The organism is Bartonella harrusi (assembly GCF_024297065.1).
Taxonomy (GTDB): domain Bacteria; phylum Pseudomonadota; class Alphaproteobacteria; order Rhizobiales; family Rhizobiaceae; genus Bartonella; species Bartonella harrusi.
Map to the genome: position 1 here is coordinate 920,402 of NZ_CP101114.1, position 230,686 is coordinate 1,151,087.

Annotated in this window: 208 protein-coding genes, 6 tRNA genes and 14 pseudogenes (2 of these 228 cut by a window edge); 146 read left to right on the plus strand and 82 right to left on the minus strand. The window is 39.2% G+C overall.

Annotated features, from left to right (window positions below; genetic code table 11):
• The 3 genes and pseudogenes from NMK50_RS04300 to lptF form a co-directional block, all read right to left on the minus strand.
• A protein-coding gene (locus NMK50_RS04300; RefSeq protein ID WP_254770995.1) for an LPS-assembly protein LptD crosses the window boundary here: on the minus strand, positions 1-1,897 show its 5' portion. The gene continues 473 nt to the left of window position 1, outside the view; only the first 1,897 of its 2,370 coding nucleotides appear in the window; its start codon is at positions 1,895-1,897; its stop codon lies beyond the left edge, outside the window.
• Positions 1,898-2,988, minus strand: a pseudogene (gene lptG, locus NMK50_RS04305) (LPS export ABC transporter permease LptG).
• Positions 2,985-4,175 carry an LPS export ABC transporter permease LptF gene (gene lptF, locus NMK50_RS04310; protein ID WP_254770996.1) on the minus strand — a complete coding sequence of 397 codons (1,191 nt, stop codon included), beginning with the start codon at positions 4,173-4,175 and terminating at the stop codon, positions 2,985-2,987. The pseudogene lptG and the gene lptF overlap by 4 nt, the downstream one beginning before the upstream one ends.
• Positions 4,176-4,569: 394 nt before the next feature.
• Here lptF and NMK50_RS04315 point away from each other — a divergent pair, with 394 nt between their 5' ends.
• A complete protein-coding gene (locus NMK50_RS04315; RefSeq protein WP_254770997.1) occupies positions 4,570-5,022 on the plus strand; it encodes a DNA polymerase III subunit chi in 453 nt (150 codons plus the stop codon).
• 117 nt (positions 5,023-5,139) lie between these two features.
• Positions 5,140-5,409 carry a hypothetical protein gene (locus NMK50_RS04320; protein ID WP_254770998.1) on the plus strand — a complete coding sequence of 90 codons (270 nt, stop codon included), beginning with the start codon at positions 5,140-5,142 and terminating at the stop codon, positions 5,407-5,409.
• On the opposite strand, the gene NMK50_RS04325 is transcribed toward NMK50_RS04320, so the two are convergent.
• Positions 5,406-6,695 (minus strand): MFS transporter, encoded by a 1,290-nt coding sequence (locus NMK50_RS04325; RefSeq protein ID WP_254770999.1) that lies wholly within the window; start codon positions 6,693-6,695, stop codon positions 5,406-5,408. The two genes, NMK50_RS04320 and NMK50_RS04325, sit on opposite strands and share 4 nt — an antisense overlap.
• A 586-nt stretch (positions 6,696-7,281) precedes the next feature.
• On the opposite strand from NMK50_RS04325, the gene bafA (NMK50_RS04330) reads away from it, so the two are divergent.
• From bafA (NMK50_RS04330) to ndk, 4 genes are all read left to right on the plus strand, one after another.
• Complete coding sequence (gene bafA / locus NMK50_RS04330; RefSeq protein WP_254771000.1) at positions 7,282-12,471, plus strand: BafA family autotransporter; 5,190 nt, start codon at positions 7,282-7,284, stop codon at positions 12,469-12,471.
• A gap of 233 nt (positions 12,472-12,704) precedes the next feature.
• Positions 12,705-15,260 (plus strand): BafA family autotransporter, encoded by a 2,556-nt coding sequence (gene bafA, locus NMK50_RS04335; RefSeq protein ID WP_254771001.1) that lies wholly within the window; start codon positions 12,705-12,707, stop codon positions 15,258-15,260.
• 361 nt (positions 15,261-15,621) lie between these two features.
• A complete protein-coding gene (gene bafA, locus NMK50_RS04340; RefSeq protein WP_254771002.1) occupies positions 15,622-18,183 on the plus strand; it encodes a BafA family autotransporter in 2,562 nt (853 codons plus the stop codon).
• Between the two features lie 376 nt (positions 18,184-18,559).
• Entirely contained in the window at positions 18,560-18,982 is a 423-nt protein-coding gene (gene ndk / locus NMK50_RS04345) for a nucleoside-diphosphate kinase (protein WP_254771003.1), read from the plus strand.
• Positions 18,983-19,085: 103 nt separating this feature from the next.
• On the opposite strand, the gene pgsA is transcribed toward ndk, so the two are convergent.
• The 3 genes from pgsA to NMK50_RS04360 all read right to left on the minus strand — a co-directional run bounded on the left by pgsA (position 19,086) and on the right by NMK50_RS04360 (position 22,994).
• Positions 19,086-19,667, minus strand: a complete 582-nt coding sequence (gene pgsA / locus NMK50_RS04350) for a CDP-diacylglycerol--glycerol-3-phosphate 3-phosphatidyltransferase (protein ID WP_254771004.1) — start codon at positions 19,665-19,667, stop codon at positions 19,086-19,088.
• 74 nt (positions 19,668-19,741) lie between these two features.
• Positions 19,742-21,727, minus strand: coding sequence for an excinuclease ABC subunit UvrC (gene uvrC, locus NMK50_RS04355; RefSeq protein ID WP_254771005.1), 1,986 nt, complete (start codon positions 21,725-21,727; stop codon positions 19,742-19,744).
• Positions 21,728-22,130: 403 nt separating this feature from the next.
• The gene (locus NMK50_RS04360) at positions 22,131-22,994 is read right to left on the minus strand and encodes a 23S rRNA (adenine(2030)-N(6))-methyltransferase RlmJ (protein WP_254771006.1); all 864 of its coding nucleotides are present in this window, start codon (positions 22,992-22,994) and stop codon (positions 22,131-22,133) included.
• 2,058 nt (positions 22,995-25,052) lie between these two features.
• Between NMK50_RS04360 and tatA the strand changes: the two genes are divergently transcribed.
• From tatA to NMK50_RS04420, 11 genes and pseudogenes are all read left to right on the plus strand, one after another.
• Positions 25,053-25,364 (plus strand): twin-arginine translocase TatA/TatE family subunit, encoded by a 312-nt coding sequence (tatA, locus tag NMK50_RS04365; RefSeq protein WP_254771007.1) that lies wholly within the window; start codon positions 25,053-25,055, stop codon positions 25,362-25,364.
• A 112-nt stretch (positions 25,365-25,476) separates the two neighbouring features.
• A complete protein-coding gene (tatB, locus tag NMK50_RS04370) occupies positions 25,477-25,929 on the plus strand; it encodes a Sec-independent protein translocase protein TatB (protein WP_254771008.1) in 453 nt (150 codons plus the stop codon).
• Positions 25,926-26,708 carry a twin-arginine translocase subunit TatC gene (tatC, locus tag NMK50_RS04375; protein WP_254771009.1) on the plus strand — a complete coding sequence of 261 codons (783 nt, stop codon included), beginning with the start codon at positions 25,926-25,928 and terminating at the stop codon, positions 26,706-26,708. The genes tatB and tatC overlap by 4 nt, the downstream gene beginning before the upstream one ends.
• A gap of 53 nt (positions 26,709-26,761) precedes the next feature.
• A complete protein-coding gene (serS, locus tag NMK50_RS04380) occupies positions 26,762-28,039 on the plus strand; it encodes a serine--tRNA ligase (protein WP_254771010.1) in 1,278 nt (425 codons plus the stop codon).
• Positions 28,040-28,173: 134 nt separating this feature from the next.
• A complete protein-coding gene (locus NMK50_RS04385) occupies positions 28,174-28,833 on the plus strand; it encodes a protein-L-isoaspartate(D-aspartate) O-methyltransferase (RefSeq protein WP_254771011.1) in 660 nt (219 codons plus the stop codon).
• A 174-nt stretch (positions 28,834-29,007) separates the two neighbouring features.
• Positions 29,008-30,183, plus strand: a complete 1,176-nt coding sequence (locus NMK50_RS04390) for a peptidoglycan DD-metalloendopeptidase family protein (protein ID WP_254771012.1) — start codon at positions 29,008-29,010, stop codon at positions 30,181-30,183.
• A 415-nt stretch (positions 30,184-30,598) separates the two neighbouring features.
• Positions 30,599-31,042, plus strand: coding sequence for a preprotein translocase subunit YajC (gene yajC, locus NMK50_RS04395; RefSeq protein WP_254771013.1), 444 nt, complete (start codon positions 30,599-30,601; stop codon positions 31,040-31,042).
• A 482-nt stretch (positions 31,043-31,524) separates the two neighbouring features.
• Complete coding sequence (locus tag NMK50_RS04400; RefSeq protein WP_254771014.1) at positions 31,525-31,911, plus strand: Mth938-like domain-containing protein; 387 nt, start codon at positions 31,525-31,527, stop codon at positions 31,909-31,911.
• 216 nt (positions 31,912-32,127) lie between these two features.
• Positions 32,128-32,384: pseudogene (locus tag NMK50_RS04405) on the plus strand (lysozyme); the annotation flags it as partial.
• Positions 32,381-32,607, plus strand: a pseudogene (locus NMK50_RS04410) (hypothetical protein). The pseudogenes NMK50_RS04405 and NMK50_RS04410, both read left to right, overlap by 4 nt.
• A 105-nt stretch (positions 32,608-32,712) precedes the next feature.
• Positions 32,713-32,925 (plus strand): annotated as a pseudogene (locus NMK50_RS04420) (hypothetical protein); the annotation flags it as partial.
• Here NMK50_RS04420 and NMK50_RS04425 read toward each other — a convergent pair.
• Positions 32,918-34,882 (minus strand): ATP-binding protein, encoded by a 1,965-nt coding sequence (locus NMK50_RS04425; protein ID WP_254771015.1) that lies wholly within the window; start codon positions 34,880-34,882, stop codon positions 32,918-32,920. The pseudogene NMK50_RS04420 and the gene NMK50_RS04425 sit on opposite strands and share 8 nt — an antisense overlap.
• 233 nt (positions 34,883-35,115) lie before the next feature.
• Here NMK50_RS04425 and NMK50_RS10510 point away from each other — a divergent pair, with 233 nt between their 5' ends.
• Entirely contained in the window at positions 35,116-35,274 is a 159-nt protein-coding gene (locus NMK50_RS10510) for a hypothetical protein (RefSeq protein ID WP_309486022.1), read from the plus strand.
• A gap of 321 nt (positions 35,275-35,595) precedes the next feature.
• Here the strand turns inward: NMK50_RS10510 and NMK50_RS04435 are convergent.
• Both NMK50_RS04435 and NMK50_RS04440 read right to left on the minus strand, forming a co-directional pair.
• Positions 35,596-35,877: pseudogene (locus tag NMK50_RS04435) on the minus strand (phage major tail tube protein); the annotation flags it as partial.
• Positions 35,877-37,268 (minus strand): phage tail sheath subtilisin-like domain-containing protein, encoded by a 1,392-nt coding sequence (locus NMK50_RS04440; RefSeq protein WP_254771016.1) that lies wholly within the window; start codon positions 37,266-37,268, stop codon positions 35,877-35,879. The pseudogene NMK50_RS04435 and the gene NMK50_RS04440, both read right to left, overlap by 1 nt.
• A 159-nt stretch (positions 37,269-37,427) precedes the next feature.
• Between NMK50_RS04440 and NMK50_RS04445 the strand changes: the two genes are divergently transcribed.
• Both NMK50_RS04445 and NMK50_RS04450 read left to right on the plus strand, forming a co-directional pair.
• On the plus strand, positions 37,428-37,742 hold the full coding sequence (locus NMK50_RS04445; protein ID WP_241438172.1) for a type II toxin-antitoxin system HigB family toxin: 315 nt from the start codon (positions 37,428-37,430) through the stop codon (positions 37,740-37,742).
• A complete protein-coding gene (locus tag NMK50_RS04450; RefSeq protein ID WP_254771017.1) occupies positions 37,739-38,095 on the plus strand; it encodes a helix-turn-helix domain-containing protein in 357 nt (118 codons plus the stop codon). Before NMK50_RS04445 ends, NMK50_RS04450 begins: the two co-directional genes overlap by 4 nt.
• Positions 38,096-38,208: 113 nt before the next feature.
• On the opposite strand, the gene NMK50_RS04455 is transcribed toward NMK50_RS04450, so the two are convergent.
• The 10 genes and pseudogenes from NMK50_RS04455 to NMK50_RS04500 form a co-directional block, all read right to left on the minus strand.
• Complete coding sequence (locus NMK50_RS04455; protein ID WP_254771018.1) at positions 38,209-39,030, minus strand: DNA adenine methylase; 822 nt, start codon at positions 39,028-39,030, stop codon at positions 38,209-38,211.
• Positions 39,031-39,430: 400 nt separating this feature from the next.
• Positions 39,431-39,646, minus strand: a complete 216-nt coding sequence (locus NMK50_RS04460) for a hypothetical protein (RefSeq protein ID WP_254771019.1) — start codon at positions 39,644-39,646, stop codon at positions 39,431-39,433.
• Positions 39,647-39,883: 237 nt separating this feature from the next.
• Positions 39,884-40,132 carry a hypothetical protein gene (locus NMK50_RS04465; RefSeq protein WP_254771020.1) on the minus strand — a complete coding sequence of 83 codons (249 nt, stop codon included), beginning with the start codon at positions 40,130-40,132 and terminating at the stop codon, positions 39,884-39,886.
• 8 nt (positions 40,133-40,140) lie between these two features.
• Complete coding sequence (locus NMK50_RS04470) at positions 40,141-41,517, minus strand: Bgr_08870 family protein (protein WP_254771021.1); 1,377 nt, start codon at positions 41,515-41,517, stop codon at positions 40,141-40,143.
• A 59-nt stretch (positions 41,518-41,576) separates the two neighbouring features.
• The gene (locus NMK50_RS04475; RefSeq protein WP_254771022.1) at positions 41,577-44,720 is read right to left on the minus strand and encodes a DUF4815 domain-containing protein; all 3,144 of its coding nucleotides are present in this window, start codon (positions 44,718-44,720) and stop codon (positions 41,577-41,579) included.
• Between the two features lies 1 nt (position 44,721).
• Entirely contained in the window at positions 44,722-45,828 is a 1,107-nt protein-coding gene (locus NMK50_RS04480) for a phage tail protein (protein ID WP_254771023.1), read from the minus strand.
• A pseudogene (locus NMK50_RS04485) lies at positions 45,828-46,639 on the minus strand (baseplate J/gp47 family protein). Before NMK50_RS04485 ends, NMK50_RS04480 begins: the two are co-directional and overlap by 1 nt.
• The gene (locus NMK50_RS04490) at positions 46,636-46,977 is read right to left on the minus strand and encodes a GPW/gp25 family protein (RefSeq protein ID WP_254771024.1); all 342 of its coding nucleotides are present in this window, start codon (positions 46,975-46,977) and stop codon (positions 46,636-46,638) included. The pseudogene NMK50_RS04485 and the gene NMK50_RS04490 overlap by 4 nt, the downstream one beginning before the upstream one ends.
• Positions 46,974-47,663 carry a phage baseplate assembly protein V gene (locus tag NMK50_RS04495; protein WP_254771182.1) on the minus strand — a complete coding sequence of 230 codons (690 nt, stop codon included), beginning with the start codon at positions 47,661-47,663 and terminating at the stop codon, positions 46,974-46,976. The genes NMK50_RS04490 and NMK50_RS04495 overlap by 4 nt, the downstream gene beginning before the upstream one ends.
• On the minus strand, positions 47,644-48,192 hold the full coding sequence (locus tag NMK50_RS04500; protein ID WP_254771025.1) for a hypothetical protein: 549 nt from the start codon (positions 48,190-48,192) through the stop codon (positions 47,644-47,646). Before NMK50_RS04500 ends, NMK50_RS04495 begins: the two co-directional genes overlap by 20 nt.
• A 52-nt stretch (positions 48,193-48,244) precedes the next feature.
• Here NMK50_RS04500 and NMK50_RS04505 point away from each other — a divergent pair, with 52 nt between their 5' ends.
• Together NMK50_RS04505 and NMK50_RS04510 are read left to right on the plus strand one after the other, a co-directional pair.
• A complete protein-coding gene (locus tag NMK50_RS04505) occupies positions 48,245-48,559 on the plus strand; it encodes a type II toxin-antitoxin system RelE/ParE family toxin (RefSeq protein ID WP_254771026.1) in 315 nt (104 codons plus the stop codon).
• A 16-nt stretch (positions 48,560-48,575) separates the two neighbouring features.
• The gene (locus NMK50_RS04510; protein ID WP_241438746.1) at positions 48,576-48,872 is read left to right on the plus strand and encodes a HigA family addiction module antitoxin; all 297 of its coding nucleotides are present in this window, start codon (positions 48,576-48,578) and stop codon (positions 48,870-48,872) included.
• A gap of 45 nt (positions 48,873-48,917) precedes the next feature.
• Here the strand turns inward: NMK50_RS04510 and NMK50_RS04515 are convergent, their stop codons facing one another.
• The 15 genes from NMK50_RS04515 to ssb all read right to left on the minus strand — a co-directional run bounded on the left by NMK50_RS04515 (position 48,918) and on the right by ssb (position 60,100).
• Positions 48,918-49,196: a hypothetical protein gene (locus tag NMK50_RS04515; RefSeq protein WP_254771027.1), complete on the minus strand. Its 279-nt coding sequence runs from the start codon at positions 49,194-49,196 to the stop codon at positions 48,918-48,920.
• Positions 49,193-49,933: an antA/AntB antirepressor family protein gene (locus tag NMK50_RS04520; RefSeq protein ID WP_254771028.1), complete on the minus strand. Its 741-nt coding sequence runs from the start codon at positions 49,931-49,933 to the stop codon at positions 49,193-49,195. Before NMK50_RS04520 ends, NMK50_RS04515 begins: the two co-directional genes overlap by 4 nt.
• 314 nt (positions 49,934-50,247) lie before the next feature.
• Complete coding sequence (locus NMK50_RS04525) at positions 50,248-50,598, minus strand: head-tail joining protein (RefSeq protein ID WP_254771029.1); 351 nt, start codon at positions 50,596-50,598, stop codon at positions 50,248-50,250.
• A gap of 1 nt (position 50,599) precedes the next feature.
• Complete coding sequence (locus NMK50_RS04530) at positions 50,600-51,676, minus strand: major capsid protein (protein ID WP_254769758.1); 1,077 nt, start codon at positions 51,674-51,676, stop codon at positions 50,600-50,602.
• A gap of 12 nt (positions 51,677-51,688) precedes the next feature.
• Positions 51,689-52,057: a head decoration protein gene (locus NMK50_RS04535; RefSeq protein WP_254769757.1), complete on the minus strand. Its 369-nt coding sequence runs from the start codon at positions 52,055-52,057 to the stop codon at positions 51,689-51,691.
• Positions 52,054-52,434 (minus strand): hypothetical protein, encoded by a 381-nt coding sequence (locus NMK50_RS04540; RefSeq protein WP_254771148.1) that lies wholly within the window; start codon positions 52,432-52,434, stop codon positions 52,054-52,056. Before NMK50_RS04540 ends, NMK50_RS04535 begins: the two co-directional genes overlap by 4 nt.
• Positions 52,317-53,384, minus strand: a complete 1,068-nt coding sequence (locus NMK50_RS04545) for a S49 family peptidase (RefSeq protein ID WP_254771030.1) — start codon at positions 53,382-53,384, stop codon at positions 52,317-52,319. Before NMK50_RS04545 ends, NMK50_RS04540 begins: the two co-directional genes overlap by 118 nt.
• Complete coding sequence (locus NMK50_RS04550) at positions 53,374-54,762, minus strand: phage portal protein (protein WP_254771031.1); 1,389 nt, start codon at positions 54,760-54,762, stop codon at positions 53,374-53,376. Before NMK50_RS04550 ends, NMK50_RS04545 begins: the two co-directional genes overlap by 11 nt.
• A complete protein-coding gene (locus tag NMK50_RS04555) occupies positions 54,762-55,010 on the minus strand; it encodes a phage head-tail joining protein (RefSeq protein WP_254769754.1) in 249 nt (82 codons plus the stop codon). The genes NMK50_RS04550 and NMK50_RS04555 overlap by 1 nt, the downstream gene beginning before the upstream one ends.
• A gap of 3 nt (positions 55,011-55,013) precedes the next feature.
• Positions 55,014-56,942, minus strand: a complete 1,929-nt coding sequence (locus tag NMK50_RS04560; RefSeq protein ID WP_254771032.1) for a phage terminase large subunit family protein — start codon at positions 56,940-56,942, stop codon at positions 55,014-55,016.
• Entirely contained in the window at positions 56,935-57,516 is a 582-nt protein-coding gene (locus NMK50_RS04565; RefSeq protein WP_254769752.1) for a hypothetical protein, read from the minus strand. Before NMK50_RS04565 ends, NMK50_RS04560 begins: the two co-directional genes overlap by 8 nt.
• Positions 57,517-57,885: 369 nt before the next feature.
• A complete protein-coding gene (locus NMK50_RS04570) occupies positions 57,886-58,428 on the minus strand; it encodes a hypothetical protein (RefSeq protein ID WP_254770920.1) in 543 nt (180 codons plus the stop codon).
• Positions 58,429-58,470: 42 nt separating this feature from the next.
• Complete coding sequence (locus tag NMK50_RS04575) at positions 58,471-58,791, minus strand: hypothetical protein (RefSeq protein WP_254771033.1); 321 nt, start codon at positions 58,789-58,791, stop codon at positions 58,471-58,473.
• A 316-nt stretch (positions 58,792-59,107) separates the two neighbouring features.
• Entirely contained in the window at positions 59,108-59,650 is a 543-nt protein-coding gene (locus NMK50_RS04580) for a hypothetical protein (protein WP_254770922.1), read from the minus strand.
• 9 nt (positions 59,651-59,659) lie between these two features.
• Positions 59,660-60,100 carry a single-stranded DNA-binding protein gene (ssb, locus tag NMK50_RS04585; RefSeq protein ID WP_254771034.1) on the minus strand — a complete coding sequence of 147 codons (441 nt, stop codon included), beginning with the start codon at positions 60,098-60,100 and terminating at the stop codon, positions 59,660-59,662.
• A 187-nt stretch (positions 60,101-60,287) separates the two neighbouring features.
• Here ssb and NMK50_RS04590 point away from each other — a divergent pair, with 187 nt between their 5' ends.
• Both NMK50_RS04590 and NMK50_RS04595 read left to right on the plus strand, forming a co-directional pair.
• The gene (locus NMK50_RS04590) at positions 60,288-60,569 is read left to right on the plus strand and encodes a type II toxin-antitoxin system RelE/ParE family toxin (RefSeq protein WP_254769739.1); all 282 of its coding nucleotides are present in this window, start codon (positions 60,288-60,290) and stop codon (positions 60,567-60,569) included.
• A gap of 17 nt (positions 60,570-60,586) precedes the next feature.
• The gene (locus tag NMK50_RS04595; protein WP_254771183.1) at positions 60,587-60,880 is read left to right on the plus strand and encodes a HigA family addiction module antitoxin; all 294 of its coding nucleotides are present in this window, start codon (positions 60,587-60,589) and stop codon (positions 60,878-60,880) included.
• Between the two features lie 40 nt (positions 60,881-60,920).
• On the opposite strand, the gene NMK50_RS04600 is transcribed toward NMK50_RS04595, so the two are convergent.
• The 6 genes from NMK50_RS04600 to NMK50_RS04625 form a co-directional block, all read right to left on the minus strand.
• Positions 60,921-61,406 (minus strand): hypothetical protein, encoded by a 486-nt coding sequence (locus NMK50_RS04600; RefSeq protein WP_254771035.1) that lies wholly within the window; start codon positions 61,404-61,406, stop codon positions 60,921-60,923.
• 50 nt (positions 61,407-61,456) lie between these two features.
• Positions 61,457-61,972, minus strand: a complete 516-nt coding sequence (locus NMK50_RS04605; protein WP_254771036.1) for a hypothetical protein — start codon at positions 61,970-61,972, stop codon at positions 61,457-61,459.
• Positions 61,959-62,303, minus strand: coding sequence for a hypothetical protein (locus NMK50_RS04610; protein ID WP_254771037.1), 345 nt, complete (start codon positions 62,301-62,303; stop codon positions 61,959-61,961). Before NMK50_RS04610 ends, NMK50_RS04605 begins: the two co-directional genes overlap by 14 nt.
• Positions 62,304-62,472: 169 nt before the next feature.
• Complete coding sequence (locus NMK50_RS04615; RefSeq protein ID WP_254771184.1) at positions 62,473-62,979, minus strand: hypothetical protein; 507 nt, start codon at positions 62,977-62,979, stop codon at positions 62,473-62,475.
• A complete protein-coding gene (locus NMK50_RS04620) occupies positions 62,894-64,066 on the minus strand; it encodes a YdaU family protein (protein WP_254771038.1) in 1,173 nt (390 codons plus the stop codon). The genes NMK50_RS04615 and NMK50_RS04620 overlap by 86 nt, the downstream gene beginning before the upstream one ends.
• Positions 64,059-64,535, minus strand: a complete 477-nt coding sequence (locus NMK50_RS04625) for a crossover junction endodeoxyribonuclease RuvC (protein ID WP_254771039.1) — start codon at positions 64,533-64,535, stop codon at positions 64,059-64,061. Before NMK50_RS04625 ends, NMK50_RS04620 begins: the two co-directional genes overlap by 8 nt.
• A 129-nt stretch (positions 64,536-64,664) precedes the next feature.
• On the opposite strand from NMK50_RS04625, the gene NMK50_RS04630 reads away from it, so the two are divergent.
• Positions 64,665-65,438 carry a hypothetical protein gene (locus NMK50_RS04630; RefSeq protein WP_254771040.1) on the plus strand — a complete coding sequence of 258 codons (774 nt, stop codon included), beginning with the start codon at positions 64,665-64,667 and terminating at the stop codon, positions 65,436-65,438.
• A 24-nt stretch (positions 65,439-65,462) separates the two neighbouring features.
• On the opposite strand, the gene NMK50_RS04635 is transcribed toward NMK50_RS04630, so the two are convergent.
• A complete protein-coding gene (locus NMK50_RS04635) occupies positions 65,463-65,885 on the minus strand; it encodes a hypothetical protein (protein WP_254771041.1) in 423 nt (140 codons plus the stop codon).
• Between the two features lie 17 nt (positions 65,886-65,902).
• On the minus strand, positions 65,903-66,262 hold the full coding sequence (locus NMK50_RS04640; protein ID WP_254771042.1) for a hypothetical protein: 360 nt from the start codon (positions 66,260-66,262) through the stop codon (positions 65,903-65,905).
• A 152-nt stretch (positions 66,263-66,414) separates the two neighbouring features.
• Between NMK50_RS04640 and NMK50_RS04645 the strand changes: the two genes are divergently transcribed.
• The 10 genes and pseudogenes from NMK50_RS04645 (at position 66,415) to NMK50_RS04690 (ending at position 72,781) form a co-directional block, all read left to right on the plus strand.
• The gene (locus NMK50_RS04645) at positions 66,415-66,684 is read left to right on the plus strand and encodes a helix-turn-helix domain-containing protein (protein WP_241437276.1); all 270 of its coding nucleotides are present in this window, start codon (positions 66,415-66,417) and stop codon (positions 66,682-66,684) included.
• A gap of 233 nt (positions 66,685-66,917) precedes the next feature.
• Positions 66,918-67,307, plus strand: coding sequence for a hypothetical protein (locus tag NMK50_RS04650; protein WP_254771185.1), 390 nt, complete (start codon positions 66,918-66,920; stop codon positions 67,305-67,307).
• A 62-nt stretch (positions 67,308-67,369) separates the two neighbouring features.
• Positions 67,370-68,098 carry a phage regulatory protein/antirepressor Ant gene (locus tag NMK50_RS04655; protein WP_254771043.1) on the plus strand — a complete coding sequence of 243 codons (729 nt, stop codon included), beginning with the start codon at positions 67,370-67,372 and terminating at the stop codon, positions 68,096-68,098.
• 12 nt (positions 68,099-68,110) lie between these two features.
• On the plus strand, positions 68,111-68,782 hold the full coding sequence (locus NMK50_RS04660; protein WP_254771044.1) for a hypothetical protein: 672 nt from the start codon (positions 68,111-68,113) through the stop codon (positions 68,780-68,782).
• Positions 68,779-69,276 (plus strand): hypothetical protein, encoded by a 498-nt coding sequence (locus NMK50_RS04665; protein ID WP_254771045.1) that lies wholly within the window; start codon positions 68,779-68,781, stop codon positions 69,274-69,276. Before NMK50_RS04660 ends, NMK50_RS04665 begins: the two co-directional genes overlap by 4 nt.
• Before the next feature lie 76 nt (positions 69,277-69,352).
• Positions 69,353-70,045, plus strand: coding sequence for a hypothetical protein (locus NMK50_RS04670; protein WP_254771046.1), 693 nt, complete (start codon positions 69,353-69,355; stop codon positions 70,043-70,045).
• Positions 70,046-70,527: 482 nt separating this feature from the next.
• Positions 70,528-71,289, plus strand: a complete 762-nt coding sequence (locus tag NMK50_RS04675) for an ERF family protein (RefSeq protein ID WP_254771047.1) — start codon at positions 70,528-70,530, stop codon at positions 71,287-71,289.
• Position 71,290: 1 nt separating this feature from the next.
• Positions 71,291-71,913 (plus strand): annotated as a pseudogene (locus NMK50_RS04680) (lambda exonuclease family protein).
• 59 nt (positions 71,914-71,972) lie between these two features.
• Positions 71,973-72,326: a DUF488 domain-containing protein gene (locus NMK50_RS04685; RefSeq protein ID WP_254769725.1), complete on the plus strand. Its 354-nt coding sequence runs from the start codon at positions 71,973-71,975 to the stop codon at positions 72,324-72,326.
• A gap of 230 nt (positions 72,327-72,556) precedes the next feature.
• Positions 72,557-72,781, plus strand: a complete 225-nt coding sequence (locus NMK50_RS04690) for a helix-turn-helix transcriptional regulator (RefSeq protein ID WP_254769724.1) — start codon at positions 72,557-72,559, stop codon at positions 72,779-72,781.
• 82 nt (positions 72,782-72,863) lie between these two features.
• Here the strand turns inward: NMK50_RS04690 and NMK50_RS04695 are convergent.
• The 4 genes from NMK50_RS04695 to NMK50_RS04710 form a co-directional block, all read right to left on the minus strand.
• A tRNA-Thr gene (locus NMK50_RS04695) sits at positions 72,864-72,936 on the minus strand.
• A gap of 199 nt (positions 72,937-73,135) precedes the next feature.
• Complete coding sequence (gene accC, locus NMK50_RS04700; protein ID WP_254771048.1) at positions 73,136-74,494, minus strand: acetyl-CoA carboxylase biotin carboxylase subunit; 1,359 nt, start codon at positions 74,492-74,494, stop codon at positions 73,136-73,138.
• A 14-nt stretch (positions 74,495-74,508) separates the two neighbouring features.
• Positions 74,509-75,000, minus strand: a complete 492-nt coding sequence (accB, locus tag NMK50_RS04705) for an acetyl-CoA carboxylase biotin carboxyl carrier protein (RefSeq protein ID WP_254771049.1) — start codon at positions 74,998-75,000, stop codon at positions 74,509-74,511.
• Between the two features lie 252 nt (positions 75,001-75,252).
• Complete coding sequence (locus tag NMK50_RS04710; RefSeq protein ID WP_254771050.1) at positions 75,253-76,125, minus strand: DsbA family protein; 873 nt, start codon at positions 76,123-76,125, stop codon at positions 75,253-75,255.
• A 305-nt stretch (positions 76,126-76,430) separates the two neighbouring features.
• Here NMK50_RS04710 and glpD point away from each other — a divergent pair, with 305 nt between their 5' ends.
• From glpD to cobT, 3 genes are all read left to right on the plus strand, one after another.
• Positions 76,431-77,960 carry a glycerol-3-phosphate dehydrogenase gene (gene glpD, locus NMK50_RS04715; RefSeq protein ID WP_254771051.1) on the plus strand — a complete coding sequence of 510 codons (1,530 nt, stop codon included), beginning with the start codon at positions 76,431-76,433 and terminating at the stop codon, positions 77,958-77,960.
• Between the two features lie 431 nt (positions 77,961-78,391).
• Positions 78,392-79,372 (plus strand): tRNA dihydrouridine(20/20a) synthase DusA, encoded by a 981-nt coding sequence (gene dusA, locus NMK50_RS04720; RefSeq protein WP_254771052.1) that lies wholly within the window; start codon positions 78,392-78,394, stop codon positions 79,370-79,372.
• A gap of 361 nt (positions 79,373-79,733) precedes the next feature.
• Positions 79,734-80,723, plus strand: a complete 990-nt coding sequence (gene cobT, locus NMK50_RS04725) for a nicotinate-nucleotide--dimethylbenzimidazole phosphoribosyltransferase (protein WP_254771053.1) — start codon at positions 79,734-79,736, stop codon at positions 80,721-80,723.
• 44 nt (positions 80,724-80,767) lie between these two features.
• Here the strand turns inward: cobT and NMK50_RS04730 are convergent, their stop codons facing one another.
• The 7 genes and pseudogenes from NMK50_RS04730 to topA all read right to left on the minus strand — a co-directional run bounded on the left by NMK50_RS04730 (position 80,768) and on the right by topA (position 89,597).
• Complete coding sequence (locus NMK50_RS04730; protein WP_254771054.1) at positions 80,768-81,259, minus strand: Lrp/AsnC family transcriptional regulator; 492 nt, start codon at positions 81,257-81,259, stop codon at positions 80,768-80,770.
• Between the two features lie 20 nt (positions 81,260-81,279).
• Positions 81,280-81,915, minus strand: coding sequence for a uracil-DNA glycosylase family protein (locus NMK50_RS04735; RefSeq protein ID WP_254771055.1), 636 nt, complete (start codon positions 81,913-81,915; stop codon positions 81,280-81,282).
• A 31-nt stretch (positions 81,916-81,946) separates the two neighbouring features.
• The gene (locus tag NMK50_RS04740; protein WP_254771056.1) at positions 81,947-82,507 is read right to left on the minus strand and encodes a thermonuclease family protein; all 561 of its coding nucleotides are present in this window, start codon (positions 82,505-82,507) and stop codon (positions 81,947-81,949) included.
• A 381-nt stretch (positions 82,508-82,888) separates the two neighbouring features.
• On the minus strand, positions 82,889-83,056 hold the full coding sequence (rpmG, locus tag NMK50_RS04745; protein WP_004864083.1) for a 50S ribosomal protein L33: 168 nt from the start codon (positions 83,054-83,056) through the stop codon (positions 82,889-82,891).
• A 1,091-nt stretch (positions 83,057-84,147) separates the two neighbouring features.
• Positions 84,148-84,306, minus strand: a complete 159-nt coding sequence (locus NMK50_RS04750) for a hypothetical protein (RefSeq protein WP_254771057.1) — start codon at positions 84,304-84,306, stop codon at positions 84,148-84,150.
• A 417-nt stretch (positions 84,307-84,723) separates the two neighbouring features.
• Positions 84,724-87,006, minus strand: coding sequence for a ribonuclease R (rnr, locus tag NMK50_RS04755; protein WP_254771058.1), 2,283 nt, complete (start codon positions 87,004-87,006; stop codon positions 84,724-84,726).
• Positions 87,007-87,009: 3 nt separating this feature from the next.
• A pseudogene (gene topA, locus NMK50_RS04760) lies at positions 87,010-89,597 on the minus strand (type I DNA topoisomerase).
• A 264-nt stretch (positions 89,598-89,861) separates the two neighbouring features.
• Here topA and NMK50_RS04765 point away from each other — a divergent pair.
• Positions 89,862-90,068, plus strand: a complete 207-nt coding sequence (locus NMK50_RS04765; RefSeq protein WP_254771059.1) for a hypothetical protein — start codon at positions 89,862-89,864, stop codon at positions 90,066-90,068.
• Here the strand turns inward: NMK50_RS04765 and dprA are convergent.
• Genes dprA through NMK50_RS04785 form a run of 4 tightly spaced genes read right to left on the minus strand, consistent with a single transcriptional unit; the run spans position 89,998 to position 94,094 of the window.
• The gene (gene dprA, locus NMK50_RS04770) at positions 89,998-91,212 is read right to left on the minus strand and encodes a DNA-processing protein DprA (protein ID WP_254771060.1); all 1,215 of its coding nucleotides are present in this window, start codon (positions 91,210-91,212) and stop codon (positions 89,998-90,000) included. The genes NMK50_RS04765 and dprA overlap by 71 nt on opposite strands.
• On the minus strand, positions 91,187-91,819 hold the full coding sequence (gene plsY / locus NMK50_RS04775; protein ID WP_254771061.1) for a glycerol-3-phosphate 1-O-acyltransferase PlsY: 633 nt from the start codon (positions 91,817-91,819) through the stop codon (positions 91,187-91,189). Before plsY ends, dprA begins: the two co-directional genes overlap by 26 nt.
• An 11-nt stretch (positions 91,820-91,830) precedes the next feature.
• Positions 91,831-93,132: a dihydroorotase gene (locus NMK50_RS04780; protein ID WP_254771062.1), complete on the minus strand. Its 1,302-nt coding sequence runs from the start codon at positions 93,130-93,132 to the stop codon at positions 91,831-91,833.
• Positions 93,129-94,094, minus strand: a complete 966-nt coding sequence (locus NMK50_RS04785; protein WP_254771063.1) for an aspartate carbamoyltransferase catalytic subunit — start codon at positions 94,092-94,094, stop codon at positions 93,129-93,131. Before NMK50_RS04785 ends, NMK50_RS04780 begins: the two co-directional genes overlap by 4 nt.
• A gap of 126 nt (positions 94,095-94,220) precedes the next feature.
• Here NMK50_RS04785 and NMK50_RS04790 point away from each other — a divergent pair, with 126 nt between their 5' ends.
• A complete protein-coding gene (locus NMK50_RS04790) occupies positions 94,221-95,849 on the plus strand; it encodes an acyl-CoA dehydrogenase family protein (RefSeq protein ID WP_254771064.1) in 1,629 nt (542 codons plus the stop codon).
• Here the strand turns inward: NMK50_RS04790 and ruvX are convergent.
• Positions 95,834-96,313 (minus strand): Holliday junction resolvase RuvX, encoded by a 480-nt coding sequence (ruvX, locus tag NMK50_RS04795; protein ID WP_254771065.1) that lies wholly within the window; start codon positions 96,311-96,313, stop codon positions 95,834-95,836. The two genes, NMK50_RS04790 and ruvX, sit on opposite strands and share 16 nt — an antisense overlap.
• 116 nt (positions 96,314-96,429) lie before the next feature.
• Here ruvX and gatC point away from each other — a divergent pair, with 116 nt between their 5' ends.
• Both gatC and gatA read left to right on the plus strand, forming a co-directional pair.
• On the plus strand, positions 96,430-96,717 hold the full coding sequence (gene gatC, locus NMK50_RS04800) for an Asp-tRNA(Asn)/Glu-tRNA(Gln) amidotransferase subunit GatC (RefSeq protein WP_254771066.1): 288 nt from the start codon (positions 96,430-96,432) through the stop codon (positions 96,715-96,717).
• 31 nt (positions 96,718-96,748) lie between these two features.
• The gene (gene gatA / locus NMK50_RS04805; RefSeq protein ID WP_254771186.1) at positions 96,749-98,233 is read left to right on the plus strand and encodes an Asp-tRNA(Asn)/Glu-tRNA(Gln) amidotransferase subunit GatA; all 1,485 of its coding nucleotides are present in this window, start codon (positions 96,749-96,751) and stop codon (positions 98,231-98,233) included.
• A gap of 106 nt (positions 98,234-98,339) precedes the next feature.
• Here gatA and NMK50_RS04810 read toward each other — a convergent pair whose 3' ends face one another.
• From NMK50_RS04810 to NMK50_RS04830, 5 genes are all read right to left on the minus strand, one after another.
• A complete protein-coding gene (locus NMK50_RS04810) occupies positions 98,340-99,050 on the minus strand; it encodes an ABC transporter ATP-binding protein (RefSeq protein WP_254771067.1) in 711 nt (236 codons plus the stop codon).
• The gene (locus tag NMK50_RS04815; RefSeq protein ID WP_254771068.1) at positions 99,037-99,822 is read right to left on the minus strand and encodes an ABC transporter ATP-binding protein; all 786 of its coding nucleotides are present in this window, start codon (positions 99,820-99,822) and stop codon (positions 99,037-99,039) included. The genes NMK50_RS04810 and NMK50_RS04815 overlap by 14 nt, the downstream gene beginning before the upstream one ends.
• A complete protein-coding gene (locus NMK50_RS04820; protein ID WP_254771069.1) occupies positions 99,819-100,877 on the minus strand; it encodes a branched-chain amino acid ABC transporter permease in 1,059 nt (352 codons plus the stop codon). Before NMK50_RS04820 ends, NMK50_RS04815 begins: the two co-directional genes overlap by 4 nt.
• Positions 100,877-101,953: a branched-chain amino acid ABC transporter permease gene (locus tag NMK50_RS04825; protein WP_254771070.1), complete on the minus strand. Its 1,077-nt coding sequence runs from the start codon at positions 101,951-101,953 to the stop codon at positions 100,877-100,879. Before NMK50_RS04825 ends, NMK50_RS04820 begins: the two co-directional genes overlap by 1 nt.
• Positions 101,954-102,072: 119 nt before the next feature.
• Positions 102,073-103,206 (minus strand): ABC transporter substrate-binding protein, encoded by a 1,134-nt coding sequence (locus NMK50_RS04830; RefSeq protein ID WP_254771071.1) that lies wholly within the window; start codon positions 103,204-103,206, stop codon positions 102,073-102,075.
• 314 nt (positions 103,207-103,520) lie between these two features.
• Here NMK50_RS04830 and NMK50_RS04835 point away from each other — a divergent pair, with 314 nt between their 5' ends.
• From NMK50_RS04835 to NMK50_RS04850, 4 genes are all read left to right on the plus strand, one after another.
• Complete coding sequence (locus NMK50_RS04835) at positions 103,521-104,096, plus strand: cold-shock protein (RefSeq protein ID WP_254771072.1); 576 nt, start codon at positions 103,521-103,523, stop codon at positions 104,094-104,096.
• A gap of 219 nt (positions 104,097-104,315) precedes the next feature.
• Positions 104,316-104,834 (plus strand): DUF192 domain-containing protein, encoded by a 519-nt coding sequence (locus NMK50_RS04840; RefSeq protein ID WP_254771073.1) that lies wholly within the window; start codon positions 104,316-104,318, stop codon positions 104,832-104,834.
• Entirely contained in the window at positions 104,831-105,604 is a 774-nt protein-coding gene (locus NMK50_RS04845; protein ID WP_254771074.1) for an alpha/beta fold hydrolase, read from the plus strand. Before NMK50_RS04840 ends, NMK50_RS04845 begins: the two co-directional genes overlap by 4 nt.
• A 599-nt stretch (positions 105,605-106,203) precedes the next feature.
• Positions 106,204-106,416: a DUF3126 family protein gene (locus NMK50_RS04850; protein ID WP_254771187.1), complete on the plus strand. Its 213-nt coding sequence runs from the start codon at positions 106,204-106,206 to the stop codon at positions 106,414-106,416.
• Positions 106,417-106,460: 44 nt separating this feature from the next.
• Here the strand turns inward: NMK50_RS04850 and radC are convergent, their stop codons facing one another.
• From radC to sfsA, 3 genes are read right to left on the minus strand one after another with little or no spacing between them, the layout of a single operon-like run.
• Positions 106,461-107,255, minus strand: coding sequence for a RadC family protein (radC, locus tag NMK50_RS04855; RefSeq protein WP_254771075.1), 795 nt, complete (start codon positions 107,253-107,255; stop codon positions 106,461-106,463).
• Positions 107,256-107,272: 17 nt separating this feature from the next.
• A complete protein-coding gene (gene map / locus NMK50_RS04860; protein WP_254771076.1) occupies positions 107,273-108,103 on the minus strand; it encodes a type I methionyl aminopeptidase in 831 nt (276 codons plus the stop codon).
• Positions 108,096-108,806 (minus strand): DNA/RNA nuclease SfsA, encoded by a 711-nt coding sequence (sfsA, locus tag NMK50_RS04865; protein ID WP_254771077.1) that lies wholly within the window; start codon positions 108,804-108,806, stop codon positions 108,096-108,098. Before sfsA ends, map begins: the two co-directional genes overlap by 8 nt.
• Positions 108,807-109,125: 319 nt before the next feature.
• Here sfsA and NMK50_RS04870 point away from each other — a divergent pair, with 319 nt between their 5' ends.
• From NMK50_RS04870 to rpsD, 3 genes are all read left to right on the plus strand, one after another.
• Positions 109,126-109,962, plus strand: a complete 837-nt coding sequence (locus tag NMK50_RS04870; protein ID WP_254771078.1) for an RNA methyltransferase — start codon at positions 109,126-109,128, stop codon at positions 109,960-109,962.
• Complete coding sequence (gene murI, locus NMK50_RS04875) at positions 109,955-110,767, plus strand: glutamate racemase (protein ID WP_254771079.1); 813 nt, start codon at positions 109,955-109,957, stop codon at positions 110,765-110,767. Before NMK50_RS04870 ends, murI begins: the two co-directional genes overlap by 8 nt.
• A gap of 184 nt (positions 110,768-110,951) precedes the next feature.
• Positions 110,952-111,569: a 30S ribosomal protein S4 gene (rpsD, locus tag NMK50_RS04880; RefSeq protein WP_254771080.1), complete on the plus strand. Its 618-nt coding sequence runs from the start codon at positions 110,952-110,954 to the stop codon at positions 111,567-111,569.
• Positions 111,570-112,412: 843 nt separating this feature from the next.
• On the opposite strand, the gene NMK50_RS04885 is transcribed toward rpsD, so the two are convergent.
• Complete coding sequence (locus tag NMK50_RS04885) at positions 112,413-112,940, minus strand: helix-turn-helix domain-containing protein (RefSeq protein WP_254771081.1); 528 nt, start codon at positions 112,938-112,940, stop codon at positions 112,413-112,415.
• A 147-nt stretch (positions 112,941-113,087) separates the two neighbouring features.
• Between NMK50_RS04885 and NMK50_RS04890 the strand changes: the two genes are divergently transcribed.
• The 15 genes from NMK50_RS04890 (at position 113,088) to NMK50_RS04960 (ending at position 128,498) form a co-directional block, all read left to right on the plus strand.
• The gene (locus tag NMK50_RS04890) at positions 113,088-113,381 is read left to right on the plus strand and encodes a helix-turn-helix domain-containing protein (RefSeq protein ID WP_241437195.1); all 294 of its coding nucleotides are present in this window, start codon (positions 113,088-113,090) and stop codon (positions 113,379-113,381) included.
• A gap of 199 nt (positions 113,382-113,580) precedes the next feature.
• Positions 113,581-113,979, plus strand: a complete 399-nt coding sequence (locus NMK50_RS04895) for a hypothetical protein (RefSeq protein WP_254771082.1) — start codon at positions 113,581-113,583, stop codon at positions 113,977-113,979.
• Positions 113,979-115,004: a ParB/RepB/Spo0J family partition protein gene (locus NMK50_RS04900; protein ID WP_254771083.1), complete on the plus strand. Its 1,026-nt coding sequence runs from the start codon at positions 113,979-113,981 to the stop codon at positions 115,002-115,004. Before NMK50_RS04895 ends, NMK50_RS04900 begins: the two co-directional genes overlap by 1 nt.
• Positions 115,005-115,056: 52 nt before the next feature.
• Complete coding sequence (locus NMK50_RS04905; RefSeq protein ID WP_254771084.1) at positions 115,057-115,869, plus strand: baseplate J/gp47 family protein; 813 nt, start codon at positions 115,057-115,059, stop codon at positions 115,867-115,869.
• Positions 115,869-116,975 carry a phage tail protein gene (locus NMK50_RS04910; protein WP_254771085.1) on the plus strand — a complete coding sequence of 369 codons (1,107 nt, stop codon included), beginning with the start codon at positions 115,869-115,871 and terminating at the stop codon, positions 116,973-116,975. Before NMK50_RS04905 ends, NMK50_RS04910 begins: the two co-directional genes overlap by 1 nt.
• Position 116,976: 1 nt before the next feature.
• On the plus strand, positions 116,977-120,120 hold the full coding sequence (locus NMK50_RS04915) for a DUF4815 domain-containing protein (RefSeq protein WP_254771086.1): 3,144 nt from the start codon (positions 116,977-116,979) through the stop codon (positions 120,118-120,120).
• A 95-nt stretch (positions 120,121-120,215) separates the two neighbouring features.
• Positions 120,216-121,592, plus strand: coding sequence for a Bgr_08870 family protein (locus NMK50_RS04920; RefSeq protein WP_254771087.1), 1,377 nt, complete (start codon positions 120,216-120,218; stop codon positions 121,590-121,592).
• Between the two features lie 8 nt (positions 121,593-121,600).
• A complete protein-coding gene (locus NMK50_RS04925) occupies positions 121,601-121,828 on the plus strand; it encodes a hypothetical protein (RefSeq protein ID WP_254771088.1) in 228 nt (75 codons plus the stop codon).
• Between the two features lie 223 nt (positions 121,829-122,051).
• Positions 122,052-123,341 (plus strand): phage tail sheath C-terminal domain-containing protein, encoded by a 1,290-nt coding sequence (locus NMK50_RS04930; RefSeq protein ID WP_254771188.1) that lies wholly within the window; start codon positions 122,052-122,054, stop codon positions 123,339-123,341.
• Complete coding sequence (locus NMK50_RS04935; protein ID WP_254771089.1) at positions 123,338-123,856, plus strand: phage major tail tube protein; 519 nt, start codon at positions 123,338-123,340, stop codon at positions 123,854-123,856. Before NMK50_RS04930 ends, NMK50_RS04935 begins: the two co-directional genes overlap by 4 nt.
• Before the next feature lie 23 nt (positions 123,857-123,879).
• Positions 123,880-124,290 (plus strand): hypothetical protein, encoded by a 411-nt coding sequence (locus NMK50_RS04940; protein ID WP_254771189.1) that lies wholly within the window; start codon positions 123,880-123,882, stop codon positions 124,288-124,290.
• A gap of 130 nt (positions 124,291-124,420) precedes the next feature.
• Positions 124,421-126,769: a phage tail tape measure protein gene (locus NMK50_RS04945; RefSeq protein WP_254771090.1), complete on the plus strand. Its 2,349-nt coding sequence runs from the start codon at positions 124,421-124,423 to the stop codon at positions 126,767-126,769.
• Between the two features lie 33 nt (positions 126,770-126,802).
• Complete coding sequence (locus tag NMK50_RS04950) at positions 126,803-127,249, plus strand: phage tail protein (RefSeq protein WP_254771091.1); 447 nt, start codon at positions 126,803-126,805, stop codon at positions 127,247-127,249.
• Positions 127,246-127,500 (plus strand): tail protein X, encoded by a 255-nt coding sequence (locus tag NMK50_RS04955; RefSeq protein WP_254769893.1) that lies wholly within the window; start codon positions 127,246-127,248, stop codon positions 127,498-127,500. Before NMK50_RS04950 ends, NMK50_RS04955 begins: the two co-directional genes overlap by 4 nt.
• Entirely contained in the window at positions 127,491-128,498 is a 1,008-nt protein-coding gene (locus NMK50_RS04960) for a phage late control D family protein (protein ID WP_254771092.1), read from the plus strand. The genes NMK50_RS04955 and NMK50_RS04960 overlap by 10 nt, the downstream gene beginning before the upstream one ends.
• An 874-nt stretch (positions 128,499-129,372) precedes the next feature.
• Here the strand turns inward: NMK50_RS04960 and NMK50_RS04965 are convergent.
• Positions 129,373-129,448: transfer RNA gene (locus NMK50_RS04965), tRNA-Lys, on the minus strand.
• 429 nt (positions 129,449-129,877) lie between these two features.
• Here NMK50_RS04965 and NMK50_RS04970 point away from each other — a divergent pair.
• A pseudogene (locus NMK50_RS04970) lies at positions 129,878-131,432 on the plus strand (TerC family protein).
• A 614-nt stretch (positions 131,433-132,046) separates the two neighbouring features.
• On the opposite strand, the gene NMK50_RS04975 reads toward NMK50_RS04970, so the two are convergent.
• From NMK50_RS04975 to NMK50_RS04990, 4 genes are all read right to left on the minus strand, one after another.
• Positions 132,047-133,000, minus strand: a complete 954-nt coding sequence (locus NMK50_RS04975; RefSeq protein ID WP_254771093.1) for a lysylphosphatidylglycerol synthase transmembrane domain-containing protein — start codon at positions 132,998-133,000, stop codon at positions 132,047-132,049.
• Positions 132,997-134,769, minus strand: a complete 1,773-nt coding sequence (locus NMK50_RS04980; protein ID WP_254771094.1) for a cation:proton antiporter domain-containing protein — start codon at positions 134,767-134,769, stop codon at positions 132,997-132,999. The genes NMK50_RS04975 and NMK50_RS04980 overlap by 4 nt, the downstream gene beginning before the upstream one ends.
• A gap of 104 nt (positions 134,770-134,873) precedes the next feature.
• Positions 134,874-137,387 (minus strand): protein translocase subunit SecD, encoded by a 2,514-nt coding sequence (secD, locus tag NMK50_RS04985; RefSeq protein ID WP_254771095.1) that lies wholly within the window; start codon positions 137,385-137,387, stop codon positions 134,874-134,876.
• A gap of 75 nt (positions 137,388-137,462) precedes the next feature.
• Complete coding sequence (locus tag NMK50_RS04990; RefSeq protein WP_254771096.1) at positions 137,463-137,840, minus strand: hypothetical protein; 378 nt, start codon at positions 137,838-137,840, stop codon at positions 137,463-137,465.
• 188 nt (positions 137,841-138,028) lie between these two features.
• Between NMK50_RS04990 and NMK50_RS04995 the strand changes: the two genes are divergently transcribed.
• The 3 genes from NMK50_RS04995 (at position 138,029) to NMK50_RS05005 (ending at position 142,188) form a co-directional block, all read left to right on the plus strand.
• The gene (locus NMK50_RS04995) at positions 138,029-140,401 is read left to right on the plus strand and encodes a mechanosensitive ion channel domain-containing protein (RefSeq protein ID WP_254771097.1); all 2,373 of its coding nucleotides are present in this window, start codon (positions 138,029-138,031) and stop codon (positions 140,399-140,401) included.
• Positions 140,395-140,667: a hypothetical protein gene (locus NMK50_RS05000; protein ID WP_254771098.1), complete on the plus strand. Its 273-nt coding sequence runs from the start codon at positions 140,395-140,397 to the stop codon at positions 140,665-140,667. Before NMK50_RS04995 ends, NMK50_RS05000 begins: the two co-directional genes overlap by 7 nt.
• Before the next feature lie 531 nt (positions 140,668-141,198).
• Positions 141,199-142,188, plus strand: coding sequence for an outer membrane protein (locus tag NMK50_RS05005; protein WP_254771099.1), 990 nt, complete (start codon positions 141,199-141,201; stop codon positions 142,186-142,188).
• Positions 142,189-142,511: 323 nt separating this feature from the next.
• Here NMK50_RS05005 and NMK50_RS05010 read toward each other — a convergent pair.
• A tRNA-Leu gene (locus NMK50_RS05010) sits at positions 142,512-142,597 on the minus strand.
• A gap of 158 nt (positions 142,598-142,755) precedes the next feature.
• Here NMK50_RS05010 and ilvA point away from each other — a divergent pair.
• The 3 genes from ilvA to NMK50_RS05025 all read left to right on the plus strand — a co-directional run bounded on the left by ilvA (position 142,756) and on the right by NMK50_RS05025 (position 146,266).
• On the plus strand, positions 142,756-144,021 hold the full coding sequence (gene ilvA / locus NMK50_RS05015; RefSeq protein WP_254771100.1) for a threonine ammonia-lyase IlvA: 1,266 nt from the start codon (positions 142,756-142,758) through the stop codon (positions 144,019-144,021).
• A 37-nt stretch (positions 144,022-144,058) separates the two neighbouring features.
• Positions 144,059-144,589 (plus strand): hypothetical protein, encoded by a 531-nt coding sequence (locus NMK50_RS05020; RefSeq protein ID WP_254771101.1) that lies wholly within the window; start codon positions 144,059-144,061, stop codon positions 144,587-144,589.
• Between the two features lie 267 nt (positions 144,590-144,856).
• Positions 144,857-146,266, plus strand: coding sequence for a DEAD/DEAH box helicase (locus tag NMK50_RS05025; RefSeq protein WP_374112210.1), 1,410 nt, complete (start codon positions 144,857-144,859; stop codon positions 146,264-146,266).
• 860 nt (positions 146,267-147,126) lie between these two features.
• Here NMK50_RS05025 and NMK50_RS05030 read toward each other — a convergent pair.
• Together NMK50_RS05030 and NMK50_RS05035 are read right to left on the minus strand one after the other, a co-directional pair.
• Positions 147,127-147,534, minus strand: a pseudogene (locus NMK50_RS05030) (helix-turn-helix domain-containing protein); the annotation flags it as partial.
• A 460-nt stretch (positions 147,535-147,994) separates the two neighbouring features.
• Positions 147,995-148,525, minus strand: a complete 531-nt coding sequence (locus NMK50_RS05035) for a helix-turn-helix domain-containing protein (RefSeq protein WP_254771102.1) — start codon at positions 148,523-148,525, stop codon at positions 147,995-147,997.
• A gap of 152 nt (positions 148,526-148,677) precedes the next feature.
• On the opposite strand from NMK50_RS05035, the gene NMK50_RS05040 reads away from it, so the two are divergent.
• From NMK50_RS05040 to NMK50_RS05250, 43 genes and pseudogenes are all read left to right on the plus strand, one after another.
• The gene (locus tag NMK50_RS05040; RefSeq protein WP_241437195.1) at positions 148,678-148,971 is read left to right on the plus strand and encodes a helix-turn-helix domain-containing protein; all 294 of its coding nucleotides are present in this window, start codon (positions 148,678-148,680) and stop codon (positions 148,969-148,971) included.
• A gap of 200 nt (positions 148,972-149,171) precedes the next feature.
• The gene (locus tag NMK50_RS05045; protein WP_254771103.1) at positions 149,172-149,570 is read left to right on the plus strand and encodes a hypothetical protein; all 399 of its coding nucleotides are present in this window, start codon (positions 149,172-149,174) and stop codon (positions 149,568-149,570) included.
• Positions 149,570-150,589 carry a ParB/RepB/Spo0J family partition protein gene (locus NMK50_RS05050; RefSeq protein WP_254771104.1) on the plus strand — a complete coding sequence of 340 codons (1,020 nt, stop codon included), beginning with the start codon at positions 149,570-149,572 and terminating at the stop codon, positions 150,587-150,589. The genes NMK50_RS05045 and NMK50_RS05050 overlap by 1 nt, the downstream gene beginning before the upstream one ends.
• Entirely contained in the window at positions 150,589-151,047 is a 459-nt protein-coding gene (locus NMK50_RS05055; protein ID WP_254771191.1) for a hypothetical protein, read from the plus strand. The genes NMK50_RS05050 and NMK50_RS05055 overlap by 1 nt, the downstream gene beginning before the upstream one ends.
• On the plus strand, positions 151,044-153,026 hold the full coding sequence (locus tag NMK50_RS05060) for a transposase domain-containing protein (protein WP_254771105.1): 1,983 nt from the start codon (positions 151,044-151,046) through the stop codon (positions 153,024-153,026). Before NMK50_RS05055 ends, NMK50_RS05060 begins: the two co-directional genes overlap by 4 nt.
• A 305-nt stretch (positions 153,027-153,331) precedes the next feature.
• Positions 153,332-154,360, plus strand: a complete 1,029-nt coding sequence (locus tag NMK50_RS05065; protein ID WP_254771106.1) for an AAA family ATPase — start codon at positions 153,332-153,334, stop codon at positions 154,358-154,360.
• Positions 154,357-154,658, plus strand: a pseudogene (locus NMK50_RS05070) (hypothetical protein). Before NMK50_RS05065 ends, NMK50_RS05070 begins: the two are co-directional and overlap by 4 nt.
• On the plus strand, positions 154,655-154,933 hold the full coding sequence (locus tag NMK50_RS05075; RefSeq protein WP_254771107.1) for a hypothetical protein: 279 nt from the start codon (positions 154,655-154,657) through the stop codon (positions 154,931-154,933). The pseudogene NMK50_RS05070 and the gene NMK50_RS05075 overlap by 4 nt, the downstream one beginning before the upstream one ends.
• Positions 154,917-155,540, plus strand: coding sequence for a DUF3164 family protein (locus NMK50_RS05080; protein ID WP_254771192.1), 624 nt, complete (start codon positions 154,917-154,919; stop codon positions 155,538-155,540). The genes NMK50_RS05075 and NMK50_RS05080 overlap by 17 nt, the downstream gene beginning before the upstream one ends.
• Before the next feature lie 9 nt (positions 155,541-155,549).
• A complete protein-coding gene (locus NMK50_RS05085) occupies positions 155,550-156,182 on the plus strand; it encodes a regulatory protein GemA (RefSeq protein ID WP_254771108.1) in 633 nt (210 codons plus the stop codon).
• A gap of 6 nt (positions 156,183-156,188) precedes the next feature.
• Complete coding sequence (locus NMK50_RS05090) at positions 156,189-156,596, plus strand: helix-turn-helix domain-containing protein (protein ID WP_254771109.1); 408 nt, start codon at positions 156,189-156,191, stop codon at positions 156,594-156,596.
• Positions 156,597-156,683: 87 nt separating this feature from the next.
• Positions 156,684-157,265, plus strand: coding sequence for a glycoside hydrolase family 19 protein (locus tag NMK50_RS05095; protein WP_254771110.1), 582 nt, complete (start codon positions 156,684-156,686; stop codon positions 157,263-157,265).
• Positions 157,262-157,549: a hypothetical protein gene (locus NMK50_RS05100; RefSeq protein ID WP_254771111.1), complete on the plus strand. Its 288-nt coding sequence runs from the start codon at positions 157,262-157,264 to the stop codon at positions 157,547-157,549. Before NMK50_RS05095 ends, NMK50_RS05100 begins: the two co-directional genes overlap by 4 nt.
• Positions 157,542-157,880 carry a hypothetical protein gene (locus tag NMK50_RS05105; protein ID WP_254771112.1) on the plus strand — a complete coding sequence of 113 codons (339 nt, stop codon included), beginning with the start codon at positions 157,542-157,544 and terminating at the stop codon, positions 157,878-157,880. The genes NMK50_RS05100 and NMK50_RS05105 overlap by 8 nt, the downstream gene beginning before the upstream one ends.
• Complete coding sequence (locus tag NMK50_RS05110; RefSeq protein ID WP_254771113.1) at positions 157,873-158,088, plus strand: hypothetical protein; 216 nt, start codon at positions 157,873-157,875, stop codon at positions 158,086-158,088. Before NMK50_RS05105 ends, NMK50_RS05110 begins: the two co-directional genes overlap by 8 nt.
• Entirely contained in the window at positions 158,085-158,399 is a 315-nt protein-coding gene (locus NMK50_RS05115) for a DUF2730 family protein (RefSeq protein WP_254771114.1), read from the plus strand. Before NMK50_RS05110 ends, NMK50_RS05115 begins: the two co-directional genes overlap by 4 nt.
• Entirely contained in the window at positions 158,396-158,752 is a 357-nt protein-coding gene (locus NMK50_RS05120) for a VpaChn25_0724 family phage protein (RefSeq protein WP_254771115.1), read from the plus strand. The genes NMK50_RS05115 and NMK50_RS05120 overlap by 4 nt, the downstream gene beginning before the upstream one ends.
• Positions 158,715-159,296, plus strand: a complete 582-nt coding sequence (locus tag NMK50_RS05125) for a phage protein Gp27 family protein (RefSeq protein WP_254771116.1) — start codon at positions 158,715-158,717, stop codon at positions 159,294-159,296. The genes NMK50_RS05120 and NMK50_RS05125 overlap by 38 nt, the downstream gene beginning before the upstream one ends.
• Positions 159,289-160,911, plus strand: coding sequence for a hypothetical protein (locus tag NMK50_RS05130; protein WP_254771117.1), 1,623 nt, complete (start codon positions 159,289-159,291; stop codon positions 160,909-160,911). The genes NMK50_RS05125 and NMK50_RS05130 overlap by 8 nt, the downstream gene beginning before the upstream one ends.
• Before the next feature lie 13 nt (positions 160,912-160,924).
• On the plus strand, positions 160,925-162,529 hold the full coding sequence (locus tag NMK50_RS05135; RefSeq protein ID WP_254771118.1) for a DUF935 domain-containing protein: 1,605 nt from the start codon (positions 160,925-160,927) through the stop codon (positions 162,527-162,529).
• Positions 162,522-163,727 (plus strand): phage head morphogenesis protein, encoded by a 1,206-nt coding sequence (locus tag NMK50_RS05140; RefSeq protein ID WP_254771119.1) that lies wholly within the window; start codon positions 162,522-162,524, stop codon positions 163,725-163,727. Before NMK50_RS05135 ends, NMK50_RS05140 begins: the two co-directional genes overlap by 8 nt.
• A gap of 393 nt (positions 163,728-164,120) precedes the next feature.
• Positions 164,121-165,188, plus strand: a complete 1,068-nt coding sequence (locus NMK50_RS05145) for a phage protease (protein ID WP_254771193.1) — start codon at positions 164,121-164,123, stop codon at positions 165,186-165,188.
• Positions 165,185-165,526: a capsid cement protein gene (locus tag NMK50_RS05150; protein ID WP_254771120.1), complete on the plus strand. Its 342-nt coding sequence runs from the start codon at positions 165,185-165,187 to the stop codon at positions 165,524-165,526. Before NMK50_RS05145 ends, NMK50_RS05150 begins: the two co-directional genes overlap by 4 nt.
• 12 nt (positions 165,527-165,538) lie before the next feature.
• The gene (locus NMK50_RS05155; protein WP_254771121.1) at positions 165,539-166,504 is read left to right on the plus strand and encodes a major capsid protein; all 966 of its coding nucleotides are present in this window, start codon (positions 165,539-165,541) and stop codon (positions 166,502-166,504) included.
• Between the two features lie 14 nt (positions 166,505-166,518).
• On the plus strand, positions 166,519-166,941 hold the full coding sequence (locus NMK50_RS05160; RefSeq protein ID WP_254771122.1) for a gp436 family protein: 423 nt from the start codon (positions 166,519-166,521) through the stop codon (positions 166,939-166,941).
• A 1-nt stretch (position 166,942) separates the two neighbouring features.
• Positions 166,943-167,437, plus strand: a complete 495-nt coding sequence (locus tag NMK50_RS05165) for a phage virion morphogenesis protein (RefSeq protein ID WP_241437173.1) — start codon at positions 166,943-166,945, stop codon at positions 167,435-167,437.
• Positions 167,434-167,955 carry a hypothetical protein gene (locus NMK50_RS05170; protein ID WP_254771123.1) on the plus strand — a complete coding sequence of 174 codons (522 nt, stop codon included), beginning with the start codon at positions 167,434-167,436 and terminating at the stop codon, positions 167,953-167,955. The genes NMK50_RS05165 and NMK50_RS05170 overlap by 4 nt, the downstream gene beginning before the upstream one ends.
• Positions 167,955-168,548 carry a baseplate assembly protein gene (locus tag NMK50_RS05175; RefSeq protein ID WP_254771124.1) on the plus strand — a complete coding sequence of 198 codons (594 nt, stop codon included), beginning with the start codon at positions 167,955-167,957 and terminating at the stop codon, positions 168,546-168,548. Before NMK50_RS05170 ends, NMK50_RS05175 begins: the two co-directional genes overlap by 1 nt.
• Positions 168,549-168,559: 11 nt before the next feature.
• Positions 168,560-168,742 carry a hypothetical protein gene (locus tag NMK50_RS05180; protein WP_254771125.1) on the plus strand — a complete coding sequence of 61 codons (183 nt, stop codon included), beginning with the start codon at positions 168,560-168,562 and terminating at the stop codon, positions 168,740-168,742.
• Between the two features lie 3 nt (positions 168,743-168,745).
• The gene (locus NMK50_RS05185; RefSeq protein WP_254771126.1) at positions 168,746-169,132 is read left to right on the plus strand and encodes a GPW/gp25 family protein; all 387 of its coding nucleotides are present in this window, start codon (positions 168,746-168,748) and stop codon (positions 169,130-169,132) included.
• Positions 169,119-169,971, plus strand: a pseudogene (locus tag NMK50_RS05190) (baseplate assembly protein). The gene NMK50_RS05185 and the pseudogene NMK50_RS05190 overlap by 14 nt, the downstream one beginning before the upstream one ends.
• Complete coding sequence (locus NMK50_RS05195; protein WP_254771128.1) at positions 169,971-171,077, plus strand: phage tail protein; 1,107 nt, start codon at positions 169,971-169,973, stop codon at positions 171,075-171,077. Before NMK50_RS05190 ends, NMK50_RS05195 begins: the two are co-directional and overlap by 1 nt.
• A 1-nt stretch (position 171,078) precedes the next feature.
• Complete coding sequence (locus tag NMK50_RS05200; RefSeq protein WP_254771129.1) at positions 171,079-174,222, plus strand: DUF4815 domain-containing protein; 3,144 nt, start codon at positions 171,079-171,081, stop codon at positions 174,220-174,222.
• A gap of 95 nt (positions 174,223-174,317) precedes the next feature.
• Positions 174,318-175,694 (plus strand): Bgr_08870 family protein, encoded by a 1,377-nt coding sequence (locus NMK50_RS05205; protein WP_254771130.1) that lies wholly within the window; start codon positions 174,318-174,320, stop codon positions 175,692-175,694.
• An 8-nt stretch (positions 175,695-175,702) separates the two neighbouring features.
• Positions 175,703-175,930, plus strand: a complete 228-nt coding sequence (locus NMK50_RS05210) for a hypothetical protein (RefSeq protein ID WP_254771088.1) — start codon at positions 175,703-175,705, stop codon at positions 175,928-175,930.
• A 223-nt stretch (positions 175,931-176,153) separates the two neighbouring features.
• Positions 176,154-177,443 carry a phage tail sheath C-terminal domain-containing protein gene (locus NMK50_RS05215; protein ID WP_254771194.1) on the plus strand — a complete coding sequence of 430 codons (1,290 nt, stop codon included), beginning with the start codon at positions 176,154-176,156 and terminating at the stop codon, positions 177,441-177,443.
• A complete protein-coding gene (locus NMK50_RS05220) occupies positions 177,440-177,958 on the plus strand; it encodes a phage major tail tube protein (protein ID WP_254771089.1) in 519 nt (172 codons plus the stop codon). The genes NMK50_RS05215 and NMK50_RS05220 overlap by 4 nt, the downstream gene beginning before the upstream one ends.
• Positions 177,959-177,981: 23 nt before the next feature.
• Positions 177,982-178,392: a hypothetical protein gene (locus NMK50_RS05225; RefSeq protein WP_254771189.1), complete on the plus strand. Its 411-nt coding sequence runs from the start codon at positions 177,982-177,984 to the stop codon at positions 178,390-178,392.
• 130 nt (positions 178,393-178,522) lie between these two features.
• Entirely contained in the window at positions 178,523-180,871 is a 2,349-nt protein-coding gene (locus NMK50_RS05230) for a phage tail tape measure protein (protein WP_254771131.1), read from the plus strand.
• 33 nt (positions 180,872-180,904) lie between these two features.
• Complete coding sequence (locus NMK50_RS05235; RefSeq protein WP_254769894.1) at positions 180,905-181,351, plus strand: phage tail protein; 447 nt, start codon at positions 180,905-180,907, stop codon at positions 181,349-181,351.
• Positions 181,348-181,602 (plus strand): tail protein X, encoded by a 255-nt coding sequence (locus NMK50_RS05240; protein WP_254769893.1) that lies wholly within the window; start codon positions 181,348-181,350, stop codon positions 181,600-181,602. Before NMK50_RS05235 ends, NMK50_RS05240 begins: the two co-directional genes overlap by 4 nt.
• A complete protein-coding gene (locus tag NMK50_RS05245; protein WP_254771132.1) occupies positions 181,593-182,696 on the plus strand; it encodes a phage late control D family protein in 1,104 nt (367 codons plus the stop codon). Before NMK50_RS05240 ends, NMK50_RS05245 begins: the two co-directional genes overlap by 10 nt.
• A 38-nt stretch (positions 182,697-182,734) precedes the next feature.
• Positions 182,735-183,550: pseudogene (locus tag NMK50_RS05250) on the plus strand (DNA adenine methylase).
• A 405-nt stretch (positions 183,551-183,955) separates the two neighbouring features.
• Here the strand turns inward: NMK50_RS05250 and NMK50_RS05255 are convergent.
• Both NMK50_RS05255 and NMK50_RS05260 read right to left on the minus strand, forming a co-directional pair.
• Positions 183,956-184,045 (minus strand) — tRNA-Ser (locus tag NMK50_RS05255).
• 590 nt (positions 184,046-184,635) lie between these two features.
• Positions 184,636-184,711 (minus strand) — tRNA-Val (locus tag NMK50_RS05260).
• A gap of 175 nt (positions 184,712-184,886) precedes the next feature.
• On the opposite strand from NMK50_RS05260, the gene NMK50_RS05265 reads away from it, so the two are divergent.
• The 24 genes from NMK50_RS05265 (at position 184,887) to NMK50_RS05380 (ending at position 213,554) form a co-directional block, all read left to right on the plus strand.
• Positions 184,887-184,963 (plus strand) — tRNA-Asp (locus tag NMK50_RS05265).
• 304 nt (positions 184,964-185,267) lie between these two features.
• Positions 185,268-185,633, plus strand: a complete 366-nt coding sequence (locus NMK50_RS05270) for an NADH-quinone oxidoreductase subunit A (protein ID WP_254771133.1) — start codon at positions 185,268-185,270, stop codon at positions 185,631-185,633.
• Positions 185,624-186,205 (plus strand): NuoB/complex I 20 kDa subunit family protein, encoded by a 582-nt coding sequence (locus NMK50_RS05275; protein ID WP_254771134.1) that lies wholly within the window; start codon positions 185,624-185,626, stop codon positions 186,203-186,205. The genes NMK50_RS05270 and NMK50_RS05275 overlap by 10 nt, the downstream gene beginning before the upstream one ends.
• A gap of 14 nt (positions 186,206-186,219) precedes the next feature.
• Positions 186,220-186,852, plus strand: coding sequence for an NADH-quinone oxidoreductase subunit C (locus NMK50_RS05280; protein WP_254771135.1), 633 nt, complete (start codon positions 186,220-186,222; stop codon positions 186,850-186,852).
• 85 nt (positions 186,853-186,937) lie between these two features.
• Entirely contained in the window at positions 186,938-188,128 is a 1,191-nt protein-coding gene (locus NMK50_RS05285; RefSeq protein ID WP_254771136.1) for an NADH-quinone oxidoreductase subunit D, read from the plus strand.
• The gene (nuoE, locus tag NMK50_RS05290) at positions 188,128-188,796 is read left to right on the plus strand and encodes an NADH-quinone oxidoreductase subunit NuoE (protein ID WP_254771137.1); all 669 of its coding nucleotides are present in this window, start codon (positions 188,128-188,130) and stop codon (positions 188,794-188,796) included. Before NMK50_RS05285 ends, nuoE begins: the two co-directional genes overlap by 1 nt.
• Positions 188,797-188,935: 139 nt before the next feature.
• Positions 188,936-190,243: an NADH-quinone oxidoreductase subunit NuoF gene (nuoF, locus tag NMK50_RS05295; RefSeq protein ID WP_254771195.1), complete on the plus strand. Its 1,308-nt coding sequence runs from the start codon at positions 188,936-188,938 to the stop codon at positions 190,241-190,243.
• Between the two features lie 65 nt (positions 190,244-190,308).
• Positions 190,309-192,366, plus strand: a complete 2,058-nt coding sequence (gene nuoG / locus NMK50_RS05300) for an NADH-quinone oxidoreductase subunit NuoG (RefSeq protein WP_254771138.1) — start codon at positions 190,309-190,311, stop codon at positions 192,364-192,366.
• A 34-nt stretch (positions 192,367-192,400) separates the two neighbouring features.
• Positions 192,401-193,447 (plus strand): NADH-quinone oxidoreductase subunit NuoH, encoded by a 1,047-nt coding sequence (nuoH, locus tag NMK50_RS05305; RefSeq protein ID WP_254771196.1) that lies wholly within the window; start codon positions 192,401-192,403, stop codon positions 193,445-193,447.
• 14 nt (positions 193,448-193,461) lie between these two features.
• Entirely contained in the window at positions 193,462-193,953 is a 492-nt protein-coding gene (gene nuoI, locus NMK50_RS05310) for an NADH-quinone oxidoreductase subunit NuoI (RefSeq protein WP_241437117.1), read from the plus strand.
• Between the two features lie 96 nt (positions 193,954-194,049).
• On the plus strand, positions 194,050-194,670 hold the full coding sequence (locus tag NMK50_RS05315) for an NADH-quinone oxidoreductase subunit J (RefSeq protein ID WP_254771139.1): 621 nt from the start codon (positions 194,050-194,052) through the stop codon (positions 194,668-194,670).
• Between the two features lie 10 nt (positions 194,671-194,680).
• Positions 194,681-194,989, plus strand: coding sequence for an NADH-quinone oxidoreductase subunit NuoK (gene nuoK, locus NMK50_RS05320; protein ID WP_254771140.1), 309 nt, complete (start codon positions 194,681-194,683; stop codon positions 194,987-194,989).
• Positions 194,990-194,995: 6 nt separating this feature from the next.
• On the plus strand, positions 194,996-196,960 hold the full coding sequence (gene nuoL, locus NMK50_RS05325) for an NADH-quinone oxidoreductase subunit L (protein ID WP_254771141.1): 1,965 nt from the start codon (positions 194,996-194,998) through the stop codon (positions 196,958-196,960).
• Complete coding sequence (locus NMK50_RS05330) at positions 196,960-198,429, plus strand: NADH-quinone oxidoreductase subunit M (protein WP_254771197.1); 1,470 nt, start codon at positions 196,960-196,962, stop codon at positions 198,427-198,429. Before nuoL ends, NMK50_RS05330 begins: the two co-directional genes overlap by 1 nt.
• 17 nt (positions 198,430-198,446) lie before the next feature.
• A complete protein-coding gene (nuoN, locus tag NMK50_RS05335) occupies positions 198,447-199,901 on the plus strand; it encodes an NADH-quinone oxidoreductase subunit NuoN (protein WP_254769601.1) in 1,455 nt (484 codons plus the stop codon).
• Positions 199,901-200,710 carry a biotin--[acetyl-CoA-carboxylase] ligase gene (locus tag NMK50_RS05340; RefSeq protein WP_254769602.1) on the plus strand — a complete coding sequence of 270 codons (810 nt, stop codon included), beginning with the start codon at positions 199,901-199,903 and terminating at the stop codon, positions 200,708-200,710. Before nuoN ends, NMK50_RS05340 begins: the two co-directional genes overlap by 1 nt.
• Positions 200,711-200,765: 55 nt before the next feature.
• Positions 200,766-202,442 carry a ribonuclease J gene (locus NMK50_RS05345; protein ID WP_254769603.1) on the plus strand — a complete coding sequence of 559 codons (1,677 nt, stop codon included), beginning with the start codon at positions 200,766-200,768 and terminating at the stop codon, positions 202,440-202,442.
• A 206-nt stretch (positions 202,443-202,648) separates the two neighbouring features.
• Complete coding sequence (gene proS / locus NMK50_RS05350) at positions 202,649-203,977, plus strand: proline--tRNA ligase (protein WP_254769604.1); 1,329 nt, start codon at positions 202,649-202,651, stop codon at positions 203,975-203,977.
• Positions 203,978-203,985: 8 nt separating this feature from the next.
• Entirely contained in the window at positions 203,986-205,254 is a 1,269-nt protein-coding gene (locus NMK50_RS05355; RefSeq protein ID WP_254769605.1) for a lipoprotein-releasing ABC transporter permease subunit, read from the plus strand.
• Positions 205,254-205,934 (plus strand): ABC transporter ATP-binding protein, encoded by a 681-nt coding sequence (locus NMK50_RS05360; protein ID WP_254769606.1) that lies wholly within the window; start codon positions 205,254-205,256, stop codon positions 205,932-205,934. Before NMK50_RS05355 ends, NMK50_RS05360 begins: the two co-directional genes overlap by 1 nt.
• A 77-nt stretch (positions 205,935-206,011) precedes the next feature.
• On the plus strand, positions 206,012-206,302 hold the full coding sequence (locus NMK50_RS05365; protein ID WP_254769607.1) for an FAD assembly factor SdhE: 291 nt from the start codon (positions 206,012-206,014) through the stop codon (positions 206,300-206,302).
• A gap of 5 nt (positions 206,303-206,307) precedes the next feature.
• The gene (mfd, locus tag NMK50_RS05370) at positions 206,308-209,811 is read left to right on the plus strand and encodes a transcription-repair coupling factor (protein ID WP_254769608.1); all 3,504 of its coding nucleotides are present in this window, start codon (positions 206,308-206,310) and stop codon (positions 209,809-209,811) included.
• Between the two features lie 250 nt (positions 209,812-210,061).
• Complete coding sequence (locus tag NMK50_RS05375; protein WP_254769609.1) at positions 210,062-210,928, plus strand: hypothetical protein; 867 nt, start codon at positions 210,062-210,064, stop codon at positions 210,926-210,928.
• A 2,014-nt stretch (positions 210,929-212,942) separates the two neighbouring features.
• Positions 212,943-213,554 (plus strand): invasion associated locus B family protein, encoded by a 612-nt coding sequence (locus NMK50_RS05380; RefSeq protein ID WP_254769610.1) that lies wholly within the window; start codon positions 212,943-212,945, stop codon positions 213,552-213,554.
• A gap of 83 nt (positions 213,555-213,637) precedes the next feature.
• Here the strand turns inward: NMK50_RS05380 and NMK50_RS05385 are convergent, their stop codons facing one another.
• A complete protein-coding gene (locus NMK50_RS05385) occupies positions 213,638-216,256 on the minus strand; it encodes an Rne/Rng family ribonuclease (RefSeq protein WP_254769611.1) in 2,619 nt (872 codons plus the stop codon).
• A gap of 585 nt (positions 216,257-216,841) precedes the next feature.
• Here NMK50_RS05385 and NMK50_RS05390 point away from each other — a divergent pair.
• The 3 genes from NMK50_RS05390 (at position 216,842) to prfB (ending at position 221,990) form a co-directional block, all read left to right on the plus strand.
• Complete coding sequence (locus NMK50_RS05390) at positions 216,842-218,062, plus strand: N-acetylmuramoyl-L-alanine amidase family protein (RefSeq protein ID WP_254769612.1); 1,221 nt, start codon at positions 216,842-216,844, stop codon at positions 218,060-218,062.
• A gap of 149 nt (positions 218,063-218,211) precedes the next feature.
• Positions 218,212-220,668, plus strand: coding sequence for a penicillin-binding protein 1A (locus NMK50_RS05395; protein ID WP_254769613.1), 2,457 nt, complete (start codon positions 218,212-218,214; stop codon positions 220,666-220,668).
• Positions 220,669-220,861: 193 nt separating this feature from the next.
• A protein-coding gene (prfB, locus tag NMK50_RS05400) for a peptide chain release factor 2 (protein ID WP_254769614.1) occupies positions 220,862-221,990 on the plus strand; the annotation gives its coding sequence in 2 pieces (ribosomal slippage) (positions 220,862-220,930 and positions 220,932-221,990; 1,128 coding nt in all).
• 130 nt (positions 221,991-222,120) lie between these two features.
• Here the strand turns inward: prfB and NMK50_RS05405 are convergent.
• The 3 genes from NMK50_RS05405 to NMK50_RS05415 form a co-directional block, all read right to left on the minus strand.
• Positions 222,121-222,603, minus strand: a complete 483-nt coding sequence (locus NMK50_RS05405; RefSeq protein WP_254769615.1) for a peroxiredoxin — start codon at positions 222,601-222,603, stop codon at positions 222,121-222,123.
• 170 nt (positions 222,604-222,773) lie between these two features.
• Complete coding sequence (gene tyrS, locus NMK50_RS05410) at positions 222,774-224,027, minus strand: tyrosine--tRNA ligase (RefSeq protein WP_254769616.1); 1,254 nt, start codon at positions 224,025-224,027, stop codon at positions 222,774-222,776.
• Between the two features lie 266 nt (positions 224,028-224,293).
• Complete coding sequence (locus tag NMK50_RS05415; RefSeq protein ID WP_254769617.1) at positions 224,294-224,974, minus strand: alpha/beta hydrolase; 681 nt, start codon at positions 224,972-224,974, stop codon at positions 224,294-224,296.
• A 160-nt stretch (positions 224,975-225,134) separates the two neighbouring features.
• Here NMK50_RS05415 and NMK50_RS05420 point away from each other — a divergent pair, with 160 nt between their 5' ends.
• The 5 genes and pseudogenes from NMK50_RS05420 to NMK50_RS05440 form a co-directional block, all read left to right on the plus strand.
• Positions 225,135-226,280 (plus strand): cysteine desulfurase family protein, encoded by a 1,146-nt coding sequence (locus NMK50_RS05420; protein WP_254769618.1) that lies wholly within the window; start codon positions 225,135-225,137, stop codon positions 226,278-226,280.
• Between the two features lie 168 nt (positions 226,281-226,448).
• Positions 226,449-227,959, plus strand: a pseudogene (sufB, locus tag NMK50_RS05425) (Fe-S cluster assembly protein SufB).
• Positions 227,960-228,012: 53 nt separating this feature from the next.
• Positions 228,013-228,768 carry a Fe-S cluster assembly ATPase SufC gene (sufC, locus tag NMK50_RS05430; RefSeq protein WP_254769619.1) on the plus strand — a complete coding sequence of 252 codons (756 nt, stop codon included), beginning with the start codon at positions 228,013-228,015 and terminating at the stop codon, positions 228,766-228,768.
• A gap of 11 nt (positions 228,769-228,779) precedes the next feature.
• Complete coding sequence (sufD, locus tag NMK50_RS05435; protein WP_254769620.1) at positions 228,780-230,042, plus strand: Fe-S cluster assembly protein SufD; 1,263 nt, start codon at positions 228,780-228,782, stop codon at positions 230,040-230,042.
• Positions 230,043-230,051: 9 nt separating this feature from the next.
• Positions 230,052-230,686, plus strand: partial view of an aminotransferase class V-fold PLP-dependent enzyme gene (locus NMK50_RS05440; RefSeq protein ID WP_254769621.1) — the 5' portion only. Its footprint extends 610 nt past the window's final position; 635 of the gene's 1,245 nt are visible here — the first part of the coding sequence; the start codon lies at positions 230,052-230,054; the stop codon falls past the right edge of the window.

The following is a 230,686-nucleotide window of genomic DNA, read 5'->3' on the forward strand; positions in this document are numbered from 1 at the left end:
AATGAATACCAACATTAACAAAATCCTTTTTTGCAAAAGAATTTTTTCCTGCCAAATGAAAGGACTGTCCAAAAAGACCATAAAGAGACCAACTATTATCAAAACTTCCAGAATATCTAAAACCTATATTGGCTCTTGTCCCACCTTCTACACGGTCATAACCAGAGAACTTATCGCGTTGAAAGAGGGTGGTTGCATCAAAGATAAAACTTTGCGCATCTTCATTAGGGATTTGTCCGATATATTTTTCATCATTGCGTATAAAAATTTGTGCGGTTGGTTCTATAATATGCTTAGAATTGCCCAACGTAAGGAGGAAGGGATAACGTAATTCTAGACCAGCAGTTGCCATGCCACGAAATGCTGTATTACGAAGAGTTGAGGGGGTGTCATTTGTTATAAGAGTCGTATCGTTTTCATGTGTATTTGTTGTAATGATATCAGCACGTAAAGAGAGAAGAGGGGAGAATATAAGCCCATTGCCTGTGTTGAAGCGCTTTTTCCACTCCAGTTCATTTGTTAAACGAAAACTATTTCCCGCTATACCAGAAAGTCTAGCAGTGTTGAGAGGATTTCCGTTCCAGTCAGTAGCACTAAAGTCAGTATGACGACGATAGAGAGATTGTAGATTGCTATGGAAGGTAAGTTTTCCAGTATAAATTGATTCATTTGGCGTAAAAAAATAATCAATACGGGGGAGGACCCACGCTTGCTGAGAGTGGCGTTCATAAGTGGAATTATTTAAGTTCAAATCTTGAACTTTAAAATGGTAAAAACGCATATCAAAATAATTTTTTCCTGCAAGACCATTCAAATAAAGCTGAGAAATTTGTATAGGATTATCATAGTTTTCAAGTTTATAGGCACGGCTAAAATGTCGATCAGACTGTGCGAGAACATCCCATCCATAAGTCCAGTGGGAATTAAGTCGAAAATCACCTTTTGTTGCGAGCATATAACGATTTTTATGCTGTGCATCAATCGTATCACGGTCAAAACTTTGTGGTTTCATTTGATAGATATGAGCAAAGCGAACGTTGTAATTGCCTGTTTTAAATCGTTGACGCCATTCCCCTTCAGTTAAAAGTCCTTGTTGGGTATAGAGAGTAGAAGAAAGTGTAAAATCATAATGAGGAGCGAGATTCCAAAAATAAGAATTTTTTATTCCCATGCCGAGATAATCAGAATAAAAAAAATGAGGTGTAAGAAGACCGCTTGCACGCTTCACAGTTGGATCATGAATTTCAAAAGTTGGAAACTTTAGAATCGGTATACCAAAAACTTCAAAACGACTATTTTCAAATCGAATTTTTTTTGTAAGGTTATTCCATATAATTTTTCTTGCTTTAATTTTCCATAACACTTCTCTCTCTGGTTTATAGGAGCAAGGTTCACAGGCTGTATAGGAGGCATTGTTGAAAATTGTAATTCCACTGTTAGTTCGTTTTGCACTTACCGCTGCAAAATGAATATTGTTGGCCGTATCAATGCGTAAGGCATTTACGAATCCTTCGCCAAAATCTTTGGTCATATCAATTTGATTGGAATAAATTTTGTTACCATCTTTTTGAACAATTTCGACATTTCCTTGCGCGATAATTCGCCCTGTTTTTTGATTATAGATAACTTTTTTGGCAAAAACTTTATTGTCATCATATTCGATTTGAACATTGCCTTGTGCAGAGACAGTATTATCATCACGGTTGTAAATGAGTTCATCTGCAGAGAGTGAAAGAGGATTTACAGGATTTTGGATACGATTTTGAATAGAAGAAGGAAGGGTTTTAGCGTATACGGAACAGGATAGAGCGACAGCTAAAATAAAAGCAATAACGCTTTTAAAAACCAGTGTACTTAATTTTCTTAAAATCGCTCTCTTACTTATTAGTGCTTTCACTTAGCCATCCTCTTTATGAAGGAGAAACGAGATTCCCAAAAATAATGCAATAACGACGGGTGTCCAAGCAGCAATAACGGGTGGAATATATCCAGCATTCCCAAAAGCCTGAACGAGTACGGAAATAACATAAAGCATGAAGCCCGCTATTACGCCACCAAGAATTAATGTTCCAGACTGTCCAAAACGATTAAAGTTTAAAGAGACAGTTGCTGCAATGAACGTCATTGCTACAAGGAGTGCAGGTAATGCAATCAAAGATTGTAAATACATATCAAACTTATTGGCAGAATAGCCAAATGAACGTGCAATCATAATTTTTTTGGCAATTGGTAAAATGGAATAGTTGCTGGATTTACTAAACGTTCAGTTAAAAACTCAGGTTTTAGATTTGTTTTTATTTGAAGCGTATTAAACTTTTCAGGAGGATGCCCTATTTTATAGATTGTTCCCTTTGTTAAAAGCCAAACTCCATCTGTCAATGTTGCCTTTCTCGCATTAATCCAATTTTTGACTGTTGTATCATCGTTATATTCTACAAAGATTGCATCAATAAGAGAAAGTCCTTGATCGGTAATAGATTTAGCACCAATAGTTGTTCTACCTGAAGGTGTACGTTGTGTTAACCATAGGATAGGCGTATCATGAAAAGATTTTAGTACATTATTACTACGCCATTCAGTCATCATTTTTTCTGCTTGAGAAAACCCCCATGCGGCAAGCGGATTCATAAGAAAAATTGAAAATAATCCAAAAAGAAAAGCTCCCAAACAAGCGGGCATAAGAAATTGCCAGGCAGAAACACCAATTGAGCGCGTGACAACAAGTTCAAGTTTTCGATTAAGTGAGATCAGCATTACCATTGCAGAAAACAGGGCAATAAAGGGAATAAGTTGTTGCATGATAAAAGGGATGCGTAAAACAGAGATTAAAAAGGCGTCTTTTGCCGTATAATGTGAAAGGCTGGATAGCCGGCCAGAATTTTCTGTGAAATCGATCAAAAGAGCAAGAATAAAAATCCCTCCAAAAAAATAACAGGTTATTTTAAAATAACGTATAAAAAAATATCGTCCAAGCGTCCTACCAATCATGAGACTTCATCCGAGGGATATTGAGATTTCCGCTGTTTAAATTTACTGACCAATTTTTGAAAAGCTGTTTGGATAATCTCATTAAGTTTTGTTGGGATCCCAATTTGATGATTTGTTAAGAGAATGAAAAAAATAGTCATACCCACACCTATGGGGATAATATAAAGGAGAGGAATATATGCGAGATCATTCTTTGCTTTTTCAGCGAAAAAATATCCTATCCAATACACCAGCAAAGAGAAGGCAAGTGCAGAAAAGTTTGCAGAGTTTCCTGCTTGTCTATGTGAACGTGTATTTCCAGCGGTTACTAATGCAATTAATGAAAAAACAATTGGATAGAGCCATTCTGTGATTCTACGATGAAACTCAGCTTTATAGTGGAGAGGCTTTCGCTGATAGTAGGGATCCTTTGGATCAGGGGTTAGTAAATAAGAAAGTGGACGGTCTTTGGGATAAAGTGTGGGTGTTTTATCGTTGGGGATAAATTCACTTAGGTTAAAAGTATATGAGCTGAATTGAACGATTGAAATACTGTCATTTTGATGATTTATCCTTTCTATTTCACCGTTATTGAGGACTAAAAAATTGCCATTTTTATTGCTTACAGTTGAGGCATTTGTTGCATAATAAAAAAGATCAGTCTTAGGATCACGTTGATCCGCAATGAAAAGGCGGTTAAGCGTTCCATTTGAATCGCGTTCACCAATTTCTATGTAAAGATTATTCGCGAGTTTTTGGAAGCTGCCTTCACTAATGAAAAGGTTAATGAGATCAAAATGAGCACTCGCTAACATTTGTCGCATGTTCAAACGTGCTTGAGGAACAACAAAATTAGCGATAGAAAAGGAAGCACAGGAGGCAAAAATAGCGAGGAGAAGAATTGGTTTCCAAACAGTGCTTTTGGGAAATCCCGAAGCGTTAATGATTGCGAGTTCAGAGTCTTTATTCATTGCTGAAAGAGTGATCGTAATTGCAATGACTAATGCAAATGGAATGACAAGAAAAACAACAGAAGGAATCAATGAGAGTGAAAACTGCAAAACTGTTAGGAGCGTTTGTCTGCTTGTCGTGAGAAAGTTTATCCTTGCGAGAATTTGTACTGTCCAACTGATACTGATTGCTGCAATCATGACGGCACTAAACAGGATCATAACACGTTTCAGGATGTAGAACTCAATAATACGCATAGATTGGATAACATCCTCAGTCTTTATCTAAAAAGTAGGCATTCTACACTGCCTTGAATTAAAAATATAATCAAACTTTAAAAATATTTTTATATCTATTGCACATATTTACGAATAAAGAGTGTAGAGTTTTGCTCACTTTAATTGACTCTATCATATATTTTATTTTCGACGAGAGTCTATAGAGAAGCTAAAAAACGAGCTCAAATAGTTTTTTATGAACTTAGAAAATGACGAGAGGTCTTTTTTCTAGCTTTAGTAAAAATAAAAAAAGCCAATATATATAATGAGAAAAAGAGAAATTCTTGTGTTTTTACCATTTTTTGTATCGGAGATGATCAAATCTCCTTTAAAAAGATATTGATTTTTATAAAGAGTGATGAGGCTTGAGAGAGTGGATATTCTGTTTTATCATTTGACGCAGTCAACGCTGGAAGATATTTTGCCAACACTTGTAGAACGTGCACAGTCTCGTTTTGGTAAAGTAACAATACAATGTGTGAGTAAAGAGCAACGTGATGCTATAGATGTGCGTTTATGGGTTTATGCTAGTGAAGCATTTATTGGACATGGAACTGAGTGTGATCAATATGCAAGCTTTCAGCCTGTATTCCTTACCACGGGGCAGGAAAATCCGAATGATTCAAAGATACGTTTTCTTATAGAGGGAGCAGTTTGCTCGGATATTGATGTTTATCAACGGCTTGTCGTGATCTTTGATGGTCAAAACGATCATCAGTTGGATATTGCTCGTGCACAGTGGAAAAAATATAAAATGGAAAATCATAAGTTAACTTACTGGCAGCAGACTGAAGACCGCTGTTGGGAAAAGAAAGTTGATGTGTGAAACCTCTGTCATTTTTATTTTTTTGATTGAGGGGATGATGAATCTAGGACTCTTTATTATAGTTTTATCTTTTGGCCGCACTAAAGATATGGATTACAATCAAAAAGGTTAAGCGGTATGGTGGTGATTATTGATCGCATCTTAATTGTTCTATGGGCTGTTATGTTGGCTTTTTTTTGCGTTTCATGGTTAGGAACGACGCATATTCTGTCGGGAATATTTTCTGTCGCTTATGTTGGCAATATTGCCGATATCTTATTCTTTTTTTTGAGTGCACTGTTTGCTGTGATATTGTGGTGGAGATTACCACAACCAATGCCTTTAAAAATAAAGCTGGCGGCATTTTTACCACCAGCGCTTATCTTATTACTCTTTACTCTGTTTTAATTGGATATTTCATCATCTTTAAATCCAACGAAACAAAGCAATGAGATAAATGAGGCAAGAAATAAGTAATAACCAACATAAGAAACATCAAAATGTTGCACCAAGTATTCTGCAATATAAGGAGCGAGAGATCCTCCAATAATGCCGGATAAATTAAAAGTTACAGAAGCACCTGTGTACCGAATTTCTGTTGGGTATGGTGAAGCTAAAACAGCACCAAGAGGACTGTATATCATTCCCATGATTGATAAACCAATAATAGACATTACAAAAACCCCTATAATTCCAGAGCTTAAAAAATAAGGAATTGCAAAAGAATAGAATCCAGTAATTATAGTGATCCATATCATCAAAGTTCTACGTTTAATACGATCAGCGAGTATTCCAGTCAGAACAGTAAAAATACCACAGAAAATAGCACCGACGATTTCTACTTGAAGAGCCTGATAAAATGACAATTGCAAATAGTTTGTTGTATAGCTTAACAAATAGGCGCTCACCAAATAAAAGAGAACAAATGTTGCCATACCACAAAATGTACCAAGAAAGAGAACCCGTGGATATTTAAAAAAAACATCTATTATGGGAGCTTTAACACGCTCTTTACGTTCAAGAGTTTTTTTGAATGCTGGGGTTTCGTTAATGGAAAGACGAACCCATAATCCTATGATCATAAGAACAACTGAACCGATAAAAGGAATACGCCATCCCCATGCTACAAGCTCATTATGATCAAAAAAATGCAACAGACCTAAATAGACAACAACAGATAAGAACAAGCCCAACGGAACACCTAATTGCGGAAACATTGCATACCAGCCACGTTTTTCTGGAGGCGCATTTTCTGTTGCGAGCAGAACGGCTCCTCCCCATTCACCTCCTAATCCCATACCTTGTCCAATGCGGCATAGAGTTAAGAAGAAAGGTGCCCACCATCCGGCTGTTTCATAAGTAGGGAGAAAACCAATAATGACTGTTGACAGACCCATTGTAAGAAGAGCGGCAATAAGCGTTGCTTTTCTTCCTATTTTATCTCCAAAATGTCCAAAAACAATAGATCCGAAGGGGCGGGAAAAAAAAGCTGCTCCAAAGATTAGAAAAGATTGCAAAATTGCAAGTTGATCATTTTGTGTTGGGAAAAATACATGAGGAAATATAAGAGCCGCAGCAGTTGCAAAGACATAAAAATCAAAAAATTCAATTGTTGGACCAATAAGGCTTGCAAACAAAATATGAAGAGTAGAGTTTTTTTTGCTTATATCTTGTATTTCTGAGTTTATAGACATGAATAGAATGTCCCTTTTAATATATGACAAATAAATTATGAAACTAATTTCTTACTCACTATAAAGAAATCGAATCAGATTCAATCTAGTATTATTACGCTTCTCATTTATTAGAACAATGATTATGGTATGATGTAAGGGAATGATTTTATTTGTAGGTTTATCCAAATTGAATGCAATAAGAGCATCCTTTTAAAGAAAAAAGAAGATGGAAACATATTTCCATAAACAACAAATGTATTCCTGTTAAGGTCGTATTGCGATTGCCTTTAAAATACAGGCATTATTTTAGTCTCTTTAAGAAATAATCTTATTTTTTAGATTGATATTGATGATTTCAAAATTTTTTTTATGGATACAATTCAAACACTTTTTAAGTGTATTAAAAATTATTTTCATTCTTTGGTTGTGTGTTAAGGCACACATTATAGCGTTTGATTAGTTAGCGCTTAGTACATTGAATGCTTTGTATATGATGATTTGTCATCTTGAAAAATATCAGGTTGAGAAAGTGGGGCATCCTGTTTTTTCTGTGCACTTTTTTGAAATATGCGGATTTTTTTATTGAGATTATGGAGTGTATAGAATGCAGCGAAAATTAAAACTGAGTTTTGGGGTATTAATGACGAGTAGTTTTATTGTAAAAGTTGCAATTGCAGATGAGGTGTTTACCTCAAAAGGTAGTCCATTAATGCCAGCAGAAGTGAATAAAAAACTAAAAGAAGTGGGAAATTTTATACCAAAAATAATAGGATTAAAGGAAAAAAGTGGCAAATCGGAAAGAGTACCAAATAAACAGATAGCAGAAATAAGTGGACTTCCAGAAGAAGAGAGAAGAGGAATAAAAAGTTTCTCCTTTAAAGCGCTCACCAATTCAATAATTTATGGGAATACTGATATTTATATTACAGATTATAGCCTTGAGAGTTCTGGTAAAAAGGTTAAGAGTTTTAATTATAAAAATGCAGGCTATTCTATCAATAACACGGTTCGGAATGGTGGGAGGCTCCATATTAATGAAGCGAGTGTTAGTAGAGATACGACAATTGAGAATGGGGATATTGAGTTTGTCAAAAATTTGAGCATTTCAGAATATGCCATTATTAAAAAAGGTGGAAAGCAAATTGTTGGGAATGGTGCATCTGCAGAGGGTGCCAAAATCTACGGTGGTGAACAGGTTGTTTTTGGAAAACATGATCCTGTTTTTGAGAGGTATGATATAAGTAAAGATCCAATCAGTAGTACTGCTTATGACACAGTGATTTATGGTCAAAACGGAAGATTAGGATATCAGAATGTATACAGTGATGGGCAAGCTGTTAATACAAAGATTATGAGAGGTGGTGTACAAAATCTGAATGGTACAGAGAGTTTTAATAATGAATATACAGAAAATGTTGATGCAGAAAATGATAAATTTTCATTAATTGAAGGTGCTTCTGCACTTAATACAGAGATCTTTAAGAATGGTATACAAAACATCCTACCGGGAGGGATGGCGAGTGGTGTGACTTTATACGATAATGCTACCCAAGAGATATACAATACTGGATATGTGGATACTTTGACAATTAATGATCAAGCAAAATCATGGTTACATGCTGGAGCAATATTAGATAAAGAAACAAAAGTTAATGATTTTGGAAGCCTCCATATTTATGCAGGTGATGGTGGGGCTGTTACTGAAATAGAAAATCTTATTTTAGATGGAGAAGATGTCAGGTTGTATTCTATTGCTGTTGGAAATAACGGAAAAAAACAGACGAATATTAAGAATTTAAGTGGTAGTGGCAGAGTGATTTTCACTTCTATAGGGGATGATCAGCAATATTCTGAGCTTCATGTTGATAATTTATCCGGTAATTTACATTTTGATTTTAATGTCAGCTTTTCCGAGAAGCGTGGTGATTATCTTCTCATTAAAAACAGTGGTGCAGGTCATCATACAATAAGTGTTATCGATTCAGGCGTTGAAATTACAAATTTTTTTCGCAAAAAACTTAAATTAATTTCTGATCGCAGTGGAGGAGCGCATTTTACTTTGACAAATGTTTTTGGTGAAAAAATAAATGCGTTTGATGTTGGGACCTATATGTATCGCTTGAAACATAGAAAGAATAAGAAAAACGGAAAAATTTGGTATTTAGATGCAAGATACACCTTTGATGAGACGATTTTTCCAGTTTCTTATGTGAAACCATCAGATACTTCATCCAGTGATTATATCCTAACAGATTTTACAATTGATAAGGGGAAGGTTGTTTCTGTTGGTAATCCTAACTCTGTTAATGATACTGAGAAAGATAGTAATATCGGTAGTTACGAAGAATCAATTAGTAATACGGTTAAGAATGGTGGAAAACTCTATGTTTATAATGGGGGATATAGTCTATATACTAAAATTGAGAATAGGGGGGCTGAGATTATTAGCGGCCAAGGAATTTCACAAGATACGGATGTTTGTAAAGGTGGGCAACAAAAGGTTGAAAATGGAGGAAAAGTTGAAGAAGCTAAAATTTACGGTGGTGAGCAGTTTGTTTCTGGAAAGGTTGATATTAAAGGCGAGATGGTACGAAGCAGTGCTGAGGGTACTATAATTTCTGCTCAAGACGAAGTGCTAGGATACCAAAATGTGTATGATGGTGGGGTAGTTTTTAACACAAAAATTATGGAAGGAGGAGTACAAAATCTTTATGGAGAAGATGATCTTAATGAAGAAGATTATGGTGGCACAGCATTCAATACAGAAGTTTTTTCTGGTGGAGAACAGAATGTTCTCGTGGGCGGTGAGGCTATGGGGGTTATTTTACACGGGACAGCTATCCAGAAAATAGAATTGGGTGGATATGCGAAAGATCTAACAGTTAAAGATCAAGCGAAAGCATGGCTACATCATGGTGCAACACTAGAGGGAAAAACAACAGTTAATGATTCTGGACGAATTTATCTTTATGCTGGTGCTGATCGATCTCGTACGGAAGTAGAAAACATTATTTTAAATGGAAAAGATGCCAAATTATACTCTATTGCTTCTAGTATTGACGGTGAAAGTTCTTTGGTTGAGAATTTAAGTGGTAGTGGTAGTGTTATTTTTACTTCTAATATTTTTAATCCTCATTACTCTAAGCTTGAGATTAATGATCTTTCAGGTAATTTACATTTCAGGTTTCATATCAATTTTGCCGAGCAACGTGGTGATTATCTTTTTATAAAAAATGGGATGGGGTCTCATACAATAAGTGTTATCGATTCTGGTATTGAAATTGCCAATTTCTCCCCACAAAAGGATACTTTTGTTAATGAATTCAATTTAGTTACTGATCAAAGTGGTGGAGCTCATTTTACTCTGGTAGATTTTTTAGATGAAGAGATTAGTGTTATCGATGCTGGAGCATATATGTATAGTCTTAATCAAAAAAATGATGAAGGGGGAAAAATTTGGTACTTAGCGATTACAAATAATTTTCATACTGATAAAAATAAATTAATTTTACAAAACTGTTTCATTAGCGATGGTAGTATCGTTTATATTTCTGATGATGGAGAGATGGATCATTATAAAAAATCTATTAACAATACTGTTCAGGATACTGGAATAATTCATGTTAAAGCAGGTGGTTTAAGTAAGAATACAACAATTAAGAGTGGTGGTACTGAGATTGTTAGAGAACAAGGAATTGCAGAATTTTCTATTATTCACATAGCTGGACAACAAAGGGTAGAGGATGGGGGAATAGCGGTACAGACTGAAATCCATGGGGGAAAACAATTTGTTTTTGGAGGGGGATATATAGATGGTGGGATTGTGGGGAGCAGTGCTTATAAAACTAAAATTTATGGTCAAGGTGAAGTCCTTGGGCAACAAAATGTGTACGGTGATGGAGTCGTTTGGGAAACAAAAGTTATGAGTGGAGGGATACAGAATATTGCTCTATGGTTTCCAGATGATGATGATTTTTCCTTAAAGAATGGTGGGTTAGCTTTGAATACTGAAGTTTTTGCTGGTGGTATGCAACGCGTTTTAGTGGGAGGTAAAGCGGATACTGTTATTTTGCATAGCAATGCTGTCCAAGAGGTCCATGCTGGTGGATTCGTAAAAAATCTAACAATAGAAGATGGAGCTAAGTCGTGGATTTTTTCCGGTGCAATGTTAAGCGGAAAAACAATTGTTAATGATTTTGGGCAATTCCATCTTTATGCTGGAGATGACGATCATCAAACTATAGCAGAAAACATTCATTTAAATGGAGAAGAGGCTCGATTATATTCCATTGGAACTGAATTTGACGGGAAAAGATCGTTTATTCAAAAACTTAGTGGTATGGGTAAAATCATTTTTACTTCTGTTGAATCTGAAGTGTACTATTCTCGACTTTACGTTGATGACCTTTCGGGCAATATGCATTTTAATTTTAATGTTAGCCTTGCAGAAGGAGATGGTGATTACCTCTTTATCAAGAATGGTAGCGGTAATCATACAATAACTGTTGTAGATTCTGGTATTGAAATTGCTAATCCTGTTTCAACAAATCTTGATTTAATTGTTGATCAAAGTGGAGGGACCCATTTTACTCTACAAAGATTTTCTGGTGCAAAGATTGAAACTGTTGATGGTGGAACTTATACATATAGCTTAAAAAAGAAAAATGGTGAAAATGAAGAAGCAAAAGTTTGGTATTTAACTGCTGCGCCTATTGATAATATTCCATCTAAGAATAAAATTCCATCGCATTCTGATCGGGGGAAAAGACCTTTTACTCCTTCAACCGTACCATCTTTACAAGATCAAGTAGTTGAACTCTTCATTCGTCCGAGTCAATTTTCTTCATCATTACGTGAGGAGTTGTCAAAGTCTGATTTTTTAACCACTCCCTCTACGGATGCAGTGTTGTCACTGTCTGTGGCTCCTCAATTTGTCTTTCACAACGAGTTGCAAACTGTGCGTGCGGGGCGAGGAATTCTAGAGAGAAGTAAAAAAAGTTCTGTTCTATGGGCATCTGCGATCAAGAGTAAAGAAAGTGTTTCTACAGGCCATCTAGATTTTAAACTCGAGCAGACGGGTGTTGTGTTAGGTCTCACTGCTCTCAGTGAGCTGACAAATGGAGATTTTTATCTTGGTGGGTTTGGCAGTTATGATCAAGGGCGTGTTGCCCATGCCCGAGGTGGTACCAGTAGCGTAAATACCTATGGCATTGGAGCTTATGCGACCTACTTTTCTCAGAGTGGTTGGTATTTAGACGGTATTTTGAAATATAATCATTATCAAAATACTCTGAAAGCAGTTTCAACCAATGGCTTAGATATTGAAGGGAATTATAAGCAATGGGCGATGGGAGCGTCCTTTGAAGGAGGGTATCGTGTGAAGATGGCCCAGAGCAGTTGGATGCAGCCTTATGCACAATTGACATGGTTGCGCGCTGAGGGTAAAGAAATCACCCTTTCGAATAAGATGATTGGTAATATAAATCCCCTTACGTCATTGCGCAGTGAGGTTGGTTTATCTTTAGGATATGAATTTGGTTCTGATCTAGATTTTTCATCGATAGCGTACATTACGGCGGCGTGGTTGCGTGAGAATAAAAATGATAACCACACGACGATTAATAAACAACATAAATTTACCACCGATTTATCAGGAAATGCAGGTAAACTAGGAATTGGTTTGAGCAGTTTAGTGAGTGATAAATTAAAGCTTTATGCGGAAGCGCATTATGTCAAAGGGCGCAAGGTAAAACAGTTACTTCAAGGGACCTTAGGTATGCGCTATAGTTTTTAAGTGTGGTTGTTCTCTACTCTTTGATAAAAAATTCTGAAAAAACGTTTAAAAAGACTGTAAGTACACAGTCTTATATTCTTCAGTGAATAAGGATTCCAATGAAATATAAAAGCGGTTTTTTGTAATATTAATAATGTGTTAAAGATAATTCTTTCAATTTTAGGTTGAAAAAATATTTTGCAGAGCTAATTACGTTTTATGTCTACTCAGACGTGAAGGGGAAGGATATAGCTATGCAATATAAGTGGAAGTTAAGTTGTTGGATATTCATGGTTAGTAGCTGTTTTGGGCAAGCGGCAGCTGGGGGTGAGGCGCGGCCTTTTTGTCAGTCTTCAAACTATGGTAAAAATGAAAAAGAATTTTATGTCCAATATAATGGGGGTGTGAGGACAAAAGGATGCATAAATATTACAGCATCTAAAAATGACTTTATGTTAGAGATGAGTGGTGGAACAGGCTCTTTTAAAAAACTGAGTAGTGTTAAAAGCGCTGAAATATTAACAAAAAAAGTATGGGGAGAAGATGTCAACAATAAGAGTAATGCCGCACAGTATGTGCAAGAAAATAATATTATAGTGCGTAAAAGCCCTGAACTGATCTTTATTAAGGATGGAGCAAGTCTGGAAAACTATGTACTTGATAATAATGGTAAAGCTTACTTTTCAAATGATGGTGAGACAGATAAACCAGGGCGTTCTATCAATAACACAGTGAGAGATGGTGCAGAGATTTATGTTTATGCAGGAGGTCTCAGTGAGAATAGCAAAATTGAACATGGTGGAACGGAAAGTATTTATGCTTCAAAAGGAAAACAGGGTATTTCAAAAAACGCTGTCGTTTTGGAAGGTGGTCAGCAAAGTATTGGGAATGGAGGAAAAGTAGAGGGAACAAAAATTTATGGTGGTAAGCAGCTTGTTTTCGGAGAGGGGGAGGTTGAAGGACAAACGAAAGGCAGCAGTGCTTTTAATACTGTAATTTATGGACAAGACAAAGCACGGGGGCGGCAAGAGGTGTATGATGGGGGAAGTGTTTGGGACACAGAAGTTATGCATGGGGGCGTACAAGAGATTGCCAAAAAAGCTCAAAGTGCAAAAAATGGTGGTTCTGCATTTGATACTAAAGTTTTTGGGGGTGGTGAACAGCATGTCTTAGCTGGAGGCAAAGCTATTAATGTTGTTTTAAGTGAAACGGCTACTCAGGAAGTCTATACCGATGGATATGTAAAAAAATTGACAATGAATGATGAAGCAAAATCATGGGTACATGCAGGAGCAACATTAGAAGGCAAAACACTTGTAAATCATTCTGGGCACCTTCATCTTTATGCTGGAAATGATCAACACTATACTATCGCAGAAGATATTGTTTTAAATGGACAAGATACAGAACTCTATTCCATTACCGAAGAGTTTGACGGAAAAAGCTCTTTCATTCAAAAATTAAGTGGGAATGGGAGTGTTATTTTTGCGTTTACGGGTTCTGATCCATATTATTCTCAACTTCATGTTAATAATCTTTCAGGGAGTTTACATTTCGAGTTTAATACCACTCTTGCCCATAATCGTGGCGATTATCTTTTTGTTGAAAAAGGAACAGGGAAGCACACAGTCAGTGTCGCGGACTCTGGAGTTGAAATCACAGATCCATTTTCAAATAAGCGTGATTTAATTACAGATCAGAGCGGTGGAGCTTATTTTACTTTAACAGATCTTTCTGGTGAAGAAATTAATGCGATCGATGGTGGAACATATATGTATGGTTTAAAACAGAGAAAGGATGAAAATGGAAAAGTTTGGTTTTTGTCCGCAGATCGTATCGGTGGACCAGATCCTTCCGGTCCTGATCCAGAAGGTCCATTTGCTCCTATTGGACCATCAACGACTCCTTCAGTTGATGCCGTACTTTCTACAGCGGTAGTTTCTGGACTTATTTTTAACAATGAGCTGGACATTGTACGTACTGGAAGAGGAGTTTTAGATCAAAATAGGAAAAATACAGGTTTATGGACTTATGCGATCAAGAGCAGAGAACGCGTTGCTACAGGTCATACGCATTTTAAACTTGAGCAAACAGGTATAGCGCTTGGCGCGGATCATTTAAATGAACTAACCCATGGAGATCTGTATGTTGGTGGTTTTGGTAGTTACGATAAAGCACGTATTGTTCATAAACGCGGTGGTGATAGCGACGTAAGCAGTTATAGCATTGGAACTTATGCAACTTATTTTGATAATCGCGGATGGTATATGGATGGAATTTTAAAATATAATTATTATCGGGATAATCTGAAAGCCCTTTCAACGAATGGTTTAGCCATTCAAAGTGATTATAATCAGTCAGCAATAGGTGGAGCATTTGAAATAGGCTGTCGTTTTGAGCCAGCACAAAGCACTTGGATGCAGCCTTATATACAACTAACAGGTTTGCAGGTTCAGGGCAAAAAAATCAAACTTACGAATGGAATGATAGGTAATATAGATCCTTTAACTTCATTCCGTAGTGAAGTTGGATTAACAGCAGGACATGAGTTTATTTTTGGTGCTGAGACTTCCTTAACAGCTTATATTATGGCAGCTTGGTTGCGTGAGAATATAAGTAATAATCATACAACAATTAATAACCAGCATAAATTTATTATGGACTTGTCTGGGAATGCAGGTAAATTAGGCATAGGTTTAAACAGTTTTGTCAACGATAAACTAACATTTTATGCAGAAGCGCATTATTTGAAAGGGCATAAGATTAAGCAGTCACTTCAAGGACTTCTAGGGGTACGCTATACTTTTTAAAGATGTATTTTTGCATATTTGATTAAACTTATAAATGTAATTATTATATGATTTAAAACGCAATATTCAGATTAAAAAAGTTGATTGCAAATATTGGCGATAACACTATACTCTGTTAAAATCTGTTATTTCTTTCTCTATTATTGAATAGTAATGCAAATTGCACATTATATTTAAGATGCAATTTGCATTTTATAAAATATTATTTTTTATTTCACACAACTATAAATTGTAAAAAATAAAAAAATACACTTAAAAGTTGTATTTAGACATAGATAAAACACATTACGATACAATTTACAACAGAGCGCCTGTGAAATTGCAGGATATTTGTCTAATGATTGAGAGTGGAGAATAGATTATGCGACATAAATGCAAATTAAGTTTTTCAGTATTAATGATCAGTAGTTGTCTTGTGCAAATTGCAAGTGCAAATGAAAAGGCGAATGGAATACTAACAAAGATGACGAAAGAGACAAAAGGAGAAAGAGTCTCGAGAGTTTCAGCACGACTGACTAAACCTCCGATATTTAGCAGCAATATTATTCTTGAAGGTGGTGATGTAGAAATTATTGAAAATGGTGGATTTTCTGTGGGAGCCACTATTAAAAAAGGTGGAATGCAAATCGTTACGCATGGAGGAACTGCCGAAAAGACTAAAATTCTTGGTGGTAAACAGGTTGTTTTTGAAGAAAAAGGTTTTGATCTTAAAAGTGTGATGAAGCAAAGTAGTGCTTATGAGGCTACAGTTTCAGGTGAAAAGGAAACCGTAGGACAGCAAGATGTATATGATGGTGCAACAGTTTGGCATACGAAAGTTATGGATGGAGGGGAACAAAATCTTTATACGGGGATTAGAAAACAAGGGGGGAAGGCAATGTATACTACAGTCTCTGGGAATGGTCGGCAACATGTTTTAATGGGAGGAGAGGCCTTTAATACTACCTTGAAGGATAGTGCTGTTCAAGTGGTATATCCTGGTGGTTTTGTGGATAGTCTAACGATTACAGATTCTGCTCGCTCGTGGTTACATGTTGGTGCAAAAGAAGCCGTTAGAGACGTAAAGGTGAATGATGAAGGATACCTTTATTTATTGGCTGGTGATCGCACAGATCATATCACTAAACAAAAACTTTCTGTGGAAGGAAGAAGTGATGAAATATTATTTTTGGCGGGTGAACGAAATAACAAGGAAGGATCTCAGATTGATATTGAAAATTTGAGTGGTGAGGGAGGGACTGTTATTTTTACTTCTACTCCATATGATCCACGTCATATTTTACTCTATGTTAAGGAACTTTCAGGGAGTTTACATTTTCAGTTCGATATTAGTGCTGTGAATAACGATAGTGATTACTTATTTATTGAGAATGGTTCCGGCAATCACAAAGTGCGTGTTACCGATTCTGGTGCTGAGATCACAGATCCTTTGCACAGCAGTAGTTTGGTTACTGCGATTAGTTTGATTACTGATAGAAGTAAAGCTGGAGGAGTTAATTTTACTCTGGTAAACCAATTTGGTAAGGAAATTAACGCTATTGATGGTGGGACTTATATGTATGGTTTATATAAAAAAGAGAGGAGAGTCGATTCCAGTGATGATGCTACAATTTGGTATTTAGGCAGAGCGGATGGTAGATCAAGTTCTTCGGAGGCTTCCTTACTGCATATAGGTAGAAAACCGAAAGTGACTACTTTTTCACATTATTCATCCACAGATATGGGAATCAGTACATCTCATCGGAATAATAATGGAAAACGCCATAAGTTGCCCCCCAAACCACGACCTCCGCGGCATTTGAGAGAGCAGCAACAGTCTCCTGTATTATCTTTAGGAAATCAAGCTCCTGAGTTGGTACGTTCTGCAAACCATCATCCTTCTGAGGAGCAACAGCAGAGTGTTGTTTCGTCAGGAACTGAATCGATATCTGATCAGATATTATTACGTCCAAGTAATCCAGATCAATTTTTTTCATCATTACGTGAGGAGTTGTCAAAGTCTGATTTTTTAACCACTCCCTCTACGGATGCAGTGTTGTCACTGTCTGTGGCTCCTCAATTTGTCTTTCACAACGAGTTGCAAACTGTGCGTGCGGGGCGAGGAATTCTAGAGAGAAGTAAAAAAAGTTCTGTTCTATGGGCATCTGCGATCAAGAGTAAAGAAAGTGTTTCTACAGGCCATCTAGATTTTAAACTCGAGCAGACGGGTGTTGTGTTAGGTCTCACTGCTCTCAGTGAGCTGACAAATGGAGATTTTTATCTTGGTGGGTTTGGCAGTTATGATCAAGGGCGTGTTGCCCATGCCCGAGGTGGTACCAGTAGCGTAAATACCTATGGCATTGGAGCTTATGCGACCTACTTTTCTCAGAGTGGTTGGTATTTAGACGGTATTTTGAAATATAATCATTATCAAAATACTCTGAAAGCAGTTTCAACCAATGGCTTAGATATTGAAGGGAATTATAAGCAATGGGCGATGGGAGCGTCCTTTGAAGGAGGGTATCGTGTGAAGATGGCCCAGAGCAGTTGGATGCAGCCTTATGCACAATTGACATGGTTGCGCGCTGAGGGTAAAGAAATCACCCTTTCGAATAAGATGATTGGTAATATAAATCCCCTTACGTCATTGCGCAGTGAGGTTGGTTTATCTTTAGGATATGAATTTGGTTCTGATCTAGATTTTTCATCGATAGCGTACATTACGGCGGCGTGGTTGCGTGAGAATAAAAATGATAACCACACGACGATTAATAAACAACATAAATTTACCACCGATTTATCAGGAAATGCAGGTAAACTAGGAATTGGTTTGAGCAGTTTAGTGAGTGATAAATTAAAGCTTTATGCGGAAGCGCATTATGTCAAAGGGCGCAAGGTAAAACAGTTACTTCAAGGGACCTTAGGTATGCGCTATAATTTTTAAATGTTCTTTGATTTTGTTCTTGAGGTATTAGAAAAGAAAAATACGCAATATTTAAGGACCGTCTTTAGGATAATTAATCTTTTGTGCAAAAGCTGTACATTTCTGCTGCGTATCATTTCTTTTTTATTTTCTCTCCTGTTGAAGAGTTCTTTTGAAGAAAAAACATTTTAGCTGATACAAAGGCTTCAATAGGGGGATGTTGGTACTATGATGAAAATCAGGTATAAAGAACATTTCTATTATTTACTGAAATTCATACCTATCAATTTACATATTTTGAAATTTTCTACGGATTTTTGTACAAACTCTTGGCAAAATTTTTTCTTCTCGCTATAGAAGGGCCAGAGAATGTTATAAATACAATAAAGGTGGTCAAATGGCTATAGAGCGTACTTTTTCGATGATTAAACCTGATGCAACACGACGTAATTTGACGGGAGAAATTACCAAAATGCTTGAAGATGCGGGGTTGCATGTTATTGCTTCTAAGCGTGTGTGGATGAGTCAACGTGAAGCTGAAAATTTTTATGCAGTTCATAAAGAACGCCCATTTTTTGGTGAGTTGGTTGAATTTATGTCTTCTGGTCCAACGGTTGTACAGGTTTTAGAAGGCGAAAATGCCATAGCTAAAAACCGCGAAGTGATGGGGGCTACGAATCCTATGGATGCGCAAGAAGGCACAATTCGTAAAGTGCATGCGTTGTCAATTGGCGAAAACTCTGTTCATGGTTCAGATAGTGTAGAAACAGCAACAACAGAAATTGCTTTTTGGTTTTCTGAAATAGAAATTGTTGGTTAATAAAAATATCGATGAAAAGAAGAAAACCTCAAAATACAGGATTTCGAGGTTTTTCTTATGGGATGATAAATTTCCTATAAAAGGTTTATGAAGCTTATTATTTTTATGTGATGACATGTTTTAAGCCCGCACGAAAATAATCCCATCCTGTCCACAATGTGAGGAGAGCAGAAATCCATAACATCGTGATGCCAAATTCTGTTGTGTGCGGGATAATTTTATTACCAGCTGGTCCAGCCAAAAGAAAAACAATGGCGATCATTTGTACAAAAGTTTTCCACTTTGCAAGACGAGAGACAGGAACGCTTACTTTCAATTCAGCCAGATATTCACGTAATCCTGATACAAGAATTTCTCTGCAAAGAATGATAATGGCAGCCCATAGGGTCCATCCAGCAATTGTACTATCTGCGGCAAGTAAGAGCAAACAGGCAGAGACGAGAAGCTTATCTGCAATTGGATCTAACATGCGACCAATATTAGAGGTCTGTTCCCAAATACGAGCTAGGTAACCATCAAGAAAGTCCGTGATGGAAGCAATAATAAAAATGGAAGCAGCGGTCCAACGTGCGATATCGCTTGATTGCAGTCGTCCTTCTAAAAAAAAGCACGCAACAACCATTGGCACTGCGATAATTCGTGCATAAGTCAAAATATTTGGAAAAGAAAAAGTATGATTTTTCATAGAGCTATTTTCAATTCTTTTTAAGGATATAATTTATTTTATAAACGTAACAAGGCAAAGATCACGAAACAAGCTTATTTTTCATTAAAATAGTTATAAATTTTTTGTGCAATAGTGATGGAAATTCCTGTAACTTTTGTTAAATCTTCAAGTGAAGCACGAGCAACGGCTTTAGCACTTCCGAAATGATGAAGTAATGCGCGCTTCCTTGTTGGACCAATATTGGCGATTTCATCAAGTGGATTTTTGAATATTTCTTTTTTACGTTTTGCTCGATGTGTTCCAATTGCAAAACGATGCGCTTCATCACGTAGACGTTGCAAGAAATGGAGAATAGGCTCACGTGGAGAAAGCGTAAAGGGTATTTTGCCTTTTATAAAAAATCGTTCACGTCCCGCGTTACGATCAATACCTTTCGCTATCCCAACGACAGTGATCAGATCATCTAATTTTAATTCAGAAAGTATTTTATGCACACTGTTTATTTGCCCTTCACCACCATCGATTAATATGAGGTCAGGCCATAGAGGAAAAGAATCACTATTTTTTCTTTTTATATCATTATATTTATGCGGTAGACCATGCTCTTTGATAAGATGTGAAAATCTTCGTTTTATAACTTCTTTCATCATAGCAAAATCATCACCGGGTGTGATATTGGTTGAGCGGATGTTAAATTTGCGATATTGATTTTTAATAAATCCCGTTTGACCTGCCACAATCATTGCACCTACTGCGTTTGTTCCCATAATATGGGAATTGTCATAGACTTCTATACGATATGGAGTATGAGGAAGTTGGAATATTTCAGCAAGCCCCTGAAGTAATTTTATATGTGTTGTTGTTTCAGCAAGTTTGCGTCCAAGTGCTTCATGCGCATTGATATAGGCATGATTAACAAGGGTTTTACGTTCACCTTTTTTGGGTAAAGAGAGAAGTATTTTGTGATTTGCTTTTAAACTGAACGCCTCTGTAAGAAGTTCTTTTTCTTCGATTTTTTCAGATAAAAGGATAAGTTTGGGAAGAGGTTTATCATCATAGAATTGGGCAAGAAAACTCGCTAAAATTTCCGTACAAGAAAAAGAGGGATCTGCTTTAGGAAAATAGGCTCTGTTTCCCCAATTTTGTCCCATGCGAAAAAAGAACACTTGAATGCAAGTCGTTCCCTCTTTTTGCGCAATTGCAAACACATCTGCTTCTTGTACTGTTTGTGGGTTAATGCCTTGATGACTTTGTATATGAGAGAGAGCTGATAAGCGATCACGATAGGCAGCAGCTCGCTCAAAATCAAGGTTTTCAGCGGCTTTATGCATCGCTTCAACCATATCATTCTTAACAGATTGGCTTTTTCCTGAAAGGAATTTTTTTGCTCCTCTCACCAGTTCTCTATAATCACTGTCAGCAATTTCACCTGTACAAGGTGCAGAACATCGCTTAATTTGATAAAGCAAACAAGGGCGTGTACGGTTTTCAAAAACAGCATCGGTACAAGTTCGTAATAAAAAGGCACGTTGTAAAACATTGATTGTTTGTGTCACAGCACTTGGAGAGGCAAAAGGACCAAAATAGTGGGCCTTCTTCGTTCGAGCACCACGATGTTTGTAAAGTGCAGGTGCATGATGATCATCAGTGATAATGATATAAGGAAAACTTTTATCGTCACGCAGGAGTATATTAAAACGAGGATGCAATCTTTTTATGAGATTAGCTTCTAGAAGGAGTGCTTCCGTTTCCGTGTGCGTTACGACAAATTCCATATGATACGTTGCATGAATCATACGGGCAATACGGTTATTGTGTCCTTGTTCACGGGTATAGTTTGAAACACGTTTTTTAAGATTACGTGCTTTACCAACATAGAGAACATCACCTTTCTCATCAATCATTCGATAAACGCCGGGCTTATGCGGAAGGTGTTTGACAAACTTTTGTATGAGTTTGGGACCTTTAAATTGAAATTTATCATTTTCTTGAATGGCATTGTCCCATGGTATATGAGAGAGAAAAGGAAGTTTTTCTTTTTCATTTTTAGAACAAGCAGTGTTGTTTTTCAGGGTCATTCAATTCATCCGAAAGTGTTTTCTGTTTTTCATATGAAATGCCCTTATCTTATCATGTATGTGATGAAAATTATTTTGCCTATATAATGTATTATGACATGAGACTATTCAATTTTGGAGTTATTTTACTTTTCACAAAAAAGTTGAGGTTAGTCTTTAAAAAAATTACGTTTTTACGAACACTGTACCTTATCGATAATAAGAATAAATCTATGATGATGAAAAACTACATTAAAATAGATTTTGTTTTAAAAGACAAATTTTGCTACTGACTATCATGTACATTAGGAGCATATTTTAAAAGATCAAGGAAAATAAGATTATAGTAATTGCAGTATGTTTAAGTTGTTTTATACATTTGATTTTTATTTCAGATGAATATCAAATAAAAAAGTTTAACATTTCAACATAATGAATGCTCCTTTTTGATCCATTTACGCGTTATTTGTGCATTTTTATCTTGTCCAAAACGAGTAAGAAGAAAGGAGCTCAGTTTTTTTATTTCCTCTTCAAGAAGATAAGGAGGGTTGATAAGAATCATACCGCTTCCATGCATTGTTGGAGGTAGTGCGCTTTTTCGAATACGCATTTCGAGTTGTAAAATTTTAGGAATTCCTGTTTGGTAAAGTGCGTGAAGAAAATTTTTAATTTTTTTGTCATATTTAACAGGATACCATAAAGCGTAGATTCCTCCAGGAAAACGACGATATGCTTTCATCAACCCCTCAATAAGGCGGGAAAATTCACTAGGTTTTTCAAAGGGGGGATCAACGAGGATAAATCCACGTTTTTCCTTGGGGGGCAGATGTGCGTTTAAAGCAAGCCAACCATCCAAATGCAGAACTTTTGTTTGATAATCACCGGCAAATTTTTTTGCTAAAATACGATAATCTTCATCATGCAATTCAATTGCGGTCAGTCGATCTTGTTTACGCAATAATTGGCGAATAAGAACAGGGGAGCCAGGATAAAATATTCTTTCTTCTTTTCCTTCATTGAGTGCATTAATAATATTATACCATGGACAAAGGAGTTCTTTTAAATCTTCTGGGATAGGAGACGAAAAAAAACGTTGGACGCCTTCACGTCCCTCTCCCGTTTTTTGTGCTTCCAAAGAGGAGAGGTCATAAAGACCGATTCCCGCATGTGTATCTATAACACGAAAAGCTTTTTCTTTACGTTTGAGATATTCTACAATGCGAGTGACAATAATGTGTTTAAAAACATCAGCAAAATTGCCAGCATGATAAATATGCCGATAATTCATGAGTAAATTCTACCATATATATAATTGCTCAGTAATTTTTATTAACATAGAAAATGTCTTCTCTATCAACAAAAAAATCTCGTAGAGATCAAAAAGATTTTTTATCTAAAAGAAAGAATATCAATGTCATGAACTGGAAGGCTTTTACTATGTTTTATAGTAATGCAAGTTTCCTTAACGAGATTAATAACGAAAATTAAAATATTTTACTAGAATATGATCAAAAAGAGAAAACTTTAATTAAAGTATTTTCCATTTAATTCGTAGGGGATTTTCTGTATGATCACTGCCTTAAAAGGCAACTAGAGAGAATATAAATTAACTGCATTACCAATGAAATTACTAAAGATTGATACATTTTATATGTCTAATAAAAATACTATTAAACTGATAGAATTCTTCTATGAAATTATGAGTAAGAGCCATAAATAGACTCCTGAAGTGTAGGAAAATTTCTAATGCAAGCGTTTATAAGGTATGATTTTGTCAATGAAAACGCAAGTTTTACATTTGTGCGTGGAATGACGAGGTCGTTATGTATAATATGAAACTGTGGTTTTAAAAAATTAATATGAGGTACATGCTCTGTCTTAATAAAATTTCAGAAATAAAGGTTATGATTAGTGGTATTTCTGATATTTTTAAAAGATAAAGAAAAATCCTCTCTTATTATGCATAAGACTTTGTTTTTATTTTCTTTGTGCACAATATAGGAGCGGTTTATGATGTCAAAGTGCTTAGCGCATTCCTTGGATACTCAAAACGACATCGCCTACTTATACCCTTCCATGGAGTAAGTGAACATAGCGATATTTTTCATTGATCAAGAAGGCGGTAGGGTGCAAAATTTTCTTTCACCTTTAGTGCTCTACCTAGCAGTTGCAACATTAGAAAATTTTATAAAAGAGGTGAAGATGAGGAAGTTTTACTGCAGGGATTATATCTCGACTTCATGCTTTTGGTTTAACAAAATTGGGCATTAATACCAATTGTCTTCCTGTTTTAGATATTTTGCGAGGAGAGTAATATTATCGGAACGCGTGTTTATACTCATAATAGGAAACAATGATAGCTTTATGACATGCATCAGCTCACGGACTTATGAATGAGATTATTTTACCAATAATAAAACATATTTTCGGATATGGACAAGCCCTTTCCTATACCCATTTTTGTTAGAACATGTTGATGTATCACTTGATATTTTAGAAAAGCACCATTTTATATTTTTTAAAAATTTTGCTGATTGATCAGTTATCACAACAATACATGTCATTTATGAAATAATTGATGATAGTATTCTAATTGATTTATAATAATACTTCATTTTTCATTGAATTAGACCCCCAAATATTATCGTCTCATCTCAAGTAAAGTCACTTACTTGTACGTCACAAGGGGGGCGTGTAGGGAAAAACTTTAAAAAGGATTAAAAATGCCTCTTATGAATCGTCTTAATGAAAGGGCTGTCGCGACATTGGGAGGCTAGTAAAGAGTATGATGATGCCATCTTGCAGCAACGCTTTCTAAAAGAGTTATTGAATATTCGTAAGAAATCTTTTTTTACGGACTTTTAATGTTAGATGATATAATAATAAAAGCTTTTTTAGGAATAACACTTTCAAAAAATTTTTCAGATTTAACGTGTAATTTTTTTAGCGGGCTGTAATGGTATTCTTTACTGTACGATAATTTGAAAGAGATGTTTACGATTGTGTAGAGAATGCTATTTTTTAAAGGTAAGACATGAGAATGTGAGTATAATGGCGCTGTAAAGTTTTAGAAAGCTAATAGATCAGATGAAAATGCTTTAAGAGAAGGGTTTTCAAACCTTTTGGATTTTTTTGAGTTGGTTTATCAATGTTACCTTAATCTACGTTTGTTATAGTATGTTAAGTAAAAGGAAAAAGAGGTTAGAAAGTTCGTTTACAATAAAAAGCGTGTGGTTGCCTTTAACTTGAGGAAAAAATATACAAGTAAGATATGGTTCTATTTTATTGCATTTCTTTAGGTAAGCGTAAAAAAATAGAAGGCAAATTTAAAAGCAGAGAGAGAGTGATGGGTAATATTTTTTCACCAACGCATTTAATTGTAATTTTATTGATTATCCTTGTGCTTTTTGGGCGTGGTAAGGTTTCTGAATTAATGGGCGATGTTGCTAAAGGGATTAAAGCTTTCAAAAAGAATATAAAAGAAGAGGAGGAGAGCATTGAGGATAAGCTTACAGTTGCTAATGACTCCAAAACAATTGATATTGAATCTCTACAATCTGAGTCATTATCAATAAAACCTATAGTTGTACGCGGAAAAAAATCTTCTCCTACTAAAGGAGGCAAGACTTCTGTTGCTAAAAAACGGCGTGTAAAGTAACAAAAATACAATCCTATTTGTTGATAAGCTTATACAATTACTAAAAAATTCCTCAGCTTATGAACATGTGTTGAAATTGTGCATTTTTTAACGAGACAGTTGAGTGTAGGCAATGTTTGGGATTGATGGGCCAGAATTTCTTGTGATTTTACTTGTTCTCATTGTTGTTGTTGGGCCAAAAGATTTACCTAAAATGCTAAAGACGATAGCAAGGACAATAGCTTATATACGTTCAATAGCGAATGAGTTTCGTCACCAATTTGATGATGCAATGAGACAAGTTGAGCTTGATGATTTGCAAAAGACCTTATCAGATATCAGTGATCTTAATCTCAACAAGGAGGTGACAGAGAATTTTGATCCCATTCATGATGTAGTAGGAAGTATTCACGATAATTTTGATGTAAATACAACGCACCATAAATCAGAAAAAGACAAAGCAGCTTTAGAATGTGATCAGAACAAAGCCAATGAAGATTTAACAACATCTATTAATTTTCATAGTTCTGGGGACATTTCAGGAACTTCTAAAAATAAAGCTAAAAGTAAAAAAGGTGTGTCATGAATATTCAGAAAGATGAAATTGATGCCAATATGGCACCACTTTTAGAACATTTGATTGAACTGCGTCAGCGAATTATTGCTGCTTTGATCGCATTTTTGATAGCTTTTATGCTGTGTTTTCTTATCAAAGATTATATTTTAAATTTTTTAATATGGCCTTATCAATGGGCGATGAAAATATCAGGTGGTAATCCTGAGAATATTCGTTTGCAGTCAACACAAGTGTGGGAAACTTTTTTAACGAAGATGAAACTTGCTGCTTTTGGAGCTGTTATTTTATCTTTTCCCTATACGGCTGTTCAGTTTTATAGTTTTATCGCACCAGGACTTTATAAAAATGAGCGTATGGCTTTTTTACCATTTCTCATTGGTGGGCCGATTTTGTTTTGTATTGGGGGAGCGTTTGTTTATATTCTATTGGCGCCCATAATGCTTTGGTTTAGCCTTTCTCAGCAAGTTCTTCCAGATGTTCATTTAAGAATAGAGTTTATCGTTCGTATTTCCGATTATTTGAGCTTTATGGCATCGTTTATCCTGATTTTTGGTTTGATTTTTCAATTACCTCTTATAACAAGTCTTTTAACAAAAGTTGGACTTGTAACTTCTCATAGTTTGGTATCTAAACGAAAATGGGCTATTCTCCTCTCTTTTATCATTGCGGCGATAGTAACCCCATCGGATTTTTTTACTATGTTTGCAGTAGCCTTACCATCGATAGTTCTTTACGAGATTTCAATTTTAATTGCTTACTGTATAGAAAAGAGAAAAAAATCCCCTTAAGAGAAGTTGATATCTTATGTGATAGAAAAAAACGATGCAAATGAGGAATTTTAATGCTTGATATTAAGTGGATTCGTGAACACCCTAAGAAATTAGATGAAGCACTAGAAAAGAGAGGTCTTAAGCCACAAGCGGAAGAATTAATAAAACTTGATTGTGAACGTCGCTTGCATATTGCCAAAGTACAATCGGCACAGGAGCGGCGTAATGCTGTTTCAAAGGAAATAGGGCAAGCTTTAGCTGCGTGTGACCAAAAAACAGTAGAACGTCTTAGAGCTGAAGTTGAAGAAATTAAAACCTTTCTTTCTTCTGCTACAGCGGAAGAAAAACGGTTAACTGAAAGCTTTGAGAAGGCTCTTTCAGCACTGCCTAATATTCCATTAGATGATGTTCCAAAAGGTAAAGATGAAAGTGATAATGTTGTTATTCGACATTTTAGTATGCCTCCGACATTTGATTTTTCACCAAAGGAACATTTTGATCTTGGTCAAAATCTTAAGCAGATGGACTTTGAGCGAGCAAGTCGCTTATCGGGGACGCGCTTTACAGTACTTTCAGGAGCATTGGCTCGCCTTGAACGTGCCCTTGGCCAATTTATGCTTGATGTGCATGTTGATGAGCATGGTTATACAGAGGTTTCTGTACCTCTCCTGGTTCGTGATGAGGTTGTTTACGGAGCCGCTCAGTTGCCGAAATTTGCTGATGATCTTTTTCGAACGACAGATGGTCGATGGCTGATTTCTACAGCAGAAGTGCCATTAACCAATTTGGTAAGCAATGAAATTCTTGAGATATCAGATTTACCCTTGCGTTTTTCTTCTTTGACTCCCTGTTTTCGTTCAGAAGCTGGAGCTGCAGGTCGTGATACACGTGGTATGTTGCGTCAGCACCAATTTTGGAAGGTCGAAATGGTATCGATTACTACCGAAGAGCAATCTTTAATAGAACTGGAACGTATGACAGAATGTGCAGAAGATGTACTGAAACGTCTTGGCTTGCCTTTTCGCACAGTTGTTCTTTCTACTGGTGATATGGGATTTGCTGCGCGTAAAACATATGACATTGAAGTTTGGCTTCCTGGCCAAGGATGTTATCGTGAAATCTCCAGTTGTTCCGTTTGTGGAGATTTTCAAGGGCGACGCATGAATGCTCGTTATCGTAAAGAAGGAGAAAAAGCATTACACTTCATTCATAGTCTAAACGGTTCTGGTACGGCTATTGGGCGCTGTCTTATTGCTATTCTTGAGAATTATCAGCAAGCTGATGGATCAATTATTGTTCCAGATGTTTTACAACCCTATATGAAGGGCGTACGTTGTATTACTGCTTAATTTTATGAAAGGAGAAACCACTATGCGTTTATTGTTAAAAGATGATGATATGCAAACGCGAGGTTTTGTTATTTTAAAAGAAATAAGTTGTATGTACGATAAAGGTTCTCATTCATTGGGGATCAAATGATACTATGGAACAAAAGGGTGTTTTACGATTTCGTGAGGAATTGGCTGGTCTTGTGCTGAAAATGCGGAGCAAAGGAATTGATGATGTTGGTTTTTTTTCGGCATTTGAGAAAATTCCACGTCAACAATTTGTTGGAGCGCCTTGGTTTAGTAGTGCTTATGAGAATAAAATTATTCCAATTGAGTGTGGTGAATATATTGAACGTTTGGAAGAGCAACTTTTGATTCTTTCTGCGTTATCGTTGAAAAAAAAGCATCGTGTCTTAGAAATTGGTACAGGATCTGGTTTTTGTACTGCTCTTATGGCGTGCTTAAGTGATCGTGTGACAACAATTGAGCGTTATACAACACTTGTTAATTTGGCCCGTCAAAAATTTCAAACTTTAGGGCTTGAAAATATTGTGGTAAGACAAATTGATGGAAGCCATACGGTTACAGGTTTTGGATCATTTGATCGTATTCTTATTTGGCCATCTCGTTCTGATGAACCGAAGGATTTTTTAGAACTACTAGCTGAAAATGGAATTCTCATTCAAGCTATAGGACCTGATGAAGGGATACAAACAGTAACGCGTTATACGAAAATTGGCAGTCGATTTGAGTGTTTAGAAATGTTTCAAGTACGCTATCAGCCCTTTATTAAAGGTATTGCGGAAATACTTTAATTTTTCAAATTTAAGGTTGTTTGTAAACTCTTTTACCTTGTTATTATATGATAAATTCATTTTGATCTTCTTATAAAGATATTTATGAATAAAATGTCTCATTTTAACTCTTAGGTAATATTAAAAAGCTTTAATAGATTTAATTGAGTTGAGTATTGGCGAGTGAGTAGAACTATGTGTTTTAAAGTCTCGAATAACGTTTTTCAGCGTAATTTTCAGAGAGTAGCTTTTTTAGCAATGACGGTGATTTTTACGGGGTGTAGTTCTGGTGCACAGCGTTTTAATAATATTTTTTCTCATAGTGCGGTACCTACTTATTCGAATATGTCTACCACTATACCTACAGACTCACAGATCCCATCATACAGCGGTGTAATACAAAGCTCTGAATTACCCCCTGTAGAGTCAAGCAATGATTCATGGACAAATGACAATATTGTGTATGATTCTCAACAACAAGATGGGATGTCTTCTTCTGATAGTCGAATTATGGGAACACCGCCACGCAATCTTGGAACACTTTCCCGTTCACAAATAGATAATTCCCCTATTTTCCGGCGAAATTCTTATATTGTCCAGAGTGGAGATACACTGTTAAGCATTGCACGACAAATAGGGATCAGTGTTGAAGCACTAAAGTTAGCAAATGGTATCAGCAATAATTCTATCTATATTGGTCAAGTCCTTATGATTCCAAGCAATCGTACGTCAATAGCTTCGAGTACACGCAATGATGATTGGGCTGCACCAACAACAGGATATTCACGCCAGTCTCAAGTTACTCCTTCCACAAAACGAAAGAAGGTTTTACCTATAGATAAAACTCCTGAAATATCTTTACCTTTTGAAAAGAGGAATGGATCAAATCTCAAGCAGAACACTTCCAAACAGATGAAACAATCAAAACATGATACTGGTTTTTCAGATACTATAACGAATACGGATAATGTTATTACTCCACAATCCACAGGAATTTCCAAAATGCGTTGGCCAGTGCGAGGGCGTTTATTAAGCCAATTTGGTCAAAAAAAAGGAACGACAATCAATCGAGGAATAGACATTGCTGTCCCTGAAGGCTCATCGGTAAAAGCAGTAGAAAATGGTGTTGTTATCTATGCAAGTGATGGATTAAAAGAGCTTGGTAATGTTGTTATGATTCGACATGAAGACAATATTATTACTATTTATGGATGTAACAGTAAGCTTGTTGTTAGCAGGGGACAAAGGGTACGGCGTGGTGATGAAATTGCTAAATCTGGTATTTCAGGGAATGTTAAAACTCCACGTGTCTATTTTGAGGTACGTAAAAACTCTATACCCGTTGATCCTACTAAGTATTTAGAAAATTAATTGATAAAACTGCATTTTGAAAATCTATCGCTTATCGAGATTTTAGGCAAAATCATTGTTATGAAATAGTCTTATAATATTCGAATAGAAAGTTTATAAGTTTTGAGAATAATTAAGTTTTGAGAATAATGAAGAGTTAATTTCATGGATGGGCAGAAAATCGTTTTGCATCATTTATTTTTTTGTTTACTGAGAATATGCATATTTAATAATATAAAAAATAAATCTGTTCGTTAGAAGTTTTTGCTCGTTGCTTTCTGTTTTGTAAGGATTTATGGCCTGTCTATAAAGTTGTGGTTACATCGGGTTTATTCGCTTTGCATGATACATCCTCTAAGAACGCTTTTTTATTGAGCTAAAAGTTTATTTTAGTGGAGTGGAAAATACCTGAAGTTTTAATCTATAGGAGATAAAAATGTTTATTACTAACGCTTATGCTCAAGTTGCAGACAGTGTTTCTAATGGGCCATCACTTGTTAACTTTATCCCGTTTATTTTGATTTTTGCAATTATGTACTTTTTTATGATTCGTCCGCAGCGTGCGCAAATGAAAAAGCGGCAGGAGATGCTTAATGCTATACGTCGTGGTGATACAGTGATAACGGGTGGTGGTATTGTAGGAAAAGTTACAAAAGTTTACGATGAGAATGGTGAATTAGAGGTTGAGATTGGTAATGATATGCGTATTCGCGTTATCCGTTCAACATTATCTGATGTTCGTGTTAAAGGTGAACCAATTGCAGAAAAAAAATCAAAGCTTCCTAAAACAAAAGCACTAAAAAAATCTAAATCTACTATGAAGGAAACAGTAAGTGTATCTGAAGAAAAAGAAACCGTATCAAAGAAAAATGAATCCTAAAGTATAATTGTGGTCTGTTCCATTCTTTTTAGAACGCATTTTTATAAAAATTGGTGGCTTTTGTTTAAAAAGTGATTTCATTGGAACGGTGGCTTTATAATCGATAAACGAGCGTAGTGTTTTGTTTATTTTTATAGACGAAAAAAAACAATTACTTCACTGTAAAGTATTACGGGAAGTTTCTGTATCCTTTCAAGTCTATCATTTTTTATAGGGCAGTTTTTCTGTATTTGCGCAAATAGATTGAGATGCTCTTTTCTTTTCAAGATGGATTTGTTTTCAATGCAGCATTTAACCCCTTTTTATTGCAAAATTTTTTATATTTCATATATTTATTGTATTCTTAATATAGATCTTTTAAAAAATTTATATCAATATTGTTATACCGGCTCAAGTTAATATGTCAGTATTTATATAAACTCTTGGCTGATTTTAGGGAAAAGAGAAGGGCGATTGGGTTTTCAAAAAAAAGGTGTGTATCTATGTTTCATGCAATTCAAATCCGTGAAGCACATTTTCCAGGGCGCGCACCTATTGATGCGTATGGAAATGGGGGATTTCGTTTTGCTGATATGTCACATAGAGGTTCTATTATTTGTGTTCCATCAGGTATTTACGGTATTAATATGATAGGGCCAGTTCCTACTCAACAGGATATATCTCGTGTTTTAGAAGAATCATCTGAGATTGAAATTTTGTTAATAGGTACTGGAGTTGAATTATTACGATTACCTGAAGCGTTACGAGAGATTTTATGGGAAAAGCATATTTCAACAGATACAATGAGTACGGGAGCAGCGGTGCGTACATTTAATGTTTTGTTAGCTGAAGATCGTGCTGTTGCTGCGCTATTATTTGCGGTAGAATAAAAAATTATCTAAAAAAATATTTCTTTTCATAACGGAATTCTGTAGTTATTGATTTGTTTTAATAAAATCTTTTTTTTCCTCCATTTAGGGAGAGATTTGTAATCGCTTTAAGAGTTGTTTTTGGGAACAGTATTTTTTATGTAAAGAAATGTCATACTGTTTTCTATACAATCCCAAAATGCTTTTGTTATAATAAAGTATTTATCTTTTATAGGACGTAGAGCCGCTGAAGCGGGGTTATGGGCTCGAGGGTTTTATGTTTCTTCTAACTATCAAAGAGTTCAAGTGAAGGAGGCAACGGGGGCACTTAAAATAAAAGCCTTAGCACCGATTATAGGCTCTTGCTCTGCTCTTGGGGGCTCCTTAGCAGGCAATGGTTCCATTCAATGGGCTTTTTAGCCGATCTTATGGTTTTAGCAGCTTGTGTTGGTTTCGTGTTTGTTGCCAAATGGTTTCGGGAGCAACGGCTATGATTGTTCATTTCAAGAAATATCACTTGATGTTTACAGCGGTTTTAGCCGTTTTTTTATGGCTTTAGCGAAAGCGTTTCATTTAGGCAAGAAAAGCGAACAGCACAAGCAAACAGAGGAAGCTTTAAAGCAAGTGAAAACGCGTCTTGAGGTTGGAAATGAAGTTAATCAGAAGAGTGATGGTGATGTGCGCCGTGAGCTTTCTCGTTGGGTGCGCAGCGAATAGGATTGAGAGTTGTGGTGGTTAGTTGCCGATTTATTTGAACCAGCAGGATGTTGGTGTGATCAGTGCCAATTTAGCAAGAGATATTACAAGCATGAGCCCATTTATGTGGTTGGAAAGATGAACAGAAAGCACAAGAGTGAAGAGCAAGACCTTACAGAGAGAGGACGACAGCTTCTTCATGAGATGATCACCACCTATCAGGGTGTGAAGATGATGTCACGCTTTATGAAGTGGATTGCGTTGATTGTCTTTATGTTTGTTATCGATTTTGCTCGCCTTATGGATGCGCTCGACAATATCTTCACACACCTCAAAAGGGTGATGAAGCAAGAGTTGAGGAGTAAACTGTTTCACTGGATTGTTTTGGTAGATGGCGTAATAAATCTTTTTTAATAATCTCCATAAAAGTGTTATTTCTTGCTTTTGCATTATTTAACAGAGTACTCAAAGACATAACTTGTACGCAAGCATTGTATTCAGCCCAATAACCTCGATAACATTCCCCTTCTGGAAAAAAAACTTTAGTGAAATTATTTGCAATACGTAATATATTCTTGTAGTCGTCATCTATTTCAGCAATGAGATAGAGATATATTTCTTTAACATTGGCTTTGTGAAGCGTTTCGGCGTAATACATTAGTTGAGCAACACCTGAATTTTTGTAATCTGCAGTTGGCTTTTTAAACTCTATTAATACAGCACGGTTTTCTTTCTTAGAGTCAAAATATAAAGCTATATCAGGACGACTTGCTAATCTCTTAAGATCTTTTTCAAAATTGGTGCGAAGTAGTTTTGCCTTTGAAATAAATTTCTTTATTTTCTTTTCACTTTGTAAATAGCTGTAGCTCATTAAGTTATCGTCAAATATCCACAAATTATTTTTTTCTAATGGTAAAGGATCGTCTTTATCAGCAGTCTGTTGTTGTGGGACAAACAAATTATGAATTTCTTTTTCTGAGGTCGTAGGATTTAATAAATTAGTGAGCTCTTCCAGAATTTTATCTCGGAATTGAATATATTGTGTTAATTCGAAACTAGCAAATTTTTGTGCTTTTTGTAAATTTTCTTTCGGTGTTCCCTTACCTTCTCTAAAATCTTTTCTGAGTTTTAGTTTTTCTTTTGAATATTTTGTGTCTGCTTTTTGAATCAAAATATCCTCTTTTAAGCAGCCTCCAATTACATTTTTTTTATCTAGAAACTCTACTAAATAAGGATATTCCTTAGCAATTTCTTCGAGAAAGGTAGTCTTTTGTTCTTTAATTTCCGGAAATCTGGTACTAATTATTTTATCTAAAACGTTCTCTAATTTTTCATTAATATCTTTCCAAGCCAATTGGGTTTCTAAGTCAGGATCTGTTTTATTAATCTCAAAAGCATTCCGTTCATCGTTAACACGTTTATCAAAAACAGATGATTCCAATAAAAATATCATGATCGCATTGTTTATTGGATAGATATCTATAAATTGTGAAAAAGGCATAACAGTACGATTATTAGCACAATAGAAAGCTTCTAACTTAGTTGTAGAGTTTGTGTTCTCTTCAAAATAATAAGAAAGGCTGAAGAGAATATTTGAAGGACCAATTTTGAAAGTTTCATTTTCTAAGTGAGGTAAATCCTGCGTATTAATTGTTTTTTTCTCTAAGCTTTTTACATCTTCTAAGTTTTTTACGTTTCTTACATTATTTAAATCGTCTAAATTTTTCACATTATGTACATAAAAGTTAATTTGAATATTTTTATCTTTCTGTAAAAAAAGCGAAGGAAGAAGATGATAATAAATTTCATTATAAACTAGGTCTAGATCCAAATATTTTTTTTCATAAGACTCTTCAAGAGATAAATATGTATTCCACCATTTATCTTTTTTGCTATTTTTTTCTTTAAAAGAATTTTCTTTAAACTCTGGAGTAAAATTTAGTGAAATTTGAACATTATTTTCATTCTTACTAAAACTAATAATTTGAACTTTTTTGAATATTTTCAAATAAGTAATACGTCCAACACCTTTACATCCTTCTCGAATTTTATAATCACTCTTATAGGTAGAGAACGATTTGATATTTTCTTTTGTAAATCCATCTCCGTTATCAAAAACGCTTATAGAAAAAATTTGTTGATTTTTCCAAAGGTCTTCATTGCCATAAAGTTGGAATAAAATATCAATTCTTGTTGCGTGAGCTTGTATAGAATTAACAATAGCTTCCTTAAGAACTGTAACGAAATTTGTTTCTGAAGAAAGATCACGAATTATAGCATTAAGATTGACTAGCATGGGTACACCAATATCTCTCTAATTTAGATAGTCATTGTAATATCTCAACTTTAATATGGTACAATAAGGAACCATTGAAATATTCTCAATCTTTCAAAGCTGGCTAACAAAAAGTTAACAATCTAATTTTTAAATCTTGAAAAAAGTCTTTAATGCGTAACGCATTTTAAATAAAACTCCAAAATTTTTTTTAGAATTAGAATGAATACTCATTCTTTAATAGGGTATTTTAGATGATTATAGCATTTGGTAAAACTTTACGTAAACTTTGCATTGATCATTCTGAACGTCTTTTAGATATGGCAGAAAGATTAGGTGTTTCTGTTCTATTTTTATCATTTGTAGAAATTGGTAGAAAATCTATACCCGTTGATATAGAAAAAAAGTCATAGAGGTTTACACTTTAAATTAAGAGCCAACCACCTGCTTAAGAACAGAAGCGGGCGCTTGTCACGATAGTTTTACCGTCAAATTTTCTGGTCCGTTGTGTTGTGAAACTGTTGGTATGTTTATGAGATTTTTAAAAATTTTTTGACCTCAGGACTTAGAATCCTACAAAAGAATATGAGAAGTAATTATAGAGGAGAAAAGCAAAAAAACACCCTTATTGCGGAGGAATGTTAGAAAATCCTTTCCCCTGCTTTTATTGGTATGTCTCTTACCTTTAAAAACACACTGAGAATCAACAAGTTACATGCATTTTAAAAGTATATGGTGCCTTGTGCTTGCATTGAACTTCGCAATGAAATGTTCACATCAGAGCGCCCTAACAGTGCCATCAGTTCTGGAGAACAATCAGAAATGGTCATAGTGAGGATGAGTGTTTCAAGGCCAAGATCAATCTCAAGAGAGCTATCCATGCCACCACCGCGATACTCTTCAACAACCAAACTTAAATTTGGCAGTGTCACGCTTTCGCATTTTGCCTGATAGGGAATGCCATCAACAAAAATATTAAAATATTTCAGAACTCTCGGTAAAACGGGTACAGTCATTAAAAGATCTCCTCTAGGTAATCATTGATGATACGTGAACGGAAGGTGATATGTTCTGCTGGTGTTGTTGGTGTAAATTCAACATTGAAATAGACTCTGCCGCTCTCAATGGCGCTTGCTGTATTCAACTCTGGATCAGGCGTGCACTGCCCACCGAGAATGGCACCTTGCGCTTTTAAATCACGCAAATAGGCATTGACGCTTTCACTCACATCACTCATGTAAGTTTTTTTGATATTGCGGTCGACCGCCCACATGTGCCCACGCAAGATGGCGTCATTGATCATATCCGCGGTTCTCACAACGGATAAGAAAGCGAATTTTGTATCGCTTGAAAGGGTGCGATTGCCCCAAAGACGATAACCATTTTCACGAATAATTGTTGTGATGTTTTGTTCATTGAGAAGGTTGGCACGGCTTGATCTGTCACCAATGGAAAAATCAATCGGGCGGGTAATTCCTACAATGCCATTGATCACTTTGTTTGAAGGGGAATGCCAAAAACCATGTGTGAAATCTGTTTTGGCAATGACACCAGCAACCGCCGCACTTGCCGGCTGTTCTATGATTTCTCCATCATGATTTACCTTTACAAAAGGATCAACAATAACAGCGCGTTTTGAATCAAAATCTTTTGCCGCTCCAAGAGCTGCTTCATCGGTTGTGTTTGGGGCGTCAATGATCACAATAGCGCGTAGCCGCTCGGCAATGCCAATCAACTCTGCTGCTACAGGATTAGAGGTTACACTGATTTCGGCTTTTGCTGTTGCGCCAGTGCCATCACCTTCAATCACTACATTGGGGGCGGTTTGATAATCAAAGCCATTGTCCTTGAGAACAATCGAGGTTACTTGTCCATTGGCAAGGATTGCTTCTGCTTTTGCACCGCCGGCAATTTTAACAGTTGCTTGGGTATAACCGCTGCCTTTGTTGGTGACATCAATCTTGCTAAGGCTAACGGGGCGTTTATGGGTAAAGCCTGGAGCAATCAGAATGCGTGGTGTTTGTCCAAGCAGGGATTGTGCTCCAATCAAAGCATGCACACCTTCATAAGCACCATTGGTGTTCACACCGCCTAAAACATTGGTCAATGTTGCATTTTCGTTATCACCTTCTTGCACACGCACGACAACAACAATGGCACCCACTTGCTTAAAAATAAGATCAAGAGCATTGGGTAGGGTGCCTTGACGCTTTCCTGTTTTATCCAGTTTTGCTGCTTGTGAAAGTGAACCGGTAACCAACACCGGTGTATTGAGGGGAAAAGCCTGTTCATCGGCATCGGGTGCTGTGCCGACAATGCCGATAACTGCCGATTGAACCGCACGAAGGGGACGCGTTCCATCGTCCACCTCGACAACTTCAACACCGTGTAAAAAACCTGTTGTCATTATGATGCTCCTTTGCATGATTGGTGAATGAAAATGAATGGGAAAAAATGAGAGACAAAAAATCGTTCTTGAGAACAGTTTGTTTTCAAGCAATACTTTTTTACAAATATCTTGACATAGTCCCAAAATGGTACTAAAGTTAATAGTCAGGATACACTTATGAAAATTGTTAAAATTTCTACACTGCAAATTTTTTGGGATAAATATCCCGATGCTGAACAACCCTTAAAAGCATGGATAGATGAAGCTAAAAATGCACAATGGCGTTCACCTCATGACATTAAAGAGAAATATAAAAATGCAAGCATATTAAAGAATAATCGTGTTGTTTTTAATATTAGAGGCAATGATTATCGTTTAATTGTTTCAATCTTTTATCCAGCAGGCTGGCTTTATATAAAATTTATAGGGACACACAAACAGTATGATGCAATTGATGCTAATACTGTAGAACTAAAGGAATTTAAGAAATGAATATCAAACCACTTCGCACTGAAAGAGATTACCAAGAAGCATTAGAAATTGTGTCTGCGATGTTTGACAATCAGCCAAAAGAGAATACTCCAGAATTTGATCAAATGGAGGTTCTTGTGTTGTTGATTGAAGCATATGAAGCAGAACACTATCCTGTTTCTCCTCCTCATCCGATTGAAGCTATTAAATTTAGAATGGAACAAATGAACTTAAGTGCTAAAGATCTCGTTCCAGCGATTGGTCATTTAAATCGCGTTTATGAAATCTTGAGTGGCAAAAGAAAATTAACACTGCGCATGATTAGAAACTTGCATCAACAATTTAATATCCCATTGGAAAGCTTGATAGCTTAGGTTTTATTAAAAAGGCAGAGGGGAGATCAAACTTTAACACTAGATTTTGTAGTAATTTACTTTTTAAAGGGTCTTCAAAGATCTTTTAGCCCCCCTTAATGCTTATTGTTTTTTTAGAAATCGCAATTTGAGATAATCAACTCTTTAGCCGGAATCGCATTATTTGAATCGTTACACGAATAAAGTGTTTTCACCTCTCTTATCTTAAATTGACTAAAGGTTTTTCGGATCTCTGGTACATCATTGAGAGAGAGAAGAAACTTTCCCTTTAATTGTGCAAGCAGCGAGAACATCGTCTGGTAATCCTCTCGCTTAAACAAATCCTTCCCATAGTAATCCTCAACACCCCAATAAGGTGGATCAAGGTAAAACAAGGTATTTGTCCGGTCATAGCGAAGGATAAAATCAGACCAATCTAAATGTTCAATGGTAACACCTGCTAAACGCTGGTAAATAAGCTTTAATAATGCTTCAAGTTTGAATGTATTAAACCGTGCACTGCGATCTGTTTCAACTCCAAAAGTCTGATTTGCCACCTTTCCGCTAAAACTTAAACGTTGCAGATATAAAAATCGCAAAGCCCGTTCTAAATCGGTGAGGGTCTTTGGGTCTTGCAAAGTGAAACATTGAAACGCTTCACGGCTGCTAATCTGGAACTTCAACAAATCCATAAAAGGGTGATAATGGCGTTGTAACACCCGAAAAAAATTTACCACATCACCCAAACGATCATTGATAATTTCAGTAGGTGGAATCAATTTCCTTCTAAAGAATATTCCTCCCATGCCAACAAAAGGCTCAGCATAAATTTTATGCGGGATGTCTTCAATGATTTTGGTAATGGTTTTGGCTAACAGTCTTTTCCCACCAATATAAGCAGCAGCTGGTGTGACTGGATCAACAGATTTTAATGTTTCCTTGTAAAGTGTATCCATAATTTTTTAACACTCTTCCCTCTATATTAGCCATCTTCTCATTGCTTCAAGTGATAAGAAGTGGCTGCGATGTTAAGAGCTTTTACATCGGACGGGTTGTCGCAAAACTTGTCCCGTTGGCTGGACTACCAGCCCAGCCTCTATTTTTGTGCTTTGTTTTCCTTTGTTTTGTGTTTCTAGGATAATTTCTGCGGTATATCGGCTTGATTTTTTACAGTGATGGGTAATTAGAGCTGCTTGTCTATAAGCTGTTCATCTCTGCACGAAATCTTTGGAGTAAAAAATGGGGTGACCCGCCATGATTTCGAGGCACCCCTTTAAAGACAAAAAATGACTTTGCTTGCTATAGCTTAGATTTGGTCAATCTTTCTCTTGTGGTTTTTCTTCTTTTTATATAGCGTTAATCATATAAAGAGTTGTATTTTTTGCTCAAACTTTTTGGTTTTTTCCACTTCATGCGTAAAGAGAAAGATAGGCGCATGGAGGGAATAAGTTTGTACGTTGACATCAAGGATTTTACAACAGCACCAATGACTATCCGATAAAATATTGCTAAAAACGCAGATTTTTTGCCATCCTTAATAAAGTAAATACGAAGTTTAAATTCTATTGTCATTTTGCACTCCAAATCAATGAAGCAACAATAACAACAAGGATCAAACCGCATAAGACTGACACTGTCAGTCAAAAAATCCCTTTAAAAAGGCTTTGAAAACCCTTTGAGAAGGACTTTAAAAGAAAATGATACAGCTTAAGCTATCACACAATAAGCGTGCGTCAAACCATTCGATTATTTTTGATACAAGAGCTTGCGTCCAACAATGTTGGTTATAATCTATTCTCAACAATTATACTAAGCTTGTTCATCTTTCTCTTGTGGTTCTTTCATAGATTCTACCGCTGCGTCTGTCTTAGCCCTTTCAGAAGACAAAGAAGCATTTTCTTCATTAATAATGGGAGGAGAGAACACCCCATCTTTATAAGTCCAGCCGATTTGCGCTTCCTTTGAAGCAATAGCCTCACCATCAAAGGCATGAACATAATTTTCTGAGGCAATAATAATGTTCGTTACCACACCCTTTTCAACAATTGCATATTCCATAAAAACTCCTATATAAAAAACCTCAACAACACTGCTCCGTTGCCACCATTGCCACCTTTACCAGAACTACCATCTTCTCCTAGGAAATAACCACCTCCACCGCCACCTCCTTGTCCACTGCCATTGCAGCCTTTACCACCATGACCACCTTTCTGGCTCTCTCCGCCATAACCACCGTTACCATTCTGAGCACCAGCACCCCCACCGCCACCAAAAAAAGAGTTTCCGCCATTCCCACTCCCCCCATCGCCGCCATTCCCACCGGCATAAATAAAAGAGCTCCCTCTATAACCATTAAAACTAGCATCGCCGCCACGGCCACCATTGAAATTTGGTACGCCGCCGCGGCCACTGGCACCATCACCTCCTCCTGCACCCCCATATGCTATAATAATTCCTGCAATGCGTGTATAACCACCAGCGTAGGAACCCCCTCCCGAAGATGCACCGCGGCCTCCTCGACCAATTTCAATAGCTTTTGCCGATCTTAGCTGTGAAGCTTTGATTTTAACATACACAGCTCGGCCTCCACCAGCACCACCACCACCATAGTAGCTAATACCACCATTAAGTGGTTTTTTGAACCAGCCTCCATATCCACCACCACCTCCTCCACCCCAAGCCCATATTTCGATATCGGTGTTATCGCTAACACCTTCAGGCCATGGAATGGGACCACTTTCTGTTACAAGAACTTCTAGGGGAGAGGTCGCTTTCCTCAGTTTTGTGATTTCATCACGTATTTCTTGAAGAGCAACAACAGCTTCATCTTTGCTATAAACTTCCGCACCATCAACCTTGAGCGGTCCTTTAAGCTTGCTGCCCGTGATGCTGAGACTTGTGACGATTTCCCCATTATGCATGAGATTCAATGACGAATTACCTATGAGTTCCAAACCACCAGCAATGGTCACTTTGCGGGTAAATTTGTTATAATTCTGCCATTCATTGGCTTGCGCTAAGCGCCCATAGCTTGTCAGATCTTCGTTAATCTTGGCTCTAAATCTATCAAGACCAACAATATCTTCAATTTTATGTTGGTGTGCTCCAAGAAGTGAGACAGCACTGCCAAAGGTAAAATGATTGTTGCTTGCTTTGTAGAGAACATAATTATTGGCGGCATCCTTAGCGCCCTCGATATCACTCAAATCGGTTAAAGTGAAGGTTTTATCCGCTGCCATTTTGCCTTTGAGGGCTGCTTCAAGGTCTGCGACATCCCCTATGCTATGCGTGTGTTTTGCAGGGGCTTTGTCGTCTAGCTTTTCTTCCACATCGGCAATGGCTTGATCAAGTTTTGTCAAGTTCTCACGCAAAATGGGAAATTCAGAACTAATAAAACGCCCTTCTTTAGGCAATTCCATTGCAAGTTTTTTGGTTTTTGTCATTTCTTATTCTCCAAATCTCTAAAGCAGCCCCAAATTTCATCTTTTAAAGCGAGGGGGTATCATAAGATGCCAGCACCAAAATCACGCAGCATTGACCGTGCAGAAGGTCCACCAGTGAGCGTGAGTTTCAAGCGTGCTTGCCTTGCTGTCTTATTGCTACTGACAAATTTTCGCTCTGTCCAAAGGGGTTCAGAAAGCTGTTCTGTTTCCTCTAAGGTGAGGGGGGTAAAGGCACCATCATCCCGTTGCATCTCGAGGGTGAATGTGGAGCCGCCTGGTAAAAAGGTCTTGATATAGCTGGTCAATCTTGCCTTCTCACCAAAGGCAAAAGCACGGGTAACATAGGTTGCTGTGTTATGGATCTTGCCGGCAATCAACTGAACAGGAGCAAACAGAATGGGGGAGAGTTTCTCCGTGCCTTTGAGAATAGCACGAAGCTGAACCTTTTCATTGATATATTCGGTAAGACTAAGCAATTGAAAGGGAAGAAGTTGATAAATTGTGCCATTGTTTCTTTCAATTTCAAAGATCACCGAACAATCACTGGAAGGCAATTCAACCGTGCTACGTATTTGCAAATCAGAACAGTTAACAAGATTAAAGGTACCAAGATCAATGGTTTTTGTTGTTTGTCTGTAGCGTGCTGCCAAGACACGAAAAGCCAAAGCCTCATCTTGATGGGCACTCCATGTTTGCGCATTGACAGAGGAAAAACGAGGACCGGTCACATAAGGGTGGCTTGAGACAAATCTTTGCTGTTCTTCATCAAATCCTCCAAGCTTTGCGAGTGAGAGGGAATGATCACTATCATCGGTTTTAATGACAAAAGCCGTTAACCGATCATTGGGGACAAGGAGTGGGACATCATAGCGTGCCTGTGCCCATCCGGTTTTTGCCCCCTTCATGGAATAAAAGCTTTGGGCTTGGATATCGGCGGTGGGATAACCGTTTTCGGTTGTCACCAAGTCAATGACCAGATCATGATTGGGATTGCCGATTTTGCAAAGATGAAAGTCAAGACCGGTGATTTGCCGTGTTTCTTCTGGTGTAAAGACTTGCGCTTGCGGGTCCACTTGCGTCCAGATCTTGACTGTTGTGGTGTGCCGCATCACTTTCACATCAATAACACCTTGCCCGGTAAAGAGACCTGTCGCAAGAGTTCCCCCTTTGCCTCGTGCTACAACATTTTTGGTGCCGGCAGGAATATTTTCAGGGATTTTAAAACTACCTTCCAAAATGCCATTGCCATTGGCAACAAGGCGGCTTTTTGGCAAGACATTCACACCATCAAAGGTGAGACTGTCTAAAATTTCCCCCTTGCCAAAACCTTCAATTTTAAAGCCAAGGGTAATTTGTCTTAAGAAATCGATTTGTTCATGCGCAACATTGATCAGTTCATCCTTTGCCTCTTGCTTGCGAATGCTGCTCCCACGGTGCGTTCCCATAAACAATTGATTGGTGACACTTGAGAGCCAATCGGTGCGCTGCTCGTGCCAAAAATCTGTCGCGGGTGTGAGGGTCACTGTACCAGGCAGAGGAGCAAAATTTTGATAGGGGTTGATTTTTTCGCAAGCGGTTGTCAATTCTTGGGCAATGATTACTTCATTGGTCCAGTCAAGGGTGACAGGAGCCCTTAAGGGGGCGGTGTAAAAGGTTGGATCAATAGCCAGCTGTAAAATACCATTGCCAACAGCTCCTGTTTGCGTGAACCCTTCATCTCTGTAAGTATCATCAAGAAACGGGTCAGCAAACATGCCTTTTTTGGCAACGGGCTCTTTCGAGTCAACATTGCTTTTAATACGCTCTAATTGCATCAAGCGATCAAGGGACAGCACCCGTTGAAAATAACGCCACATCTCATCATAGGGGGCAACGCGCGTGCCATCATTGACCACAAGCGGCGTATCCAGCCAACTGTTGGTGATGGTGGCAAGGGAGAGAACATCTTCAGGAACACTGGGCGCCATGGGATGATCAGCGGAGATTCCTTTGATATAGACAACCGTGCCTTGTGTATTAAGCCCGATACGGTCGATACGGGGCAATTTGTAGGTGTAACTGACAATGATATCCCCCCCTTGCGCCCCCCCTGAGAGCGTGATTTCCTGTGCCGTGACCTTATCGGCGGTCACTTGTGCACGATAGCGGTAGGTTACCGTGTAACTGCTGCCAGGACGCGGTTCATCCCCCATCGGTGCCCAGTCAATGGTATCACCGGTCTTCTTAAAATCTGTTCCTTCTTTAAATTCCTTGTTGCCTTGCATGACTTTGAGAAAAGAGGTGATGCTTTTATCGGGAACACCATCTCGCCCAGCAACGACCGCACCGCGTGTAACTGTGACGGTTTTTTCTTTTGTCAACAAAAGAGAGTGGATATCGGCAATGGGAGCATAATAGCTTTTAAAGGTAAAGCTTGTTTTGCCTTTTTGCGGGGCAAAAATATGCGTTTCACTAGGCACAACGCTTGTCGAAAACTCTTCCCTCTCTTCATGGCGCAAAGCAGCAAGGCGTTTGCGCTTAAAGCCATTGATATTGGCTTCTCCTTCTTGAATGCTAAACACTTGGCATCCATTCTTTCGTCCCAGAGCCGTCACCCGGCATCCATTGACGATATAATGACCATGGGCACGGTCATAAGTAGCAATGGCTTGCATGGCGGGTTCAAGCAGTGAGGGGGACTTTTGGTCAATCAAAATGCCGTCTTGTAAGATATAAACAGGAAAGAACGTGCCTTGCTGCCCATCCTCTTTTAAGGCCCAAACAAGCTTTGCTGTTTCGCGTGCCGCACCGGGTTCTCCTTGTGCCAAGGTGCCGGGAACTTGCCCCAACAGTTCTGGATTATCCTCATGGGTAATCCATGTTTTTTGCAACTTCACACCGATTTCAAGGCGCCCAACCATAGAAACAGCATTCAGAACCGCTTGTGAGACTGGAAAGATATCGCCTGCGATATAGATCTTGCCTTCTGTTAAAGTAACGGTCTTTGCGTCTTTATTGACAAAGGCATCGGCTCGCTCAACACGGTCTCCCTCTTTGGCGACCAAGCGCCCCAAACGGTTATGGCGCCCCCTGATGATGGTTTGCATCTCATTGAGTTCACCACTTTGGATAAAGGGACGTTGCCCGTAGAAAACAACGCTTTGTTGTTCGTCTTTGCCGCAAGATCTGTCAATGGCAAAGGGTAAACCACTTTCATGCTTCATGTTAAAACCTCAATAAAATCTTGAATTGCTCGCGAACATCACCACGCAAAGGAATATTGATGGGCGTTTTGATGATCTCCACCCCGCCAATCAGTTCATTGCACGCACACCAAAGTTTACCCAAAGGGATATGTTGTTTAGGGGTCGCATGCACGAGAACAGCAATAGAGGCGGCTTTTCTGCCGTCAACATTTTGAAAATCCGTGCGTGCTGCAATAAGAAGGGCTGTGCCCATCGAGGAGGGTTGATAACGATCGCCCAAATGGTGATAAACACCCGCCAAATTCTGTTCTACTGGTTGGACAATGTTGCATCTGCGAGTGCCAATGACATCATCCTCACAGTCTCTTAACACGAGATAAAGGGTGCGGTTATAAAACCACTCTGCCATCAGTATATCGCGTTGATGTTTTTTAACAGAACACCAGGGAAAATTTGCCATATCCCATGGATAATCAATTTGGTCGAAGCTTAATTCCCCATCCCCGTCATCCATCCAATTGCCAATCAGTGTGCCTTCTTGTTTGGTAAGCCTGTGCATAATTTCTGTTGTGCGCCCAAAGGAAAACAGTGTGTCCCCCGCTGTTAAGCGTACACCGCTCTCATAGTCCAGCAGACTGTCATCAAGGCGTGACATATTGCCTTCCAGTGCTTGCACGTCATAACCATTGACACCACGGCGAAAATCAGAGCGTAAGCTTTTGGAAAGCTCTGTGATGGCTTCAATGGCTTCAAGAGCACTTTGTTCAGGCAATTGATCAAAGTAAAGTTGGAAGGAATTCCACCATAAACGCCCCGACCATGCTGGTGTAAAGCGTGCTGAAATCTGAAGCCATGCAAGCCCTCTCTCAATAGCCGCTAAAGAACCGCGAATATTTTGCCATTGGAGCCCTTGGTCAATCAAATCATAGAGGTTTGGAACATAAGGTGTAAGCTCTCCAAGCCCATATTCTTCAATCAACCATGGCAAGAAGCGAGGAGGGCGGGTGATAAGCTTAGAGCGTGAAATCCCCAAAACAGCACCATCAACATCTTGATGAAAGTCGCAAACATCGGCAAGGCGCCTTTCAAATTCTGTTGCATTGTTTGGGAGGAGGGCGCCAATCATTAGCGTGCCCGTCCTTTGAAGTTTAAGGTGACCTTACCAATCGCTAAAACTTCTTCATCACCGACGGTTCTGTCTTGTGTTGGTGTAATGGCAATCACTTTCTGGACACCCGCAATCATCAGTTTAGAAACCCACCATGAGAGGCTTAATTCACGACCAATGGCTTGTTCTTTTCGCCATGCTGCTCTTAAATTTGCTTCCATTGTCATGAGAATTTTCAAGGATGTTTCGGGTAACAGCCAAACATCGGCTTGCAAATCCACCACTTTTTTTACAGCAGCGTGCACAATGATTGTATCATTGGTCATGATGATATTTTTTCTGTGAAGGGCTTGTGAGACTGTTTGTATGAGATCTTCAGATGCCGTTCCTTCTTCATTATTGCCAAAAAGCGCAACATAGATGGTTGGATCTTTGCCTTTACGGTAAATAATGGCATCTTTAACACGGCTATCAGTTTGTAATAGGGTTCTGTTCCGCTTCCCTTGCCACCACGGGCATGAAGTCTTATGCGTTCGCGATATCTCTCGTCACTTTCACCCTCCATGCGGGCAATTCCATGCCAGTTACCCAAAGCGTCAAGAGATTCACCGGTTGCAAAATCAAGAATATTGTTGCGTGCAGCTTCGTTAATACGTTGCCTTAAAAGCAGTTCTCGATAGCTAAAGGCTTCAATGACTTTTACGGCTGGATCACTTTCAAGAACACTATATCCGGGCAACAGTTCTTTTAAGTGATCAAGAGCTGCTGCTCGTATTTCTTCAAAGGAAATTTCTGTAATGATTTCTGGTTTTGCAAGTGCTCCATTCATTTTATCAGCAATCCTTCCATGGTGATGGGCTTGCCTGAGGGCAAATAAAGACCTTCAAAGGACAAGGAAACTTGCCCATTCTCATTCCATTTACAATCAATCTTGTTCAGTTTAAAACGTGGTTCCCACTTGTCTAAAGCCTCGGCAATAGCGGCATAAAGGCGAACAGCAAAGGCGTCATTGACCGGTGCATCAATAATATCCGCAACGTGTGAACCATAATCACGACGCATTACACGCGTGCCAATGCGTGTTGATAAAATATCAAGGATTGATTGGCGCAAATGTTCAATGCCGGTCAAGGGCTTTCCTGTGCTACGGTCCATTCCTATGTTCAATTGGGACCTCCTGTCATGGAGCCACCAGGAACAACACCACCGTGAACATGGGTTGCTCCTATATTGGTGCCGTTATGGGTCAAACCACTTGAGTTCATGGCAACATTGTGAGCGGAATGAAGAGAGAGACTCTCATCCGAACGAAGTGAAACACCACCACCAGCCTGTAAAGAAATGTTGCCCTTTGCATTGAAAGTGATATCGCTTTGTGAAACAATTTTTATGCCTTCTGGTGCGGTAAGTTCTAGCTTGCCACCATCACCTTTAAGAGACACGCCATCCGCAATTGTGAGAATGAATTTTCCGCCTGATTTGATCTGCATGCTATAGCTGTTTTGTTCATCATCATATTCAAACATGGTGCCATCGGGATAAATTGTTCTATGAATATTGCCTTTATCGGCTGCTTGATGAGCATCGGTATGGATGGAACCAACAATCACCCCTTGCGCTAAATCCCCTGATGATGCAACCACCACCACTTGTTCTCCAACATCCCGCCCTTCATAAGAGCATGTTTTACCGGCGCGGGCTTGGGTATCTGGAATCCAGTCACTGATAAGATTGCCGCTTTTTACCCGATAGCGTGCGTTTTTATGGTCGACATGGCTAATTGTGCCCACCATAACCATATTTGCGAGACGTCTTTTTAAATCGGTGATGTCTTTATCGCGCCGCTCTAACATGAGTGTTCCCAATTTTATGATATTTGTCTTCATTGCCCACGCCTGTTTGTGGTGTAAAACCTAGAAAAGGTTCAACAAGCTTTGCGTTTGCACCATCTTCTTGTGTTTCAGGGGAGGGGATATTGGTTACATAAGTGACCTCAAAGGTTAAAATTGCCCCATGGAGTGCTAGAGCACCATTGTCGCCAAAGGCAAAAGCGATATTTTGCAGGGAGCATGTTTCCACGGTGTTGTTGAGATTGGGATTGGCGTAGAAGATCTCTTCAACCTCCCATGCTAATTGGTCGACAAAACGTGCACCATCTTCTTGTGTAGCATAACATTCAACATCCACGGTTAAGACACGCCGCCTTACTGCATTATCATAGCCATCTTCAATTGTTTCGCTTTGTGTTGAGATATTAATTGCCGGTGTGTTCTCAGCGGAAAAGTTGAAATCACGCATATTAAACACATTGTCATCAGCAGCTGTCTTTGCTGCTTTGATCAGTGCAACAAAGCTTTCCCTTATCGTCTCTCTCGGATGCATAAAAGCTCCTGTTCTTCAAAATTTATTCTTTCTTTGAGGATGGTATCATGTTATGATACGTAAAAGAATGAATAAAGGTGATTTGGTGATTGAATCTTTTGCGGATAAGCGATGTAAAGATCTTTTAGAAGGTAACCCGCCCAGAGGTTTTCCTACAACTTTAGTGCGTATCGCTCAAAGAAAATTGTTTATGCTTGATAAAGCAGTTGATCTCAAAGATTTACGTAGTCCTCCGGGAAATCGCTTAGAAGCATTGAAAGGAGAACGTAAAGGTCAATATTCTATTCGTATTAATGACCAGTTTCGTATTTGTTTTGAATGGCGTTCCAATGGCGCCTATGAAGTTGAAATCGTAGATTATCATTGATTTGCAGGAGGTCGAAATGAGAAATTATAGTGCTATACATCCCGGAGAAATTTTACGGGAAGAATATTTAAAAGAATATGCTCTTTCTGCTTATGCCCTTGCAAAAGCTTTGAATGTTCCACGTACAAGGATAGAACGTATTATTGCTGAAAAAAGTCCAGTGACTCCTGATACAGCACTCAGATTAGCCTATTTTTTTGATACAACAGCTGAATTTTGGCTTAACATGCAAGCTGCTTACGACGTTAGTATATTACAAACTGAAAAAGCAGATGAATTTTCTAAAATCAATAAATTTGAATGTAGAGTTTAATCACCTCCCCATTTTTGAGAACGGGGAGAGAAGTTATGTTTTTACTTAAGCAACCTTTTTAATAGGGTTTTCTAAATTTGGAGCATAAGCTTGCAATAATGGATTCATGATATGCGGTAATTCTGAAGTTCCAAAACCTGTAAGGACTGCTAAAATCTTTGTAATACTCGGCAATTCATCTTGAAGTTTTAAAATCAAAGCTTTTTCTACAATGCCCATGACTTCAACCAGTGCGCTACAGTCTTTATCTTTAATATCTTCACAATTGACAAACTGAAACAAAGCCATCCACAAATCACATAAAAAATTGGTATCTACCTTCATTGTACACCTCCATGGATTTGTTCTCTCAAGCAAGCCAATCCTCTGGATGTGATTTTTGTTGAAGGGAGTACCTTTTCTGTACCATCCGGTCTTTGAATAGTAATAGCAGGGCAATCCATGAGACCTTTTTTGATCTTATCCTGATAGGGTAACAAAGGAGCACCCGGAGCCCGTCGATAGACCCAATCATGTTTACGCAAATAATCGGTTAGATCTTTTGGTCGTACCTCTAACATTTTTGCAGATTCAATTAAACCAAACAGACCATCCGAGCGTTTCAAGCCATCAAGTGCCTTGGCTTTAGGCTCTAACTCGGCAATCACATGGTCTTTCTGCTCGATTTGGCTTTGTAAGTGATTCAAGAAACCAATCATTGCTTGAGGACTTGAATAATCAATCTGTGGTGTTGCTACCTGCTTTGCAAGTTTTTCACACTCAATGAAATACAAACGAGCCTCTCTGCCTTTCTTATTGTTCTCAAGCATAGAAAGTTCTTTGGCTACGCTTAAGGTGAGATGATAATCTTTAGAGGGGCGACCACCTTGGAGGTTTTCCCCAAAATTGGTGAAAACTAAATAATCCTGATTTTCTAATAAATTATATTTGTTGATGCGATATTTAATCCAAGCAGAGAAATCTTTACCTACTTCTAAAAACACATGCAAATCACGAGCGTTAACAGTTTGAACAGTTTCCTGATCAATTGTTTGTTCCAATATTGGAATAAGAGTGTTCATGTAAACTCCTTGGTAATAAAATTTTTGATTGACACTCAACAAAAGAGTGCCGGGTGCTCAAAAACACGGTACCAAGTCCGTCGTTATGCTTTTCCCCTAAGGGTATTGTATAGCATAACCACACCCGACAAATTCGCTTATATGCTATATGCATACAACGAGTCAAAACTTTTAATCGGCGGAGAAGAGACTGTTTCGGCAATCTGTCCGCTTGGTATTTAAAGTGTTTTTGAAGCACTTGATTCGATTATTCATATTCCCATAATCTTGTCAAGCAGTAATATAAGATTTTCTAAAAATGATAAGAGGGTCTTTTATTTTACCTCCCTTAAAATAAGCTTATACATACCGGATTCAGAGGCTTGGACATCGGTGACAACGAAGCGCTCTTGAGAGGGATCTTCAGTGTTTTCAGAAGCAAGTACAACGACACTATCCTCAGCTTTTGGTGGCAATCCGCCAATATCATTGATACAAAGATCAAGTTCTTTTCTTGGAATTGTTGTCGGTATTCTGCCACCAGCATCCGATTCAGAATGTTTGATGCCGTAAATCGCTGTAATCCGAAAAGATTGCTGGTTATCCTTTCGCGTATAGATGACGGGCTGCCCAAAGGTGTTGCGTACCTCTTTTACCATTTTGTTAAGCAGCCCGTGCCATAGCATGTTATTTCCCTCCAATGACGGCTTTGAACAGCATTTCAGGACGTGTGCAAATGTAAAGCGGATAGCTGTAGACTTCAGGCTTTACCCATGCATTACGGTCATGATCGACGATTAGCATCGTGTAGAGAGGTTTTCCAACCGTATTAGCAAAATCTAAGCTTTCACCAGGTGCAAAGGTTTTCTGGAATACACCAGGCGCATTAACAGGAAAGAATTGGCATTCATCAGGCTTAATTCCTATCGCACGCTTTGTCCCAGCCTTTGCACTCACATTATAGTTATGAATACTGCGATAATTGATAAAGGTCACACCGGCAAAGTCAAAACTGCCAAAGCTCCCCGTACCAAGAGCACTTGGTGTTGCAACACCTCCTGCGCTATTGAGTGTTTGCGCTAAGGTTGTGTTTAAATAGGTTTCACGAATGGTTTTATGGTTTTTTAGTTTGGAAAAGAATTCATTCCCACAAAGTCCAATAATCCGTGAACGGTCAGAGAACGCTCCTTTTGAAGCTTCAATCATTCTCATAATGACCTGATCAACATTATCAGCAACATTGGTTGTTTCACTCTCCAGTTTAAAGTCAATTGGCTTTGGTGGTGTAATTTCCCATTCCTTGTACCAATCGACAATCACCGAACCATCAGCATCAAGGACAACACCTTGAACAGCACCAAGCTGCATATTTTCCCATGTCAATTCGATTTCAGAAATCAGTTTCTTTTGTTTTCTGGCAATATATTTCATTGCCGTCTCTAACTGATCTTCTGTGCCAAATTCACGCCGGTCTTGGATTTCTTCTGATTTCACAGTATCACTTTTGGCAATACGGGTTGTTTTAAAAAACCGAAGATTACGACTGTCTCTGTCACCTTCTGCTAAAGGGGCTCCGCGTTCACTGGTTTGAATAAGCGAAAATGTATTGTCACGCCGTTCAATACCAACCACTGTGGTGCTGGTTTCAACGTCTTCAAAAAGATTGAGAGAGCTTACAAGACCCGGTTGAAACTCATAGTTTTCAATCGCTTTCATCATTGTTATCGTTGAGAAAGCATCATGTTTAAAAAAATTCATATCCATGTGCGCATTCTCCTATCGCAACAGAATTTTATTGTTGTCTTCTAAAGACTGAATAGCTGCCATTTTTTCTTGCTCGAGTATTGCATCGGGCCAGATCAGTTCCGAAGCTTTTACAGTACTCAAACGCGCTGTAATGACGGCATGTTGTTCTTCACCTGTTGCATCAACAGTAGCATAAGAAATCCCTGCGAGCACCGCACTGCCATCTGCTGCTGCCGGATTAAGAGGGACATATTTTTCCGTTTTTGTTATCTTTCCCATGACAGTCCCCGCCTCAATGAAGGCTCCTGATGCAAATACCACTTGTTCATTTGACATGTCAGGGTCGTAGCGCCCAAGATAAGCGCCATTGCGAACATCTTCATAAATAATATGACTCATTTTATTACCTTCCAAATTGATTGCCATTTTGTATGAATTTTTGCCTTGCTCTCTCCATCAGCATGAGGAACATAAGGCGATAGTTTTAAAGAGGCGCTTTGAGAGCTAGCCTCTGTCAAGACGCACTGGCGTGCTTTCTCGATACTCATACCGTTTTGAATAGCCTTTGCGGCATCGAAAGAAACGCTGAGGCGCTTTGCTTGCCTTTCAAGGGTTGTCAGGGCTTGAGCGCGCTTTCTTTCTTGTTCAAGGATGGCTTTTATGTTTTCGCGCTTGTCCTCATTGTCTTCATCCTCCTCTTCGTCTTCGTTGTCGTCAAAGATTTCGGCGTTTTTATCGATGTCGTGATCATTTTCATCCTCTTCTTCATCGAGGATGTCGACAATCCTTTCATCATCTTCTTGTTGGGCGCGATATTGTGTGCGTGCCATGTGTTTTGTCCTTCTTTTGCTGTTACTGTTGGGTTTGGTGAGATGAAATCCGTTAAGGATTCCAAAGCTTGCGCAAGAGTGCCTTGCGCATCTGCTAATCCAAGCGCGATAGCTTGGGTGCCTATAAAAGTTTCTGCCTTTGTGTCACGAATAGCATCAGTATTCAGGGGTCTATTTTGTGCTACCCAATCGACAAACATTTCGTAGAGCAGGGCGCAATCTGCTTGCATTTTTTTAAGCGCGGTATCAGCCAATGGTTCGTGAGGATTACCATGAACCTTGTGATCACCTTCAAAGACAAAGGTCCATTTAAGCCCTTGTTTTTCATCGGCGCTTGATTGGTCAAGATGTGCACAAACCACCCCAATTGAGCCGACAACGCCTGTGCGAGCAACCCATATTTGCGAAGCAGAACAGGCAATGGCATAAGCAGCAGAACAGGCAAATTCATTGGCATGCGCCCAAAGTGGTTTCTGATGGTGTTGTGAGAGTGCTTGGAATTCTTCAACCAAATCAAACACCCCGCCGGCTTCTCCACCACCACTGTCAATATCGAGCAAAACAGCTCGGACATCAGGTTGTTTAATGGCTTCACGAAAGGAGGCGCTTAAGCCTTCATAAGAGGTTAACCCTGAAAGGGCACCAAGCCATGCACCGCGGCGCACCAGTGTGCCATGAACAGGTAGGATGGCAACATTATTGCGCACCACGTAACTCTCAGGTGGTTTGAAAGATGCGCTAGCCCCTTGCGAAAAAGCCTGAGGGGTAAACTTTTCTCCAGCAAAAAGACGCGGTGCAAGAGCATTAAGAATGACATCAAGCTTTGTCGAGGCAAGCATATGTGGAACACCAAAAAGCCGTGATACTAAAAACGGCATGTCAAGATTATTGGTCATTTTTGTGCGCCTCACTGCCTTGGTTGCTTTCATAAGTCTCAGAAGGATCTGAATCTGTGAAATTCGTCGTTTGATTTTCACCAGAGGGTGCCGCCATATCGGTATCAAAAGATAAACCACGGGCGCGAGCATCGGTGTGCTCTTCTTCAAGTTCGGCATGAATGCTGTCGATATCAAAACCCCGTTCGGCAAGTGCCATTCGTCGTGTTTTTAAACCGGCGCGAATTTCTTCTTTTTCTGCCGAGATATCTTTGTTTGGATCAATCATTTCAAGCGGGGGCGCAAAGCTTTCACATTGAAGCCATGGCAAGGGATTTTCTTCCCATCCCGGTAATTTTACGCATCCAGCAAGGACAGCCATTTCCACAAAGCGCTCCCAGACAATACGGTTGAATTGAAAGGCTTCATAAGAACCACCAACTTCAACAGGATTTGAAAATTTTATCTCTCTATTCTCTCCTAAATAAAATGATCCACCTGGTTCAATGACAGGTAATTCGGATTCTTCTTCAACGTCTTTTTCGTTACGATTATCAAGTAATTTGGCGTCGTTTGGGGGATTTCTTGAGATAAATGCCGCGAAAAGAGCTGCTGTTCTTTTTCGATCAAGCTCTGCATCATCATAGGATTCCAGTTGAAAGATCTTTGTCATACTGCGTGTTATTTTAGGAGAACCGCGCAATTGTCCGGCAATACGGCGCTCTTTGATATGAAGGACCATTCTTGCGGGGATACGCACGCGCTCTTGGCTCTTAAATGCACTGTTTGCAGGGCAATCATCATAGGGGTGGTATTCCCAGAAATGATAAGCAACACGCTTGCCACTGGCATCAAATTCAATACCCATACGAATGTAATTGCCTTTAATTTCCGCAGGTCCATTGTAAGTGAGGTCCAGCATTTCGGTTGGATAGATTTGTAATTGAAGAGGCACCCCAGAGCGTCCATAAAGGTCAACATAATGCAGTCTTACAAAACATTCGCCGGTTAAAAAGACTTCTCGTGCAATTGTTGCTTGCAGACCATAAAAGCTCGCATCCTCATCATAATCCGCCTCATCAACCCATTGCCACCATAAGTCTAAAAGCTTTTTCTTTTCTTCTTGAAACCCTTCAATGCGAGGATAAGGTTTAATCCCATCACTCACAGCTGCGGAAACCCATTCTTCTGTTGCCGAGCCATAAAGAGATTCAGTGTCATAAAGCCATCTTGAACGAGCAGTAATGGTATCACCGCATTCTTCAATTGCTTTATTGATGTGTTTTTTTGCGGGGTCAAACCCACCCATGCGACGGCTTTTGCTTGCAGCCTCAAAAGGCGGATTGTGTTGACGAGAAATTTTAAAAAAGTCCGTGAGTTTATTGATAAAGCCAGCCATTAATAGCCTCGTGATATATTAAAATAGAAAACACGTGAACGCTTGCGTCCTTCAAGGTTGGCTATTTGTGTATTCAGCATCTCAAGTGCTCTGCGCAATTCTTCAACAGAACGGTTGCTTACTTGCTTATCGCCATGACGCACTGATTGTGCTCCCGAATAGAGAGCCTCTTCAATTTGTTCGCGCCGCCTTTTTAAACTTTCCAGTCTGTCAGTTTTGCTGTTTATTTGCTTCAATTCTTCATCCACAAATTACCTCCAATCCCCTTGCATATAAGGGCTGATCACCATTCTGATTTTTTTCTTTTGAGGCTGTGCTGCCTGTGTTCTTTTGGGAGAAGTGGATGAAGAAATCCCTGATGTTGGCTGCTCTAAAGAAGCGTCAACTTTAAGTTTTTCCAAACGCTCTTCTAAGATATCAACTTCTCGATTAAGATTTATTCCTGCCGAAATTAGCCCCTGTAAAGCGGCATAAGCATAGACCCTACAATCCAAAGCCTCGTTTCTTGCTTTCTCACTTTTTTGCCATTCTATGCGCTTGAAGCCTTTAAAATATTTGATGACTTTTCTTTCAGCCGTGAGCTGGTCAAAATATTCCCGATCAAGGCTTTTATGAAAGTGTGTTGCACCAGCCCCCGATGCTTCAGGACCGGATTTTTTTAATCGTGCCGTGATAATATCTTTTGCTGCATCAACACCAACAATAGAGAGATTAATCTGTCCTTTATTGTTTCTGCTTGGACGGCGTGGCCATACCGCACGCCATCCCGCCTGTCCTTTAATTCCCCAGATGCGTCGTCCTTCACGGGGGCGTACATAATTGTAAACGGCTTGTGTATGTCCACCACCGGTATCAATACAAGCCGCTGTTATTCTGATGCCATCTTTGTAACCAGGGTGTGACCAGCGTCTTGTCAGATATTCATCCAGTTGGTCCCATACTTCAAAAGAAGATGGATCACCGGGAATGACTTGATAATCAATGTGCCAGCTTTCTTCACCACGCCCCCATCCAACCACTTCAAGCTCTAAGCGGTCGTTTTGCACATCGATGCCGGCGGTCAATAACACGGCTTGCGGCGGTGCAATGGGATAATCTTCGCGTTTTGCATAGAGGCTATCAGGATCAACAACGTCACCTGTTCTGTCCTCCCATGGCTCTCCAAGCACTGTGTTAACAAAAGGTTGCAAAAGCGCTGGATCATCTTTCGCTTCTAAAAACTCTCTTGCGCATTCTCCCCACGTTAGCCAAGGTGAATAGAGTGCCGAAATATGATAAGAGCGTAAATTCGGTCTCGTTGATTCACTTGTAGGAACCCAGCACGCACCTCTGTCCTCACTCATGAGATCAGTTTTTCTGTGCTCGGCATGTTCATGACCACAATGGGCACAAACAAAAACAGCTTTTTCGGGGGCACCTTTCGGCCACTTGATTTGCGACCAAACAATGGGCTGTAGAACCCCACACTTATCACAAGGGACGTTGTAATATCTTTGATCACCAAGCACGAAATCTTTGGCAATACGGCTTGTGTCACGGTGTGTTGGCGTGGACAATTTAAAAATCTTTCTCTGCACAAAGGTTGAGGTACGCTTTTCGGCAATCATCACGGGATCACCTTCGTTATCCACACTGAGAGGATAGGCATCAACTTCATCCAAAATCAGATAACGAATAGGCATGGAACGCAAACCAGCAGCACTGTTTGCTCCGGTAAGCATCAATGCTCCCCCATCAAATTCTTTCGAAAACATTGTATTTCCGCTGTCGCGTGCACGGGCAGGGGCAATGCGTTCACTTAAAACAGGGCTTGCCATAATCATTGGATCAAGACGCGTTTTTGACAGTTTCTTCGCGGTCTCGACAGTAGGCATCACATAAAGAGCGGGTCCCGGACTATAATGAATAGCATAACCGCAGAAGTTCAATCCTGCTTCAGACATTCCAATTTGCGCTCCTTTCATGACACTTGTTGTTTCAATTGGCATGTAAGAGGAAAGGTTATCCATGATTTCGCGCAAATAAGGGGTACGCTTTGTTCTCCACAATCCAGGCTCTGCACTTGCTACGGTGCTAAGGTATCTATTCTTATCCGCCCATTGCGAAACCGTGTACGGTGGATCTGGTTGTCGTGCGTCATTGGCATAGGCGAAAAATTCTTTGATTGCATTTTCATCCATTATTCGTTTCTTGCAAGATTTCTAACTCCGGAGAATGAGGATCATGAAAAGGCACTGGAATGTTAACTGCCTCAAGCAAAGCTGTTCTCATGTAATAATCAATGGCACCAATAAGGCTCGCCGCATCACATCCCACTTGTGCTGCAATGCTTGCACCGAAACGGTGAGGAAATTTTAACATGGCATCACGGTGTGCTCTTCCAAATTCACGCGCTGCTTTTTTCATTTCTTCACGGTCAACAGTTGTTTCGCGTAACTTTTCCAGAGCAATCTTCTCTCTTTCAAGTGCAACTTGCATTCTCTCCAGTTTGATCTTGTATTCGTTGGCTCCATCTGTTGAAGCTTTTTTGATCTTTGTCCGCCGTTGTCCATCAGGTGCTAAAAGTGAAGCAGTGCGCTTTGTAGGATTCTCATTCCATATCGCTGTTGCAAGGGTTTCATCAATTGAACCATCTTCAAAAAGAGCAGCATCAAATTTGCCTGTTTTAATCCGAGAAACCACCGCATTATGCGACACACCCATCTTCTTGGCAAAAGCGCGAACCGAGAGACCTTCACGATGCTTCTTGTTCATTCAAAATTTCTCCTTGACTTCTTCTATGCCCGAAGAAGTAAGACGGCGTATCAGGATAAAGAGAGTTTTACATCACAAACTGAAAAACAAGCTATCAATGGGATAAGGAAACATTTCACATATTGTACAGTACACATATTGAAATCGTTATTTATCAATGGGTTATGTGTACAATGTACAGTCAATTTAAAAAATTCTAACGCTAGCGATAGTTCGCGCTGTCCTGCCCCGCAACACTCCCAACCCGCTGGAAAGTACCTTTTGCATTGATTTTATTGCATTTTTTATGGAAAAAGCCAAAGTGTAAGTGATAATTTTCTTTAAAAATTACAATTAAAGTGAGTAGTGTGTTTACATAGCTTAAAAACATTATTTCTTTTTCTTGTTAGCGGCATATTTTTGACGATCAAGTTGTCTCTGGATATTTTTGATTAATCTCTCATTGGCATATTGTGTAATAGTATTTGCAATTTCTGGCTTGGACATTACTCTAGCAATTGATGGTCCTTCTTGTTTTGCAATAGGGAATTGATCACCATCGGCTCTTTGAAAAACATTGTTGCCCATTTTTAATTCAACACGCTTTGGAAAACTCCCACCTCGAATAAAAGCATGGGGTAAGATTTCTTTCTTGCCAAACATTGTGTAGGTCACACCATGTTTTGTTTCTCTTGCTTTAAAAAATTTAAGAGGTATCGGTGTTCCAGAGCCAATGATATCTGTCTCGAGAAGCTGTGCTGTAGCTTTTCCTTTAATATAAACACCTTTCTTGATACGCTTTGATTTTGCTGATGTAAGTTCAGAAACTTTCTTTTCGGCAAAGCGCTCCACTTGTTTTGCTGCAGTATTTACAGCATTACACAAAGCCCAATTCAGGCGTGGTGCTTGAAGACTTGTAAAGGTATCTTTCATTTGTTGAAGATACCATTTTTGGTGGATAATTAATTTCAACTTCTAAGCCTTTTTTGGAGTAGATGTTGCTGGCTTAGAAACTTTAGATGTTTTGGTTTGTTTGGGTGTGTTTTCCTCTACCACTGCTTCAGTTGATGTTTGGACCTTTTCATTTTCTTCTTTTTCAACCTTTTCACTTGTCTTATCAGGTTTTGCATTTGTTTTGCTTTCAACAAAAGGTTTTGCAGCATTGGCACGCTTGAGACGAGCATAGAGTTGATTTGAAACTTCAACAAAAGGGGTATTTTGTGTAGAAGGTTCAAAACGAACGGTGCTTTTATTGTCGCCAACGACACAGATTGGTTTAGTGATGACAGTTTTCATTATTGCTCCTTTTGAGGAATGATTTAATGACATCATGCGTCAAATATTGATATTTACACTGTGAAAAATGGACAAGCCGGAATTACCAAGAAAACAGGGCTCTCTAGCCCTATTTCAGGTACATATTTTACTAAATTTTTAGGGAACATTTTTGAATTTTAGACGCAATACGACTAGTGCAGTATTGTCATTAAATAGGATTTTTTACACGATGTCAACAGAAAAAATCATCATCTAGTGTTTTTTTATTTTTTTAATCAAAATCTGGTGTTTTTAGAAAGAAGTTACCATTCATATTCAAGATGCCGCTTGACGACTACCGGTTTTGCGTAAAATGTTTGTGAAGCGCATCAAGTACAATACAGAGTGAATTAACAAGATGCGGTAGCATTTGATCTTCTATAACAAGGCATTGTAACGCAGCATAAAAATTGTGTTGGCGATATAGATATTGTGCTTCTTTTATTGCCTCTTGCATATTTAAAAACCGCTCTGTAGTAAGTTTTACCCATTTCTCTCTTGCACCATCATCAGAAGTTGTAGGCATTTCATTATAAACAGCATTAGGTAACGCTTTTGCACAGAGGTAATTGTTTTTCACTTCAAGGTACTTTTGTGCAGCCTCATATTGATCTTGAGTAAGTTGACCTTGCAAATAAAGCCGCCCGATATAGGTACCAGCAAGTGGATTTTTGGCATCTTCTATGGACAAACCAAAGCGTTTAGCACGCATTTCTATAGCCAATTGATCAACAGGTTTACGCGGTGTTTTTGCTCTTGAGATGCGTCCATTTGGTTCTCTTACACATCCCTTAATTCGTGGACGTCCACGTTTTGCTCGTTTCTTTTTCTTTGTCATATTTTTCAATCAGAATGGAATAGCATCATTGACAGATTTGCCGTAATCAGCAGCTCCTGAAGCGGCGGCATAACTTTGGGAAGTGACAGGTGAAGAAGATTGCTCTTTCTTTGCATTAAGTAAATACAACTCGCCTTTGAACTGTGGCAAGACAATCTCTATTGCAAGATGTTCACTACCATTTCTATCTTTCCATTTGCGCGTTTGTAATTTGCCTTCTACATAGACCTTTGAACCTTTATTGAGATACTGAAGAGCAATTTTTGCCAGATGTGGATTAAAAATGACGATAGAATGCCATTCCGTTTTGTCGACTCTTTTATTGGTTGCCTTATCAGTATAGCTCTCAGAAGTAGCCATACGAAAATTAACTACCTCAGTCCCATTATTCATTGTTTTGCTTTCGGGATTAGCCCCCAAATGCCCAATTAGCATCACTTTGTTCAGCATGTTTTTTTACCTTAAATTTGTGCTTTAATACGTGCTAAATCTTAGCATAATTTTTAATATTATTCAATATTCTCAATTATTAATAACACTTTTTTAAAGTATTATATTATGTTTTATAGCATTCTTTAATAAAGATCAATTGACATAAGTGCATGGTGTATAGTATCAAGTACCAAAAGGGAAATATATGGCTATTGTTAGTTTTAAGCATAAAGGGTTGAAAATCTTTTTCGAAAAAGGGTCTTGCAAAGGTATACAACCCACTCATGCTAAAAAATTAGCAAATATTTTGGTAATTTTAGATACGATATCAGCTCCTGAACAAGTAACCCTAAAATCGTATCGTCTCCATGAACTTACAGGCGATTTAAAAGGTTATTGGTCAATGCGTGTCAATGCCAATTGGCGGGTTACCTTTCGTTTCATTGGGACAGATGTTGAACTTGTTGATTATCAAGATTATCATTGATTTTTTGAGGTATTATGATGATGTACAATCCTCCGCACCCTGGTGGTATTTTGAAAGAAGAGTTGCTTGATGAATTAGGATTAACAGTAACAGAAGCTGCAAATCGTCTTGGTGTTGCGCGTTTAACTTTATCACGCGTCTTAAATTGTCATGCAGCAATTAGTATCAATCTAGCTTTACGGTTAGAAAAAGCGGGGTTAAATGATGCGGAATTTTGGCTTAAATTGCAACAAAAGCATGATCTTTGGCAAGCGCGTCATAACAGCCCAATTCCACATATTTCACCTTTAGAGCAAGCAGGGCATCTTTAAAAATTAATATCTACTCTGTCCTAAACCCCACTTAGCTTCTCTAGCTTTTAAGCTTTTCAAAAGACAAAACTTCTATATAGGTTTTGTAGTTCTTATGGTAACCAAAATATCGCATACCATCGTTTGTTTTAGTTAAATCCAAAAACCTGCAAGACCTTCTCATATTTTCAGTTAAATCGCAGACAATATAGCAAAATACAGGAACATTTTGAGATGGTGGTATTGGACATCCATCTACCGTGAAAGCCTCACCTTTACGAACTTTTTCTAAATAATCAAAAACATGCGTAACTGGGCTTTTATCCATTGGATCTCTTTCATTTTTTGTTGGTTGTTCGATATTTACGATTATAATGGATTCAAGTGGAAAAGACTTGGTTTCAGAAACTAAAAAAGGACCGTCATATATATGCTTAAAGTCATAAAAATCAGTTTTTATAAAACCATTATTTTTTTTCAGATGGACCTCAAGCATATCAAGGAGAACCTTAGTATTTCCATCAGATTGAGGTATTAATTTGTTCACTGAATTCTCCTGTATAGATAACGAAAACTCTATCAAAATCGGAAATTTTACTATGGCTTTTTAATGGAGCACTGTAGTGTGTAAATAGATATATTTATTAAACTGCGTGTACGCAAAATAAGAAAGAATACACAAACTAAAAGAGAATACCAAAGAGCAATATCTGAGTACCAAAGTACACTATCCAATGAAAAAGAAAAATTATGTTCCACGTACTGAGAAATGACGGGCAAAGAAATTGTTTCTTTATAACTATTTGGAAAACTTAAAACGACAAGCGCTAAAGTTATGAGCTTTAAGAGCCTATGCATATATTGTTGTAAATCACGTGTTAATCTCTGCCAACCTGTTGTATTGCCGCATTTATATTTTGGATTGTTTTGTAATTCATAAGGAATATGAGAATTGCATAAAATTGCAAAAACAATTGTTACTATTACCAAAGAAACAGACGCGAATGTCAAAATAGTCTGAATAAAGTCAATATTTTTTCTTATTCCTAAAAAACATAAAAATATAAAACTTATAACGCCCAACAAGGCTCTTAGCTGCTTATCTGTAAACATATTCATTTCCTGTGTTTTTTGATAATTTTTTGATCTCTCTGTTAATTTCATCTATGAGGGGCTCAAGGTTGAGAACGCTTTTAGGCACAGCACCACCATATAGCCATGCTTTCACTTGCGCTTTGGTACTGTAATCTGCATTTTCTGGTATTTCATGATATTGCCCACCATCAAATTCCTCATATTCTCTTGCGCCATCTTCATATTCATAAAGGTTATAAAAATACTCTGTAACCCCTAATCCCCATGGTGCATGCCCTCTTGCTGTTGCAACAAACTTTTTTTGCGGTTGTTTACGCTTTGTTAAAAAGAGATCTTTAAAAATTCTCATGCTTTTATTCCATAATTTTACCACTTGGTCTATTTGCCTCAAAATTGACTGTACAAAGTGTTTTTAGATTTTTATGTGATCAACATCAAAAAATCTCTAAATCGCTTTGTAATGTGCCTTTTTATCGATTTAAACACATATCTAATCACAAAATGATCAGCATTTTTCACTATTTTGCTATCTCGTCTTCAAGACCCTTTAAAACTTCACTCAGCTCTTTTTGAAGCTTTTCTAAGCGCTCTGGTGCTATAGGTGTCTCTTTTTCCTTGTCCTGTCTCTCAGGTCTTTGAAGGTACCTAAGTATTTGATCGACACTCATGCGTATACCGTTTTCAAGCCTTTCACAGTAACCATAAAAATCGGCTGTTGATGGCATAAAAGTTGCGTTTAAACCTTCTGCTTTGCCTTTCAAAGCGTTCTTTGTTGCCGTTTGCAATGCCCAGCTGCTTATACCGTCCAGCGTGTAAAAATACGCAAGCGCTGTTGATTTTTCATCATATTCTGATGGGCTTTTGAGACCATTCGACAACACAAGATACGTGGTTTTGATTTCCTCTTCCGTTGCTTTGTTCTCAAGTTCTTTCAACGCATCATTGGCTAGTGAGGTAATTCGCTCCGCTTCTGCAATCGAGGGTTTTTGTCCCGGTAACCAAAGGAATGGTGGTTCTTTCGTCATCACCGAATAAAAACTTGTACGCACTGTCTGAATTTTTGATATCGGACATATATTGTGCAACTCGATAAGATTTGCCACGCTGTTGTTCTGTTTGTGCAATATTGGGTTTTCCATAGTTTCTTCCTTTCGTTAAATCATCAATAGCCCTTCGTACCCAATTGCGCCACGTTGCTTGCCAATCCGTTTTGGTCGCATCCTTACCTGTCTTGGCTTTCCAATAATCTCGAAACTTTGCGATTTCGACTTTCACACGCTCTGGAGGCAAGCCCTCTGCAATTGCGAAATCGTAATCCGGTTCAAAATCATCAGGCAATCGACAGCCTCGATTGGCTTTAGACCGTTTTGCTTTTTTGGGAATGTTTTCTTGCTCGTGAATAGCAGGTTGATCCTCTGCCACCGTTTCGATTGCATCTGCTCGCTTTTCGCAATCATGGTCTTCTGAAGGCTCGTCAACCTGTTCGTTTGTTTTTAAATCTTCAAAATCGTTTTCTTTTTTTGCTAACACGATAGTGTTAGTTTTTTTATTATAACTGTTAATGTTAGTGTTATTGTTTATGTTATATATATAGGCATCATCAAGCATATCATAAGCATCATGCTTAGCATCCTTAAGCATACTTTTAGCATCATGCTTAACAACTTTAGCATCATTTTTAGCATCATTTTCAGTATTTTCAGGGGCTTTAGCATGATCACAAGCATCATTTTTATGTTTATTCCATCTTGCTATCGCTGCTTTTTGTGCTCTCTCTGATAATCTCTTTGATCGAGATGTTTTTGATACCTTATCTAAATTCCCATTAGAGTTGTTGAATTCTTCTTCAACATCTAAATTCCATAAACGACCATCTTCCAGACGTATGATATGCCCCATACTTAATAAAACGTCCAAAGCTTTCACAAATGTTTTTACTGAATAACCAGTGTAATGAGCTAAAACTTTAAGATTGTTTACAAGGGGCTCTCCCGTGTGCAACATTTGCAACCGCAGGCGCATATAAACGTTGCCTTCAATTGAAGGTAAACAAGCGAGATTAATTACCCACTTGTCTGCAAATAACCTCGTCCACGGTAATTTACTAGACATGTATACCCCCTTCTTTCATTAAATATAAAATTGCTAAAGCATCCGCTTCATTATCATCTTTAGGCTTATGTCCCTTTGCACATATCGCCTGTATTATCTCTTCTTTTGAGGCATTTCCTTTTCCTGTCGTTACTTTCTTAATTGTGCCAACAGGGATGCCTTCATAAGGTATTTCATGATGTTCACACCAAGCTGTTAAATGACCTAGGAAACCACCGTAAACATGCGCCGCATCAGTACCAACATGCCGGCGCACCTCTTCAAAATACACAGCATCAATACCACCGGCTGTTGCCTTCATTTCTGTAAGCCATTGTTTAAAGCGCAGATAACGCATACCACCGCCTTCAAAACGGCGTGGTTGAAAATTGACCGTGCCACTAAAGATGTGACCATCCACACCACGTATTGCCCAGCCTGTTGTGGTACCTAGATCAAGGCAAAGAATGGTTGGTGCGTTAGTGATCATAATCCCCCCTTAAGGCTGTTGTGTATTTATACGTGCGCTATGACAGAGCGCGTTGCGATTGGCTGTCTTGAAAAAATGTTTGTAAAAAAGTAACCTCCCAACGATTCTAAAAAAGTGGGGAGGGGAAAGATGCAAGAATGGATAAAGATATTTCTTACTGGTTGTGTATCATTTGCTGTGTCGCTTTCGGTAGCGCTTATTTTAAGAAATAAAGACCGTAAAGAAGCGGCTAAGATCCGCAAAGATGATTTAGAAAAAGCTGCAAAAAAACGAGAAGAAGATAGGGAATGGATAACCAAGCAATTTGCAGAAAGCCAAGAACAGACGATAGCCCTTAAAGAGCAAGCGATATCGACAAAAGATCTTGCCAAATGGTCAGAAGAACATATTAAAATTTTGTTAGATAATAAAAGAGTAGAGGATTTAGGAACGCCACCTTCCATATATATAACTGGACCCCATTTGCCAACAAAAGGCAAGTGGACGCTTCTTTGTTTAAAGATAAAAAACAATGCACAAACTGCCATCCACGTTTTAAATATAAAGCTAAAAGATGGTTCTCGCTTTATTCTTGGATATGGCATCATATACAAACCTGAAACAGGATGGCGGCAAATGCAATCATCATATGTTAATCCTGATGCCAAACCAATATCACACAAATCACGTGGCCGCTGTGAGGAAGCAGAGAATTTTCGAACAGGACAAGAAGTCGATGTTAATATTTCCATAGCTCCCTCAGAAGGTAAGTACACAAGAATCCTTATTGTTGTGGCAGCACGTGAAGAAGATATAAAAGACCAAGTTACTTTAATCATTACCCACACATCCCCACTGCAACCAGAAACAACAATGACTGTAACTACACAAACCGACCTCATAGACTTTAAAAAATTGGATTAACTCACTTAGGCAAACGTTTTTATGCTACGATTTATTGATTTGATTTCTTTTTTTGATGACTTCATCCCTTAAAAGATCAAGCCTTAAGATATCAAGCTTATCTTTGACTAAGATCATAAACAAGATCAGATCATTTAAGCGATAAAAAGATAACAACTCTTGAGAAAAATAATTATCAAACCAAGTTGTAAAAGCTTGCGTAAACACAGATGAAAACCATTGATTAAAATCATTGTATGGCAATAACGGAAAATAATTTCTATCATCACGCGCAAAGATACTATACAGCATATAGACAAAATAACCTGTTGATGAGGGATTTATTCTTGTTTCAAAACGTGCATCTTGAGGCGAACGGACACCATAATATATGGTTGCCTCTCCAATATTATTAACAAGATCAATCAACTGGACTTTGCTTATAGTGATATGTGGTTCATCTATCATCTCTTAATCTTTCTTCTTTAAGAGTGTGAATTGGGTTGGTGTGATGTGCTACGTTGTTTGGGTGATTTTACACGAACAGACAAATCATCAACAAATGCGGGAGTTGAAGACAATTTTTCTACCTCCAACAAATTTTGCAAACGTTCAGGATAGAAAAAATCTTCCGGACGCAGGTCGATGTTATGTTGATCGGCATAGTTTAGAAGTATTACTTGATATTTAGCCGGAATTATTCCACCCTTACCTTCCCGTTTTTCAAGAGGATAAGCCCATTTTCTAACCACAATAACATTGCGATTAATAATATTAGCAACCTTTTGATATCCACCAAGATACGCAATTATAAATTTTGCTGTTTCTGTATATGTTTTTATCATGGCAATAAAATACGATATAAGTAACTTTTAGTCAATACGATAAACGTATTTTCTTATTTTTTAATATTGTAAGGTTTTTTAAAATGAGAAATAACTTAAGTATGGTTAAACAAAGAGAGCTAAAAATTTGGATAAAGCAAGAGCTCGACAAAATGGGCCGCGGAAGTCAAGCAAAACTTGCAGCCCATCTTGGAGTGCGTAGACCAGCTATATCTAATATTGTCAATCTTGATCCCAATAAAGAAATGAGAGACGTTAAAGCTGATGAACTAGTAAAGATTATGGAGTTTTTTAAAGATTCCTCACCTGTTTCTGGATTATGTTCTGATGATTTTCTTTATTTGTATTCTCAAGCGAATGATTCTGAAAAAAAGATTGTTGAGGATCTTTTAAAATCTTTGCTCGCAGCACGAAATCCATAAAAGCTCTTTTTTCGCTTTCAGTTAACTTATTTAGCATTGAAGATAGCCGCTTTTTTCTTTTAATTTCCAACATAACGTCCCCGTTTATATTTAATGATAATAATCATGTGGATTATAAACATAATAAATTACGTTTATCGTATTTTTTTCTTGACAAGTTATTACGAAAAACGTATTGTATGTCCATAAACCAAACACAAAAGATTGCCAAGAGGCATCAGGGAGGGGAAATTATGGATAAGCCAATTCTTATTAATTCCAATGAAATTTTATTAGTTATCTGTGATGATGAACACAGTGGGCATTCGGGTCCACTTGATGAAAGCCAAGTTTTAGACATGATTGACGAGGCGGATAATGCTATACAAATCTTTCGCATAAATCCTTCTGAAAACAGTTGTGAAGATATTTCTGAAGATATCGCAGAATCCTATCTTATAGAACGTGAAGAACAGTGCTTTTACGGAATAATACCTCATGACTTTATTCTACATAGCACAGCATACGGGGTATTTTTAGACGATATCGAACAACGTGAATATGAAGATAAAATGTACGGTACTTATGAAGAGCAGCACCGTCTGACTTTTTGGGATGTTCTTCCAAATTATCCAAACTATTAAAGGCGTTTTTAAAAACGCCTCCTTTTCTTTCTTTCAAATATCACCACAAATGGAGCACAGGCATGCATAATCTTGTCACAACAGCAGAAAGTCCTTTTAACAACGAAGCTATTCAAACTATGTCGAGCCGTGAAATTGCAGAATTGTGTGGTAAAAGACATGACAATGTAAGACGCGATATTAAGCAAATGTTAGAAGAATTATACCCTGAAGGGGGTCTCCTCAAATTTGAGGGCACCTATTTAGACACACAAGGTAGACCTCAAAATTGTTATAATCTCCCCAAGCGCGAATGTTTAATTCTCGTCTCAGGTTACAGCACAGCATTACGAGCAAAGATCATTGATCGGTGGCAACAATTAGAACAGCAAGTAGTGGCACCGCAAATCGATTACTCTAGTCCACAAGTCATGTTAGGGGTTTTAAATTATCTCAAAAATGAGAATGAACAAAAAGACAATATGATTGCAGAATTAAAACCAAAAGCAATGGCTCTTGAAAGTTTACAGCGCCATGAGGGTCTTTTCGGTCTTACTGAAGTTGCTAAAATACTCGAAATGCAACCAAAACAGTTCATTCTCTTCTTACAGCAAAAGGGGTGGGTCTATCGACGCATAGCAAGCGGGCATCTGTTGCCTTATCAAGACAAAATCCAAAAAGGTCTGATGGATTGTCCTACCATCACTATTCAAACTTCTGGTGGAATAAATAAAGTCATTCCTTCTGCAAAAATCACAACAAAAGGCATTGGTGTGCTTTCTCAAGAAATCAAAAGACAAAGCGTGCATTAAGGGGTGACCATCATGGAAAAGAAATACGAATTTACTGATGAAATCGATATAGTTTATAGGCGTAAGGTTCGCCGTATCCGTGCATTGAAAAACTTTGGTGATGTAAAAAAAGGTGATTTAGGCGGTTTTATAGAGCATGAAGGCAATTTAAGCCATGAGGGGGATTGTTGGGTTGGGGACAATGCTTGTGTTTCTCATAGTGCTAAAGTTTGCGGTAATGCAAGAGTATTTGAAAAAGCACGTATTTTAGACAATGCATGCATTTGTGGCGACGCAAATGTTTTTGGAAATGCTTGTGTTGAATCTGAAGCGTGTATTTTCAATAAAGCAAAAGTTTACGGAAAATCAGAAGTCTTTGATAATGCTATGGTTTATAATAATGCACAAGTTTTCGGTAATGCGGTAGTTTGTGGCAAGTCTCATGTTTATGGAAATGCACAAGTTTACAACAAAGCACGCGTTCACGACCAAGCTAAGATTTATGGCAAAGCACGTGTTTACGGTCAAGCCAAGGTTTATGAGAAAGCACGTGTCTATAATAATGCAGAAGTTTATGAAAATGCAAAAGTTAAGGGTAGGGCAGAGGTTTACGCTCTTGGAAAGATTTATGGAGATGCATGTGTCTGTTGGAACGCATGTATTGGCGGCAATCAGTCCATCTCAACTGGAGAAAAAAACATATGAAAAAATACGAATTTACAGGTGAAACAATAGAGTTTTCTAGTAGAACTCTTCGCCGTATCCGTGCATTGCAAGACTTTGGTGATGTAAAAAAAAGTGATTTAGGCGGTTGGATAGAAAGGGAAAAGAACCTCAGTCACGAAGGTAATTGTTGGGTTGGAGGCGACGCTAAGGTTTACAGTGATGCCCATGTTTTTGGAGATGCTCAGATTTATGGTGATGCCGATGTTAGCGGCGATGCCTATGTTTATGACAATGCCAAAGTTTATGGCAATGCTGAGGTTTATGGTAGTGTGCGCATTTATCAAAATGCACAAGTTTATGATCATGCTACTATATCAGGCGCTTTTTTGAAAAGTGTTGAGATTTTTGGAGATGCACAAGTTTATGATAGTGCTTATATCCGTGATGAAGTCAAGATTTTTAGAAATGCTAAGGTTTGTGGATTGGCTAATATTCGCGGCAATACGAGAATTCCTGAAGATATAAAAATTTAACAACAAACAACAACCATTTTAACACAAGCGTGATTCACGCAACGGGTGAATTACGCACTAATGGAGGAAATAAACCATGGAACTAAAATACGAACTTACTGATGAAAAAACAAATTTTTATGGTAAAGACCTTTACCGCATTCGCGCGTTGCGAGACTTTGGAGATGTCAAAGCAGGCGATTTAGGTGGTTATATAGAGCATGAGAGAAACCTATCCCATGAGGGCGATTGTTGGGTTGGTGGTGATGCATGGGTTTTCGGTGAGAGCTGTGTTTATGATGATGCACAAGTATGCGAGGATGCAGAAATTTACGGCAATTCTCGTGTTTATGGAAATGCACAAATTTCTGGAGAGGCATACGTTTATGATGATGCACAAGTTTACGGTAATGCCAAAGTTTACGGTAGCGCAAAAGTTTACGTTAATGCACGAGTTTGTGATGATGCCAGTGTTCATGGGAATGCAAGAATATACCATGATGCCGTAATTTCCGAACATGCATGCGTTTATGACAATTCAGAAGTTTTCGACAACGCTACAATTTTAAGCTTTGCGTCCGTTTTCGATAATGTTCGTATTTTCGGTAAAGCAAAGGTTGGTGGTTATGCCGTAGTCCACGAAGGTGCACATGTTTCTGAAAAAGCTAAAGTTGGGGGGCGCGCAGAAATCTCTGGAAATGCCCGTGTGTTTGGTGGTGCTATCGTTTGTGATCAAGCCAAAGTAACTGGAAATACAAAAGTTTCTGGTAATCACACCGTTTTAAGATAGGGTTTGTGAAACAGTATTATTACAACGGGTGAGAGACAATAAATCATGTATAAATATGAAATTAAACCTACTTTGTGTTCGCAGCTGGTTGTGAGAAGCACTCACAATTCAGGTGAACTTTGTATTGCTATTTCTGGAGATAAGGGCGAGCCCTATGTAGATACCATAATTTCGAAAGAGAAAGTAGATGCTTTTTTAAATGAAGATAATGTCGTGCAAATGGAACTTAAAAAATCTCAATGCTTTGCATTCTCATACGAATTCAGACCATTTGCGTGTACTGGATTTGAAATGATACCACCAATCTCAGATGAAAGTTTTATATTGACGCTATATTCTGATCATTGTTCATATCTAAAATGCATTCCAATTGATCGGATTGTGCAACCCGTAAAGACAAAACTCTAGCAACAAACAACGACCCTTTTAACACAAGCGTGATTCACGCAACGGGTGAATTGCGCACAATGGAGGAAAACATAATGAATGAACAAAACACGAACCTAACAGAAGTTAAAGAAAATCCAAATTTAGCAGTTAAACAAACAGCTATGGATCTCATTTTAACAAGAGCCCTAGAAAATGATGTTGATATGGATCGTCTCGAACGCCTTATCTCCTTGAGAGAAAAAGAAATCAATAGACAGCTTTATAAAAGTTTTGTTTCTGATCTTTCAGATATGCAATCCAAATATAAGGAAATCACAGCAAAATCCACACACGCCTATACCCTAAGCAAATACGCTACTCTCGACTGTTATATCGAGAGTATCAAGGAGGCACTAAAAGAACATCATTTTGCTTTGTTTTCCTGTATTAAAAATCAAACTCATGCACAGGTTACTATAGAGATGACTTTGGTTCATCCATCAGGAAATAAAATCTCTACAGAAGGAACATTCCCTCTTGATGGGAAAGGCAACAAAACAGATATTCAATCCATAGGATCAACCATCACTTATGCGCGCCGCTATTTGTTAGGCATGCTTCTCAATGTCGCAAGCAAAGAAGATGATACAGATGGTAACAAAACAAAACTCTCAGGACCAGCTTCGCCTCAACAAATGGCAGACATTAAACGATTAGTCCAAAAAACAAATGCAAACGAAACAAAAATGTTGGCTTCTGTAAATGTAAATAGCATTTCCGAAATGACTTTTGAACAAGCGCAAACCGTCCTGAATAATTTGTATAAAAAACAAAACCGTCAAGCTTCTGAAGCAAAACAAAGATTAGGTGCGTGAGATGGAACAAAGAACAGCAGAATGGTTTCAAGCAAGATTAGGGAAAATTACCGCGTCTAATGTTTACAATGTCCTCAGTAGAACAGCCAAAGGATTGCCGACAAGCAAATATGAAGACTACAAAATGAAACTCATGACAGAACGCTTAACAGGGGAAATAAGCCAATCTTATATAACACCATCTATGCAATGGGGGATTGAACATGAAGAGGACGCCCTGAAAGAATATGAATTCATTTATGATGCCGATGTCATAAAATGCGGTTTTATACCTCATCCTACCATCAAAATGGCGGGGGCTAGTCCGGATGGTTTGATTGGTGAAGACGGTTTAGTTGAAGTCAAATGTCCACAATCAACGACACATCTTCGTTTTTTTATGTATGACGAGATTAAGCCTGAATACAGAGTGCAGATGCAATTCCAAATGGCTTGTACAGGGCGCAAATGGTGTCATTTCATCAGTTATAATCCACAATTTGTAGAGAGGTCATCTCACTTGCGTATAAAATCCAACGCATCCACCGTGATGATGAACAAATTGAACAGATTACTAAAGCAGTCGAGGTCTTTTTAGCAGAAATAGAGCAAGACATGAAGCAGATCTTGACAAAAGCTGCATAACCCTATGGGGGTGCTCTCCTCCTCTCAGCACCCACACCCATTATGTAAGGAAGTAAAACGTGTGTAATATCAAACAGAGTATCCTACACCCAGCTAAAGATGAGAAAGCTTGTTTTTTTACAATTGGCTATGAAGGAAAGTCCCTTGAGAATTATCTTGATTGTCTCATAGAAAACAATATCAAAACTTTATGTGATGTTCGTAGAAATCCAATAAGTAGAAAACATGGGTTTTCGAAAAGACAATTGGAGAAAGCTGTAAACAACATTAATATTGAATATATGCATATGCCTGAACTTGGCATTGCCTCTGAAAAACGACAAAATTTGAAAACACAAAAAGATTACGAACGTCTTTTTGAAGAATATCAAAAGACAACACTCAAAAATCATTTGTGTGCAATAAACACATGATATCAAGTCTTTTTAAACAAAAAGCGCGTTGCAATTACTTGTTTTGAAGCCAATGTATGCATGTGCCATAGAGGGCAAATAGCCTTGGCTCTTACACAATTACAGGATTGGAAATATGAAATTAAGCATATCTAAAAAATAAGCATACAAATTTTTAAAAATGGGAAAGCTCCATATGTTTCCTAGTATGGCCGCCCATTATGTAACGTAAAAGAGTGAAAGGTCATGAGATGATATTTGATGATGGTGATAGATATGTGACAACACGCGAATGTGCAGAGCTTTTTAGCGTATCAACCACAACGATTCGCAATTGGGTGTTTCAAGGGGTGTTTCCTGAGCCTTATAAGCTAGGGAGAGCGGTAAGATGGAGAAAAAAAGAAATCTTGGCCTTTACCCCGAAGAAAAATAAGCAGCAAATAACAACAAATGAGGTAAAGTTGTATAAACTGTAGAAGGTGGTCTAAAAGGTGCTCTGAAATTGGCTTTTTTAAGAAAAAAATTATATATTTCAATATGTTGAGGATGATAAATGGTGGCCCCCAGAGAGACTTGAACTCCCGACCCCCTGATTACAAATCAGGTGCTCTACCAACTGAGCTATAAGGGCACAACGACATAGCAAGTAGCACAAACTTGCAAAAAGGAAAATAGAAAATTATCAATTTTAGTGCATATTTTTACTTATATCACAAATTATAAAACAATTAGCTTCTTTATTTTCTTACCGTTTATAGTGGTTTTAGATATCATTCCCATATTGTTATTTACTAGAAATGTTAATGAATATCGATCATTTTGTTACCAAACTACGAATCTGGAGAGGTTGATTGGTTAGAAAGATATTTTTCTAGCCAATGGATGTTGTAGTTACCGTCTGCAATATCTTTATTGTCAATGAGATCACGAAAAAGAGGCAATGTCGTTTTGATTCCATCGACTACAAATTCATCTAAAGCACGCCGTAAACGCATCATACATTCTAAACGCGTACGTCCATGCACAATGAGCTTTCCAATCATGCTGTCATAATAAGGAGGAATACGGTAACCTGAATAAGCACCTGAATCAACACGAATTCCTAAACCTCCAGGGGTATGAAAATGTGTAATAGTTCCTGGTGATGGTATAAAGTTAAGGGGATCTTCCGCATTGATACGACATTCAATAGCATGGCCAGAGAAGCAGATCTCATTTTGAGTTACTGAAAGTTTGCATCCTGATGCAATATAAATTTGTTCATGGACCAAGTCTATGCCTGTAATCGCTTCAGTTACAGGATGCTCAACTTGTAAACGTGTATTCATCTCAATAAAGTAGAATTCACCATTTTCATAAAGAAATTCAACAGTACCTGCTCCACGATATCCAAGTTGAGCACAGGCATTGGCCACAACACCACCAATTTTTTCCCGTTCAATTTCATTAAGCGCAGGTGACGTCGCTTCTTCCCATATTTTTTGATGACGTCGTTGAAGCGAACAATCGCGTTCTCCTAAATGAACAGCATTTCCCGCTCCATCACCTATAACTTGAATTTCAATATGACGAGGCTTTTCTAAATATTTTTCGATATAAACTGCATCATCTCCAAAAGCTGCTGCCGCTTCTGAACGGGTTGTTTTGAGTGCTACAGTAAACTCTTGTTCAGAATGGACGACTTTCATACCACGTCCACCACCACCGGCAGAAGCCTTAATAATAACTGGATAACCAATTTCATGAGCAGTACGCAAAGCTTCCGCTTCTTCAGTAACAGCTCCATCTGAACCAGGAACTACAGGAATTCCAAGTTTCTTAGCAGTTTTTTTTGCTTCGATTTTATCGCCCATGATCCGAATATGCGCAGCTGTTGGGCCGATAAATGTGATATTATGAGCTTCTAAAACATCTGCAAATCTTGCATTCTCAGAAAGAAAACCATAGCCAGGATGAACAGCATCAGCTCCTGTAATTTCACACGCCGCAATAATTTGCTGAACATTTAAATAAGAATCGCGCGCTGGGGGAGGGCCAATACAGACACTTTCATCAGCAAGACGAACGTGCATTGCATCGGCGTCAGCGGTAGAGTGAACGGCTACAGTTTTTATTCCAAGTTCTTTGCAAGCTCGTAGCACGCGAAGAGCAATTTCTCCCCGATTAGCGATGAGGATTTTTCGAATCATAATTGCTCCTTGCTTTATTCAACAACGACAAGTGGTTCACCAAACTCAACGGGTTGGCCATCTTTAACAAAAATAGTGGTTACCGTGCCTGAGCGCGGTGATGGAATTTGATTCATCGTTTTCATTGCCTCAATAATAAGTAAAGTTTCCCCTTCAGAAACACTTTGCCCTATTTCTACAAAAGACTGTGCACCTGGTGAAGGTGCTAGATAAGCGGTTCCAACCATAGGAGATGTTACTGTGTTTTTTGATTTGTCTTCTTGTTTAGGAGTTTCTGCTGTTGAGCTAGGAGGAGAAGTTACTGAAAAAGTAGGAGAAGGAATAGGGGCATAAATTGTTTGTTCAGGAGCAGCTGAGGTATTTTGACGCGATACACAAATACGAAGTCCATTTTGTTCTAGTTCGATATTTGTTAAATTTGTATCATTTAAAATTTCAGCAAGGTCACGAATAATTTTTGTATCAATTGTGGTATATTTTCCCGCGTCATTTTTTTTTGTTACCATTTTATTTCTTACTCCTTGATCAATGAAGATCGTTATTATCTAATTGCTATGATCGAATATCTCTAGACTACGGATAATCTTTTTGGAGGCTTCTATTAAAAGCTATTCACTTTTAGATCACAGTTTACAATTTTAAACCAGTATCTACTTTATAAAAGTGCACTTATAAGCCTGTTATAAAAAAAGAGAAAGCATAAAATTATTCCATTTACGGTATTCTTTATAAAAGTTTATGAGGTAAAAAAGATAATTTTACTTTATATGTTCTATGGATTTTTTTAGAATATCTTGGCTTACGGCTCCGATAAGCACTTTATCACCAATAATATAAGAAGGCGTTCCTGTAATATTCAGAGCAGAGGCAATTTGCATATTTTCTTTAAAGGAATTTTGAAGTTTAGAATCTGTTAATGCATTGCGCAGTTCTTTTTCATCGGCTCCTAATGAAATGGCTATTTTTATAGCTTTAGCTTCATTGGCACGACTTTTATTGGTTAAAAGCGCTTTATGAAACTGAGGATATTTTTCTGGAAGTAGTTGGCGAAAAGCATAGGCAACACTATGGGCTGCCATAGAATCAGGACCAAGAATTGGTAAATCTTTGACAACAACGCGTAAATCTGGGTACTCTTTTATTAAATTTTCTATGTATGAATAGGACATTTTACAATATCCACAATTGTAATCAAAAAAATCAATCAGCACTCTTTTACCATTTGGGTTACCCAAAACAGCATCGTGAGGAGATTGAAAAATTTCCTTTTTAAACAAATTAATGATTGAAGCTTGTGTTTGAGTTTTTTGTTTGTTTTTATTTTCCAGCTTTTCTTGGAGGATAAGCTGCATTTCAATCATGATTTCTGGATTAGTAAGTAAATATTCTCTTACAATTTTTTGAATATCGTAATCGTCAACAAGAGGTATAAGTTTTTCTTTAAGCTTAGACAAAAAAGTAGGATCTTCTAAAAGCTGTGTCTTAAAACTTTCTGAGTTAAGATAATTTTCTGTTTTCCCGCGAGATATTGCGTTTGATAAAAAGGATGAAGAGATCAAAATACTCAACATAATTGTTGCTGAAAATTTTGCAATGATTGTTGTTTTTGAGTGTTGAGGCTGATGAGTCATTTATACTGCTTCTATACTGCTTCATATTTCTACTGTGATCTTGAGTGAAATATATGAAAACTATTGCCTGTATGCAATAAAGTATTTAACTATAATTAATGGGTTACGCAAAGAATATCAATTTTCTCTAGAAAGGATATTTTGTATGATGCATCATTTTGCGAGATACTGTTTTTAAAGGGGATAAAATTTCTTTTCTTTATTGACAGGAGAAAAAGGACATTAACAATTCGATTAAGAACATTGATATTGTCTCTGCCTGTTTTCTTATTGTGTATTGTGTATAGTAAAACAAATTAACTTAAATGATGAAAAGTAAAATTATGAAAAACACAACACATTATGAGCTCTTTATCATTGGTGGAGGGATAAATGGGTGTGGATTGGCAAGAGATGCCGCTGGACGTGGCTTTAAAGTGGGATTGGCAGAAATGAATGATCTTGCTTCGGGGACATCAAGTGCGTCGACCAAGCTTATTCATGGTGGTCTTCGTTATCTTGAACACTATGAGTTTAGACTTGTTCGTGATGCTTTGAAAGAACGCGAAACTATTTTGCGAATGGCTCCCCATATTGTGCGTCCTCTTCGTTTTCTTCTTCCTTATCATAAAAAATTACGCTCCGCTTGGATGTTGCGTTTGGGACTGTTTATTTATGATTATTTAGGGAGTTGGAATCAAAAACTGTGGCGCAGTAAAATGGTGAATTTTTCAAAAAATTTTTGCTCTACACTGAAGAAAGAGTATCAGAGAGGATTTGAATATTCTGATGCTAGAGTTGATGATGCACGTTTGGTCATTGCTAATGCTCGTGATGCAGAAAAGCAGGGAGCTGATATAAAAGTACGGACAGAAGTTATCTCTATAAAAAGAGAAAAAGAAAAATGGCTTATATTTCTTCGCAATAAATTAAACAATACAGAATATTGTGTTACAGCTTCTTATGTTGTGAATATGACGGGACCTTGGATTAATCATATTCTAGAAAATATTTTAGATTGTAAAAAGAATCCTCCTGTTCGGCTTGTTAAGGGATCTCATATTCTGATTCCTAAGCTTTATGCCCATGATCGTGCTTATATTTTTCAAAATGGTGATGGTCGTATTATATTTTCTATTCCTTATCAGGAAGAGTTTACACTCCTTGGAACAACAGATTGTGATTATCAAGGTGATCCTGCTGATGTTCATATTACGGATGCAGAGATTGATTATCTTTGTACTGCCGCGAGTGAATATTTCATACAACCCGTAGTGCGTGAAAAGATTGTCTGGACTTATTCGGGTGTTCGTCCACTCTATGATGATGGAGCTTCAAAAGCACAAGAAATTACACGTGATTATGTTTTGAAAGAAATGGGGACAGAAAATATGCCCCAGATTCTGAATCTTTATGGTGGGAAGATTACAACTTATCGTAAGCTGGCTGAAGATGCCATGAAGTTTGTTGAAAAAGCACTTGGAAAAAGAGGAGGGCCATGGACCAAAAATTCAACGCTTCCTGGGGGGGATTTTGCATATGATAGGCTGGATACAATTGAAAATAAGATTGCTCTTTTGATTCCAGATTTAGATGCTTTCACATACCGTAGGCTTGCACGTTCTTATGGTTCGGAGGCACTTGTGATATTTGCGAATGGGAGAGCAGATAAAGGAAAAGATTTTGGTCATGGGCTTTATGAAGTTGAAGTCAAATGGTTAATGGAAAAGGAATGGGCAAAAACATGTGAAGATGTGTTGTGGCGCCGTTCAAAACTTGGACTTTTGTTTAATGAGAAAGAAATTGATGCTCTTTCTGCTTACATGCAAGACAAAAAAACAAGCAAACAAAATTGATGCTCATTTAACTTTATAAGAATGCGATAAAACGCTGAAGGCAAATAAGCCAGAATACTGTGTATTATAATCGTATTTTCATTTATTGTTTATCAGCTGTAAAATATTTTATTTATTATACAGGAAAATGCATTTATAAACCATTGAGGGGCGAGAAGAACTATTAAAGTGATTTTTTATATTACAATGCACTTTCCATACATCATGCGTTGCATATCCGAGAATTTCATTTCGTTAGAAACGGTATATAACATTTCTTCTTTTGATCTTGGCAGAATTTTAGATTTTAAAGAAGTGTAATTGGTAAGAGAATATGTTTCTATACTTTTAACTTATGGTAAAGGAAATAAGTTTTTCTCTTAAAGTAGAAAAATGAGAGCATTGTATATATGAAAGGGGACACCCTTAATAAATGAGAGAGTAATGCTCTTATGATATTTTATAATTCTCCATCATCAGTAAAATTTGCGGTAGCACCAATGTTAGAGTGGACGGATCGGCATTGCAGATTTTTTTATCGTCTTTTAACAAAAAAAACGCTCCTTTATACCGAAATGATGGTAGCCGATTCTGTAATCCATGGTGTTCGTAAACAATTGTTAGCTTTTAACGATAAAGAACATCCAATTGCTTTGCAATTAGGGGGAGCAGATCCGAAAAAACTAGCAGAAGCTGCGAAAATTGCTGAAGAATTTGGTTATGATGAAATAAATCTCAATGTTGGTTGCCCATCAAATCGTGTTCAGGCAGGTATGTTTGGTGCTTGTTTGATGCTATATCCTGATATTGTAGCAAGGGCTGTGGAAGCGATAAAAACAGTTGTTAGCATACCTGTCACTGTTAAATGTCGTATTGGTGTGGACGAACAGAATGAAGAATTTGCTTTAGATCTTTTAGCAAATCAAGTTTGGAATGCTGGGGGTGATGCACTCTGGGTCCATGCACGTAAAGCATGGTTACAAGGATTAAGCCCGAAAGAAAATCGCAATATTCCCCCATTAAATTATGAAAGAGTTTATAAGTTAAAACATAAATATTCTCATAAATTCATTGGAATAAATGGTGGAATTAAATCTATTGATGAGATCAAAGAGCATTTAACTGTATGTGATGCGGCCATGGTTGGTCGGCAAGTTTATCATAATCCAACTTTATTAAAATATATTGATTGTGAAATATATAGTGAACCACAGAATGAACTGAGTGATGATGATCTTATTGAAGTGATGTGTGATTATGCTGATCAACATATTGCATCAGGAGGACGGCTTTCTCATATAACACGTCATATGATTGGTCTATTTCATGGCAGAGATGGAGCACGCCGATGGCGGCAAATATTATCAAATGATGCAACAAAAGCCGATGCAGACGTGCGTGCTTTGAAAAAAGCTTTTGCTGCTCTCACTTAATAAGTGTTTACAAAGCAATCTCCGTTAAAGTTTTAAACGATTCAAATTTGGGGATTGCAAAAAGCTATTATCTTTTATTATGGAGAGGGTTAAAACTACACAATAGTATACTACACGATGCTCCGCAATAAAGAAGTATGATTTAATGCAATAGTATAAAAATAGACAATAATATACTGATAAAATTATAATATATAAATGAACAAAATATTTATTTGATAAGCAAAAAGAGTGCAAAAATAATTTTTTTCATAATATTTAACGTTTTAAAAAGCTGCTTAAAAAAAACCAATAAATTATTCATATCCTTTATATATGACGAGATTCTCATTAAAGATTTTAAATTTGAAAAGGTATTTTCATGACCGTTAGTCCATTTGATGATTTTCGTGCTTTACTCACAAATTTGCCTATTGCTGATGAATTTTCTATGATGTTGGCAAAACGACGGCAGGAAAAATTGACGAAGATTCAAGGAGCGATGGGAAAATTAAGGGATATCGCAGTTTGGTATGCGGGATGGAGGGGAGCAGAAAAGCCTGTCATAAAACGACCTCTGGTTGCTATTTTTTCGGGAAATCACGGCATTATAGAAGAAAATGTTACATCATTTCCGCAATCTATGACACAAAAGATGGTGCAAAATTTTGCTTCTGGTGGTGCTGCTATTAATCAAATTTGCATAGCTTATGATCTTGGATTGAAGATTTTTGATTTGGCACTTGAATATCCTACAATGAATATTACGAAAGATGCAGCAATGGACGAACGTAGTGCAGCGGCTACAATGGCATTTGGAATGGAATCCATTGCGGGTGGAACAGATCTCCTATGTATAGGTGAAATGGGCATTGGAAACACGACAATAGCTTCAGCTTTATGTTTGGCCTTGTTTGGCGGAGAGGTGGAGGAATGGACGGGAGATGATATGGGATTTGATGGTGAATTCTATCAACGTAAAATAGCGGCGGTTAAGACGGCGGTGTCTTTACACAAGGATTATTTTAATGATCCTTTTGAGATTATGCGTCGCCTAGGAGGGCGTGAAATTGCGGCTATGATTGGTGCTATTTTAGCGGCAAGAATGGAAAAAATTCCCGTTATTTTAGATGGTTTTGTAGCAACAGCCGCCGCCGCCGTTCTTTATAAAATTCATCCAAAAGCTTTAGACCATACCCTTGTTGGACATCTTTCTTCTGAATCTGGACATCATAAACTTTTAAAAAAAATTAGCAAAGAACCACTTTTAGATTTTAAAATGCGTCTTGGGGAAGGAACGGGTGCTGCGATGGCGGCTGGTATTGTTAAGGCGGCTGTTTTGACCCACGCACAAATGGCGGTTTTTGAATAAGATGATTTGATCACTTGCAGGATGATAGTGTATTAAAGAAACCTTTAAGAACTTTGTTCATTGTTTTTTTCTTGCAATTTTATATAGTTGAGTGGAAGTTCTGTTGTATATTTAATCTGTTCCATTGCGAAAGAAGATGAGACGTCACGGATATCAATTTTAGCAATTAATTTCTTATAAAAGAGGTCATAGGCTTCAATATTGGGAACGGCAACACGCAATAAATAGTCAATATCTCCGCTCATGCGATAAAACTCAATGACTTCAGGAAATTCTCCGACAATTTTTGCAAAACGCTTAAACCATTCATGGCTATGTGTGTTTGTACGAATGGAGACAAAAACAGTAACGTGTGCGTTTACTTTCTCTGGAGAAAGAACAGCAACACGGCGTTGAATAACACCTTCTTCTTCAAGTTTTTGAATTCTACGCCAACAAGGAGTGGTTGAAAGTCCAACTCTTTTAGCAATATCAGCAACAGAAAGTGTCGCATTTTCTTGTAAAAGGTGTAAAATTTTTCGGTCAAGACGATCCATATTTTATCTCAATATTTAGTTTATAAAAATCTACGTATCAAACGCCGCAGATATACGATAAGCTCATCATTAAACCATGGATTTTTTTGTAACCAAGAAGTGTTTCGCCATGATGGATGAGGCAAAGGCATGACATTATAGCCTTGAGGTTGACGTATGGAAAGAATATTTCTCCAATCATGGACGGTTGCTGAAACAGTTTTATGCTTTAATTCTGCAATATGCCACTTTTGTGCATAACTTCCAATAGCTAGGACAAGCTTTATTTGGGGCATGGCTTGAAAGACTTCTTTATGCCATATTTCACGACATTCACGTCTTGGAGGCAAATCAGATTTATTTTGATCATAACCTGGAAAACAAAACCCCATCGGAACGATAGCAAAGTGAGATCTATTATAAAACTCTTCTTTTGTGATATCGAGCCAAGACCGTAATCTTTCTCCAGAACGGTCATTAAAAGGGATAGAAGTTTCATGGACACGCAACCCTGGAGCTTGGCCCGCAATTGCAATCAAAGCCGTATTGGATAAATAAACGACAGGTTTTGGCTCATGAGGAAGAGGAGGAAAGTAAAATGGATGATAGAGGCAAACACGACAGGAATGAATTTTTTTCTCAAGTTCGACAATTTGGCTATAGGACGGTTGCTTCATTGGCAAATAGAAGAAGATTTAAAAGATATTTTTATTCGGTTCTAGGATGTGCTTTTCGCCATTCTCTCGGTTGTTGAAAAGAGGATCTCCATATTCCTTTTTTTTCCTTTCTGGCTTCTTGCTCTTCTTTTTGGTAATCATAATATCTTACAGCCCAACCATCACGTACAAGTGTTGCATTAATATTGCTGACTTGTTTTGTTTCACATGTTGCAAGAATACGGCGATATTTATCTTCTTTATACCAGTAACATGTAACAAGTTGATTTTCTATGAGTCGTTCTAGATATTTTTTTGCCTCAAGTCCACACGGATAGCGCGCGTCTTTTGTGCCACAAAATTGATAGAGTTCAGGAGCATCAATTCCAGCAAGCCGGATCCTGATAGAAGAAATCATAATTGAGTCACCATCAATAATAAATGCATGCCCTTTGACAGAGGCTTTAGAGGAAAAACTCTCTTTTTGAGGGAGTGTTTCAGTATGCTTAAAATAAATTGTTAGAATAATTAGAAGGGCTGAAATGACAAGAATGCCAAAACCAAACATCTTCACATGTAAACTTCTTAGCTTAAAATGAAATTCTTTTTTCATGAAATAAGGAAAACGCTACCGTGACACTGTTGATTCATTGAAAAGTACTGATAATTTTTACAAAGGCATTTATTGGTTTTATAAAAATATCACTCACTTATAATAAGAAACCCTCTTAACACTTTAAAGAGCTTTGCATTTCTTACTACACATTAAACCAAAAAACACAATCTTATAATAAAACTAGAACTATGATTCCGATAGTCAACAAAAAATAAAAAAACACCCCAATTTATAGACAGCACATAAGTTATAAGCACACTTTTCGCCTTTAACTTAAAAAAACAAACAATACACTTTAGAAAATAATTCTAAAAAATATAAAAATCGATTTATTTTATATCTTAGGCTGTAGAATTTGTTCGTTAAATATGCAACGAATTATTTAATTTTCGTTTCTTTAAATTCAACGTGTTTTTTTACAACTGGATCATATTTACGTTTACTCATTTTATCTGTCATTGTACGGCTGTTTTTCTTTGTTACATAGAAAAAACCAGTATCTGCAGTTGATAAAAGTTTGATCTTAATGGTTGCTGCTTTAGCCATAATTTAAGGATCCTTTATTTTACTGAAAACGATATCATTAAAATCTATTTTTAATATCATAAAATTTTTCGGCAACACTACGGATGTTCTAAAAAAAGTCAAGAGCTGATTAATCTTTTCATGAGCCATACGATCACTAAAGTAAAATATATAACCAAGAAGCAAGCTATTTCTACCTATGGCTGGTAAAAAAACAAATGGCTTAAAGATATCCATAATCTATCCAATAATGTCTTTCCTAATAAAGTTCCATAAAAGTACAGCAAAATTAGCAGAAATAAGTTCATATTATTTGAGATGTACATCTAGATATGTAAGCCTGATAGCATAAAAAACTTATAGCTATACTCCCATCGACAAAAAGTAGCATCAAAAGCTGTAGATGTTTTGTTACGGTATCATAAAAGATTCAATAAAGTTTAAAGATAACAGTACTCTAAAAGAATAATGCCAATTTTTGCATAATTGCTTATAAATGCTGATAAGGATGAGAGAAAATATTACCAACGGTGAATATTACCATAAAATATGTGGTTTGGTTTTCATTCTATCCAATATATACACGAAGCTATTATAAGGAATAATGCTTCCATGTTCTAACACCATAAATGGCACTGCCATCATTGGTGTTAGAACATGGAAGAAACAGGAAGGAGTAAAGTATATTGGCTCTTTAAAAGTTTAGGACTTAATTTCCAAGACGCACGAATTGTGATAGGAGCAAATATCGTGAGGACACAAAAGGTACAAACCCTCACAGCCTTATTTTTTCTGAGAGGGTGGGGGCTATTGCAGATCTTAATGTTTTCATATGATAGCATGAGTAGAAATTGCTCAGAGACGTTTTTAGGTGGTGTACAGCTGTTTTCCAAAACTTTCACAGGATGAATACAATTGCCATGGTGAGATGTAATACAAATAAGCAATAAATCAAACCCACAGTGGTGGGGAAAATGAAGTTCTAAAAAGCTTAAATAACTACGATTATCTAAGCAGTATCGTTTGAGAAACAGCGAGATGTAAGATGATTCAAACGAGTTCTGTCACAGATAAATTTGAGAAAATCAGTGACAAATTAAAAAAATCTACCATTATTTATCGGACTGATAAAATAAGTGGATATAAAAAGAATGATCATAAAAAAGATGATAGCAAGAATCATAGCGATTTTGTAATTTTTCCACGATAGTCGATGGTGTTATTTGAATAGCTTTCTTGGTCATAAGAAGTAAAAGAAGTTGTGTTCCCATTCTCAATGACACTCCAACGATACGAATGATCGTAAGAGCTATAATGATGGCATAAAAAGAATGATTTTAAGGGTTCAAAACTTCTTTTATCATGAGGATAGCTTAACGATACCTTTGATCATTCTATTGATAAAAAATTGTTTTGAAATAAAAACCTTTGTAATCTCTCTTGTGTAGGTTTTCTGGTTCATATAACACAAAAAGTACTTTCAAATTTTTATATATCTATGATTGTGTTTAAAATGCGATTTTATATGCTAAAAGAGTTAAATTTATAAATATAAAATAGGACAATAAGACTATACTGTCCGTTGTTTTTTATTTTAAATTCATTATTATTTTGTGGTTTTAATATGAATATCTAAGTTAAGAAGAGGAAGACAAAAGTTAAATTTGTCTTGTACATTTTAGAAATTTTTAATTCATATTTTTATTTCTATAAAAAACATTTTTTCGTTTTTTTGTTATAAATTTGCTTTTATGATAGGAAGTGGATGAAAAAGCTAGTTGGCGAGGCTTTGTCAATAGCTCAAGGTTTATAGCACCAGCAAAAGGTTGTACTGTTACAAGTTTAACCTCTACTTGATCACTTAATTGATAACCTTTATGACTATGCTTTCCTATAAGGATATGTTGTACTTCATCAAAATAATAATAATCGTCTTTAAGTGTAGAAATATGCACAAAACCGTCTGTATTGAGTTTATCAAGTGAGATAAAAAGACCAGCTTTTATAACACCAGAAACACGACCTGTAAAAATACGGCCGATTTTGTTAATTAAATAGTGTGCGACAAGTCGATCACGGGTCTCTCTTTCAGCTATCATTGCACGACGTTCATATAAAGAAATCTGCGTGGCTATTTCAGCAAGATTTTGTTCTTGTGTTTCCGTTAATGGATCATTCCCTAATTTTAAGACTTTAATGAGTGCGCGATGAATAATAAGATCAGCATAACGACGAATTGGTGATGTAAAATGTGTGTAGTTATGTAAGTTTAAACCAAAATGGCCTATATTTTTAGGATTGTATTCAGCTTGAGATTGTGTGCGCAAAATAACTTGATTGACTAATTCTTGTTGTTGAGTATTTGCTACTTTTCCTAAAATGCCATTAAGACGTGCTGATGTCAGTTCGGCACCGCGAGAGAGTGATATCCCCAAACTTTGAAGAAAGGTTCGCAAGACTTCTTGTTTTGCAAGAGAGGGCTGATCATGGATACGATAGATGAAAGGTTGATGATGCTCTTTTAGCGTTTCAGAAGCTGCGATGTTCGCTTGTATCATAAATTCTTCGATCAAACGATGGGCTTCTAAGTGTGGTTCATTTACAACATCTTTGATGCATCCATTTTGATCAAGAATAATTTTTTTTTCTGCTAACTCTAATTCCAGCGGTTGTCGACGATTCCGCGCAATTTTAAGGCGTCCATAAGCTTCCCATAATGGCTGCAAAACACTCTCAAAAACAGGGGCACTTTTTTCATTTATATTCCCCTCAATTGCAGATTGGACTTCTTGATAAGAAAGTTTAGCGAACACACGCACCACAACACGATGAAAACTATGTCTTTGTTTATTCCCATTCGTATCAAAAATCATACGAACGGCTAAAGCTGGTCTTTCCTTTTCTTCTCGCAGAGAACATAAATTATTAGAAATGCGTTCTGGCAACATTGGTACAACACGATCAGGAAAATAAACAGAATTCCCTCGTTTTAAGGCTTCTTTATCTAAAGCACTTCCTGTTTTGACATAATAAGAGACATCAGCAATCGCGACAACAATAATCCAACCATCAGGATTTTCAGGATCTTCATCTTTTGTCGCATAAACAGCATCATCATGATCTTTTGCATCTGGTGGATCAATTGTAACAAATGGTAGTTGTCGCCAATCTTCACGATTTTCTAGGTTGGCAGGTTTTATATGTTTTACTTGTTCAAGAACCTCTTCAGGAAAAATGTAAGGAATTCCTTTTGAAAGAAGAGCAATCATTGACAGCGTTTTTTCACTCTCAATATGTCCTAAAATATTCTTTATTTGTGCGCTTTTCAGTCCATAACCAGTATTTTTTTTAATTTCGACTTCAACGAAATCACCAGATTCTATCTTTATTTTTGAAGATGTATCGGAGGTATCAATAATGAGTTCGTTCGTTTTGCGATCTATAGGATCAAGCCGCCATTGATTTGTTTTTAATTTTCGTACAACCCCAAATATGCTCTTTGGGGATACATCAACCTTACGAATAAGGCGTCCTGTATAAGAGGAGCCAGTTTTATTGCGAAAAATTTTTACAAGAACATGGTCTCCAACACCAACGCTTGTTCCTTTTATGCGATGAAAAGGACGTATTTCAACATTTGGTTTTTCATCACCTTCCCATTCAAGAGGTTGTGCAATCAAACTTCCATCTTTATCACGTCCACTAATTTTCACCAAAGAAATCGGTGGTAAATTTCCTTTGTTGAGTGCCTTTTTATGCTGTTTTGATATGAGGTTCTCATCTTTTAACTCACGTAATACACCTCTCAACCAGATACGAGAATCGCCTTTTAAGTTAAAAGCTTTGGCGATATCACGTTTACTTGATCGGTCAGGATTCTCATTAATAAAGGAAATAATTTCCGCCTTGCTGGGCAGGGGATTCACATTAAGTGATTGCAAATATTTTATTTTTTTTGTGCCTTTAGCCAAAACTCATTTCTCTTTTCTTTTGGAAGAAACCCTTTTTGTTGTTACTTTTCTATTGGAAGCTTTACCGGTTGCTTTCTTACCAGATTCTTTTGCCGCTATAAGTTCTAACGCTTCTGAGAGTGTTATACTAATTGGTTCTTTATCTTTCGGCAATGTTGCATTAATTTTCTCCCAATTAACATAGGGACCATACCGTCCATCGCGTATGGTAACAACGCCGCCATTTGGGTGCTCTCCTAACGTTGCGAGCACTGCGGGGGATGTTCTGCTTCGTTTTGTTTTATTTTCTTTTTTTTCAGCAAGCACTGTAACAGCGCGATTGATGCCAATATCAAAAATTTCATCAGCATGAACAAGAGGAGCTGATTTGCCATTATGCGTAAGATAGGGGCCATAACGCCCGATGGTTGCTGCGATCATTTTCCCTGTTTCAGGATGCGTACCAATTTCACGTGGGAGGGAGAGTAATGCCAAGGCTTTATCAAGAGTTATATTATCTATTTGCCATTCTTTTGGTAGTCCTACACGCTTGGATTCTTTGCCTTCACCAAGTTGAATATAGGGACCAAAACGACCATTACGAAGAGAAATATCTTTTCCTGTTTGAGGATCAATACCAAGCATAAGTGGTTCATCATTACGCAAGGTTTCATTCTCTTCTGCTTCATCTGTTCCAAGTTGACGTGTATATTTGCACTCGGGGTAATTAGAACATCCAACAAATGCACCATAACGTCCTAGCTTTAACGATAATTGGCCGTCTGTACAAAGAGGACAAGAACGGACATCACTTCCATCTTCACGAGCAGGAAATGCGAGAGGTGCTAATGTCACATTTAAAACATCAAGAACGTTGGTTATACGGAGTTCTTTGATATTGGTAATAGACGCATTAAAGCCATCCCAAAAATCACGCATCACATCTTTCCAAGAAAGTTTTCCATCAGAGATAAGATCTAGTTGTTCCTCAAGATCTGCGGTAAAACCATATTCCACATAACGATTAAAAAAATTTTCAAGGAAAGCTGTAACAATACGTCCTTTTGCATCAGGGATAAGTTTTCGTTTATCAATCACAATATATCCACGATCACAAAGCGTAGATAATGTAGACGCATAGGTTGAAGGGCGACCAATTCCTAGCTCTTCAAGTTTTTTAATTAAGGAAGATTCAGAATAGCGTGGAGGTGGCTCTGTGGTATGTTGTACAACTTCAACTTTTTCTTTTGTAAGCGTTTCGCCAGTGTTTATTTGCGGCAAACGTGTTGTTTCATTTTCTTCATCGTTTTCTTCTTCTCGTTGATCAGTGTAGACAGAAATAAAACCATCAAAACGAATAACAGAACCTGTCGCACGTAAATTTGCGCAATTTTCTTCTTGTTGTGCTTCAATTTCAACAGTTGTGCGTTCAATTTCAGCAGAACGCATTTGGCTCGCTATAGCGCGCTTCCATATCAGTTCATAGAGTTTTGCTTGATCGCTATCGAGAAAACTTTGTACATGTTTAGGACTTCGTTGAAAATCGGTTGGGCGAATAGCTTCGTGTGCTTCTTGAGCATTCTTTGCTTTTGTTGAATAAAAACGTGGCTTTTCAGGAATATAATCACTGCCGAAAGATTCTTGAATCACTGATCGTGCTGCATCAATAGCCTCTGAAGCTATTTGCACACCATCGGTACGCATATAAGTAATAAGTCCGGCCATTTCACCATTAATTTCAACACCCTCATAAAGTTTTTGGGCAATTTGCATTGTACGAGAAGCTGAAAATCCTAGTTTTGAAGACGCCGCTTGCTGTAAAGTAGATGTTGTAAATGGAGGAGAAGGATTCCTCTTTGTAGGCTTTGCTTCAACACTGAGGATACGATATTTTGCTTCCTCCAACATAAGACGAATTTGATCTGCTTGTTCTTGAGATTGAATATCAAGTTTTCCAATCTTTTTTTGATTAAACATTGTTAATCTTGCTTGGAAAATATCATTTCGAATGGTTTTTAAGTCTGTTGTAATGGACCAATAATCTTCTTTGACAAAATGCTCTATTGCTGATTCTCGATCACAAATAATACGCAAAGCCACGGATTGAACACGGCCAGCAGACCGTGCACCGGGAAGTTTACGCCACAAAACAGGTGAAAGTGTAAAACCGACGAGATAATCAAGAGCGCGACGTGCAAGGTAGGCATCTACAAGTGAGGTATCAATATCACGCGGATTACTCATGGCATCAAGAACAGATTTTTTTGTGATGGCATTGAAGACAACTCGTTTAACAGGTTTATCCTTTAAAATTTTTTTTGACGAAGCACATCAAGAATGTGCCATGAAATTGCTTCCCCCTCACGATCAGGGTCCGTTGCTAAAATGAGGCTATCTGCTTCTTTGACAGCTTTTGCTATTTCATTCAAACGTTTAGCAGCGGCAGAATCGACACTCCATTTCATAGAAAAATCTTGATCGGGTAGAACAGAACCATCTTTTGCTGGTAAATCACGAACATGTCCAAATGATGCGACGACTTTATATTGAGAACCAAGATATTTATTAATTGTTTTTGCTTTTGCTGGAGATTCAACGATAACGATATCCATAATTTTACCCGAATATTAAAATAAAATTTTTTTTATAAACGTCTTTCATAGGAATAGCTAATGGCAATTCGTTAAGAGCACATAAAAAAATATTAGCCATATAAAAAACATTAATATTGTACAACTTATGATTGTTATTATTAAAACATACCCTATATAAAACTACACGATTTAATTTATACTATTAATACAGAAGCATACGACAAAATACTAAGATAACATCTATTGAGAAGTAGGAGGGGAAATGCTCAAGGATAGAGAATTATGTTTATAAATCATTTAAAAGTTATCCAATATATTACAGATATGTCAGAACAAATGAATCAGATGGCCCGTCAAGCACATAGCCCACTTTTAGCATTGCTTTTGGATATGGTTGCTAAAGAAGGACAAAGCATTATTAATAGTGCTGAGGCTCTTGGGGAAGATCCGAATTCAACAATGACACATAACCACCAGAGTGTCGAATAAGCTTTCCTGCAAGCTCGAGCTCTACCAGCAGAAGGTAAAGGTTTGGGAGTGAAACACCTGAATGAGTGCTGAGCGTGTCTAAATCAATTGGTGTTGTCGAAAGAGCAGAAAAAACCGCCGTACGTTCTGCATTTTCCTCAACAGAAGGGGAGCGACAGTTTTTTTCATCAGATACACTCAAGCTATCCTTTTCCAGTTGTAGAGAGGAGGGTTCCTCGAAAAAATCGCGTTGGGAATGTGTAGAAATTGGGTCTAATGGTGTAAGTGCTTCTACGATGTCAGAGGGGTGGGTGGTGAGGAGAGCACCATCTTTTATGAGATTGTTTGTACCGATGGATCTTGGATCAAGTGGAGAACCAGGAATGGCAAAAATTAATCGTCCCATTTCTGCTGCTTGGCGTGCGGTGATTAAGGAACCTGATCGTGTAGCCGCTTCTACAACCAACAGTCCAAGTGAGAGAGCAGCAATAATACGATTTCTTCTTGGAAAGTCGATAGCGCGGGGCTTCCAAGCAATAGGCATTTCGCTAATAATTGCTCCTCCATGAATGATAATATCTTCATGTAGTTTTTTATTTTCAGGGGGATAGACATGATCAATACCACCAGCCATGACTGCGACTGTGCCTGTTAAGAGGCTTGCTTGATGCACAATGCTATCAATTCCACGAGCAAGTCCAGAAATTGTTGTAAAACCAGCCTCACCAAGAAAATGAGCAAACTGAGCCGCGAGTTTTTTTCCGGCCGCAGATGCATTTCGAGATCCCACAATACCAACAGAAGGTTTCTGAAAAACTGAAACATTGCCTTTTATGGCAATGAGAGGTGGTGGAGATTCTGTTGCCTTAAGAAAAGCTGGATAATCCGGTTCTCCTACACCGATAAACCGGATACCTAATCTTTCTGCTTCTTGTATTTCTTTTTCTGCATCTTCTATCGTTGTTATGCGAATAGATTCAGAAAGCCCACCTTTCTTACTAAGTTCAGGAAGCGCCGCTAAAGCATTTTCTGCTGTTTTATAATGGTCAATGAGATTGCGAAAACTCACCGCTCCAATGTTTTCACTCCGCAACAACCGTAACCAATTGAGACGCTGACGATCAGTGAGTAAGATTCCTTTATTCATCCCTGTTTTGTGTACCAACCTTGCTTTCTTTTCCAACTAATAATCTACCAATATTTGCATAATGTTTTGTATAGGCAAATAGGCTCATTACAACCAGCATAAAACAGAAATAAGAATCGGAAAAGTAAAAAACAAATATCGGAGTGATAACCACGGCAATGAGTGCGGATAATGAAGAATAGCGTGTAAGCAAAAAAATCCCCATCCATACAACAATAAAAACAATTGCTGCTGGCCAATAGCTTCCTAAGCACACACCAAGATAGGTGGCAACACCTTTGCCACCTTTAAATTTTAACCATATGGGAAAAAGATGTCCCAAAAAGGCAAAAAAACCAGCTAAAGAGACGAGAATACTATTTTCTATAGGTTCACTTAAAAATTTTACAAAAAGAATAACAACAGTCCCCTTCAACATATCGCACAAAAGCGTGAGAGCAGCAATTTTTTTATTTCCTGTCCGTAAAACATTTGTCGCTCCGATATTTCCCGAACCAATTTTTCTTACATCACCAAGTTTAGCTAATCGTGTAAAAAGTAAACCAAAAGGAATTGATCCCATGAGATAGGATATTAGAAAGACAAACCAAGTACAAAATTGAAAAAGTATTTCACCTTCATTCATTAAAAATCTCATTAAGTTTGTTGATCAAGTTTAAAAATGGGTTGTCCTCTAACGAAAGTTTGAACAACACGCCCTTGGAAGTGTGTATTCTCAAAAGGTGTATTTTGAGAGAGTGAATACAGCTTCTTTGCAGAAACGACCCATGGCATCTCAAGATCAACCAAAATAAGATCCGCATCAGAATCTCGTTTAAGTGTTCCCGCATTAAGGCCAAAGAGTTTTGCTGGCGCTGTTGATAAAAGTTCTGTTAATCGTAACAGAGATATGCTTCCATCATGATAAAGGCGTAAAGCCGCACTCAATAAAGTCTCCATACCAATGGCACCTGTGGATGCATCATTAAATGGTAAATGTTTTGTATCAACACTCTGAGGATCATGGGAGGAAACGATAATATCCACAGTTCCATCTTTTATTGCTTCAATCATTGCTATGCGATCTTCTTCTCTACGCAATGGAGGCATCAGACGAAAAGAAGTGCAATATTCACCAATGTCATTTTCATTAAGAGACAAGTGATTAATGGATACACCAGCTGAAATCTTCTCACTGCGTTGTTTTCCTAAGCGAAGTGCTTCAGCAGATAATGCTGTCGATATTTGTGCTGCATGATAGCGTGTTTGTGTCAATGCAGCCAAACGCAAATCTCTTTCCAGTGGAATAACTTCTGCTTCCCGAGGTATTCCAGCAAGACCAAGCCAACTCGCTAAGAGGCCTTCATTCATAACACCCTTTCCTGTCAGGTCTTGATCTTGTGTTTCATGCATTAAGGGAACATCAAAATCACGTGCATAAGTCATGGCACGTCGCATAACAGATGAATTTTGCAGTGTGTTTTTTCCTTCACCAAAAGCAATAGCTCCTGCATCTTTTAACAAACCAAATTCGGTTATTTCTTGTCCCCGAAAACCTTGAGTGATCGCAGCTACGGGATAAATATTGACCGATGACATTTCTTTTACTGTATGTGTTATAAATTTAACAAGCGCTACATTATCGATAATTGGATTTGTGTCTGGCATCATAAGGAAAGAAGTGATACCACCTGCTGCTGCAGATTGGCTTGCTGATGTTATTGTTTCACAACTTTCATTTCCTGGTTCCCCAATAAAAACCCGAGCATCAACAAGTCCAGGAAGGATTGCTTTATTTTGTGCATTAATAATTTCTGCGCCTTCGGGCGTTCCTTGATTCAATGCTTCTTTTCCAGCAGCTGTAATTCGTCCATTTTCAACAATAACAGTACCAATCTCATCCATTGTGCGTGAAGGATCAATAATACGAGCATTTTGAAAAACAATAGGCTTTATCATTTTTTCTCTCCACTTGTTCTAAGGCGTGAATCCAATAAAGCCTCCATGACAGCCATACGCACAGCGATTCCCATTTCCACTTGTCTATGGATCATACTTTGTGGTCCATCTGCTATGTTAGATGCTATTTCTACACCGCGGTTTATTGGGCCAGGATGCAAAACAATGCAATCACTTTTGGCATAGGCTAAATTTTTCTTATGTAAGCCAAAATAATGAAAATATTCACGAATGGATGGAATGAAGGAACCGTTCATACGTTCGTGTTGTAAGCGTAGCATCATAATAACATCAGCACCTTTAAGTCCCTCTTTCATCGTGTTAAAGACCTCAACACTCATATCAGCTATTCCTGTGGGGAGAAGTGTTGAAGGTGCAACAGCACGAACGCGAGCTCCCAAGGCATTGAGACTGAGGATATTAGAACGAGCAACACGTGAGTGCAAAATATCTCCGCAAATTGCAACAGTTAGTCCTTCAATGCGGCCCTTTGTTCTTTTAATCGTCAGAGCGTCTAATAAAGCTTGTGTTGGATGTTCATGGGCACCATCACCAGCATTAATGACACAACAATCCACTTTTTGTGCTAACAAAGCAACTGCTCCAGCACTCCTATGGCGAATGACAAGAATATCTGGTTTCATCGCATTGAGGGTTTCTGCTGTATCAATCAATGTTTCTCCTTTTTTTACAGATGAATTGCCAATGGCCATACTCATCACGTTTGCCCCTAACCGTTTGCCAGCTAATTCAAAAGAAGATTGTGTGCGTGTGGAGGCCTCAAAGAAAAGATTAATTTGAGTACGTCCACATAATGTAGATTTTATTGTATCAATTTTTTGAGAGAGGTTAACATTTGCATCTGCACGATCCAGTAATATAATGAGGTCTTCTACATTTAAATTTTTGATGCCTAAAAGATGTTGATGGGGAAAAAAGGGAAAAAAAGTATTTTGAGTCATAGCATTCTTTTCTATCTCTCTCTAAACACATTAAAAAAGTATTTGTTTGAATATAATAAATGTTTTTTAACTGCAAAATGACAAATAGTCTATGTGTGAATGATTTGAATAAATAGGAATATGCCTATGAATACTATATCTGTGCAAAATGCCCGCAAAAAAAATGCCTTTCTCAGTGATACGCTTATGTTTCGTATTGCCTCTACTTTGCCTAAATTTTTATTAGCAAGTTTTGAAGAAATAGGAGATTTTGTAGCGAGCCATGAAGCATGGGAACTTTCCTCTTTGGCAAATCGTTATCGACCAATTTTGCGTTATAATGACGAATGGGGACAACCAATAGAAAAGCTAGAGATACATTCCTCTTATCAAACTCTTCAGCAATATTCTAGGCAAGTTGGTTTAGTCACTTCACTTTGGGAAAATACCACTTCAGAAAACGGAGTACGATATCAAGCCCGTGCTATTCGCTTGGCTTTATCTGCAGGTTTAGAAACAGGACATTTGAATGAGGTTATTATCTCAAGTGCGACTCTTGCAGTTTTAATTAGTGATGTTGATCTCTTTAGTAAATGGCAAAATATGCTTTTATCACGACAATATGATTTATCGTCTAAACCTGTTAATAGAAAAGGGGCGGCTTCACTCACTTGTGCTTTTGATGATGTTGCACGATACGAAAAATACGCTTTCAATTTTCCAACTGTTAAAAAAATTTCTTTTGATGAAAAAGTTGGGCGTGATCTGTATCGTTTAAATGTTACAAAAACGAATGTTATTAATCCTATCGTTGATGGATATCTTGTGAGTGCAGAGTTAGACGGTCATCTAAGCTGCTTTTTAGTTCCACGTATACAAGAAAATGGAGCGTTAAATGGTACCATATCAATTCGTCATTTGTTACAGCATTCCGGAGAATCTTTAACTCCAGAGGGTGTTGTTGATTTTCAGGGCTGTTATGGTTGGCTTTTAGGAAATGTAGGGGAGGGGCTTAAAGCTATTAAGGATATCGAAACGATGATGCGTTTTGATCAGTCCGTCATATCAGCTGGTGTTTTGCGCGCTGCACTTCAATTTGGTATCGATTTTTTTCGGCAAAAAGCACCAGATCAACCTTTACCACCCCTAACAGAACGTATTTTTGCAGATATTGCACTGGATATTGCTGCTGCACAAGCATTGGTTTTACGTTTAGCGCGAGCATTTGATAATGCAGCAAATGATCGCTCTGAAGCAGCTTTTGCACGGATTATGGCACCTATTATTGCTTATCATGTCAGTCAACTCGTCATACCTATTATTGGTGAGATTATTGCACAGCTTGGTATAGGAAGTTTTGTAGAAGGCAATCCATTATCGCAAATGTTGTGCAATAGTCCGGCACGAATTGTGAGAAATAGTTCTGCGAATCAATTGGTAAAGGATGCAATTCTCATCGCTGAAAAAGCACCGGGATTATTTCAGAAATTGTTAGAAAAAATTGCTGTTGATATTGGACCAGCGGGACCACGGGCAATTGAAATTATTAAATCTGCTGTAGAGATGGCATCGGAAAATGAGGGAGCAGGAAGATTTTTTGTTGAACAAGTAGCGTATGCAACTGCAGCCGCATCGTTACGTTCTATAGACATAGAACATGTAGCGAATGCTTATATGGAAAGCCGCCTTGGGGGACAATGGAGATCTTCCTATGGAATGCTTATTGCACGATATAATGCAGGACATTTGTTAAATGTCCTCTATCCTTCCATATGATGAAGGCCTTGAATTCTGTCGAGCGCACCTTGCAATATAAAAGCAGCAGCAGCCGAATCAATTTTAGCTGCTCTTTTAGCGCGCGATACATCCATTTCTAGAAGGGAACGTTCTGCGGCAATTGTTGATAAGCGCTCGTCCCATAAAACAAAAGGAATTTTTGTATATGCTTTCATATTACTGACAAAAGTTTTGGTTGCTTGAGCACGAGGGCCACAACTTCCATTCATATTAAGAGGTAGCCCAATGATAATAATCCCCACATTTTCACGATCAAAAATTTTTATAAGGGCGTGTGCATCTTCCATCATTTTTTTTCGTTGAATGACAGGACGCGGATTTGAAAGAGTGAGCCCCATATCAGAAACTGCAATTCCAATCGTTTTTGTGCCCAAATCTAAACCTGCTATTACTTGTCCAGGTAAAAGATGTGTCATAACTTCATTGATATTAATAATAGCCATATGGTTTATAATTTAAGCCTTTTCGTATTTCAGGTTATCAATATTCTTGCACTTGTAGACGCAGCCTTGTATAGCCAATAAGTGAATGTAAAAATAAAAAAGCAGAAAGGCGTAGTATGTCTGTTGATCAAGAAACAGTCAAGCGGGTGGCGCACTTGGCGCGTATTGCTGTCCATGACGATGAAACAGAACGTATGACAAAAGAACTCAATGTCATTTTAGGTTTTGTAAAACAATTAAATGATATCGATGTCAGCAGTGTTGAAGCATTAACCTCCGTAATGCCAATGGCTTTACAAATGCGTGAAGATGATGTCACAGATGGTGATATAGCGGCAGATATCGTAGCAAATGCACCTGTTACAGAAGAAAATTTCTTTCTTGTTTCAAAAATTGTTGAGTAATTTTTGTATTTTAAAAACTTGAGAACCAATGATGACTGATCTAACAACTTTAACAATTGCACAAGCCCGTGATTCTCTCATAAAGAAAGAATTCAAAGCAACGGAATTAACAGAAGCTTATTTAAAAGCGGTTGAATTGGCTAATCCGACTTTGAATGCTTATGTGGCAATAACCGCAGAACAAGCGAGAAAAATGGCTGTTGAATCAGAATGCCGTTTGACTAAAGGTCAGGGAAGAAATTTAGAAGGAATTCCGTTAGGAATTAAGGATCTTTTTGCTACACACGGAGTTCATACTCAAGCTTGTTCACATATTCTTGATGGTTTTAAACCGCATTATGAATCAACGGTGACTGCTAATTTATGGCAGGATGGAGCTGTTATGTTAGGCAAGCTTAATATGGATGAGTTTGCTATGGGGTCTTCTAATGAGACGTCATATTATGGTCCAGTTATTAGTCCATGGAGAAAAAATGGTTCCGATGAAAAGCTCGTACCTGGTGGTTCTTCAGGTGGTTCTGCAGCCGCTGTTGCTGCGCGCATTTGTGCTGGTGCAACAGCAACAGATACAGGCGGTTCAATACGTCAGCCAGCAGCATTTACGGGAACGGTAGGAATTAAACCAACTTATGGACGTTGTTCACGGTGGGGAATCATCGCTTTTGCTTCATCACTTGATCAGGCCGGACCTATCGGGCGGGATGTGCGTGATTGTGCCATTTTGCTTAAATCAATGGCTTCTTTTGATGAAAAAGATTCTACTTCTGTTAATTTACCAGTCCCTGATTATGAAAACTATCTTGGCCAATCAATTAAAGGAATAAAAATTGGTATTCCGAAAGAATACCATATGGAAGGAATGTCTTCTGAAATTATTGATCTTTGGCAAAAAGGAATAAATTGGCTAAAAGAAGCCGGTGCTGAAATAAGCGATATTTCATTACCCCATACAAAATATGCTTTGCCTGCTTACTATATTGTCGCTCCTGCAGAAGCATCTTCTAATTTGGCACGCTATGACGGTGTTCGTTTTGGTCTGCGTATACCAGGAAAAGATGTTATTGAAATGTATGAGAATACTCGTTCAGCTGGTTTTGGTGATGAAGTAAAACGTCGTATTTTGATTGGTACTTATGTTCTCTCATCAGGTTATTATGATGCTTATTATTTAAGAGCTCAAAAAGTGCGAACATTGGTAAAGTATGATTTTGATCAATGTTTTGCTTCCGGCGTTGATGCTATCCTCACACCAGCAACGCCAACACCTGCTTTTGGAATTGCTGATGAAAAAATAAAAAATGATACTGTAGCAATGTATCTCAATGATATTTTTACTGTACCCGTTAATATGGCTGGTTTACCAGGAATCTCTGTTCCTGCTGGTCTCTCATCAAATGGTTTACCACTTGGATTACAATTAATTGGTAAGCCTTTTACAGAAGAAGTTATTTTTCAGATAGCACATATTATAGAACAAGCAGCAGGCATGTTTAGCGCAAAGAAGTGGTGGCTATAAAAAGCTCAGAACTTTATGAAAGAAACTTTATAAAAAAGCGTTATTTTCTTCAATCAAGAAGATTTTTGAGAAGGGATTCTTTTAGTTTTTAAAGGCTGTACAGTTTTCATCCGCCAAGATATGCTTCTTTAACACGTGGATCAAAAAGCATAGTTTTACCTTCACCATGAAAGAGGACATGTCCGACCTCTAGAATATAAGCATAGTCAGCAATAGACAGTGCAGCAAATGCGTTTTGCTCAATAAGAAGAATGGTTTTTCCCATATCATTAATTTTTTGAATAATCGAAAAAAGTTCTTTTACAAGGAGGGGAGCTAAACCTAGGGAGGGCTCATCTAAGATTACCATATCCGGATTACTCATGAGAGCACGACCCACCGCAAGCATTTGTTGCTCACCACCAGACATTGTACCTCCTAATTGTTTTGCTCTTTCACGTAGACGCGGAAAGAGATCAAAGACCCATTCAATATCACGAGCAATTCCTATCTTATCATGGCGAATATAAGCGCCTAGGTGTAGATTCTCTAAAACAGTGAGGTGGGGCATAATGCGCCGCCCTTCAGGACTAAGAGCAATTCCTAATCGTAAAATTTTTTCTGGTGATTTTTTAATAATTGATTCGCCTTTATAGGTAATTTCCCCATAAACAGACCGGTTAAGTCCTGCAATAGAGCGTACAATGCTACTTTTTCCAGCTCCATTGGCGCCGATTAAAGTTACTATACTTGCCTTTTTTATAGACATAGAAAGGTTCTGGATAGCTTTAATGGCCCCATAATGAACATGAAGATTTTTGATTTTAAGAATATCCATAAACATCTCCGCCGAGATAAGCTTCAATAACTTTAGGGTCGTTACGCACTTCATCTGGTGTGCCATTGGCAATACAACATCCATATTCCATCACCAAAATATATTGGCAAAGTCCCATAACAACCTTCATATCGTGTTCTATAAGGAGAATCGTAAGATCAAAGTCTTTCTGCACTTTTGCTATAAATTTTCTAAGATCCTCACTTTCTTGTGGATTCATACCAGCAGCAGGTTCATCAAGAAGCAACAATTTTGGCTTTGTTGCCAACGCGCGTGCAATTTCTAGACGTCGTTGTACACCATAGGGCAGGGTCATTGCTGATTGATTGGCAAGATGATCAAGCTGTAATCGTTCAAGAAGCTCCATTGAATTTTTATGAACTTCTTTTTTCTCTTTCATTGCTTTTGGAAAAAACAGCGCTGAAGAAAACCATGGATATTTTTGTCGAACATGCGCTCCTACCATAACATTTTGCAAAACCGTCAATCCTGAAAAAAGACGAATATTTTGAAATGTTCGCGCAATATGGTGTCTGCAGATAATATAAGGAGGAGCTCCAGAAAAAACTTTTTTACCATCAAAAAGAATCGTTCCACTTGTGGGTGCATAAAACCCAGAAATCATATTAAAAACAGTCGTTTTTCCTGCTCCATTTGGACCAATTAATCCAGTAATTGTTCCTCGTTTGATTGCCATATTAATATTATTTACCGCAACCAAGCCGCCAAAACGCATTACGATATTATTAAGTGAAAGGATAGTATTGTTCATAGCTTTCCCTCAGTATTAGAGAGTTTCTTGCGTGTTAAAAAGCTATAAATCCCATTCCATGAAAATTCATGTTGTCCCAACAACCCTTTTCTCCAAAATAAAATAATGACGAGCAATAAAAGAGAAAAAACAACCATACGAAGCCCAGGTGTCTCTGGAATATGTATAAAACCTAAATCAAAAGGACTTTCAATAATGCGAAGCCATTCAAGCATGACGGTAATAATAATACTGCCAATAATGCTTCCTGTAATTGAACCAAGTCCACCAGTAACAACAATCATTAAAATATTGAATGTTAGTAAGAAATTAAACATTTTTGGATCAATCGTTGAAATAAGGGCAGCCATTAATGCTCCTCCTATACCTGCAAAAAATGCACCCACAGTAAAGGAAAAGCTCCGGTAGAAAAAAGCGTTAACTCCCATTGTTTTTGCGGCGATCTCATCATCACGAATAGCACGTAGTACATTACCAGTATTGCTTCGTAGTAAGAGAGTAATAAAGAGAACTGTAAAGGCTAACCAACCATAGTTCCACCATAATGTCGCATTTTGGGGGATTCCTTTAATTCCTAAAGAGCCGTTTGTTATGGATGAGGCATTGGTAATAACAATACGAATAATTTCTGCAAAACCCAATGTTGCAATTCCAAGATAATCACCACCGAGGCGCAATACGGGAAGAGCAATCAATAAACCAACAACTGCAGCAGACAAACCACTGACAACAACGGCAATAAAAAAAGGGAATTGTAGATGATGTAATGGTTCAGCGATAGGGTCAAGAATCCACATCATTTCTTTTTGTTCAGGAGAAAGAAGTAAAATCGCACATACATAAGCACCAATGGCCATGAAGCCAGCATGCCCTAGAGAAAACATACCGGTAAAACCGTAAATCAAATTAAGCGAAATTGCCAATATCGCATTAATAGCAATAAGATTGATGATACGCAGTGTATAATCATTAAAATGGTGATCTGCATAAAATAAAAAACCAATAAGAATTAAGATACTGATACAGGATAGAAAGTTTGCAACTGATTTTACCATTAGATTTTCTCCTGACTTTTCTTGCCCATTAATCCGGTAGGCATTATCAATAAAATCAGAATCAATAAAACAAAAGCGAAAGCATCTCGATATCCAGATAGTGTGGGAAAGAATGCAATAATCATAATTTCAATAAATCCGAGTAATAATCCTCCCAACATCGCCCCTGGAATAGAGCCAATACCTCCAATAACGGCAGCGATAAAGGCTTTAAGTCCAGGAAGAACACCCATATAAGGATGAATTTGAGGATAGCGTAACGACCACATAATCCCCGCAATAGCAGCAAGTGCTGAACCTATGCCAAATGTAAATGCAATAACTTTATTGACAGAAACCCCCATCAAACGCGTTGTTTCAATATCATGTGAAATTGCACGCATAGCAAGACCAGGTTTTGTTTTATGGATAATCCATAACAGAGAGATAATGAGAATAAATGAGACAGTAGGAACAATCAGAGACATTGGAGCAATCCTAATGATTCCACTTGCTCCTGATTCTAAATGCCATAGAAATGGCGTTACAAGAAAATCTGGTTGTTTTACACCTTTAGGGACACCACTGAAGAGCACAGTAGCGAGATTTTCAATAAAAAAGGAAACACCTATTGCGCCGATAAGTGCTGAGATACGAGGAGCATGGCGCAAAGGTCTATAAGCGAATTGATCAACAGTAATACCCACCGCGCTTGTGATAAAAATGGAAAAACACAAGGCCAATATCCAAATTGGTGCAAAGTCTTGAGGTGCAATTTTAAAATAATAAAGAAATCCTAAAACGAGGATTAAAAAAACACCACTCCAAAAAGTTGAAGGATACTTTTTGAATCCTATAAACACTGCATAATAAATAAGGACTGCTAGCAGCAAAAGAAGAATCGCAGCCCAAGCAGGCATAAAGCTAATTGTAGAAAAGAAAACGAAATATGCTCCTAGCATAAAAATATCACCGTGAGCAAAATTAATCAGTCTCAATATACCATACACCATGGTGTAACCAATAGCGATAAGTCCATAAAGAGATCCCAATGCCAGTGCATTAAAAAAATACTGGATGAACATTTCAGTGCTCATCTCTCATCCTTCCACATTTGTTAATTCATACAGGATATTAAAAAAGAAACCACCAAATTTTATTTGAGGAAAAATCCTCAACTATTTCTCGAATTTTGACTAGAAAAATTGCTCACTTTTTAAAAAGCAGGTTTGACTTCATCTAAATAGACACGTTTTCCACCTTTTATTTCAATTATACCAATAGGAATCTCAGGATTATGATTTTCATCCATAGACATATCACCAAAAGGCGTTTGAAAATCTTTTAGTTTGCTAAGTTCTAGAGTAATTTTCTCACGATCATCACTACCAGCATTTTCAATAGCTTTCATAAACATCAGATAACTGGTGTATCCTAAAACGGAATTGATATTTGGTTCTTTATCAGGATAAGCCTCTCTCCATTTATTTGTAAACTCTTGTGCAGCTGTTGACATATTTGGCATGTCTTCACTATAGGGAAGTGTTGTATGTAAGAAACCTTCTGCAGCTTCTCCTGCAATTGTGATGGTTTCTGGATTATCCATAGCATCTCCACCCATAATGCGGAACTTTGCACCTAGTTCGCGCGCTTGCTTCATAATAATAGCACCTTCAGAAAAGTAAGATGGAATAAATAAGACATCAGGTTTTTGCGCTATAATTTGTGTAAGAACAGCTGAAAAATCCTGATCTCCAGAATTGTAGTTTAAATTCGAGATAACCTCACCACCTAGTTTTTTGAAAGCACGTGCAAAATAACTGGCAAGCCCAATCGCATAATCGCTTGATATATCTTTGAGAATAGCCGCTTTTTTTGCATGTAAAGTTTGACGTACATAAGTTGCAATTCCGATTCCTTGGTAGGAATCAATAAAACAAGCACGGAAGTAATATTTTTTACCTTGTGTAACAAGCGGATTTGTTGAGGAAGTTGCAATGGTTGGAGTCTTTGCTTTTTCGGATATTTCTCCACCAGCCAACGAGAGCGAAGAGCCATAACTCCCAATGATTCCACTAACTTTTTCACTGGCAGTTAAACGCATAACAGCATTAGCTGCTTCTACTTTATCAGATTTATTGTCAATAACAATAAGCTCCACTTTGCGTCCCAATATTTGTGGAACTTGCTTATGTGCTAATTCTACACCTTTGATTTCAAGTTGTCCCCCAAATGCATTTTGACCACTTAATGGAAGGTAAACACCAATTTTAATAGGTTCGTTTGCATAGACATTCGTTACAAGTGCCATGATAGCTGCGAGGCTCGTGAGGATTTTCTTCAATTGCATTGCGCACTTTCCTTGAATTGGTTGCGGTTCTTGCACCTTATCTTGAACTTTTTCATCATGCAAGTTACACATTTATAAAAATATTACTGTGTAAAAATATTTTGTATTATTTTTTTCTAGGCTGCTTATTGTAAGATGTGTAAAGCGTACGATCAAATACTTTTGCGAATATTCATTTTGAATTAACATCTAGAGGTACGACAATATGGGGAAATCTTATTCTTAGGACTTGCGTGGTAATGCAAGAGCAATGTTTACTTAAAGCATAGAGAATCAATATCGTATAACTTAGAGCTACAGGATCACTTTTTATTATGACGAGGAAAGATACATTAAAAGATTGTTCCCTATCTGAGGACAGTATAGGTTCTTGTGGTGAAATTATTGAAATTAGTGGTGTCATTAAGTGGTTTGATGGTAGTAAGGGCTATGGATTTATTGTACCTGATTTGCCTAATTTTCCCGATATATTATTGCATGTTACTGTTATGCGGAGGGACGGTTTCCAAACAGCTTTAGAAGGTGCTAAAGTCGTCTGTGCGGTGGAAAAAACTGAGCGCGGGTTGAAGTGCGTTCAGGTAAAGTCTATAGATTGTTCTTCAGCGGTTCATCCATCAGAAATTCCAGCGCGTACACATGTTGTTGTGACTCCAGAAAGTGGCTTGGAGCGTGCCATTGTTAAATGGTTTAATCGTGATAAAGGGTTTGGTTTTCTTAGCCGTGGGCAAGGAACAGAAGACATCTTTATTCATATGGAAACATTGCGTCGTTTTGGTTTAGCAGAGCTTCGTTCTGGTCAAGTTGTCCTTGTGCGTTTTGGTAAAGGGGAAAAAGGCTTAATGACGGCAGAAATCTATCCAGATATAGGAGTTCCCTTTGCTACACATTAAATTCCACTACTGAAGCCATATGTCTCTCTTGCTCTTTTAAAGTGAGACAAGGTTGTCCGTAAGCAGTGCAAAATCAAATGAGCAAAAAATCAGTATCTATGAAGCTATAAATCAAATTTAGACAATTTTAGATATTGCATTGTGTGCGATAAGAAGATCAATCCTTATATTCTTGTTTTGTAAAACAAAGTTAGCGGATTGTTTGCTGTGGAGATAAAAATGTTAAAGCTTTTTAGAAGAGGATCCATCGTTATATTTTCGCTGTTTTCCATATTAGGAGGGAGTATAACTTTAGCAAAAAAACCTATAAAGATTCCTGTTCATCCAATTCCTTTAAAAATACAAACAAAGCAAAGGATGGTCTTTTACAAAGTAGAGCTTGCTTTTACGCAGTCTCAGGGGGTTGCTGGTTTAATGTATCGTACTCATTTTCCACGTGATCGCGCAATGCTCTTTAAACAGCAGGGAAATAATCCGTTAGAGGATAAACAAGAATTTTTGATGTGGATGGCAAATACACCTTTGCCTCTAGATATGATTTTCTTAAATGCTGATGGGGTTATTGTGTCGATTGTTGAAAAAACGACCCCATTTTCAACAAATGTTATTTCATCAAAAGTTCCTGCTGCTTTTGCACTTGAGGTTAATGCTGGTGAAGTTTCTGAAAAACAAATAGAGAAGGGACAACGTGTTTTCCATCCCGCTATTTGTGGAAAGTGTGAGGATCATACAAAATGACAGTGGAAGATATTTGTTTTTTCGAATATGATGGTTTGCGATTTGCTTATCGAGAAGAAGGCCAGGGAGCGCCTATTTTATTAATTCATGGCTTTGCATCCTCCGCACGTGTGAATTGGTATGCAACAGGTTGGTTTCGTACGCTTACGGAAGCCGGGTATCGTGTGATTGCTCTTGATAATCGCGGACATGGGGATTCGGTTAAAAGTTACGATCCTTGCTTTTATACACCTCAAGCTATGGCAGGCGATGCCATGAAATTATTGCAGCATTTAGAAATACCCAAAGCACATGTTATGGGATATTCTATGGGAGCTCGAGTTAGCGCATTTATGGCTCTTTTGTATCCAACATATGTACACAGTGTTATTTTTGGCGGTTTAGGGATTGGTATGGTGACAGGAGCAGGAAATTGGCAACCTGTCGCTGAGGCTCTTTTAGCAGAAGATCTTTCCACGATTACCAATCCACGTGGTTTGATGTTTCGTAAATTTGCAGATCACACTAAAAGTGATAGACGTGCTCTCGCCGCTTGTATTATTACATCAAAGCAAGAGTTAACAGCATCTGAGATTTATAAAATAAAACAACCAGCACTTGTTGCTGTTGGTTCATTAGATGAAATTGGTGGTGAAGCAGAACTGTTAGCAGCTTTATTACCTAGTGGTGAAGCATTAGTAATTCCTGATCGAGACCATATGCTTGCTGTGGGGGATAGGATTTATAAAGAGGGGGTTATTAATTTTCTTTCTCATTATCCTATCACATAAAGTGATTCATAGATTTTAGAGTTCGCAAAAATATTCACTATTTTTATATCAAATAAAAGCTGTAAAGCTTATTCAAAAACTCGGCTATTATGATATGAATTTTTATAAAAGAGTGGGAGGAAAAACAATAAATTTTCATTAACTCTTTTTTAGCAGTGCATTTTTTTTAAGAGATTAAGTAAGCGTACTTTGTAAAAGAAATTACAGAGAGTTATTTTTTATTATGCAACAGTATTTATTGATAAATGAAGCAGTTAGAAAATACCAAGAAATTCTTCATTTTATAGAACTTTATTTTTGAATGATCAATCAATATTGTTATCAGAATAAGTGCAAATATCAAAATTGGGGATAAAAGAGAATTTATTAAAAATTTAAGATTTTCTAACCGTTTTTTTACTTTTACAGCTATACGAATATATTTGATAATGGGTGACTTTTTAGTAAAGGTTCCTTATTAAAGGTGTTAAGATAATGCTGTTTTGAGTATAGGTAATGTAGAAGAAAAACGAAATTCTTTACTATCTTTACAGAATTTTAGAAGTGCTTTATCCGCCATAAAAGCGTTAGTTTAAGAGTCTAAAAGACAGGAGAGTATGGTGAATGCTGATGAAATAAAAAAACTTGATAGTTACTTTAAAAATATATTCCAAAATTCAGCATTGCAAGTGAAGGCACGGCCTAAGAAGAGTGATTCTTATGAAGTTTATATTGGTGACGAATTTTTAGGTATTATTTATCGAGATGAAGATGAGGATGAACTGTCCTACAATTTTTCGATGGCCATATTAGATATTGATTTAAGCAATTGATTCGTTCTGAAAATAGAATGAAATCTTTCCACGTCTCATAAGATTCATATGAGTTTTAATACTTTAAAACTTGTATATTCATTTCGTGCGATGATTAAATGGTCATGAATAATAATACCTAATGCATTTGCTGCGTCTTTTAATCTATATGTCATGGTGATATCTGCTTGAGAAGGCTTAGCGTCACCAGAGGGGTGGTTATGCACTAAAATAAGTCCTGAGGCAGATAATTCTAAAGCGCGAGAAATGACTTCTCGTGGGTATACAGGGGTATGATCAATGGTTCCTGTTTGTTGCACTTCATCAGCAAGTAAACCGTTTTTTTTATCAAGAAATAAAACACGAAACTGTTCACGTGTTTCGTGTGCCATCACAGCTTTACAATAAGCTAATACTTTATCCCAAGAGGAAAAAATATCACGTTTAAACAATTCTGCACGAGCAAGACGTCCAGCAACATCTGAAATAATTTTTAAATCGATCGCAGTCGCTGGGCCACATCCTTGAACTTCTTGAAGTCGATGAATATCTGCACCCAATACATCCGCTAGTGAGCCAAATCGTGCTATCAAGCTCTTGGCTATTGGTTTTGTATTTGCGCGGGGAATCGTGCGAAAAAGTAATAGTTCAAGGTATTCGTAGTCTTCAATTGCATTTCCTTTTGACTTTAAATAGCGTTTGCGAAGACGTTCACGATGTCCTTGATAATGTTTATGTATCTGTAAATTGTTTTGATTTTTTTCATTTTTTGTTTCTGATATTGGGTTAAGCAGAGAACTTGATGTTAATGCAAAATGATTATTTTGAATATCTTCCTTTTTATTTATTTTTTTAGTCATGATATTTCTACATTTATTTAGGCACTTGAACTTGGAATATAAAAAATATTTTTAAGGGATTGCGTAAAAATTTCACATCCTTCATGTGTTACACCAATTGTATGTTCATACTGTGCAGTAAGAGATTTATCACGTGTGACAGCAGTCCAGCCATCAGACAAAATTTTAACTTGTGGTTTTCCAAGGTTGATCATTGGTTCAATTGTAAACAGCATACCTTGTTTAAGTTCTATTCCTTCTCTAGAATTTCCATAATGGAGAATATTGGGCGCATCATGAAAAAGCTGACCGATTCCATGTCCGCAAAAATCTCTCACAACTGAGCACCGTTCAGATTCTGCATAGTGTTGTATAGCAGCACCAATATCACCTGTAGTCGCTCCGGGCTTGACTACGGCAATCGCTCTCATCAGGCTTTCATGTGTTATTTCTAGCAGACGTTCTGCTGCGCGTCTGATTTTTCCAACGGGGTACATGCGGCTTGAATCCCCGTGCCATCCATCGAGAATAAAGGTCACATCAACATTAACAATATCACCTTCTTGTAAGGGTCTTTGATTAGGGATACCATGACAAACAACGTGATTGATTGATGTGCAGCATGAATGTCCGTACCCGTGATAATTCAAGTCAGCAGGAAGAGCTCCTCTTTCAGCTCCAAAAGTAAATACAAAGTCATCAATTTCTTGTGTCGTGACGCCAGGCTTAATAATATCCATAAGCGCATCAAGGCATTCTGCAGCAACACGACCAACTTCACGCATTTTAGCAAAAGCATGCTCATCAAAAATGCGGATTTGTCCATTAAATTTTAAGGGTATTTTATTATATTCAATATAATCAGTCATTACTTTTTTCTATTGTCACTCGATGAATCGGAAAGATCACTTCTGTACTTACGTGGCATTTTACAGCATAAAACTCTACCCCTAATTCTAATGCTAAATCAAATTTGCGTCCATAAGCTGAATCAAGATCATGACAGATTTTAAAAGCTGAGCAATCTTCCCGTTGTATTACATAAAGCATAGCAGCTCGTTTCCCTTGTTGCACGACTTTTATGAGTTCTTCAAGATGACGTGTGCCACGTTTTGTTATGGTATCAGGAAATTCTGCTAATCCTTTTTGGCGCATAAAATGAACATTTTTAATTTCTAGATAACAGTCAGGGAGGACGCCATCTCGCAGAAGAAAGTCAATGCGTGATTTTGTACCATAGCATTGTTCCTTCAAAATTGTTTTATATCCATTTAATTCCGGTAATAAACCATTTTGAATTGCTTCTAATGCAAGTTTGTTAGGTACAGTCGTATTGATCCCAACTAAAGTATTATTTGCTTCAACAATTTCTAATTGGTATGCGTATTTTCGCTTGGAGTTGTTGTTATATGAAAGCCAAATATTGGAGTTTGGAGTTGTCAAACCAAGCATCGATCCTGTATTAGGAACAGCTACAGTAAAGATGTGCTGATCTTCTCGTTTAACATCAGCCAGGAAGCGTTTATAACGACGAATAAGTTTTGCAGGAAAAAGTTTAGGAATAAAAAGCATACTCCTTATCTTAGAATTTATGATCTCATAATTCAACTCAGTTATCTATAAGTTTTATAGCAGATTTCAATAAGGCATTCTTAATGCACAAAAAATGTTAAGACAATTCATAAAACTAGTTTAAGTAATTAAGAAGAAGAGTTTATTTTTTTATAATGCATTGTTAATTTTTAAGTTATTACTTCACAATAGAATCTGAATAAAAAGACAGTATTGATATTAAGTTGTTATTAAAAAATTATTGGGGGAATATTTTCTTAGGAAGACTGTTTTCAAAAAACAACTATAGGAACACAATATATGAAATTAGGAAAACTTGATGGCTGGAACCAATAAGAATCGTAAAAATTTAACAAATGGTCCAATTATTATTTTACTCGAACCGCAACTGCCTGAAAATATTGGTATGGTAGCAAGGGCGATGGCAAATTTTGGGCTCTCTAAGCTTCGATTGGTTAAACCTCGGGAAACATTTCCAAATGAGAAAGCCATAGCTGCTGCGAGTAAAGCAGATCATGTCATTAATGACACAGTCATTTTTGATACCTTGCATGATGCAATTGCAGATTTACATTATGTTTTTGCTACAACAGCACGAGAAAGATGTGGTTTTAAAACTGTAAAAAGTGCTGTTGAAGCAGCGATTATACTACGTCAGCGCGAAAACATTGGACAGAGAACCGGTATTTTATTTGGAAGAGAAAGATGGGGACTAGAAAATGTTGAAATAAGTCTTGTTGATGAAATTATTACTTTTCCGGTTAATCCTGCTTTTGCATCCCTTAATATCGCACAAGCGGTTTTGCTTATGTCTTATGAATGGATGAAATCAGGTTTAGAAAATATGAATGATACGGCTTTTCGTGCAGCAGAGATGGAGCCAGCAAATAAAGCAACCTTTCATGGTTTTTTATCTCAGTTAGAAGATGCTTTAGATATCCGTGGATATTTTAGACCTCAAGAACGCAAAGAGGTAATGCTCGCAAATTTGCGCTCTGTTTTTACGCGCGCTAATTTTAGCGAATCTGAAGTTCGTTTGCTAAGAGGAATTGTATCTTCATTGGATCATTTTTCACCTCAATTTCCGCGAGGAAGTGGTGTGCCTGTAAATCGTGAACGTAAAAAATTAAAAACAAGTGTAAAAATTAATGGATGATCGGCCTATTCTTTTTTTTGATAGTGGCATTGGCGGTTTAACAGTGTTGAGAGAAGTGCGCTTTCTTATTCCTGAAAGGCAGCTTATTTATGTTGCTGACGATATGGGGTTTCCTTATGGAAGCTGGGAAGAAGATCGTCTTAAAAAACGTATTTTCAAGGTTTTTACAAATCTTTTAACGCTTTATAATCCTGCCTTATGTGTAATCGCTTGTAATACTGTTTCTACACTTATGATGACAGATTTACGGAAGAAATTTTCCCATATCCTTTTTGTAGGCACAGTTCCTGCAATTAAGTTAGCCGCTGAAAAAACAAAATCTGGTTTTATTTCCGTATTAGCAACTCCTGGAACAGTCAAACGTGCTTATACATATGAATTAGTCAATACTTTTGCTCTTCAATGTGATGTTAAGCTTGTTGGAAGTGAAAAACTTGCTGGATTTGCTGAAGGTTATTTACGAGGAAAATCTATCGACTTGGAAGAGTTACGTTATGAGATTCTTCCCTGCTTTGTTGAAAAAGATGGTAAATATACGGATATTATTGTTTTAGCTTGTACACATTACCCTTTTTTGATTGATTTTTTTCGTAAACAAGCTTTATGGCCCGTTGAATGGATTGATCCAGCAAAAGCTATAGCCAAACACACAAGATCATTATTACCGGAAAAAATGCATCCTGAAAGCATAAAAAAACATAAAGATTTTGCGTTATTTACATCGCAAAATATAACTTCTTCAACAGAAGGTTTGTTAAAAGGATTTAACTTAGATATTATGAAAGGAGTTGACTTTGTGCGTTGATATCAATAAAGTCTTCCTAGCTTTTTCTTTCGGGGAAATGGTGTTAATTGACGTGTCCCGTGGATGACTTTGCATATTAATATGTTAAGATGTCCTGTCAGTCTTTCGATTTAAAGGCAGAGGAGGGCGCGTTTCCTTAAGGTCTTACTGTAAGATTTTGTGTTCTATTTTAAAAGGAAATGCGATGAGTAAACGCGAAACAACAAAGTATAAAATTGACCGCCGTATGGGTGAAAACATTTGGGGGCGTCCGAAATCTCCTGTAAATCGTCGTGATTATGGTCCAGGTCAACATGGGCAACGTCGTAAAGGGAAGCTTTCCGACTATGGTGTGCAATTACGTGCTAAACAGAAATTAAAAGGTTTTTACGGTGATATCTCAGAAAAGCAGTTCCGTAAAACTTATGAAGAAGCTGCACGTCGTCGTGGTGATACTGGTGAAAATCTTATCGGACTTTTAGAATCGCGTTTGGATGCTGTTATTTACCGTGCAAAATTTGTACCTACAATTTTTGCTTCTCGTCAGTTTATCAATCATGGTCATGTTAATGTAAATGGGCGACGCACCAATATTCAATCATATCGTTGTAAACCGGGTGATGCTATTGAAGTTCGTGAAAAATCAAAGAAACTTGTTTTGGTCTTGGAATCTATTCAGTTAGCTGAGCGTGATGTACCCGAATATATTGAAGCAGATCATAATCAGATGAAAGCAACGTTTACACGTGTTCCTGCTTTTGCAGATGTTCCTTATGCTGTGCAAATGGAGCCCAATTTGGTTGTTGAGTTTTATTCTCGTTAAGCTCTTCATTGGAAGTGCGATTTACTCGTGGTGTAAAGCATGCTTGTTTTAAAAGGTTCGGTTGTATTGTTAAAAAGGATTGTTGTATTTTGTTAAATCTTCATTCTTTTCTTTATAGCCAAGGAGTCTTTTTCTAGAAGCTTTTTTTGCCCAAAATATGGTTACAGCTATAAACCCATGCATTTCCATAAACCTTGACTGTATGCTTAACCCAACACTTTCCTACGAGGGATGAGTTGTCTTCGTGCTGTATATAGTTGCCAAAATCCCCTGCCTTAACATCCCCAAAATCTCTAATTGCCATAATATGGTAAAGAGTACGGCCATCAACTTTAAATTGTTTCATCAGTTAATTTGTATTTCTTTTTCATGATTAAAGCAGTTGTAGTTTGACAGTATGTTTTGCAGTAAGTGGGAAGAGGTGGGATTAGGTAGGAATACGTGATAATTTGTTGTTTTTACGCATATTTTTCACTTTAAATGCGTGTTTTGTCAAAAGAGATTTTGACACCTGAAAATGGCAAAAAGAACGAAAAATGCCAAAAATTAGAATTTTGCACTAAAAATAAGAAAATCCTTTAAAAGGTCTTTGAAAATCCTTTGAAGAATTTAAAAAAGTCTGTGAAAGCCCAGAAAACCGGCTTTGAAGACCCTTTGAAAAAAATGAAGCAAAAAATGTAATTACCTTCAAAATCAGCCAAAAATGATCAAAAAAGCAAAAAAGATTTTCACCTATTGGTGATTATCTCTTTTTAGAGGCAATATAATTTTATAAATCAAATAATTATATTGTTTTTCTAATGTAAAAAGATTTTCATATTGATTTTTTATTTTAAAGGGACATTAAGCCGTATTTTGTGTGGTTGTTAGATGTGCTTTTTCAGCTTCAATTTGTCGCTTTAAGTGCAACTTTAGAAGAGGAAAAGTAAGTTCGACTTCTTCTGGGTCATTGATGTTTTGAACAAGCTCTTGCAACTTTCTATAAAGCTCTGCCGCTAATTCCGCTATATCTTCAGGGGGGAGTTTTATTTTTGCGTCGCGATAGGTTGTATAAGCTATGCGACCGAGCTTTTTCATCAGCCCAGTAGGGATGGTAGGTGGAGAGATATTGAAAGACCGAGTTAACGTCATGTCTATAAACATTGCATCTTCACCAGTCAAAAGCCAATTCAGGTTTACTCCAAATTTTTCTTTGTATGATGATAAAACGGTTGCGTCTGGAGTTCTATCACCACGTTCGTAATTCCCAAGCCCTTGAATACTAATACCAATTTTAAGAGAAAATATATCACGAGATAAGCCCACAAGCTTTCTAACTTCTGTGAGTCGTTTTGCTAATGCGGTTTTTGGCTCATTTTTTTGTCGTGTCATATTATAAATACTTACAAATGGGGTTGACTATATTCCCATTTGTAGATATACCTCATATTACTGTCTGTTAAAAAAGACAGTTATTACACAAAGAACCCGACAAAAGACGGATGGTTGCGGCATCCGTTTCAAGCAGGAGCGAAAGTTATGACTATCACACAAACATGGGATCGCCATAGTATTTTAGCTGAGCTACGCCGCCGTAACATGACCTTGGCGGAACTCACGAAAGTTTATCAAATCCCGTCATCCAGTGTCAAAAACATTTGGACACGGCCCAATGAAAAAGCCGAACGTGCCATTGCCGATTTTATCGGCTTGCCCGTCGAGCAGGTTTTTAGCGACCGCTACCCTAAAACGAACCGTCGCATTTTTAAAGCAGCAAAACATGCCAATACGGATTTGAGTGCACATTCCACATTGCGCGGTAATGCCGCTTGAACTTTGTTGCAAGGTTGTGCGTGTGTTTACGCATTTCCCATGAATTTAAATATCATAAGATAAAAAGAGTTATCAATGTCTAAACATCAATACGAAATAGGCAAGATAAATTGCAGAGAGTTGCATGGTCAAACGGCCGTTTGGATGGGTTTGTTTTGGCGCTTAGATGGTAAGCAGGTTCTCTTTAGAGGGGGGTGTTATGGTTGCAGCTTGTAATTTATGGACCCCAGAGGCAAAGAGGGAAATCGTCAATCCTTATTCAGAAGTTGAACGGATAGAAGCAATGCTTGCTTGTTGTTTTAAAGCGGTAAATGGAGGCTTTAGGCATCTTCCAATCCGGTATATTATTGATCCGCCGCATGGTTTGTTTGATGCGGCATTAGCACGGCAGATTGTGATTCATATTTTGCATTATCAGTTTGAGATACCGCGGCGGCGTCTTGTTGCTATGCAAGAGCGTGAACGCACTGCTGTTGCTCGCTCTTTGCGTACGATTAATCGTCGTTTGGACGAGCCTGTTTTTGCTAGAGCTTATCGAAGATGGGTGTGTCGTGCGATGGATTTGTTTTTTAAAGAAATGAGAAAGGCGGCGGGGTGATGGCACAGTTTCAAAGACTTTCTCTTGATGTGATTGTTGTGCCGGAGCGTATTCGCCCTGTGGATGATGAGCATGCTAAGGCTCTTGCGCAATCGATAGCGCGAGAAGGATTGATGAACCCGATTACCGTGCGCCATACGCCCAATGCCAAGGAGGGCAATTATACGCTTATTGCTGGTGCGCACCGATTACGGGCAGCTGCGCTTTTGGGCTTTCGCGAAATTGATGCGGTTGTGGTGCAAGCGGATAAGGAGAATGCTGCGTTATTAGAGGTTGCGGAAAATCTGTTTCGCAATGAATTGTCTGTTATTGACCGTGCTTTGTTTGTCCAGACTTACCGCGAATTATGGGAGAAGAAGTATGGGGAGATTCAACGTGGTGGGGAGGGTAGTAACCACTATAAAAGAAAAAAAGAGCAATTGGATCAACTTGATCCAATTGCTCAAATCAGTGACAATGCCTCTTCAAATGACAGTAAAATCGCGTGTGAAGGGGAGAAAGTGGCAAAGGGTCAAGTTGACCCTTTGCCAAAAGATGGGTCTTCAGAACATAATGAAACTGGGTGTGAAGGGGACAGAAAATCAAAGGGTAAAGTTTATCCTTTGATCGGAGATGATGGGTGTTTGGAGCAATTGGGTAAAGTTTACCCTTTTTCTAAACATGTGGCGGACCGCATTGGTTTTTCTCAAGATGTTGTAAAACGTCTTAACTGTATTGCCCAGCATCTACAACCGGAGTTGCGTTCGGTTTTGCGTGGAACGGCCTTGGCGGATAATCAGGCACAATTGTTAAAATTGGCGAAGATGGAGTCGCTGGCACAACGGAAAGTGGCGGTTGCGTTTCAACAGGTTGAAGGGGATTTGCGACGGGCTTTTGATTTGGTCAATGGGATTAATACGCCCCCGCAAATTAATGAACAGGAACGAATTTTTGCCCAATTATTGGGGGTGTGGCAAAGGGCGGATGGGCAAACGCGGGCGCGGTTTTGTGCGTATTTGGAAAAGCAAGCGGTGGAGGTGCAATGATGAAGATGCATAGTTGCGGGCAGCTTGATTTTTTTCAACAGCCGGTTTTTCCTTGCCGCGAACCGGTTGCACAGATTTAGAGCAAAAAATCATCCGTTTAACCAAGTTTTTTGCCGCACAGAATATCCCTTATAATGTGGAAAAGACGGCTTATGATCCCGTGGTTATTCAATTGCAAGCAGCAGCTTATGAAGAGTTGCTGTTGCGCCAGCGGGCAAATGAGGTTGCGCGGGATAATCTCCTTGCTTTTGCGCGTGGGACAAGTTTAGACCATTTGGGGGACTTTCATGGGGTTTCCCGCCTTTGGGATGAGGATGATGATCGTTTGCGTCGCCGTATTCGTTTGAATAGACAAGGGCATTCTACAGGTGGCACAGTCCCACGTTATCAATATTTTGCTCTCTCAAGCGATATCCGTGTCAAGGATGCTTTTGTTTATCGTGTGGGGAAAAGCCCGCTTATTCATGTCGCGCTTTTTAGCGATAGCCCTTCTGGTATTGCCGATGAGGCTTTGATTGCCAAGGTACAAGCAGCCCTTGATGAAAAACAGGTTAAAATGACCAATGATCATATCCTTGTGAAAAGTGCTGTACAGCGGATTATCGATGTGCATGCTGATCTCTGGTTGTTGCCAAATGAAGGTCCCCTTGTTTTGGAAAAGGCCGTGAACAATTTGCAAACGGAATGGGCACGCGCGCAAAGGCTTGGGCGTGATCTGTCTTTAAGTTGGATGATAAGCCGCTTGATGGTTGAAGGTGTCCACCATGTGATTTTAACACAGCCCTTAGCAGATATTGTGGTCGCACCTGATGAGGCGGTGGCTTTAGGGGAGATTGTCTTGTCTAAACGGGGGGATGCTTATTGATGATTTCCTCACTTTTACCGCAAAATTCAAGCTTGTTTGAACGCTGTTTAGCAGAAGCAATGGCATTTGATCCGCAGGTCAAAAATACTCTCGAAGAAATCCCCCGTATAAAATTTATCACGCGTCCTCCTTCATGGTTGCCTTACTTGATCGACGAATATGGCTTACAAGAATTAAGCCCATATTTTTCTAATCCTTATGATTTGATTGACCAAGGGCTCCAATGGCAAAATATTCGCGGTTCTTTAGCGGCTATTGAGAGAGGGCTTTCATGGCTTCAGATTACAGCATGCTTTACACCAGCATGGTCGGGGCGTGCGTGGTGGAATTCCTTCCAACTTTACTTTGATCAATTGCCTGAACAAAGTGCTCTTGAAGCCATTGAAGCCATCACAGAGCTTTCCAAAAGTTTGCGCTCTGATTTTCGCCGCGGTGTCAATGGTTATGACGTGCAAGCACTGGAAGGCAATATGTCACGCCTTGATGACAGTCTGCTGGATTATGAGAGCGGTGTGCGCTTAACCGCGGGGGATACGCTGTTTTCCTTTGGTCGCACAACAGAAATCAAGCACAGGCTTACCAAACAAGAAGGCACACTGATTGGCAATTGGATGGATGACGGGGATGGGGAATTAAGCTTCGACCAAATTGATTATCCATGGGATATGGCAAATTTTCCCTGGTGTTCTGTTAAAAAACATCAACGCGATATACTGATGGCAGAGTGGTTTTATAACCGCACCCTTTATCTCGTGTTAAGAGACTGTGAGGATGATGTCATTGGCACTCGCAGATGCAACATTGTCCAACCAGTAGAACAGAATTTGGCGGGTGTTTATCACCATTTGGGCGATCGTTATCAACCCTCCTCGATGGGCACAGCCCTTCTTATTGCAGCACGCACGGATTTTCAAAATGTTGACGGCAGAAAAGCCGCCTCTATTGCTGTTCTCGTGCATGCGACCCCTAAACAACATATCCCTTTGGGTAAACTTTGGTGTGCGTGCAATGAACTGATTGGCGGGGTGGAGATCATCAAAACGCCCATCAATATTCCTTTGCGTGGTGATGTTCGCGAGCAATTCAAGATTTTATTGAGGTTTTAACATGAAGCATGAAAGCGGTTTACCCTTTGCAATTGACAGATCTTGCGGCAAAGACGACCAACAAAGCGTTGTTTTCTACGGGCAACGTCCCTTTATCCAAAGTGGTGAACTCAATGAGATGCAAACCATCATCAGGGGGCGCCATGACCGTTTGGGGCGCTTGGTCGCCAAAGAGGGAGACCGTGTTGAACGAGCCGATGCCTTTGTCAATAAAAACGCAAAGACCGTTACTTTAACAGAAGGCAAAATCTATATCGCAGGGGATATCTTTCCGGTCTCACAAGCGGTTCTGAATGCTGTTTCGATGGTTGGGCGTCTTGAAATCGGTGTGAAGTTGCAAAAAACATGGATTACCCATGAGGATGATCCAGAACTGTTGGGGCAGGTTCCCGGCACCTTGGCACAAGGAGAGCCCGGTGCGGCGCGCGAAACAGCAAAGCTTGTTTGGGCCTTAAAAGAGGATGGGCAGCAAGGCACGTTCTTTCCTGTTTATATCTTACAAGACGGCATTTTGATTGACCAAAAGTCCCCCTCACTGCTTGAACCCGCCATGCAAGCCATTGCGACTTATGACCGTGCCCATGGTCATTATATCGTCAATGGATGCCGGGTGACGGCTCTGGGACGAAAGAATGGATGCCAAGTGTTTAGCATTCAAGAAGGAGAAGCCAATATCAATGGCTTTAAGCGCAAACGCCTTGCTGCTTTGCGCCATGAAGAGAGGGAAGAGTTTTCGCAAGGGCTTGTGCCTAGTGAAACGCATATTTTTGCCCCGCAAAAAGGCAAAACAAGCTTTACCTTTAAAAGCTATTATGCTTCCATTGCCGATATCCACTCTCTTTTGTTGACAAAAGAAAAAACCGTTACCCTCACCCGCGGTGCGGTCGTTGCTGGGCGAGATGGTGTTCCCGATAAAAGCATCACCTCTTTTCTCAAAGTCATGCAAGGCAACAAGGAATTTAAAGAAGGAACAGATTTTAAGAAGACCGGTGATACCATTGACTGGGCACCGATGGGGGATGAACCGCGTCCTGGCAGCAGTTACACGGTAACCTATCGCTATCGTGCACAAGTAACCGCCGATAAGGTCACGGCACAGGAAATCACGCTCTCAGGGGGGGCACAAGGGGGGGATATCATTGTTCGTTACACTTACAAATTGCCCCGTATTGACCGGATAGGTCTCAATACAGAGGGCAGTGTGGTTTATATCAAGGGGATTTCGGCAGATCAACCGATGGCGCCCAGCGTTCCTGAAGATGTCCTCTCCCTTGCCACCATCACCAAGAGTTGGTTAGATCTTCCGCTTGTGGTCAATGATGGCACGCGTGTTGCCCCCTATGATGAGATGTGGCGTTATTTTCAAAGGGTGCTGTCCCTTGATCGCTTGATGCAATTAGAGCGCATTAAAAGCAATGTTGACTCTAAAGAGCCCGTTGCCAAAAAAGGCATGTTTGCTGACCCGTTTCTTGATGACAGTTATCGCGATGAAGGGTTCACGCAAACAGGAGCTGTTGGCAATGGCATTTTACAGCTGGCTATTGATCCAACCTTTTATACCGCCCCCTTAAAGGCTCCTGTCACCCTTGACTGGACCAATGAAGTGATCATTGCCCAAGAATTGACAACCGCTTGCGAAAAAATCAACCCCTATCAAAATTTTGCCCCTCTGCCTGGTACGATCACACTCAATCCCGCAACAGACTTTTGGCATGTCCAGCGCACCGATTGGCTCTCAAGCGTGACCAATCAACTGAACATGGGATGGAACCGTGGGAGAACTATCCGTAACACAGAAGTGCATGATGATCTCATCAATACGCATCAAGAACAAATCGATTTCTTAAGACAAATTACCCTTGGCTTTAAAATTGAAGGTTTTGGCAAGGGGGAAATTTTAGACAGTCTCACCTTTGATGGTGTGAATGTCTTGCCAAAAAGCCGCCTTGTTGCCAATGACAATGGCATTTTGGAAAGCATTTTCAAAATCCCTGAAAATATTCCTGCCGGCACCAAGAATGTTGTAGCACGAGGCAAAGGGGGAACCCTTGCGACGGGTCTCTTTACCGGGCAAGGTGTTATTGATGTGAAAGTGATTCGGCACACCACAACAGTCAAGATCTGGACGCAAGTGGACCCGCAAGCGCAAGTCTTTACACCAGAAGAAACACGGCAAATCACCGGTCTTGACTTTCATCTTTGCAAAATCGGCAATCCCAATCATGATCTGGTGATTGATTTGGTCACAACCGAAAACGGTTATCCCACCGCCAATATCCAAGCCCAAAGCTTTTATTCCATGAAGGGGGCAAAAACCGGATGGGCACAGGCACGCTATGATGTCCCACTCCTCGTCCCCAATGATCGGTTAACGGCTTTTGTCATTAAGACCGATGATAGTGATCATTCCCTCTCACTCGCAAAGCTTGGAGGGTTTGATGAAGAACAGCAAAGATTTGTCTCAAGCCACCCCTATGTGACCGGTCCTCGTTTTTCCTCTGTCAATGCGCAAAGTTGGAGTGCCCATCAAGATGAGGCTTTGGCTTTTCGTGTCTTGGCAGCACGCTACAGACAAACAACAAAGACCATTGATCTTGGTACCTTTAATCTTGTTAACTGTTCTGATTTGCAAATCCGTGCCGCGGTTGAATTGCCTTCTAGTGATTGTTCGGTGATCTTTGAAATTGAAAGAAACAACGGCACGATTTATCAACTCTTACCCTTTCAATTGTTAAGCCTCACCGAATATATCAGTGAAAAGGTTCGATTACGTGCCATTCTCAAAGGCACGGAGAAACTCTCCCCCATTCTGTTTGCTCCTGTTCAGTTGATTGCCGGCAAGATCCATAACACAGCAACCTATGTTACCCGTGCTTTTGCCTTTGGTGAGAAAGCAAGATTGACCAGCTATATCAAGACCTTTTTACCAGGCGGCTCCACATTCACCCTCGAGATGCAACGGGATGATGGTGCTTTTACCCCTCTCACCTTAGAGGAAACAGAACAGCTTACTGAACCCCTTTGGGTGGAGCGAAAATTTGTCAGTCACGACCAAACAGCAAAGCACGCGCGCTTGAAACTGACACTGACCGGTGGACCTTGCGCACGGTCAATGCTGCGTGATTTTGGTGCGGGTATTTTGTGACATCCCCTCGCTTTGAGAGATGGAATTTGGGGGAAAGATGGAATTTGGGGGAAAGATGGGATTTTAGACTGCTTGAGAGACTTGGAGAATAAGAAATGACAAAAACCAAAAAGCTTGCAATGGAATTGCCTAAAGAAGGGCGTTTTATCAGTTCTGAATTTCCCATTTTGCGTGAGAACTTGACAAAACTTGATCAAGCCATAATGGAAGTTGAGGAAAAGCTAGACGAAAAAGCCCCTGCAAAACACACGCATAGCATAGGGGATGTTGCAGATCTTGAGGCAGCCCTCAAAGGCAAAATGGCAGCGGATAAAACCTTCACTTTAACCGATTTGAGTGATATCGAGGGTGCACAAGATGCCGCTAACAATTATGTTCTCTACAAAGCAAGCAACAATCATTTTACCTTTGGCAGTGCTGTCTCACTTCTTGGAGCACACCAACATAAAATTGAAGATATTGTTGGTCTTGATAGATTTAGAGCCAAGATTAACGAAGATCTGACAAGCTATGGGCGCTTAGCGCAAGCCAATGAATGGCAGAATTATAACAAATTTACCCGCAAAGTGACCATTGCTGGTGGTTTGGAACTCATAGGTAATTCGTCATTGAATCTCATGCATAATGGGGAAATCGTCACAAGTCTCAGCATCACGGGCAGCAAGCTTAAAGGACCGCTCAAGGTTGATGGTGCGGAAGTTTTTAGCAAAGATGAAGCTGTTGTTGCTCTTCAAGAAATACGTGATGAAATCACAAAACTGAGGAAAGCGACCTCTCCCCTAGAAGTTCTTGTAACAGAAAGTGGTCCCATTCCATGGCCTGAAGGTGTTAGCGATAACACCGATATCGAAATATGGGCTTGGGGTGGAGGAGGTGGTGGTGGATATGGAGGCTGGTTCAAAAAACCACTTAATGGTGGTATTAGCTACTATGGTGGTGGTGGTGCTGGTGGAGGCCGAGCTGTGTATGTTAAAATCAAAGCTTCACAGCTAAGATCGGCAAAAGCTATTGAAATTGGTCGAGGAGGCCGCGGTGCATCTTCGGGAGGGGGTTCCTACGCTGGTGGTTATACACGCATTGCAGGAATTATTATAGCATATGGGGGTGCAGGAGGAGGTGATGGTGCCAGTGGCCGCGGCGGCGTACCAAATTTCAATGGTGGCCGTGGCGGCGATGCTAGTTTTAATGGTTATAGAGGGAGCTCTTTTATTTATGCCGGTGGGAATGGCGGCGATGGGGGGAGTGGGAATGGCGGAAACTCTTTTTTTGGTGGCGGTGGGGGTGCTGGTGCTCAGAATGGTAACGGTGGTTATGGCGGAGAGAGCCAGAAAGGTGGTCATGGTGGTAAAGGCTGCAATGGCAGTGGACAAGGAGGTGGCGGTGGAGGTGGTTATTTCCTAGGAGAAGATGGTAGTTCTGGTAAAGGTGGCAATGGTGGCAACGGAGCAGTGTTGTTGAGGTTTTTTATATAGGAGTTTTTATGGAATATGCAATTGTTGAAAAGGGTGTGGTAACGAACATTATTATTGCCTCAGAAAATTATGTTCATGCCTTTGATGGTGAGGCTATTGCTTCAAAGGAAGCGCAAATCGGCTGGACTTATAAGGATGGGGTATTCTCTCCTCCCATCATTGATGAAGAAAAAAATTCTTTGTCTTCTGAAAAGGCTGAGACAGACGCATCAGTAGAATCTATGAAAGAACGATAAGAGAAAGATGAACAAGCTTAGTATAATTGTTGAGAATAGATTATATAATCAACATTGTTGGACGCAAGCTTATTGTGTGATAGCTTAATCTGTATCATTTTCTTTTAAAGTCTTTCTCAAAGGGGTTTCAAAGCCTTTTTAAAGGAATTTTTTGACTGACAGTGTCAGTCTTATGCGGTTTGATCCTTGTTATTATTGTTGCTTTATTGATTTGGAGCGCAAGATGGCAACAGAATTTAATCATGGTATCCGCATTGTTGAGGCTGGTGAAAGCTCTAGGCCGTTGGCAACATTTGATCAGACGGCGATTGGCGCGGTTGTTACAGCCCCTGATGCTGATGGACAAATTTATCCGGTAAATGAACCTGTTTTGGTTTTTACCCATGAGACAGAGAAAATCCAAAAGCTGGGGACAAGGGGCACAGCGCTTGATGTGATTAACGCTGTATGCGCGCAAGGGGTTGAGGCCAAAATTGTTCTTGTGCGGGTGGAGGAAAAGTCAACAATTTCTGAGACACAAGCCGAAATGGTGGGGTCCAAGGCTGCCTTAACCGGTGTTCATGCTTTGACCCATGCGCGTGGGCATTTAGGGGTTGAACCTGGAATTTTATTGGCACCGGCTTATAGTGCAGGGCGCCTTGATAATGGTAAAAACCCCGTGGCTGACGCGCTTGAACAGGTGGCTGAAAAGCTGCAAGCGATTGCGGTTTTTGACACAGGGGGCAAAAACACCGAAGAAAGCCTTGTTTATCGCGCCGATTTTTCCTCACGCTTTTGTTATTTGATTGACCCCTTCGTGCGGGTGGCAAACGGTGAGGGTGGTTATTGTATTAAACCGGCAAGTCCCTTTGCCGCAGCGATGTTTATCAAACGCGATAAGCAAAAGGGGGGTGTTTTTTGGTCTCCTTCAAACCAAGATGTGCACGGCATTTTAGGCACAGCGCGCCCCATTAGCTATTTTGATGGCGAAATCGATCATGAGGCAAATCGCCTTAACCAAGCCGATATTGCCACCTTTATACCGGTACGGCTTAGTCAAAACGCACAAGGAAAGATGGCTGCTAATGGACGGATTTTATGGGGCAATCATACCACATCTTCTGATCCGCTTTGGCGCTTTGTCAATGTGGTGCGCACCCGCGCAGCACTGGAAAAGACCATCATCAATAGTTTCCGCCCTTTTGCCAATGACGAAAACCTCACCGGTCAACATGTCATTGCCATTACGAGAAGTCTCACGCAGTTTCTTGATGATATGATTGCTCGTGGGGCCCTGCTTGGTGGACGTGTTTGGTTTGATCGCGATTTGAATTCCAACAGCACTTTACAATTGGGCAAGTTGCGGGTTGAATTTGATGCCGAAGAGGTGCCTCCTCTCGAAGATTTAAGTTTTGGGAGCCGGCGCAATGGCGCTTATTTTGACCGATTGGCTGAAGACATCCAAAAGAAAATGACCTACCAATTTGGCGATACGTTAGAGAGCTATCGCAAAGCAGCAAGGAGTGAAGCATGACTTTACGGATTGTTCGTGGTTTTACCCTGATTGTTGATGATGATGTCAATCTTCATCTTGATCTTGAAACGCTGAAACTGCCCACCTTAGAAGAACTCACCGAAACCTATCAACCGGGCGGTTCTGATATGCAAATTGATGTGAGTGGTCTTGGTGTGAAAGCTTTAAGCTTGCAAATGAAGATCCGCAGCCATACCCCCGAAGTTATCGGTATCTTTGCTGGTCCCCCTGGTCTTCGTCATAAATTTACCGGCAAAAAACATGTGGTGTCTGAAGAAGATGGCCGCGAGCATGAACATTCCATTGATGTCACAGGGCGCTTGGTCAAAGTCGATAGCGAAGGGCTTTCTGCTGGAAAAGCGACGGGCTATGATTGTGAGATTAAGAATATTTGGGACTATAGCGAATATTGGGATGGTGCTGTTTTGCATCGCTTTTCGTTTAAACGGGGCGGTTGGCTTGTGCGCAATGGGCAGGATATTGGTGGGCGCAGGCGCTCTATCCTTAATTTATAGGCCTTAATTTATAGGAAACTATGATGACAAATTTACAAACAAGCATTGCTGTGGAATTGCAAGTGCCCATACTTTATCAAGACAGTGATGGCAAACAAGCAACACGCAATAAATTAACCTTTTATCGCCCCACCTTCAAACATGCCAAGCAATTGGCAGTGTTGATTGGACCGCAATTGACAAAATTGCTGGCTCCAGAGCTTGGCGAGCAGAAAACGCTCTCCAATGATGTTCTGCTTGTCAAGCTTTCGCAAGTTTTGTTCACCAATGAAGCAACAGAAGGCATCACAGCGCTTTTGGCGGATATGTCCCATGAAACGGTCGAACTGATTGATCGGATTGATACTGTTGATATGATGGCAATCTTGAAGGCTTTTTTTGCTTTTTTTATGGGACGCCAATCCCTTATGCTGGACAATTTGGAGCCGAATTAGCGCTTCATTTTCGTTGGTCGGCTTTAGAGATCAACCAGATGGATTGGCTGGATGTCATTTTTTATCGCAGTGAGTTAGCACGCTTGAAATCCCAAGAATATGAACAGCAGATGTTGGAATAGGAGCTGTTATGGATGTTTCCCTTGTTGTGCGTTTTGTCAATCATCTGCAAGAAGGGATAGCCTCTGCCAAGCGCGATTTGCAAGCTTTTAGTGCTGATGTTGCCCATTTGCAAAAACAAACGCGCCAGCATTTTCAAAAATGGTTTGATCCTCAACATCTTGAGGATGCAACCAAGAACGCTGAACTGGCTTTTATCCAAGCGCGAGGGCGCATGGTGGGGGCGATTGCCCAAACCGCAACCTTGATTGCGCCCCTCTATAAGGCCATGCAATTTGACCAATCGATGAAGGGCTTGGAAAAGGTTCTTGATGCGCCTCTGCATCGTTTAAAGGAATTGCGCCGTTTTGCTCTTGAGACCTCAACCAAAATCCCTTTAGCTGCACGTGAGGTTTTGGAACTGATGACCAGTGCCAGCCAAGCGGGGATTGGCGAGCAAGATCTGGAAGCCTTTAGTCTTTATGCTGCCAAAGCGGCTGTGGCTTTTGATATGACGGGGGACCAGATTGGCGAACGTTTTGCCAAATTGCGCAATGTCTTTAAACTCAGTCAAACGGGCATCGAAGAGTTAGGCGATGCCATCAATCATCTCTCCAACCATATGGCGGCTAAAGCCAGTGAAGTGTCTGATTTTACCAATCGTGCCACCGGTGCTGCCACCATGTTTAAGCTCACCGCCCGTGAAACGGCTGTTTTTGGTACGGCGATGATTTCTGCGGGGATTGTCCCTGAGAGTGCGGCGCGTGGTTTTAATGCGATGAGTTCGCGTATTCAGGCAGGGGGCAAACATATTGAAGATGCTTTTGCCAATATTGGGCTGTCACGGCAAAAGTTTCTCCAAGACCTCGACAAAGATGCCACCGGCACGTTAGTGCGCTTTTTTGATGTTTTAGCCAAATCCGAACAGGGTATGCGTTCCCTGATTGCCATTGCTGGGCGCGACTTTACCGGTGACTTTGCCAAATTGGTTGGCAATCCAGAATTGTTAAGCCAAGCGCTCGAATTTGTTCAAGACCCCAAAGTCTTTAAAGGCTCCGTAGAGCAAGAAGCAGATAAACAAGCAACCGGTGCCATCCGGCAATTTGAACTTTTACAAAACCGCATCGTGGCTTTGGGCATTAGCATTGGCAACGTGTTGTTGCCCCATGTTAACAGTTTGATGGAAAGTGTTGGAAATTTTATCAATGGCTTGATGGCATGGGCCAATGCCCATCCCGCCTTAACCAGTGCGATTGTCAAAACCATTAGCACCCTGATGGCTTTTAATATTGCTCTGCGGGTATTGCGCTTTACCATGGCTGGCACACGTCTTGGGCTTCTTCAACTCATGACTTCTTTTGTTAAGCTTGGAACGCTTAGTCGTGCCCTTAAAATCAATTGGCAAAGCTTAATCGCTTCAGGGCGCTCTTTGGGACTCATGGCAGCAACTCTTGGTGGAAGCACGCTTCGTCTTCTGCGACCCATGACTTTGTTGGTGGCAGCCTTTCGCGGGCTTATGGTCTTGAGTTCCGCCTTTGCTGCTGCTTTTGGCTGGGTTGGCACAATTGTGGAAGTGGTGGCTGCTGGTATTGCTTCTGTTGTGGGTGCTGTTTTTTCCCCGATAGGGGCTTTGATTGCCGCTGTTGTGGCAGTGATCATGGCGGCTTGTTTTGCCTTGTGGAAATATTGGGATCGGTTTTCCTCTTTTGTCAAAGGTTTTGCTCGCGGGCTGGTCCATGCTTTTGGCCGTATCTTTGAAGCTGTCATGCGCTTTTTTGGTGCTGATACCGCAACCATTACAAGATGGAAAAACATCCTTGCTGCTGCCTTTGACTTCTCTGAACATTGGCAAAAGTTCAAACAGGAACTTAGCGCTGTTGGCGAGTGGTTTGGCAATGCCTGGGAGGGTTTTAAGCAAAGCATTGCCAATTTTTGGAGCTGGTTGGGCAGTTTTTTTGCCCGCGAAAAGCTCTCAGAAGAAGCCAAAGCGGGTATGGAACAGGCCGGAGAGGATCTTGCCAATGGGATTGTCGATGGCTTTCTGTCCTCCATCACAAAGTTGGCTGATTTTTTTAAATCTTTATCTGGTCGCATCAAAGGATGGATTGGTTCGATTGATATCTCTAACATGTTTCATTTGCCCAGTTGGCTTGGTGGCAAAACAGCTTTGCAGCCAATTGTACAATTTGCCGGTCACTCGCAAACCAGCCCTGTGACAACGCAGGCAACGGACAAAAACAAGCAGAGCGCATCCGTTTATCACCATCAAAATGTCACGGTGCATGTCAATGGGGCGCGTGATCCTCTTGCTACCGGCCGTGCGGTAAGTCATGCCCTCCAACGGGCAAAAGCCAATGCCTTGCATGGCGGCACAGAATAAGGGGGAGGGAGAAGCAATGAGGGGAGAGAAGCAATGCAAGATCCTTTGATGATGCTAGGCCCGCATCAATTTTATGTCGATTGGCTGAATTTCCAATACTTTGAAGAAGAGTTTTCCGCCTCATGGGTGTCTATGGAGCGTTTTGGCAAAGCCCCCAGCTTGCAATTTACCGGCTATGGCAATGATGCCAAAACCATCCATGGCGTATGGTTTCCAGAAGAGTTTGGTGATTGTATAGCCATTGATGCACTCACTATGACCATACGAGCAGCAAAACCGGTACAGATGCTTCGTTGGGTCAATGATATAAGCTATAGTGCCATATTCCATGGTCCCGTGGTGATCACCTCGATCACCAAAGACCACGATTATATCAGTCGCTCTGGTCAATCGCAGCGTATCCGTTATTCCATCAGTCTGTTGCCCTTTTTTGATGGGGGCAAACCACAAGGATATTTCCAAGAGGGACGACAGCTATGAAGCTACCAGTAAAGCACATTGTTGTAGAGTTAGAAGATCTCAGTCTCGATCTGATTTGCTTTCAACATGCCATGGCGGTGTTAGGAGACCGTCAACAGGCTGGATTCTTAGAGGGCTATTTAGAAGCCACCTTGAGAGCCAATTCAGGGATTGCCCAATATGGTGCTGTTTTGCCACGGGGTTTAGAGATCACTTTGCCTGAATTTGTCTTTGTTCCTCCTCAAAGCAGAGTGAAGCGGTTATGGGATTAAGGCGGAGCACTCCTTTTATTGAGGTTAAGGTTGGAGAAAAAACCGTCCATGAGGTTTTCTACCAGCGTCTTCTTAGCGCCACCATTACCGATCATGCCGGCAATGAAGCCGATCGCTTTGAAGCGGAGTTTGATGATAGGGACAATGATTTAGAGGTTCCACAAAAGAACAGCACTCTGCAGGTGAAGTTTGGTTATCAGGACAGCATCAGTGCTGTTATGGGGCGTTTTGTTGTCGAATCGGTTGTCAGTATCGGGGGCAGTGATGGAGAGATTTTACGCCTTTGCGGCAAAAGCGCTTCGATGCGTGGCGAACTCAAAGAACAGACAAGTGAGCATTTTGACAATCAAACCATTGGTGAGATTGTCGAAAGCTTAGCCAAGCGTCATGGTTATCAATCCAAAGTCGACCAAGAGTTTTATAGCAAAACCTTGCCTTATGTGGTGTGCACCAATCAGTCGACAATTGATTTTTTAACCCGCCTTGCGGAGCGTATGCAGGCACGTTTTTTTATCAAAGACAATAAGTTTTTATTTTTAAGCGGCAACATTTTACCGGCAATCACTCTTGCCAAGCATGATTGTTCCAGTTGGGAATTTACCCTCGAGCCACGCACCCAATATGGCAGCGTTGAATCAACCTATTTTGATCGCTCGCAAGGAAAACAGCTGTCTGTCAAATATCAAACGAATCTCCAAGGCCCCACACGGCGTTTGCGTGGTTGCTATCCTTGCAGAGAGGAAGCTTTGGCTGCTGCCGCATCAGAATCAGACCGGCTGTGCCGTGGTATGGGCAGTGGTTCTTTGGCTTTAGAGGGGCGTCCAGAAATCATGGCCGATCAACCTCTCATTTTGCAAGGGTTCCGCGAGCAAATCAATGGAGCATGGAAAGCCGCAACCGTCACCCACCGCTATGAAAAACAAAGCGGCTATACCACAGAAATCACCTTAGAGGCACCAGAGAAGGGAAAAGAGCCATGGGAAAAGTCAACCTCGTAGAATGCCGTGCACAAGAAAATCAAAAAGTAAAGTTTACCCTTTGATCGGTGATGCGCATGTGAATCAAAGTGGAAACATTGCACTTTGGTTTGCTGATGAGAAATAGGGTCAAGTTGACCGAATTATTTGTTATCATGCAATAGGTGCAAGTTGCCCCAATTGCTCAAGGAAGCGATAATGCATTTTTAAATCACAATATATAAAGTGTGAAGGGGATAAAAAATCAAAGGGTCAACTTGACCTTTTGATTGATGATGATAGGCATTTGAAGAAATTGGTGTAGGTTGTACCAAGTGCGTGAAGATGAGCAATAGGGTAATGTTTACCCAATTCCTTACACCAACAATAGTGCAAACATTGCACAATTGCATGCTAAAGAGCAATAGGGTCAAGTTGCCCCAATTGCTCAAATGCTTTTTCTCTTTTTAGTAATATGCTTGGGATAGGAAGAAACGATTATTCAATTCCCCTAAAAGAGGCAATAAATGACCTTTGAAAGGCCTTTGAAGACCCTTTGAGAGCCCTTTGAAAAAATGAAAATCCTTTGAAAATGAGGTTATTTTTACAAAATATGATGCAAATGATACAAAATTTGTTGGTCTCTGCATGCATATTTTATAGATTTTAGATGTCAAATAATGGGGTTATTGGAAGAGATGAATCATCTCAAATTGTGATTCTGGGTAGAGAAAAATAAGACTCATGAAAGAGGCTCTAAACACCTCTTAAAACTTCTTTGAGAATCGTCTAAAAAGACCTTTGAAAAAAATGAATTGCTGCAAAACCTAGTGTCAAATTGTGCAAAACCTAGTGGCAAGCTACAGCAAGCTACATACAGCAAGCTACAATAGGTTATTGCTAAGATAAAAATGAATGGTGGGTGATGAGGGGATCGAACCCACGACCCGCTGATTAAGAGTCAGCTGCTCTACCGACTGAGCTAATCACCCACAGCTTATTAAAAAATAAGAATAAGCGGTTCTATAACGCTCCTAAAAGAAGAAGTCCAGATGGTTTTGTTGCTTTATTATATGAAATCGTAAAGTCGATAGTTCAATTAGTTGTATGGTTAAAAATATGATACACCTCTTGATCTTATGTAAAAATAGTCCCATTATAAGAAGCTCTGTAAATAAATGTTCTGATTATTATGCGGTGCTATAGTTGGAGGATCGTCGAGCATAATGCCTGAAAAAAATTCAGAAGAGCCCTCTTGTAGTTATAAGCAGTATACGCCATCGCTCTATTTTATAAATTTTATCAGTAATTATCTATGTTTAAGAAATATTTTGTTTTCTTTGAATGCAATGTTTTTGCGTTCAATGTTCTTTATCAATTGCGCGTTTTTTACGCGTTTTTAAGTTTTTAAAAGGTGAACTATGATGGAGTGGGTCACTGATCCCCATGTGTGGTTTGGTTTGATCACACTGATTTTTCTTGAGATTGTTTTAGGAATAGATAATCTTGTTTTTATTGCAATTTTAGCGGAAAAATTGCCGTTGCATTTACGTGATCGCGCACGCTTGATAGGACTTACTTTAGCGTTGGTTATGCGACTTTTTCTCCTCACAGTTATTGGATGGGTGATGAGTGTCGATACAATAATTTTTTCATTCTCATTTTTTGAATTTAGTTGGCATAGCCTTATTTTAATTAGTGGTGGAATTTTTCTCTTGGCAAAGGCAACGTTAGAGTTACATGAAAGGTTAGAAGGGGTATCGCACGAAAGAAAAACAGGCATTGGGTATGCTGTTTTTTGGCAAGTCATTGTTCAGATTGTCGTACTGGATGCTGTTTTTTCCCTCGATAGCATTATTACTGCAACAGGTATGATTGCAAAAGAGCAGGCGGTGGTTATGTATATAGCAGTTATTGCTGCTATGGGGGTGATGATGTATGGATCTGGCGTTCTTATGCGCTTCATTAATCGCCATTCCACCATTGTCATCCTTTGTCTTGGCTTTTTGATGATGATAGGCTTTACTCTCATTGTTGAGGGATTTGGCTTTCATATTCCAAAAGGGTATTTATATGCTGCTATTGGTTTTTCTGTTCTCATTGAGGCTTTTAATCAAATTGGACGTCGTAATCGTGAGAAAATGATTACAACAAATGATCTTCGTGGTCGAACAGCTGATGCTGTTTTGAAGCTTTTAGGAGGCGGAAACAAAGACGGTCATCTTGGAGAGACTGTAGATGTCATTGCAGAACAGGCAGCAACTTCTGAGTTGTTTCGACCAGAAGAAAAGGAGATGATTCGTGGTGTTCTCGATTTGGCTGATCGGCCTGTTCGTTCTATTATGTCGCCGCGCAATGAAATTGAGTGGTTGGATTTGAACAGCGATGAGAATGAAATGCGTGAAAAACTACAACAAGTTAAACATAGCCGCTTAATTTTAGCGCGTGAAAAAGTGGATGAATTTGTTGGTGTTGCTTTGACAAAAGATCTTCTTTTAAATTTGGCTGAGGGAAAAAAAAATCAATTGGAAAAAAGCTATGCGGGAACCTCTAGTCGTTCATGAAAATACAAGTGTTTTGCGATTGATGGAGCAATTACGCCATTCTTCAATTCAGCTTGCAATTATTGTTGATGAACATGGATCTTTTGAAGGAATTGCAACACCAACAGATATTCTTGAAGCCATTGCTGGTGATTTTCCTGATGATGATGAAGAACCCATGATCGCAGAGCAACTTGAAAATGGAAGCCTTCTTGTGGAAGGATATGCCGATATCCGCCGTTTAAGTGGTTATCTTGGACGTGACCTTGTCGATGAAGCAGATCGTTATACAACTCTTGCAGGATTTATGCTTTGGCGGTTTGGCCATTTACCCAATGAGGGGGAAAGCTTTGAAGCTGATGGTTTGTGCTTTAAAGTTGTTGAAATGGATCGCCGAAATTTATCTAAAATCCTTATTTCTCCACTTGGATAAGAAGAAAGGAGTGCATTATTCTGTATATAAGGTGATAAGAAATATCTTCTTATTATAGAGTGTGAAAAGGATGTGGAGAGGGGTAAATCAATTTGGTTATCACTCTTTTTAAGAGGTTTTTGTGCAGGCATTTCGATATGCAAAAGGTAAATGGGTTAATAAATTTTTATGTTTAAAAAGGCTTTTATGAGTATCTGCTTAAGGAAGGCGATGCTGCATTATTTTTGTGAAGTGATCTTTTATTTGTTTTTATGTGTTATTTTTAGAAGTTTCTTTTATTTTTCTTTATCATAAGAAATTATATAGAGGAGATTACATTATAAAATAATAATTTCAATGTTCAATAGAGGAAACCGTTTCAAGGAAGATTATAAAAATCGTTATTTTTTATACGAAATTTATAAGATAGAATTTTAGAAGAGCTTTTTAAAGAAAATTGAAAGATCAAACGTTTTCATCTATTTTGTATCGTGGAATTAATATGAAAAAGAAAGGCTTTGAGGCAATATAAAAAGATAAATTAAAGATAATGGTTGTATTGATTTTATACGAGATAAAATCGAATACGGTTATTGTTATTTACATATTGCAAACAAGAAAGCTATGGTTTCCTTTTATTTAGGTGGTATCTTTGGGAACTGTTTGCAGTATTGTTGAGCTTCAAAAATTGCTACAATAAATAACGAAATGATGAGTGGTATGATCAAATAGAGCATTCTAAAAACAATAAGTGCTGCAACAACATCTGTTGGGTTTACGTTCGGCATGCCTGTTATGAATAAGGCTTCTAGAACCCCAATCCCTCCGGCAGGAGCGTTAGAGAGGAGAGTTATGGTAAAAGATGCTAAGAAAACACCGAGCACAGAAATAAAATGAATATCTGTATTATGGGGGAGGACAGCGTATATAATCCCTGCTGCTGCTAAAAGCTCTAGGGGGCTGATGAGAAGTTGTTGGATAACAATTTTTAATTGTGGGTAGGAAAGTTGAATTTTTTTACTCAAGCGTAAGGGGGGAAATTGAAGCCAGCTGCCAAAGGTATAAAGTGCTATACAGCCAAGAAGAATTGCACCAGCTGTTGTCCCAAGCCATTCGGGAAATTCATTATGAATAAGCTTGATAATTTCAGGCTGCAAAATCAAAACGATCCCAAAAAGTAGAATTGTTCCTATCACAAAGGTAAAAGAGCAAAAACCCACCAATATAGCAATTTCTGTTCCATTTAATCCTTTTATTTTATAGGCGCGATAACGTACAACTGCACCAGAAAAAACGGAAGCACCAATATTATGTGAAAGAGCATAGGTCGTAAATGAACATAATGCGATAAAAAACCAAGAAATTTTATGACCAAGATGTTGCAAGGCAATCCGGTCATAACCAGCAAGAGCAGCATAGGCTAAAAGAGAGCAAAAACTGGCTAACAGCCAGTCTTGTGTATTTAAATTGCTCAAGCGTTCTAATACATCACCAAAAGAAATGGTAGAAAGTTTCACATAAAGAATGCGGATAGAGATCAGCATTGCTAAAATACCAATAGATGGCCATATAAACTGCTTTAGTTTCACGCTTCTTTATCCATTTTATATTTTTGTAAATTCATTACATGATTATGCACATTTTTTACAGATCTTTGTTCTGTTATATGTTCAATAATACCGTTAGCAATTTCTTTGTCATCAGTTACTACGACATTCGCACCCAAATCAATGAGATAAGTTGTTTCTACATCGGATAGTGCATGCGTTATTATTTGAATATCCTTTTTTATATTACGGATATTAATTATACATTCTCCTACTTCAATGGTACTTCGCATTGTAATAACAACTTTGTGTGCATTACTCATATTTGCTGCGTTCATTATTTCTTGTTGAATGATATTGCCACAAATGACTTCGAAGCCATCTGCAGTTGCTTTATCAGCGAGGCGTTTTGATTCTTCGATGATTACTACAGATTCACCTCTTTTTATTAAAGATAATGCGATACATTTACCAATACAACCATAACCAATAATCACGATATGGTTGGTTTTTAAGGTCATTGGTAAAAAATCCTGGTCAGAATCTTGTAGATCAATATCAATGATTGTTTGTGTATCTTGTAAGCTTGTAGGCAAGTTTTCTAGACGTTTTTTAATTTTATCACAGGTAATAAAAACAAGGGGATTGAGCAAAATAGAAAGAATTGCTCCTCCAAGAATTAAATCATGGGCATCATTGTTTAAGAGTCCTAAACTCAAACTTAAACCGGCAAGGATAAAAGAAAACTCTCCGATTTGGGCAAGGCTTGCAGAAATGGTCAAAGCTGTTGCGTTGGAATAGCGAAAAGCTTTGACGATAAAAAAAGCAATAACAGATTTTCCTAATATGATAATAAAAAGCGTTGCTAAGAGAGGAAAAAAATGCGTCAAGAGTTTTCCTGGGTCAAATAACATACCTACAGAGACAAAAAAAAGAACAGAAAATGCATCTCGGAGTGGTAAAGATTCTTCTGCTGCACGATGGCTTAATTCTGACTCACTCATAACCATGCCTGCAAAAAAGGCACCAAGAGAAAGAGAGACGCCAAATAAATGGGCTGCTCCAAACGCTACTCCTAATGCAATGGCAAAGACGCTTAGACGAAACAATTCACGTGATCCAGATTGTGCGCTTATTTTTAATAACCACGGGATAACACGTCGTCCGATAACGAGCATAAGAGCGATAAAGATGATGACTTTCAAGATGGTGAGACCAAAAATCCCCCAAATACTTAAATCTAACCACTGAACAAGAGGATCAATCGCTTCCTTTTTTGTATTGCTAAGAACGTTTGCTAGTGATGGTATGAGAACAAGAATAAGGACCATTGCCAAATCTTCAATAATCAACCACCCAACAGCAATGCGTCCTTTTTCTGTTTCAATAAGATGGCGTTCTTGCAAAGCACGCAGCAGAATAACCGTACTTGCTATTGATAAAGCTAAACCGAAGACTAAACTACCGCTAAGACCCCATCCCATGATTAAACCAAGGCATAGACCTAGAAAAGTAGAAAATGCCATTTGTGCAATGGCTGCGGGGATTGCAATCGTTTTTACCGATAAGAGATCTTTTAATGAAAAATGAAGCCCAACACCAAACATAAGCAGAATGACACCAATTTCCGCAAGTTGGTTGATAATAACAGAATCTATTCTAAAACCACCTGTATTGGGCCCTACAATAACACCGGCTAACAGGTATCCCACAAGTGGTGAAATACGCAAACGGCTAGCAATCATTCCTAAAAGAAAAGCTAAACATAAGCCAGCAACAATAGTTGTAATGAGTGGTGTGTCATGGAGCATGGATTATTTACGATTTTTTCTTTAAAAAATAAATGAGTTGAAACAATTGTAAGTTTTTTATGAAAAGAAATGGATAGTCTATCATATAAAGTAGCATGGTATGTTCATTTTAGTTTCGTGTTTATACGATTATTCCGTTTATGCCACCAATTTCCTAACAAGAGTAAAAGAGGGGCGGCAATAAAGATAGAAGATGATGTTGCAATAACAATCCCAAAGATCATGGGGACTGCAAAACTATGGACAGCACTGCCGCCCCATATCGCCATCGGTAACATAGCAAGAACTGTGGTCGCCGATGTAAAGAGACAACGGATAAAAACTTGGTTAATTGAAAGATCAATAAGTTCGCGCAATGGCATCTTTTTATAAAGACGCATATTTTCACGCATTCGATCATAGACAACAACCTTATCATTTATCGAATAACCAACAATTGTTAAAAGAGCAGCGATGGCTGTTAAATTGAAATCAAATTGAAATAAAGCAAAAAAACCAATCATTTTTGTTGTGTCTAAGATAAGCGTTACAATTGCTCCAACGGCAAAGAACCATTCGAAGCGTAGCCATATATAGAGAGACATAGCAATTGCAGCGAGAATAACAGCAGTAAAAGCAGCTGTGGCAAGTTCACCTGAAATTTTTGGACCAACGACCTCTATTTGATCAAATGTGGCATCTGGATAGATATTTTGTACTGCTGTTTTGACTTTATCGATGACGATGGTTTGTTGTGATTCGCTGCCGCTTTGTTTCTGCATACGAATCAACACAGTGTTTGCATTATCAATATTTTGTAATGTAATTTCACCAATGTTGAGGGTAGAAAGTTTTGAACGCAAGGTTGCTAAGTTTGAGGGCTCTTTTGTGGTAATACTCATTTGGCTTCCACCAATGAAATCAATTCCAAAATTTAAGCCAGGTTTTAAAAACAGAAAAATTGAAGCAAGTGATAAAATAATTGAGATGCCAATACCAATGAAACGTGCTTTCATAAAGCGGAAAGTTGTATTTTGTGGGATGATGTTGAAAATAGAGTGAAGATGTAGAGTTTTCATTTTCCATTTACGGATTACCCAAATCATCATGATACGCACAATGGTGATATTCGTAAACATCGAGATGATGATACCAAGCAACATTGTTACAGCAAAGCCGCGAACAGGACCGGTACCAAACAAAAACAATAAAATAGTTGCGATAATTGCAGTAATATTGGCATCAACAATGGTCGCAAAAGCATGTTTGAAGCCACGATCTAAGGCGGCAAAGGCGCTTATACCTTTTCGACTTTCTTCACGAATGCGTTCATTGATGAGAATATTGGCATCAACAGAGATACCGATTCCTAAAATAATACCAGCAATACCTGGTAGTGTCAGTGTTGCACCTAGAAGACTGAGCGCAGCAAATGTTAAAATAGTATGGAATGCAAGTGCTATATTCGCAATCATCCCCCAAACTCTGTAGAGAAGAAAAATAAATATTGTCACAAGAACGAAGCCGATTATACCGGTGTAAAGTCCCATTTGAATTGCATCAGCACCAAGATTTGGACCTACAGTTCTTTCTTCAATGACGGTTAGTGGAGCAGGTAAGGAACCAGCGCGCAGTAGAGCAGCGAGAGTTGATGCTTCTTTGGCGTCAAAGTTTCCTGTAATTTGACCTTGTCCGTTGGGAATGACGCTATTGATAGTAGGAGCAGTCAAAACTTTGTTATCGAGAACGATTGCAAAAGGACGGTTAATATTTTGTCGCGTTATTTCCGCAAATATTTTTGCACCAGCGGAATTCAGAGTGAATGAAATAATAGAACGTCCTGGTATTTGTGGGTCAAAACCTGCACGGGCATCTTTCAGGACATTTCCATCTAAGGCGATTTGATTATAAATTGCATAATGTTGTGTTTCATCAGTATAGCCAGGAAGGATTGAAACACCTGCTGGAGGGTTGTTGATATTGATATTGGAGGGCACCAGATGAAAGGTCATCTTAGCGGTTGTTCCTAAAAGATCACGCAGCTGCTTTGGGTCTTGTAAACCTGGCAATTGAACCATAATACGATCAGTCCCTACCTTTTGGATGGCTGGTTCAGTAACACCAACTTGATCTATACGGCGACGAATGATTTCTAAGCTTTGTTCAATAGCATTGCTTATACGATCTTTTATACCGGCTTCTGTTAATGTAATATGGATAGTTCCATTTTGAGAACTGATAACAATATCATCGGCTGTAGCGCCAAAACTACGATGGATAGGGGTTATCAATGTCTTCAAAGCAGAAAGTGCTTTTTCAATTTGTAATGGATCAGAAACAAGCACAACGACGCTATCTTCAATGATACGAGCACTTGATGTTGGGATTTGTTTTTCACGCAGTGTGTTACGCACATTTGCTAAAATTATGTGTAATTGATCGCGCTTTAACGTTTTGCTATCGACCTCGAGGAGGAGAGAAGAGCCGCCTTGAAGATCAAGCCCAAGTGTTACACGGGTATTCGTTAAGAATTGTGAATTTTTCACCTGTTCTTGCGAAAATAAATTGGGTAAGGCAACGTAAATGCTGCTTAAAAGGATCAAACAATAAAGAGTAGTCAACCAACTGGGTGTACGCATGATATATTCCGCTAATAGGTAATCTTAAGAGTTATTAATAAAGGCAAGGCTAAGATAAGAGTATCATTTTATAATTCAATCAAGAGGAGGGGCACGTTTGTTTGAAAAGTATTGTGTTTTAAGGTTTCTAAATGGTGTGCAAATAACTATGACAACGATTAAAAAAAGATTCAGTGTTAGGATATTTTGAAAGGTAGCATTAGGAAGAATAGGATTTGTATGAAATGTTGCAAAGTTTTTATTTTCAGTTGTTAGAGTATTTAATCGATGAAGTTGATGGTCTTGTGGATCAAGGCACTTCGTTTTTACTATATTATTTTCTTGGGGTTGTTTTATTAAATAAGCATCTGCCTCTAGATTGTTGATCAACAACATGCCAAAGCCTGACAGAAGAAGCCAGAACGTAAAAGGAAAAAAATCTTCTTTTTTGCAAGAGAGCTGCAAAAAACGCATGCTAAAACGCCTTCTTTAATTTTGTTGTGTTCACTCTGACTATTATCAACAGTTCTCTTTCTTCTCTTATCAGTATTGTAGGGTAAGGGAAAGCTTATAAATTATTCTATAAAAGTTGAAAATATTTATTCCATGCAATATTCTAAAAAAAGGAGGGGTAGATTCCTAATTTATACATTAAGGTAGATATGTATTTATTTTTTAGAAAAAAGATACGCATACTTCTCTTTGTTTTTTTGATTATCGTTGTTTCTCCCTCTTGTACATGGGGAGATCTTTGGTCACAGAATGCAATCGTTGAACAGGCAATGGACTCTCAATCGATTGATGAAATTATTCAACAGCAACAGCTTGTTATTAAGAATCTTGAACAAAATACAGAAACTTTAAAAAAAGATTTTGAAAATAAATTAGAAGACGAGAATGCTTTGGCAGAACTGCGCTCTCGTGCGCGAGATATCAGTAAACGGGCTATAGAAGAAGCTTTTATTTTACGTGCTCCCCTTAATGATATTAATGTGCGTCTTGATCAATTGACGGAGCTCTATGATGGCGTAGAAAACTTGAAAAAAATAGCTAAGGAGCAGTCTCAGTTGATGGAGAAAAAAGCTGAGATTAATAGTATAGTGCTTCGGTTTGAAACACTGTTTTTGGCTACAAATAGAATATCTGAACTTGCTATTTCTCAATCTCGAGAACTTTTTAAACGTACACTTACGCATAGGCTCACGTTTTCAATCCCGATGATTAAGCATCTCGTCCAGAAAACAAAAGAAGCCTCATCTGATTTTCTTTTACTTTTGAACTCTTGGTGGAATTTCATATTTTATTTCAAGTTTTTACAGTTATTTCTTTCCTTTTTGATTCCACTTTTTGTCGCTTTGGGACTTTCGTATTTTTCTCGTAAAGTTCTCACATATGTGCATGATCACTTTGCTAAAAGCAATGAGGAGATATCTTATTTACAACGTTTATTGGTCGCTTTTATTTCCGTTCTCTTACCCTCGCTTGTATGTATTTTTTGCGTTTATCTGGTATTATTTTTGTTTCGTAGTTTTAGTTTGGAGCTAGGGGAGCTCACAGCAGTGTTTGATATGGTAGGCTATCAAATTATCTTAGTCTTTTTGATAAATCGTTTAGCCGTTGTTCTTTTAACATCAAATATAAAACAAGAGTATCTTTTCAATGTTCCCCCGTCGGTAGCATACCAATTGGTGATTTTGCTCACTTTTTTAGGTGTAATTTTGGCATTTGATGCTGTTTTCGATAGTATTTATCAAATAGTTTCAGCTTCTCTTTCCTTGACAATTGCAAAAAGTTTTATTGCTGTTTTTCTTGTTGCAATACTGTTGTTTATTATCTCATTTGTCCCTTTGCGGTTTAGTAGGATTTCCCAAGGCCAAGAGAGAGAACCGTACTTTTGGCCATTTTATATACGTGTTCCTCTGATTGTCTTGGGAATATTGCTGATTGTGATGAATTTTTTAGGCTATGTTGGTTTTGCGCGTTTTCTTGTGCAGCAAATTGTCATTGGAGGCGCATTTTTAGTCCTCATGTATTTGGGGATAAAAAGTGCGCAAGCAATTGGGACTAAAGGACAATTTATGAAAACGATTGTTGGTCATAATTTGATGCGATGGTTCCATTTAGAAGAGAAAACAATGAATCAATTAGGGGGCGTTTTGAGCATTTTCCTTAATTTATTTGTTATCATATTTTGTGCAATGCCAATTGCCGTACAGTTTGGATTTTCGTACTCCGATTTGAAGGCAGTGTTGTGGCAGTTGATGACTGGTTTTCAAATTGGGAATGTCTCTATTTCTTTGATTTCTGTCGTTACAGGAATCGTTGTCTTTTTTGTTTGTTTTTTTGTCATTCGTCAATTTATTGGTTGGTTAGATAGCACGATATTATCACATGGTGAATTCGATTCTGGTGTGCGTAATTCTATCAAAACCGTTATGAGTTATAGTGGTATTGTTCTTTCTGCTTTGATAGGATTATCGATGGCAGGTTTGGATCTTAGAAATTTTGCTCTTATTGCTGGTGGGCTTTCGCTTGGCATAGGTTTTGGTTTACAGAATATTGTGCAAAATTTTGTATCTGGGCTTATTATTTTAGTTGGAAGACCATTTAAACTGGGGGATTATGTGGAATCTGGCTCAGTAGGTGGTATTGTTAAACGTATTAGTGTGCGTGCAACAGAACTTGAAACATTTCAGCGTAAGACGATTATTATTCCTAATTCAAGTCTCATCAATAATAATGTTAGTAATTGGACACGACATAGTAAAATGGGGCGGATTGATATCCCTATTACCGTTTCCTCCAATATTGATCCAGAACGTGTTGTTGAAATTTTGTTAGAGATTGCTTCTGTAACAGAAGGGGTTTTGAAAAATCCTACACCGCAGGTGAATTTTACTGCATTTGATAGTAAGAAATTTTCATTTAACTTGACTATTTATGTGCCTAATATCACCTTACCTTCTAAGGTAACAAATGCTCTTCACTTTGTGTTATATAAACGTTTTGTTGAAGAAGGAATCTTGGAATGCTAAAATATGTTTGCGTTTTTATTGTAATTGCGCTGTTGGATGTTTTAGCTCTTCCAACTTTTGCAGCAACTGTAAAGAACACTGATTTAAAGGTACAGTCTCTCGTCATTCTTGAAGGCAGTAATCCCCTAAATATCTCGTTGCATCCTCATCAAACTGTTACGATTTGCATGAAGGGGTGTTTTATTACTTTTCCTAATAAAGATCGTTTTGCAGTCAAGCCAGAGGATAATATAGAGATCAGTCAGGGGAGAGCAATTTTTAAGTAAAATTATTTAAAATTTTTGTTATCAGATAAAATTTATAAAATCCATAATGTTACTATTGTATGTTTTGATAATAGCATTATTAACAAGTAAAATATAAAGGCCTGATTTTAGATAAGACGATGGTATTTTACATACATTGTCTTTTCAATAGAGTAATTTATTTTAAAATGTTTTATCCACTATAAAATATTGAATAGATAGTTGTTATTTTATAAAATTTCCCAATCGAATAGACGATTGAATAATATTTTATGTTTTTTAAAGGAGATAATTTATACAATGAAATATCAAAATTGTTATTTTTAATAAAAATAAAACGAATTTTATCGTGTATTATAAGTATTTATTAATAGTAATCATATTTAAATAATTAAAATTTATTTACTAAGCTTAAATTTTGATGTAGTTATAAGTATAAGTCTATCTTTAAAGGAGTATATATAATTTTGCAGCATAAGATTTGATAGCACTTTGGTTTTACTAAATGTGATTTTTGATTATATTTTAATAATAGCAATGGGGTATAATTTTATGAATACAAGAATTATAACAACTTCCGTTTTTGCTTTGGTTTCATCTTCTATAACACACTCTATAGCACAGGCAGCAGATGTGGTGGTGCCTGATAAGCCAGCGCATGTTGTTTCAGCAATTATTTCTCCTCCCCAATTTTCTTGGGCAGGTTTTTATTTTGGAGGTCAAGTTGGTAGTTTGTCGAGCAAAACTTCTGCTATGGCGCCTGATATTGATACTGTTTTTGATCCTGATGAGAAAAATAAAAATAAGGAATGGGTACCAGTGGAAAAACAATATATGCCTGAGCTTTCAGGGTTTATAGGTGGTCTTTATGCGGGCGTTAATTTTGATATCGGTCATAATTTTATTTTTGGTATTGATACAGATATACTTCTTACGGGTGTAAAGGATACAATAACGAAAGAATTTCCTTTTATGGTAGAAGCTGGAGAGCATGCAGGATCAAAACCTGGAGAAAATGGAAAATCTAGAGGATATTATACTAATGAAAATGAAGATGAAAGTGATAGTGAAAATGATGGGAATGATTATAGCAAGAGAAACATAAGCTTTGGGAGCAGCGGAGCAAGTGAGCATAATAAATTTTCTCGGCGAGTTGTAAGAAGTGAAGAGAAGTTAAAAGAAAATCAGGTAGTCTTTCACCATTCTTTAAAACAAAAATGGACTGGTGCTACACGGGCGCGTATTGGTTTTTCTGCTGGTCGTATTATGCCTTATCTCTCTGGTGGTATCGCTTATGGGCAGTTTCGTGATTTTATATCGGTCTCAATTACTGGAGAAGTTCCCTTGAATGAAACATCAGATGTTACAAAAACCATGTTTGGTTATACCCTGGGTGGTGGTATTGATTTTGCAATGACAGATAATCTCATTATGCGTGCGGAATATCGTTACTCAGATTTTGGTAAAAAGAAATTCGATGACAAAATTGAAATTAAATATAAGACGAATGATTTTCGTGCCGGAATAGCTTACAAATTCTAATTTTTACAAGATTAAATTGGTTTTAAAGGCCCTATCTTTGGATAGGGCCTTTGTTTTTTCTGTACTGTCAATATTATCTTTGTACTGGGAAGGAGGATATTGGTTTTTCATTTTTTAAAATGGAACTTTTGTGGATCATAGGGAGTAAAATGCATGATCAAAAGAAGTTATGATTCGTAATTGAAAGAATCACCATAGTTTTTTTGCTAGTATTAAATGCTCTAATTCTCATGAAAAATATTTTTAAAGAAAGCTTAATTTGTCATTCTCTAAAAGCTATTAATCTAAAAGCTATTAAAAAGAGGAAAATTCAGATGCGGCGGTGGTGCGGACGGCGGGACTTGAACCCGCAAGGTCTTAGACCGGCAGATTTTAAGTCTGCTATGTTTACCGATTTCATCACGTCCGCGGTAAGAGCATTCTCATAAGCCATATCTTTTGTTGAATCAAGAATTAATGATTAAGAACAGAACTTTTCGTGTTTTGTTTAATTTTTGACTGACAATGGTTCCCTTTATAGCTAGAAGAAGCCTGTATAAGATTAATGGAGCATGAAATGGCTGGATTATGAGTCAATTTATTCAAGATGTAAATAAAGCTATGGTGGCTTTGCATAATGTATTTGCTGAAACACCACTTCAGAGAAATGATTTTCTTAGTCAAAAATATGATGCAGAGATTTATTTGAAACGTGAAGATTTAACACCAGTGCGATCATATAAGATTCGTGGTGCTTTTAATTTTGTTTCAGAAATGCTTGGTGAGATTTCTCAAGATGCTGCATTCGTTTGTGCATCAGCAGGGAATCATGCGCAGGGTGTTTCTTTTGTTTGTCGCTATTTTAAACGTAAAGGCGTGATTTTTATGCCTGTTACAACGCCGCAACAGAAAATCGAGAAGACACGCATTTTTGGTAAAGAGTTTGTTGATATCCGTTTAGTTGGTGAGACATTTGATCAATGTTATGCGGCAGCGCAATCTTTCTCTATGGAGAGTGGAGGGGTGATGGCACCGCCTTTTGATGATATTCGCATCATTACCGGACAAGCGACAGTTCTTTGTGAGGCTATTTTGCAATGGAAAAAACTCAATGGGGAAAGCGAACCAGATTTAATCATTGTGCCCGTCGGTGGCGGTGGTTTAGCGAGTGGTGTGAGTAAGTTTTTACATGAATATGGTTGGAAAACGGAGATTCGTTTTGTTGAGCCGCAAAGAGCTGCAAGTTTGCTTGCTTGTTTGAAGAGTGGAAAACATGTCAAACTTGAAAATATCGATACATTTGTGGATGGTGCTGCTGTAGCTGAAATTGGTACGTTAAACTACACAATGCTAAAGAAATTTTCAGCAGATTCTGTTATTACAGTTCCTGAAAATCGTGTTTGTTCTACAATGGTTGAAATGCTTAATGTTGAAGGGGTTGTTTTAGAACCAGCTGGTGCTTTATCAATTGATGCTCTTAATAGTCTTTCTTCTCAAGAGTTGAAAGGAAAAAAAGTCCTTCTCGTTATTTCAGGTGGTAATTTTGATTTTGAGCGTTTGCCCGATATTAAAGAGCGCTCTCTACGTTTTCAGGGCTTGAGAAAATATTTTATTTTTAGTTTTCCGCAACATCCTGGTGCTTTGCGTAATTTTCTTACTCAACTCTCTCCAGATGATGATATTGTGCGCTTTGAATATCTCAAAAAATCATCGAGAAGTTTTGGTTCTGTTTTGATCGCAATTGAAACAAAAAAATACGATAATTTTTGTCTCTTAGAGAAAAAGTTTCAAGCTTTAGGTTGGCGTTATCGCGATATTACCGATGATCAAACATTATTCGATTTTGTTATTTGATAAGTTAAAACTTTTGTAAGAATGAGAGATATTAAGGATGAAAGTTGTTTTTTATTTTTTACTGGGACTGTTTTTGTTTTTTAGTGTTGGTAAACAAATTATTGCATCGGAGTTACAGACAATACAAAAAAATGAACTTTCAAGATTAATTATTGATGTCAATAATGCTGTAAAAAATGAAAACTTTGCACTTATTGCTTCTTATATGCCCGATCGACTCTATAAAGAAATGGCGCGTCGGTTGAATACAACAGAGGATAATTTACGCAACAGTTTTCTTAAACAGTTGCATGTTCAATTTGAGAATTTGCCTGCTGGTGCTTATCATTTAGATGAAAAGAATATAGAATATTTACAGACTGATAAAGGGACTTTTTATGCTTTGATTCCGACTACGCTTGAGACGAATGATCGCATCATTCAATATAAAACTTTGGCGATTTTTGATAAAACGCAATGGTCATTAATTTATGGTGGTCAGAAAACGATACAAAATTCGGTTTTTCTAGAGATTTATCCTGATTTTGATAAATTACATTTACCAAAGAAAATCGTAATAAAGAAATAAAAGATCAAAATATTATTTTTCTTGTTTATGGTAAATCACTTTCGTAAAGTTCTTGCTTTTTTGTGGTAATCCGATGATAATAGAGATGAAGGTGCTTATGCTGGTTAACTGGCTCTTTATTAAAGTAAGATTTATGCCACCTTTGCCTTGATTTCAGGGTTCTCACGGGTTGCGCAAATCGCTCTTCCAAGCGTTGCTTTACAAATTTGAAAGACCAAGATTTCTTTTGCGCGGATTCTTGAGTTATTGGATTTAGCTCCTTACTTGTTGAGAGTTGTGGAGTTGAGGAAAGATTTTATTTTGAATATAAATAACGTTTTCACAAAATTAGGTTTGTCTCCTCTTTTGATTAAAAACTTGCTTAGTGCTGGTATGCGTAAACCTACATCTATTCAAGAACAGGCAATTCCAGTGATGCTGAAAGGGCATGATATATTAGGGATTGCACAGACGGGCTCTGGAAAGACCTTAGCATTCGGTTTGCCTATTTTAAGTCAGATTTTGGCTTTGGGAGATAAACGTTCCCCTAAAACTGCGCGCGCGTTAATCTTGGTTCCTACACGTGAGCTTGCTGTTCAGGTTGATGAAACAATTCGTGCTGTTGCGAAAGGAACGCATCTTTCAACATGTCTTGTTTTTGGTGGAGTATCACGTTTAAAACAAATTAAACGTATAAATGCAGGGGTGGATGTTTTAATAGCAACACCAGGCCGTTTAAGAGATCTTGTCCGTGAAAAATGCGTCGATCTGTCTCAAACGCGTTTTTTGGTTCTGGATGAAGCAGATCGTATGTTAGATATGGGCTTTATTAATGATGTACGGCAAATCGCAAAGCTTTTGCATCAGGAGCATCAGTCCGCACTCTTTTCTGCGACAATGTCGAAAGAGATTACCGCACTTGCAAAGTGTTTGCTCAATGAGCCCCTGAAAATAGAAGTTTCTCCTCAAGGGACGACAACTGCGGAGATCAGCCAAAAGCTCTATTGTGTTTCTACGCGTGAAAAAAAGAATGTTTTAGGTAAGCTTTTGACAAATGCGGCTTTTACTTCTGTTATTGTTTTTACCAGAACAAAGCACGGTGCTGATGCTGTCACACGTAGTCTCACAAAGAGAGGGTATTGTGTTGCGACAATTCACGGAAATAAGTCACAAAATGCTCGTCAGTCTGCCTTAAAAGCTTTTCGTGACAAAGCAGTACAGATCCTTGTTGCAACAGATATTGCAGCACGCGGAATTGACATACCTGGAATAAGCCATGTTATTAATTATGATTTACCAGATGAAGCTGAAAGTTATGTGCATCGTATCGGTCGCACAGGACGCAATGGTGCTTCTGGTGAAGCACTCACCCTTTTTGATGAAGGTGTAGAAGGAGCACGGTTGCGGGCTGTAGAGCGTTTGATTCGTATGCGTTTAGCACGTGAAGATATTCCGGAACAGTTTGCTGCTTTCCCAGAGAAGCCGATTGTATCAGAAGGTGAAGAAAGAGGAAATGAAAAAAAATCTCGTTTTAGAAAATCTAAACGTCAGAAGCGGTTTTTAAATTGTAAAGATAAAGCTGAAGAATTACAGGATAAAAATTCTCCTTCTCCAAGTAAAAAACACAAAAAAGCAAAAGCAGCCGTAAAACGGAAGAAGCTTTTTCGTTTTCGCAAGTCAATGAAGAAGGCTGCTTGAGAAAAATTTTTAGAAGAGATTGTGAAGTATTTCTCTCTTTTCAATTTCATCTAAGATTCAAAGAGAGTAAAAGAAAAACAAAGCAGTATTTTTTCTCAAATAAAGGGGATCTTTCAAAGATTGCAATTTCTTAGAAGTAGAAATATTTCCGATATCCAGTATAGCTAAAGATATCTTGAAAAGACACCATGCTGGTATTTTCTTAAGTTATCATTATCTCTTGATGTTTTTGTAGAAAATATCAATAAACTTTGCACTTTTTTAACACCCACCGTAATTCAAAAAACAGAATGAAATACATTGTAACTTATATCTTAAAAATAGTCTTTTAAAAGGTAATTGAGAAGCATTTTATAAAGAAATGCTAAAAAATCCTATCCCCTTGCTTTTATTTGCAGTTGTAGTTTGACAGTATGTTTTGCAGTAAGTGGGAAGAGGTTTGATTAGTTAGGAATACGTGATAATTTGTTGTTTTTATGCATATTTTTTACCTTTAAATGCGTGTTGTGTCAAAAGAGATTTTGACAGCTGAAAATGGCAAAAAGAGCGAAAAATGCCAAAAATTAGAATTTTGCACTAAAAATAAGAAAATCCTTTAAAAGGTCTTTGAAAATCCTTTGAAGAATTTTAAAAAGTCTGTGAAAGCCCAGAAAACCGGCTTTGAAGACCCTTTGAAAAAAATGAAGCAAAAAATGTAATTACCTTCAAAATCAGCCAAAAATGATCAAAAAAGCAAAAAAGATTTTCACCTATTGGTGATTATCTCTTTTTAGAGGCAATATAATTTTATAAATCAAATAATTATATTGTTTTTCTAATGTAAAAAGATTTTCATATTGATTTTTTATTTTAAAGGGACATTAAGCCGTATTTTGTGTGGTTGTTAGATGTGCTTTTTCAGCTTCAATTTGTCGCTTTAAGTGCAACTTTAGAAGAGGAAAAGTAAGTTCGACTTCTTCTGGGTCATTGATGTTTTGAACAAGCTCTTGCAACTTTCTATAAAGCTCTGCCGCTAATTCCGCTATATCTTCAGGGGGGAGTTTTATTTTTGCGTCGCGATAGGTCGTATAAGCTATGCGACCGAGCTTTTTCATCAGCCCAGTAGGGATGGTAGGTGGAGAGATATTGAAAGACCGAGTTAACGTCATGTCTATAAACATTGCATCTTCACCAGTCAAAAGCCAATTCAGGTTTACTCCAAATTTTTCTTTGTATGATGATAAAACGGTTGCGTCTGGAGTTCTATCACCACGTTCGTAATTCCCAATGTAGTTTGACAGTAGGTTTTGCAGTAAGTGGGAAGAGGTGGGATTAGGTAGGAATACGTGGTAATTTGTTGTTTTTATGCATATTTTTTACCTTAAAATGCGCGTTTTGTCAAAAGAGATTTTGACACCTGAAAATGGCAAAAAGAACGAAAAATGCCAAAAATTAGAATTTTGCACTAAAAATAAGAAAAAGCTTTAAAAGGTCTTTGAAAACCCTTTGAAGAATTTTAAAAAGTCTGTGAAAGCCCAGAAAACCGGCTTTGAAGACCCTTTGAAAAAAATGAAGCAAAAATTGTAATTACCTTCAAAATCAGCCAAAAATGATCAAAAAAGCAAAAAAGATTTCCATATGTGAGTGGAAATCTCTAAAAAACGAGTAAAAAACATTATTTATCAATATCTTGTATCAGTTATTTAATGTAAAAAGATTTCCACTTTGATTTTTCCTTTTAAAGGGACATTAGGCCGTATTTTGTGTGGTTGTTAGATGTGCTTTTTCAGCTTCAATTTGTCGCTTTAAATGCAACTTTAGAAGAGGAAAAGTAAGTTCGACTTCTTCTGGGTCATTGATGTTTTGAACAAGCTCTTGCAACTTTATACAAAGCTCTGCCGCTAATTCCGCTATATCTTCAGGGGGGAGTTTTATTTTTGCGTCGCGATAGGTTGTATAAGCTATGCGACCGAGCTTTTTCATGAGTCCAGGAGGGATAGTCTGTGGTTTAAAACCCGCTGCTTTTGCCTTTGCCATGTCACTGAACATCTCACCTTCACCCGTAACAAGCCAATGAGGGTTAATGTTATAGACTCTATGATAGGCATTAATTGCTGAGGATGTTGGTTCGTGTGCTCCGATTTCATAATTGGCAAGGGTATTGCGTTGTAAATTAAGGCGTTGCGCAAAAATTCCACGCTCTTCGTTTCCGAGTACTCGTCGTACTTCACGTAGCCGTTTTGCCAGTTCTGTTTGTGGTTCTCTTTCAAGGCGTGCCAAAAAAATTACTCCAACACCAAATATTTTCTTGCAAAACAAAATATTTGGTATTATACCTCATATTACTGTCTGTTAAAAAAGACAGTTATTACACAAAGAACCCGACAAAAGACGGATGGTTGCGGCATCCGTTTCAAGCAGGAGCGAAAGTTATGACTATCACACAAACATGGGATCGCCATAGTATTTTAGCTGAGCTACGCCGCCGTAATATGACCTTGGCGGAACTCACGAAAGTTTATCAAATCCCGTCATCCAGTGTCAAAAACATTTGGACACGGCCCAATGAAAAAGCCGAACGCGCCATTGCCGATTTTATCGGCTTGCCCGTCGAGCAGGTTTTTAGCGACCGCTACCCTAAAACGAACCGTCGCATTTTTAAAGCAGCAAAACATGCCAATACGGACTTGAGTGCACATTCCACATTGCGCGGTAATGCCGCTTAAACTTTGTTGCAAGGTTGTGCGTGAGTTTTACGCATTTCCCATGAATTTAAATATCATAAGATAAAAAGAGTTATCAATGTCTAAACATCAATACGAAATAGGCAAGATAAATTGCAGAGAGTTGCATAGCCAAACGGCTGTTTGGATAGATTTGTTTTGGCGCTTAGGTGGTAAGCAGGTTTTCTTTAGAGGGGGTTGTTATGGTTGCAGCTTGTAATTTATGGACCCCAGAGGCAAAGAGGGAAATCGTCAATCCTTATTCAGAAGTTGAACGGTTAGAAACGATGCTTGCTTGTTGTTTTAAGGCGGTGAATGGAGGCTTTAGGCATCTACCAATCCGGTATATTATTGATCCGCCGCATGGTTTGTTTGATGCGGCATTAGCACGGCAGATTGTTATTCATATTTTGCATTATCAGTTTGAAGTGCCACGGCGGCGTATTGTTGCCATCCAAGCACGGCAGCGGACTTCTATATCTTTGTCTCTTCAAGTGATTAGTCGGCGTTTGAACGATCCTGTTTTTGCTAGAGCTTATCGAAGATGGGCTGTGCGTGCGATGGATTTGTTTTTTAAAGAAATGAGAAAGGCGGCGGGGTGATGGCACAGTTTCAAAGGCTTTCTCTTGATGTGATTGTGGTGCCGGAGCGTATTCGCCCTGTGGATGATGAGCATGCTAAGGCTCTTGCGCAATCGATAGCGCGAGAAGGGTTGATGAATCCGATTACCGTGCGCCATACGCCCAATGCCAAGGAGGGCAATTATACGCTTATTGCCGGTGCGCACCGATTACGGGCTGCTACGCTTTTGGGCTTTCGCGAAATTGATGCGGTTGTGGTGCAAGCGGATAAGGAGAATGCTGCGTTATTAGAGGTTGCGGAAAATCTGTTTCGTAATGAATTGTCTGTTATTGACCGTGCTTTGTTTGTCCAGACTTACCGCGAATTATGGGAGAAGAAGTATGGGGAAATCAAGTGTGGTGGGGACGGTAGTAACCAGCATAAAAGCAAAAAAGAGCAATTGGGACAAGTTGTCCCTATTGCTCAAATCAGTGACAATGTCTCTTCAAATGACAGTGAAATCGCCTGTGAAGGGGACAAAGTGGCAAAGGGTAAAGTTTACCCTTTGCCAAATGATGGGTCTTTGGAGGAATTCGGTCAAGCTGACCTAATTGCTCAAAGGAGTAGCAATAGTGCAAAGTTTGCACAATTGCATGATGAAGAGCAAATGGGTAAAGTTTACTCTTTTGCCGCACATGTGGCAGATCGTATTGGTTTGTCTCCAAAATCAGTAAGACGTCTTAACAGCATTGCTCGACATTTACAACCGGAGTTGCGTTCGGTTTTGCGTGGAACGGCTTTGGCGGATAATCAGGCACAATTGTTGAAGTTGGCAAAGATGGAGCCGGTTGCGCAACGGAGAGTGGCGGTTGCGTTTCAACAGGTTGAGGGGGATTTGCGGCGGGCTTTTGATTTGGTCAATGGGATTAATACGCCCCCGCAAATTAATGAACAGGAACGGATTTTTGCCCAATTATTGGGGGTGTGGCAAAGGGCGAATGCGCAAACGCGGGCGCGTTTTTGCGACTATTTAGAAAAGCAAGCGGTGGAGGTGCAATGATGAAGATGCATAGTTGCGGGCAGCTTGATTTTTTTCAACAGCCGGTTTTTCCTTGCCGCGAACCGGTTGCACAGATTGATTTAGAGCGGTTTCGCTCACACATGAAGCGTGCCATGGCACGAGCTTTGCGCGAATGCCGGTTTGAACGCAGCGTGGTTGCGGAACGGATGGCACATTATTTGGGCATTGGTTTTTTGAGTAAGGCGAGTTTGGATGCTTATGTTGCTGAGAGTAAGCAGGTTGATATTTCTCTGCCGCGTTTTAAGGCCTTTGTGCGGGCGACAGACGCCTTTTGGCTCTGGGATGAGGTGGTGCGTGAAGATGGTTTGTTGTTGTTGCAAGGGGATGAAGCGCGTTTGGCAGAGATTGCACGGCTCCAGCAAGAACAGCGGGAGATTGCGGCACGGTTAAAGGTTATGCGTGCGACACCTGTGAGAATTAGACGGGGGCAGCCATGAAGGAATGGTTTAGTATTGCTGAATTGGCTGAAGCGGCTTTGCCAGGGTTGCCGAAGAGTCAAGGTGGACTGCGTAAGATTTTGTCGACGAAATGGCGCCATCATAGTGACTTGATACGCAAAGTTAAGGGAGCGTTTCGACCCATTGTCGAGATTCATCTCTCGTTATTACCGGAGGAGGCGCGGGCGGCTTTGTTGGTGCGCTCTGGTGTGGGGTGTGTTTCGGGGGAGATAGAGAATAGTGGACAAAAAGAAGAACTTTGGGCGCGTTATGAGGGGCTTTCAAAGGAGCATAAAAGGCGCTGTGAAGAGCGTTTGAAGGCACTTTGTTTTATGGATGATTTGCTCCATGGCGGTCTTGGCGTGCATGATGCGGCGGTACGGACGGGGGTTCATTTTGGTATCAGTTGTCGGTCACTGTTTCATTGGTGGCAAAGGGTGGAAGGTTATGAACGCCCTGATTGGCTTGCGGCTTTAGCGCCTTGTTATGGTGAGGAGAATTTTTCACAATTTGCGCCTTGTCATGAGGAAGCTTGGGAGGTTCTCTGTTCGGATTATTTACGTCCCTCTAAACCTGCTTTTTCGGCGTGTTATCGACGGATGGTTGTGATTGCACGAGAAAAGGGTTGGGAGCCACTTCCTTCGGAGCGGGCTTTGCGGCGGCGTTTTCATAAAGAAATTTCCAAGGCGGCTGTGGTGTTGGCGCGTGAGGGAGAAGAAAAGGCAAAAAAGCTTTATCCAGCACAACGGCGTGATCGTTCGAGCCTGCATGCTTTGCAAGCGGTGAATATGGATGGGCATAAGTTGGATGTTTTTGTGACTGTGCCTTGGGCTCAAAGACCTGTGCGGCTTTATTTGATAGCTATACAAGATCTTTATTCGGGGAAGATTTTATCGTGGCGCCTATCGGATGTTGAAAGCTGGGAAATCGTTCGTTTGGTGATAGGGGATATGGTTGAAGCCTATGGGATACCGGAGCGCATGACTTTGGATAATGGGCGTGCCTTTACCAGCAAATGGATTTCTGGGGGTGTGCAAAACCGTTTTCGCTTTAAGATTAAGCCGGATGATCCGCAAGGACTTTTGACGAGTTTGGGTGTGCAATTGCAATGGACAACGCCTTATAGTGGGCAATCGAAACCGATTGAACGGGCATGGCGTGATTTGGCGGAGGGGATTTCGAAGCATCCTTTTTGTGCGGGGGCTTATACGGGCAATAAGCCGGATGCTAAGCCTGAGGATTATGGTAAGCGTGCGATTGGATTTGAAGAATTTAAAGCCCATGTTGGCGCGCAGATTATGGCGCATAATGAGCAAACGGGGCGCAAGGCGGTTAATTGTGCGGGACGCAGTTTTGATGTGACCTTTGCTGAGAGTTTAAAAGCCGATGGGACGATTGTTCGGCAAGCAACAGCGGCGCAACGGGCTTTATGGCTTTTGACTTCACAAGCGCTTCGGGCGCAAAAGGGCACGGGTGAGATCCATTTTTATGGCAATCGTTACTGGGCGCGTGCGTTGAATGAATATGCGGGGCAGAAGGTGATTGTGCGCTTTGATCCGGATGATTTGCATCAGGATTTGCGGGTTTATGATTTGAACAATCGGTTTATTTGCATGGCATCTTGTCTTTGTGATGTAGGTTTTTACGACCAGCAGGCAGCGCGTTTGAATGGGCGTTTGCGTAAAGAATATGTGAAGGCTGTGAAAGCCGAAAAGCAGTTGGCAGCTAAACTTGCCCCTGATCAATTGGCGGATGTTTATGGGCGCCTTGAACAAAAGGGCAAAGAGTTAAAACGCAAATCTGCGATAAAGCCAAAGGTTACGCGATTGGTTGCAAACAATATGGGGAATTTGGCTTTGACAGCAAAGGAGGATGAGGCTTTGGAAGAAGAAGAATTTAGCCAACATCTTCATAAGGCTTTGAGACGGCTTTCTGTCTGTGATGGGGGGCGTGAAGTGATAAAGTTTCCTAAGCAATAGGAAAAGGAGAGGGGGATTTTAGGGGACTGGTTGAGGTCCATGTGCGGGGTTGAAGAATGAACAGAGAAAGGGGGGAGAAGTCTTATCCATTTCAATTTCTAAATTAATACAATCCAATTTTTATGCGTCTTTGCCTGATTGGGTGAGGAGTATGGAGTGATTTAAGTTTCCCCTTTGAGTGAAAAGGTGCAGGGGGGAGATTGTCGGGAGCCGGTTGAGTATCGCGTACGGCTTTAGGTTAAAAAAATGGGTAGGTTTGCGACCCCTACCCATTCGTCTAAATCAATACGAGAGGGAGATTATAGATGAAATACGCGATCAATGCAACAGTTGAGAAAAATCCTTGGGCGCGACCAAAAATCCAGCCCGAAATAGCAGCAAACCGCAACAGTGATGATATTGCCTTATGGAATACGCTTGTGGATTCGGTGAGAGCTATCGCAAAAATGCATGATTGGACGAAGGCGGAAGTTGCGCGGCGCATTGGTATGCCGGATGGAACATTTTCGCAATGGTATGCGGGCAGTTATGCGGGGCAATTGGGCAAGCAGAATACAAAAGTTCAACAGTGGGTAGAGGCTTTAAAGGAGGTGGATGCGCTTTTTGAGCGTATTCCTGAAAAGCCGGCCTTTCAGAGGAATCGTATTGCACAAGAAATCATTGACACTTTAACACTGGCACAAAGCACGGGCGATATGGTGATGATTACGCTTGATGCGGGCAGTGGCAAGACGGAAACATGCCGTCATTATCGTGCAACGCGCCCGCATGTTTATTTGGTGACAGCAAGCCCGCATACGCGCAGTGTTCATGGTATTTTGAATGACATGGCAGCAGAATTGGAAGTGGTGGAATATAATCCCACCCGCTTAACACGCGCTATTGGCAAGAGGTTAGAGCGGGTAGGTGGTGGGACGTTATTGATTGTTGATGAGGCGCAAAATTTAACGGATGAGGCGATTAATCAATTGCGCCATTTTGTTGATATCAACGGCACGGGTTTGGCTTTGGTTGGCAATGATGAGATTTCTGGACGTTTGGTTCACCGTCAAAATGGCCCTTCTTATGCGCAAATTAAAAGCCGTTTGGCAATGCATTTGAAGCGCCGTAAGCCCTATAGTGAAGATATTGCCGCCCGTATCCATGATTGGGGGATTGAAGATGTTGGGGCGGTTAAGTTTCTGACAGGGATTGGTTTAAAGGCTGGTGCTTTGCGGCAAATTGATAAAACCATGATGCTGGCACGCATGGCAGCCCTTGGAGATGGGTGTGAGGTCACGCTTAAACATGTCAAAGCGGCGTGGAAAAACCGTGACGTGGAGGAATTGGCATGATCCCTTTATGCGATAAAGAATTATCCGATACGCTTGTTGGTCTTTATGACGATTATCAACGTGGTTTTGAGATTGGCGAGCAGCTTAAACTCTGTGTTGATTTGGCGTTATCGCTTGAATTGGAATTGAGTATTCACCGTCTAAGCGAAGCAGAAGCGGTTTTAGAAAGCCAAGTGGTGGACTCTTTTGCCCGTTGCAAAATCCTTCTTCAAAGAGGGATGAGGCAGGAGATGAGACAAAAACAATTGGTGAGACAGGTACAGTTATTCATATGGATTTTGGAGGAGGCAAGTCATGAAACGCAATCCCTATATGGTCGGCGAATGTTTGGTTGCCATGCGTTCTGCTTTGTTAAAGCATGAGTTGGAAGGCATTTTTTTGAGTGGACAAGATGTTCGAGAATTGAATGATTATTTGCGTCGTTTGGCGCGCTATAACCACATTTTGGGTCATGAACTTTGTCGGTATCGTTGGCAAATAAAGGCGGGGTACCAGCTGCAGTCATGTGAAATTGTACCGTTTCGCCGTTTGCAAAAAAATAAGGAGGATTTTTGTGATGAATCAACGAATTGAGCTTGAAGGCACGCATTATATGAAGGATGCGAAAGGGGCTTTGGTACCGATTAATCTGATCCGTCCTGCGGATTTATTAGAAGATGAAACGGTGCGTAAAATTATGGGCTTTGCCAAAGAATTATCGGCAAGGGTTGCACGTTTTAACAATCATACGATTGCGGATTTGAGTGCCTTTGATCGTTTGCTTGCGCAAGAATATGGTGTGGAGCGGCGTGGCAAAAAGGGCAATTGTACTTACACAAGTTTTGATGGTTTGCAACGCATTCGGGTGCAAGTGCAAGAGAGCTTTGATTTTGGTCCGCAATTGCAAACAGCCAAAAGCCTTCTTGATGAATGTTTAAATGAGTGGTCTGCGGATGCGCGTCCTGAAATCCGCGCTATTATTACGCGTGCTTTTAATACCGATAAAGAAGGGAAAGTCAATCGTGGCGAAATCTTTATGCTGTTGCGTTTGGATATTGATGACCCTCGCTGGAAGGAAGCTATGCGTGCTATTCGTGAAGCGATCCGTGTGACGACCAGTAAGGAATATGTGCGTTTTTATGAACGGGACAGTTTGGAGCATCCTTGGCACCCTGTCACGATTGATTTGGCAAAGACGTAAGGAGACCTCATGTCTTTGGCTGTTCTTCATATGGGCAAACGTGCTTTAGGTCTTGATGATGAGACCTATCGCGCTTTGCTTTATCGCTTAACAGGCAAGCAATCGGCAAAAGATTTAACTGTTTTAGAACAGCGTCTTGTTGTTGATGAGATGAAAGCGTGCGGTTTTCAGGAAAGTAGAAAACGGTTAGAGGGCAAATATGCTAAAAAGCTTCAGGCTTTATGGATTGCGGGATGGAATCTTGGCATTATCCGTGATCGTTCAGATAAGGCGTTGCTTGCCTTTGTCAAGCGGCAAACGGGGATTGATCATATTCGTTTTTTACGGGATGGGGATGATGCGGCTAAAGCTATTGAGGCGTTAAAAAGTTGGTTAGAGCGTGAGGGCGGGGTTGACTGGAAAGGGAAAAAGATTCAAGATTCTTTACAGAAATTACTGGGGCAGAAACTACCGGGATATTTGATTTTATGTGCCCAATGGAAGCGTTTGCATCCGCATAGTTCCTTTGACTGTGAGGCTTTTCATCAAGGTGTTATGGCTGAAAGCGGTAAGGGGGTGGGCGAGATGGATGTTTTTGCTTTTAGAGAAGTGATGAATGTTTGGGGGCGGAAAATTCGCGGGAGGAAAGGTTATGGGGGATAAGCGAGCGTGCAAGAGAAAGCTTATAGCGATTTTCCTGCATTGTTGTGTGAAATAGCCGCTGTTGCTGGCAATGAGGCGGCATGGAATATGATGCGGGCTTTTGGTGGGCGACAGGTTTATCTTCCTGGGCGCCTTGAAAATGCTGATTGGTTGGTTGAAATTGTAGGGCTTGAAGAAACAGAGCAACTGATCAAGCATTTTTGTTTTAATGGTTCTGGTGTGCGCCTTCTGATCCCCCTTGGCAGAGATGCCGAACGGCGGCAAAAAATGATAAAAGCCTTGCAAAAAGGCTGGTCTGTTGATGCTGCATCTGCTGTTTCTGGTATGCATGTGCGTACAGCTTATCGCTTGAAGAAGAAAATTTCTTTGCAAGAACCCCAAGGTCTCTTATTTCCAGAACTTTATGAGTATTGAGATTGTTTGACTGACAGTGTCAGACTTATCTTTGCGATTAGAAATCCAATAAACTGCGCATGAATTTTATGCACTCAGTGGTTTGTTATGGTTTCGATAGACAGTTCTTTTCTTCATAAGCTTGCGCCTCGATTGGCGCATCATGCGCGCCAAGATTTTATTATTGTGGAAATGGCACGGGCATTGCCTGAAGCTTTGTCTTATGCTGCACTCACAACACCGTTGCGTATTGCGCATTTTCTAAGTCAATGTGCCCATGAAAGTGATGGTTTTTTTACGGTGTGTGAATATGCTTCTGGTCGTGCTTATGAGGGGCGCAAAGATTTAGGCAATGTTAAGCTAGGGGATGGAGTGCGCTTTAAGGGGCGCGGTTTGATCCAATTAACGGGGCGCAAGAATTATCAACGTTTTACGCAGTTTTGGTGTTCGTTCAATGAACAGGCTGTTGATTATGAAGCTTTTCCAGAAATGGTGGAAAGGTTTCCAGCAGCCCTTTGGTCGGCTATTTGGTTTTGGCAGATGAAAGGTTTGAATAGGTTAGCAGATCAAGATGATTTGCTAGGGATTACCAAGGCGATTAATGGAGGAAAGAATGGCCTTATGCAACGCTTGACCTATTTGAATCGCGCTAAAAAGCTTTTGGGGCTTTTTTGCGAGGCGAAGCTATGAAGCCGGCTTATCGTGGTTCGAGACTCTATTTATGGTGGTCTTTTTGGTTTGCTTGGGGAGTTGTTTTTTTGCTCATTTTTGGTGGTTTGTTAGGTGTGGAGCGTATTGTTGATATGGCCGCCATTGCTATTCCCTCAATGGTGGCGATTATCGTTGGCAATTTGGGTGTGCACCGCGGCTTTGGTTCATTGGATTTTTCTAATAGGAAGCATTCCAATAAGCGGCATATCAGCTCTTATGATGTGGGAGAAAGAGCGCATTGGGGGGATAAACGCAATGTTTAATTCTTCTTTAAAATTGTCTTTTGGGATGGTTTTTTTGATGAGTGCGCTGTTGACGGAATTTGGCGTTATGAAAGCGCAAGTTTTCAAAGCGGTAAAAGCGCGTGATTTGTATTGGCAATTGGAAATTGCCAAGATTTCGGCGCGCGCACAGCTTGAGAAAGAGCGGCAGAGGCAAGCAGCAGATGCTGCTGAAAGTCGTGCGCAAAGGATGATTGCAGCTTTGAGACAAGAGCTTATAAAAATGGAGGCAGCAAATGGAACTTTGCCGATTACTGGCTGTGGTATTGAGCTTGAACGTGTGCGGTTGCTCAACAAGCAAGCCGGTGGATAATCTTTCTTATCGGTTTTTATCGGTTACATTGCCGCCTTTAGCCCAAGTTGCGTGTTCTCGCCCGCTTTTCCTTCCAGAGCGTGCTTTGAATACACGAGAAGTGGTGCATTATTGGGGGCGTGACCGTGCGGCTTTATTGATCTGTGAACAGCGTCGTGCTGCTGCTGTGAGAGCGGTTTTGAGCAAGGGGGAGGGGGAATTGAAGTGAATTTGGATATTAGTGTTGCCAATGGCTGGTTGTCTTTACTGCTGTCGATTATAGCGATTTGTGGTGTTTTGAAAGCCTATTTTTCTTCTGGTGCACGAGAAATGTTGAAAGACATCGTGTTGCTTAAGGAGCGTGTGCAAAAGTTAGAAACAGAGATGGATTTTTTGCCTGATCGCGACGGACTGCAGCGGTTGGAGGTGAATATGGAACGGTTGAATGGGCGTCTCAATACACTTTCTGCGCAGTTGCAACCGGTGGCGGCGATTGGAGAGCGTTTGCAAGAGTTTTTACTGGAGAATGCCAAAAAATGAAAGCAGATATGGATAAGATCATCCGTGAAGAAGCGCGGTTGATTATTTTAAAAGGGCTCCTTTGTGAGCACAGTGAGACTTTGTCGAGTGCGATGATTGAGAGGCTTTTATACAGCTATGGTATCAGACGCGATCGGGACTTTGTGCATAATGAATTGGCTTTTATGGAAGATCAGGGTGCTGTCACATTAAAACAGGTGGGTTCGGTTTTGCTTGCGGCGTTAACAGAACGGGGGGCGCGTCATTTAGACCGGAGTTTTCCTATTGAAGGGATTAAGCGACCCAAACGCACATCAATAAAATATGAGGTGAAGGATGCGCAAGGTCGGGCGTGGACGCTTAACGGCGATTGATTTATTGCCGCAAGCTTGTGATCAGATTATTGCTGCGGCTGCTGAGGCTTTAAATGGGCGTGAGAAAACACAAATGGCTATTTATAGTGATTTTAAAGCGGCTTTAAAGGCTTTGCAAAAGGAAACGGGATTAAGTTTTTCGATCCCTTCTTTTTCCAGTTTTAATCGTTATTCTTTGCGTTTGGCTGTGATGTCACGGCGCCTAGAACAGACAAGGGAAATAGCGGCCAGTCTCTCGCAGCGCTTTGATGCTAAAGCTTGTGACAATATTACGCTGTTGACGGCAGCGGCGATTAAAGAGCTTATTTTTTCCACATTAAGCAGTGGGAAAAACCTTTCACCAAAAGCGGCACAAGAGTTGGCAAATGCGCTAAAGGGTGTGTTGGCTGCGGAACATTTGTCGACCACTAGGCGGCAAAAGCTTGAGAAAGATTTTGCTAGCCAAGCAAGCAAAGCGGTTGACGCGGCAGCGGCAGCGGCGGGACTTTCCAAGGAGACAGCGCGTGCCATTCGTGCGCAAGTGTTGGGGATAAAACATGGCTGAAGAGTGCTCTTTTATAGACAATCATGCTGATCATCAAAGCGGTTGTGATGTTTGGAAGGCAAGTGTTTTTCCAAAAGAGCAAGATCCTTTAGCGGATGGTGTTTTGATGGCACATCAACGGGCATGGATTGAAGATAAATCACCGTTAAAACTGGTTGAAAAGGGGCGGCGCACCGGCATTACTTTTGCTGAAGCTTTAGATGATACACTGATTGCTGCAGCTAAGCGAGAAGCTGGTGGTGATAATGTTTTTTACATTGGCGATAGCAAAGAAAAGGGACGGGAATTTATTGGCTATGTGAGCAATTTTGCAAGGGCTATTACCAGCAATAGTGGCGATGTGGAGGAATTTTTATTTTCTGATCAAAAGGCGGATGGCTCGACAAAATATATTTCTGCTTACCGTGTGCGTTTTGCTTCTGGTTTTCGCATTGAAGCGCTTTCGAGCCGCCCTGAAAATATTCGCGGGTTGCAGGGGATTGTGGTGATTGATGAGGCGGCTTTTCATCAAGATGTGCGGGCTGTTTTAGATGCGGTTAATGCTTTGTTGATTTGGGGTGGTAAGATCCGTGTGATTTCCACGCATAATGGCGTGTTAAACCCTTTCAATGAATTGATCCGTGAGGCAAGGGTGGGCAAGGTTCCTTTTTCGCTGCATTGCTACCCCTTTGTTGAGGCGGTTAAAAATGGCTTGTTTAAACGGGTCTGTGCCATGAAGGGGGAGGTGTGGAGTGCAAGGGCGGAGCAACAATGGGAGCAGCAGATTCGTGCGTCTTATGGGGTGCGTTTTTCTGCGATGCGGCAAGAATTGGATGCTATCCCCGCCGATCAAGAAGGGGCCGCTTTAACGCGCTTACAGATTGAAAATTGTTGTGCGCCTGATATTGCGGTGCTGCGTTTTGCTTGTGTGGATGCTTTTAAAAATCAATCGGATTATCAACGAACAGTTGCGGCACTTAACTGGTGTGATGGGCACTTAAAGCCCCTTCATGCTGTGCTTGATCGGCGGCGTCAACATGTTTTTGGTGTTGATTTTGCCAGATCTGGCGATGCAACCTCGATTGTGGTTTTAGAAATTGGGCAAGATTTGGTGCGACGTGTACGGTTTATGGTGGAGTTGCGCAATACACCCTTTGATCAACAAAGAGAGATTTTATTTTATGTGGTGAGTGGTTTGCCGCGTTTGTTGGGAGGCGCTTTGGATGCACGGGGCAATGGGGCTTATTTAGCAGAAAAAGCGGCACAACGTTATGGTGCTTGTGTCAAGGAAGTGCAATTATCGCAAAGTTGGTATGGCAAAGAAATGCCTGCTTACTTAGAAGCTTTTGGGGATGGCTCCATTGTTTTGCCGCGCGATTGTGATATCGTTGCTGATCATCAAGCCCTTTCTTATGTGAATGGCATTGTGAAAATTCCAGACAATCATCGTTTTAAAGGCAGTGATGGTTTTATGCGCCATGGTGATAGCGCTATTGCTTGTGCTTTGGCTTATTTTGCTAGCCGTCAAACCCCTGAGATTTACGACTATATGCCTGTTCGTGCTGTTGATGGTTTTGAGGAAAGTCCGCTTTTTTCAACCCCCTTTTTTTCAACAATGCGGTCAAAGATTTATTGAGGGAATTTATGAAATGGTAAAACTTGTCGACCAATGGGGTAAGGCGCTTAAAGTCAAAGGATTGGAGCGGGAAGTTGCGGCACCAACGATTGGTGGTGTGCGTGATGTTTGGTCACAGACCCTTGTCAGTGGTCTTACGCCCTTGCAACTTGCCGATATTTTGCAACAAGCAGCGCAAGGCACTCCAGAACAATTTTTCCAGCTTTCTGATGAAATGGAAGAGCGTGATTTGCATTATCGTGCTGTGCTTGGCATGCGTAAAAATGCACTCACGGGGGTGGAGCCTGGAGTGATTGCCGCAAGTGAGAGTGCTTTGGACAAAAAGATTGCCGATGCTGTACGGGAAGTGATTAGTGCGCCTACCTTTGTTGATGATTATGTGACGGATTTATTAGATGCTTTGGGCAAGGGTTATGCGGTTGTTGAAACCTTGTGGGACAAAACTGCTACAGCATGGTGGCCTGTTGCGTGGAAATGGCGTGATCAGCGGTTTTTCCAATTGGATAGACGGGATGGTTTTCATTTGCGCTTAAAAGAAGAAGATGGCTCGCAAGATGGTAGCGAATTGCCTGCTTATAAATTTTCCATTCATCGACCAAAGCTTAAAAGCGGTTTGCCAATCCGGACAGGGCTTGCGAGGCTTGCGGCTTGGGCTTTCCTTTTTAAGTCTTATACCTTAAAGGATTGGATGGCTTTTTTAGAAATTTACGGCATGCCGTTGCGTTTGGGAAAATATGGAGCGAGCTCTTCCCATGAGGAGCGACGGGTGCTTATTCAGGCTGTGCGTGATTTATCCAGTGATGCGGCGGCGATCATTCCTAAAGAAATGGAGATTGAATTTATTGAAGCAGCGGGGGGCAGTGGCAATGCTGTTTTTGCCGCGAAAGCGGAATATTTAGATCGGCAGATTTCTAAGGGTGTTTTAGGGCAAACCATGACAACGGATGATGGTTCGTCCTTTTCGCAAGCGCGTATTCATGAAAATGTCCGCCATGATATTGCTAGAGCTGATGCACGCCAATTGGCTTTGACTGCTAATCGTGATTTGATTGTGCCGTTTGTTGATATTAATTTCGGTCGTCAAGAGCGCTACCCGCTTGTCTATTGGCCAATCTCTGAAAATGAAGATATTAAGGCTTTGAGTGATGCACTAGCAAAATTGGTGCCTTTGGGGTTGCATGTTGGTGCGCAAGAAGTGCGCAATAAGATTGGTTTTTCGCAACCAACAAAAGAGGAAGATATTTTAAAGGCTCCTGATCATGTTATCGGTGATGAGGCAAGACAAGAGGGCGGAGAGAAAAGCAAAAGGGCTGATGTTTGTGCCGATTGTGGGGGGTCTTTTGATGTTTCTCTAACAAGAGAGCACAAGGGTGGAGGAGAGCAGGGGGGAGATCATCATGATGAATTGGACCAGCTTTCTGAAGAAGCTTTAAGGGACTGGGAAGAGGATTTAGAACCCCTTTTAAAGCCCTTTAAAAAGCTTGTTGAACAAGCAAAAAGTTATGAGGATATCCTTAAAGGTTTAGATGAATTGCTGGGTGAAATGGATCATCATGCGTTAGCAGCGCGCTTGGCAAAGGTGCAAATGATTGCACGAGGGCTTGGGCATCATGGATGAGGAACTTTTTAAAACAGCTCCCAAAGAGGTCACGCGTTATTTTGCCGCCAAGGCTGTTGTTCCAAGTTTTGATTGGCGTGATATAGCGCCGGAGGAACATGCTTTTTCCTTTACGGTGGCAAAATCGGTTGGCTATGATATTTTGGATGATTTTAAGCGAGCGGTTGGGGAGGCGATAAAAAATCGGCTTCCCTTTCAGGATTTTCAAAAAAATCTGATGCCGCTTTTACAGGAAAAAGGCTGGTGGGGGAGGAAGAGTGTCCTTGATCCACAAAGCGGTGAGAAGAGCGTTGTGGAGTTGGGGAGCCCACGGCGTTTAGAAACGGTCTATTGGGCTAATACCATGAGTGCGCATGCGGCAGGTGAGTGGGAGCGTACGCAAAATAATAAAGAGTTTTTGCCTTATCTGACCTATGCTTTGTCCAGTTCAGAGCACAAACGGTTAGAACATGAAAGTTGGGTAGGATTTACAGCACCGGTTGATGACCCGGTTTGGGATTGGCTTTATCCGCCCAATGGTTGGCGGTGTAAATGCAGTGTGCGACAGGTAAGCCGTTATGAAGCAGAAAATTTAGGCTATGAAGAGGATGCAGCCCCATTCCAAGTGGAACAGAAGGTTTGGCACAATAAACGGACAGGGAAAGTTGAAAAGATCCCAAAAGGAATTGATCCTGGTTGGAACTCTAACCCTGGAAAACATCGGGCGCAAAACTTAAGCCGTTTCTTGAGTGATAAAATTTTTGGGATGCCGGAAGAGCGCAAGCGCATTGCCATTGAAGATATTGTTGGTTCGCCGCTTTTGCAAGCAATGTTTGAAGAGCGTTTGCCGCGTGGATTTCTTCCCATTGCCCCGATGACACGTAAGGTGTGTGAGGTTTTTGCAACGGACAGTTCCTTTGTCCGCCTCTCTTCGGACAGTGTGAAGCATATTTTGTTGGAGCATCAAGCCCGTGATCTGACTTTGGATGATTTTCGTGGTGCTATTCAAACCCTCATCCGCCCCCATGGTATCATCAGGCGAAAAGATGTACCAAGCATTCTGTTTTTTGGTGAAGGTGCTGGGGCATGGTGGCGTTTGGCAGTTAAATTTGTGGCAAGCAAACAAGAATGGTGGCTTATTTCTATGCATAAAAAGAGCTTTAGAGAAATTCAACGTTTATTAAATGCGGCCGAAGAAAAGGGCGAGAGATTGTTGTAGGGAAAATAAGAAGACGTGGAGGGCGGTCAACTCCTCGCAGATCCGGTAAAACCGTCCTGGTATAACTGGCTCACGCCTTCTACTCAAAAGTATAGTCTTTTTAAGCAGAAAAGCAATCTTTAAAAAAACGGCTTGAGAGAGGCTTGTTGGTATAAGACGATAATTTGTACCTTAAAACTTATAACGGCGCTCTATCGCCTTTGAAGTGCCTTTGAAAACGATTTTATAAGAGGGTTTGGAAGAGACTTTTCTCTCATCAGGGAGAAGTGGGGAAAAGGGCGCTTTTAAAGTGCTTTTTAAAATACGCTCTTTTGACTGACAGTGTCAGACTTATAGCGTGGATGGGTTTCGTGCATTCTATTGCCAATGACAACTGTAAAGCAATAGGCAATGATGGAACAGGAATTTCACGAAGATCAAGAGGATAGGCATGCCGGGACATTTCATGATGGGGCAGTTCATACCGCATTGATTGATCTTTGCCCAGAGGTTTTGTGCCAAGATAATCTATGTGAAGACAATTTATGTGAAAACATGACAGGCAACCAAGCGCCTGAATGGGTAGAGATTTTACCCAAAGCGCCCAATGTGAAGGCACGTGATGGGCGAGAATGGCATTATAATCCGCAAAGAATTTTAAAAGCTTTTGAGGAAAATAAAGGACCGCTTGTGATTGATTATGAGCATGGGCAACATCACCGTGCACAAAAAGGTTTAGAAGCACCGGCTAGTGGTTGGATTGAAGAATTAATAGAGCGGGATGGTGCGATTTGGGGACGGGTTAAGTGGACTGAGGTGGCAGCCAGAAAAATTATTGCCCGTGAATATCGCTATCTTTCGCCTGAGTTTCGCCATTCTAAGAAAGGTGAAATTTTGCAGTTAGCTGGTGCTGGTTTGGTCAATCGTCCAGCCCTTGTCATGACGGCTTTAAGCAGTCAACAGCCTTTAGCCCCCCCTTTAACAACTGATGTGGAGAAAGATATGGATTTGACAGCCATTGCTAGCGCACTCTCGCTTTCAAAAGATGTACGGCTTGATGAAATTTTAGCCGCTGTTGCGGCACGCGAAAAGGAACGTGTGGAATTGAATGCCCAATTAACAGAGGCACGCAATCAATTGGCCCTTTTACAGGCAGAGCAAAAAAATGATGCGATTGAGAGGCTTTTAGATAAAGCTATTGAAGAGGGCAAAATTTTGCCAGCTGCGCGTGAGGAATATCGGGCACTGTGTAGCCTTGAAGGGGGCATGGAGCATTTTAGAAGTTTGGTTGAGAAGTTGCCCACTCTTGCTTCAAAAAGTCCTTTAGAGCGCTCTTTTTTGAGACAAGAACAAAATCTTGCACCAGAAGATCTTGCTGTTGCGGCACGCCATTATCAACAAGAACAAGCGCAAAAAGGGCATTTTATCACCATTAGCCAAGCGGTTGATCATATTTGCGAACAAAAGGAGCGCTCGTTATGAGTACAATGATTTTGATTAAATCTTTTCGCGCCGGTGATGAGATTTCGCCTTATTGCATTGTTGCGGCACGCGGTGATGGTTGTGTGGTCACCGCTTCTGGTAAAACAGATAAATTATTAGGGACTGCAGGGTCTTTAAGCGCAAAGGCTGGTGAGATGGTTGATATTGGCCAATGTGGTTGGGGCGAAGTGGTTTGTGGAGGCAATGTTTCCTTTGGTGATTTTTTGACCTCCGATGCTAAGGGGCGCGCCATAAAGGCTGAAGGAACAGATCGCACGATTGGGCTTGCCATGAGTGATGGTTCTGCTGGTGATGTTATTTCTTTTAAAATAAATTAGTCGAGGCTTAAAATGAACAGACCTTTTCCCATTGATCCAACACTTACCGCTATTGCTATTGGTTATCGCAATCCAGCAGGTTCTCTTATTGGCGACAAAGTTTTGCCCCGTGTTTCTGTTTTAAGCGAGGTGTTTAAATATAGTGAATTTCCCTTAGCGGAAAATTTTACCGTTCCTGAACTTGAGGTCGGCCGTAAAGGACGCCCGAATGTGATAGAATTTTCGGCCTTTGAACGGGAAGCCAGTGTCAAAGATTATGGGCTTGATGATCTCATTCCCAATTCGGATATTGAAGCAGCGGCAAGGGCACGGGCAGAAAAACGCTCTCGTTATAATCCTGAAAAGACAGCTGTTGAGGGTCTTGCCAATTTGCTGGAATTGGGGCGTGAAGTGCGTGTTGCAGCCCTTGTGCAAGCGCGTGAAAATTATGCTCCAGAGCGGGTGATTGATCTTAAGGGTGAGAATAAGTTTAGCGATTACGACAAATCAGATCCTTATGCTACTTTAGATGAGGCGATGGATAAAAGCCTTGTCTATACGCCAAACACCATTGTTATGGGCAAAGTCGTTTGGTCAAAACTCAAACGCCATCCCAAAATCATCAAAGCTGTTAAAGGGGGTGGCACTGCGGATGGTTTTGTCACCAAAACGCAATTTGCCGATCTGATGGAAATACACCCTGAGCGTTTACTCATTGGTGAATCGCAAGTGAATTTGGCACGCAAAGGGCGCGCAGCACAATTGGCGCGGGTTTGGGGCAATAAGATAGCACTGCTTTATATTGATCCTACCAAACAACAGGCGGATGGTTCGGTGATTAGTTGGGGCTTTAGCGCCCAATTGGGAGAGCGTTTGTCTGGGGTGATCTCTGATCCAGATATCGGTTTATCGGGTGGTAAACGGGTGCGTGTGGGTGAACGGGTGTGTGAATTGGTGGCAGCCAAAGATGCTGGTGTTTTGCTGCAAGAGGTTGTCTGAGGAAAAGAGACTCGATGGCTTATGCAAATAAAACCTTGATTGAAGAGCTCTGGGGTGACGATTTCTTGGATGATTTGTGCGGGATTAGCGAAAATCCAGACAAAGCACTCTCTGATCAAGCAATTTTTCGTGCGCTAGAACAAGCAAGTGGTGAGATTGATGCCCATCTGTCTCATCGCTACTGCGTCCCGATTGCCGGACAGCCAACAGCGTTGGGCATGATTTGTGTCAATCTTGCTGTTTATAATTTAGCCATCCGTCATACGGCTCTTACCACCACCATTGAAGATCGTCACAAACAGGCGATTGATCTTCTCAAACGCATTGCGGAGGGCAAAGCGGGTTTAGGCTTAGATGAACCAAAAATTATGAGTGAAGATGGGCCGGTGCGTGATGGTGCTTTTTTTCACGCAAAACCACGTTTGATGGGGCGATAAAATGAGCATTTCCACCCCTATTGAAATTAAAGAAATGGGGCTTGAAGCGGCTCTTTCTTTTTTGCAAAAAGGCGCTGATAGTTCGATGGGAACTTTAGCGCAAGGGGTGGGGCGTCTGTTGCAAGAGAGCACGAGGCGGCGGATTCAAAGTGAAAAAACCTCTCCTCAAGGAGAGAAGTGGCAAAACAATTACGCCCGCACCTCCATTCTTTATGCGAGCGGAGCACTGTCACGCTCTATTGATATGGTGGCATCCCCAGAAAAGGTCATCATTGGCAGTGGTTTGGTTTATGCCCGTATTCACCAATTGGGTGGGGTTATCCGCCCTAAAAATGGCAGCACCCTTCGCTTTTTTCTTAACAGCAGCAAAGCACAGCGCTTTGTTTGTGTCCACCAAGTAACGATGCCAGCACGCCCTTATTTAGGGCTTTCAGAGCGCAATAAAGTGGAAATTGTCAAAGCAGCAGAGGATTGGTTGGAAAGGACCTTTTCATGAGTCAAATGATGAAGCAGATGGGGCGTATCAATGCGCTTCGTGAAGCGGTTATAAAGAGCCTTAAAAGCGCTTTGCCTGATGTGCGTGATTGCGAGAGCCAATTTGGGCGTTTTAATCTAGAAGAACTTGAAACCCAAATGCTGGTTGCACCAGCAATCCGTGTTGCGGTGTTAGAAAGCCGTTTGACTTCTGTCGCCAATGGGCAGCAGAGTGCAGATCTTCATTTGGGCGCTTTTATTGTCACCACAGGAAAAGAACGTGATTATCACAGTTGGCTTTTGGCTGAAGCCATTGCGGTGCTTTGTCATAGCGGGCAATTGTGGGGGTTAACGCATTTGGGGGCACCCCGTGAAGTGCAGATTGAACCGGTTATCTCTGCGGCGATTAAGCAGCGCGGTGTGGCAATAAGCGTGGTTGAATGGCACCAAGATTTGTATCATTTGGGTCACGATATTTTTTGTGATGATCGTAAGCAGCTTAAAAAGGGTTTAATCTGTTTGGAAGATGAGGGCGTGTGATGAATGATGCCCATCTCATTGCTGCGACCTTTCGGCAAATTATGAAACGGCTGGATAAGCTTGAACTCTGTCTTGCCAACCAGCACATGATTGGGCGGGTTGCAGAAGTTGATGGCCATAGGGTGCGGGTGCAAGTTTCCTCATGGGGAGAAAAGGGGCAGGCGGTGTTATCGCCTTGGTTGCAAGCACAAGAAGCAGCAGGGGCTGTTTCGAGCAATATGCCTTTAAATATTGGTGATCCGGTGCGGTTGTTTAATCCCCATGGGGAGATTGGTTCGGCCTCTTTGGTGGTTCGTGATAGCTATAGTGAGGATGCGCCAAATCCCGCACATCAACACCAAGAGTTAGCACTGTGTTATGCCGGTGGCGCTTTGCGTATCACCAAAGAGGGACTTATCCTTTCCCATGGGAAAAACCAAATCCATTTGAGTGAAAAAGGTTTGCTGCTTGGTCATCAGGAAACCCGTGTAATGCTGAAGGAAAGCGTACAGATTCAAGCAGAAGATTTATACCATAATCAAACATCTGTTGGAGCAGACCACAAACATGGTGGGGTCAAAATTGGTCCCTCTACAACCTCTAGCCCCCTTTAAAGGAGTTTATCATGCGTGAAAAAACTTATGTCATTTTAACCAATGCGGATTTTGTGGCAGGCAATCGTTCGCCGGGAAAAGGTGAAGAAATTTGTTTAAGCGATGAGGCGGCAAAATACCCATTGCTGCTTGGTCAGATTGCTGAGAAACAAACGCCTGTCGTTTCTTCAACAAAGGCAGCGAAAGGTGCTTAAAGCATGCGCTGTGGAGTAAACGAACAGGATGGCTCTCTGTTATATGGTTGGGCACACTGCTGTCAGTCCCTTCGTAAATGTTTGACAACAAAAATTGGGACACGGGTTTTGCGGCGTCATTATGGATGTGATGTTGGATCTTTCCAAGATGCCAATGTTGATCCGGCGACAATATTGCAGCTTTATCAAGCAATTGTACAAGCTTTAAATGATCCAGAATGTGGAGAGCCTGGATTTTCGTTGCAAAAGATTGATCTGATAAAAGCAACGCGGGAGGGAACATTCCACTTTGTTCTCACAGGTGTGTTTTATCCCGATGGGCATTTGGGCGATTGGTCACATAAGGAGCCGATAAGTTTCGATTTAGAGGTGGGTGATGACAGAATTTGAGCAATTGCCTCTTCCACAAATTCTTGAAGAACTTTCTGTTGAGGCCATTTTAGAGCAAAAAATCACCCCGTTTAACCAAGTTTTTTGCCGCACAGAATATCCCTTATAATGTGGAAAAGACGGCTTATGATCCCGTGGTTATTCAATTGCAAGCAGCAGCTTATGAAGAGTTGCTGTTGCGCCAGCGGGCAAATGAGGTTGCGCGGGATAATCTCCTTGCTTTTGCGCGTGGGACAAGTTTAGACCATTTGGGGGACTTTCATGGGGTTTCCCGCCTTTGGGATGAGGATGATGATCGTTTGCGTCGCCGTATTCGTTTGAATAGACAAGGGCATTCTACAGGTGGCACAGTCCCACGTTATCAATATTTTGCTCTCTCAAGCGATATCCGTGTCAAGGATGCTTTTGTTTATCGTGTGGGGAAAAGCCCGCTTATTCATGTCGCGCTTTTTAGCGATAGCCCTTCTGGTATTGCCGATGAGGCTTTGATTGCCAAGGTACAAGCAGCCCTTGATGAAAAACAGGTTAAAATGACCAATGATCATATCCTTGTGAAAAGTGCTGTACAGCGGATTATCGATGTGCATGCTGATCTCTGGTTGTTGCCAAATGAAGGTCCCCTTGTTTTGGAAAAGGCCGTGAACAATTTGCAAACGGAATGGGCACGCGCGCAAAGGCTTGGGCGTGATCTGTCTTTAAGTTGGATGATAAGCCGCTTGATGGTTGAAGGTGTCCACCATGTGATTTTAACACAGCCCTTAGCAGATATTGTGGTCGCACCTGATGAGGCGGTGGCTTTAGGGGAGATTGTCTTGTCTAAACGGGGGGATGCTTATTGATGATTTCCTCACTTTTACCGCAAAATTCAAGCTTGTTTGAACGCTGTTTAGCAGAAGCAATGGCATTTGATCCGCAGGTCAAAAATACTCTCGAAGAAATCCCCCGTATAAAATTTATCACGCGTCCTCCTTCATGGTTGCCTTACTTGATCGACGAATATGGCTTACAAGAATTAAGCCCATATTTTTCTAATCCTTATGATTTGATTGACCAAGGGCTCCAATGGCAAAATATTCGCGGTTCTTTAGCGGCTATTGAGAGAGGGCTTTCATGGCTTCAGATTACAGCATGCTTTACACCAGCATGGTCGGGGCGTGCGTGGTGGAATTCCTTCCAACTTTACTTTGATCAATTGCCTGAACAAAGTGCTCTTGAAGCCATTGAAGCCATCACAGAGCTTTCCAAAAGTTTGCGCTCTGATTTTCGCCGCGGTGTCAATGGTTATGACGTGCAAGCACTGGAAGGCAATATGTCACGCCTTGATGACAGTCTGCTGGATTATGAGAGCGGTGTGCGCTTAACCGCGGGGGATACGCTGTTTTCCTTTGGTCGCACAACAGAAATCAAGCACAGGCTTACCAAACAAGAAGGCACACTGATTGGCAATTGGATGGATGACGGGGATGGGGAATTAAGCTTCGACCAAATTGATTATCCATGGGATATGGCAAATTTTCCCTGGTGTTCTGTTAAAAAACATCAACGCGATATACTGATGGCAGAGTGGTTTTATAACCGCACCCTTTATCTCGTGTTAAGAGACTGTGAGGATGATGTCATTGGCACTCGCAGATGCAACATTGTCAAACCAGTAGAACAGAATTTGGCGGGTGTTTATCACCATTTGGGCGATCGTTATCAACCCTCCTCGATGGGCACAGCCCTTCTTATTGCAGCACGCACGGATTTTCAAAATGTTGACGGCAGAAAAGCCGCCTCTATTGCTGTTCTCGTGCATGCGACCCCTAAACAACATATCCCTTTGGGTAAACTTTGGTGTGCGTGCAATGAACTGATTGGCGGGGTGGAGATCATCAAAACGCCCATCAATATTCCTTTGCGTGGTGATGTTCGCGAGCAATTCAAGATTTTATTGAGGTTTTAACATGAAGCATGAAAGCGGTTTACCCTTTGCAATTGACAGATCTTGCGGCAAAGACGACCAACAAAGCGTTGTTTTCTACGGGCAACGTCCCTTTATCCAAAGTGGTGAACTCAATGAGATGCAAACCATCATCAGGGGGCGCCATGACCGTTTGGGGCGCTTGGTCGCCAAAGAGGGAGACCGTGTTGAACGAGCCGATGCCTTTGTCAATAAAAACGCAAAGACCGTTACTTTAACAGAAGGCAAAATCTATATCGCAGGGGATATCTTTCCGGTCTCACAAGCGGTTCTGAATGCTGTTTCGATGGTTGGGCGTCTTGAAATCGGTGTGAAGTTGCAAAAAACATGGATTACCCATGAGGATGATCCAGAACTGTTGGGGCAGGTTCCCGGCACCTTGGCACAAGGAGAGCCCGGTGCGGCGCGCGAAACAGCAAAGCTTGTTTGGGCCTTAAAAGAGGATGGGCAGCAAGGCACGTTCTTTCCTGTTTATATCTTACAAGACGGCATTTTGATTGACCAAAAGTCCCCCTCACTGCTTGAACCCGCCATGCAAGCCATTGCGACTTATGACCGTGCCCATGGTCATTATATCGTCAATGGATGCCGGGTGACGGCTCTGGGACGAAAGAATGGATGCCAAGTGTTTAGCATTCAAGAAGGAGAAGCCAATATCAATGGCTTTAAGCGCAAACGCCTTGCTGCTTTGCGCCATGAAGAGAGGGAAGAGTTTTCGCAAGGGCTTGTGCCTAGTGAAACGCATATTTTTGCCCCGCAAAAAGGCAAAACAAGCTTTACCTTTAAAAGCTATTATGCTTCCATTGCCGATATCCACTCTCTTTTGTTGACAAAAGAAAAAACCGTTACCCTCACCCGCGGTGCGGTCGTTGCTGGGCGAGATGGTGTTCCCGATAAAAGCATCACCTCTTTTCTCAAAGTCATGCAAGGCAACAAGGAATTTAAAGAAGGAACAGATTTTAAGAAGACCGGTGATACCATTGACTGGGCACCGATGGGGGATGAACCGCGTCCTGGCAGCAGTTACACGGTAACCTATCGCTATCGTGCACAAGTAACCGCCGATAAGGTCACGGCACAGGAAATCACGCTCTCAGGGGGGGCACAAGGGGGGGATATCATTGTTCGTTACACTTACAAATTGCCCCGTATTGACCGTATAGGTCTCAATACAGAGGGCAGTGTGGTTTATATCAAGGGGATTTCGGCAGATCAACCGATGGCGCCCAGCGTTCCTGAAGATGTCCTCTCCCTTGCCACCATCACCAATAGTTGGTTAGATCTTCCGCTTGTGGTCAATGATGGCACGCGTGTTGCCCCCTATGATGAGATGTGGCGTTATTTTCAAAGGGTGCTGTCCCTTGATCGCTTGATGCAATTAGAGCGCATTAAAAGCAATGTTGACTCTAAAGAGCCCGTTGCCAAAAAAGGCATGTTTGCTGACCCGTTTCTTGATGACAGTTATCGCGATGAAGGGTTCACGCAAACAGGAGCTGTTGGCAATGGCATTTTACAGCTGGCTATTGATCCAACCTTTTATACCGCCCCCTTAAAGGCTCCTGTCACCCTTGACTGGACCAATGAAGTGATCATTGCCCAAGAATTGACAACCGCTTGCGAAAAAATCAACCCCTATCAAAATTTTGCCCCTCTGCCTGGTACGATCACACTCAATCCCGCAACAGACTTTTGGCATGTCCAGCGCACCGATTGGCTCTCAAGCGTGACCAATCAACTGAACATGGGATGGAACCGTGGGAGAACTATCCGTAACACAGAAGTGCATGATGATCTCATCAATACGCATCAAGAACAAATCGATTTCTTAAGACAAATTACCCTTGGCTTTAAAATTGAAGGTTTTGGCAAGGGGGAAATTTTAGACACTCTCACCTTTGATGGTGTGAATGTCTTGCCAAAAAGCCGCCTTGTTGCCAATGACAATGGCATTTTGGAAAGCATTTTCAAAATCCCTGAAAATATTCCTGCCGGCACCAAGAATGTTGTAGCACGAGGCAAAGGGGGAACCCTTGCGACGGGTCTCTTTACCGGGCAAGGTGTTATTGATGTGAAAGTGATTCGGCACACCACAACAGTCAAGATCTGGACGCAAGTGGACCCGCAAGCGCAAGTCTTTACACCAGAAGAAACACGGCAAATCACCGGTCTTGACTTTCATCTTTGCAAAATCGGCAATCCCAATCATGATCTGGTGATTGATTTGGTCACAACCGAAAACGGTTATCCCACCGCCAATATCCAAGCCCAAAGCTTTTATTCCATGAAGGGGGCAAAAACCGGATGGGCACAGGCACGCTATGATGTCCCACTCCTCGTCCCCAATGATCGGTTAACGGCTTTTGTCATTAAGACCGATGATAGTGATCATTCCCTCTCACTCGCAAAGCTTGGAGGGTTTGATGAAGAACAGCAAAGATTTGTCTCAAGCCACCCCTATGTGACCGGTCCTCGTTTTTCCTCTGTCAATGCGCAAAGTTGGAGTGCCCATCAAGATGAGGCTTTGGCTTTTCGTGTCTTGGCAGCACGCTACAGACAAACAACAAAGACCATTGATCTTGGTACCTTTAATCTTGTTAACTGTTCTGATTTGCAAATCCGTGCCGCGGTTGAATTGCCTTCTAGTGATTGTTCGGTGATCTTTGAAATTGAAAGAAACAACGGCACGATTTATCAACTCTTACCCTTTCAATTGTTAAGCCTCACCGAATATATCAGTGAAAAGGTTCGATTACGTGCCATTCTCAAAGGCACGGAGAAACTCTCCCCCATTCTGTTTGCTCCTGTTCAGTTGATTGCCGGCAAGATCCATAACACAGCAACCTATGTTACCCGTGCTTTTGCCTTTGGTGAGAAAGCAAGATTGACCAGCTATATCAAGACCTTTTTACCAGGCGGCTCCACATTCACCCTCGAGATGCAACGGGATGATGGTGCTTTTACCCCTCTCACCTTAGAGGAAACAGAACAGCTTACTGAACCCCTTTGGGTGGAGCGAAAATTTGTCAGTCACGACCAAACAGCAAAGCAAGCGCGCTTGAAACTGACACTGACCGGTGGACCTTGTGCACGGTCAATGCTGCGTGATTTTGGTGCGGGTATTTTGTGACATCCCCTCGCTTTGAGAGATGGAATTTGGGGGAAAGATGGAATTTGGGGGAAAGATGGGATTTTAGACTGCTTGAGAGACTTGGAGAATAAGAAATGACAAAAACCAAAAAGCTTGCAATGGAATTGCCTAAAGAAGGGCGTTTTATCAGTTCTGAATTTCCCATTTTGCGTGAGAACTTGACAAAACTTGATCAAGCCATAATGGAAGTTGAGGAAAAGCTAGACGAAAAAGCCCCTGCAAAACACACGCATAGCATAGGGGATGTTGCAGATCTTGAGGCAGCCCTCAAAGGCAAAATGGCAGCGGATAAAACCTTCACTTTAACCGATTTGAGTGATATCGAGGGTGCACAAGATGCCGCTAACAATTATGTTCTCTACAAAGCAAGCAACAATCATTTTACCTTTGGCAGTGCTGTCTCACTTCTTGGAGCACACCAACATAAAATTGAAGATATTGTTGGTCTTGATAGATTTAGAGCCAAGATTAACGAAGATCTGACAAGCTATGGGCGCTTAGCGCAAGCCAATGAATGGCAGAATTATAACAAATTTACCCGCAAAGTGACCATTGCTGGTGGTTTGGAACTCATAGGTAATTCGTCATTGAATCTCATGCATAATGGGGAAATCGTCACAAGTCTCAGCATCACGGGCAGCAAGCTTAAAGGACCGCTCAAGGTTGATGGTGCGGAAGTTTATAGCAAAGATGAAGCTGTTGTTGCTCTTCAAGAAATACGTGATGAAATCACAAAACTGAGGAAAGCGACCTCTCCCCTAGAAGTTCTTGTAACAGAAAGTGGTCCCATTCCATGGCCTGAAGGTGTTAGCGATAACACCGATATCGAAATATGGGCTTGGGGTGGAGGAGGTGGTGGTGGATATGGAGGCTGGTTCAAAAAACCACTTAATGGTGGTATTAGCTACTATGGTGGTGGTGGTGCTGGTGGAGGCCGAGCTGTGTATGTTAAAATCAAAGCTTCACAGCTAAGATCGGCAAAAGCTATTGACATTGGTCGAGGAGGCCGCGGTGCATCTTCGGGAGGGGGTTCCTACGCTGGTGGTTATACACGCATTGCAGGAATTATTATAGCATATGGGGGTGCAGGAGGAGGTGATGGTGCCAGTGGCCGCGGCGGCGTACCAAATTTCAATGGTGGCCGTGGCGGCGATGCTAGTTTTAATGGTTATAGAGGGAGCTCTTTTATTTATGCCGGTGGGAATGGCGGCGATGGGGGGAGTGGGAATGGCGGAAACTCTTTTTTTGGTGGCGGTGGGGGTGCTGGTGCTCAGAATGGTAACGGTGGTTATGGCGGAGAGAGCCAGAAAGGTGGTCATGGTGGTAAAGGCTGCAATGGCAGTGGACAAGGAGGTGGCGGTGGAGGTGGTTATTTCCTAGGAGAAGATGGTAGTTCTGGTAAAGGTGGCAATGGTGGCAACGGAGCAGTGTTGTTGAGGTTTTTTATATAGGAGTTTTTATGGAATATGCAATTGTTGAAAAGGGTGTGGTAACGAACATTATTATTGCCTCAGAAAATTATGTTCATGCCTTTGATGGTGAGGCTATTGCTTCAAAGGAAGCGCAAATCGGCTGGACTTATAAGGATGGGGTATTCTCTCCTCCCATCATTGATGAAGAAAAAAATTCTTTGTCTTCTGAAAAGGCTGAGACAGACGCATCAGTAGAATCTATGAAAGAACGATAAGAGAAAGATGAACAAGCTTAGTATAATTGTTGAGAATAGATTATATAATCAACATTGTTGGACGCAAGCTTATTGTGTGATAGCTTAATCTGTATCATTTTCTTTTAAAGTCTTTCTCAAAGGGGTTTCAAAGCCTTTTTAAAGGAATTTTTTGACTGACAGTGTCAGTCTTATGCGGTTTGATCCTTGTTATTATTGTTGCTTTATTGATTTGGAGCGCAAGATGGCAACAGAATTTAATCATGGTATCCGCATTGTTGAGGCTGGTGAAAGCTCTAGGCCGTTGGCAACATTTGATCAGACGGCGATTGGCGCGGTTGTTACAGCCCCTGATGCTGATGGACAAATTTATCCGGTAAATGAACCTGTTTTGGTTTTTACCCATGAGACAGAGAAAATCCAAAAGCTGGGGACAAGGGGCACAGCGCTTGATGTGATTAACGCTGTATGCGCGCAAGGGGTTGAGGCCAAAATTGTTCTTGTGCGGGTGGAGGAAAAGTCAACAATTTCTGAGACACAAGCCGAAATGGTGGGGTCCAAGGCTGCCTTAACCGGTGTTCATGCTTTGACCCATGCGCGTGGGCATTTAGGGGTTGAACCTGGAATTTTATTGGCACCGGCTTATAGTGCAGGGCGCCTTGATAATGGTAAAAACCCCGTGGCTGACGCGCTTGAACAGGTGGCTGAAAAGCTGCAAGCGATTGCGGTTTTTGACACAGGGGGCAAAAACACCGAAGAAAGCCTTGTTTATCGCGCCGATTTTTCCTCACGCTTTTGTTATTTGATTGACCCCTTCGTGCGGGTGGCAAACGGTGAGGGTGGTTATTGTATTAAACCGGCAAGTCCCTTTGCCGCAGCGATGTTTATCAAACGCGATAAGCAAAAGGGGGGTGTTTTTTGGTCTCCTTCAAACCAAGATGTGCACGGCATTTTAGGCACAGCGCGCCCCATTAGCTATTTTGATGGCGAAATCGATCATGAGGCAAATCGCCTTAACCAAGCCGATATTGCCACCTTTATACCGGGACGGCTTAGTCAAAACGCACAAGGAAAGATGGCTGCTAATGGACGGATTTTATGGGGCAATCATACCACATCTTCTGATCCGCTTTGGCGCTTTGTCAATGTGGTGCGCACCCGCGCAGCACTGGAAAAGACCATCATCAATAGTTTCCGCCCTTTTGCCAATGACGAAAACCTCACCGGTCAACATGTCATTGCCATTACGAGAAGTCTCACGCAGTTTCTTGATGATATGATTGCTCGTGGGGCCCTGCTTGGTGGACGTGTTTGGTTTGATCGCGATTTGAATTCCAACAGCACTTTACAATTGGGCAAGTTGCGGGTTGAATTTGATGCCGAAGAGGTGCCTCCTCTCGAAGATTTAAGTTTTGGGAGCCGGCGCAATGGCGCTTATTTTGACCGATTGGCTGAAGACATCCAAAAGAAAATGACCTACCAATTTGGCGATACGTTAGAGAGCTATCGCAAAGCAGCAAGGAGTGAAGCATGACTTTACGGATTGTTCGTGGTTTTACCCTGATTGTTGATGATGATGTCAATCTTCATCTTGATCTTGAAACGCTGAAACTGCCCACCTTAGAAGAACTCACCGAAACCTATCAACCGGGCGGTTCTGATATGCAAATTGATGTGAGTGGTCTTGGTGTGAAAGCTTTAAGCTTGCAAATGAAGATCCGCAGCCATACCCCCGAAGTTATCGGTATCTTTGCTGGTCCCCCTGGTCTTCGTCATAAATTTACCGGCAAAAAACATGTGGTGTCTGAAGAAGATGGCCGCGAGCATGAACATTCCATTGATGTCACAGGGCGCTTGGTCAAAGTCGATAGCGAAGGGCTTTCTGCTGGAAAAGCGACGGGCTATGATTGTGAGATTAAGAATATTTGGGACTATAGCGAATATTGGGATGGTGCTGTTTTGCATCGCTTTTCGTTTAAACGGGGCGGTTGGCTTGTGCGCAATGGGCAGGATATTGGTGGGCGCAGGCGCTCTATCCTTAATTTATAGGCCTTAATTTATAGGAAACTATGATGACAAATTTACAAACAAGCATTGCTGTGGAATTGCAAGTGCCCATACTTTATCAAGACAGTGATGGCAAACAAGCAACACGCAATAAATTAACCTTTTATCGCCCCACCTTCAAACATGCCAAGCAATTGGCAGTGTTGATTGGACCGCAATTGACAAAATTGCTGGCTCCAGAGCTTGGCGAGCAGAAAACGCTCTCCAATGATGTTCTGCTTGTCAAGCTTTCGCAAGTTTTGTTCACCAATGAAGCAACAGAAGGCATCACAGCGCTTTTGGCGGATATGTCCCATGAAACGGTCGAACTGATTGATCGGATTGATACTGTTGATATGATGGCAATCTTGAAGGCTTTTTTTGCTTTTTTTATGGGACGCCAATCCCTTATGCTGGACAATTTGGAGCCGAATTAGCGCTTCATTTTCGTTGGTCGGCTTTAGAGATCAACCAGATGGATTGGCTGGATGTCATTTTTTATCGCAGTGAGTTAGCACGCTTGAAATCCCAAGAATATGAACAGCAGATGTTGGAATAGGAGCTGTTATGGATGTTTCCCTTGTTGTGCGTTTTGTCAATCATCTGCAAGAAGGGATAGCCTCTGCCAAGCGCGATTTGCAAGCTTTTAGTGCTGATGTTGCCCATTTGCAAAAACAAACGCGCCAGCATTTTCAAAAATGGTTTGATCCTCAACATCTTGAGGATGCAACCAAGAACGCTGAACTGGCTTTTATCCAAGCGCGAGGGCGCATGGTGGGGGCGATTGCCCAAACCGCAACCTTGATTGCGCCCCTCTATAAGGCCATGCAATTTGACCAATCGATGAAGGGCTTGGAAAAGGTTCTTGATGCGCCTCTGCATCGTTTAAAGGAATTGCGCCGTTTTGCTCTTGAGACCTCAACCAAAATCCCTTTAGCTGCACGTGAGGTTTTGGAACTGATGACCAGTGCCAGCCAAGCGGGGATTGGCGAGCAAGATCTGGAAGCCTTTAGTCTTTATGCTGCCAAAGCGGCTGTGGCTTTTGATATGACGGGGGACCAGATTGGCGAACGTTTTGCCAAATTGCGCAATGTCTTTAAACTCAGTCAAACGGGCATCGAAGAGTTAGGCGATGCCATCAATCATCTCTCCAACCATATGGCGGCTAAAGCCAGTGAAGTGTCTGATTTTACCAATCGTGCCACCGGTGCTGCCACCATGTTTAAGCTCACCGCCCGTGAAACGGCTGTTTTTGGTACGGCGATGATTTCTGCGGGGATTGTCCCTGAGAGTGCGGCGCGTGGTTTTAATGCGATGAGTTCGCGTATTCAGGCAGGGGGCAAACATATTGAAGATGCTTTTGCCAATATTGGGCTGTCACGGCAAAAGTTTCTCCAAGACCTCGACAAAGATGCCACCGGCACGTTAGTGCGCTTTTTTGATGTTTTAGCCAAATCCGAACAGGGTATGCGTTCCCTGATTGCCATTGCTGGGCGCGACTTTACCGGTGACTTTGCCAAATTGGTTGGCAATCCAGAATTGTTAAGCCAAGCGCTCGAATTTGTTCAAGACCCCAAAGTCTTTAAAGGCTCCGTAGAGCAAGAAGCAGATAAACAAGCAACCGGTGCCATCCGGCAATTTGAACTTTTACAAAACCGCATCGTGGCTTTGGGCATTAGCATTGGCAACGTGTTGTTGCCCCATGTTAACAGTTTGATGGAAAGTGTTGGAAATTTTATCAATGGCTTGATGGCATGGGCCAATGCCCATCCCGCCTTAACCAGTGCGATTGTCAAAACCATTAGCACCCTGATGGCTTTTAATATTGCTCTGCGGGTATTGCGCTTTACCATGGCTGGCACACGTCTTGGGCTTCTTCAACTCATGACTTCTTTTGTTAAGCTTGGAACGCTTAGTCGTGCCCTTAAAATCAATTGGCAAAGCTTAATCGCTTCAGGGCGCTCTTTGGGACTCATGGCAGCAACTCTTGGTGGAAGCACGCTTCGTCTTCTGCGACCCATGACTTTGTTGGTGGCAGCCTTTCGCGGGCTTATGGTCTTGAGTTCCGCCTTTGCTGCTGCTTTTGGCTGGGTTGGCACAATTGTGGAAGTGGTGGCTGCTGGTATTGCTTCTGTTGTGGGTGCTGTTTTGTCCCCGATAGGGGCTTTGATTGCCGCTGTTGTGGCAGTGATCATGGCGGCTTGTTTTGCCTTGTGGAAATATTGGGATCGGTTTTCCTCTTTTGTCAAAGGTTTTGCTCGCGGGCTGGTCCATGCTTTTGGCCGTATCTTTGAAGCTGTCATGCGCTTTTTTGGTGCTGATACCGCAACCATTACAAGATGGAAAAACATCCTTGCTGCTGCCTTTGACTTCTCTGAACATTGGCAAAAGTTCAAACAGGAACTTAGCGCTGTTGGCGAGTGGTTTGGCAATGCCTGGGAGGGTTTTAAGCAAAGCATTGCCAATTTTTGGAGCTGGTTGGGCAGTTTTTTTGCCCGCGAAAAGCTCTCAGAAGAAGCCAAAGCGGGTATGGAACAGGCCGGAGAGGATCTTGCCAATGGGATTGTCGATGGCTTTCTGTCCTCCATCACAAAGTTGGCTGATTTTTTTAAATCTTTATCTGGTCGCATCAAAGGATGGATTGGTTCGATTGATATCTCTAACATGTTTCATTTGCCCAGTTGGCTTGGTGGCAAAACAGCTTTGCAGCCAATTGTACAATTTGCCGGTCACTCGCAAACCAGCCCTGTGACAACGCAGGCAACGGACAAAAACAAGCAGAGCGCATCCGTTTATCACCATCAAAATGTCACGGTGCATGTCAATGGGGCGCGTGATCCTCTTGCTACCGGCCGTGCGGTAAGTCATGCCCTCCAACGGGCCAAAGCCAATGCCTTGCATGGCGGCACAGAATAAGGGGGAGGGAGAAGCAATGAGGGGAGAGAAGCAATGCAAGATCCTTTGATGATGCTAGGCCCGCATCAATTTTATGTCGATTGGCTGAATTTCCAATCCTTTGAAGAAGAGTTTTCCGCCTCATGGGTGTCTATGGAGCGTTTTGGCAAAGCCCCCAGCTTGCAATTTACCGGCTATGGCAATGATGCCAAAACCATCCATGGCGTATGGTTTCCAGAAGAGTTTGGTGATTGTATAGCCATTGATGCACTCACTATGACCATACGAGCAGCAAAACCGGTACAGATGCTTCGTTGGGTCAATGATATAAGCTATAGTGCCATATTCCATGGTCCCGTGGTGATCACCTCGATCACCAAAGACCACGATTATATCAGTCGCTCTGGTCAATCGCAGCGTATCCGTTATTCCATCAGTCTGTTGCCCTTTTTTGATGGGGGCAAACCACAAGGATATTTCCAAGAGGGACGACAGCTATGAAGCTACCAGTAAAGCACATTGTTGTAGAGTTAGAAGATCTCAGTCTCGATCTGATTTGCTTTCAACATGCCATGGCGGTGTTAGGAGACCGTCAACAGGCTGGATTCTTAGAGGGCTATTTAGAAGCCACCTTGAGAGCCAATTCAGGGATTGCCCAATATGGTGCTGTTTTGCCACGGGGTTTAGAGATCACTTTGCCTGAATTTGTCTTTGTTCCTCCTCAAAGCAGAGTGAAGCGGTTATGGGATTAAGGCGGAGCACTCCTTTTATTGAGGTTAAGGTTGGAGAAAAAACCGTCCATGAGGTTTTCTACCAGCGTCTTCTTAGCGCCACCATTACCGATCATGCCGGCAATGAAGCCGATCGCTTTGAAGCGGAGTTTGATGATAGGGACAATGATTTAGAGGTTCCACAAAAGAACAGCACTCTGCAGGTGAAGTTTGGTTATCAGGACAGCATCAGTGCTGTTATGGGGCGTTTTGTTGTCGAATCGGTTGTCAGTATCGGGGGCAGTGATGGAGAGATTTTACGCCTTTGCGGCAAAAGCGCTTCGATGCGTGGCGAACTCAAAGAACAGACAAGTGAGCATTTTGACAATCAAACCATTGGTGAGATTGTCGAAAGCTTAGCCAAGCGTCATGGTTATCAAGCCAAAGTCGACCAAGAGTTTTATAGCAAAACCTTGCCTTATGTGGTGTGCACCAATCAGTCGACAATTGATTTTTTAACCCGCCTTGCGGAGCGTATGCAGGCACGTTTTTTTATCAAAGACAATAAGTTTTTATTTTTAAGCGGCAACAATTTACCGGCAATCACTCTTGCCAAGCATGATTGTTCCAGTTGGGAATTTACCCTCGAGCCACGCACCCAATATGGCAGCGTTGAATCAACCTATTTTGATCGCTCGCAAGGAAAACAGCTGTCTGTCAAATATCAAACGAATCTCCAAGGCCCCACACGGCGTTTGCGTGGTTGCTATCCTTGCAGAGAGGAAGCTTTGGCTGCTGCCGCATCAGAATCGGACCGGCTTTGTCGTGGTATGGGCAGTGGTTCTTTGGCTTTAGAGGGGCGTCCAGAAATCATGGCCGATCAACCTCTCATTTTGCAAGGGTTCCGCGAGCAAATTAATGGAGCATGGAAAGTCGCAACCGTGACCCACCGCTATGAGAAACAAAGCGGCTATACCACAGAAATCACCTTAGAGGCACCAGAAAAGGAAAGGAAACCAACAAAGAAGAATAGAGGCTGGGCTGGTTGCCCAGTCAACGGGACAAGTTTCGCGACAGACCCGTCCGATGTAGAAGAACTTAACATCGCAGCCACTTCTTATCACTTAAAGCAATGAGAAGATGGCTAGTATAGAGGGAAGAGTGTTAAAAAATTATGGATACACTTTACAAGGAAACATTAAAATCTATTGATCCTATAGAACCAGCTGCCGCTTATGTTGGTGGCAAAATCAAGTTGGAAAAACCATTATCAAAATCATCGAAGGCATTCCTCATCGCACTTATGCTGAACCTTTTGTTGGAATGGGAGGGATATTTTTTAGGCGGAAGTTGATTCCACCTACTGAAATTATCAATGATCGTTCAGGTGATGTGGTGAATTTTTTTCGAGTATTGCAACGCCATTATCATCCTTTTATGGATCTATTGGAGTTCCAGATTAGTAGCCGTGAGGCGTTTCAACGTTTTACTCTACAAGATCCAAAGATGCTTACGGATTTAGAGCGGGCTTTGCGATTTTTATATCTACAGCGGTTGAGTTTTGGTGGTCAGGTGGCAAAGCGTACGTTTGGAGTTGATCCCCACCGTGGTGCACGGTTTAATAGTTTAAAACTTGAAGGCTTACTAAAGCTTGTTTATCGACGTTTATCAGGCGTGACCATTGAACATTTAGACTGGTTTGATTTTATCAGGCGTTATGACCGGCCAACGACCTTGTTTTACCTTGACCCGCCTTATTGGGGTGCTGAGGATTACTATGGGAAGGATTTGTTTAAGCGAGAGGATTACCAGACGATGTCTATGCTTCTTGGACAATGAAAAGGGAAATTTCTTCTCTCTCTCAATGATGTGTCAGAGATCCGAAAAACCTTTAGCCAATTTAAATTAAAAGAAGTGAGAACGATTTATTCGTATTCCCGCTAAGGAACTGATCATCACCAATTGTGATTTAGCAGAAAAAGACCCATGAGAGGGTCTTTAAATGACCTTTGAAAGGCCTTTGAAGACCCTTTGAGAGCCCTTTGAAAAAATGAAAATCCTTTGAAAAGGAGGTCATTTTTACAAAATATGATGCAAATGATACAAAATTTGTTGGTCTCTGCATACATATTTTATAGATTTTAGATGTCAAATAATGGGGTTATTGGAAGAGATGAATCATCTTAAATTGTGATTCTGGTCAGGGCAAAATAAGAACTCATAAAAGCCGTTCTAAACACCTCTTAAAACTTCTTTGAAAACCGCTTAAAAACTCTGTGAAAAAAAATGAATTGCTGCAAAACCTAGTGGCAAATTGTGCAAAACCTAGTGGCAAGCTACACAAGCTACACTAGTGGCAAGCTACATCTCTATAACCTATTGATTCGATTTAAGATGGCGGAGGGGGTGGGATTCGAACCCACGGTACAGTCTCCTGCACGCCGGTTTTCAAGACCGGTGCCTTAAACCGCTCGGCCACCCCTCCAAACTAAGTACGCTTTTTTACTAAATTTTCACAAAAGGTCAATCATTTAAATAGGTTTCTAAATGTTATTATCACTTTTTAAGTGAGAGATTTTTGAATCTTAATCAGAATAATCTCTAAGTTGCAGTATTTTGAGAATTGCCCTTAAATCAGTATCTTAATTTTAGAATAAGTAATTTTTCCGATGTTTTCTTTCTCTTATATGCGATTATAAAAACTATTATGAGAAAAATTGTATTAAAACAGCTTCATACAATTTCTATTTTAGTTGACGTAATCATAGAAGAAATTGACTTATATGAACAGGGTGAATCTGTATGACGCTGTGTTATAAGAATCAAGCTGCGTATTGTTATTAATGACAGACATTATAAATCCTATATGATTTAATAAAACAAAATTTTATATGTTTTATTTTTAAAAATATATCTTTTCGCTAACTGTTCTTTTAAGAAAATTATAAAATGTCATTGTTTAATTTTATTTTAAAAACATTGTTAATTTAACTTTTTCGGAAATAAGTTTTATCAATATAGGGAATCTAAAATACCTTATTCTTTTATTTTTATCTCTCGCACTAAAAAAAACTATGGTGGGCGATGAGAGACTCGAACTCCCGACATCCTCGGTGTAAACGAGGCGCTCTACCAGCTGAGCTAATCGCCCAATGCAATGATCAGCAAATGAATAAGCACTCCTTAAGGAAAAATTTTTATAAACGCAAGAATAAAGATAGTATTTGATAATTTTTTTTTAAAAAATACACATACCGGCTTGACATAAACGAGTGAACATCTTACACGACCGTTTATACCAATATGAATTGGTCCGAAGAAAGTGCGCGGGTGTAGCTCAGTTGGTTAGAGTGCTGGCCTGTCACGCCGGAGGTCGCGGGTTCGAGCCCCGTCACTCGCGCCATTTTCATGATTTATTTATGATATTTGTTTTTTGAGCATAATCCCCTTATGTGTAGGGCATATGTTTTCTTAAGTGTTGTTTTGTATTATTCTTTATTCTTAGAATGCTGATTTTCTCTCTTTTTACGCGCTTTATTAAGAATAGGGCTTGCGTCTTTCTTTGCTCTGCGTTACCTATGCCGTCAGGAAAAGCATTGCTCAACATGTCTTTAACAGTGAGAGCGGCATTATAATCTATCTGTTTGATTTAACAGTGTGGAATGATTGCGTTAATTCAGGTCATGCCATTAAGGTGGAAGAGGATTATGACTCATTTAGTGGGCTCTTATTTACCGGTTTTGATTTTTATCATTGTTTCAGCAGTTATTTCTGGAGTTCTTTTAGTTATGCCTTATATTGTAGCTTATCGTTCTCCTGATCCTGAAAAATTATCGGCTTATGAATGTGGGTTTAATTCGTTTGATGATGCACGCATGAAGTTTGATATTCGTTTTTATTTAGTATCGATTTTATTTATTATTTTTGATCTTGAAGTTGCTTTTCTTTTTCCTTGGGCCGTTTCATTTGCTTCGATAGGCATGTTCGGCTTTTGGTCAATGATGATGTTTTTAGCACTTTTAACCATCGGGTTTATATATGAATGGAAAAAAGGGGCTCTTGAATGGGATTAATATCTAATAATACAACAATTATTGCGTCAAAACCGAGAGGGATTATTGATCCGAATACAGGAACGTTGATAGGCTCTGATGATAGTTTCTTCCGTGATATTAATACGGAATTGTCAGATAAGGGCTTTTTAGTTACCTCAGCAGATGCTTTGATTACTTGGGCGCGTACCGGCTCTTTAATGTGGATGAGCTTTGGTTTGGCTTGCTGTGCTATTGAAATGATGCAATGTTCAATGCCTCACTATGATAATGAGCGTTTTGGATATGCACCACGCGCTTCACCTCGCCAATCAGACGTCATGGTGGTAGCGGGCACCCTAACAAATAAGATGGCACCTGCTTTAAGAAAAGTATACGATCAAATGCCAGAGCCGCGTTATGTGATTTCTATGGGATCATGTGCAAACGGGGGTGGATATTACCATTATTCTTATTCAGTTGTACGTGGGTGCGATCGTATTGTGCCTGTGGATATTTATGTTCCAGGGTGTCCTCCTACAGCGGAAGCATTGCTATACGGTATATTATTGTTGCAGAAAAAAATCCGTCGTACCGGTTCTATAGAGCGATAGGAGAAATTGTTATAATGGTAAATGAATCATTGGTTGAACTTTCTAACTATTTGAAAAGTAAATTAGAAGATAAAATTGAAGAAACCATTTTTGCATTTGGTGAATTGACTATTATATCACGTCTCAATGCAATTACGGATGTTTTAATTTTTGTTCGTGATGATTCTCATTGCCAGTTTATTAATCTTACTGATATTAGTGGTGTTGATTATCCATCTCGCGATAAACGTTTTGATGTCTCTTATCAACTCTTATCTCCTTGTAGGAATTTACGCTTGCGCGTGAAAGTGCGTACTGATGAAAATACTCCCATTGCTTCCGCTTGTTCAGTTTACCCTGGAGCAGAATGGTATGAGCGCGAAGCGTATGATATGTACGGGATTTTATTTTCAGGTCATCCAGATTTGAGGCGGATTTTAACAGATTATGGATTTGAAGGTCATCCCTTGCGTAAAGACTTTCCTGTAACAGGATTTGTGGAATGTCGTTATGATAATGAAGCAAAGAGGGTAATTTATGAGCCTGTTATTTTACGACAGGAGATGCGTAATTTTGATTTTCTTTCTCCTTGGGAGGGAGATCAGGGTGCTTTACCATATGATGGAAAAACAGATGATAAAAATGATATTGGAGCTAATAAAACTTAATATGAGAGTGATAAAGCTTTAAAGTAATCATTTTTTTATCGTATGATGAAATCTGATATAAAGTTAAAAAAGTAAGGGGTTGATTGTGGCTGAGGTCAATGTTCGGAACTTTAATATCAATTTTGGACCGCAGCATCCTGCCGCGCATGGAGTTTTGCGCATGGTTCTGGAATTGGACGGTGAAGTTGTTGAGCGTGTAGATCCACATATTGGATTATTGCATCGTGGCACCGAAAAATTAATGGAGACCAAGACTTATCTTCAAGCTGGTCCTTATTTAGATCGTTTAGACTATGTTGCTCCTATGAATCAGGAGCATGCTTTTGTACTTGCTGTTGAAAAGTTATTAGGGGTTGAGGTTCCTAAACGAGGGCAGTTAATCCGAGTTTTGTTTTCTGAAATTGGGCGCATTCTGAACCATCTGCTTAATGTAACAACGCAGGCAATGGATGTTGGTGCTTTAACACCACCACTTTGGGGGTTCGAGCAACGTGAAAGATTAATGGTTTTTTATGAGCGTGCGTGTGGAGCACGTCTTCATGCAAATTATTTTCGTCCCGGTGGTGTACATCAAGATTTACCGGAAACTTTAATTGAGGATATTGGTAATTTTATTGATCCATTTTTTATTGCTCTTGGAAAACTTGATGCACTTGTAACGCCAAATCGGATTTTTAAGCAGCGTAATGTAGATATTGGCGTTGTGAGTATTGATGAAGCTTGGGCACGAGGCTTTTCCGGAGTCATGATTCGTGGGGCTGGTGTGCCATGGGATTTACGTAAAAGCCAACCTTATGAATGTTATGATGAAATGGAGTTTGATATTCCTGTAGGTAAAAACAGCGATTGTTATGATCGTTATCTGATTCGTATGGAAGAGATGCGTCAATCAGCAAAAATTATGCGCCAGTGTGTTGATCGTTTGCTAGGTACCGAAAAAAATGGACCAGTTTCGAGCTTAGATCGTAAAATCGTTCCTCCAAAACGGTCTGAAATGAAAGGTTCGATGGAAGCGCTTATTCATCATTTTAAACTTTATACGGAAGGTTTTCATACACCTCCTGGTGAGGTATATGTCGCTGTAGAGGCTCCAAAAGGAGAGTTTGGGGTTTATCTTGTTTCTGATGGAACCAATAAGCCTTATCGTGTTAAATTGCGTGCTCCAGGCTTTGCTCATCTTCAAGCTATGGACTTTTTAACCCGAGGTCATATGTTGGCAGATGCTACAGCTATCTTAGGCTCGATTGATATTGTTTTTGGGGAGGTTGATCGCTAATGTCTGTGCGCCGTCTAGCAGATGATGTCTACCAACCCGCAGAGTTTTCTTTTACAACAGAAAATCAGGTATGGGTGAAGAAAACGATAGAAAAGTATCCTATCGGGCGTGAGCAATCTGCTGTCATTCCATTGTTAATGCGGGCTCAAGAGCAAGATGGGTGGGTTACACGCGCTGCGATTGAGCATATCGCGGAGCTTCTTTCTATGGCTTATATTCGTGTTTTAGAAGTGGCTACTTTTTATACTCAATTTCAGCTTCAGCCCGTTGGAACTAGGGCACATGTTCAAGTTTGTGGTACAACGCCTTGTATGTTACGTGGATCTGGTGAATTAATTAAAGTTTGTCAGAAAAAAATTCATCATGAACCTTTTGTTACCAATCAAGATGGGACGTTATCATGGGAAGAGGTGGAGTGTCTTGGTGCTTGTGTAAATGCTCCGATGGTTATGATTTTTAAAGATACTTATGAAGATCTTACCACTGAGCGTCTTGAGGAAATTATTGACGCATTTGCAGCGGGTAAAGGCTCTGAGATAGCGGTTGGTCCACAAAATAGTCGTAAATCATCTGAGCCGATTAATGGTTTAACATCTCTCATTGATGAAGAAGAAAAGAAGTCGTTTAAGTCTTCAAAGAAAAAGGGTAAGGATGGAATGGACGAATAATAAGTATTTTTTAAAAAATATTTTATTATTTTACCCATTGTGACAATATTTAATTAAAAGTAAAAATTTTTAAAAAGATCGAAGAATTGCATTTGAGGAAAAACTAAGAATGCTAGGAGCAAGAGAAAAAGGGGGAGGGATGCTAGCTGATAAAGACCGTATTTTCACCAATATTTATGGTTTGAAGGATAAGTCATTAAAAGCTGCAATCTCTCGTGGGCATTGGGATGGCATAAAGGCAATTATTGAAAAAGGCCGTGATTGGATCATTGATGAGGTGAAGGCATCGGGTTTGCGTGGGCGTGGAGGTGCCGGTTTTTCTACTGGGATGAAGTGGTCTTTTATGCCAAAAAAAAGTGACGGTCGTCCCCATTATTTGGTTGTCAATGCGGATGAATCGGAGCCTGGAACATGTAAAGATCGCGATATTTTACGGCATGATCCCCATACTTTAATTGAAGGATGTGCAATTGCTACTTTTGCTATGGGGGCGAATGTTGCTTTTATTTATATTCGTGGTGAATATATTCGTGAGCGTGAGGCACTTCAAGCTGCCGTTGATGAATGTTATGATGCGGGCTTACTTGGCAAAAAAACAAAATATGGACATGCTTGCGATATTATTATTCATCATGGTGCGGGTGCTTATATTTGTGGTGAAGAAACAGCTCTTCTTGAAAGTCTTGAGGGAAAAAAAGGACAACCTCGTCTTAAACCACCATTCCCTGCCAATATGGGGGTTTATGGTTGTCCAACAACAGTGAATAATGTGGAGTCTATTGCTGTTGTTCCAACAATTTTGCGGCGTGGTGCTTCGTGGTTTTCGTCGATTGGACGTGCCAATAATGTAGGGACAAAATTATTTATGGTTTCTGGACATGTGAATGCACCTTGTACATTTGAGGATGCTCTTGGTGTTTCATTCCGTGAATTAATTGAAAAGCATACGGGTGGTATTCGTGGAGGATGGAATAATCTTTTAGCTGTTATTCCAGGAGGGGCTTCTTGTCCAGTTGTTCGTGGTGAGGATATGATCGATGCAATCATGGATTTTGATGGAATGCGAGAGGTTGGATCTTCTTTTGGCACTGGGGGAATGATTGTTATGGATAAATCAACCGATATCATTAAGGCAATTTGGCGTATAGCCGCTTTTTTTAAGCATGAGAGTTGTGGCCAGTGTACGCCGTGCCGTGAAGGTACGGGGTGGATGATGCGCCTTTTAGGGCGTATGGTTGAAGGAAGGGCGCAAAAACGTGAGATTGATCTTTTGTTTGAAGTGTCTAAACAGGTTGAAGGGCACACTATTTGCGCACTTGGTGATGCGGCAGCATGGCCTATACAAGGATTGATACGTAATTTTCGTCCAGAAATCGAGCGTAGAATTGATGATTATACGCGAAATGTAGTTCAAAGAAAAAATATTGCTTTGGAAGCAGTTGGGTAGAGAATTTTGTTTTAAGAACAATGAAATGCAAGTTTTAAGTGGAGTATCCATAGGCTGGATGAGTGATGATAAATATCAAAGTTAATGGTAAAGAAATTGAAGTTCCTGATTATTATACGTTGCTTCAAGCTGCTGAGGCTGCTGGTGCTGAAGTACCGCGTTTTTGTTTTCATGAATCTTTATCTATTGCTGGAAATTGTCGTATGTGTTTGGTTGAGGTTAAGGGTGGACCTCCAAAACCGCAAGCTTCTTGTGCTATGGGGGTTCGTGATTTACGATTAGGGCCAAATGGTGAAACGCCAGAAATTTTTACCAATACAGAGATGGTAAAAAAAGCACGTGAAGGTGTGATGGAGTTCCTACTCATCAATCACCCTTTGGATTGTCCTGTTTGTGATCAAGGAGGAGAATGCGATCTTCAAGATCAAGCCATGCTCTATGGGCGTGATTGTTCTCGATATAAAGAAAATAAGCGTGCTGTAGAAGATAAATATATTGGTCCACTTGTAAAAACTGTTATGACACGATGCATTCATTGCACACGTTGTGTTCGTTTTACAACAGAAGTTGCGGGTATTTCTGAGCTTGGTTTAATAGGTCGTGGTGAAGATGCTGAAATTACCACATATCTTGAAAAAGCAATGACTTCTGAGTTGCAGGGGAATGTTATTGATCTTTGTCCAGTGGGAGCTTTAACCTCAAAACCTTATGCATTTCATGCACGTCCTTGGGAACTGGTTAAAACAGAATCGATTGATGTCATGGATGCACTTGGGAGTGCAATTCGCATTGATAGCCGTGGTCGTGAAGTTATGCGAATTATGCCGCGTACAAATGAAGATATAAATGAGGAATGGATTTCTGATAAGACACGTTTTATTTGGGATGGATTACGTACGCAGCGTCTTGATAGGCCCTATGTACGTAAAAATGGAAAGCTTCAGCCTGTAAGTTGGACTGAAGCTTTTGCAGAAATTAAAAGGGTGGTTTGTAAAATTTTGCCAGAAAAAATTGGGGCAATTGCGGGAGATCTTGCATCCATTGAGGAAATGTATGCACTTAAAAAATTACTGATTTCACTAGGATCAAAGATTTTTGATTGTCGTCAAAGAGGAATGGCTTTATCGTCTGAATTAGGGCGTTCGAGTTATATTTTTAATCCAACAATTGCAGGGATTGAACAGGCTGATTCATTGCTTATCGTTGGATCTAATCCACGTCATGAGGCTGCTGTTCTCAATGCACGTATTTTAAAGCGTCAACGAATGGGACAGTTTCCTATCGCATTAATTGGTGAGAAAGTCGATTTACGTTATCCTTATTCTTATCTTGGATCTGGTACTGATGCATTGAGTGCGCTTGTTCGTGGAGAAGATGCATTTTTTAATGTCTTAAAAGAAACAAAGAAACCGCTTATCCTTATTGGAGAGGGTTCTGTTTCAGGGAAAGAAGGATTGGCTGTTTTAAAAAATCTTGCAAAACTAGCTGATAGTGTTGGAGCCCTTAGTGAGGAATGGAATGGTTTTGGTGTTCTTCATACTGCAGCATCAATGGTTGGGGGATTAGATATTGGTTTTACTTCTGAGCTTGGAGTTGTAAATATTCTTAAAACGTGTGAAGTTTTATTTTTGCTTGGTGCTGATGAAATAGAATTAGCCAATACAGAAGCTTTTACAATTTATATCGGTAGCCATGGTGATAATGGTGCACATGCTGCGGATGTTATCTTGCCAGCATCAGCTTATACTGAAAAATCAGGGCTTTATGTGAATACAGAGGGACGTGTGCAAATGACAAATCGCGCTGGTTTTGCACCAGGTGAAGCAAAAGAAGATTGGGCTATCTTGCGTGCTTTATCAGATATTTTAGGACAAAAGCTTCCATTTGATTCGCTTTCTCAATTAAGGCAGAACTTATTTAATGATTATCCACATCTTTGTGCTATTGATGATATAATACCTTCCTGTATAGATGATCTTAAAGCACTCGGTTCGCAAATAGTCGCTCTTGAGAAGCAAACATTTACTTCTATGGTTAAAGACTTTTATTTAACAAATCCAATAGCACGTGCTTCTGCAGTTATGGCTGAATGTTCATCTCTTGCAAAGAATCGTGTTATATAAACTGTAGAGTAAGGGCAGAGGGAAAAGAATAATGATGTATGATTTCTTTATAACTTGGCTATTGCCATTACTCATTATCGTTGGAAAAACACTTCTCCTTTTGGTTGTTCTTCTTGTTTTAGTTGCGTATCTTCTTTACGCAGATAGAAAGATTTGGGCAGCAGTACAATTACGGCGTGGTCCGAACGTTGTTGGTCCGTGGGGATTGTTACAGTCTTTTGCGGATTTAATTAAATTTGTTGTTAAAGAGCCTATTATCCCTGCTGGTGCGAATAAAGGTGTTTTTCTTTTAGCACCTTTTATTTCTGCTACGCTTGCTTTATCAACGTGGGCTGTTATTCCAGTTAATGAAGGCTGGGAAGTTGCAAAAATTAATGTTGGTTTGCTTTATATCTTAGCCATTTCATCTCTTGAAGTTTATGGCGTTATTATGGGAGGATGGGCATCAAACTCAAAATATCCTTTCTTAGGAGCCCTTCGTTCAGCGGCACAAATGGTTTCTTATGAGGTTTCCATTGGGTTTGTCCTTGTAACTGTCATTTTAGTGAGTGGTTCGTTGGATCTTACAACAATTGTAAATAAACAAAGCTATGGATTTGGTACGAGACTAGGTCTTCCTTTTAACAGTTTTCTTGATTGGAATTGGTTCGTTCTTTTCCCAATGTTTATTATATTTTTTATTTCCGCACTTGCAGAGACAAATCGTCCTCCTTTTGATTTAGTAGAAGCAGAATCTGAGCTTGTTGCTGGTCATATGGTTGAGTATTCTTCAACGCCTTACATGCTTTTCTTCCTTGGTGAGTATGTTGCTATTGTTTTAATGTGTGCTTTAACAACTCTTTTATTTTTAGGTGGTTGGTTGCCTCCTTTAGATGTTTGGTGGCTTAATTGGATTCCTGGTGTTATTTGGTTTGTTTTAAAAGTTTGCTTTGTATTTTTTTGGTTTGCTATGGTTAAAGCTTTCGTTCCACGTTATCGCTATGACCAACTTATGCGGCTTGGTTGGAAAGTTTTTCTTCCACTTTCATTAGCAATGGTTGTGATAACCGCTGCTTTTTTAAAGTATACGGGTTTTTCTTAAGAGGAGTTATAATGATGTCAGGTCTTTTTCAGGCAGCAAAGTCACTCCTTTTATTGGAATTTGTGAGTGCTTTTTTCTTAGCCATGCGTCAATTTTTTGCACCAAAGCCTACAATTAATTATCCTTATGAGAAGGGTTTTGTTTCTGAACGTTTTCGTGGTGAACATGCACTGCGTCGTTATCCAAATGGTGAAGAGCGGTGTATAGCCTGTAAATTGTGTGAAGCAATTTGTCCTGCACAAGCGATCACAATTGAAGCAGGGCCGCGGCGTAATGATGGTACACGTAGAACTGTTCGTTATGATATAGATATGGTTAAATGTATTTACTGTGGTTTTTGTCAAGAAGCTTGTCCTGTTGAAGCTATTGTAGAAGGACCAAATTTTGAGTTTGCAACAGAAACACGTGAAGAACTCTATTATGATAAAGAAAAACTTTTAATGAATGGAGATCGTTGGGAGCGAGAAATTGCTCGCAATATATTGATGGATGCACCTTATCGTTAAGTGTATCCTCGCATGAGGTGTCGGATGATTTTTCCGATAATGTTTAATCTGGTATGAAATTTTATACCAATTGTTTAATTGATTGAGGAGAAGCCTATGCTAACGGATCTAGCGGCGGCATTTTTCTATTTATTTGCTTTTATTATGCTTGTAAGTGCAGTTGTTGTGATTACAGCCCGCAATCCTGTGCATTCGGTTTTGTTTTTAATATTAGCATTTTTTAACGCCGCAGCTTTATTTTTACTTGCAGGAGCAGAATTTTTGGGGCTTATTCTGCTTGTTGTTTATGTTGGTGCTGTAGCGGTTTTGTTTTTGTTTGTGGTTATGATGCTTGATGTTAATTTTGCAGAGTTTAAAACTGGTGCACTTCGTTATGCTCCTATTGGAGCTCTTGTTGGAAGCATCGTTTCTTTAGAATTGATTTTTGTTTTTGTTAGTGGCAATTTTTCTACTGTTCGTAGATCACATGTTACACAACCAATGCCAGATTTAATGCAGCGAACAAATACACAGGCTCTAGGTGATATTCTTTATACAGATTATGTTTTTTATTTTCAAATTGCTGGAATAATTTTATTGATTGCAATGATTGGTGCAATTGTTTTAACACTCCGTCATAAGTTAGGTGTAAAACGGCAATCTATTGCGGTGCAAGTTTCTCGAACAGTAGAAAATGCAATTGAAATCAAACAAGTTGAGTCAGGAAAAGGCATTTAAGGGGGGAATTATGCTCATTGATATTACGCATTATCTTATTGTTTCTGCTTTGCTCTTTACAATTGGTATTGCTGGCATTTTTCTTAATAGAAAGAATGTGATTATCATCTTGATGTCCATTGAACTTATATTGCTTTCTGTCAATCTCAATTTTGTTGCATTTTCAGCATTTCTTCATGATCTTGTTGGGCAGATATTCGCTTTATTTGTCTTAACAATAGCAGCTGCTGAAGCCGCAATTGGTCTAGCAATTCTTGTCGTTTTTTTCCGTAATCGTGGTTCTATTGCGGTTGAAGATGTTAATGTAATGAAAGGCTAACCAGCAATGTATTATACGATTGTCTTTCTTCCGCTTTTGGGCTTTTTAATTGCTTCTATAGGAGGAAAAACTATAGGAAATCGCGCTAGTGAATTGGTAACATGTAGCTTTATGGTGATTGTTGCCATGTTATCGTGGATTGCCTTTTTTAATGTTGCACTTTCTCATGTTCCTGTGGTTGATGTATTCGTATTACATTGGCTTACGGTTGGTGATTTATCCTTTAATTGGGCTTTACATATTGATACATTGACAGCTGTCATGCTTGTTGTTGTAAATAGTGTTTCGGCAGTGGTACATATTTATTCAATTGGCTATATGCACCATGATCCTTCAAGATCACGTTTTTTTTCTTATCTTTCCCTCTTTACATTTATGATGTTGATGTTAGTGACATCTAATAACTTGATTCAGATGTTTTTTGGGTGGGAAGGTGTAGGACTTGCTTCTTATTTACTTATTGGTTTTTGGTTTCAGCGAGATTCAGCCAATAAAGCTGCAATGAAAGCTTTTGTAGTTAACCGTGTTGGAGACTTTGGTTTTCTTTTAGGGATCTTTAGCATTTTTGTTTTGTTTCAGTCAGTGAATTTTTCCTCTATTTTTGCAAAAACGGCAGACAAAAGCTTCATACAAAATGTAACATTTTTAGGTTGGCAGCTTGATGGACAAACGGCTATTACCGTTACATGTCTTCTATTGTTTATTGGTGCAATGGGGAAATCAGCGCAATTTCTTTTACATACATGGCTCCCTGATGCCATGGAGGGACCAACGCCTGTATCAGCGCTTATTCATGCAGCAACGATGGTAACAGCTGGTGTCTTTATGGTTGCGCGTATGTCGCCAATTTTTGAACTCTCTTCTATTGCTTTGACAGTTATTATTATTGTTGGAGCAACGACTGCATTTTTTGCGGCAACTATAGGGCTGGTGCAGAATGATATTAAACGTGTGATTGCCTATTCTACATGTTCACAACTTGGTTATATGTTTGTTGCATTAGGTGTTGGAGCTTATGGAGCGGCTGTTTTTCATCTTTTTACGCATGCTTTTTTTAAAGCTCTATTATTTCTTGGTGCAGGCTCTGTCATTCATGCTGTGTCTGATGAACAAGATATGCGAAAAATGGGTGGGTTATACAAGCATATCAAAGCAACTTATTGGATGATGATGATCGGAACCCTTGCATTGACGGGTGTTGGGATTCCAGGAACAGTTTTTGGGACCGCAGGCTTTTTTTCCAAGGATGCAATTATAGAATCTGCTTTTGCTTCACATAATATCGCTTCAGGATATGCTTTCTCTCTTCTTGTTTTTGCTGCTTTATTAACAAGTTTTTATTCATGGCGTCTTATATTTATGACATTTCACGGTAAACCACGGGCAACCGTTGATGTTATGCATCATGTTCATGAATCCCCCCCCGTTATGTTGATTCCTCTCCTTATTTTATCTATTGGAGCAATATTTGCTGGTGTCGTTTTCCAGCCTTACTTTTTTGGTGATTTGTATGATGCTTTTTGGAAGGGAGCACTCTTTACAAACAAACATAATCATATCCTTCACGATGCGCACAATGTGTTTGATTGGGTTAAATGGTCACCCTTTATAGCGATGATTTTCGGGTTCATGTTAGCCTATTTGTTTTATATTATTTTCCCTTCTCTTCCTAAGAAATTGGCTGTTGTTATGCCAAGGGTTTATCTCTTTCTTTACCAAAAATGGTATTTTGATCAACTCTACAACTTTCTATTTGTGCGTCCTGCTTTCAGAATTGGTTTTTTTCTTTGGAAGGTGGGAGACGGAAAAATTATTGATGGTCTAGGTCCGAATGGTATTGCAGCACGTGTTGTTGAGATTACAAATAGAGTGGTTCGGATGCAGACAGGCTATCTTTATCACTATGCATTTGCGATGCTTATAGGTGTTGCAATGTTGATCACATGGATGATGATCGGGGGCGTAAATTGATGATCGATTGGCCTATTCTTTCTACAGTTACATTTTTACCGCTTGTTGGTGTCCTTCTCATTTTATTTATCAAAGAGGATAATGAGGTCGCTCGGCATAACATACGCAATGTAGCATTTTTTACGACTGTGTTTGTTTTTATTATTTCCTTAATTATTTGGGCGGGTTTCGATCATACAGATGCTCATTTTCAAATGGTTGAGAAAGCCAATTGGTTAGGGGGGGGGATCAGTTATCATATGGGGGTTGATGGCATTTCTATCCTCTTTGTAGTTCTTTCGGCTTTTCTTTTGCCTTTCTGTATTTTAGCAAGTTGGGAAAATGTTAAAGATAGATTAAAAGCCTATATGATTGCTTTTCTTCTTCTTGAAGTTGCGATTATTGGGGTTTTTTGTGCTCTTGATGCAATGTTGTTTTATGTCTTTTTTGAAGGCAGCCTTATTCCAATGTTTATTATTATAGGTGTTTGGGGAGGCCCACGACGTGTTTATGCAAGTATAAAGTTTTTCCTTTACACTTTACTTGGTTCAGTGCTGATGCTGGTTGCTCTTATGGCTATGTATTGGCAAGCTGGAACACTTGATATACCGACTTTATTAACTTACCAATTTCCTGCGCATATGCAAATTTGGTTATGGCTTGCCTTCTTTGCTTCTTTTGCGGTTAAAATGCCCATGTGGCCTGTTCACACATGGTTGCCTGATGCTCACGTAGAAGCACCTACCGCTGGTTCGGTTATTTTAGCTGGTGTTTTACTCAAATTAGGTGGGTATGGTTTTCTTCGTTTTTCTTTACCAATGTTTCCTATTGCTTCGGCTGATCTTGCTCCTTTGGTTTTCACCTTATCGCTTATCGCTATTCTTTATACATCACTGGTTGCACTTGTTCAAAATGACATAAAAAAACTTATTGCCTATTCTTCAATAGCACATATGGGATATGTAACGATGGGTATTTTTGCTGCGAATGAACAAGGTATCCAAGGTGCTATTTATCAGATGCTATCGCATGGAATTGTTTCAGCGGCTTTATTTCTTTGTGTCGGGGTTATTTACGATCGTCTTCATACCCGCGAAATTTCAGCTTTTGGTGGTCTCGTTAATAATATGCCTAAATATGCTGTTGTTTTCTTAATTTTCACTATGGCAAATGTTGGTTTGCCTGGGAGTTCAGGATTTTTAGGTGAATTTTTAACCTTAATAGGTGTTTTTCAAGTCAACAAATTGATTGTTGTTTTTGCGACAACGGGTGTTATTTTGTCCGCTGGCTATGCACTTTACCTTTACCGGCGTGTGGTGTTCGGTTCCTTGGATAAGGAGAACTTAAAAGTCCTTATTGATCTTTCTACAAGAGAGAAGTTTATTCTTTATCCGATGGTTATTCTTACAATATTTTTTGGTATCTATCCAACGCCTATTCTTAAAGCAACGGCGTTTTCCGTAGAAGCCCTCATCAGTAAACTGCATTAGATAAGGGAAGAATGCTCATGCAAACTGAAATAATAACGCAATTCGTATTAATTCTTCCAGAGACTTTAATAGCATTAGGAGGGATAGTATTTCTTTTGATTGGAGTTTATTCCAAAACGCGTTCTTTTTTAACTTTAACAGGTCTTTCTATTGCTCTTCTTATTGCAACCATTATTATTATCGTTGTTTTTCCGAAAAGTGGTTTGTTTCAGACCAATGCGCTCATTATTGACTCTTTTGGTCGTTACATGAAAGTTTTAACGCTCATTGGGGCACTTTTTGCTCTGATTATGTCTGTTGGTTTTACCAGTTCTCAAAAGTTCGATGTATTTGAATTTCCAATACTTGTTCTTTTAGCAACTCTTGGTATGATGCTGATGATTTCAGCTGGTAATATGCTCTCACTTTATATGGGATTAGAATTACAATCCTTAGCTTTATATATTTTAGCTGCCATTAATCGTGATAATGTAAAATCTTCTGAAGCGGGGATAAAATATTTTGTTTTAGGGGCATTATCTTCAGGATTGCTCCTGTATGGTATTTCTTTGCTTTATGGTTTTACTGGACAAATTGGTTTTCGTGAAATTGCAGTTACCTTAAAAGATGAAAATTTACAATTGGGTGTTGTTTTTGGAATTGTGTTTATTTTAGCTGGTTTGGCTTTCAAAATTTCTGCCGTTCCATTTCATATGTGGACACCTGATGTTTATGAAGGAGCACCGACACCCATTACAGCATTTTTTGCTGGTGCTCCTAAAATTGCTGCGATGGCACTCATCATTCGTGTTATTGTTACAACTTTTATGCCACTGGGTAGTTCTGATGGCTCTATGCCTGCATGGCAACAAATCTTAGTGTTTATGGCGATTACATCGATGATACTTGGTGCATTCGCCGCAATTGGACAGAGAAATATTAAACGTTTAATGGCTTATTCATCAATCAGTCATATGGGATATGCGCTTGTTGGGTTAGCTGCTGGAGATATGCTTGGGATAAAAAGTGTTATTCTTTATATGACTATTTATCTGGGTATGACGATTGGTTCATTTGCTTTTATCCTTGGAATGCGCTCTAGTGATGGAAATGTTGAAAATATGGATGATCTTTCAGGGTTAATAAAAACGCATCCATTTATGGCTGTTGTAATGACAATACAGCTTTTTTCTTTAGCAAGTATACCGCCTATGGCTGGTTTTTTTGGGAAATGGTATACATTTTCTGCTGCTGTTCATGCTGGACTTACTCCACTTGCTGTCGTTGGAATGATAGCGTCTGTTGTGGGAGCTTTTTATTATTTGCGGCTTATTAAAATTATGTGGTTTGATGAAGCAAAGGCGCGTTTTGTTGTGTTGTCCAATGAGCTTCAATTTTGTCTCGGTCTTTCTGCATTCTTTGTTTTGTTTTATATGCTTTTTGGAGTTTGGTTTGCTAAGTTAGCAGAAACAGCAGCCGCTGCATTGTTTTAATGGATATGGTTTATATTTTATCAGATTTTGTACAAAAACAAGGATATACGGTTGAATCATACGAAAATGTTGATTCAACAAATCTTATTGCACAACGAAAAGCACAAGCTGGTCATAAAGGTTATCTCTGGGTTGTTGCGCAAGAACAATCAGAAGGAAGAGCCAGAAGAGGCCGAACATGGTCTAGTCCGAAAGGGAACCTTTATTCTAGTCTTTTGTTAATTGACGATATTGTTCATCAAACTGCTGCTCAGCTTGGTTTTGTTGCTGGAGTGAGTGTGGTAGAAGCAATAAAACATTTTATAAAGGATAAAAAGCAAGCGGACAATATTGTTCGTTTAAAATGGCCGAATGATATTTTGCTAGGAGGAGCGAAAAGCTCTGGAATTTTGCTTGAGATTTTTAAATTGCCATCACAACAAGATGCATTGGTTATTGGTATTGGAATCAATGTAAAACATCATTATGAACATGTGCCATATCCTACTTCAAGTTTAAATAATATTGGTTTGTATGTTGAAGAAGGATCATTGTTTACAGCTTTGGCGGAGTGTTTTTCTAAAAACTATCTTTTTTGGAAACAATCAGAAGGAGTTGATATAATCCGCAAAAAATGGCTTTTATATTCTGCGCATCTTGGACAGCATATCAGGGTATTCAATGATGAAAAAATCATCGAAGGTATTTTTGATGGTCTTGATAGTGACTTTAACTGTCTCGTAAAACAAAAAAATGGTCAGCAAGCCATTATAACAGCTGGAGATGTCCATTTTGGTTTAGCTGCTTCTGTTAATGCGGGCCGTTATTAGTTTAATAAAATTTTATTTTACCATCGGATTTATCTTAATAATTTAGGAGATGTTTATGGTTGCAGCCAATGAGAGTGAATTTGTTTTTTTGCCTTTCGGAGGGGTAGGCGAAATAGGGATGAATCTGGCTGCTTATGGATTTGGTTCCGAAAATCTTCGTGAATGGCTTCTTGTTGATATGGGAGTGAGTTTTGCTGGTTCTGAATTCCCAGGAGCAGATCTTATTTTACCTGATATTCGTTTTCTTGAGAGTGAAAAATACAATGTGCGTGGTCTTGTTTTAACACATGCTCATGAAGATCATTATGGTGCTGTCCTTGATTTATGGCCAAAACTTAAAGTTCCACTTTATTGTACTCCTTTTACGGCAGGATTATTAGAGAGTAAAAGGCAATCTGATTTTGGATCTCATAATATTTCATTTAATATTTTTCAAGCTGGTGATTGTTTTCAGGTCGGTTCCTTTGCCATTGAAGCTATTGCCGTTAATCATTCAATCCCAGAGTCTGTATCTTTAGCGATTACAACATCTTTAGGCACTGTTATCCACACTGGCGATTGGAAAATTGATCATACACCTTCTCTTGGCGTTATAACAGATGAAAAGCGTTTTCGCACTTTAGGCAATAAAGGTATTTTAGCATTGCTTTGTGATTCCACGAATGCATGTCGGGATGGTGTGACGCCATCAGAACAACAAGTTCAGACAAGTCTTTCTGAAATTTTTTCCAAAGCGGAGGAGCGAGTTGCAATCGTTACTTTTGCCTCTAATGTTGGTCGAATACGTTCAATTGCTCTTGCTGCTGAATCTGTTGGGCGCAAAGTTCTTGTTGTTGGACGCTCGTTAAAACGGAGTCTTATGGTTGCACAAGAGCTTGGTTATATGGATGGTTTAGCACCATTTGTTACGGAAGATGATTATGGTTATATCCCACGCAAAGAGATCGTTTTAATCGTGACAGGTAGCCAAGGAGAACCTTGTGCTGCCTTAGCAAAATTATCACGCAATGGCATGAGAAATATTGCACTTTCTTCTGGTGATACTGTTATTTATTCATCACGAAGTATACCAGGAAACGAAAAAGCTATTATTGAAATACAAAATCGTTTTATTGATATGGGTGTTAAAGTTATTACGAATGAGGATGCTCTTGTTCATGTTTCAGGTCATCCTCGTCGCGCAGAACTTGTACAGATGTATGATTGGGTAAAACCACAGATACTTGTTCCTGTCCATGGAGAAGCAATCCATCTTACGGCTCAGGCAGATTTAGCGCGTCAAGCAGGAATTGAAATTGTTTCTAATATTAGAAATGGCAGTATACTACGCCTTGCACCAAAGCCTGTAGAGGTTATTGATCAAGTCCCTGTTGGTCGCATCTATAAGGATGGTTGTCTTATTGGAAATGAAGATGAATTAGGAATCCGCGAACGTCGCAAATTAAGTTATGCCGGTTATGTTGCTGTTTCCCTCCATGTGAATAGCAAGCACGAATTGTTGGGTGATATTGGTTTAAATACCTTCGGATTACCTGAAAGTAATGGAAAAGGGGAGAACTTAAAAGATATTCTCTTAAATGTTGTGGAAAATACATTTTATAACATCCCGCGCATTAAACGAAAAAATAATGAGCTTATTCGAGAAGCAACGCGACGTGCAGTAAGAGCTGCTGTCAATGAAGCTTGGCAAAAAAAGCCCGTTTGTACAGTTTTTTTACATCAGTCAAAATGAAGCGCTATGCTATTAGATTATTTTTTTAAGAAAGAAAGAGAAAACTAAATTATAAGATTATCTTATCGTTAAGCGCGATAGGGGAGCATATAAATTTGAAAAATATGACCGTTATCTTTGCAAGTATTCAGAATGTAGCTATAGATAAACATATCTACTTTAAATTGTTTCAATATGATGGATTTGATTAGGAGTTAATTATCGCAATGCGTCTTTCTCAATACTTTCTTCCACTTTTAAAGGAGAATCCTAAGGAAGCAGAGATTATTTCTCATCGATTAATGTTGCGTGCAGGTATGATTCGACAACAAACTTCAGGGATCTATTCTTGGCTTCCCTTGGGTAAAAAAGTGCTTGATAAAGTTTGTAAGATTATTCGTGAAGAGCAAGAACGCGCTGGCGCTATAGAAATATTAATGCCGACAATTCAGTCTGCAGATCTTTGGCGAGAAAGTGGCCGTTATGATGATTATGGTTTAGAAATGCTCCGCATTAAAGATCGCCAAAAACGTGATTTACTTTATGGTCCGACAAATGAAGAGTTAGTGACGGATATTTTTCGTTCTTACATTCGTTCTTATAAAGATCTTCCGCTGAATTTGTATCATATTCAATGGAAATTTCGTGATGAAATCCGTCCACGTTTTGGTGTAATGCGTTCACGAGAATTTTTAATGAAAGATGCCTATTCTTTCGATCTTGATTATGAAGGTTCTCAGACATCTTATAATCGTATGTTTATTGCTTATTTACGCACTTTTTCTCGTCTTGGCTTAAAGGCAATTCCTATGCGTGCTGATACAGGTCCAATTGGTGGCGAACTTAGTCATGAATTTATTATTTTGGCTGAAACAGGCGAGAGTGCGATATTCTGTGATAAACAATTTCTTGAGCTTACTGTTCCAGATAGTTCAATTGATTTTAGCGATAAAGCTGCTTTAACTGATGTTGTTAAACAGTGGACGTCTTTTTATGCTGCGACAGAGGAAATGCATAATGGCGAAGAGTGGGCTAAAGTTCCTGATCAGAATCGCCTTTCAGCACGTGGTATTGAAGTAGGGCATATTTTTCACTTTGGTACGAAATATTCTGCTCCAATGGGAGCAAAAGTTATGGGACAAGATGGAAAAGAGCATATTGTCTCTATGGGGTCTTATGGTATTGGGCCTTCGCGTCTTGTTGCCGCTGCTATTGAAGCTTCCCATGATGAAAATGGTATTATTTGGCCAAGCTCTATAGCACCATTTGATTTTGGTATTATCAATATGAAGCCAGAAGATGAAAAATGTACACACGCCTGCGAAACGCTCTATCGGGGTTTAAAGCATGCTGGTTTTGATCCATTGTTGGATGATAGAGATGAGCGTCCTGGAACCAAATTTGCAACAATGGATTTAATTGGTTTACCAATGCAAATAATTGTTGGACCTAAAAGCATTACGCAAAATGAAGTTGAAATAAAAGATCGAAAAACGAATGTTAAAGAGTCTCTAACGGTTGAAGATGTCCTTAAAAAGTTTGCTGTAGTTTTATAGGCGATATTATGAAGAGGTTGAGCAGTAAATGGTTTTCATCTTATGAGTGGATGATCGCCTTTCGTTATATGATTCCTAATAAAAAACATGTTGTTGCTTCCGTTATTTCAATCATTTCTCTTATTGGAATTATGTTAGGGGTCTTTGCTCTGGTTGTTGTTATGGCGGTGATGAATGGTTTTCGCACAGAACTTCTCAATCGTATTCTTGGTATGAATGGACATCTTATTGTTCAGGCAGTTCATTCTGGTTTTTCTGATTATAAAACTCTTATTTCTTCTTTAGAATCTATAAATGGTGTAAAATTTTCTTTGCCTGTTATTGAAGGCCAAGCACTTGTTCAGGGCGAAGTTGAAGGAGGCTCTGGTGCGTTAGTGCGTGGTATGCGTAAACAGGATTTAGAGAAGCTTAAAACAGTATCTCAAAATATTAAGTTAGGTTCGCTTGCCCAATTTGATAAAGAAGAGGGGGTGGCAATTGGAAGTGGTTTGGCTACAAAATTGGGGCTTACCGTTGGGCGTTATCTGCGTATCATTACTCCAGATGGCGATGCTACTCCTTTTGGGGTTACACCCCGTGTTAAGGCTTATAAGGTAAGCGCTATTTTTGAAGTTGGTATGTCTGAATACGATTCAATCTTTGTTTTTATGCCTCTTCATGAAGCACAAATGTTTTTTAATCTAGGAGATAAAATTCAGTCTCTTGAACTCTTTCTCAATAATCCTGATGCAGTTGATCGAATAAAACCAATTATAGAGAAAGTCGTTGATCAAAAAATCTATTTAATTGATTGGCGTGAGCGCAATCAGGCTTTTTTTTCAGCCTTACAGATTGAACGAAATGTTATGTTTTTCATTCTTTCTCTTATTGTTCTTGTTGCTGCTTTGAATATTATTTCAGGGTTGATTATGCTTGTAAAAGATAAAAGCCATGATATTGCCATTTTACGCACGATGGGTGCACAAAAAAGTGCTGTTATGCGTATATTTATTGTTACTGGTATGATGATTGGATTTATCGGAACAATATTGGGTTTAATTTTGGGTATCATAGCGAGCGCGAATATTAATCATATTCAAGATTTTGTATCTTGGTTATTTAATGTCGATGTTTTTAATCCTCAACTTTACTTTTTAACAAAATTGCCTGCTGAAATTGAGTGGGGACAAACCGCAATAGTTGCTGTAATGGCTTTATTTTTGTCATTCCTTGCGGCGCTCATTCCAGCATGGCGCGCTGCTAAGCTCGACCCCGTACAAGCTTTAAGGTATGAATAATGACAGCAATTTTAGAGCTTGTAGAGATTGAGCAACAGTTTTTTGAGAGCCATAAACCTCTCGTTATTTTGGATAAAGCAAATTTTATCCTTAATCGTGGAGAACTTGTTGCACTTGTTGCCCCATCTGGTGCTGGAAAATCAACACTTCTCCATATTGCTGGATTATTGGAAAAACCAACAGCTGGTGATGTGATGTTACGGGGCATTTCTTGTGCAAAGCGTTCTGATAGTGAGCGGACAGCTATCAGATGCCATGATATCGGTTTTGTTTATCAATTTCATCACTTACTTCCAGAGTTTACAGCTTTAGAAAATGTTATGATACCGCAAATGATAGCAGGATTTAAAAAATCTGTAGCAGAAAATCGTGCGTTTAAATTGTTAACATATCTGCGTGTTTCTCATCGTGCGAACCATCGTCCATCGGAATTATCAGGTGGGGAACAACAACGTGTTGCTATTGCACGTGCTGTAGCAAATGGTCCTTCGGTTCTTTTGGCTGATGAGCCTACAGGAAATCTTGATCCTGTCACTTCAGCTTATGTCTTTCAAGCTTTATCCGCGCTTGTTCGTCAATCAGGTCTTTCTGCTCTTATTGCAACACATAATTACGCTTTAGCTAAACAAATGCACCGCCGAATTACGCTTAAAGAAAAAAAGATTATTGAACTTCCTTAAAAGGAAAGTACTAAATTTATTCCATAAATTGAAAAGTTTACGTATATTATTTGTCACTTAATTCAAGGAGATCTTTTATGACAGTTTTGAGCGTCAACGGAAATCAACTAGACGCGCGTCGCCGTCGATTGATTTTTCGTGCGTGGCACCGCGGTATTCGTGAAATGGATCTCATTTTTGGACATTATGTAGATGCCCATATTGCTGAAATGAGTGATAAAATGCTTTCTGAACTTGAGTATATCTTGTCTTTTGATGATCGTGATTTATTGGCGTGGATTACAGGAGAGATTTCACCTCCTTGTGAAATAGAGAGTCCGTTTTTTCGTGACATTATAAACTATCATATTTGCATAAATTTAAATTGATCTTGATGTCTATGTTCAAAAAAATTGTTATTCCTCAACATCTTTCAGCCCATATGATCTTTGATGGAGTCACTGATGGATTTGAAGCCTTTGCACTGGCTAAATTACGTTCGGTAATGACAACACAGGATAAACCACTTGTCTATGTTGTCCGTGATGGAGCGAAGATTGCTCATTTGCAACAAGTTTTAAATTTTATTGAACCCAATTTGCCTGTATTTCAATTCCCAGCATGGGATTGTTTACCCTATGATCGTGTGTCTCCTGGAGTTGCTATTACAGCACGTCGCCTGTCAACTTTGACCCATATAGAAAATTTGCGTCATAATCCACGCGCCGCAATTATATTAACAACAGCAAATGCAATTATACAAAAATTACCCCCACGCGAAGTGATTGAAACTCAGATGATTCACACACGGGTTGGACAGCGTATTCATATGAGGCATTTAATTCAATCTCTAGAATGCAATGGTTTTGAGCGTGTTACGGTTGTTCGAGATGTTGGTGAATTTGCTGTAAGAGGAGGAATTCTTGATATTTTTTCTCCCGTTGATGCTGAGCCTTTGCGGCTTGATTTTTTTGGTGATACCTTAGAAACTATTCGCGTATTTGATTCAGAAACACAAAGAACAACAAAGCAAAAAACTGAGTTTTTCTTACACTCGATGAGTGAAGTTGTTCTTACACCTGAATGCGTGAATCGCTTTAAAAGTAATTATATTCGCACATTTGGTGTATTTCAAAAAAACAATATGCTTTATGAAGCGCTTTCTCAAGGGCGACGCTTTTCCGGTATGGAACATTGGTTGCCGTTTTTTTATGAGAATCTTAACAGTTTTTTTGACTATTGTGATAATTTTCCTTTTGTTTTTGAAAATCTCATAGAAGAAGTGTTCGTTGAGCGTTATCGCCTTATTGAAGATTATTATAATGCGCGCAAGGAGCGTGAAAATGATAAAGAAAATTCTACTTCTTATCATCCGATAGAACCTAGCCTTCTCTATCTAACACCAGAATATATCTTAGAGCGTGCACAACACTCTGGACAGCGCATTGATTTTACACCTTTTAATGTTCCACAAAATTCAGGACAAACCATTGTTCACGCAAATGTTAAACAGGGATATGATTTTGTAAAAGAACGTAATGCGCAAGAAAAGAATGTTTTCTCAAGTGTTGTTCATCATATCGCTTCATTGCGTGCTGCGGGCAAAAAAGTGCTCTTAGCGTGCTGGAGTGAAGGATCTCTAAACCGTTTGTTACAGGTTCTTGAAGAGCATGGGTTACAAAAAATAGATGTTGTAAAATCATTACAAACTGTCAGAGAAACACCACGTAATCATATAACAGCAGCTGTTATAATGATAGAGCACGGCTTTGAAGTGGAAGATTTTGCTATCATAACAGAGCAAGATATCCTTGGCGATCGATTAATAAGATCACCAAAACGACGTAAAAGCAATAAAAATTTTATTTCTGAGATTGCGGCTTTAAATTCTGGCGATATCGTTGTGCATATTGATCATGGTATTGGACAATTTATTGGTCTTAAAACCATTAAGACAACTGGGGTTTTGCGAGATTGTCTGGAAATTCAGTACGCTGGAGGGGATCGGCTCTTTTTACCTATTGAAAATATCGAACTTCTTTCACGTTATGGATCAGAAGGAACGGATGTCACGTTAGATAAATTAGGTGGGGTTGGTTGGCAAGTACGAAAAACACGACTAAAAAAACATTTATTGGAAATGGCTGGTCAGTTGATTCATATAGCAGCAGAGCGTGCTCTGCGTTCGGCGCCTGCTTTAGTTCCACCAATTGGACCATTTGATGAATTTGTTGCATGTTTTCCTTATGAGGAAACGGAAGATCAAATGGATGCGATTGATGCTGTTCTAGATGATCTAGCTTCAGGAAAACCGATGGATCGCTTGATATGTGGTGATGTTGGTTTTGGCAAAACGGAAGTTGCTATTCGAAGTGCTTTTGTTGCAGCATTGAATGGCTATCAGGTTGCTGTTGTTGTGCCAACAACTTTGCTTTCACGACAACATTACAAAACTTTTATTTCCCGTTTTCAAGGATTACCCATCAAAATTGGCCACGCTTCAAGGCTTGTGAAAACGAAAGAACTTGCACAAGTCAAAAAAGGAATTTCAGATGGAACGATTGATATTGTTATTGGAACGCATGCCTTATTGAGTGATGCAGTTAATTTTCTACGGTTAGGTCTTCTGATCATTGATGAAGAGCAACATTTTGGTGTCAAACATAAAGAGCGTTTAAAAGAGCTTAAAAGTGATATTCATGTTCTCACACTTTCAGCAACCCCCATACCACGTACTTTAGGGTTAGCATTAGCAGGGATACGTGAACTTTCATTGATAACGACGCCTCCCATTGATAGAATGGCAGTCCGTACCTTTATTGCGCCTTTTGATTCACTTGTTATACGCGAAACATTGCTTCGAGAATATTACCGTGGTGGGCAGAGTTTTTATGTTTGTCCTCGTATTTCTGATCTTGGTTTTATAGAAGAATATCTCAAAACGCATGTTCCCGAACTCAAATTCGTTGTTGCTCATGGGCAAATGCCCGCTGGACAGCTTGATGATATTATGAATGCATTTTATGATGGACAATATGATATTCTGCTGTCAACAACCATTATTGAATCAGGTCTTGATATTCCAACAGCTAATACATTAATTGTGCACCGTGCTGAGATGTTTGGTCTTGCTGCTCTCTATCAATTGCGTGGTAGGGTAGGGCGTTCAAAACAACGTGCTTACGCACTCTTTACATATCCTTCTGGTAAAGTTTTAACACCTGCTGCTGATCGTCGCCTTAAAGTTTTACAATCTCTTGATACGTTGGGAGCAGGCTTTCAATTGGCAAGTCATGACATGGATATTCGCGGTTCAGGTAATTTTTTAGGTGAAGAGCAATCTGGGCATATTAAAGAAGTTGGATTTGAGCTCTATCAAAAAATGCTTGAAGAAGCTATCATTGAATTAAAAGATGGCGGGTATAAGGAAGACAAGCAATGGTCTCCTCAGATTTCACTTGGTACAACTGTCATGATACCAGAAAATTTTGTACCTGACTTATCACTCCGTATGGGACTTTATCGTCGTTTGACAGAATTGGATGATTTAGAAAAAATTGATGAATTCGCAGCTGAGTTAATAGATCGTTTTGGTCCTTTACCACTTGAAGTTCAGCACCTCCTTAAAGTCTTTTATATCAAAACATTGTGTCGAAAAGCACATGTAGAAAAATTAGATACTGGACCAAAGGGTGTGGTCATACAATTTCGTAATAATTATTTTATAAATAGTGTTGCTCTTGTTCAATGGATTGAAAAACAAGGCGCGATGGCAAAAATTCGACCAGATCAAAGTATCGCTCTTATCCGTGATTGGTCTACCGTAAATGAAAGACTTGTTGGAGCAACAGATATTATGACGCAACTTGTAGAAATGGCAAAGAAATATTCTGTTTAGAATTTTTTTATAATTCAAAGCGATAACTCATTTTATTAGAGCATATATTTCAGAATATTCGGTTGTTGAACTTTTTTAAAATTAAACTTTAAGTTCACACTAAAAATACTCTCTAACCTTTTTATATATAGTACACATTGATAAAATCAAAGAAGTAACTTAATTAGTACCGCCATAATGAGAGATTCCAACATAGAATGGAATATTTTTTTATAAATTTTTTCAAGAGTAAAAGAAAAAGTAGCGTAATATGATTTTTTCATCACACAAATTACTAACTATAGCCTTTTTATTCTTAACTTTAATATGTGGTTTTAAAAATGCGCATGCTGAGTTTTTTTTAACAGAGTTATCTCTTTCTGGTTTAACTCTTGATGAAAAGTACAAGCGTATTAAAGAAAGATTGCAAGTTGTTGAAAAGAGAATAAAGTTTATTGAAAAAACATTTGCTGATTTGACTCTTTCACAAATCCGCGTTTCTAATACAGAACATGATAAACTTATACAGGAACAAACAGATCTTATTGACGAGAGACGTCAGCTTAATTTGAAAATAGATGATTTAGCTAAAGAGAAACGCGATTTAATATATAGAGCATATAGGGCAAGAGCTTATGAAGTAGGGGAGTATGAAAAGAAGTTAATTAAAGCGAAGGAATACTTGAAATCTCAAAGTTCTTATGAATTGGGATTTGGTGATGGAAAGGAATATCTTAAGGAGGAAGAGATAAATGAGATAGTAAAGCTTTATCCATATTTTATTTTTATTTGTAAAGTTGATGAAAGTCTGTTGTATACAGAGATAGGGCCTTTGTTACGTAAAGATTTTGGTTGGAAAAAAGAAGATTTTAGTTGGGCAAAAGATGCAATTAAATTAACAGATCAAGAGTTTATCAAGGGCATTAAAGAACTTATGACAGTGGATTTCGATGTCTTTGAAAAAAAAGTAGTGAATACTGTAAGAGACATGATAACACATAATCCTTCAGGTGTGAGAAGTGTTCCTGTGGTGTGTAAAACTATCAAGAAAATGCATGATATAATGCTTCCTAATAGAAGAGAGAATATTATTAACCGCATAGGTTCTTATATTAAAAAGTGGTTCCAGCAAAGGTAGTACATTTATTCACATCCCCCAATTGGAAAGACGATGCCCATAGGGTGATATGCTATATGTGGAATTCTAATATATGATCAATGCGCTATTCGTTGTTCAGGTAAGTGATAAGAGTAGTTACCAAAAATAAAATTCCTATCCAAATCTCGAATTGTTGCAATCAAATCAATATCTAAATGGACATCAAATATCGCTATTATCATTACATTTACAGCAGGATTAGCGGCTTCAGAAAAATAAAATTTCTCTTTTAAATTTCAAGAATCTAAACTCTAACGATTTGTTTTTTTGTTTCCTAGAGAGAGTTTTTTAATTTCTCTGTAATCATATTATAATCAAATATTCCTAAGGAATTTTGAGATTTTCTATCATCAACTGTTCTTATTTCAGAAGAATAGTAAAGAGTGATAAAACACTTTGGAATGGAAGTGTAATCTTTTCCCCTTCAAGCCATTGAATCATAATTTCAAAATGAAAAAGCAAGGCATAAGGAGCAATGGTTTTGTTATTTTTTGGATAAAACTTGATTTTTGTAAGAGTTTTCAAAATTTTTTTGCAATTTATCCATATCCGATCCATCTGTTTTAGAAATATACGATATTCCATTTATGGCGTTGAGAAGAATTGCATCATAATAGGGATACGCAAAATATTTTTTCGTTTACTGATTTTCCGAAAGTTGGAAGGATACAGGTACCATAATAACCTTCTATTCTGGTAGAGATAATTCTTTAAAAGATGATGATTTTATCCATTCAAAATAAAAAAGGAGCGCATGTCTTATTCGTTTATTTTAAAATATCGCGAGACGTATAAAAACAAACTGCATAAGATTGGCGGGAAGGCCTTTAAATTTTTTTTTAACATATGCTTTCGTACACAGTTGAAAAATCATGAGAATAAATTTTTCTAATGATCTAGATTTATTTGATAAAAATATTAATTATATTTTTTAAAGAGTCAAAATATCTGTATCGTTACGAAAACATTCAATTCGAATGAGACCAAAATTATTTAATTTTTTCTTAATAAAAAAATCTTATCCTCAATAATCAGTATTATTCTTATAGATAACACGTTTATTTGGATTAATAAACTGAATGATATAGAGGTTATTTCCAAAAATTTTTCATTTAACTTATTTTAAAAATCATCAATATTAATACCATGATTTCCAATTTTTTCGATAGATTTTATCTTTTTCATATAACAGTTATTGAAAGAGTTTCCTTATCTTTAAGAAGTTTTGTTGTAGATAAAAAAAATTTAACTGTTATAGGTTTTCTCCATATAAACAAGTGTCTTTGGATTAAAAAAGGAGTAATTTTAGTGTGATCGTTGTTTAATTCAATTTTTTGCCAAGAAGTTATAAAATGTAAAAGCTTCATTATAGAAAGCTACCAATCATTATTTTGTCAAAATCAGAAAACTGTTCATTAGAAAAAACTCCTCTATCAGTTATTCTAAAAATTTGGATGACAAATAGATTTAATCAATCAAATTTTTTAGTTATACCATAAATCACTTTACCTTTTCGGTTTGCATCAGGAAATGCATAATGAAGATTTTAGATTTATCTAATGATTTTAGGGCTTTATGAATTTCTATCCCTGTTGCTAGAAAAGCCTGTAGCTTAAAAGCAGAATTATAAATGTAAAGAAATTTTTAAAGTAATTAAGATGTATAGTATAATAGGAAACTTTACTTTAACTATATTGCAATATTTATTTTTTTATGCGATTTTGTCCTATTCTGTTGCACTAGGGTATTGTATGGGTAAATTTCGATAAAAATTTAATACCATTAAAAAGGGGGATGCTATATATGAGCGTATAAAAGTTTGATGAGCTCTTTGTCGTTTTTCTAAATTTGACTTTTCACTTTATATTGAAGTAAAAAGCATAAGAGTGAGTGTCATTTCATTGGTTTAATTTAATACACTTGATTGAAATTATATTTAATATTCCTAATTTTGGGGTTATTTTAAAAGCGCATTGAAAGGATTAACTTAATCATGTCGCATAAAAATATCTATTCTGTTGTTTCAGTATTGGCTGGGGCAGTAGCTCTTTTTCTTACAGTTCACACTTCTTCAAATGCACAAACTTTATCTCAAGGTTGGTACAAGGTTTGCAGTAAGCAGCATGATGTTGATGTTTGTAATACAATGAACACTGTTGTATCAAACACGGGTCAACCTTTGACGGCTTTTAATCTTGTCGAAATAAAAGGAAAACAAAATGAAAAACGTATAGGTATTCAAGTTCCGACAGGGCGTTTTTTGCCGGAAGGTATTCATATTCAAATAGGAGATAATTTTTCTAAAAAAGTTCCTTATATTATTTGTAATGGACCAAGCTGTATTGCCAATGATGTTTTAGATGATAAGCTCATTGCTGCTATGAAAAGTGGTTCGAAAATGATTGTAACCACAATTAATTTTCGTGGTGCGGCTAATCCTATTGAATTTTCTCTTAATGGATTTACAGCAGCATATACAGGTCCTGGTATGGAAGAAAAAGATTTCCAACAAGAACAAATAAAGTTGCAACAAGCTATTCAATCAAATCAAAAAGAAATTGAAAACCGTATGCGGGCTGAGCAAGAGAAAGCTAAACAAAGGTAATAAACGTAAAGAGTATTAAAAAAATCTTTTTCTATGTTTATCTATTTAAAACGCCACAAAGCATTTGTGGCGTTTTTTTATGCTTAATTTTTAGAAAGAGTTCTACGTTTCCACCAACCGATGCGCCGAGTTTTAGGAACATCATTAGGTGTTGATGATATAACAACTGAGTAATCAGCTTTCTCTTCAATTTTCGAGGGAGTTTGTTCAACAGATTCTTCACTTACATTTTTTTGCACAGATGTGTCTTCTACTGATGTTGATTTTTTATATGTTCTACGCGTGGATCTTTTAGAATCTGTAGGCGTTTTTTCAGCCTTATCATGAGTAGCTTTATCTGCTTTTTTTGTTTTAGCTTTATGTATCGAGCTAGCTGTAGATTTTTCTTCTAAAGGTTCCAGTGTTTCTACATTTTGATCGTTCTCAAGGGATTGCTGATTTTGCACGGCTTTTGAAGAACGTGTTTTTCGCTTTTTAGGTTTAACAACCGTATCCGTATCAATTTTTACAGCTTCATCTTGTTGTATATTTGAGTGCTGTATATTATTTTTTATTTCCTTAAATTGCACAGATTTAGTCGCTGGAGCATGACGTTTACGATGTGCTGTTTTAATTTCTTTCAAAGCCTGTTTGGCAAAATCGCCTACTGGTTCTGCATAAGGAATACGAAGCTGATAAGAGACATTATCTTGATTACGACGACCGCCACGGCGCCCCCGACGACGGGTACGACGACGAGAATTATCGTTTAGTGCATCGTCTCTTTTATGTATGTTGGAAGAAGAATCACTATTAATCTCACTTTGAAGATTTTTACACCGCTGTTTTTTCTTTCTTTCAACTGGCACTTTATCTTCTTTAGACGCATCATCTTTTAAGACTACATTCTTAACTTTTTCTTCATTGTTATTTTCAAAAGTTAATGGTGGCTGAGAAACTGCTTCTGCTATTGCGCCTTTAGAAATAATGAGATGTTGTGTTCCAATGCTATCATCTGCTTCAATACTAATATTAAGTTTAAAGCGATCCTCTAGATTAACAAGAAGATTGCGTTTTTGGTTTAATACATAAAGCGCCGTTGTGACAGGTGTGCGCACAGTAATATTATGTTGTGAATTGTGGAGGAGATATTCTTCAATTGAGCGTATGACATGTAAAGCAATTGAGGATTCAGAACGAACATTTCCTGTTCCAGCACAATGTGGGCAGGGTTGTGTTGTACTTTCTAAAACTGATACGCGAATACGTTGACGACTCATTTCCAAAAGGCCGAAGTGTGAAATATGACCGACTTGAATACGGGCGCGATCGCTTTTTAAGCAATCTTTTAACTTTTTTTCAACAATCCTCACATTACGCTCTTCAAGCATGTCAATGAAATCAATCACAATCAAGCCTGCAAGGTCACGTAAGCGTAATTGACGCGCTATCTCTTCGGCGGCTTCAAGATTGGTTTGTAATGCTGTCTTTTCAACGGAAAATTCTTTGGTGGAGCGGCCAGAGTTAACATCAATCGCAACGAGTGCTTCTGTTTGATTAATAACAAGATAACCACCAGATTTTAAAGAAACTTGCGGGTGCAACATTTTATCAAGTTGAATTTCGATATTGTTGCGTGCAAAAATAGGGATAGGATCACGATAGGGTTGCACAACTTTTGCATGACTTGGCATGAGCATACGCATGAAGTCTTTTGCTTCACGATATCCTTGATCACCAGAAACAAGAATTTCACTAATATTCTTATTGTAAAGATCGCGTATAGAGCGCTTGATAAGATTGCTTTCTTCATGCACAAGGCATGGTGCTGTAGATTTGAGTGTCAAAGTGCGAACAGTATCCCATAGCCGTGTAAGATATTCATAATCGCGTTTAATTTCAGCTTTTGTTCTATTTGCTCCAGCAGTCCGTAGAATAACGCCCATACCTTTAGGGACGGCTAATTCTTTTACAATTTCTTTAAGGCGCTTACGATCTTGTATATTTGTAATTTTGCGTGAAATACCACCACCACGAGCAGTATTGGGCATTAAAACAGAATAACGACCTGCCAAGGATAAATATGTTGTGAGTGCAGCACCTTTATTACCACGTTCTTCTTTAATAACTTGTACTAATAAAATTTGACGTCGTTTTATTACTTCTTGAATTTTATATTGACGTCCTTGTTTTCGTTGATAGGTAGGAATTTCCTCTCGTACATCCTCAGCACCAACCATTTCTATATCATCATAGGAAACATTTGTATCAAATGCTTCTTCTGTATCATCAAGTGTTATTGCTTCAGATGTTATGTCATTTTCAACATCTGCTGCTATGGCACTGTTACGCCTTTCTTTTTTTGTTTTTCTAGAACGTTTTTTATTTTTATTTGTTTCTTCAGGAAGATTATCTGCATAACTTTCTCCTACAGCAGCTTTTTCTTCTTCTTCAAGAAGAGCAAGGCGATCAGCAATAGGAATTTGATAATAATCGGGATGAATTTCAGAAAATGTTAAAAAACCATGGCGATTGCCACCATATTCAACAAAAGCTGCTTGCAGAGACGGTTCTACACGCGTAATACGCGCTAGATAAATATTCCCTTTAAGCTGCATTTTATGTTCTGTTTCAAAATCAAGTTCTTCAATTTCGTTGCCCTGAATAACAACAACACGTGTTTCCTCCGGATGGGAGGCATCTATAAGCATTTTGTTTGACATAAGTTAAAATCCTAAAGGCGACATGCATAACTTTATTCAAACGAACAGCATAACTATTCGCAAACATAAGAAGCTGTCTGCCATAAAAGGGAGATACTAGAAAAACAGAATGGGATACTCGGTGTAAACACATGATTGTATTTATGTCATTTCTAACCATCATCTCCATCTGTTTTATATGACTCATACTATAAGTCTCCAGCAAAATTGTCTTTAAAATAGTCCGGATATCCGAACCAGCGAATCTTAATAACGCAATTCTAGCTTTTGTAACACAAAGAATTTTCATCCATAACAAGCCTCAATGTATAATAACGACAATTTCTTTAAAGACAACTTAATATGGACGGCAGATATTTAGGTGGGCTATTGGCTAGAAAGCGTAAATATCCTTTTATGTTGATATCATAATTTTGGCAAGTAACAATATAAATAGGTAACATTATAATGTCTTTATTGCCTTAATTTAGCATTGTGGGTTTTAAAATCCTCAGATTTATTATTTATTGAAAAATAGAGAGTAAATCTGATGATTGCTTTTATAAAATCAAAATGAGTTATAAATAATGTAGAGTGTTTTATCCTATGATAAGAGGGTTTTCTATCAAAAAACGAAGTTGGAATATTATTTGCTATGTTTCAAGCTTTTTATTATTTTTTTTAATATTCCAAACAAGTATTCAAGCTGCTTATGCTCTAAAACTTATCAATTTGCGAACCATTGGTGATAGTACGCGCACACGTATTGTTGCACTTTTTGATGCTGAACCAAATGTTCATTTACAAACTTTGGACAACCCTGCACGTTTGATTATCAATTTACCTATCATTGATTTTTCAGCACAAAAGACATCTTTTGAAAAACAGAATACAGTATCAGGTATGTTATCAGATGTGCGTTATGGTTTCTCTGATATACAAACTTCACGCATTATTTTAACAAGCAAAACGCTTTTTGTTGTTGAAAAAACTGTGGTACAAAAATTGAATAGTGGTTTATGGCAACTGCTTATCGATATTCGTAAAAGTACACAAGAGAAGTTTGATAATATATTGAAAAAACAACAAAAAAATGATCACAATACAAAAAAACAGCTAAGTTTCGCACGTAATTTTCGTGTTGTTCTTGATCCTGGTCATGGTGGAATTGATGGTGGTGCACAAGGTATTACTGGAATTTTAGAAAAAAATATAACGCTCGCTTTTGCGCGCGCATTGCGAGATGAATTAAAAAAAGATTCCCATATCACCGTTACGTTAACACGCGATTCTGACGTCTTTTTAAGATTGAGTGAAAGAGTTAAGAAAGCACAGGAATTTGATGCAGATCTTTTTATATCTATTCATGCGGATACTATTAATATGCGTTCTCTTCGCGGTGCTACAGTCTATACCATATCAGATAAGGCATCTGATGCAATTGCAAAATCCTTAGCTGAAAGTGAAAATAAAGTTGATTTGCTTGATGGATTGCCTGCAGAAGAATCGCTCGAGATTACGGATATTTTAATGGACCTTACGCGACGTGAAACTCTCGCATTTTCAGTTAATTTTGCTGATCGGGTTGTTTTAAATTTATCAAAGAGTAATATTAATTTGATAAATAACCCTCATCGATATGCTGATTTTCAAGTTTTAAAGGCTCCTGATATACCCTCTGTCTTGATAGAAATAGGTTATTTATCAAATAAAGAGGATGAGAAATTATTAAACGATCCTCAATGGAGAAAACAAATGGCTGCTTCTATTACGCATTCTATTCGTCAATTCGCCGAATATAGGCAGAAAATTATGCAGCCTCTTTAAATTCATAAAGAAATAGAATACTAATGTGGGTTTATAGGTAAAAGATAGAAGATTATTTTTCTTTATCTCAGCTATAGTGATGGCGCCCACTTTGGGTTGTGAGATAATGTATTTTTGATCAATTCTGAAGAAAGTGGATAGCCGTTTTTATGATAATTTTTTTTAGATATCTTCTTCGCTTTGTTATTACTATTGGAGTCGTTGGAGCAATAGGACAAAAGGTAATAGCAAAGGAGCCAACAAGTGCATTGCCTGATTATGAAGTTCTTTCGCTTTATGAACCAGCTGTGATGACACGTGTTCATGCTTCTGATGGTAGACTTATGGCAGAATTTGCGACAAAACGTCGCCTTTATTTACCCATTGAGTCAATACCAGAGCTCTTAAAAAATGCTTTTATTTCAGCTGAAGATAAAAACTTTTATCATCATTTTGGTTTAGATCCTGGAGGACTTTCTAGAGCCTTAATCAATAATATCCGTAATATTGGTTCTGGAAAACGTCCAGAGGGAGCATCAACGATTACACAACAAGTCGCTAAAAACTTCCTTCTAAGTTCAGATGCAACATTAGAGCGTAAATTTAAGGAAGCTATATTAGCTATGCGCATTGAGAAGACTTATTCAAAAGATCATATTCTCGAGCTTTATCTCAACGAAATTTATCTTGGTCGTAGTACTTATGGTGTTGCAGCAGCAGCTTTAACTTATTTTAATAAATCCGTTAACGATCTTACTTTAGAGCAATGTGCTTATTTGGCATCTCTTCCAAAAGGTCCAGCAAATTATGATCCTTTCAAGAACACACAACGTGCTATTAATCGACGCAATTGGGTTATCGACCGGATGGTTGCAAATGGATATGTAACGCATGAACAAGGTGAAAAAGCGAAGGAAAAGCCTTTAGGGGCGACAATGCGCGGTAGCGATAACTACGTATTTGCTGCTGATTATTTTACAGAAGAGGTCCGTCGTCGTTTAATGCATCGCTATGGCGCCAAAACACTTTACGAAGGTGGATTTTCAATTCGTACAACACTTGATCCGCAGCTGCAGCTTATTGCTCGGCGTGCTTTGCACGATGGATTAATTAAATTTGACCATTCGCAAGGATGGCGTGGAGCTTATAAACATATTGATAAGAGCAATGATTGGGGTACAGAACTTGCAAATATTACAGGATTGAGTGACGTTCCTGAATGGCGTTTAGCTGTAGTCCTTTCTACTAATGCCAATAAAGTAAAAATTGGTTTGCAGCCACAACGTGAAGCTTCAGGTTTATTATCAACGAAGCGAGAAATAGCTGTTTTATCTGAAACTGATTCGAAATGGGCATTAAAAGAAAATGGCACTTGGAAAACTGTTCGGGATTTATCTCATCTCCTAGAGGTTGGAGATGTTGTTTTTGTCGAAAAAGCATCGAATACAGAAAATATTTACCGTTTACAACAAATTCCAAAGATTGAAGGTGCGATTGTTGCCATGGAGCCTCATACAGGACGTGTTCTTGCTATGGTGGGAGGATTTTCTTTTGCAACTTCCGAATTTAATCGTGCAACACAAGCCTATCGTCAGCCCGGTTCTGCTTTCAAACCTATTGTCTATGCAGCGGCACTCGATAATGGATATACACCAGCATCGGTTGTTTTAGATGGTCCCATTGAAATTCGCCAATATAATGGTGAGATTTGGCAACCTAAAAATTATGGTGGTACATTCGCGGGACCTTCTACGCTGCGTTATGGTATCGAATACTCCCGTAATCTTATGACGGTACGGCTTGCCTACGATATGGGAATGCCCCTTGTCGCTGAATATGCAGAACGTTTTGGTATTGTAGATAAGTTGCAACCTTATCTTCCTATGGCTTTAGGAGCTGCTGAAACAACAGTATTACGAATGGTTACAGCGTATTCAGTTATTGCCAATGGGGGACGCTCTATTCATCCCTCTTTGATAGATAGAATCCAAGACCGTTATGGAAAAACGATTTATCGCCATGATGATCGTATTTGTGAAAATTGTAATGCTGAGTTTTGGGATAATCAAAGCGAACCGATATTAACTGATGAGCGGGATCAAGTGCTTGATCCTATGACAGCTTATCAAATTACATCAATGATGGAAGGGGTTGTTCAACGTGGTACAGCGGCACGCTTGCAATATCTTAATCGACATATCGCTGCAAAAACAGGAACAACAAATGATTCTAAAGATGTATGGTTCATGGGTTTTACCCCTGATCTTGTTGTTGGTATTTTCATCGGTTACGATCAACCAGCACCGTTAGGGCATAATGGTACGGGAAGTTCATTGGCAGCGCCTGTTTTTGGTGAATTTATGGAAACAGCTCTGAAAGGGAAACCCGATGTGCCATTTAAAATGCCAGAGGGAATGATTTTAATGCCGATTAATCGTAAAACAGGGATGCTTGCTGAGGCAGGAGACCGTGATGTTATTATAGAAGCATTTAAACCAGGAACAGGACCTGCTGATATTTATCAGGTCATTGGTAGTACAAGCTCTTTTCAAGAAGGAATTCCTGCAAAAACCACTTCTCCACAAGTCAACAAAGCTCTTGAAAGTGGTACAGGTGGTTTATATTAATGGGCAAAAAAATCTTTCCGTTTTCATACGATTGAGGAAGTGGAATAGTTTTTATTTATTTTTGTAATAGAGCTATAATAAATGGGTTGATGAAGCGATACCATTGCTTTACTAAAATCATTGAATTTGTATAAAATACTAAAAAATATAACTCAAAAAAAGTCTTAAAAAGTAAAAACTGCGGTGTGAAATTATGCGAGCTGAAATAGAAGCATTGGTCGATGAAATCCAAAAGGCAATTAAGTTGCTAAGGGGGCATCTTTGACTGGGATCAGTCACTAAAACGTCTCGAGTATCTCAATCAAAAAGCAGAAGATCCGACACTTTGGGAGGATGCACAGCAAGCGCAAGACATGATGCGTGAACGTCAGCGCCTTGATGATTCAATCAATGGTATTTTGTCATTTACGAAAATACTCGAAGAGTGCATAGAATTAATCGAGATGGGCGAAGAGGAAAGTGATATTGAAATTATCACTGATGCGGAGAATTCGATACGTAATCTTAAAAATGCGATAGATAAGAAACAAATTGATGTGCTTCTTTCAGGAGAAGCCGATCAGAATGATAGTTATCTAGAAATTCATGCTGGCGCAGGTGGTACAGAAAGCCAAGATTGGGCTTCTATGCTATTACGCATGTATATACGCTGGGCTGAACAACATAAAATGAAAGTTGATATATTAGAAATTCACGATGGAGAAGAAGCAGGAATAAAATCAGCAACTCTTCTCATAAAAGGACATAATGCTTACGGTATGTTGAAAACAGAATCAGGCGTTCATCGTTTGGTACGCATTTCACCATTTGATTCAAATGCAAAGCGCCATACTTCTTTCGCTAGCATTTGGATTTATCCAGTTATTGATGATAATATTGAAGTTGATGTTTCAGAGGCAGATGTTCGTATTGATACATATCGTGCTTCAGGAGCGGGAGGACAGCACGTCAATACAACAGATTCTGCAGTTCGCATTACACATATTAAAACAGGTATTGTTGTTCAATGTCAAACCGAGCGTTCTCAGCATAAAAATCGAGCAACTGCGTGGTCTATGTTGCGTGCAAGACTCTATGAAGAAGAGCTCAAAAAAAGAGAAGAAGAAACAAATGCTCTTGAATCTTCTAAGACAGAAATCGGGTGGGGGCATCAGATTAGATCTTATGTTCTTCAACCCTATCAGCTTGTCAAAGATTTACGCACAGGTGTCGAAAACACGGATCCACAATCTGTACTTAATGGAAATCTGGATGCATTTATAGAAGCAGCACTTGCACAACGTGTTTATGGAAAAGTTCAAGAAATTGAAGATATTGATTAAACAAAGATGCTCTTTTCCAAAAAATTATAGGTTCATTGATTGTTTTGCTAATTTTATCTTGTTAATTTAAGTTTACAAAGTCTAATAGATGAAAGGATTTCACATCTTATAGGCGCTTGAATAACAAAGTTTACAAGCCATTACGATGTAAAAGTGCAGCCGCAGCGAATACCTCATCTGCATGCCCAGGCACGCTAACTTTACGCCATTCTTCTACTATTTTTCTGGTTGAATCAATCAGAAAAGTGCTTCGTTCAACACCCATATATTTTCGTCCATACATGCTTTTTTCAACCCAAACACCATAAGCTTCAAGCGTCGTTTTTTCTTCATCGGAAACGAGGATGATATCAAGATCGTGTTTTGCTTTAAATTTGTCATGTTTTTTAACACTGTCTGGAGATATTCCAATAATGACAGCTCCGATTTCGTCAAATTTTGTCTTCAATCGGGTAAAATCAATCGCTTCACTTGTGCATCCACTCGTATCGTCCTTTGGATAAAAATATAAAACAACAATTTTTCCCTGAAGATCGGAAAGGCATAGTTTTTTTTCACCGTCGCATGGTAAATTAAAATCAGGAGCAAGAGTGCCTTTTATCGGTTTTGTCATTTGTTGTGATCTTTCTTTTTTGTATAGCAAGTGTGAAGCAAGAAAAATACATAGAAGGAGTAAAGATTCAATTCTCTTGTCATTTTTTTAAAGAATTTTTATTTCCCTTGGATAACACCTTATATCATAAAGATGAAATCGAGCAAATGATGAAAAAGATTATAAATCAATCATAGTGTTTTTATCAAAACATGCTTTTTCTTACCAAAAGAAAGTTTAATTGTTCCTTCAGCATTGATATCTTCTTCAAGAAGAAGATGCGTTTCATTCTCAATGATTTTATCATTGATACGGACACCCCCACCTTGAACATGTCTACGTGCTTCACTGTTAGATTTAGCTAATCCTGCTTGTACTAAAAGAGTTAACAATCCAACACCTGTTGTTAATTCTGTAGCATGAATTTGAACAGTTGGAAGGTTTTCTCCGAGTGCTTTTTCTTCAAAAATTTTACGAGCAGTTTCGGCAGCTTCATTAGCAACACTGCGCCCATGCAACATTGCGGTAACTTCTGTTGCAAGAATCTTTTTAGCTTCGTTAATTTCAATTCCCTGTAATGTAGAAAGTTTAAGGATCTCGTCCATTGACAATGTTGTATAAAGCTTTAAAAACCTTGTAACATCAGCATCTTCTGTATTGCGCCAATATTGCCAAAAGTGATAAGGTGAAAGCATATCTGCATTAAGCCATACAGCACCATTTAATGATTTACCCATTTTAGCACCAGAAGAAGTTGTTAACAATGGTGAAGTTAATGCATATAACTGCGCTGTTCCTAAACGATGTCCTAACTCAATGCCATTGATAATATTGCCCCATTGATCAGAGCCTCCCATTTGCATGCGCAATCCATAACGCTTATAAAGCTCAACAAAATCATAAGCTTGCAAAATCATATAATTAAATTCAAGGAATGACAAAGAATGTTCGCGTTCAAGTCTCAATCTGACAGAGTCAAACGACAACATACGGTTAACAGAAAAATGTTTTCCTACATCACGTAAAAATTCTAAATAGTTCAAATTAGATAACCATTCAGCATTATTCACAATGCATGCATCGGTTTTTCTATCACCAAATGTCAAATAGTTCGCGAATACTTTTTTAATACTAGCGATATTTTTAGCAATATCATCTTGTGTCAGAAGACGCCGTGCCTCATCCTTAAAGGAAGGATCACCGATCAGTCCTGTTCCTCCTCCCATCAAAGCAATAGGACGGTGGCCGGTTTTTTGTAACCAATAAAGCATCATAATTTGCAGAAGACTTCCTGCATGTAAACTTGATGCAGTAGGATCAAATCCAATATAAGCGCTTACAGCTTCTTTTGAAAAAAGATCATCCAAACCTTTTTCATCTGAAACTTGATGAATAAAGCCACGTTCGCTCATAATGTGTAAAAAATCAGATTTAAAGGCAAGCACAGATCTTATTTCCTAATTAATATTGCATTTATTTATATAACGAGATTGCTCATCTATTCTCTCTACCATAAATAACGCAAATCTCATAAGAAAATGAAAGATATAAGAAATGAAAACAAACACCTTAAGAATCCTTCTTTCAAGTATAAGAAAAAAAGATTGTTTGTTTATTCTTAAACGCAAACAGATATCCAAAAACTGGGAAACAAGGCAAAAAACAACCCCCCTTTTTCCTATCAGAATGAATTTGTTATATTTTTAGTGCTTTAGGTAAGTAACAATATTTCAGGTGGGGGAACAAGGAATTCAGTTGTAATATGATTATCTAAATATTGAGAACATCGTTCAATAAGCTCTTTATTGCATCCGCTAAAAAAGTGGTTAGCACCTTCTAGTACTTCTTGTGTAATCGTAATTCCTTTTTGTATTTTTAGTTTATCTACAAGAGCTTGAACATCTTTTGGAGGAGCAACTTTATCAATATCACCGTGAATGATAAGTCCAGAGGAGGGGCAGGGGGCAAGAAATGAAAAGTCATAAACATTAGGTTGTGGAGCAACGGATATAAAGCCTTCAATTTCTGGTCGGCGCATTAAAAGCTGCATCCCAATCCAAGCACCGAATGAATATCCAGCTACCCAGCAATTTTTAGAATCAGGATGCTGTGTTTGTACCCAATCGAGTGCTGCAGCAGCATCAGAAAGTTCTCCTATTCCATAATCAAATTCACCTTGGCTGCGACCGATACCACGAAAATTAAAACGTAATGTAGTAAAACCACGTTGTTGAAACATATAGAAAAGATCATAAACAATTTTATTGTTCATCGTTCCCCCAAATTGGGGATGTGGGTGCAAAATAATAGCAATTGGTGCATTTCTGTGCTGTGAAGGCTGATAACGCCCTTCAAGTCGACCTGCGGGACCATTAAAAATAATTTCTGGCATTAAATGCTCCTTAAAATACTATAAAGGCTCTCATTGACCTTGATCGACTTTTACCATAGAATCTCTATTTAATTATTAGATATTCTTTTTTAAGTGCATTTTTCAAGAAAATTGCACTATTTTTAACATCAATTCATAAGATTAATGATTGCGATGTAAAATGGTTATAAGACGCCGATATTTCGATCATAATGCGACAACACCGCTCAAGAAAACGGCACTAATGGCATTATTAGAATCTTTAGAGATATTTGGCAATCCATCATCTGTTCACGCAGAAGGACGTGCTGCTAAAGCTTTATTAGAAAAAGCACGCAGACAAATTGCTGAAAATCTCAACGCCCATCCAGATCATGTTGTATTTACATCTGGCGCAACTGAAGCAGCAACGACTCTCTTAACACCCCTTTATGATATGGGAAGCTCTAAAGTGCAATTTTCTCATTTATATATTGGAGCTACTGAGCATCCATCTATAGCAGAAGGAGGACGTTTCTCCAAAGAATCTATTAGTGTAGTCGCTGTTGATCAAGATGGGATCATTCAACAAGATAAATTAATTTCTCTCTTAACTGGTCACGACAACATAAAAGGTCTTCCTCTTGTTGCTATTCAAGCTGCTAATGGTGAAACCGGTGTTATTCAACCAATAAAAGAAATAGCTTCTATCGTTCGAAACTTTGGAGGCATTCTTATCGTTGACTTGACACAATATGTAGGCAAAAACTTTGTTGATATTCATCAGATGGGAGGAGATTTTTTTATACTGTCTGCGCATAAAATTGGTGGACCAAAAGGAATCGGTGCTTTTATTTCATGTGGGAATCTTCTGATGCCATGTCCTCTTATTGTCGGAGGGGGGCAAGAAAAGGGGTTGCGTGGAGGAACGGGAGCTGTGCCGTTGATTTCTGCTTTCGGGGCAGCGATAGCTGATTGTTTCACACAAGAAGAGAGAGAACAGTTAATATCTTTGCGTAATAAATTAGAAGATGGAATAGAGAGCATCTCTTATAATGTTGAAATTTTTGGTAAAAAAGTTCAACGTTTGCCAAACACAACTTATTTCACTGTACGTGATATAAAAGCTGAAACTATGCAAATTGGTTTTGATTTGGCAGGATTTTCTGTCTCAGCAGGTTCAGCTTGTTCTTCAGGAAAAGTTAAACAAAATAAAGTTTTGACAGCAATGGGATATCATGTCCCTAATGGAGCGATTCGCGTTTCAATAGGGCAGAGCACAACATCTCAAGATATTAATGATTTTTTGTTGTTGTTTGCTCAAATTATCAGTAATAGAAGAGGGTAGAACTTATTCATTTATATTTATAAATTAGAATTATTGTAAAAAGCAAATAAGTTTGATTGAAATTTTTCCACTTTATCTATAGCCTAGAGAATGAGCTAGTCATTTTAATGCTGTGAAAAACAAGACTTTTTATTTACCGGTTCTTGATACCAAAAATGGAGAAAGTTTATGCCGGCAGTACAAGAAACAATACGCCAAGTGCGTGAAATAGATGTTGATCAATATAAATATGGTTTTGAAACCAATATTGAGACAGATAAAGCCCCAAAAGGTTTAAATGAGGACATTATCAGATTTATTTCTGCTAAAAAACATGAACCTAAATGGATGCTAACATGGCGTTTGCAAGCTTTTCGTCGTTGGTTAACAATGCAAGAACCTGATTGGGCGCGCATTAAATACCCAAAAATTGATTTCCAAGAGCTCTATTATTATGCTGCTCCTAAAAATCATACAGGACCAAAATCTTTAGATGAAGTTGATCCTGAGTTATTGGCAACTTATGAAAAACTTGGTATTCCTCTCAAAGAACAAGAAATTTTAGCAGGAGTAAGAAAACAGTCTGATCCCTCCACTTTTGATGATAGCATTTATGAAACGGGACAGGTCGCTGTTGATGCAGTCTTTGATTCTGTTTCTGTTGTAACAACATTTAAGAAAGAGTTGGCTCGTGCTGGTGTTATTTTTGCTCTATTTCAGAAGCAATTACTGAACATTCTGTTCTCATTAAAGAATATTTAGGAACCGTTGTACCTATCGGTGATAATTATTATGCTGCCTTAAATGCAGCTGTTTTTACAGATGGTTCATTTGTTTATATTCCCAAAGGCGTTCGTTGTCCTATGGAGCTTTCAACCTATTTTAGGATTAATGAACGCAATACAGGCCAGTTTGAACGAACATTAATTATTGCAGATGAAGATTCGTATGTTTCTTATCTTGAGGGATGTACTGCTCCCCAACGTGATGAAAACCAACTTCATGCTGCTGTTGTAGAGCTTGTTGCGCTTAAAAATGCAGAAATTAAATATTCTACAGTACAAAATTGGTATCCGGGTGATAAAGATGGTAAAGGTGGTATTTACAATTTTGTGACAAAGCGTGGAGACTGTCGGGGCGATAACGCTAAAATTTCATGGACACAAGTTGAAACGGGTTCTGCCATTACTTGGAAATATCCCTCTTGCTTATTGCGTGGTGATAACTCACGTGGAGAATTTTATTCTATTGCTGTTGCTAATGGCTATCAACAAATCGATTCCGGTACAAAAATGATTCATTTAGGGAATAATACATCAAGCCGTATTGTTTCCAAAGGTATCTCTGCTGGTTTTTCAAATAATACTTATCGGGGACAAGTGACAGCACATAGAAAGGCGCAGAATGCACGCAATTTTACACAATGTGATAGTTTGTTAATTGGTAATGATTGTGGTGCTCATACAGTTCCTTATATTGAAGCAAAGAATGCGACTGCGCAATTTGAACATGAAGCAACAACATCAAAAATTTCTGATGATCAGCTTTTTTATGTTATGCAACGAGGGATACCTGAAGAGGAAGCGATCGCATTAATTGTGAATGGTTTTGTCAAAGAAGTTATTCAAAAACTTCCAATGGAATTTGCTGTCGAAGCACAAAAACTCATTGGTATTAGCCTTGAAGGTAGTGTGGGATAATTATTTAATTAAACAGCACACTTGATATAAAATAGCCAGAGCAGGATTAAATTATGTTGGAGATAAAAAATTTACGAGCCCGTATTGTTGGGACAGATACAGAAGTTATTCGTGGTTTAAACTTGACCGTTCAAGATGGTGAAGTTGCTGCTATCATGGGACAAAATGGAGCCGGAAAATCAACTTTATCTTATTTGCTTGCTGGTCGTGATGATTATGAGGTGATAGAAGGTGATATTCTTTATAATGAACAATCACTTTTAGAAATGGATCCAGCAGAACGTGCTACCTACGGTGTTTTTCTTGCCTTTCAATATCCAATGGAAATCCCTGGAGTAGCAACAATGGAATTTTTAAAAGTTGCAATGAATTCTCAACGCAAGGCGCGTGGTGATGCAGAGCTTAAAATTCCTGAATTTATAAAATATGTTAAAAACGTTTCTTCAAAACTTGAAATAGATATGGACATGTTAAAGCGTCCATTGAATGTAGGTTTTTCAGGTGGAGAAAAAAAACGTGCTGAAATTTTACAAATGGCGCTTCTTGAACCTAAACTTTGCATCTTAGATGAAACAGATTCTGGTTTAGATATTGATGCTTTAAAAATTGTTGCAGATGGTGTGAATAAACTTCGGGATGCAAAACGTTCATTTTTAGTGATTACGCATTACCAACGTCTGCTTAACTATATTATTCCTGATACGGTGCATGTTCTCTATAAAGGACGAATTATTAAAAGTGGCGATAAATCATTAGCGCTTTATTTAGAACAAAATGGATATGCTGATCTCATCAGCGAAGCTGCTTGAGGTCATTGAATATGAATGCACGGCAAGAATTGTTAGCAGTTGAAAAAGATATACTCAATAATTTCAACCAATGTTTAGACAATTTACCTGGTGATAGAGCTGTACAAGCAGTTCGCAAGAAAGCGATAGAACTGTTTCAAAAAACACAACTTCCTTCGCGTAAAATTGAAAATTGGCATTATACGAATCTGCGCACATTATTGAAATCTGTTAGTCATTTTTCAGCAATAAGTGATGAAAAATTCGTTGAACCTTTACTTTCAGAAAGTGCTCTCTTCTCTATTAGAAATGGAAAAACAGTTGCACAATCACAGATAACAAATATTACAGTAAAACGTCTTGCTGAGATATTAAAAGAAAATTTTGTAAAGATAGACCAAATCATTTCTGATGACGATTTTGTTGGACAATTAAATACAGCTTTCGTTACAGATGGTTGGCTTTTTCACATTCCCGAAAATACAAAATTAAATGTTCCTCTTGAATTACAAAATATTCAAATGGGAGGACATTCTCATACTTTTTCAGACATAAAAATTGATAAAAACTGTCAAACCATATTTGTTGAACATCAGATTGGTAATGATAAAGACACCTTTGTTAGCTCGATATCTTCCTTAAATATTGCTGCTTATAGTGATGTTACATGGATCATCATTTGCAATCGTGGTTTTAACTCTACGCAGTTTAGCCGATTTCGGGCTATTCTTGGGCAAGGAGCAAAGCTCTCCCTTTATGTAGTTAATATAGGTAGCCAACTTAATCGTCAGGAAATTAATGTTGAGTTACAAGAAGAGGAATCGAATTTTCAATTGCGCGTTATCAATTTATTATCAGAACAAACGCATAGCGATCTTACGATGACTGTTGGTCATGTTGAAGAAAAATCAACCTCAACCGAAATTATACGCAACGTTGTCACGGATAAGGCTGTTGGTGTTTTTCAAGGAAAAATACGTGTTGCTCAAAAAGCGCAAAAAACAGATGCACGTATGGCTTGTAATAGCCTCGTACTTTCAGATAATGCGGAATTTAATGCAAAACCTGAACTAGAAATTTTTGCCGATGATGTTGCATGTGGACATGGTGCAACAGTTACTAATATTAACCATGATCATCTTTTCTATCTCATGGCGCGTGGCATTCCTTTTAAAACTGCTCGCGGCCTTTTAATTAAAGGATTTGTCTTTGAGCTTATTGAAGACATCAAAAAAGATGATATTCAAGCTATTTTAAAAAACATTATTAGCAGTTGGTTAGAAAAAAATGTTTAAGGTAAAAAAATGGGAAATGACGTACAAGCATGCAGTTATGATGTAGAAAAAATTCGGCGTGATTTTCCTCTTTTACAACGTAGTGTTTATAGAAAGCAATTGGTCTATCTTGATAATGGTGCCTCTGCTCAAAAACCACAATCAGTGCTCAATGCTATGGATCATTTCTATCAATGCAACTATGCGAATGTACATAGAGGAATGTATTTTTTAGCAAACGCAGCAACACAATCTTATGAAAATGCCCGTGAAACAATTCGTGCGTTTTTAAATGCTCAAACAGTTGAAGAAATTGTTTTTACGAAAAATGCAACAGAAGCAATAAATGCTGTTGCTTATGGTTGGGCTATGTCCAAATTAAAGGAAGGTGATGAAGTTGTTCTCACCATTATGGAACATCATTCAAATATTATTCCTTGGCATTTTCTTCGTGAACAAAAAGGTGTTAAGCTCATCTTTGTTCCGATTGATGAAAATGGTATTTTACATATTGAGGATTTCCAAAAAGCTTTAAGTAAACGGACAAAACTGGTTGCTATTACGCATATGTCAAATATATTGGGAACTATTCCTCCTGTTAAAGAGATTGTTAAGCTCGCACATCAAAATGCCATTCCTGTTCTTGTTGATGGTTCTCAAGGGGC

Coding starts and splice junctions, on each gene's coding strand:
- lptF (WP_254770996.1), bottom strand. CDS start 4,175: ATGCGTATTATTGAGTTCTACATCCTGAAACGTGTTATGATCCTGTTT.
- NMK50_RS04320 (WP_254770998.1), top strand. CDS start 5,140: ATGGTGGTGATTATTGATCGCATCTTAATTGTTCTATGGGCTGTTATG.
- NMK50_RS04325 (WP_254770999.1), bottom strand. CDS start 6,695: ATGTCTATAAACTCAGAAATACAAGATATAAGCAAAAAAAACTCTACT.
- bafA (WP_254771000.1), top strand. CDS start 7,282: ATGCAGCGAAAATTAAAACTGAGTTTTGGGGTATTAATGACGAGTAGT.
- bafA (WP_254771001.1), top strand. CDS start 12,705: ATGCAATATAAGTGGAAGTTAAGTTGTTGGATATTCATGGTTAGTAGC.
- bafA (WP_254771002.1), top strand. CDS start 15,622: ATGCGACATAAATGCAAATTAAGTTTTTCAGTATTAATGATCAGTAGT.
- ndk (WP_254771003.1), top strand. CDS start 18,560: ATGGCTATAGAGCGTACTTTTTCGATGATTAAACCTGATGCAACACGA.
- pgsA (WP_254771004.1), bottom strand. CDS start 19,667: ATGAAAAATCATACTTTTTCTTTTCCAAATATTTTGACTTATGCACGA.
- uvrC (WP_254771005.1), bottom strand. CDS start 21,727: ATGACCCTGAAAAACAACACTGCTTGTTCTAAAAATGAAAAAGAAAAA.
- NMK50_RS04360 (WP_254771006.1), bottom strand. CDS start 22,994: ATGAATTATCGGCATATTTATCATGCTGGCAATTTTGCTGATGTTTTT.
- tatA (WP_254771007.1), top strand. CDS start 25,053: ATGGGTAATATTTTTTCACCAACGCATTTAATTGTAATTTTATTGATT.
- tatB (WP_254771008.1), top strand. CDS start 25,477: ATGTTTGGGATTGATGGGCCAGAATTTCTTGTGATTTTACTTGTTCTC.
- tatC (WP_254771009.1), top strand. CDS start 25,926: ATGAATATTCAGAAAGATGAAATTGATGCCAATATGGCACCACTTTTA.
- serS (WP_254771010.1), top strand. CDS start 26,762: ATGCTTGATATTAAGTGGATTCGTGAACACCCTAAGAAATTAGATGAA.
- NMK50_RS04385 (WP_254771011.1), top strand. CDS start 28,174: ATGGAACAAAAGGGTGTTTTACGATTTCGTGAGGAATTGGCTGGTCTT.
- NMK50_RS04390 (WP_254771012.1), top strand. CDS start 29,008: ATGTGTTTTAAAGTCTCGAATAACGTTTTTCAGCGTAATTTTCAGAGA.
- yajC (WP_254771013.1), top strand. CDS start 30,599: ATGTTTATTACTAACGCTTATGCTCAAGTTGCAGACAGTGTTTCTAAT.
- NMK50_RS04400 (WP_254771014.1), top strand. CDS start 31,525: ATGTTTCATGCAATTCAAATCCGTGAAGCACATTTTCCAGGGCGCGCA.
- NMK50_RS04425 (WP_254771015.1), bottom strand. CDS start 34,882: ATGCTAGTCAATCTTAATGCTATAATTCGTGATCTTTCTTCAGAAACA.
- NMK50_RS10510 (WP_309486022.1), top strand. CDS start 35,116: ATGATTATAGCATTTGGTAAAACTTTACGTAAACTTTGCATTGATCAT.
- NMK50_RS04440 (WP_254771016.1), bottom strand. CDS start 37,268: ATGACAACAGGTTTTTTACACGGTGTTGAAGTTGTCGAGGTGGACGAT.
- NMK50_RS04445 (WP_241438172.1), top strand. CDS start 37,428: ATGAAAATTGTTAAAATTTCTACACTGCAAATTTTTTGGGATAAATAT.
- NMK50_RS04450 (WP_254771017.1), top strand. CDS start 37,739: ATGAATATCAAACCACTTCGCACTGAAAGAGATTACCAAGAAGCATTA.
- NMK50_RS04455 (WP_254771018.1), bottom strand. CDS start 39,030: ATGGATACACTTTACAAGGAAACATTAAAATCTGTTGATCCAGTCACA.
- NMK50_RS04460 (WP_254771019.1), bottom strand. CDS start 39,646: ATGACAATAGAATTTAAACTTCGTATTTACTTTATTAAGGATGGCAAA.
- NMK50_RS04465 (WP_254771020.1), bottom strand. CDS start 40,132: ATGGAATATGCAATTGTTGAAAAGGGTGTGGTAACGAACATTATTATT.
- NMK50_RS04470 (WP_254771021.1), bottom strand. CDS start 41,517: ATGACAAAAACCAAAAAACTTGCAATGGAATTGCCTAAAGAAGGGCGT.
- NMK50_RS04475 (WP_254771022.1), bottom strand. CDS start 44,720: ATGAAGCATGAAAGTGGTTTACCCTTTGCCATTGACAGATCTTGCGGC.
- NMK50_RS04480 (WP_254771023.1), bottom strand. CDS start 45,828: ATGATTGGCGCCCTCCTCCCAAACAATGCAACAGAATTTGAAAGGCGC.
- NMK50_RS04495 (WP_254771182.1), bottom strand. CDS start 47,663: ATGTTAGAGCGGCGCGATAAAGACATCACCGATTTAAAAAGACGTCTC.
- NMK50_RS04500 (WP_254771025.1), bottom strand. CDS start 48,192: ATGCATCCGAGAGAGACGATAAGGGAAAGCTTTGTTGCACTGATCAAA.
- NMK50_RS04505 (WP_254771026.1), top strand. CDS start 48,245: ATGATACGTAAAAGAATGAATAAAGGTGATTTGGTGATTGAATCTTTT.
- NMK50_RS04510 (WP_241438746.1), top strand. CDS start 48,576: ATGAGAAATTATAGTGCTATACATCCCGGAGAAATTTTACGGGAAGAA.
- NMK50_RS04515 (WP_254771027.1), bottom strand. CDS start 49,196: ATGAAGGTAGATACCAATTTTTTATGTGATTTGTGGATGGCTTTGTTT.
- NMK50_RS04520 (WP_254771028.1), bottom strand. CDS start 49,933: ATGAACACTCTTATTCCAATATTGGAACAAACAATTGATCAGGAAACT.
- NMK50_RS04525 (WP_254771029.1), bottom strand. CDS start 50,598: ATGCTATGGCACGGGCTGCTTAACAAAATGGTAAAAGAGGTACGCAAC.
- NMK50_RS04530 (WP_254769758.1), bottom strand. CDS start 51,676: ATGGATATGAATTTTTTTAAACATGATGCTTTCTCAACGATAACAATG.
- NMK50_RS04535 (WP_254769757.1), bottom strand. CDS start 52,057: ATGAGTCATATTATTTATGAAGATGTTCGCAATGGCGCTTATCTTGGG.
- NMK50_RS04545 (WP_254771030.1), bottom strand. CDS start 53,384: ATGACCAATAATCTTGACATGCCGTTTTTAGTATCACGGCTTTTTGGT.
- NMK50_RS04550 (WP_254771031.1), bottom strand. CDS start 54,762: ATGGCTGGCTTTATCAATAAACTCACGGACTTTTTTAAAATTTCTCGT.
- NMK50_RS04560 (WP_254771032.1), bottom strand. CDS start 56,942: ATGGATGAAAATGCAATCAAAGAATTTTTCGCCTATGCCAATGACGCA.
- NMK50_RS04565 (WP_254769752.1), bottom strand. CDS start 57,516: ATGAACAAGAAGCATCGTGAAGGTCTCTCGGTTCGCGCTTTTGCCAAG.
- NMK50_RS04570 (WP_254770920.1), bottom strand. CDS start 58,428: ATGAAAGATACCTTTACAAGTCTTCAAGCACCACGCCTGAATTGGGCT.
- NMK50_RS04575 (WP_254771033.1), bottom strand. CDS start 58,791: ATGAAAACTGTCATCACTAAACCAATCTGTGTCGTTGGCGACAATAAA.
- NMK50_RS04580 (WP_254770922.1), bottom strand. CDS start 59,650: ATGACAAAGAAAAAGAAACGAGCAAAACGTGGACGTCCACGAATTAAG.
- ssb (WP_254771034.1), bottom strand. CDS start 60,100: ATGCTGAACAAAGTGATGCTAATTGGGCATTTGGGGGCTAATCCCGAA.
- NMK50_RS04590 (WP_254769739.1), top strand. CDS start 60,288: ATGGCTATTGTTAGTTTTAAGCATAAAGGGTTGAAAATCTTTTTCGAA.
- NMK50_RS04595 (WP_254771183.1), top strand. CDS start 60,587: ATGATGTACAATCCTCCGCACCCTGGTGGTATTTTGAAAGAAGAGTTG.
- NMK50_RS04605 (WP_254771036.1), bottom strand. CDS start 61,972: ATGTTTACAGATAAGCAGCTAAGAGCCTTGTTGGGCGTTATAAGTTTT.
- NMK50_RS04610 (WP_254771037.1), bottom strand. CDS start 62,303: ATGAGAATTTTTAAAGATCTCTTTTTAACAAAGCGTAAACAACCGCAA.
- NMK50_RS04615 (WP_254771184.1), bottom strand. CDS start 62,979: ATGACGAAAGAACCACCATTCCTTTGGTTACCGGGACAAAAACCCTCG.
- NMK50_RS04620 (WP_254771038.1), bottom strand. CDS start 64,066: ATGTCTAGTAAATTACCGTGGACGAGGTTATTTGCAGACAAGTGGGTA.
- NMK50_RS04625 (WP_254771039.1), bottom strand. CDS start 64,535: ATGATCACTAACGCACCAACCATTCTTTGCCTTGATCTAGGTACCACA.
- NMK50_RS04630 (WP_254771040.1), top strand. CDS start 64,665: ATGCAAGAATGGATAAAGATATTTCTTACTGGTTGTGTATCATTTGCT.
- NMK50_RS04635 (WP_254771041.1), bottom strand. CDS start 65,885: ATGATAGATGAACCACATATCACTATAAGCAAAGTCCAGTTGATTGAT.
- NMK50_RS04640 (WP_254771042.1), bottom strand. CDS start 66,262: ATGATAAAAACATATACAGAAACAGCAAAATTTATAATTGCGTATCTT.
- NMK50_RS04645 (WP_241437276.1), top strand. CDS start 66,415: ATGGGCCGCGGAAGTCAAGCAAAACTTGCAGCCCATCTTGGAGTGCGT.
- NMK50_RS04650 (WP_254771185.1), top strand. CDS start 66,918: ATGGATAAGCCAATTCTTATTAATTCCAATGAAATTTTATTAGTTATC.
- NMK50_RS04655 (WP_254771043.1), top strand. CDS start 67,370: ATGCATAATCTTGTCACAACAGCAGAAAGTCCTTTTAACAACGAAGCT.
- NMK50_RS04660 (WP_254771044.1), top strand. CDS start 68,111: ATGGAAAAGAAATACGAATTTACTGATGAAATCGATATAGTTTATAGG.
- NMK50_RS04665 (WP_254771045.1), top strand. CDS start 68,779: ATGAAAAAATACGAATTTACAGGTGAAACAATAGAGTTTTCTAGTAGA.
- NMK50_RS04670 (WP_254771046.1), top strand. CDS start 69,353: ATGGAACTAAAATACGAACTTACTGATGAAAAAACAAATTTTTATGGT.
- NMK50_RS04675 (WP_254771047.1), top strand. CDS start 70,528: ATGAATGAACAAAACACGAACCTAACAGAAGTTAAAGAAAATCCAAAT.
- NMK50_RS04690 (WP_254769724.1), top strand. CDS start 72,557: ATGATATTTGATGATGGTGATAGATATGTGACAACACGCGAATGTGCA.
- accC (WP_254771048.1), bottom strand. CDS start 74,494: ATGATTCGAAAAATCCTCATCGCTAATCGGGGAGAAATTGCTCTTCGC.
- accB (WP_254771049.1), bottom strand. CDS start 75,000: ATGGTAACAAAAAAAAATGACGCGGGAAAATATACCACAATTGATACA.
- NMK50_RS04710 (WP_254771050.1), bottom strand. CDS start 76,125: ATGACTCATCAGCCTCAACACTCAAAAACAACAATCATTGCAAAATTT.
- glpD (WP_254771051.1), top strand. CDS start 76,431: ATGATGAAAAGTAAAATTATGAAAAACACAACACATTATGAGCTCTTT.
- dusA (WP_254771052.1), top strand. CDS start 78,392: ATGATATTTTATAATTCTCCATCATCAGTAAAATTTGCGGTAGCACCA.
- cobT (WP_254771053.1), top strand. CDS start 79,734: ATGACCGTTAGTCCATTTGATGATTTTCGTGCTTTACTCACAAATTTG.
- NMK50_RS04730 (WP_254771054.1), bottom strand. CDS start 81,259: ATGGATCGTCTTGACCGAAAAATTTTACACCTTTTACAAGAAAATGCG.
- NMK50_RS04735 (WP_254771055.1), bottom strand. CDS start 81,915: ATGAAGCAACCGTCCTATAGCCAAATTGTCGAACTTGAGAAAAAAATT.
- NMK50_RS04740 (WP_254771056.1), bottom strand. CDS start 82,507: ATGAAAAAAGAATTTCATTTTAAGCTAAGAAGTTTACATGTGAAGATG.
- rpmG (WP_004864083.1), bottom strand. CDS start 83,056: ATGGCTAAAGCAGCAACCATTAAGATCAAACTTTTATCAACTGCAGAT.
- NMK50_RS04750 (WP_254771057.1), bottom strand. CDS start 84,306: ATGGGAACACAACTTCTTTTACTTCTTATGACCAAGAAAGCTATTCAA.
- NMK50_RS04765 (WP_254771059.1), top strand. CDS start 89,862: ATGTTTATAAATCATTTAAAAGTTATCCAATATATTACAGATATGTCA.
- plsY (WP_254771061.1), bottom strand. CDS start 91,819: ATGAATGAAGGTGAAATACTTTTTCAATTTTGTACTTGGTTTGTCTTT.
- NMK50_RS04780 (WP_254771062.1), bottom strand. CDS start 93,132: ATGATAAAGCCTATTGTTTTTCAAAATGCTCGTATTATTGATCCTTCA.
- NMK50_RS04785 (WP_254771063.1), bottom strand. CDS start 94,094: ATGACTCAAAATACTTTTTTTCCCTTTTTTCCCCATCAACATCTTTTA.
- NMK50_RS04790 (WP_254771064.1), top strand. CDS start 94,221: ATGAATACTATATCTGTGCAAAATGCCCGCAAAAAAAATGCCTTTCTC.
- ruvX (WP_254771065.1), bottom strand. CDS start 96,313: ATGGCTATTATTAATATCAATGAAGTTATGACACATCTTTTACCTGGA.
- gatC (WP_254771066.1), top strand. CDS start 96,430: ATGTCTGTTGATCAAGAAACAGTCAAGCGGGTGGCGCACTTGGCGCGT.
- gatA (WP_254771186.1), top strand. CDS start 96,749: ATGACTGATCTAACAACTTTAACAATTGCACAAGCCCGTGATTCTCTC.
- NMK50_RS04810 (WP_254771067.1), bottom strand. CDS start 99,050: ATGGATATTCTTAAAATCAAAAATCTTCATGTTCATTATGGGGCCATT.
- NMK50_RS04815 (WP_254771068.1), bottom strand. CDS start 99,822: ATGAACAATACTATCCTTTCACTTAATAATATCGTAATGCGTTTTGGC.
- NMK50_RS04820 (WP_254771069.1), bottom strand. CDS start 100,877: ATGGTAAAATCAGTTGCAAACTTTCTATCCTGTATCAGTATCTTAATT.
- NMK50_RS04825 (WP_254771070.1), bottom strand. CDS start 101,953: ATGAGCACTGAAATGTTCATCCAGTATTTTTTTAATGCACTGGCATTG.
- NMK50_RS04830 (WP_254771071.1), bottom strand. CDS start 103,206: ATGCAATTGAAGAAAATCCTCACGAGCCTCGCAGCTATCATGGCACTT.
- NMK50_RS04835 (WP_254771072.1), top strand. CDS start 103,521: ATGACGAGGAAAGATACATTAAAAGATTGTTCCCTATCTGAGGACAGT.
- NMK50_RS04840 (WP_254771073.1), top strand. CDS start 104,316: ATGTTAAAGCTTTTTAGAAGAGGATCCATCGTTATATTTTCGCTGTTT.
- NMK50_RS04845 (WP_254771074.1), top strand. CDS start 104,831: ATGACAGTGGAAGATATTTGTTTTTTCGAATATGATGGTTTGCGATTT.
- radC (WP_254771075.1), bottom strand. CDS start 107,255: ATGACTAAAAAAATAAATAAAAAGGAAGATATTCAAAATAATCATTTT.
- map (WP_254771076.1), bottom strand. CDS start 108,103: ATGACTGATTATATTGAATATAATAAAATACCCTTAAAATTTAATGGA.
- sfsA (WP_254771077.1), bottom strand. CDS start 108,806: ATGCTTTTTATTCCTAAACTTTTTCCTGCAAAACTTATTCGTCGTTAT.
- NMK50_RS04870 (WP_254771078.1), top strand. CDS start 109,126: ATGGCTGGAACCAATAAGAATCGTAAAAATTTAACAAATGGTCCAATT.
- murI (WP_254771079.1), top strand. CDS start 109,955: ATGGATGATCGGCCTATTCTTTTTTTTGATAGTGGCATTGGCGGTTTA.
- rpsD (WP_254771080.1), top strand. CDS start 110,952: ATGAGTAAACGCGAAACAACAAAGTATAAAATTGACCGCCGTATGGGT.
- NMK50_RS04885 (WP_254771081.1), bottom strand. CDS start 112,940: ATGACACGACAAAAAAATGAGCCAAAAACCGCATTAGCAAAACGACTC.
- NMK50_RS04890 (WP_241437195.1), top strand. CDS start 113,088: ATGACTATCACACAAACATGGGATCGCCATAGTATTTTAGCTGAGCTA.
- NMK50_RS04895 (WP_254771082.1), top strand. CDS start 113,581: ATGGTTGCAGCTTGTAATTTATGGACCCCAGAGGCAAAGAGGGAAATC.
- NMK50_RS04900 (WP_254771083.1), top strand. CDS start 113,979: ATGGCACAGTTTCAAAGACTTTCTCTTGATGTGATTGTTGTGCCGGAG.
- NMK50_RS04910 (WP_254771085.1), top strand. CDS start 115,869: ATGATTTCCTCACTTTTACCGCAAAATTCAAGCTTGTTTGAACGCTGT.
- NMK50_RS04915 (WP_254771086.1), top strand. CDS start 116,977: ATGAAGCATGAAAGCGGTTTACCCTTTGCAATTGACAGATCTTGCGGC.
- NMK50_RS04920 (WP_254771087.1), top strand. CDS start 120,216: ATGACAAAAACCAAAAAGCTTGCAATGGAATTGCCTAAAGAAGGGCGT.
- NMK50_RS04925 (WP_254771088.1), top strand. CDS start 121,601: ATGGAATATGCAATTGTTGAAAAGGGTGTGGTAACGAACATTATTATT.
- NMK50_RS04930 (WP_254771188.1), top strand. CDS start 122,052: ATGGCAACAGAATTTAATCATGGTATCCGCATTGTTGAGGCTGGTGAA.
- NMK50_RS04935 (WP_254771089.1), top strand. CDS start 123,338: ATGACTTTACGGATTGTTCGTGGTTTTACCCTGATTGTTGATGATGAT.
- NMK50_RS04940 (WP_254771189.1), top strand. CDS start 123,880: ATGACAAATTTACAAACAAGCATTGCTGTGGAATTGCAAGTGCCCATA.
- NMK50_RS04945 (WP_254771090.1), top strand. CDS start 124,421: ATGGATGTTTCCCTTGTTGTGCGTTTTGTCAATCATCTGCAAGAAGGG.
- NMK50_RS04950 (WP_254771091.1), top strand. CDS start 126,803: ATGCAAGATCCTTTGATGATGCTAGGCCCGCATCAATTTTATGTCGAT.
- NMK50_RS04955 (WP_254769893.1), top strand. CDS start 127,246: ATGAAGCTACCAGTAAAGCACATTGTTGTAGAGTTAGAAGATCTCAGT.
- NMK50_RS04960 (WP_254771092.1), top strand. CDS start 127,491: ATGGGATTAAGGCGGAGCACTCCTTTTATTGAGGTTAAGGTTGGAGAA.
- NMK50_RS04980 (WP_254771094.1), bottom strand. CDS start 134,769: ATGCTCCATGACACACCACTCATTACAACTATTGTTGCTGGCTTATGT.
- secD (WP_254771095.1), bottom strand. CDS start 137,387: ATGCGTACACCCAGTTGGTTGACTACTCTTTATTGTTTGATCCTTTTA.
- NMK50_RS04990 (WP_254771096.1), bottom strand. CDS start 137,840: ATGCGTTTTTTGCAGCTCTCTTGCAAAAAAGAAGATTTTTTTCCTTTT.
- NMK50_RS04995 (WP_254771097.1), top strand. CDS start 138,029: ATGTATTTATTTTTTAGAAAAAAGATACGCATACTTCTCTTTGTTTTT.
- NMK50_RS05000 (WP_254771098.1), top strand. CDS start 140,395: ATGCTAAAATATGTTTGCGTTTTTATTGTAATTGCGCTGTTGGATGTT.
- NMK50_RS05005 (WP_254771099.1), top strand. CDS start 141,199: ATGAATACAAGAATTATAACAACTTCCGTTTTTGCTTTGGTTTCATCT.
- ilvA (WP_254771100.1), top strand. CDS start 142,756: ATGAGTCAATTTATTCAAGATGTAAATAAAGCTATGGTGGCTTTGCAT.
- NMK50_RS05020 (WP_254771101.1), top strand. CDS start 144,059: ATGAAAGTTGTTTTTTATTTTTTACTGGGACTGTTTTTGTTTTTTAGT.
- NMK50_RS05040 (WP_241437195.1), top strand. CDS start 148,678: ATGACTATCACACAAACATGGGATCGCCATAGTATTTTAGCTGAGCTA.
- NMK50_RS05045 (WP_254771103.1), top strand. CDS start 149,172: ATGGTTGCAGCTTGTAATTTATGGACCCCAGAGGCAAAGAGGGAAATC.
- NMK50_RS05050 (WP_254771104.1), top strand. CDS start 149,570: ATGGCACAGTTTCAAAGGCTTTCTCTTGATGTGATTGTGGTGCCGGAG.
- NMK50_RS05055 (WP_254771191.1), top strand. CDS start 150,589: ATGAAGATGCATAGTTGCGGGCAGCTTGATTTTTTTCAACAGCCGGTT.
- NMK50_RS05060 (WP_254771105.1), top strand. CDS start 151,044: ATGAAGGAATGGTTTAGTATTGCTGAATTGGCTGAAGCGGCTTTGCCA.
- NMK50_RS05065 (WP_254771106.1), top strand. CDS start 153,332: ATGAAATACGCGATCAATGCAACAGTTGAGAAAAATCCTTGGGCGCGA.
- NMK50_RS05075 (WP_254771107.1), top strand. CDS start 154,655: ATGAAACGCAATCCCTATATGGTCGGCGAATGTTTGGTTGCCATGCGT.
- NMK50_RS05080 (WP_254771192.1), top strand. CDS start 154,917: ATGAATCAACGAATTGAGCTTGAAGGCACGCATTATATGAAGGATGCG.
- NMK50_RS05085 (WP_254771108.1), top strand. CDS start 155,550: ATGTCTTTGGCTGTTCTTCATATGGGCAAACGTGCTTTAGGTCTTGAT.
- NMK50_RS05095 (WP_254771110.1), top strand. CDS start 156,684: ATGGTTTCGATAGACAGTTCTTTTCTTCATAAGCTTGCGCCTCGATTG.
- NMK50_RS05100 (WP_254771111.1), top strand. CDS start 157,262: ATGAAGCCGGCTTATCGTGGTTCGAGACTCTATTTATGGTGGTCTTTT.
- NMK50_RS05105 (WP_254771112.1), top strand. CDS start 157,542: ATGTTTAATTCTTCTTTAAAATTGTCTTTTGGGATGGTTTTTTTGATG.
- NMK50_RS05120 (WP_254771115.1), top strand. CDS start 158,396: ATGAAAGCAGATATGGATAAGATCATCCGTGAAGAAGCGCGGTTGATT.
- NMK50_RS05125 (WP_254771116.1), top strand. CDS start 158,715: ATGCGCAAGGTCGGGCGTGGACGCTTAACGGCGATTGATTTATTGCCG.
- NMK50_RS05130 (WP_254771117.1), top strand. CDS start 159,289: ATGGCTGAAGAGTGCTCTTTTATAGACAATCATGCTGATCATCAAAGC.
- NMK50_RS05135 (WP_254771118.1), top strand. CDS start 160,925: ATGGTAAAACTTGTCGACCAATGGGGTAAGGCGCTTAAAGTCAAAGGA.
- NMK50_RS05140 (WP_254771119.1), top strand. CDS start 162,522: ATGGATGAGGAACTTTTTAAAACAGCTCCCAAAGAGGTCACGCGTTAT.
- NMK50_RS05145 (WP_254771193.1), top strand. CDS start 164,121: ATGGAACAGGAATTTCACGAAGATCAAGAGGATAGGCATGCCGGGACA.
- NMK50_RS05150 (WP_254771120.1), top strand. CDS start 165,185: ATGAGTACAATGATTTTGATTAAATCTTTTCGCGCCGGTGATGAGATT.
- NMK50_RS05155 (WP_254771121.1), top strand. CDS start 165,539: ATGAACAGACCTTTTCCCATTGATCCAACACTTACCGCTATTGCTATT.
- NMK50_RS05160 (WP_254771122.1), top strand. CDS start 166,519: ATGGCTTATGCAAATAAAACCTTGATTGAAGAGCTCTGGGGTGACGAT.
- NMK50_RS05165 (WP_241437173.1), top strand. CDS start 166,943: ATGAGCATTTCCACCCCTATTGAAATTAAAGAAATGGGGCTTGAAGCG.
- NMK50_RS05170 (WP_254771123.1), top strand. CDS start 167,434: ATGAGTCAAATGATGAAGCAGATGGGGCGTATCAATGCGCTTCGTGAA.
- NMK50_RS05175 (WP_254771124.1), top strand. CDS start 167,955: ATGAATGATGCCCATCTCATTGCTGCGACCTTTCGGCAAATTATGAAA.
- NMK50_RS05180 (WP_254771125.1), top strand. CDS start 168,560: ATGCGTGAAAAAACTTATGTCATTTTAACCAATGCGGATTTTGTGGCA.
- NMK50_RS05185 (WP_254771126.1), top strand. CDS start 168,746: ATGCGCTGTGGAGTAAACGAACAGGATGGCTCTCTGTTATATGGTTGG.
- NMK50_RS05195 (WP_254771128.1), top strand. CDS start 169,971: ATGATTTCCTCACTTTTACCGCAAAATTCAAGCTTGTTTGAACGCTGT.
- NMK50_RS05200 (WP_254771129.1), top strand. CDS start 171,079: ATGAAGCATGAAAGCGGTTTACCCTTTGCAATTGACAGATCTTGCGGC.
- NMK50_RS05205 (WP_254771130.1), top strand. CDS start 174,318: ATGACAAAAACCAAAAAGCTTGCAATGGAATTGCCTAAAGAAGGGCGT.
- NMK50_RS05210 (WP_254771088.1), top strand. CDS start 175,703: ATGGAATATGCAATTGTTGAAAAGGGTGTGGTAACGAACATTATTATT.
- NMK50_RS05215 (WP_254771194.1), top strand. CDS start 176,154: ATGGCAACAGAATTTAATCATGGTATCCGCATTGTTGAGGCTGGTGAA.
- NMK50_RS05220 (WP_254771089.1), top strand. CDS start 177,440: ATGACTTTACGGATTGTTCGTGGTTTTACCCTGATTGTTGATGATGAT.
- NMK50_RS05225 (WP_254771189.1), top strand. CDS start 177,982: ATGACAAATTTACAAACAAGCATTGCTGTGGAATTGCAAGTGCCCATA.
- NMK50_RS05230 (WP_254771131.1), top strand. CDS start 178,523: ATGGATGTTTCCCTTGTTGTGCGTTTTGTCAATCATCTGCAAGAAGGG.
- NMK50_RS05235 (WP_254769894.1), top strand. CDS start 180,905: ATGCAAGATCCTTTGATGATGCTAGGCCCGCATCAATTTTATGTCGAT.
- NMK50_RS05240 (WP_254769893.1), top strand. CDS start 181,348: ATGAAGCTACCAGTAAAGCACATTGTTGTAGAGTTAGAAGATCTCAGT.
- NMK50_RS05245 (WP_254771132.1), top strand. CDS start 181,593: ATGGGATTAAGGCGGAGCACTCCTTTTATTGAGGTTAAGGTTGGAGAA.
- NMK50_RS05270 (WP_254771133.1), top strand. CDS start 185,268: ATGACTCATTTAGTGGGCTCTTATTTACCGGTTTTGATTTTTATCATT.
- NMK50_RS05275 (WP_254771134.1), top strand. CDS start 185,624: ATGGGATTAATATCTAATAATACAACAATTATTGCGTCAAAACCGAGA.
- NMK50_RS05280 (WP_254771135.1), top strand. CDS start 186,220: ATGGTAAATGAATCATTGGTTGAACTTTCTAACTATTTGAAAAGTAAA.
- nuoE (WP_254771137.1), top strand. CDS start 188,128: ATGTCTGTGCGCCGTCTAGCAGATGATGTCTACCAACCCGCAGAGTTT.
- nuoF (WP_254771195.1), top strand. CDS start 188,936: ATGCTAGCTGATAAAGACCGTATTTTCACCAATATTTATGGTTTGAAG.
- nuoG (WP_254771138.1), top strand. CDS start 190,309: ATGATAAATATCAAAGTTAATGGTAAAGAAATTGAAGTTCCTGATTAT.
- nuoH (WP_254771196.1), top strand. CDS start 192,401: ATGTATGATTTCTTTATAACTTGGCTATTGCCATTACTCATTATCGTT.
- nuoI (WP_241437117.1), top strand. CDS start 193,462: ATGTCAGGTCTTTTTCAGGCAGCAAAGTCACTCCTTTTATTGGAATTT.
- NMK50_RS05315 (WP_254771139.1), top strand. CDS start 194,050: ATGCTAACGGATCTAGCGGCGGCATTTTTCTATTTATTTGCTTTTATT.
- nuoK (WP_254771140.1), top strand. CDS start 194,681: ATGCTCATTGATATTACGCATTATCTTATTGTTTCTGCTTTGCTCTTT.
- nuoL (WP_254771141.1), top strand. CDS start 194,996: ATGTATTATACGATTGTCTTTCTTCCGCTTTTGGGCTTTTTAATTGCT.
- NMK50_RS05330 (WP_254771197.1), top strand. CDS start 196,960: ATGATCGATTGGCCTATTCTTTCTACAGTTACATTTTTACCGCTTGTT.
- nuoN (WP_254769601.1), top strand. CDS start 198,447: ATGCAAACTGAAATAATAACGCAATTCGTATTAATTCTTCCAGAGACT.
- NMK50_RS05340 (WP_254769602.1), top strand. CDS start 199,901: ATGGATATGGTTTATATTTTATCAGATTTTGTACAAAAACAAGGATAT.
- NMK50_RS05345 (WP_254769603.1), top strand. CDS start 200,766: ATGGTTGCAGCCAATGAGAGTGAATTTGTTTTTTTGCCTTTCGGAGGG.
- proS (WP_254769604.1), top strand. CDS start 202,649: ATGCGTCTTTCTCAATACTTTCTTCCACTTTTAAAGGAGAATCCTAAG.
- NMK50_RS05355 (WP_254769605.1), top strand. CDS start 203,986: ATGAAGAGGTTGAGCAGTAAATGGTTTTCATCTTATGAGTGGATGATC.
- NMK50_RS05360 (WP_254769606.1), top strand. CDS start 205,254: ATGACAGCAATTTTAGAGCTTGTAGAGATTGAGCAACAGTTTTTTGAG.
- NMK50_RS05365 (WP_254769607.1), top strand. CDS start 206,012: ATGACAGTTTTGAGCGTCAACGGAAATCAACTAGACGCGCGTCGCCGT.
- mfd (WP_254769608.1), top strand. CDS start 206,308: ATGTCTATGTTCAAAAAAATTGTTATTCCTCAACATCTTTCAGCCCAT.
- NMK50_RS05375 (WP_254769609.1), top strand. CDS start 210,062: ATGATTTTTTCATCACACAAATTACTAACTATAGCCTTTTTATTCTTA.
- NMK50_RS05380 (WP_254769610.1), top strand. CDS start 212,943: ATGTCGCATAAAAATATCTATTCTGTTGTTTCAGTATTGGCTGGGGCA.
- NMK50_RS05385 (WP_254769611.1), bottom strand. CDS start 216,256: ATGTCAAACAAAATGCTTATAGATGCCTCCCATCCGGAGGAAACACGT.
- NMK50_RS05390 (WP_254769612.1), top strand. CDS start 216,842: ATGATAAGAGGGTTTTCTATCAAAAAACGAAGTTGGAATATTATTTGC.
- NMK50_RS05395 (WP_254769613.1), top strand. CDS start 218,212: ATGATAATTTTTTTTAGATATCTTCTTCGCTTTGTTATTACTATTGGA.
- NMK50_RS05405 (WP_254769615.1), bottom strand. CDS start 222,603: ATGACAAAACCGATAAAAGGCACTCTTGCTCCTGATTTTAATTTACCA.
- NMK50_RS05415 (WP_254769617.1), bottom strand. CDS start 224,974: ATGCCAGAAATTATTTTTAATGGTCCCGCAGGTCGACTTGAAGGGCGT.
- NMK50_RS05420 (WP_254769618.1), top strand. CDS start 225,135: ATGGTTATAAGACGCCGATATTTCGATCATAATGCGACAACACCGCTC.
- sufC (WP_254769619.1), top strand. CDS start 228,013: ATGTTGGAGATAAAAAATTTACGAGCCCGTATTGTTGGGACAGATACA.
- sufD (WP_254769620.1), top strand. CDS start 228,780: ATGAATGCACGGCAAGAATTGTTAGCAGTTGAAAAAGATATACTCAAT.